Origin of the sequence: Pseudomonas peli (genome assembly GCF_900099645.1) — a bacterium.
Lineage (GTDB): Bacteria > Pseudomonadota > Gammaproteobacteria > Pseudomonadales > Pseudomonadaceae > Aquipseudomonas > Aquipseudomonas peli.
On record NZ_FMTL01000004.1, the window covers coordinates 55,453 to 285,340 of the forward strand.

Sequence of the window (229,888 nt, forward strand, 5' to 3'; positions counted from 1 at the left end):
GCGTACCTGAGCCAAGTCAATCGGTTTAGCCAAACAGGCTTGCGCACCGCGCCGACGAGCCTCGGCAAACACCGCCTCATCTGCCGCCGCGCTGATCACCAACACTGGCACCGCCTGCAACCGTGGGTTGAGGCGCATGGCATCCAGCACCTGCATGCCGTTGCCATCGGGTAGATCCAGGTCCAGCAACAACAGGGTCGGCGTGCATTGCTCCAGCTCCGCCAGTGCCCGCTGCACCGAGCCAGCGCCACGTACCTCGGCAAATTCACGCAGGGCTTCCTGAACCACCTTGAGGCAGGCAGGGTGATCTTCCACGCACAGCACTTCGGCCAGCTGCCTGGGCTGCTCTGACACAGACTCCTCATCAGCAGCCGGTTGTGCCGCCGGAGCCGCAGCGCCGGGCAGGTCAATCCAGAAGCGACTACCCACACCGGCACTGCTACTAAAGCCCATTTCACCGGCCATCAAAGCGGCCAGCTCGCGGCACAGCACCAAGCCAATTCCGGTACCAGGAATGCTGGAGTTCTCACGCCCCAGGCGCTGGAACGGCTGAAACAGATTGGCTTGCTGCTCGGCTGTCAGCCCTGTGCCGTTATCCTCAACCCATAACCGCACGCAACTGGAGCGCACCTCATAACCCATGCGGATCAAACCCTGCGGGCTGTTGTACTTGATCGCGTTGGACAGCAGGTTAAGCACTACCTGGCGCACCCGGCGCATATCCGCCTGCACATACAGGCCTGCGTCGGCGTCAGCCAGCACCTGCAGCTGCAACTGACGTTGCTGCACTTCAGGCTGCACCAGCTCAGCGCAACCGTGCAGCAGCGCGCCCACCTCCACAGACTCCAGCTTGAGTTGCTGACGGCGGCTTTCGATGCTCGACAGGTCGAGAATGTCATCCACCAGTGAGGTCAGGTGCCGACTGGCATTGACGATCTCACGGGCGTAATCGCTCTCCAGCTTGGCTTCGGGTTTGTCCTGCGCCTCCATCTCGATCAACTGACCAAAGCCATAAATCGCATTAAGCGGCGTACGCAACTCATGGCTCATGCTCGACAGAAAGCGACTCTTGGCCTGGCTGGCGGCCTGAGCGTCCAGACTCGCGCGGCGCAGGTCTTCCTGCACCTGTTTAAGGCGGGTGATATCCACATGGGTGCCGGCCACGCGCAGGGCTCGGCCCTCGCTGTCACGCTCCAGGACCTTGCCGCGGCTCAGCAGCCAGACGTAATGACCGTGGGCATCGGCGTAGCGGTATTCCGCCTCAAAACGGTCCTCGCCACTGCTGGCGAACAGTTGACGCAGGTGGCGAATACGCTCCAGATCATTGGGGTGCACACGCTGATTGAACTCACTGAAGGTGATGCTCGGCTGCGTGAGACCGAAGCGCTTGAGGAAGCGCTCACTCAGCGTGATGCTCATGCTGTGCGCTTCAACTTCCCAGAGGCTTTCCGTGGTGCTTTCCAGTACCAACTGAAGAATCCGCTGCGCTTCTAATCGCTGCACTTCACTGGCCTGCAGTTGCTCACCCGTCTGCTGCACCGCTGTGGCCATACTCATCAGTTCATCAATCTGACTGGACGGCGCACTGGGCTGGTAATGGCCCTGCCCCAGCTCGCGCATCATCCCGACTACCCCATCCATCGGCTGCACCAGCTGATCACTGAGCCGCCGTGAACGCACCCACATCAGCGCGAAGAACAGCAGATAGAACAGCCCTAAACCGACAATCAGCAGGTAACCGATGTGCAGGTAACGCTCCGCCAGGCGATTGGTCTCACTGAAAATATTGGCCTCATCGACCACCAACAGCAGCTGCCAACCCGTTTGCGGAATCTCGCTCCAGGCAATCAACTGTTTGCGACCACCAAGTTCAACTTCCTGCACATTGCCCTGGCCTGCCGCCATGGCCTTCAGCAACGGCTGCATCTCGGTGCGTTTGGCCAAGTTGAAGTCTTCAGGCTTGAGCACTTCACGCCGCACCGCCTCGGCATAGGAGTACTCGGTCAGCTCGCGCAGGCCAAAATCCTCTTCGCCTGCGCGCGGCAAGGCCATGATGTTGTGATCGCGGCTGACCAGCATCGCATAGCCCTGCCAGGGCACGTCCAGTTCGCCAATCTCACCGAGCATCTGCCCAACGGTGATATCCAGGCCCACAACCCCTTCGAGAAAATCACCGCGATACACCGGCGCCACGGCCGACATCATCCAGCCCATGCCTGCCGGGTCGAGGTAAACGTCAGTCCAGGCCACCTTGCGCTCAGGGTTGTGCTTGGCGTCAGCCAGGTAATAGAAGTTGTAATCGGGTATCACCATGTCATGGGGATACTGCTCGGGCGTCATAAAGAAGGGGTAAATACGGTTGTAGCTGTCCCAGGTATTGAAATAGGCCGCTGCCACCCGTGGGTTGGCAGCCTGGATTGAGCGCATCAACGGGTCGAGCTGCGACAGGCGTAACGCCTTGCCGTGGTCCTGCTTGGCCAGCGGCGTGCTGTTGGCATAAAACGAGGCCGCTCGGCCATCATCGCTGCGGCTGTAGAACACCCCGCTGTCAGTCAGCGCATGCCGCTGACGCTCCAGTGCATCAGGCTCAAACGTGCGGTTATCCAGAGCATTGAGTGCCGCATCACGGAAAATTTGTACCTGCGCTTCAACGGAGCGCAAACGGCCATCGATCACATGACCTTCACGCACCACCGCAGCAGACAGGTCATCCAGTGCGCTCTGCTGCAAATGCTCAATTTGCGCATCGCGAATTGCGGCATTACTCAACAGGTACACCGTGATCAACACCGACTCGACCAGAATCAGCGGTATCAGGGCACTCTGCACAAAAGCGCGCCAGATCCACTGACGCAAAGGGTAACGCGACGCGCGCGGCATACGAGGGTCTCATCCTGAAGGCAAGGCGAATGTGCAGGATGCAATCATAGCCGGCAAGCACCCTAAACGTCCGCCAGGCAATTGCTGGGTCGACGCTGTGGAACCTTTGGCGTAAACTCCCGTCCCAGTACCAGCAACACAAGTTTCGGGGCCGATTAGGATTCGACGCCGGTAGCGAAGCTCTAGGTGCATGCCGACTTGGTAACAGAAGTCGTAAATCCACTGTTGCAACTTTCTATAGTTGCCAATGACGAAAACTACGAGGGCTACGCTCTCGCTGCGTAAGCGGCGCGACTAGTCCTTCTGGTAGCTTCGGCTCCAGCGATCACTAGGGGATGCCTGTAAACCTGAAGTGATTGTCATGCAGAACAGGATCGCCGCGTAGTACGTTGTGGACAAAGCGGCTAAAACTTACACAACTCGTCCAAAGCACCCTGCCCGTCGGGCGGCTGCGGATTAACTCAATAGACACGGCTAAGCATGTAGTACCGAAAGTGGAGAACTGGCGGACGGGGGTTCAAATCCCCCCGGCTCCACCAATTAGAAACACCTTAAGCCCCTGATTTTCCTAGAGAAAGTCAGAGGTTTTTGCTTTCGACACTTGTCGACTGTCCCGAAAGTGTCACGCTTCAGTCAAGATCCGAAGCAACCTCAGCCCCCACATTCACGCGATAGCTAACTGGAGCCATATCCATACCTAACAGCTCACGCGCGGTAAGGCGATATTCAAAATACTCACCGGCATCGCGATCCAGGGAGTGCAGCCGCACAACCTCATAGCGATCAGGTTCGCTAGTAGCAAATCTCAACTCATTCTCCGAGATGAAGAAGGCAGTATTTGCATTGCCAGATGTGGTTTTAACCTCTAGGTAATGCTCGGTAACGCCTGAAAGTCCACGCCTCAGAGTACGAATATCGTAGCCAGCACCATCTCCTTCTTCCTTCGAGACGTGGATGACTCTTGAAACATAACCTTCCCCAAACTCATTCAGGACTCGTGATTGCTCAGCTGCAAAGACGATGAGTTCCCCCAGCAAGCCGAGTTCTTGGTTGTCGGCAGCTTCCTGAAGGTAGTCCTTTTTCCTGATGCTTCCTTTTCGCGGGACAGTTGCTTGTGAAGGCCGCGCTGATCGTTTGGAAGGCGTCACATTCCCTAGACACTTGAAGTCATAGGAACCTGGCAGTTCAGCAACCCCAAAATCCACAGGAGCCACAACTGTACTGTCCGCATAGGCTCGGTGAGTGGAAACTGAACAATAGGACTGAAATAAGCGAGCAAGAACCTCGGCCCTCTTGATCAGGCGACCGCCAGTTCCCATTGGTGCACAGGTGAACCCTGCACTAACCATTGCGCCAAAAGACAGGATGTTTTCGGCCAAATGTTCAATGTGGCTCTTCAGATCAAGGGTTTGACTTTTACACTCCTCAATCCTGGCCTGAAGCTCCTGAGCAGGAATAAGGTCGACATTGCCTAGCCAAATCACATCGGAGAAGTGAACCAGATTAGGCCAGAGCTTCGGGGTCAAAGCCCCATGAACATTGCTCTCGATGACCTCAGAAAGCCAGCGAGGCCCGTCCTTTTTGGATGTGTGACTAACCACCCCCGCGCCAATGAAGCCACTGACGTTTGGTTTGGGTTTGTACTTATCTACGAAGTCCCAGTTAGGAGGGCCTGATTGAAAAATAAGAACATCGCCTTCCTGGAGTCCAGACCAAACCCCTTCCTTGCTATCGTCAAACCCCCAAAAACCAGTCGCCAATGTGGTCAACCAATGCTCAATGGGGCCGTTCGCTTTTACAGCCTCACCACGGCCAATCACATCAATAACGTGTGAAATGACATCCATATCTAACTACTCACAACTGATTATGTTTTTTGGCGTTCCCGCGAGCTTTCTCGACTGGGTACTTTTCAGCGTTGATGCACAGTTTGCGATCCACAGCTGCCTGCAGATCCAGGGACAGCACGTCAGCGAGGCGCAGTAGATACAAAGTGACGTCGGCCACTTCCTCCTCAACCTTGCGCATGCTCTCAGCGTCACCCTTGATAGCCACAGCCTGAGAGTCGGTCAGCCACTGGAATATCTCAAGCAACTCAGATGCTTCCACGGATAGTGCCGAAGCAAGATTCTTAGGCGTATGGAACTGCTCCCAATCTCGCTCCCGAGCAAAGAGACGCAGCTGCTGCTGAATGCGTTCGACGTCCATCGACTCCCCCACTTCCTATAGCAATGGCCTCTATCGTGTCAGAAGCTCTGAGTCCAAGCTAGAAATGAAGGGCATGGAAATCTAGTGAGAACGGAGGATGTGCCCTGCCAACGGACTCAACCTCACCGCCTCGGCCAGATGCTCCGGGGCCAAGTGCGAGTAGCGCATGGTCATGGCCAAGCTGGAGTGACCCAGGATCTTCTGCAGGGTCAGGATGTTGCCGCCCTTCTGTATGAAGTGACTGGCGAAGGTGTGACGTAGCGCGTGGCTGGCCTGCCCTTTCGGTAGCTGGATTCCTGATCGAACCAGGGCACGACGAAACGAGCTGATGGAGCCTGTAAACGGGCCATGACGCTTCCAGTGTTCCCGTATGAATGTCTCCAGGGCCGGATCAATTGGCACCGTGCGGACGCGGCTGGATTTGGTCTTGCTGTAAGTCACGGAGCCATTACGCAACCGGGCCGGGATTAGCCCTTCTGCCTCAGACCAACGCGCACCAGTTGCAAGGCAAAGCAGAGTGATCGGTTCGACATGTGGGTTGTCCGAGTGCTTGCGGATGGAGTCCAGCAGAATGGTTACCTGATCATCTGTGAGCCAGGACAATTCACGCTCATCAATGCGGAATGGCTTCACCAGCTCCAATGGGTTGGCGTAATCGATCTGACCAAGGCCACGCAGCTCATTGAACACCGCACGCAGGTAGCCCAACTCATTGTTGAGGGTCTTAGGACTGGTGCCGTTTTCAGAACGTATACGCCGATCATGGGCGTAAACCGAAGCATCGAGCTTGGCAGCTACCGGGTTACGGAGCCGAACGCACATAGCATCAAGCCTAGTCTTTCGACGTAGACCATCCTTGAGCATGTGACCGTGCAGGTCATACCAGAGCGTCACCAGCTCGGAGAGTTTGCGACGATCTGACGCCTTGGGGTTCCAGCCGGAATCCTTGGCCTTGTTGGCGAGAATGAAGGTCTCGTAACGCAGGGCTTCGCCCTTGGTATCAAAGAGCTTGCGGAAGCGTTGACCACGGATCGGCTGAACATCTGCCAGCCAACGACCATCATCGCGCCGTTTCACACTCATACAGCACGGCCCCAACGGACGTTGCGCTCTTCCAGCAGCTTTTTGATGTGCTTGTAGATGTCGTGCTCGGTCATGTCCTTGGCTGCATAGTGATCACGAATGACCGGCCAGCATTCCCAAGTTTGCAGCCGATCAAACGCCTTTTTTGCGCCCACTCGCTCCCTTGCCAGCAGGCTTACGAAGTTTCCCAGGAAGAGTTCGACGTTTTTGCCCGAGAAGCCACGGGAGGTCTTGTAGTAGCGCTTGTATTCGGTGTCCTCAAGCAGGGAATCAACTGGTAGGTCCACACGTATGTCCTCACGAATAAGTGTCCAAATGGGGGCGAAGTAGCCCGGTCGGCTTAACAACTTGAATTGCCCCAGCCCATAGCGCCAAAGGCCGTCCAGGTGCCCGGAGAAGGCCGCAAACGAGCGGGTGTCGATGGCTTCACCGGTTTTCACATCCAGGGAACCGCTGGCGAATTGCTGGATGATCGAATGGTGATAACGCAGCTCTACGCGCCATACCGGCTGGGCTGGGTCATAGTTCTCTGGGTCGTTGTCGTCGAAGCTGTCACGTCGCTTCCAGACGCTTTCCCAGTAGTCGAGCTTGTCCGTGGCCTTGGCCTGCTCGGTCTTGTTGTAGATACACAGCTGGATGCCACTGGCAGAACCAAACATCGAGGTTTCACCGCGGCCATAGGTGCTGGATTTGGTCGCCCAGTTGATTTCACTGATACCCGATATGTCGCGTTGAGTCCGGGCTTTGCAGTGCATGCGGGCCACCAGATCGGCGGGAGGCGTCCAGCCCTGCAGGTCTAATGCAAGGTGGACGGCACACTGGTTGATTTCCACATGCGTCATCACCTGGGACGCATAGAAATCCAATCGATCCTGCAGACGCTCAGGCGACAGGCTGTCGATTGCATGAGGTGACACTTCGATTTTCAGATGGGGGCCGATGTTCTCCAGCTTGGCGTTGAAGTTCTTCACCAGCAGGATGATGCCCAGGTCTGCATTCTGCAGCTTGTACTGATACCCGGAGTCGCGCCCTACCCGTCCCGAGTGCCAACGCTGGCCCGCGAAATCGACCATGACGCCCGGCACTTCAAATAGCGCCATGACCTCAGGGCGGATAAGCCCCTTGTACAGCTGGCGCACGGTATCGACGCCACAGCGCAGCAGGCGAACGCCTGACAAGTCGGTGAACGTGACGTTGCCAGGGTCAACAAACAGACGCCCGTGTTTGTCATCCTCTGCAGTCAGAAGATTCAAACGCTGATGATCTTTTACCATTGTCATTTATTCACCTAATGCCAGTTATTGCGGAAGTTCTAAAGTCGTTATCTGACGTGTTACAGGGACGTCAGCGCGCGCTTTTGGCGCGGCGCTCGTCCCTCGCGCATGCGCTAAAAAGCGCATGCGCGCGCTCGCTCGCGCCTTCGTTCTGAACCGAGCCACTCTGGCGCTCGCGAGAGCGCGCAAGGCTGGTTTCGGGTATCTGTTGGGGTTCTTGCTTGAGGTTGGGTCTGGCTGCTGGCTGGGGGCAGTTTTGATCTAGCGCGAGGGCTTTTGCGCCTTGGTTCTCTGGTGGCGGGCTGACTGTCAACGCGCCCCAGGGCGTGAGGACGATCAGTAACAGGAGTAGCTGCAGGCGCTGACCGAAGACAAAGCACACCAAGGGCGCGGCCCTTGTCATCCCGCTCTTGCCGCCGAGGGCTCGGGAGCATGGGGTGGTAAAGCTACCCCACACTCCCGCAGATAGGCTGTTCATAGGCAATCCGCGTCAAGGGTGCGCTGCGCCCGTGCTTCCGTTCGACGGAACGGTAGAGCTGTTCCGACGAGCCGGGAGCGCGGCCCCTGACTCAGCCGAGTTAGGGTGGGCGATGCAGCCCAGTACGTTGCCGGAACCATGCCGGTCGCGGTGCTGCATCGCCCAAATGTTGCGGATTTCATGGAAGAACACCCGCTCCGGGTAGGGATCAGACGTGCCGTAATACACGGCCATGAAGCAGGCATGGTCACAGATACCTTCCATAGGCAGGACTACGCCAACAATGTGCATGACCTGAAACATCGATTCCGGCTCATCATCCCAGCGCAATTCCATGAGCGCGGTTTTGCCGATGTAGCTGATAGCAGTGGCAGCATCGGGAGAGAGGCAGGGGCTAGACATGACTGAAGCCCTCAATCTGATCGGCAATGCGGATGGAGCGGATGTCCTCTAGGTAGGCTTCCACGGGAAAGTCTTCACCGGGACTCATGACCATGAGATACGCCTGCTCCTGCACACCTTTAACCGGCAGGACGATGCCGATGACATAGCCAAAGCGGCAGAACGGCTCGGGATCATCGTCCCACTCAAGCTGGACGTGGACAGGTTGGCCGATGTAGCCAACAGCGGAGACCGCATCCAGGGCAGTGCATGGGCTACGCATGGCTATAGTCCCCCGCTTTGAACTCGGTTTTACCCTTGAGCAGATCCGCACGCAGGCGGGCGAGGTTGACCATGCGGAAGTCGGCCAGTCGCATGCTGGGGACGGTGCCGTTGTCCACCCAGTCGATTGCCTCTTCGATGGATATGCCGCTCATTTCGGCGAAGGTCTTGACGCTGCACAGGTCCAGGCTGTCGTCACTGATCATGGGCTTTCTCCTGCAAAGGCTGTTCCTTGGCGAAGCTGGCCTCCAAGCGCACGACCATTTCGGCGTTCATCGAGCGGCGGGTAGCTTGAGCGGCTTGTTCGATCTGGAGACGCAGTGCGGCAGGCACGCGCAGCTTGAATTGCGGGTCAGTTCGGCTCATCTGCCCTACTCCTCATCCAGCAGCTGCTGAACCAGCCGCACGACGTTAACCATGGTGCGTTTGCCCACCTTCTTAGACGGCAGGTAGCCGCGTTCTACCCAGGTGCGGACAACAATTGGCTCATCGCCCATACCGATCCACTCGGCGAACTTTGGCCAGGGCATCAGGGGCGGCGCCCCGTGCAGCTTTTGTGGGTCGAGACCTTCCGTATCCATAAGCTTTAATCCACTATATTCAGCATTAATAACTACCCAAAGGCTGGGTAATAGCTAACCACTGGGTGATTGTTACCCAAGAACCACAGTGGAGCAATAACTACCCAAGAAAAAATTTCTATATGGAAAGTTCGGCTGATAGAGCTCGCGTATTAATCAAAATGGTCGGAACGAAAAAGGCCAGTGAACAGGGCGGGGCCTATGAGCGCTGGAGAAATGTTAGTAAGGGGGTAGTACGAGTCAGCACAGAAGAGATCGATGTGCTGGTGAAAATCTATCCGCATTATGCCCTCTGGCTGGCAAGCGGTCAGATAGCTCCAGAGTCGGGACAAACCAGCCCAGATTACGACGAAGCCAACCGAAACTTGAGCCAACCTAACGCCGGATAGCGATCACCCAGGAAGCAGCTAGGCGCTGGTATGCCCGAAGGAATGCCTGAGCGAAAGCAGAATAGGCAAAACTAGAGACGCTACCTTCAAAGACAGGCGAGCAGCTAAAGGGGATGAACAGTGTGCGACCGAAAACCTAAGCCGTTATACTCTTGCCGTTTTGACTGTGCAGAAAGGGATAGCTCAAGGAGCACGCATGAACGCGCGATTGCCTAATCGACTGGGGAAATCACCTCTTGTCGATGCGATTTTCGAAATACGGTTTGATGGTGAGCCTTTGCTATCAAGCATTTTAACGGGTGTTTTATACAGTACGCTCGGATGTACAAAGGTCGAAAAACTTCCGCATGCAGACCTGCCAGACTTCGTCAGACAGAGCGACCCGAACCTGAAATACCTAATTCTTTCTCGACTGACTTGGGGGAATTACTATATAGGCATCGGAGATAATGTATTAACACTTTCGCCCATGCAGCCTTATCCTGGCTGGGGAAAATTCAGAGAAAAAATTAATTCAGTTCTGCACCAATTAAATAATTTCAGCGCCGTACACAAAGCTGATCGCTTTTCATTTAAATACATAGATATATTAGAAGATAAGATTCACGAAGACATCTTCGAAACCCTTAATATAGGCCTGTCGCTACTTGAAAGGAACTTCAACTCTAAAACCCTTCAGGTTAGAGTTGAAATCCCACAAGACGAATCAATACATGTGGTTCAAGTAACGGGGCATGCACTGGCAACACTGCCGGACGGGTCTACCCGATCAGGAATTATGGTTGATATAGACAGCATTATGCAGATAAGCAAAAAAACCAAAGATGAAAGCTTTGAAGCTATATCAACGTTGTTAGATACGCTGCACCAAGAAAATAAAGAACTGTTTTTTAAACTCCTGACAGACGAGGGGTTTAAAAGAATGGAGCCAGTGTATGACTAAAATCTCAATGCAGCCGCTATCACTCTCAACCCTCGCAGGTGCATCTGCGCTAGCTTTTGCAATAAGCTCTGCGGCACCTGTTGCTGCCACACAAAAAGCCGAAGAGCCGAGAGCAGTAAAGTTCTCTTATACGCAAGCGAGCCCAAGCAACGAAAGCCTGCAAATCATCTTCAGCCAATCAGCAACCGGCAGCTTCGAAGACAGAATCTCAAGCGTTTACAGCAACCTCTCTTCATCACAAACAGAGCTGGGAGTGGAGTACGAGGCATTACTACTGAATAACCTTTCAAGCCTCTATGAGGATTAAAGATCATGCTCATGGAAGAGATTCAGAATCAGATACCGTACTATCTGACTAGAGAAGCTGGCGAGGGCATACTAAAAGAACTTGAGAATTATTCTGAAAAAACGCAAATAATCCTTAATCGCGGATCTGATGGCGTATTGCAGGGCGATGGATGGCGAGGCTTTAGGCTGTATGACTTCAATAGCGCGGAAGTTAGAAATACCAGAGGGATTGTAATATCTAACAGTTGCGATATTGATACTGAAAACAAACGAGATTTGCCAGCAAAAATCACGTTTGCACCGTTGATACGCATGAAAAAAATTGAAGAAATATTCAAGAACTCTGGATTAGACGCCAATACAACTGAACAAAAGCTACGCTCAATCAGGGAACAAAAAAGCACTTCTTTTTTCTTTATTCCTAGCCAGATAGGCCTAGACGACGAGTACGTTATCTGGTTCAACGACATGCATTCAATGCCAATGAGCTCATTCGTTGAAAGCGCGGAAAGAGAGAAAATCTTCACATTGAACATGACAGGTTTTTACTTACTGCTTTTTAAGATTTCAATTCACTTCTGCAGATTCCATGAGAATGTTGATCGTATGCCAGCCGCACAGTATCAATAAATAGGGTGAGCAGCTGGCGGCCATCAGTAATGAGGGAGCCCCAAAAGTGTCACAGTCACAGCAAGGCAAAGCGGAACAATGCGGGATAGCACGAAACGCAACCATCTGATTTACTTGGCATAGCGGATTTTAGCGGTTTATTGCGAGGTGTCAGGAATGGGTTCAAATCCCCCCGGCTCCACCAAATAAACATCTAAAGACGTCCACGGACGTCTTTTTTTGTGCCCGAAATTCTGTAAGTTCGATGCTTTAAGCGCCTTACCCTCGCGCCTGTTGTTTGTTTGACGCAGGTATCGCAATGCCAATCGCAACCGGCACGCCCATGCAGTCGCAACTCGATCCGCGCTTCTACTACCTAGCGAATTTCCGTCAGGCCCTCACCTGGCTGCAGAAGCGCTATGCCGATCTGCTGAGCGAGACAGAGCATGAGTTTGTTCGGCAGTTCTTCGCCCTGGATACGCCCTCCCAGGCCCTGCTGGTGCGGATGATCATGCGCAAGGGCAGCCACTTTCGGCTGAGCAAGTTGAGTTACGAGGAAATCGGTTGTGCACGCCTGGCGGTAACTCCGTTGCTTGAGGCGGGCTGGGTGCGGCATGACGCAGAACTCTCTCTGGAGGAGCTGTTCAAGCTGCTGCGCAAGGATGAAGTGCTCCAGCATCTGGCTGGCCACGGCTCACGGAAGTCGCAGAACAAATCCGAGCTGTTGACGCAACTGACCGAGACTTGTGCCGAGCCACGCGCCTTTGCCGCCTGGTGCCCGGGCAGTGAGGAGCAGATTGTCTCCCTGACTATTGATGCGCTGTGCGAGCGTCTGCGCCTGATGTTCTTCGGCAATCTACGCCAGGACTGGTCGGAGTTCGTTCTCGCCGAGCTCGGTATCTTTCGCTATGAGCGCGTGGAGTTGACACCCGACTCGCGGGCCTTTCGTCACCGGGCAGATGTGGACTGCTACCTGCACCTGCAGCGCAGCCGCGAGCAGTTCGAGGCCGGCGAGCCGCTTGCAGATGTGCTGCAGCAGATCAGCGCCTTGGTCTGCGATACACCCTTCCTGGCCGCGCGACGTAATAAGCTGTTGTTCCGTATGGGCCAGCAATTGGAACGTGAGGCCGACCTGGAAGGTGCACTGGCGTTCTACACCGACTGCCGCTATGTCGGCGCTCGCTTGCGGCAGATCCGCGTGCTGGAGCGCCTGGGCCGCCCTGAGCAAGCCTACAAGCTGACGCTGCAGGCCATCCAGGAACCGGAAAATGATGCTGAAGCCCAGGCGGTGGAACGCGCATTAACGCGGCTGGCCCGTCAGCTTGGGCAACCGCTGCCCGGTAAGGCCAAGCCAATACCACCTGCACGGATTGACCTGAGCCTGCCAAGGCCTGAGGCGCAGAGTGTCGAGTTTGCCGTCAAAGCTCATCTGCACGAGCCCGACGCACCAGTGCACTACGTCGAAAACAGCCTGATCTGCAGCCTGTTCGGCCTGCTCTGCTGGCAGGCCATCTTCGCGCCGGTGCCGGGGGCGTTCTTCCATCCCTTTCACACGGCCCCGGTTGATCTGTTCAGTGCCGACTTCCATACCCAGCGCGAAGAGTTGTTTGCCAGCTGCATGGCTCACCTCGACTCGGATGCCTACAAACAGGTAATCCGCGACAACTACACGGCAAAATTCGGCATCCAGTCGCCCTTTGTATTTTGGGCTGCGCTGGATCAGACCTTGCTGGAACAAGCGCTCGACTGCCTGCCCGCCGCGCACCTGCGCGCCTGGTTCAAACGCCTTTTGGTGGACATCAAAGCCAACCGCGCCGGCATGCCTGACCTGATCCAGTTCTGGCCGGCCGAGCAGCGCTACCGAATGATTGAAGTGAAAGGCCCAGGCGACCGCCTGCAAGACAACCAGCGCCGCTGGCTGGCCTTCTGCGCCGAGCACGGCATGCCGGTGGACGTCTGCTACGTGCAGTGGGCAGACGCGTGAATTATCAGGTCGCCGTGCGCGCGCTGTGCGAATTTACCGCCAAGGTCGGCGACCTCGACTTGCGCTTTACCCCATCGCCCACCGCCCAGGAAGGCATGACCGGCCACGCCATCGTGGTCGCTAGGCGCGGTCCGACTTACTACGCCGAATTGCCATTGAGTGGCGAATATCAGGGTTTGCAGGTACGCGGCCGAGCGGACGGTTACGACCCGGATGAAAACCTGCTGGAGGAGATCAAGACTCACAGGGGCGATATCAGCCGCATTCCGGAAAACCATCGCCTGCTGCACTGGGCCCAGGCCAAGGTCTACGGCTGGCTACTCTGCCAGGAACGCGACATGCCAGAGATCAACCTGGCAGTGGTCTATTTCAACGTCATCACCCAGCATGAAACCGCCTTCCACCTGACCGCCACAGCGGATGAACTGCGTAAATTCTTCGAGCTGCAGTGCAGCCTATATATCCGCTGGGCCGAGTACGAACGCGAGCACCGCCGCCAGCGCGATGAGGCGCTGGTGCGCTTGCGCTTTCCGCATGCAGAGTTTCGCAGCGGCCAACGCCAACTGGCGAATCAGGTCTACCGCGCCGCCCGTGATGGCCACTGCCTGATGGCTCAAGCCACCACCGGCATTGGTAAAACCCTCGCCACCCTGTTTCCTCAGCTCAAGGCCTTCCCCGAGCAGCGGCTGGATCGGTTGTTTTTTCTCACCGCAAAAACCCCAGGCCGACGCCTGGCGCTGGATGCACTGGCCACCTTACGCAGCCAGGAAGAGGCGATGCCGCTGCGGGTACTGGAGCATGTAGCGCGCGACAAGGCCTGCGAACACCCCGACAAAGCCTGCCATGGCGACTCCTGCCCGCTGGCCAAAGGTTTTTACGACCGCTTGCCCGCCGCCCGCCAGGCCGCACTCGAAGGCCAGTGGCTAAGCCATGAAAGCGTGCGGGCAACCGCCCTAGCGCATCAGATATGCCCTTATTATCTGAGCCAGGAGCTGTGCCGCTGGGCGGATGTGGTGGTCTGTGATTACAACTATTACTTCGACATGGGCGGCCTGCTGTATGGCCTCACCCTGCTCAATGAATGGCGTATCACCCTGCTGGTGGACGAAGCCCACAACCTGATCGAGCGCGCGCGCGGCATGTACACCGCCGAACTCAATCAGCAGCGCTTTGAAGCGGTACGGCGCATTGCGCCGAGCGTGATGAAGGCGCCGCTGGAGCGTATCAGCCGGCACTGGCGACAGCTTGAGCGCGACCAGGAAGTGGCGTATCAGGTCTACCCCACCGCGCCGGACCTGTTCGTCATGGCGCTGCAAAAGGCCGTCAGCACGCTCACCGACCACCTGAGCGAGCAGCCGGCTGGTAATGCCAGCGAGCTGCTGCACTTCTACCTCGATGCCATGCTGTTCTGCCGGCTGGCCGAGGCCTTTGGCGCGCACTCGCTGTTCGATATCAGCCGCGACGAGGGCAGCGGCCAATCGGTGTCCACCCTGTGCATCCGTAATATCGTGCCTGCGCCGTTTCTCGCCCCGCGCTTCGACGAGGCGCACAGCTGCACGCTGTTTTCCGCCACCCTGAGTCCGGCGAACTATTACGCCGACCTGCTCGGTCTGCCGGAAGAGACACCTTGGATCGATGTGGAATCGCCCTTCAGCGCCGAGCAGCTGCACGTCCAGGCCGTCAGCAATCTGTCCACCCGCTACGCCCATCGCGACTTCTCGCTGGCGCCCATTGCTGCCCTGATTGCCCGCCAATACGCGGAAAAACCGGGCAATTACCTGGCCTTCTTCAGCAGTTACACCTATCTGCAGGCAGTGCTGCATGAGCTGCAGATGGCGCACCCGCAGATCCCGGTCTGGCAGCAATCGCGAAAAATGGATGAAGTCGAGCGCCAGGCCTTTCTTGATCGGTTCTCCAGCACGGGCCGCGGCATCGGTTTTGCCGTGTTAGGCGGCGCCTTTGGCGAAGGCATCGACCTGCCTGGCGACCGCCTGATTGGTGCGTTTATCGCCACCCTTGGTCTGCCGCAGATCAACCCGGTCAATGAAGAGATCAAACAGCGCATGGAGGTGATGTTCGGCAGCAACAACGGCTACGGCTACACCTACCTCTACCCGGGTTTGCAGAAGGTCGTGCAGGCCGCTGGCCGAGTGATTCGCACCGTTCAAGACCAGGGCGTGGTTTACCTGATCGATGACCGCTTCAACCAGCCAGCTATCCGCAAGCTGCTGCCCACCTGGTGGAAGGTCGAACGCTGCCGTTTGCCGTTAAACAAGGACCCGGTTCTCTAGCCGCGCATGCCGTTCATTGCCGGCTTGCTTTACGCTCAGTCAGGTAAGCAATGACCGCCGCCTGGTCACCGGCAAACTCGATGCGCGCCGCTTTGCTTTCGCGCTGGTAGGCGTACATCGGGTCGTAGTATTCGCGCAGCAATCCGGCAATCCAGTCGCGGTGCAGCGCAACCGCCCCGCTACGCTGTTCATCCAGCGCCGCCTGCATGATGGCCAGCAAGCGCTGGTAGCGCTCACCACCCAGACGCTTCTGGATATTGCTCAGGCTTTGCAGCAGGCGCTCGGCGTAAAGCCGAAAGCCCTCATCCTCACCGTGCAGGGCGATAAATTCGGCGCACAGATTGACCACGTAATCGCGCAGGATGCGCTCGACGCGGTCCTCGAAGGCATCTTCCAGCCACACCAGCGGGTACTGCTGCATGCCCTGGTATAGCGCCAGCGGCACGGTGCAACTGCCAACCATGCGCCCTTCGTCTTCCAGTACAAACTGCTCGTTGCCACGAGCGCGCTGCTTGAGCAGATCGATGGCTAAACGGTTTTCGAAGTCGATCTGCGCCGGCTGGCCGCTGGCGCGTTTGCCGAAGCTGGAGCCACGGTGGTTGGCGTGGCCTTCCAGGTCCAGGCTGTTGCTCAGCTGCACCAGCACGTCGGTTTTGCCGGCGCCAGTAAGGCCGCCGAGGATCACGAAATCACACTCGGCCACGGCTTGCTGGGTGGTTTCCAGCAAAAAGGTGCGCATCGCCTTGTAGCCGCCGATCACCCGTGGGTAGTCGATACCGGCTTCCGCCAGCCATTGCTGGGTGATCTGCGAGCGCAGGCCGCCGCGAAAGCAGTACAGGTAGCCGTGCGGATTGGCCTTGGCAAACGCCGCCCAGGCCGCGACCCGTTCGGCTTTGACCTGGCCGCTGACCAGCTGATGGCCGAGCGCGATGGCGGCGTCCTGGCCATGCTGCTTGTAGCAGGTGCCTACCCGCTGGCGCTCGTTGTCATCCATCAGCGGCAGGTTGAGCACACCGGGGAAGGCGCCCTTGCTGAACTCGACCGGGGCGCGGGCGTCCATCATCGGCAGATCATTGAGGAAGATGTCGCGGTAGTCGGCGGTGTTGTCGCGCATCACAGCACCTCTACCGCGTAACGCTGTCGCTCAACCAGACGGCCGATGGGCGCCAGGTTCAGGCCCAGCTCGGCGGCTACGGCGAGGAACTCTGCTTCGCCCTCTGGCGTTACGGCGACCAGCAGGCCGCCGCTGGTCTGCGGGTCGCAGAGCAGGTCGCGCTGCGCGTCGGTGATAGGCGCGATCTTCTCGCCATAGCTGTCGAAGTTACGCAGGGTTCCACCCGGCACGCAGCCCTCGGCCAGGTAGTAGTCGACCCCCGGCAGGCGCGGCACGGCGGCGTAGTCAAGCTGGGCGGTGAGATTGGCACCATCGGCCATCTCCACCAGGTGGCCAAGCAGGCCGAAGCCGGTGACGTCGGTCATCGCGGTAACCCCGGCCAGCTTGCCGAAGCGCGAACCGGGCTTGTTCAGGGTGCACATCCAGTCGCGCGCCAGGCCAACGTCTTCGGGCCGCAGCTTGGCCTTCTTCTCGGCGGTGGTCAGGATGCCGATGCCCAGCGGCTTGGAGAGATACAGCTGGCAGCCGGCCGTGGCGGTGTCGTTGCGTTTCATATGGCTCTTGAGCACCACGCCGGTGACGGCCAGGCCGAAGATCGGCTCCGGCGCATCGATCGAGTGGCCGCCGGCCAACGGAATGCCCGCCTCATCACACACCGCGCGGCCGCCGCGAATCACTTCGCGAGCCACTTCCGGCGGCAGCAGATTGACTGGCCAACCGAGTATGGCGATGGCCATCAGCGGATCGCCGCCCATGGCGTAGATGTCGCTGATCGCATTGGTGGCGGCGATGCGGCCGAAGTCGTACGGGTCATCGACGATTGGCATAAAGAAGTCGGTGGTCGACACCACCCCGCGCTCGTCGTCCAAGGCATACACCGCCGCATCATCGCGCGAGGCGTTGCCGACCCACAGCTTGGGGTCGAGGTTCTGCGCGCCGCTGCCGGCGAGGATCACCTCCAGCACTTTCGGCGAAATCTTGCAGCCGCAGCCGGCCCCGTGGCTGTACTGGGTCAAACGGATCGGCTCGCTCATCGGTCAGGCTCTCGGCAAATCGGAAACAGGCGCGGATTCTAGCAAAGCTGGCCTTTAACACGGCGCCCCATATAATCGCGCCACGTCGACTACCCTGACTACGCGCAGGCCCGCACATCTGCTGTGCCTGCCATTTCGAATTTTTCCGCTATTGAACCGGAGAATCTTCATGCTCAAACGTACCCTGGCGCTCGCCGCCGGCTTTGCCCTTTGCCTGTCCGCCAACCTGTCCCAAGCCGCCGAAGTACTCCGCGTCAGCGCCATTCCGGATGAAGCGCCGACCGAACTGCTGCGCAAATTCAAACCGCTGGGCGCCTACCTGGAGCAGCAACTGGGCATGAAGGTCGAGTTCACCCCAGTCGCCGACTACCCGGCCGTGGTCGAGGCTCTGGCCACCGACCGCCTGGACCTGGCCTGGCTTGGCGGCTTCACCTTTGTGCAGGTGCGCCTGAAAACCGGCAACGCCATTCCGCTGGTACAACGCGAGCAGGATGCGCAGTTCACCAGCAAGTTCATCACCGCCAACCCGGACGTGACCTCCCTGGCCGACCTCAAAGGCAAAACCTTTGCCTTCGGTTCGGTGTCGTCCACCTCCGGCAGCCTGATGCCGCGTTACTTTATGCTGCAGGACGGCATCAAGCCGGAAAGCCACTTTAGCCGCGTTGGCTACTCCGGTGCGCATGACGCCACCGCCGCCTGGGTGCAGGCCGGCAAGGTCGACGGCGGCGTGCTCAACGCCAGCGTGTGGGACAAGCTGGTTGCCAGCGGCAAGGTCGATAGCAACAAGGTCAAAGTGTTCGCCACCACCCCGACTTACTACGACTACAACTGGACCGTGCGTGGCACCCTCGACCCGGCTTTGGCCGAGAAGATCAAAGCTGCCTTCCTCGCCCTCGACCCGGCTAACCCGGAGCACAAGGCGATCCTCGACCTGCAGGCCGCCAGCCGCTTTATCGAAACCTCGCCTGAGAACTACAAGGGCATCGAGGACGCTGCGCGCGCCGCTGACCTGCTGAAATGACCCTGCGCCTCTCTGGCGCCAGCCTCAGCCACGGCAACGGAGTCCACGCCCTGCGCGGCGTGGACTTGCATATCGCCGCCGGCGAGCAGGTCGCCATCATCGGTCCCTCAGGGGCCGGCAAGTCGAGCCTACTCAACCTGCTGGCCAGCGCCCTGCAACCAAGCAGCGGCGAGATTCAGCTGCTCGGTGAGCAGCCCTGGCAACTGTCCAGCAGCCAGCGCCAACGCCTGCGTGCACGTATTGGCTTGGTGCATCAGACGCCGCCACTGCCGGCGCGCCAGCGGGTGGTTACCGCCGTGCTGGCCGGCAAGCTCGGTCAGTGGAGTTTGGGCAAGAGCCTGCTGAATCTGCTGCATCCGCTGGATATCCCTGGCGCTCGCCGTGAGCTGGCCAAGCTGGACCTGGCTGACAAGCTGTTCGCCCAGTGTCAGCAGCTTTCAGGTGGTCAGTTGCAGCGCGTCGGCATCGCCCGCGTGCTGTACCAGGCACCGGAACTGCTGCTGGCCGATGAGCCGGTGTCAGCCATGGACCCGGTGCTGGCCGAACACACCCTCAACGTGTTGTGTCGGCATGCCGAACAGCATGGCGTCACCCTGGTCGCCAGCCTGCATGCGGTGGAACTGGCCCTGGCGCACTTCCCGCGGATTATCGGCCTGCGTGACGGGCAGATTCTCTTCGACCGCCCTGCTGGCGAAGTCGGCCAGGCGCAGCTCGACGCGCTGTATGCCAATGAGCAATTGCTCTCGCCGCCCACGCCTAGCGTGACCCTTAGCCTGCAGATCCCGCGATGCTAAACCGCGACACCCGCGACCCTGCCGCCCTGCCCCGCCTGCTACTCACCCTGCTGGCGCTGGTACTGCTGTGGCCGGGTATACAGCTCAGCGAGCTGGACCTGGGCGTGCTGCTGCAAGCCGACAGCCAGAGCGAAATGGGCCGCTTTGTCGCCGCCTTCTGGCCGCCGACCCATGACGCGGACTTTTTGCAGTTACTGCTCGACGCCACCCTGCAAACCCTGGCCATCGCCACCGCAGGCATGGCCCTGGCGCTGCTATTGGCGATTCCAGCCAGTCTGCTGGCCAGCCGCGCACTGTCGCTATCGGCCGCTTCCCTTGGTGGTCGGCCGAAGCCGCTGGCGCAGTTGCTGCGCTGGCCGGTGCGCGGCCTGCTGATCTTCCTGCGCAGCGTGCCGGAAATCGTCTGGGCGCTGCTGTTCGTCCGCGCGGTCGGCCTCGGCCCCACCGCTGGGGTGCTGGCCATCGCCATCACTTACAGCGGCATGCTCGGCAAGGTCTATGCGGAAATCTTCGAGTCGGTCGACCAGCGCCCGGCCCACGCCCTGCTACAAGCAGGCAGCGGCCGGCTGGCGGCCTTTGTCTACGGTATTCTGCCGAATGCCGCGGCGGAACTGACGTCCTACACGGTGTACCGCTGGGAATGCGCAATTCGCGCTTCGGTGGTGATGGGCTTTGTCGGTGCCGGCGGCCTGGGCCAGCAGATCGACCTGTCGATGCGCATGTTCGCCGGCGGTGAAGTGGCCAGCATGCTGCTGACCTTTCTGTTGCTGGTACTGCTGGCCGATCAACTCAGCCGTGTGCTGCGCAGGAGGCTGGCATGAGCCGGCTGATCAACCTGTTACTGCTGCTCAGCATCGGCGCAGCGGTAATCGCTTCGTTCGCTTACCTGGGTATCGACCTGGGTGCACTGATCAGCGGCGACAGCCTGGGCCAGATGGCTGGCTACGTGCAGCGCTTTCTCAGCCCGGACCTGAGCGCCGAGCACCTGTCGGCCATCAGCCATGGCGCAATGGAAACCCTGGCCATGTCGGCCCTCGGCACCTTGCTCGCCGCAGTATTTGGCCTATTGCTGGCCTTGCCCGCCGCCGGGCGCTTTGGCTGGCCGCTGCAAAGCGCCGCGCGTTTGCTACTGAATGCCCTGCGCGCGATTCCCGAACTGGTCTGGGCCGCGCTGATGGTGCTGGCCGCAGGCCTTGGCCCGAACGCCGGCACCCTAGCCCTGGCCCTGCACACCGCGGGCGTGCTCGGCCGGCTATTTGCCGAAGCGCTGGAAAACACCCCCACCGCACCGGCCGAGGCAATTCGTTTGCAGGGCGGCAGCCAGGTCGCGGCGTTCTGCTACGGCACCCTGCCCAACCTATGGCCACAGCTGTTGGCCTACTGCCTGTACCGCTGGGAAAACAATATCCGCATGGCCAGCGTGCTGGGTTTCGTCGGGGCTGGCGGCCTAGGACAGATGCTCTATGTCAGCCTTAGCCTGTTTCAGGAGGCGCAGGCCAGTACAGTGATCCTGGCCATGCTGGTGCTGGTGTTCGGCGTCGACGCGCTGAGCGGCTGGACGCGGCAGCGCTGGGTACGGGCGTAGGGCGGGTGAAACCGGCAGTGCGCGCCACGCGGGTTTCACCCGCCCTACTCGGCACCAAAGCTGGTCACCGCTGTCCAACCCGGCGCGGCACCGCTCAGGCGGCACGGGCCGGTCATCATTGTTCGGGAGCTGTCCTTGCCTTCTGTTTTCTCACGTCGCACCTTTCGCCTGACGGCCCTCCTCGGCGGACTCAGCCTGGCCGCCTCAGTGCTGGCCTGCCCGAGTGGGCAGCAGCAGGTCTGCACAGTGGTGTGCTTCTGTGCGCCGTTCAGCCAGGCGGACATCGGGGTGCTGTACGAGGACGTCAGCCAGATGGCCGCCTCGGGCTTGGAGCAATGGCTGCTGCAATCACGCGAGACGGTGGCTGCCAGCGGCACCCATCCGATTCCTCTGCATATCCGCGCCCAGTTGGAGCCCTACTACGGCATCGATGTACTCGATGCGGCGCGCTACAAGGTGGGTGACAACGAAACCCTTAGCGCCGCCAATACCCTGCTGCAGAACCCCGATGTACAGGCGGTGACGCTGATCGACATCATCGTCTTCCGCAATGCCGCGGACGCGCAGGACAATGTCGCGCTCTGGGCCCACGAACTGCTGCATGTGCAGCAATACCAGCAATGGGGCGTGCGCGAATTCGCCCGGCGCTACACGCGCGACCACAACGCCATCGAAGCGCCTGCTTATAAGCTGCAGATTGAGGTCGAACGCGCCCTGCGCAATCAGCTGATTAGCAACACCAAACAGCGCTAGAGCTGCGCTCTCAAAACGATTCAGCATCGGGCAGCCACGCGCACAATAAAGCCGCACACTGGCCGTGGCCAAGCAATCAGCCAATGGCTGCCTAAGGGATACACGCAGGTGGCCGATGTGGAACGGAGCGGGTAGCTCCGTTCCTGCGCCGCCGGGTAGGCGAGCGCAGCGCATCGAAATGCCAGAGGGGAAGAAACGCATCGTACCGGGTGGGTAACCCTCCGTTGCCGGATGTACGACGGGCGCTGCAGTGCAGCATCAGACACCTGGGCAAGGTGTCTGGAGGTGGCGGTAAGCCGGTGTTGCCAACCACCCCGGCCGGGGAACCGGTCAGGGTGGGATGCTCGTAGAGCCGTTTAACCGATGGTCATCAAACTGGCGTTGCCGCCCGCTGCTGCGGTGTTGATGCTCAACGCGTGCTCAATCAGCAGGCGCTCCAGCGGGATATCCGTCTCGCCTTTGTGCAGACCATGCACACCGATAATCGCGCCAGGACGCTGAGCCGCCAGTTGGCAGACTTCGCGCAGCTGATCAGAGTCACCGTGATGAATGATCGCGTCGAACACCGTTTCGCTCTCGCTCCACTGGCTGAGCACGGTGATGCGTTGCTGCACGGCCTTGGGCAGTGCGGCAAACAGCTCGCGGGTCAGCTCGCTTTCCTGCCACAGCACCTGGCAACCCACGGCCAGAGCCGCTGCCAACTGCACAAGCAGGTCACTGCGCTCATCCGCCAGACACAGCACATGCTCACGCGGCAGCAAGCTGTAGCTGTTGCGTTCACCGGTTGGGCCATTGAGCATCTGCACGGTGCCGCTCTGCGCCAGCTCGACATACTGCGCGCTCAGGGCAGTCAGGCTCGGCTCATGCTTGGTCGCCCAATCCTGCAGCGCCTGAATCACCTTGGCCTGCTCTGCCGGGCGCTGGATTTCGCCATTTTCCTGCTGCAGCTGCTTGGCCACTGCGTCCTGCGGACGGGTTGCCAGCAGGCGGTACATATACAGCGGGCCACCGGCTTTCGGGCCGGTGCCGGACAGGCCTTCGCCGCCGAACGGCTGCACGCCGACTACAGCGCCAACCATGTTGCGGTTCACATACAGGTTGCCGACCTTGGCGGTGTTGACCACCTGAGCGATGGTTTCGTCGATGCGCGTGTGCACACCGAGGGTCAGACCGTAACCACTGTCGTTGATCTGCTGCAGCAACTTGCCCAGGTCAGCACGCTGGTAGCGCACCACGTGCAGTACCGGGCCGAAGATCTCACGCTGCATCTCGTCGAAGCTGTCCAGCTCGATCAGCGTCGGCAGCACAAAGGTGCCGCGTTTGATGTCGTCACCCACGGCGCGGGCGCTCTGGAACACCTTGCGACCCTTCTCGCGCATCTTCTCGATGTGCTGGTCGATATTGTCCTTGGCTTCGGCGTCGATCACCGGGCCGATATCGGTGCTCAGGCGCTCCGGGTTGCCCAGGCTGTATTCGGCCATGGCGCCCTTGAGCATGTTGATCACTCGATCCGCCACGTCTTCCTGCACACACAGCACGCGCAGTGCCGAGCAACGCTGGCCGGCGCTGTCGAAGGCTGAGGCCACGACGTCGACCACCACCTGCTCGGTCAACGCCGAGGAGTCGACGATCATGCTGTTGAGGCCGCCGGTTTCGGCGATCAGCGGAATGGTGCGGCCCTGGGAATCCAGGCGACCAGCGAGGTTGCGCTGAATGATCCCGGCCACTTCGGTGGAACCGGTAAACATCACGCCACGCACTCGCTCGTTGCCTATCAGGCCAGCACCGACGGTTTCGCCACGGCCCGGCAGCAGTTGCACGGCGCCGCTCGGTACACCGGCATCCAGCAGAATGCGCACAGCCTGCGCAGCGATCAGCGGCGTTTGTTCGGCCGGCTTGGCCAGCACGGTGTTACCGGCAGCCAAAGCGGCGGCGACCTGACCGCTGAAAATCGCCAGCGGGAAGTTCCACGGGCTGATGCACACCACCGGGCCCAGCGGGCGGTGGCTGTCATTGCTGAAGTGATTGCGCGCCTGCGCCGCGTAGTAGCGCAGGAAGTCCACCGCCTCGCGTACTTCGGCGATGGCGTTGGCGAAGGTCTTGCCGGATTCACGCACCAGCAAGCCCATCAGCTGCTGCATTTCCGCTTCCATCTGGTCGGCGGCACGGTCGAGCACGGCGGCGCGCTCGGCCGGCAGGGTCGACTGCCAGATCTGCCCGCTGGACACGGCGCAGAGCACGGCGTTGCGAACATCCTGCTCACTGGCTTCATGCACATGGCCAACGATGTCGCGGTGGTCCGCCGGGTTGCGTACCGGCTGCGCTTCGCTCAGCTCAGGCGCTTCGCAACCAAGCAGCGGCATGGCCTTGTAAGCGTTGTTGGTGCTGCTCAGCAGCGCCGAGGACAGCGAACCGAGGCGGTGTTCGTTGGCAAGGTCGATGCCTTCGGAGTTCAAGCGGGCGTCGCCATACAGCGCACGCGGCAGAGCAATGCGCGGGTGTGGCAGGCCAAGGCCGCCTTCCTGCGTGGCCATCTGCTCGACCTGCTGCACGGGGTCGAGCACCAGTTCCTTGATCGAAATGCTGTGGTCGGCGATACGGTTGACGAACGAGGTGTTCGCGCCGTTTTCCAGCAGACGACGCACCAGATAAGCCAACAGGGTTTCATGGCTGCCCACTGGTGCGTAGATACGGCACGGACGGTTCAGCTTGCCATCGGCAACCTTGCCCACCACCTGCTCGTACAGCGGCTCGCCCATGCCGTGCAGGCACTGGAACTCGTACTGACCGGGGTAGTAGTTCTGCCCAGCCAACTGGTAGATGGCCGACAGCGAGTGGGCGTTGTGGGTGGCGAACTGCGGGTAGATCGCTTCCGGCACGGCCAGCAGCTTGCGGGCGCAAGCGATGTAGGAAATATCGGTGTACGGCTTGCGGGTATACACCGGGTAGCCTTCCAGACCTTCGACCTGGGCGCGCTTGATCTCGCTGTCCCAGTACGCGCCTTTCACCAGGCGGATCATCAGGCGATGACGGCTGCGCTTGGCCAGGTCGATGACGTAGTCGATCACATACGGGCAGCGCTTCTGGTAAGCCTGGATAACGAAGCCGATACCGTTCCAGCCGGTCAGGGCCGGGTCGAAGCACAGGCGCTCGAGCAGATCGAGGGAGATCTCCAGGCGGTCGGCTTCTTCGGCATCGATGTTCAGGCCGATGTCGTACTGCTTGGCCAGCTTGGTCAGGCCGAGCAGGATCGGGTACAGCTCGTCCATCACGCGCTCGTACTGGGCGCGGCTGTAACGCGGATGCAGCGCCGAGAGTTTGATCGAGATGCCCGGGCCTTCGTAGATGCCACGGCCGTGAGAGGCCTTGCCGATGGCATGAATAGCCTGCTCGTAGGACGCCAGGTAGCGCTTGGCGTCTTCATCGGTCAGCGCGGCTTCACCGAGCATGTCGTAGGAATAGCGGAAGCCCTTGGTTTCCATGTTGGTGGCGTTGGCCAGTGCTTCGGCGATGGTTTCGCCGGTGACGAACTGCTCACCCATCAGGCGCATGGACATGTCCACGCCCTTGCGGATCAGCGGCTCGCCGCCTTTGCCGATAATGCGATTGAGCGAAGTCACCAGGCCAGCTTCGTTGTGCGTGGCCACCAGTTTGCCGGTGATCAACAGGCCCCAGCTGGCGGCGTTGACGAACATCGATGGGCTGTTGCCCAGGTGCTGGCTCCAATTGCCGTTGCTGATCTTGTCGCGGATCAGCGCATCACGGGTGGCCTTGTCCGGAATACGCAGCAGCGCTTCAGCCAGGCACATCAGCGCCACACCTTCCTGCGAGGACAGCGAGAATTCCTGCAGCAAGCCCTGCACCAGGCCCTGACGGCCACCGGCGTTCTTCTGGTTGCGTAGCTTCTCGGCAATGCCCATGGCCAGCTTGTTGCTCGCCTCGGCCATGTCCTTCGGCAGACGCGCCTGCTCCAGCAGCATTGGTACCGCTTCGGTTTCCGGCCGGCGATAAGCGCCGGTAATGGCGGCACGCAGCACTGACTGCGGCAGGATGCTTTCGGCGAAATCGAGGAACACCTGCAAACCTTGCTCAGTCAGGTTTTCCACCACTTCTTCGCCCGCCACAGCGGCAAGGCCAGAATGCTCGGCCGGAGTCAGACCACCCTCGATCTGCTCCAGGTAATTGAAGATCGCCTGCTTGATCAGCCAATGCGGCGTGCGGTCAATCGACTGCGCAGCCTGCTTGAGGCGATCACGGGTTGCATCATCGAGCTTTACGCCAAGGGTGGTAGTGGCCATTGGTTTGTCCTGTATGGGCTGAAGCACGGCAAAAAATCGCCGAAAGCAATTTGCGCCACCTCCGCAACCAACCAGGGTGGCTGCCATAGAAGGCGAGGCGCAAAAAATCTGGCGAGAGATTAAACCTCACAAGGCTCAGGGTGCAACTAGGTGCAACCAAACAAAATCGCAACTCTTTGCCGCACAACACGGGGCGCAGTCTCACTCATTTCAGGCTAAAACCCAGCGCCCGTAAGGCTTTTGCAAAAATTGCCAACACCTTGAGGAAAACGCTCGTTTTAAAAAAGCATCGAGCTTCCGACGACAGGTACAACCCAAACACCAACAAGGTTGCACTGCGACATTTATCCCTGCTCACTAGAGCAAAGCACAACGGGTCAAAATCCGTGCAATGGCCGACGGAGTGCACCTGCACTTAGCGCAACCGCCCACCTGCGCGCGAAGCCAACAGCACAGAAGCAGGACGAGTGAATCAACGCGATGGCGCGGATAGCCGGGCGACACAATGTCGCGTTAAGCTCAAGGGGGGATTCATAAGGAGATGACCATGACTGCCAAGGAAGCGCAATTGACTGAGCTACTCAGCCTGTCCACGCGCACCCTCACCCACCTGACAGCCGCCATCACCGCGATGTCATTTGAACTGCTCAATACCCAGGACAACGCCGTGAACGCCACGGCACACAAGATGATCGAGCGCATGCTGGCGATCAACAGCGAGCTGGATCAGCAATGGCAACTGCTCGGCCAGCTGGCCGGCACTCAGCCAGAGCCCAGCAACGCACTGGAACAGGTGGTGTTACAGAGCCTGGAAACGGTAGGGACCGAGGTCTAACGCCCCCCCCGGAGCAGTCGAAACAAGCACTCAACGGCCCAGCATGCCGCAGAACAGGTCATCATCTCCGGCGAGATTGATGCACCAAAACGCCGGCGTCATGGCGCGCAACAAGGAAGCCGTGCAACTGGCCGCGGAGCTGACCGAAAGCGTTATGTCCTACCTGCATGTGCCGAGCAGCGATAAGCCTGTACGCAAGCCCATCAAACGACGCGCCAGCACCACGCCGCGACAGAGTTAGCGCGCACCAAGTTAAGGCTAAAACTGTCCGACAGGTCAGTTATCAGTGCACGCAACGTATTTACATCCCCCCAAAAACCACTAGAGTGCGCGCCCGACGCGCGCCATCTGGCGGCGCCGTGAACGATTTCAGGACTTGGCCTTGTTCTTGCTCAAGCTCCGACAGCCTGACCACTCAGACAGGTTTAAAACGATAATTCAGCACTTTGGGGAGCACCACTTGATGAACCGTACACTTTCCTCTCTGGTCCTGGCAGGCGGGCTTCTGGCGGGCGGCCAGGCCGTCGCGGGTGACCTGCTGCATTGGCAGAACAACAGCCTGACCTACCTGTATGGCCAGGATTACAAGATTGACCCGGAAATCCAGCAGACCGTGACCTTTGAACACGCCAGTGGCTGGGCTATCGGCGATCTGTTCTTCTTCGTCGACACCATCAAGTACAACACCGACGCCACCAATGGCGCAGGCGACGGCCACACCTTCTACGGCGAGTTCTCACCGCGCCTGTCGTTCGGCAAGCTGTTCAACAGCAAGCTGGAATTCGGCCCGATCAAGGACGTATTGCTGGCCACTACCTATGAATTCGGTGAAGACGATGTCGAGTCCTACCTGATCGGCCCAGGCTTTGACCTGGCTATCCCCGGCTTTGACTACTTCTCGCTGAACTTCTACAACCGTACGACCGATGGCAAGCGCGACGGCGATAACGTCTGGCAGATCACTCCGGTGTGGAGCTACACCATCCCGGTGGGTAAATCCGACATCGTGATCGACGGCTTTATGGATTGGGTGGTCGACAACGACAAGAGCTACCACGCCAACCTGCACTTCAACCCACAGATCAAGTACGACCTGGGTAAGGCCATGAACTGGGGCGAGAAGCAGCTGTATGTCGGTATCGAATACGACTACTGGAAAGACAAGTACGGTATCGAAGACAGCGGTTTTGTCAGCGACAACTTTGTCGGCGCGACCGATCAGAACACCGCCAGCCTGTTGGTAAAAGCGCACTTCTGATACTCAGTAGCAAACCCGCCAGCACCTGTGATTACAGGCTGGCGGGCATCTCCTGCAACAACCCTTCTCGCGCTAATTTGCCCTGCTGCGGCGTAATCGCCGCGCTCTCGGGGTCTTCTACTCTGTGATTACTCAGCAGTGGATACCCAGCATGCCCAACGCACTTCACCGCACATTCTTCCGCGCCCTGCTTGTCAGCCTGCTGCTCACCCTGGCTGCATGCAGCACGCTGGCCACGCGCGACCCATTGCGCATCGAACTGGTCGGTATCGAGCCGCTGCCCGGCGAAGGCCTGGAAGCACGCTTCGCAATCAAACTGCGGGTACAGAACCCCAATGACCGGCCCATCGATTTCGACGGCGTGGACCTTGAGCTGCAGGTCAACCAGCAGCCGCTGCTCAGTGGCGTCAGTGACCAACACGGGCAAGTACCCCGTTACGGTGAAAGCATCCTGCGTATTCCGGTCAGCCTTTCCGCCTACGCCGCACTGCGCCAGGCCTGGGGCATGGCCGGCTATCAGGACGGCCAGGGGCTGCCCTATGAATTGCGTGGCAAGTTGGCCAACGGCCTGTTTGGCACCTGGCGTTTTAATGACCGTGGCACGCTTAACTGGCCACAACCGCCAGCGCCCGGCGCGACACCATAAAACCCTATACAATATGCGGCCTTTTCCTATCGACCTATCAAGGACCCGCCGTGAGCACGTTGCCGCCCTGCCCTAAATGCAATTCCGAATACACCTACGAAGACGGCGCCCAGCTGGTATGCCCGGAGTGCGCCCACGAATGGTCGGCCACTGGCGCGAGCGACGCGGCAGATGACGCCAAGGTGATCAAGGATTCAGTGGGTAATGTGCTGCAGGACGGCGACACGATCACCGTGATCAAAGACCTGAAAGTCAAAGGCTCATCCCTGGTGGTCAAGGTCGGCACCAAGGTCAAAGGCATCCGCCTGTGCGACGGTGACCACGACATCGACTGCAAGATCGACGGCATCGGCGCGATGAAGCTGAAATCCGAGTTCGTGCGCAAAGTCTGAGTCAACTTCCAGCAAAAAAAGCCCCGGTCAGCTGCCGGGGCTTTTTTCATTAGCTAGCATCAATACAGAGCTATTCGCTCGTTCGAGGCGCCCGCCTGGAGGACCTCATGCGTATTGTTGCGCTGTGCTTGACGCTATTACTGCCCTGGGCTGTGCAAGCCGAACCCTGGAAGGTGGTGGGCGATGAGCAGTTTGCACCCTATAGCTTTGTCACCATTGAGGATGACCAGCCGCGCGGGCTGGATGTGGAGTTGGTTGAGGCGGTGATGCAAGAGGCCAAAATCCCTTACAGCTTGCGCCTGTACCCCTGGGAGCGGGTCAAGCGCATGATCGATCGCAGTGAAGTGGCCATGGCTTTTCAGTTCGCCGGGACCCCCGAACGGATGCAGCAATACGAGCTGGCCGGGCCGATCCGTACCGGTTCAACGGTGTTTATGACCTCGCGTAAAACCGCCCTTAACGACTGGGACAAACTGGACGATCTGTCACTCTTCACCATTGGCCAGGTAAGGGGGTATGCCTACCAATCGGATTTCGACAAAGCCGAACTGTCACGCGATACCAGTGCGCAGAACCCACGGCAGCTGGTGTCGATGCTGCTCGCCGGGCGCATTGATGTGATCGTCGGTGATCGTGTGCAACTGATGTATTTCGTTCGCGAGCAGCGCGCAGAACAGAGCGTACGCATTCTGCCCAAACCCCTGGTGGAAATGCCGCGTTATGTAGCCTTCGCCAAAGGCGATAGCGCCCGTGCCAAACAGTTCTCGGCAGCGCTGGAGCGTTTAAGACAGGCTGGCACCCTGGAAACCATTTACTCGCGCTGGCATTAAGCCGCGCGCCACTTGCCAGGAGCCGCCATGCGCGCCACCCGTGTATTTTTACTGCTCGCAGCCACCCTGGTTCTGAGCGCCTGCGGTCTCGGTGAAACCGCCGCAACTGCCAGCCTGCAAGCCGAGCAGGCCAGCCAACTGCAACAACAGACCGAACAGCTGAAACAGCAGATCGAAGCCGCCAACGCGCACAGTAATAAACGCTTGGAAGAAGGCTACTGAGGGTTTATTGCACGGGTAGGAAGTTCATAAACAGCAGGCTTTGGGCATAACTCACGCCCATGCGCCGATAGCGCTCATCCAGCACATCGGTGAGCAGATCCAGACGCGCGACGATCTTGCCGAACTCCACGGCATAGCTGAGGTTATGCCCCTCGGCAGAAATCTCGTTGGACAGCAGCCAGGGCTTGCCGCCGGCATCGGTGCGCTGGGCGAGCATCCAGCTGGCCTTCTCGACATTGCGCGCAGCGTTGTGGACAAACTGCGGGTCCAGCGTATCGCTCAGGTAGTACTCCGTGCGTCCGCCGTGGGCGGTAATCAGCATGCTTGCCAGCGAATAGATAAACGCCCCCACCCGATCGCCTTGGTACTCCGCACTCAGGGCATAACTCAGCGCCGCAACATCAGTGCGCCCGCCTAGCTGGGGAAGCGGCTGATCAAGTTCAATGGCGCGGTGCACCGCGCGTTTGGCGGACTCCACATCAGGTAAACCGGTTTTACGCCACTCGCGGGGGTTGCGCAGATACAGCTTGTCCATCAAACGGTAGAGGCTGTTGAGGTTGTTGCGCATGCCCAGGGTAGCCATACGGTCGGCATGGCTCTGGAAGAATTCGGTGGGTTTGATCGGACTGCGGTTGCTGACAATGGTCTGGTGATCTTGCCGGGTTGCGCAACCACTGACCGCCAGTAACAGCACAACCAGCACCGACAGGCGCATTGCCACAGCGTTGCCGCCCGACCAGACGGGCCCATTTCTTAGCCATTGCCAACACTGCACAGTACTCATCAGAGGAGGTCGTCCGCTGCGGTGTGATGGGGTAACGCTAGCAACAAAATCCAGATTGGCCAGTTTTCCTCCTGAATACATGACTTTCAGCACAATCAAGCACCTAGCTGCATAAGCTCAGGTGGACTGCCAACAGACCGCCTCAGGCGCAAAAGATTGCTAACCGCTTATCAGCAGCGCGGCAAAAGGCCCGTCGCAGAGCGCTTTAATCGGTATGATCCGCAGCTTTTTGGCTGCCGAGTGCCCCATGCTGCGTCTGCTTGTTCTGTTTTGCCTGCTGGTTGCCCTACCCGCTTTTGCCGATGCCCCGAAAACCTTCAGTGCCGCGAAGAAAATCGCCTGGCGGTTATATGCCGAACGGCCCAGCACCTTCTATTGCCATTGCACGTACAGCGGTAACCGCGTCGACCTCGGCAGCTGTGGCTACAGCCCCCGCAAACAGCTGCGCCGTGCCCAGCGCCTGGAATGGGAGCATGTGGTGCCCGCTTGGGTAATCGGCCATCAGCGCCAGTGCTGGCAGGACGGCGGACGCAAGAACTGCGCGCGCAACGACGCCCGTTTCAAAGCCGCCGAAGCCGACCTGCACAACCTGGTGCCAAGCATCGGTGAGGTGAATGGTGACCGCTCCAACTACGCCCTAGGCATGCTCAGCGACAAACCCACGCAGTACGGCGCCTGCCCGATGGTGGTCAACTTCAAGGCGAAAACCGCCATGCCGCCAGCCCATACGCGTGGTGCAGCAGCGCGTATCTATCTGTATATGGCCGAACGCTACCAGCTGAAACTGTCCAAGCTCGACCGACGCACCTACGAGGCCTGGAACCGCCAATACCCGATCAGCGAGTGGGAGCGCTGGCGCAACCAGCAAGTCGGCTGCGTGATGGGCCACGGCAACCCTTATGTCGGCGCCATCGATCCGGGCCGCTGCAGCCCATTACGCCGCGCTGGCAACCCACAACGCACCAGCGGCTGAACGCTAACAACCGCCCGGCGATCCCTGCACGCCTCTATTGACGCTAAACTTCACCCCACGCCAGCCCGAGTATTGCCCTATGTCCAGCACCACCCTCCCGAGCGCAGCCCACGCCATTGCCGAAACCCGCGCCTGGGTTGATCGTGCCGTGATCGGCCTGAACCTCTGCCCGTTCGCCAAGGCCGTGCAGGTCAAAGGGCAAGTACGCTACGTGGTGTGTACCAACAGCGAGCCGGAAGTACTGCTCAGCATGCTGATCGACGAGTTGCATGCGCTCGCTCACTGCGAGCCCAGCGAAACGGACACCACCTTACTGATCCATCCCGCCGCCCTGATTGACTTCCTCGACTTCAACGACTTCCTCGGGGTGGTCGATGATGCACTCGACGAACTCGGCTACAGCGGTACCCTGCAAGTGGCCAGCTTCCACCCGCAGTTCCAGTTTGCCGACACGGCCGCCAACGACCTCAGCAACGCCACCAACCGCTCGCCCTACCCGACGCTGCATATCCTCCGTGAAGCCAGCATCGACCGCGCCGTGGCGGCGTTCCCTGAGCCTGAGGCAATCTTCGAAGCCAATATCCAGACCCTCGAAGACCTCGGCGCCGACGGTTGGGCGGCCCTGCAGGCGCAGTGCCGCAAAGACGCACAAACCAGCTAAGCCCCCTCCCCCTGGGTGCCGTCAGACCACCTGACGGCACCGCAGCGACACAGCATCAACCCGCCCCTTGCTTACCGGCACTCGTCGGCAACTGCGGCGCGCGCGACCGATGACGCATTTACGGCAATTCATGCCAAGAATCTTGAGCGTTTTGCTAGCTGATCAACACAATTAATCAGCATGAATCCATAAGATCCCAGCGCTTTCGACGCGGCCCATGCAGGCCGAACCGCGTGTTGAGCAGGCCGCCTGCAACTAAAACAGCACTCGATTCAAGACCCTTTCGCGGGTCCATCAACAGATCAACCAAGGGATAACGCTATGGCTCGGGTTCGTAAACTGGTGCTGGCAATTGCAGCGACTTCGGCGCTGTCATCCGGCATGGCGCACGCGCTAGGGCTGGGTGAAGTAACACTGCAGTCAGCACTCAACCAGCCTTTGGTGGCGGAGATCGAACTGCTGGAAAGCCGCGACCTGGCCGCCAACGAAGTGATGCCGACCCTGGCCTCTGCGGAAGCCTTCAACAAGGCAGGGATTGATCGGCAGTTCTTCCTGACGGACCTGACATTTACCCCGGTCCTCAAGCCCAATGGCAAAAGCGTTATCCGCGTGACCTCGAATAAGCCGATGCGTGAGCCTTACCTGAACTTCCTGGTGCAAGTGCTCTGGCCCAATGGCCAGTTGCAGCGTGAGTACACCCTGCTGCTGGACCCACCGCTCTACACCGCGCAAAGCGTAATCCCTGCCGCAGTAAAACAGCCTGTAACCGCAGCGCCTGCTTTGCCGAGCACACAGCCACAGGCAGCGCGCCCAGCAGTTAGCGCAACTCAACCAGCATCCGCCAGCACGGCTGCCGCCACACCACTGGCAGGCAATGAGTACACGACCACCGCCAACGACAACCTCTGGGACATTGCCAACCGCGCGCGGGCTGGCGGTAGCGTGCATCAGGCCATGCTGGCGATCCAGGAGCTGAATCCGCAGGCCTTTATCGATAACAACATCAACCGCATGAAAAGCGGTCAGGTGCTGCGCCTACCCGATGCCCAACACATCAACAGCCGCACGCAAAGCGCCGCCATTGCGCAGGTTAACCAGCAAACCGCTGCCTGGCGTGAGAGCCGCAGTGTTGCTACCAGCGCCCGCCAGTTGGATGCCAGTAAGCGCAATACCGCAGCCGCTACGCCAGCCACAATTGAACGCCGCGATAACCTGAAACTGGTTGCCGAAGGCAGCGACAAGGCGGGCACCGGCAGTGACAAAGGCAACGCAGGCAACAAGGCCCTGCTTGATCAACTGGCAATGACCCAGGAAAGCCTCGATTCGACCAATCGTGAAAACGCTGAGCTGAAAAGCCGTATTGCCGACCTGCAAAGCCAACTCGATAAACTGCAGCGCCTGATCCAATTAAAGAACGACCAGATGGCCAAGTTACAGGCCTACCTGGCCGCACAGAACCAGGCATCAGTCGCAACACCAGGCGTCGCCGCTGTTACAACCGGCAATCAGACACCCGCTATTCCTTAAGCCTAAGCCGCCACCAGGTACTACCGAGTAATACCCTTAGGTTGATGCCGCGAGGCTTCCTCTTATCAAGGCTGACCAGCAACGCTATTGCCCTCATGGGTCGCCGTCAGCCCGCACCCCCTGGCGGCCTTATCACCAGGCATTAGGCGCCGTACTGTTTTACACAGGCTTTACATTGCGCCCTGCAATGCCGCGCAACACCCAGTGTCGAAACTACAAGCCGGGAAAGACCGGTTTGCACAGGAGTTTCGATCATGCTGTCGCGTATCCCCCTTATCACCGGCCTGGTGGCCAGTCTGGCGCTGTTTGCCCAGGCCCCAGCGCAGGCCTCCAACCGTGACGCAGCGATTGCCGGAGCCGTGGTGGGCGCGGTGATTGGCGGCGTACTTGTCAGCCAGAGCCGTCCCGCGCGGGTTTACGCTCCGCCACCGCGCGAGTACTACCCACCGCCACCAGCGTATTACCCTCCGCAACGGGTGTACTACGAGCGCCAGCCGGTCTACTACCAGCCGGCCCCGGTGTATTACATACAGGAGCGGCCGCGCCATAAACGTTGGCATGGCCACAAACACCGTCGGCACGACGGCTATGGTCACGGCTATCGCTGGTAAACAAAAAAGCCCCGCCATTGCGGGGCTTTTTCTCGGTATAAAGCAGCGCGGCCGGCCTACTCCGTACGGAAACGTACCACCAGCTGTTTCAGCTCACTGCTCAGGCCGCTTTGTTCCTGGGCGTAGCTCTCCACCTCGGCGGCCTGCACGGATATCTGCGTTACCGCGTCGTTGATGGCGACAATGTTCTGATTGATTTCCTCGGTCACCAGGTGCTGTTCCTCGGTCGCAGTGGCGATCTGCATGGTCATGTCGCGGATCATCTGCACCTTGCCTTCAATGCTCTCGAAGGCGGCCATAACCTCATCGGACAGCACGATAGCTTTGCCCGATTCGACCAGGCTTTGGTCCATGCTCACCGTCACTTCCTTGATGCGATTGACCAGCAGGTTGAGGATATTGTTGATCTGCTCGGTGGAGTCCTGGGTGCGTTTGGCCAGGTTGCGTACTTCATCAGCTACCACCGCAAACCCTCGCCCCTGCTCGCCCGCGCGGGCGGCTTCGATGGCCGCGTTCAAGGCCAGCAGGTTGGTCTGTTCAGCGATCTGCTGAATGGTCGAAAGGATGTTGTTGATGTTGACCGTTTCCTTCTCCAGCTCCTGAAGCACCTTGTTGGAGTTCTGGATGCTGGCGCCGAGCTTGTTGACCCCGGACGTGCTGCGGGCGATCACCTCTTTGCCATTGCGCGTGGCCACCAGCCCCTGCTCCGACACATCAGCGGTTTGCACGCAGGTCTTGGCCACCTCGTTGGCCGCCGAGGACATCTCGGTCACCGCCGTGACGATCTGCTCCACCGAACTCAACTGGCGTTGCAGCGTGGCGGACATCGCCGTGGTGCGCTTGTTGGTATCGCTGGAAACCCCATCCATGCTGATGGCGTTCTCCTTGATCACACGGATCATGCCCTGGATCGACGCAATAAACTGATTAAACCACTTGGCCAGCTCGCCGGTTTCATCCTTGCTGAGCAGGTCCAGGCGGCGGGTCAGGTCACCTTCACCTTGAGCGATCGTGCGTAGCCCGTCCTTCACCAGGTTGATCGGGTTGACGATACGGTTGGCGATCACTACCCCTGCCGCGCCGAATACCAGCACCAGCACCACGCAGACAATCAGGGTTATCCAGGTCAGCTCACGGGCGCTCGCGTAAATCTCGTCCGCCTGCTTGAAGCCAACAAACTTCCAGCCCAGCTCAGGCGAGGTGTAAACGTTGGCCATATAAGCCACCCCGTCGATCTCCACCTCCACCAGGCCGTTCTCGGTTTTGCCGATAACCGCAAAGTGCTCGCCGGGCAGCTCGCTGACCTTCTTGAAGTTGTTATCCGGCTGCAGACCATCCACCAGCAAGGTGCCGCTGCCCTCCGCCAGCATCAGAAAACCGGTTTCACCAAAGCGCACCTTCTGCGCCATATCCGTCAGCGCCTTGAGCGACACATCCACCGCCACCACCCCGGCGAACTGCCCGGCGGTGTCCTTGAAGCCCTTGAGCACCGAGACATACACCGCGTCATCCGGCTCCCAGTAATAACCGTCGCGACGGGCCAGGGTGAAATTGGCGTCGCGGCCAATGGGGTACCACTCGCGCTGGCGCGGGTCCCAGTCACCGTAATCCCCGGTGCCCGGCCACTCTACATAGCCACCCTTGGTATCGCTCATGTACACGTAGCCGAAGGTGGGGTTGTTCTTACCGATGCTGGAGAAGTAATCGAAGATCTGCTTCTCGCGTCCACCATTGGCGGTCGCCACCTCGCCCGGTTTGCGCGCCTCACCGAAGTAGGTGGTCAGCTCGCCGTTCTGGGCATCCTGCACTGCGGGATATTCCGCCAGGGCGGAAACGGTGTGGCCCACCGAATCAAAGAAAGTGGCAAAGCTGTTGTTAACCAGCTTCATATCCAGGCTGCTGGACACCAGAAAGTTCTCTTTAGCCTGCTGCGTGACATTGCGAATCGTCAGCAGCGCCACCACCAGAACCGGAATCAGGGTTGCCACCAGAAAGCTCAGCAACAGTTTGGATTTGATATTCATGGGACATCGCCTTCTAGCTGGCCAGTAATACGCTCTATCGGCGCTTGTAGAGGATAGTTAAGGCGTATGACAGCGCCAGCGCTGGCCTCACCACGACAACGCTGCAGAGCAAAAGCGACTGGCGCGGTAAATCGGCGGCTGGTTGATCGCAGGTATTCCGCCGCCGGTGTATTGGCTCTGCTTACTGGTTTCGCCCTTACGGCGAGTTACTTTCTCTTTGCTTGTGCAAAGAGAAAGTAACCAAAGAGAAAGCACACCCGGCATCCGGGTTTCGCTGCGCTCAACTCCCCTCGCTCCGGTGCTGTTCCGAGGGTCGTCACGGTGGGCCATCCCTGGCCCATCGTTCCTCGTTTGGCATCCATGCCAAACGCCCCTCTCCACAGCACCTCCACCCGGCCTCCTGACGGGACCCGGGGACCGCGTTGTTTGGGTGATTTGTGGAAGGCAGAGCGAAAGGCAAAAGCAGAACAAAGACCAAAGCATCGCGGCCATGGGCCACTCCTACGGGTTCGTAGACTTGTGGCCAGGTGAAACCCGCCATGATTTTTGCTTTTCAATCAGCGATTACACAGACGACGCCAAACGCCCCATCAGAAGGCCGAGTGGAATCGTTGCGCAAGGGGTTGAGCGGCATGGATGCCGCGAGAGCCGCGATGGGCCAGGGATGGCCCTTCGCGGCGGGCCCCTGGAGCAATGATGGAACGAGGGAAGTCGAGCGCAGCGAGACCCGGATGCAAGGGGCAAGACCTCTTGGTTACTTCTGGGGCGTTTGCCAGAAGTGACCCGCCGTAAGGGCGGAACCGTTAGACCGGGCAACGCAGAGGCGGCGAGGACACTGCTACCGCAGGAGAACAGCAAAACGAATGATGATCTCGAATGGCCATTATTGAAGGGTATCGCTACGCTCAATCCATCCTACGGGCGCACAGAAAAATACCGCATCAATAGCAAGGAGCTAAACATGGAGTTCTTCGAGAAGTTAAACAGCCTTTCAGCAAAAATCCGCCAGCAGGCAAGTGCAATTAAAACGGAAGAAGCCACGAAAAACGCATTTGTCATGCCATTTATAAACACCGTTCTCGGCTATGACGTATTCGACCCAAGGGAAGTAACCCCAGAATTCGTCTGTGACATTGGGACGAAGAAAGGTGAAAAAATTGACTACGCAATATTAAAAGATGGCGAAGTTCAGATACTGATCGAATGTAAGAAAATTGGCGAACCGCTTAACCTCAACCATGCCTCACAGCTCTTCCGCTACTTCCATGTAACAAACGCCAGAATCTCAATCCTAACTAATGGTCAAATCTATAAATTCTTCACTGACCTTGACGCCCCAAACAAAATGGATGAGAAGCCCTTCCTTGAACTCGATCTGCTAGATATCGACGAGCACGCGGTACCCGAACTGGTAAAACTTACAAAATCAGCCTTCGATGTTGAATCTATAGTCAACGCAGCGGGCGAGTTGAAGTATGTAAGCCAGATAAAAAAACAAATCGCACTTCAATTCACCAAGCCTGACGACGACTTCGTAAAATTCTTTGCATCCCGTGTTTACGAAGGGATGATCACTCAAAAAGTGCGCGAACAATTTGCAGAGTTGACCCGCAAGGCAGTCGCACAATTCTTGAACGACCAAATCAACGACCGCCTAAAGTCCGCAATGAGCGGAGCCATTCAACCCAGTTACGCGGCCACGACTTCGTCACCAGCAGACCCTGCGAATGAGCAAATTGACGACGCTACAGAAGACAAGGTTCTGACCACCTTAGAAGAGCTTGAGGGCTATCACATCGTCAAAGCTATTGTGCGTTCCGTTGTTGACTCCAAACGCATTATTCAACGCGACACTCAAAGTTACTTTGGAATATTGCTAGACGATAACAATCGCAAACCGATATGCCGCTTGCACTTCAACCGCACGCAAAAATATATCGGTATATTCGACCAAGAAAAGAACGAAACGCGCCACCCCATCAGCTCACTCGACGAAATCTATGATTTTGCTGATCAACTGAAAACAACCATAAGCTTCTACTAACAACACGTAGCATGGGTTAAGCACAGCAATACCCATCAACTCTCAAAACAAAAAAGGCCCATCAATCGATGGGCCTTTTGTTTAAATCACCACTCGGCTCAGACCACCGCAGCCTCGCTGCGACGCTCAAGTTTCCTCACCTGATACTCCCTCGCCGCCTGATGAAACGCCCCCAGCAGCGCGTTGTAATCCGCCTTCTCCCAATAGCGATACTCAGGATGCCACTGCACCCCAACAGCAAACGCCTTGGCCCCAATCACACTTACCGCCTCGATCTGCCCATCCTCGGCAACGGCTTCAACCTGCAAGCCATCGCCGAGGCGATCAACACCCTGACCATGCAACGAGTTGACCTTGATCTGCCGCTCGCCGAACAGCGTGTGCAGCACGCCGCCCTCGGTCAGGGCCACGTTATGCATCGGGCCGTAGGCCACGTCATCCGGTACGTCCTTCACCTCACGGTGATCGAGACGACCTTCAACTTCATGCACTTCACGGTGCAGGGTGCCGCCAAACAGCACGTTCATTTCCTGCATACCCCGGCAGATGCCGAGGAAGGGAATGCCGCGATCAATACAGGCGCGCAGCAGGCGCAACACGGTTTCATCACGGGGTTTATCGGCCAGGCCGAGGCCGGGATGGTCGTCGCCGTAGAAGCTGGGGTGCACGTTGGAGAGTGAGCCGCCGAACATGATGCCGCTGACGCTATCCAGTACGGTGTCCATGTCCAGATCATCGCCGAAGGCGGGGATCATCAACGGGAAGGCACCGAAGCCGGTGACGGCGTGGATGTACTTCTCGCCGACCAAGTGAAACCAGCCGATATCACGGCTGGTCAGCTGCCAACGGCACAGGGGAAGGCCAATCATGGGTTTGCTCATTGCAAGGAGTCCTCTTCATAAATAATTGAAGTGGGCTGCCCTTGGGAGAGCGGGCTTACGGGCCAGGAAACCCTGAACCCGCTCACCCAAGGGGTGCCGTAACCTGCGGTCACTGCACCAACGCCGCGCCCGCGCGGCTGGTTTGTTGCGTAAAGCGGTACTGCTCCCCTCTCCCATTTATTGGGGGCACACCTAGTGGAGAGGGGTTGGGGGAGAGGGCTGAATACACCGCAAAGCGGGCAACTATCCCCTCTCCCTAACCCTCTCCCCAGAGGGGCGAGGGGACTGATCGCATACAAACGGATGGTCGCGAAAAATCGCGGCCAAGGCCGCTCCTACGATCGTCATCCGCATCCAAAAAGGGGGCTGATCCTGCGATCAGCCCCCTGGGTGTTACTTAGCCATTACTCGGGAACGCAAACTGAGCCGCCTCGTGGCTGGCGCGCTGCGGCCAGCGCTGGGTGATGGCTTTTTTGCGGGTGTAGAAGCGCACACCGTCCGGGCCATAGGCATGCAGGTCGCCGAACAACGAGCGCTTCCAGCCGCCGAAGCTGTGGTAGCTGACCGGTACAGGCAGCGGTACGTTGACGCCGACCATGCCGACTTCGATTTCGTCGCAGAACAACCGCGCGGCTTCACCGTCGCGGGTGAAGATGCAGGTGCCGTTGCCGTATTCGTGGTCGTTGATCAGCTGCATGGCCGCTTCCAGGCTGCCGACACGGACGATGCACAGCACTGGGCCGAAGATTTCGTCGGTGTAGATGGTCATCTCCGGGGTCACCTTATCGAACAGGGTGCCGCCGACGAAGAAGCCGTTCTCGTTGCCTGCCACCACCAGGTCACGACCGTCAACCACCAGGCTTGCGCCCTGGGCCACACCAGCATCGATGTAGCCTTTGACCTTGTCACGCGCCGCGCCAGTAACCAGCGGGCCCATGTCCAGGCCGCAGGAGGTGCCGGCACCGATTTTCAGCGCCTTGATTTGCGGGACGATCTTCTCGACCAGCGCATCGGCGATCTGGTCGCCTACGCATACGGCCACGGAGATGGCCATGCAGCGCTCGCCGCAGGAACCGTAGGCCGCGCCCATCAGTGCGCTGACGGCGTTGTCCAGGTCGGCATCAGGCATCAGCACGGCGTGGTTCTTCGCGCCGCCCAGGGCCTGGACGCGCTTACCGCGCTTGGTGCCTTCGCTGTAGATGTATTCGGCAATTGGCGTGGAGCCAACAAAGCTCAGGGCTTTGACTTCCGGCGCTTCGATCAGCGCATCCACCGCTTCCTTGTCGCCGTGCACCACGTTGAGCACGCCTTTCGGCAGACCAGCCTCGATCAGCAGTTGGGCGATATACAGGGTGGAGCTTGGATCACGCTCGGATGGCTTCAAGATAAAGCAGTTGCCGCAGACGATGGCCAGCGGGTACATCCACAGCGGCACCATGGCCGGGAAGTTGAACGGGGTGATGCCGGCGACGACGCCGATTGGCTGCAGGTCGCTCCAGGCGTCGATATTCGGGCCGACGTTGCGGCTGTACTCGCCCTTGAGGATTTCCGGGGCAGCGCAGGCGAATTCGACGTTCTCGATACCGCGCTTGAGTTCGCCCACGGCGTCTTCGATGGTCTTGCCGTGCTCTTCGCTGATCAGCTTGGCGATGGTCGCTTCATGTTGCTCCAGCAGTTGCTTGAAACGGAACATCACCTGGGCGCGCTTGGCCGGCGGGGTGTTGCGCCAGGCCGGGAAGGCGCTCTTGGCCGAGTCGATAGCCAGTTGCATGGTAGCGCGGTCGGCTAAGGCAACTTTCTTGGTGGCTGCACCGGTGGACGGGTTGAACACGTCAGCGCTGCGGCCGGTGCCGGCAGTCAGTTCGCCGTGGATCAGGTGGTTAACGATGGTCATGGCAGTTCCTTAATAACAAATCTTGTTTTGTAGGAGCCAGCTTGCTGGCGATCAGCCTTAAAAGCATCGCCAGCAAGCTGGCTCCTACAGGGAATAGTGTTTGGCTTAATCCAGGCTATTCAGCACATCACCAACGGCGTTGAACACGGAGTCCAGCTGCTCGGGCGTGGTGTTGAAGGTTGGCCCGAACTGCAGGGTGTCGCCACCGAAGCGCACATAGAAACCAGCGTTCCACAGTTTGATGCCGGCCTCGAAGGGGCGGATCACCGGGTCGCCATCACGCGGGCTGATCTGGATCGCGCCGGCCAGGCCGCAGTTGCGGATGTCGATCACGTTCTTGCTGCCTTTGAGGCTGTGCAGCTTGTCTTCAAAGATCGGCGCCAGCGCAGCGGACTGCTCGATCAGGTTGTCGCGCTTGAGCAGTTCCAGGGTCGCCAGGCCGGCGGCGCAGGCAACCGGGTGGCCCGAGTAGGTGTAGCCGTGGCCGAACTCGACCATATGCTCGGGGATCGCCTGGTTCATAAAGGTATTGTAGATCTCGCTGGAGGCGATCACTGCGCCCAGCGGAATCGCACCGTTGGTGATCTGTTTGGCGGTGTTCATCAGGTCCGGCACCACGCCGAAGAACTCGGCACCGGTCCACTTGCCCATACGGCCGTAGGCGGTGATCACTTCGTCGAAGATCAGCAGGATGTTGTGCTGGGTGCAGATCTCACGCAGGCGTTGCAGGTAACCGACTGGCGGCACGATAACGCCGGCGGAACCGGACATCGGCTCGACGATCACGGCAGCGATGTTGGAGGCGTCGTGCAGTTCGATCAGTTTCAGCAGTTCGTTGGCCAGCTCCACACCGCCGGTGGCCGCCATGCCTTTGGTAAAGGCCAGGTGCGACTGCAGGGTGTGCGGCAGGTGGTCGGCGTCCATCATCTGGCCGAACATCTTGCGGTTACCGCCGATGCCGCCCAGCGAGGTGCCGGCGATGTTCACGCCGTGGTAGCCACGGGCACGGCCGATAAATTTGGTTTTGCTCGGTTGGCCTTTCAGACGCCAGTAGGCACGGGCCATCTTCACCGAGGTGTCGGCGCACTCGGAGCCGGAGTCGGTGTAGAACACGTGGTCAAGGCCGGCTGGGGTCAGCTCGGTGATTTTCTCGGCCAGCTGATAGGACAGCGGGTGGCCGTACTGGAAGCCTGGCGCGTAATCCAGGGTGCCCAGCTGCTTGGCCACGGCCTCCTGAATTTCCTTGCGGTTGTGCCCAGCGCCACAGGTCCACAGGCCGGATAGGCTGTCGAATACGCGACGGCCCTTGTCATCGATGAAGTGATTGCCATCGGCGCCGACGATCAAACGCGGGTCGCGCTTGAAGTTGCGGTTGGCGGAAAACGGCATCCAGTGCGCATCCAGCTTGAGCTGGCTGGCCAGGGACGGGACTTCGATCTGCGGCATGTTCATGGTGGCCTCGGTGTGGGCGATTGAAGCGGTAAAGTCGAATCTGTTGCCAGTAAAGGTGCCACGGGCTTAGAGTCAGGAAAACACGACTCTTCTTATCTTTAGTTAAGCGCTCGCTAAACAAAGACCTCACCATGAGCACCTCACCATGAGCACTCGCCGCCCCGACCCACTGGCCCAAGTCAGCGACTTTGATATCCGCCTGCTCAAGCTGTTTCGTAGCGTGGTGGAGTGCGGCGGTTTTTCTGCGGCGGAAAGCGCCCTGGGCATCGGCCGCTCGGCGATCAGCCAGCAGATGAGCGACCTGGAACAACGCCTCGGCCTGCGCCTGTGCCAACGCGGCCGCGCCGGCTTTGCCCTGACCGAAGAAGGCCGCGAGGTCTACCAGAGCACCCAGCAGTTGCTGGCGGCACTGGAGAGCTTTCGCACGGAGGTCAACGGCTTGCACCAGCACCTGCGCGGCGAGCTGAATATCGGCCTGACCGACAACCTGGTGACCGTGCCGCATATGCGCATCACCAATGCATTGGCGCGGTTGAAGGAGCGCGGCCCGGATGTGCATATCCACATCCGCATGACGCCGCCGAGCGAGGTGGAGCAAGGTGTGCTCGACGGCCGCCTGCACATCGGCGTGGTGCCGCAGGTCACGGCGCTGTCCGGGTTGGAATACCAGGCGCTGTATGACGAGCGTTCACTCCTTTACTGCGCGGTCGGCCACCCGCTGTTCTATGTCGATGATCAACAGTTGGAGGATGAGCGGCTGAACGCCCAGGAGGCCATCGCGCCGACCTTCCGCCTACCGCCCGAAGTGCAGAGCCACTACCAGGCGCTCAATTGCACCGCCAGCGCCTCGGACCGCGAAGGCATGGCCTTTCTCATCCTCACCGGACGCTATATCGGTTACCTACCCGACCACTACGCCCAAGCCTGGGTGCAGCAGGGCCGCCTGCGCGTGCTGAAACCGGCCAGCCGCTTCTATGACATCAGCCTAGCCTCGGTGACACGCAAAGGCCGCCGCCCGCACCTGGTGCTGGAGAGCTTTCTGGAGGCCCTGGCCGAAGGTTAACAGGCCGCTGCAAAACTACCTGCGTTGGCAATACGGCGTTAAAAACAGGCTCGGAATGCTCATTTACAGCTCGTAAACTCCGCTTCCTCGCCTGTTTTGACCAGCCGGAGGCTGTTACTGGCGTAGCGCCTTGTCTTGCCTGCCTCGCCTACGTTTTCCAACAGCCTGTTGATCCGCAGCGCTTTGGATCACTGCACAACCTGCTGTTACGCGTCGTTTTTCGCACAAAGACAGTGCACAAGGCCCGGCAAATGGCGCTTAACCAGCTTTTTCTGCCCCTTGCGCTTGTCACCTAAGCGGCGCTGGGTTATCAGTGCATTCGTCCGAAAACCTGACCACTGCGGAACCGCCCATGACTGTTGAAGTACTTGCGCACCGAGCCGATCCGAACAACAAACCTGCCGGCCGGATTCGGCAGAAGAACGAAGAGGCGATCATCAAGGCCGCCGAGGAAGAGTTCGCCCGCCACGGCTTCAAAGGCACCAGCATGAACACCATCGCGCAGAACGTCGGGCTGCCGAAAGCCAACCTGCACTACTACTTCAGCAACAAGCTGGGGCTGTATCAGGCGGTGCTGGTGAACATCCTCGAACTGTGGGACAGCACCTTCAACAACCTGAGCGTGGACGATGATCCCGCCATCGCGCTGGCCGGTTATATCCGCGCCAAGATGGAGTTTTCCCGCCGCCACCCGAAAGCTTCGCGCATCTACGCCATGGAAGTGATCAGCGGTGGCGAGCACCTCTCGCAGATGCTCAATCAGGATTACCAGACCTGGTTCCGTGGCCGCGCGGCGGTGTTTGAAGCCTGGAGCGCAGCCGGCAAGATGGACCCGGTCGACCCGGTGCACCTGATCTTCCTGCTATGGGGCAGCACCCAGCATTACGCCGACTTTGCCTCGCAGATCTGCCGCGTCACCGGTCGCTCGCGCCTGGTGAAAGCAGACTACGAAGAAGCCGCCGACCAGCTGATCGCCATCATCCTCAAGGGCTGCGGCCTAACCCCGCCATCCAAAGACGCCTGATGCCCTTTACCCTGCTCGGCCCTTGCGAGTACCGCGAGGAGATTCGCAAAAGCCGCTTTATCGCCCTCGCCGCGCCGGTTGCCAGCGCGGCCGAGGCGCAAGCATTTATCGCGGCGCACAGCGACGCCAGCGCCAGCCATAACTGCTGGGCCTGGAAGGTGGGCCAGCAGTACCGCTTCAGTGATGACGGTGAACCCGGTGGCACGGCGGGTCGGCCGATCCTTGCAGCCATCGAGAGCCAGGAGATGGATCAGGTGGCGGTACTGGTGATCCGCTTCTACGGCGGCATCCAGCTCGGCACCGGCGGGCTCGCTCGCGCCTACGGCGGTAGCGCCAATAAATGCCTGCAAAGCGCACCGCGCATCGAGTTGGTGGCCCGCGAGTCCTATCGCTGCCATTGCCTGTTCGCCGAACTGTCGCTGCTCAAGGCGCGCCTGACGGAACTCGACTGCCTGTTAGAACGCGAAACCTACGACGCCGCAGGGGCTGAACTGCACGTAGCACTCCCCGCGCCACGGGTCACCGAGTTGCAGCGACTGCTGGCGGATATCAGCCGTGGGCGGAGTGAGCTGCGGCCGCTCTAAATCCTGGCGCAACGCTCTGCACTGCGCCAAAACGCACCAGCATCTCGCCGCCTTGCACCAAGCTAGGGCCACTTAATGGCGTGGTATTACGGCAGGGCTTGCATCGACGCCGCCGGCAGGCTTTTCTGACTCACTGGCCAGCTTTTTGCTTTAGCCAGGGCAGTTGTCATTCCCGAGCCTCTGTCCATGTCCAGTTCCCCTTCTGTTCCACGCTTGCAGCTGAGCGGTATCAGCAAGCGCTACCCCGGCTGCCTGGCCAATGACCGTATCGATCTGAGCATCGCGCCTGGGGAAATCCATGCGCTACTCGGCGAGAACGGTGCCGGCAAAAGCACTCTGATGAAGATCATCTACGGCGTAACCCAACCCGACAGCGGCGAGATTCGCTGGCAGGGTGAACCGCTGAAGATGCGCGACCCGGCCATGGCGCGCAGCCTTGGCGTAGGCATGGTGTTTCAGCACTTCTCGCTGTTCGAGACTTTGAGCGTGGCGGAGAACATCGCCCTGGCTATGGGCGCGGCGGCTGGTACACCGAAACAGCTGGAGCCGAAGATTCGCGAAGTCTCGCAGCGTTATGGCATGGCCCTGGAACCGGGCCGGCTGGTGCACAGCCTGTCCATCGGTGAACGGCAGAGAGTGGAGATCGTCCGTTGCCTGATGCAGGACATCAAACTCTTGATCCTCGATGAGCCTACCTCGGTGCTCACCCCGCAGGAGGCCGACGAACTGTTCGTAACCCTGCGCCGCCTGGCCGCCGAGGGCTGCAGCATTCTGTTTATCAGCCACAAACTCGGCGAGGTGCGCGCCCTGTGCCAGAGCGCCACGGTGCTGCGCGGCGGTAAGGTGTCGGGGCATTGCATACCGGCCGAGTGCAGCGACCTGCAACTGGCGCGGCTGATGGTCGGCGACGCCGAGGGGCTGGAAAGCAGCTACCCGAAAGCTGGCGGCGGTCTGCCGCGTTTGCGCGTGGATGACCTCAGCTGGCACAACGCCGATCCGTTCGGCTGCACCCTCAGCCAAATTCGCCTGGAAGTGCGCAGCGGTGAGATCGTCGGCATCGCCGGGGTCGCCGGCAATGGTCAGGACGAGCTGCTGGCTCTGCTCAGTGGCGAAACCCGCCTGCCGCGTAGCGAGCGCGAACGCATCAGCCTGGACACGCAACCGATTGCCGACCTGTACCCGGACGCGCGGCGCAAGCTGGGCCTGGCCTTTGTTCCGGCCGAACGCCTGGGCCATGGCGCAGTGCCGGATATGAGCCTGAGTGATAACGCCCTGCTCACCGCTTTCCAGCAGGGTTTGCTGAGTAAGGGGCTGATTCAACGCGGCAAGGTGCGAGCCCTGGCCGATGAGATTATCCAGCGCTTTGCGGTAAAGACGCCGGATGCCGATGCGCCCGCGCGCAGCCTGTCCGGCGGCAACCTGCAGAAATTTATCCTCGGCCGCGAAATCCTGCAGAACCCCAAACTGCTGGTGGCGGCGCACCCGACTTGGGGCGTGGACGTTGGCGCGGCGGCGGCGATTCATCGCGCGCTGATTGCCCTGCGCGATGCCGGCGCGGCGATTCTGGTGATCTCCGAAGACCTCGACGAGCTGTTCCAGATCAGCGACCGCATCGGCGCGCTGTGCAGCGGCAAGCTCTCGCCCCTGGCCGCCACCGCAGAAACCGAAGCGGTTGAAGTCGGCCGCTGGATGGCTGGTGAATTCGCCCCGCTTCCCCCTATCACAAGCCCGCTCGCAGCTGCTGCTGCCAGCCTGAGCTGACGGAGTTTTCCATGCTGTTATCCCTCGAACCGCGTGGTCAGCAATCGCGCGCCATGCTCTGGTTATCGCCACTGCTCGCCGCCGTGCTGACCCTGTGCAGCGGCGCGCTGTTGTTCGCCCTGCTCGGCCACGACCCGCTGGACACCCTGCACACCCTGCTGATTGCGCCGCTGGCCGACTGGTATGGCGTCTCCGAACTGCTGGTCAAGGCGCTGCCGATTCTGCTCTGCGCCCTCGGCCTGGCCGTGGCCTATCAGGCGCGTATCTGGAATATCGGCGCAGAAGGTCAGCTGCTGCTCGGCGCACTGGCCGGCAGCGCCATGGCGATCCAGATCATCGATTGGGACAGCCGCTGGGCGCTGGTCTGGGTGGTGCTCGCCGGCGTGGCAGCGGGTGCAGCCTGGGGCGGCCTGACCGCCTGGCTGCGCACGCAGTTCAATGCCAACGAAATCCTCACCAGCATCATGCTCAACTACATCGCGCTGAACCTGCTGCTGTTCTTCGTACATGGCCCGTTGAAAGACCCGGCCGGTTTCAACTTCCCTGAGTCGGCGATGTTTGGTGATGCCAGCCGCCTGCCGCTGGTGAGTGAAGACGGTCGCCTGCATGCCGGCCTGTACTTCGCCTTGCTGGCCTTGGTGGCGGTGTGGGTGTTGCTGCACAAGAGCTTTCTCGGTTTTCAGATCAAGGTGCTCGGCCTCGACCGCCGCGCCGCCGGCTTTGTCGGTTTTCGCGAAAAGCGCCTGGTGTGGTTTGCCCTGCTGGTCAGCGGCGGCCTGGCCGGGCTGGCCGGTGTCGGTGAAGTGGCTGGGCCGATTGGCCAACTGGTGCCGCAGGTATCGCCGGGCTACGGCTACGCGGCGATCACCGTGGCCTTTCTCGGCCGCCTGAATCCGCTCGGCATTCTGTTCGCCAGCCTGCTGATGGCACTGCTGTACCTGGGCGGCGAGAACGCGCAGATGACCATGAACCTGCCCCAGGCGATCACCCAACTGTTCCAGGGAATGATGCTGTTCTTCCTGCTCGCCTGCGACGTACTGATCCTCTATCGGCCACGACTGAAGCTGAAGTGGGCGCAGCGCACAACCAACGCCGAAGCAATGGCCTGACAACGTATCTGTAGGAATTCCCGATGGACCTCGACCTGTTAAGCAATATTTTCTACGCCATGGTGCGCACCGGTACGCCGTTGCTGCTGGTGGCGCTGGGTGAACTGATCTGTGAGAAGAGCGGTGTGCTCAACCTCGGCCAGGAAGGCATGATGCTGTTCGGCGCGGTGATCGGTTTTATCGTCGCCCTGAGTACCGGCAACCTGTGGCTCGGCGTGCTGCTGGCGATGAGCGCCGGCATGCTGCTGTCGATGCTGTTCGCCGCCGTGGCCCTGGGCTTTAACGCCAATCAGGTGGCCACCGGGCTGGCGCTGACCATCTTCGGCGTCGGCCTCTCCACCTTTGTCGGCGCGGCCTGGGTCGGCAAACCGCTGGCCGGTTTCGAGCCCATCGCCATTCCGCTGCTCAGTGAAATTCCGCTGATCGGGCGCATGCTGTTTGCCCAGGACATTCTGGTTTACCTGTCCTTCGCCCTGTTCGGTTTAGTGGCCTGGGTGCTGCTGAAAAGCCGCATCGGTTTGATCATCCAGGCGGTCGGTGAAAACCCCGACGCGGCCAGCGCGATGGGCCTGCCGGTGCTGCGCGTACGCACCCTGGCAGTGCTGTTTGGTGGTGCCATGGCCGGCTTGGCGGGCGGTTACCTGTCGCTGGCCTATACGCCGATGTGGGCGGAAAACATGACCGCTGGGCGCGGCTGGATCGCCCTGGCGCTGGTGGTATTTGCAAGCTGGCGGGTATTCCGCGTATTGCTCGGCGCCTACCTGTTCGGCCTGGCCAGCATCATCCATCTGGTGGCACAGGGCATCGGCCTGTCGATCCCTTCCAACCTGCTGGCGATGCTGCCCTATGTGGCGACCATCCTGGTGCTGGTCCTGCTGTCGCGCGACGCGATCAAGACACGCCTGTTTGCCCCGGTATCACTGGGCAAGCCCTGGCAGCCAGGGCACTGACCCCCACGCACCAGTAGGCAGCACAAGCCGCACCTGACGCACCAGCACAGCACCTCCACAGAACCCCGCTTCGGCGGGGTTCTGCGTTTTTACGCGGCGCGCAGCGCTAATTGTCCAGTTGGTCAGCTTTTTGCAATCCAACTGGCAGCTGTTTAACAACAACGTACCCACACACATCGGAGTTCCGCCAACCATGTTCGAGAAGAGCAAAAAACCGCTGCTGCGCACCCTCGTTGCCGCCCTTGGCTTTAGCGCCACATTGGGCGCATCCGCCGCCGATCCGTTGAAGGTCGGCTTTGTCTACATTGGCCCGATTGGCGACCACGGCTGGACTTACCAGCATGAGCAGGGCCGTCAGGCGGTGATCAAACAGCTCGGCGACAAGGTTGAAACCAGCTACGTGGAAAACGTCCCTGAAGGTGCGGACGCCGAGCGGGTGATTCGCAACATGGCCAAGGGCGGCTATGACCTGATCTTCACCACCTCGTTCGGCTACATGAACCCGACGCTAAAAGTCGCCAAGCAGTTCCCCAAGCTGACCTTCGAGCACGCCACCGGCTACAAGCAGGACAAGAACCTCGGCACCTACCTGTCGCGTTCCTATGAGGGCCGTTATGTCGGAGGCTTCCTCGCGGCGAAGATGACCAAGACCAAGAAAGTCGGCTACGTCGCCTCCTTCCCGATCCCGGAAGTAATCCGCGATATCAACGCCATCCAGCTGGCTTTGGACAAGTACAACCCCGGCACCGAAATCAAGGTGGTGTGGGTCAACTCCTGGTTCGATCCGGGCAAGGAATCCGATGCGGCCAACGCGCTGATCGACCAGGGTGTCGACGTGGTGTTCCAGCACACCGACAGCCCAGCGCCTATCCAGACTGCCGAACGTCGTGGCGTTTACTCCGTGGGCTACGCCTCGGACATGGCGCACTTCGGGCCGAAGGCCGTACTGACCTCGATCGTAAACGACTGGGGCCCGCACTACGTCAAATCCACTCAGGCGGTGATCGACGGCAAGTGGGCACCACAGGATTTCTGGGGCGGCCTGGCTGAAGACACCATTCGCCTGCCGATCAGCGACCTGGTGCCGGCGGATGTGAAAACCGAAGCCGAGCAGATCATCGCCGACATCAAGAGCGGGGCCTTCCACCCGTTCACCGGGCCGATCAAGGACCAGAGCGGCGTCGAGAAAATCCCGGCCGGCGTCGCCGCGACCAACGCCGAACTGGCCTCGATGAACTACTACGTGGAAAACGTAAAGGCTGAACTGCCGAAGTAAGCCCCTCTCACACACATCAAACCGATGCCGTCCCTGCCTCACCGGCAGAACCGCATCACAGGGCGCCCTATAAATAGAGGCGCCCTTTTTCGCTGCTTGGAGCCTGTCGGGCTCAACCGTTCGTCGCGAGGGAAGGCCGGTTTGAGGCAGTTTTGTGGGTTTACCGAGGCGAATAGCGCGCTATTTAACGAGGGAAAGCCACAAAAGTGGCCAAATCCGGATTTTCCGCAGCAGAACAGTGTTGAGTTCGACAGGCTCCTTAGTACGAGAAGACTCGCAGCACCGCCCCACCCGGAGCCTCTATGAACACCCTACCGATTATTGACATCGCCCCGCTTTACTCAGCCGATCCAACCGCCTGGCCCGCCGTGGCCGAGCAGATTGACCGAGCCTGCCGCGACTGGGGTTTCTTCTATATCACCGGCCACCCGATCAGCCCGGCGCGTATCGCCGAACTGCTGAGCGCCGCCAAAACCTTCTTCGCCCTGCCGGCTGCAGAAAAGCTCAAGATCGACATCACCCAGACCGCCCATCACCGCGGCTACGGCGCGATTGCCACCGAGCAACTGGACCCGAGCAAACCGAGCGATCTCAAGGAAACCTTCGATATGGGTTTCCATATGGACCTCAATCACCCCGAGGTGCTGGCCGGTAAACCGCTGCGCGGGGCCAATCGGCATCCCGATCTGCCCGGCTGGGCCAGACTGATGGAGCAGCACTACGCCGATATGCAGGCGCTGGCGCAAACCCTGCTGCGCGCCATGACCATTGCCCTGAATATCGACCGCGAATTTTTCGACACGCGCTTCAATGAGCCGATCAGCGTGCTGCGCATGATCCACTACCCGCCGCGCCACACCGCCAGCAGCGTCGAACAGCAAGGCGCCGGGGCGCACACTGATTACGGTTGCATCACCCTGCTCTACCAGGACGACGCCGGCGGTCTGCAAGTGCGCCACCGCGATGGCCAGTGGATCGACGCGCCGCCGCTTGCCGGCAGCTTTGTGGTGAACATCGGCGACATGCTCGCGCGCTGGAGCAACGACCGTTACACCTCAACCCCGCACCGGGTGATCAGTCCGCTGGGGGTGGATCGCTACTCCATGCCGTTCTTCGCCGAACCGCACCCGGACACCGAAATCAGCTGCCTGCCGAATTGCTCGGACGCCGCCAATCCACCCCAGTATCCATCCGTGACCAGCGCCGAGTACCTGCTGTCGCGCTTTGCCGACACCTATGCTTATCGGCGTGAAGAACAGGCCGGCGCATAACACCGCACCGCTCGCGGTAGGAGCGGCCTTGGCCGCGACAGCGTGGCGCGGCCAAGGTGATTTAGCGCCCGGCTGATTCGGCGAAATCCTGTCCTTACGGTTAAACTTTGTCGCGACCACGCCTGATAACGAGATCTGACCATGTACGACTGGCTCAATGCCTTGCCCAAGGCCGAACTGCACCTGCATCTGGAAGGCTCGCTGGAGCCTGAACTGCTGTTTGCCCTGGCCGAGCGCAACAAGATTGCCCTGCCCTGGAACGACGTCGAAGCGTTGCGCAGTGCCTACGCGTTCAACAACCTGCAGGAATTTCTCGACCTGTATTACGCCGGTGCCGATGTACTGCGCACCGAGCAGGATTTCTACGACCTGACCTGGGCCTACCTGCTCAAGTGCAAGGCGCAGAACGTGATCCACACCGAGCCGTTCTTCGACCCGCAGACCCACACCGACCGCGGTATTCCCTTTGAAGTGGTGCTGCGCGGCATCAAACAGGCGCTGGTCGATGGCGAGAAACAGCTGGGCATCAGCCACGGTCTGATTCTGAGCTTTCTGCGCCACCTGTCCGAAGAAGAAGCCTTTAAAACCTTTGAGCAAGCCATGCCATTCCGCGATGCGTTTATCGCCGTCGGCCTGGACAGCTCGGAGATGGGCCACCCGCCACGCAAGTTCCAGCGAGTGTTTGATAAAGCGCGCAGCGAAGACCTGCTGACCGTCGCCCACGCCGGTGAGGAAGGCCCGCCCGAATACATCTGGGAAGCGCTGGACCTGCTGAAGATTGAGCGCATCGACCATGGCGTGCGCGCCATCGAAGACGAGCGCCTGATGCAGCGCATTATCGACGAGCAGATCCCATTGACCGTCTGCCCGCTGTCCAATACCAAGCTCTGCGTATTCGACGATATGCGCCAGCACAACATCCTGCAGATGCTCGAACGCGGGGTGAAGGTGACGGTGAACTCGGACGACCCGGCCTACTTCGGCGGCTACGTCACCGAGAACTTCGCCGCCCTGCACCACAGCCTGGGCATGACCCAGGAGCAGGCAAAACGCCTGGCGCAAAACAGCCTGGATGCGCGCCTGGTTTAAGCAAAATCATCGCGGCTGAAGCCCGGCCCACAGTGCGTATACGCTGTGGGCCGGGCTTCAGCCGCGACAGATAAAAACTCAGTGATCCAGCTTGCGCCGCTTGCCGGTGACCATCGACAACGGCAGGTTTTCCTTCAGGCGGTAGCTTTCAAACAGCGCCGCCGCGATGTGCAGGCCCACCTGGGCCATCAGCCCATCGGCGCAGAATTCATGGATATCCAGCGGTAAATCAGCGCCCCAGAAGTAATCGACCTCCTCCATCAGAAAGCCGGTCACACCCAGGCCGAGCATCAACAGCATCATGCCGATCATCACCAAGCCGCCCAGCGGGGAATGCCCCATGCGGTGGTAATCACGTCCACTGAGCAATGCCCGCAGGTGTTCGGCCAGGCGCGCCCGGGTCGGCCAGAAGTCCGCCCAGCGCGCAGCCGGTGAGCCGATAAAACCCCACACTAGGCGGATCGCCAGCCAGGCCACGGCGTAGTAACCGAACCAGCGGTGCCAGTTCTCGCCCTCTTCGGTGAAGAAGTAATTGGCCAAGAAAGCGCTCGCCAGAGACCAATGGAACAACCTGACCAGCGGGTCCCAGAGGCGTGTGGTGGCATTGTTCATCAGTCTTCAACGCCGCCTTTGATGACCTTGCCGCTGACCGGATCGAAGTAGATTTCGACCTTCTGGCCTTCTTTGTTGAAGCCGTAGATTTCGTAGCAGTTGCCACCGGTCACTTTGAACTTCTTGATCTCGTAGCCCTGGGCTTTGAGGTCAGCCTGGAATTTGTCCTGGTCCTGCCACTGCGCCTTGTCGGCGGTCGTGCATTGGGTGGCGGCGAAGGTCAGCGGGCTGGCCAGTACCAGAGACAGCAGAAGCAATTTGCGCATGGTGAAGTCCTCGTGATGCAGGGGAAGTTGTGTGTCTGCGGGGACTACTGTCGCGCGGCAAGCTTAAGGCTGTATTAGGAAACGCAAAGGGCCCATCAAATGATGAGCCCTTTGCCAACACGCCAGATCTATCAGGATCAGAAGTCGTAATCGACCTTGGCCCACAACGTCCGGCCTGGCTCGTCGATCCGGGTATCGGCAGGGAAGCCGAAACCGGCATCACCACCCAGGTTGAGGTGCTCGGCGTATTGTTTGTCGAGCAGGTTATCCACCCCGGCGCTGAGCTTGACCTGCTTGGTTACACGGTAAGCACCGTTAAGCGAGAGCACGCCGAAGCCGGCGCTGTCGCTGAAATCCTGCCCCACCACGTTGCCACGCCCGTCCGCAATGCGGCCCTGGCCATCGACCACCCGCCACAGGCCGCCGACGCTCCAATCGTCACGCTGATAGGTCAGGCCCAGGCGTGCTTCCAGCGGCGGCATCTGCGGCAGTGCTTCGCTGTCACTGCTGTTCTTGCCCCAGGCATAAGCCAGGGTGGCATCGGTCTTCCAGTTGGTCGTCAGGTCATAGGCCACACCCAGCTCGCCGCCCATGATGCGCGCATCGATATTGTCGGCCTGGGTGCTCATGCCGCGGTAGTCAAACAGGATGTAGTCACGCACCTGACCGACATAGGCCGAGGCCCAGGCCTGCAGGGCGTCGCCCTGGTATTGAATACCGACATCCAGCTGGGTGGTCTTCTCCGGCTTGATGCCGTCGAAGGCGTTGTCCGCGCCAGCCGGGCCATTGAGGCCGGCGGAAAACAGCTCCCAGTAGTCAGGGAAACGTTGCACATGGCCGATACCGGCATAGACGGTGGTCGGCGAGCCGGACAGATCATGCTCGTAGCGCACGAAGCCGCTGGGCAGGGTGTCAGCGCGGGTTTCGCGCGCCGTCGGGTTGGGCGTCGACATGCCCATCATGTCGCTAAAGCTCGGCCGCAAATCCTTGGCCGTGGCACGGTCCAGGCGCGCGCCTGAGATCAGTCGATCACGCTCGGTCAGACGCCAGGTGGACTCGGCGAACAGGCCGTAGTTGTGCATCAGCGCGTCCTTGTCCCAGGGGAAACGATCGGCGTCGGTGTAGTTACCCATCATGCTCAGGGTGGAGCTGCGCTGGCGGTGCTCACTGCGCTGGGCATCGACGCCGGTGATCAGCTCGACATCCTCCCACGCCCAGGTGGCGGCCAGGCGTGCACCCAGGGTGCGGCGGTCAACCTGGGCGGCCATCGGGCCACTCATCATGCTGGTCGGGTCGGGCATGCGCAGGCGGAAGTTGTCCATGATGTGGTCGGCGTAGTTGTAGTAGACCTTGGCCTCGACCTTATCCAGCACGCCACCAAGGTTGCTGCGTTCCACGCGCAGGCCCAGGCTTTCGCGCTTGAACTGGGTGCCGTCCATGCTGCGGCCGCCATAGCGCGCTTCGCCATCGCCACGGCCGGCGGTGAGCTCAATCAGCGTATCGTCATCCGGCGTCCAGCCCAGGGCCACGTCGCCGTTCCATTTATCCCAGCGCGAGGGGATGGTGTCGCCGTTACCGTTGTCGTAATCGTCCGAGTGCGAGCGGTTACCGGTCACCCGCAGATAGCCTTGCTCACCGCCCACAGCACCATCCAGGGTCTGGTCGAAACGGCCGTTGGAGCCCGCCAGCACGCTGGCATGCAACCGCGCGCCCAGCTCGCCGAAACGCTCCGGCTCGCGATCAAAACGCACCACACCGGCCGAGGCACCTGGGCCCCAGATCACCGTTTGCGGGCCTTTGCTGACGGTTAGCAGGTCGAAGGTTTCCGGCGAGATATACGAGCTGGGTGCATCCATCCGCCCGGGGCAGGCACCAAGCATCTGCCCGCCGTCGGTGAGCAGCAACAGGCGCGAGCCGAACATGCCGCGCAGCACCGGATCACTGTTGCTGCCGCCGCTGCGAATCGCGGAGAAACCGGGGATGGTCTTCAGATAATCCGCGGCATCACTGGCCGGCACCGGTTGGCGCGGGTCCTTGGGGTCGGCCACCACGGTCAGCGGCGAGCTTTGCTGCACGGCGGTGACCACCGAGGGCGGCAATTGCAGTGCATGCTGCTCCGGGTCGTGTTCAGTGGTTTGCGCGGCATGCGCCTGAGCGGCCAACAACAGGCCGACGCACAGCGGCGCCAGTCGAAAAGGTGCAGCGCTGATCAAAAGCGAACGAGTAGACATAGGTATTCCAGAATCGAGACAGAACCAGGGAATGGCCGGTACCGCTCAACGGTACCCGCACAGGCAACAGGGCAATGGCGATCAGGAATAGGCAGGCGGTGCGCGGCTGCGCGAACCAGGGAAAATAGCTGAGCGGACAACGCCGCTGCGTACCGGCGCACTATGCCGATCAGCAGGCGCAACGGCCGTCAGGGCTAGCGTTGGACTGGCACAACCGGTGGCTGGGCTGTTGAGCAACAGGGTGCAATAGCCGCACTTGGCCCACAGCGCGTCGTGATCCAGCGGGTTGTCATGGCTACCGACATCCTCCCCGCAGGCCAGTTCCGTCAGCCAGGCCGGTGCAGCCGGTGCAGTGAGCTGCGACAGCAACGGCCCGACACTGAGCAACAGCATGGCCAACAGGGCCAGCCAGCTTGCGCGGTAATCGGCGGTGAAGGAGCGATTGCGGGGCATCACGACAACTCAAGAATCCTGCGCCGAGTATGACTAATGGCCTGAGCAGGACGGCTGATGCAAATCAATGACGGTGAACATCACCGAACAACAGCAACCCCGCCACAACGCAGCGGGGCTGGGTGCGCAGATTAGTGCGCGTGGCCTTCGCCATGGGTCTTCTCACCGACAGGGGCGTCCTTGTGTACGGCGATTTCCACTTCGACCGCACCAGCCTTCTCGAAGGTCAAGGTCAGCGGAAAGCGCTCACCGTCCTTGGCCTGCTGCTTCAGGTTGAACAGCATGACGTGGTAGCCCATCGGCTCGAACTTCACTTCGCCACCAGCAGGAATCGCCACGTTCTGCACCTGCTGCATCTTCATCAGGCCATCGGCGTGGATATGTTCGTGCAGCTCGGCCTTCCCGGCCACCGGGGTACTGGCGCTGAGCAGGCGATCCGCTTCGGTGCCCTTGTTGTGCACCACAAAATAAGCGGCCGCCGTCGGCGCTACGGCCGGCATTTCCCGCGACCAGGGGTGTTCGATATGCAGCTCGCCGGCGTTGTATTCGTGGGCGCTGGCAAACAGGCTCGGGCTCAGCAGAGCGGCAATCAGCAGGGTCTTTTTCAGCAGCATGGTATTCCTCCAAAAGTGGACTGACTGTCCATAACACGTGTTGTAACGCGAAGCCTTGGCGCGGGCCAAGCCCGCGCCGGTTAATCCATTCAGCCGTTGGCCAGGCGTTGCTTAGGCAGCCGCGAGAGCAGCAGCCAGTCCAACGCCCAGATCAGCAACAGGGATGCGCCCACCAGCGGGAAAGCCGCGCCCAGCAGGCCCATGATGACAATCGCGGTTTTCCAGCGTGGCAGGTCGTGGCGCAGCGGCGGTACGCCGAGCTTGCCGCTCGGCCGGCGTTGCCACCACATGATCAGGCCGCTGATCGCACTGAGCAGCACCAGCAGGCAGACCGCGAGCATCAGCAACTGGTTGGCCAAGCCGAACAGCTTGCCCTCATGCAGCATGACCCCGGTTTCCACGGTTTTCGCCACCACGCCGTAATCCTTCCAACGCACATCGGCGAGCACCGCACCGCTGTATTGATCGATATGCAGGGTGGCGTCGTTACGCGGGTCGTCGGCAAACAGCGCGATGCTGTACACCCCGGTTTCACCTTTCGGCAGGGTGATGCTGTAACCCGGCTGTACGGCGCGCTCAGCGGCGGTGTCGACCACGTACTGCAGCAGGTTGGCCGGGGCCGCAGGCGTCTCGGCAGTGGCATGGCCGTTATGCGCGGCGTGTGGATCGGAAGCCGGCAGTGGTGTGGTTTCCACCGCCCAGGCCACGGTCTGCTGACTGCTGGTGTTCATGCTGCCGGTGAGCTTGCCGGACTGCGGTACGTCGTCCCACATCGCCGCCGGGAAGTGGTTCCAGGCGCCGGCAAACTGTGCGCCCCAGAAGCCGGTCCAGGTCATGCCGGTGAGCAGCATAAACAGCAACAGCAGCGAGCCCCAAAAGCCTGTCACCGCGTGCAAGTCACGCCATAACAAACGCCCACGAGCACTCAGCCTTGGCCACAGCACGCCCGCACCGGAACGCCCGCGCGGCCACCACAGGTACAAACCGGAGACCACCAGCACGATGCCCCAACCGGCGGCCAGTTCGATCAGTCGATCGCCCAGGGTGCCGACCATCAGGTCGCCATGCAGCTGGCGGGCGATGGCCTGCAGATTGAGCAGCGCATCCTGGCTACCAAGAATCCTGGCGCTGTAAGGGTCAACAAACACATTAAGGCTCTGACCCTCCGCCTCCAGCACAAACTGCGCACTGCGCTCGGCGTTCAGCGGCGGCAGGTATTGGCTGATGTTCGCCCCGGGATACGCCTGGCGCACCAACGCCAGCTGCTGATCCGCCGAGATCGCCTGCTCGGCAGGCGTGACCTGCAGCAGCTCGGCATACATCAGCTGGTCAAGTTGCGGCTTGAACAGGTAGATGATGCCGGTGACCGAGAGCAGGATCAGAAACGGAATCACAAACAGCCCGGCATAGAAATGCCAGCGCCAGGCCAGGTTGTAGAACGAGATGTTCGGCGTCGTCGGCTTCTGCATATTCAACTCCAGGCATGGCCACAATCAGTGATGGATCGGCAGCGGTTCATCGGTGCTGCCCTCGGCGCAGCAGGCTCAGGCCCACCAGCGCCAACAGCACATGTGCCAACGCGACGATGCCCAGCAGCAGGTGCTTGTAGCCATTGCCTAAGCCTGCGAGAAATTCCCACTTGTGCAGGTAGGCGAAGGCCCAGCCTTCCGTGCGGTCGGCATCCTGCACGCGGCTGGCCAGGGCACCGTCTAACGGGTCGATAAACAGCGCGGTGTTGTGCGCATCGGCATAGCTGGCCTTGAACACCGGCAGGCGTTTGAAAACGAAGCCGTATTCATGGTCAAAGCTGTGCTGCAGCGTAAGCGTCTGCGCCTCACCCAACCCCAGGGACTTGGCGTAATGATCGAGGCGCTGCTGGGCATAACGGCGCGGCGTGTCATTGCCCAGCTCACGGCCCTGAGCATCCAGGTAATGCAGGCTGGACATGCTGGCGAACTGCTGCCCCTGGGCGCGCCAGATCGGTTTACCGTCGAGCTCAAGCAGGCTGAGCATGTACAGCTCTTCACCGGCCAGCAGCCAGTCGGCCGCCGGTGCCTTGTCCAGCTCGGCCACGTTAAAGCTCGGCACAAACGGCGCTGGCCAGGGCTGCGCACCTTGCTTGTGCAACAAGTGCCAGGCACCGCTGCTGGCAAAGCTCAACGTCGCTAAAGCGAGCCCCAGCCCCCACCAGCCATGCAGCCGGCGGTTGAAGGTACGGGCACGCCGACGGGCGATAAACAGCGCCACACCGAACAGCGTCGCCGAGACAATCGAGGCCAGCAACACCAGCATCAGCACCGGCCGCAACGGGCCCGCCGCATCCAGCCAGCGAAAGCGGTGCATCGTCTGGAAGAACGCGCTGAACCAGGCCTTGCGCTCGTCCACCATTGTGCCGAGGCGGTCATGGAACAGGTCGACATACAGGCGCAACGAATCATCGCGCTGGGTGTCGACCCGCGCTACCGGCAGCAGGCGGTTGATAAAGGCATATTCACCGGTGAACCGCTCGATGCTGCCGGCGTAAGCCAGCGGCTCGTCACGACCCAGATAATGCCGTGCCAGGCTCTCGGCATGGGCCGCTACCAGCTCGACCGCCTGACCACTGCGGGCATGCCAATAACGCGGCTGCAGCTCGCCGGCCAGGCGCGCCTGGTAATACGGCTCACCGGCCAGTACCAGCAGGCGCAAGCCCTGCACCTGTGCAACACCCGCCGCGCCGAGCACCTGCGCAGGGCTGCGCAGGTGATCCAGCGGCAACACCTGTTGCGGTGTGGCCATGGTTTGCGGACGCGGCTGCAGGTAGCCCATCAGCGGGTGCAGCATGCCGCTGCCCGCCCAGCTGAAGATGCCCAGGCAGGCCAGCAGCGCCAGGCGCTTGTGCCACGGCATCAGCCGCAGCAGGCGCTGGCGCCAGGTCAGGCGCGGTAGCTCTTGTGCTTGCAGGGCCGCCGTCAAAGCTTCCACTCCAGGCCGACATACAGGCTGCGACCGTCACCGGGCATAAACAGCGCGGCATCCTGGCCATTGGCGTTGGCCACAACGCCTGTGGTGGAGATATAGGTCTTGTCGGAGAGGTTGCGCCCTTCGACAAAGAAGCCCAGGCCTTCACGTGGACGATAACCGCCCTTCAAGCCCCAGATTGCATAGGCTTCGGCATACAGCGATTCGGCGTGGTCGGCGGCGTAGTGCACCGGCACCCACTCGACGGTTGGGCCGGCATACCAGCCATTGCGCTGCCACAGCGCCTCACCCTTGAGGAACTGGCTCGGCACCCCGGCAATGCGGTTGTTGCCGTAGGCCGGGTCGTTGTCGAAGCGGAAGTCATTGAGCAGGTACTGACCGCGCAACACCACCTCACCCAGCTGCCAGGCACCACCGAACTCGATGCCCTGGTGGACGGTGCGGTCGGCGTTGGTGGTGACCACCTGCGTCGGGTTGAGCGGGTTGACGTAGCCCAGCAACTCGTCGCGAATTTCGCTGCGGTACACCGCCAGGTCCAGGTCCAGATTGCCCTGGGTGAAGCGCATGCCGGCTTCCAGGGTGGTGGCCTTCTGCGCCTCGTTCTCGGTGACAATGGCGCCACCGGTCAGCTCGCTAAAGGTCGGCGGCTCGTAACTCTGGCTGAGGCTGGTAAACAGCTGCACGCCGTCTGCCAGGTCGTGGCGCAGGCCGATACGACCGATGCGTGCGCTGTAGCTGCGGTTAAATGAAGCATCCTGAAAGCCAGTCGGCATGCCGACGAAGTTGAAGCTGCTTTTCAGCTTGTCATCGATATCGCGCTCGCTGTGCAGCCAGGTCAGGCCGCCGATCAGCGCCCAGTCTTCGGCCAGCGGCACTTCCAGCTCAGTAAAGGCATTCAGGCTGCGCGCCGTCTGCACCTGGCGATCCACCTGGTTGCCGCGTTTACCGGCGACGTTGACGTAGTTTTCCGCCTGATTGCGGCCCTGCAGCGCCTCCACGCCTGCGTTCCAGCGCCAGCCGTCGCTGTTGTGCCATTTGTGGGTCAGGCGCACGCCGACATCTTCGCTGTCGACTTCCAGCACTTGGAAGATCGGGTGCCACAGCGATTTCTCACTATAGAAGCTCGACAATTCCAGGCTGTGGCCGCCGTCCAGTTGCAGGGTGGTGATATTGCCGATGCGATTGAGGGTGAAGTCGCGCTTGTTATCGCCGGTCACCGTGCTCAGCGCTGCCTGCTCGGGGTTACGCCGCAGCTGCGCTTTGGTCAGGCTGCCGGGGATTTCCGAATCGGTTTCCACATGGCTGATATAGAAGCGGGTCGACAAGCGCTCGTTGATGCGCCCGCCGATATTGGCGAAATAGCGCTGGTTCTCCTGGCGCGCGTGATCGCGAAAACCGTCCTGGGAATAGTCAGAGAAACTCAGGTAGGCATCCCAGTCGCCAAAGTCTTCAGCCACCGCACCGAAGATGCGCTGGTAGTCGAAACTGCCGGCCTCGGTGCGCAGCTGCACCGTGGGCGCGGTCTTGCCGGTGGGCGTGACGAAGTTGATCGCACCGCCCAGGTTGGCGGCGCCATAGCGCCAGGCGTTGGCGCCGCGCATGACCTCGATATGGTCCAGGGCAATCGGCTCAATGGCCTGAAAATCGCCACTGCCGTCAGCCAGGTTCAGCGGCGCGCCGTCCTGCATCAGCAGAATGCCGCGCTGGTGGAAGGTGCGCTGCAGGCCAGAGCCACGGATCGACAGACGCGATTCCTCGGCGCCGGAGCGCGACTGAATGTACACACCCGTGGCCTGGCCCAGGGCATCCTGCGGCGAGCTGGCGCGGCCGGTCTTGTAGGTTTCGCCATCGATCACGCTGGCGCCGCCGGGAATCCGCGCAAACTCGGCGCGCTTTTCGGCAATGCTCGGCGCAGTGGCATCCCCATGCTGCTGACCAATCACCGTGCTGTCTTCCAGCTTGAGATGTTCGGCAAAGGCGGAACTGGCCAGGCTGACACTGACGGCCAGCAGACTGACTACGGATATCTGACGCATGCACTTCCCCAACTTCGGCTTATCGGGGCCGCCTAAATGCAGGCTTTGGGCACCGACAAACGCAGTTTTTTATCTGGTCTCAAGTAATAAGCGCGGCAAGCAAATGCGGCCGCAGCAAAGGCAACTCAAGCCAGAACGGGGGATGCGCGGGGATTGGCCGAAGGCCAGAGGTAGCGGACAGGTCGCGGGGTGAAGAAGAAGGTCAGCAGTGGCGCGCGGCTAGGGGCCAGCAAACCCAGCAGGCCAAAGAGCGCCGCCAGGATGATCGCGCTGAAGGTGGAACTCAGGGAACAGCCGGAGCCGGTGGCGGGATTGGGCGCAACAACGCCGGAGCCATCCAGATCCGCGCCCGCACCGAAGTTGCCTTCGAAGGAGCAGTACTGGCTGCTCAGCCCGCTGAGCTGCAGGCCGGCCATCTGCCCGTGACCAATACTGCAGGCGAACGCGCTGAACAGAACGCTGAAATACAGCATCCAGGCCAGTAAGCGACGGTCAGTACGGGTCAATTTCATGGGGCGCGACTCTAGCATTGCTCTGGGGCGCATGTGACGCAGCCGCACTGCGATGGATTGCCGCAGCGCGCTGGCGGCAATCTTAGTTCGGCCAAGGCGCATCCGCCAACAACTCTGCGCAGCGTGCTTGCACGAATTCACGCAGCAACAACACCGGCTTACTCAGTTGTGCACGGTGCGCGCAGATCAGGTTGAGCGGTGTCGGCTCGCCGCGCAGCTCAGGTAGCAGCACCTGAAGCCGCCCGGTACGCACGTCGCCAGCCACATCCAGCCAGGATTTGTACACCAGCCCGGCGCCACTCACCGCCCAGCGCCGCACCACGTCGGCGTCGTCACTGACCCGGTCACCCTTGACGCTGATGCCCTGCTCGCGCTTGCCATCGCTGAAGCGCCAGCGGTCATGCAGGCGCCCGCCGAGCATATAGAGCAGGCAGTTGTGCCCCGCCAACGCTTCCACCGATTGCGGCACACCATGCTTGTGCAGGTACTGCGGCGCAGCGCATAACACGCGCCGATTCAGTGCAGCCACTGGCAGGGCAACCAGGCTGGAATCCTCCGGTGCCCCATAGCGAAGGGCAATATCCACCGGCTCGCGAAACAGATCGGCCACGCGATCACCGAGCAGCAGGCGCAACTGCACCTGCGGGTGCGCCTGCTGAAATGCATCCAGCCAAGGCAGCAAGGTGTTACGGCCAAAGTCCGAGGGTGCGGACAGCTGCAGCGGCCCACTGATTCCAACCTTGCTACCGGCCAGTTGCTGCCGGCCGTCGTCCAGACTCTGCAAGGCCAGGCGCGCGTGACCGAGAAACAGCTCGCCCTCGGGCGTCAGCCGCAGGCTGCGGGTGGAGCGGCTAAACAGACGCACCTGCAGTTGCTGCTCCAGGCGTTTAAGCCCGGCACTGGCCACCGCCGGAGAAATATCCAGCCGCCGCGCTGCCGCCGAAAGATTGCCCAGATCGGCGGTAGAGACGAACAACTGCAAATCATCAAAACGCAGCATGGCGATTCATTATCAAAAAAATATTGAAAGAGACTCTAGTAGCTGACGGTTTTTCTCGTCAATCAAATAACCGAGCATGGCCACATCTTGAACCGGAGCCCAGTCATGTCGAGCCCACTCACCCTGATCGCCACTATCACCGCACGCCCCGGCCATGCCGAGGCAGTTGAAGCCGGTCTGCGCCAGCTGGTGCCGCCCAGCCAGGCCGAAGCCGGTTGCCTGCAATACAACCTGCACCGCCATGAGGAGCAGGCCAACCGCTTCATCATGGTTGAGCAATGGCTGGACGCCGCCGCCCTCAGCGCGCACCAGCAAACCGCGCATTTTCTGCACTTCGGCGAAACCTGCGGCAGCCTGCTGGAACAGGTCGACCATCAATTAATGCACCGCATTCTCTAAGGAGCACCTTCATGAAAGCTGTCGCCTATTACCAATCGCTGCCCGCCGACCACGCCGACGCCCTGCAGGATGTCGAACTGCCTGCGCCCACGCCCGGCCCGCGCGATCTGCTGGTCGAGGTCAAGGCCATTTCGGTCAACCCGGTGGACACCAAGATCCGCCGCAACGTCGCTCCAACAGACGGCGCTGCCAAGGTGCTGGGCTGGGATGCCAGCGGTATCGTCAAGGCGGTGGGCAGCGAAGTCAGCCTGTTCCAGCCCGGCGACCGGGTGTATTACGCCGGGGCGATCAACCGCGCCGGGGCCAACAGCGAGCTGCATGTGGTGGACGAGCGCATCGTCGGGCGTATGCCCAAGAGCCTGCCGTTTGCCGAAGCAGCCGCCCTGCCGCTGACCGCAATCACCGCCTGGGAATTGCTGTTCGAGCGCCTGCAAATCACCCAGGGCAACACTGACCAGGGCCAGAGCCTGCTGATCGTCGGCGCCGCCGGTGGCGTCGGTTCGATTCTGGTGCAGCTGGCCCGTCAACTTACCGGCCTGACCGTGATCGGCACAGCATCTCGCCCGGAAACCCAAGCCTGGGTCCGCAAGCTGGGCGCGCACCATGTGATCGACCATCGCCAGCCGCTGAGCGAGGAGTTGAAACGCATCGGTATCAATCAGGTCACCCACGTCGCCAGCCTGACCCAGACCGATCAGCACTTCGCGCAACTGGTCGAAGCGCTCGCCCCACAGGGCCGCCTGGCGCTGATCGACGACCCGGAGCAAGCGCTGGGCATCATGCAGCTCAAGCGCAAAAGCCTGTCGCTGCACTGGGAGCTGATGTTTACCCGCTCGCTATTCGAAACGGCGGACATGATCGAACAGCATCGCCTGCTGGATCGGGTTGCCGAACTGGTGGATGCCGGCACCCTGCACACCACCCTCGGCGAGCACTTCGGTAGTATCAACGCTGCCAACCTGCGCCGCGCTCACGCTCTGCTGGAGAGCGGCACGGCCAAGGGCAAGATCGTTCTCGAAGGGTTCTAACAGATCCAAAGCGAGCCCGGCGCGCACATCGCGAGCCGGGCAGCTTTTTTACCGCGCGCCCTGCATTCGACTAGGGGCCGACTAGACTCATTGCATTGTCTTCGCCCGTTCACTTTTTCGACCTATCTAGCCATTGGCGGTAAGGGATGCGACCCGATCTTCAAGGCCCACTGCGCCTGGCTGGCGTATATATCCTGTTCAGCGCCCTGTGGATTTTCGGCAGCGACTACCTGCTGCACGCATGGGTCATGGACAGCGAACGGGTAGCCGAGCTGCAAACCGGCAAAGGCCTGCTGTTTATTCTGCTCAGCAGCGGGCTGATCTTCCTGCTCAGCCGACGTGACCGGCAGGCGCAACGCCAACTACTTGAAAAACTCACCCACAACAGCCGCGTGCTGCAGCAGGCCCAACGCAACGCCGGGCTCGGCAGCTGGGAGTACCGCGACGGTTTCCACTGGAGCGAGGAAGCCCTGAGCCTGTTCGGCCGCAATCTCGACAACCAGCAAGGCAGCGTCGAACAGCTGCTGAGTTGGTTGCACCCCGCCGAACGCTCTGCCGTACAACGCGCCCTGCACGCCTTGCTGGAGGGTCGCAGCGCCATGACAGTGAGCGCCCGTCTGCTGCAATCGCAGCCGCAGCAAACCACCTGGCTGATGTTGCGCGGGGAAGTCGACGAGTACGGGCGCATCCTCGGTACAGTGCAAAATATCAGCACGCAGAAACGCGACGAGAGCGCCCTGCGCGAGAGCGAGCAGCGCTTTCGCCAGCTGTTCGAGCAAACCCCACGGATTGCCGTGCAAGGCTACGACCGCGAACGCCGGGTGATCTACTGGAACCAGGCCAGCACCCAGCTCTACGGCTATGCCGTGCATGAGGCCATAGGTCGCCGCTTGGAGGAGTTGATCGTGCCGCTGCCGGCGCGCAGCAAGGTGGCCAGCGCAATCAACCTGTGGCAGGTCGGTGGCCCACCAATTCCCGCCGCTGAGGTGCAATTACAACGCAAAGACGGCAGCCTGGTCTGGGTCTACTCCAGCCACCTGATGCTACGCAACAGCCTCGATCAGCTGGAGCTGTACTGCGTCGATATCGACCTCACCGAACAGAAGAAAATGGACAGCGAGCTGCAAGTCAGCGAGAGCCGCTACCGTTCGCTGGTCGAGCACTTGGGGGATGCGATTTTTATCACCGATGCCGACGACAAACTGAGCTTCCTCAACCCGGCCTGGGCGCAGATCAGCGGTTACCCGATCCACGAAAGCCTGGGCAGCCCACTGCAACGCTTTATGCCGGAACTGGGCCAAGGCACCTTGCGCCAACGCCTGGAAGAACTGCGCAGCGGCAAGCTGAACAGCCTGCGCCTGGAGTGCCAATTGCTCACCCACAAGGGTGAAGCTCGGCAGGTTGAATTGCAGCTGAATCTGAGCAAGCTCGAACACACGCTACACGGCAGCCTGCACGACGTGCATGAGCGCTATCAGACGCAACACCTGCAGCAGGCCCGGAATGCGGTACTCGACGAACTGCTGGGGCTGCACCCACTGTGCAACATTCTCAGCGGCATCACCCGGCGCCTGGAAAGCCTGCAACCGCAGATGCGCGTGTCGATCATGCTCCTCGACGAGCATCAGCGCCTGCGTATAGGTGCCGCACCGAGTTTGCCGGACGCCTATTGCCAAGCCATCGAGGGCGTTGAAGCCGCGATGGAAGTGGGTTCATGCGGGCATGCGGCCGCGAGTGGCGAGTTGGTGATCGCCGAAGACCTCAGCCAGCACCCCTATTGGCGCGATTACCAACACGTTGCCCTGGCTGCTGGTCTGCACGCCTGCTGGTCACTGCCATTCAAAGATGACAATGGTCAGGTGCTGGGTACCTTTGGCATCTACTACCCGCAACCAACCCGACCCAGCGCAGCCGATATCGCCCTGGTTACTGAGTTCACTCGCCTGGCGGGGCTCGCCGTGCAGTTCAGTGCCACGCGGGTGAGTTGATCTGCCCGAAGGCAGGTCAGCGGTGATTGATTTGTTACAGGTCAATGAAAGTTCATACCGAGCAACTAGACTGGCTTCTCCGAAAACCTAATTACCACCGCTCGCGCTGTAGCTAGGCAATGCCTGGGCGTTAACAGCCACCGAGGGTTCATAACGGGTTCTTACAGAGGAGGCTCGGCGATGAATGTCATGATCCAACCGGTCAAAACGGCCGCAGGTCCCGGCTGGCAAGTCTGCTTAGGTAAGCAGAGTGTGACCTTTCGCAGTGAAAGTGAAGCACGCCAGTTTGTCAGCACCCTGCAAGCACGCCTCAGTGCGCCACATGAATTGCCTGTGGCGCATCGGCGGGCGGCCAGCTGAGCCTAAGCGCGGTCCACACCACGCTCGACCCAACGGGTAAAGAGGGAAAAACTCACGGCCAAGACCCCGCAGCTGAATATCACCACGGCAATCGGCCTGGCACTGCCGTCATGCAACACGCCAACCATGGCGGCGGCACTGGCGGCGATCACGAATTGCAGGCTACCCAGCAGCGCTGACGCACTGCCGGCATGGCTACCCTGCCCCGCCATGGCGCAGGCCGAGGCGTTGGGCAGAAGAATGCCCAAGCTGGCAATGCAGCCGAACAAGGGAATCAGCAGCGGCCACAAGGCTTGTGGCTTGGCCAGTGCCACCAGTAGCAGCGCCAGACCACAAGCCAGGTAGAACCACACGGTCTTGCCTAGCCAGTACGCCGGTCCGTGCCGCGCCACCAACCAGGCGTTCAGCTGCGCGACCAGAATAAAGCCAAGGGCGTTGCTGCCGAACAGCCAGCCGTAATGCTCGGCGGGGATGCCATACAGCTCGATAAATACGAATGGCGAGCCGGCGATATAAGAAAACATCCCGGCGATCGCACAGCCGCCGGTCAACGCGTACCCCATAAACGGCAAGTCAGCGAACAGCCGCCTGTATTCCCCCAACGCGCCACGCAAAGGCGCAGGCGGTGCGTCTTTGGCCAGGGTTTCCGGCAACCACCTTGCCACTGCCAATAGGCAGATAAAGCTGAACAGCGTCAGGCAGATAAAAATCGACGGCCAACCCAGTGTACTGAGCAGCAACCCACCGCCAAGCGGCGCGAGAATCGGCGCCAGGCCCATCACCAGCATCAGCTGGGAAAACACCTTGGCCGAGCTGATCGGATCACACAGGTCGCGCACCACCGCCCGCGATACCACCATCCCGGCGCAACCGCCCAGGGCCTGTACAAAGCGTGCAGTAATGAGCCATTCCAGGCTGGGCGCCAGGGCACAGGCCAATGATGCCAGGCTGAACAGCATGACGCCGACCAGCAGAGGTTTACGCCGACCAAAGCGGTCTGCCAGTGGGCCGTAGGCCAGTTGACCGATGGCCAAGCCGGCAAAGTAGGCTGCCAACGACAGCTGCACGTGCTCCACGTCCGTGGCAAATGCACGTGCCAAGGTTGGGAAGCTCGGCAGGTAAAAATCGATAGCCAACGGGCCAAAAGCGCTTAATGCACCGAGAACCAACAAAAGACGTAACGGCATGGGTGTCCAGACAAGAAGTGGTAACAGAGGCAGGCTCAGCGCATATGGCCTGCTCGGAGAGAACCCAGGAAAGCAAAAAAGGCGCCGGTTGACTTGCGCTGTGCGCTGCAAGTCAACCTACGCCCCACGTTAAAGCCAGAACATCAAACGGAGGTGTCGGCTTTTTTCCGGCCCTTGCCAACCTTCTCTGCCAACGATTCCACCAACAGGTAGAACATCGGAATCAGGAAGATCGCCAGGAAGGTTGCCGCCATCATCCCGCCGATTACCCCGGTGCCGATCGAGTGACGACTCGCTGAGCCTGCGCCCGAGCTGATCGCCAACGGCACAACACCGAGAATGAAGGCCAGCGAAGTCATGATGATCGGACGGAACCGCAGGCGCGAGGCCTCCAGTGCCGACTCAAAGATGCCCATGCCCTGATGCCGGCAGAGCACGGCGAACTCGACGATCAGAATGGCGTTCTTCGCCGCCAAGCCGATTAGGGTGACCAGGCCAACTTGGAAGTACAGGTCGTTCTCGATGCCGCGCAGCCACACCGCGAGAATCGCCCCGAACACCGCAAACGGCACCGCCGTAACCACGGCCAGCGGCAGGGTCCAGCGTTCATACTGGGCAGCGAGGATCAGGAACACCATGATCAGGCCGAAGATAAAGGCACTGCTGCCCGAACCTTGCGATGCCACTTCCTGGAAAGCCGAGCCGGTCCAACCGATGCTGTAATCGCTACCGAGCACCTCATCCGCCACTTGCTGAATCGCGCTGAGCGCCTGACCGGAGCTGTAGCCAGGTGCAGGCCCGCCAAGGATCTTCGCCGCGGGGTAGACGTTGAAGCGTGCATAGGTATCCGGGCCGAGAATCCGCTCAACCTTGACCAGGCTGGCCAGCGATACCAGCTCGCCACTGCCCGCGCGCACATAGACCTGGGACAAATCTTCCGGCTTGCTGCGGAACTCCGCTTCGGCCTGCAGGCTGACTTGGAAGGTACGGCCATACAGGCTGAAATCGTTGACGTAGTAGCTGCCAAAGGTCGCTTGCATGGCGGTGAATACATCATTCACTGCCACACCCAGGGCGCGCGCCTTGGTCCGGTCCAGATCGATAAAGTATTGCGGCACGTTGGCGCTGAAGGTGCTCTGCACCCCTGCCAGCTCAGGACGCTTCGCGGCAGCGGCGAGGAAGGCCTGAACCTTGGCCGCCAGTTCGGCGGTTGTGCCGCCACTGCGGTCCTGAATAAAGCCTTCAAAACCGCCAGTGGTGCTCATACCGGTGATCGGTGGCGGGTTGAAGCTGAGTACCACGCCGTCCTTCTGCGCGGCGCCCATACCCATGAATTCACCGGTCAGGTTGCGCGCGTCCAATTCAGGCGTGGTGCGCTCACTCCAGTCTTTCAGCGGCACGAAGGACACCCCTGCGTTGCTGCGGGTGCCGAAGGTCAGCACGTCGAAGCCGGCAAAGGTCACCACATCCTGCACCGCTGGGTGCGCCATCAACTGCTGGGTCACGTCACCGGTGAGTTTCTCGGTGCGAGTCAGCGACGCGGCAGGCGGCAGGAAGTAGGCGTTGATCACATAGCCCTGATCTTCATTGGGCACCAGGGAGCTGGGCACCCGGTTGAACAGCAGCACCATCACCGTGATCATCGCGCCGAACAGCAACAACCCGACCGCCGAACGCTTGAGGAAGAAACGCACACCGGCGGTGTAGCCATTGGTCAGTTTGTCGAAGACCCGGTTGAAGGCGCGGAACGGCGCCGCCGGCTCGTGGTGCCCGGGCTTGAGCAGCAAGGCGCAGAGTGCCGGGCTCAGGGTCAGGGCGACGATGCCGGAGATCACCACCGACACGGCAATGGTGATGGCGAACTGTTTATACATCTCCCCGGCCAGGCCGCCGAGGAAGCCCACTGGCACGAATACCGCGCAGAGCACCAGGACGATGGCAATGATCGGCCCGGTTACTTCTTCCATAGCCTTGATGGTCGCTTCACGCGGGCCGATCTTGTCGGTGGCCATTACCCGCTCGACGTTTTCGATCACCACAATGGCGTCGTCCACCACGATACCGATGGCCAGCACCATGCCGAACAGGGTCAGCAGGTTGATCGAGAAACCGAGCATGTACATGCCGGCGAAAGTACCGACCAGCGAAACGGGAATTGCCAGCACCGGGATCAGCGTGGCGCGCCAGTTCTGCAGGAAGATAAAAACGACCAGTACAACCAGGATCAAGGCTTCGAAGAAGGTCTTGATCACTTCATCAATCGATACCTGAACGAACTTGGTGGTGTCGTACGGCACCTTATAGGTCATACCGCTGGGGAAGTTCTTCGACAGACGGTCGAGCGTCTTGCTCACCGCCTCGGCAGTGTCCAGAGCATTCGCGCCAGGCTGCAGGTACACACCGAAAGCAGCGTTCTGCTGGCCGTTGAGCGAGGTCATCAGCGAGTAGTCCTGGGCACCCAGCTCGATCCGTGCAACGTCCTTGAGCAGCAGGCTGGCACCGGTGTCATCGGTGCGCAGGATGACGTTCTCAAACTCTTTCGGGTCGGTGAACCGGCCCTGGGTGGTCACCGTGTAGGTGAAATCCTGCTTCTGCTTGAGCGGCTGCTGGCCGAAGCTGCCGGCGGCGAACTGCGAGTTTTGCTCACGGATCGAGTTGACCACATCGGTCGGCGTCAGGTTGTACTGCGCCAGCTTGTCCGGACGCAGCCAGATGCGCATGGAATAGTCTTTCGAGCCGAACTGGCTGACATCACCCACGCCCGGCAGACGCTTGAGTTCGTCGATCACGTTGATCAGCGCATAGTTGCTGATATACACCGGGTCGCGCGAACCATCCGGCGAGTACAGGGTGACCACCTGAAGAATGTCCGAAGACTTCTTCTGCACCTTGACGCCCTGCCGGCGCACTTCTTCCGGTAGCTTGGCCAGTGCAGCCTGCACCCGATTGTTAACGTCGATAGTGGCCTGATCCGGGTCGCGGCCCACCTCGAAGTACACCGATAGGCTCATGGCGTTGCCGCCGGAGTTGGACTGCTGGTAGATCATCCCCTCCACGCCGTTGATCGACTGCTCCAGCGGCGCGGCCACCGTTTCAGCAATCACTTGGGCGCTGGCACCGGCGTAGCTGGCGCTGACCGACACCTGCGGTGGCAGGATCTGTGGATACTGGGCGATCGGCAACGAGCGCATGGCCATCAGGCCCGCCAGCACGATGATGATCGAGATGACCGCGGAAAATACCGGACGGTCGATAAAGAAGCGTGAGATCACCGGGTACGCTCCTTAGGATTGGTTGGTGGCAGGGGCAACAACTTTGACAGGGCTGTCTGGACGCACTTTCGGCAGACCTTCGACAATCACCCGATCGCCAGCGCTGATACCGGACACAATCACCCAGCGGCCTTTAGCCGTATGCCCGGTGGTGACCTGACGCTTGCGCGCAACACCGCCATCGTCCACCACATAGACAAATGTTCCGCCTGGGCCCTGGGCAATCGCTCGCTCTGGCAGGGTCATGGCATTGGGAATGCTCAGGCCTTTGACCTGCACCCGGACGAACTGGCCTGGCAACAGAGTCTGATCAGGGTTCGGCACCACAGCGCGAGCGCTGACGGTGCCGGTGCCGCGATCCACCAGGCTATCGGTGAAGTCCACCTTGCCCTCCAGTGGGTAAACACTGCCATCACCCAGTTTGATCTGCACACTCATTTTGCCGTCTTCGGGCAACACCAGGCTGCCGTTTTGCAGCCCACTGCGCACACTTTCCACATCGGAATCGGGGGCGGCAAAGTTGACGTAAATCGGGTCCAGTTGGGTGATATTGCTCAGCAGGCTGGCACTCGGATCGCCGGCCACCATCAGGCTGCCTTCGGACACGGTTTCCTTACTGGTGATACCGGAGATCGGCGCTTTTACCGTGGTGTAGTCGAGGTCGATCTGCTTGGACTGCACCTCGGCCTCGGCGGCCTGGATATTCGCCTTGCTCTGCTCGAAATTGGAGATGGCATTGTCCAGTTCACTTTCGCTGGCAAAGCCCTTTTTCTGCAGTTCGCGGATGCGTTTGAGGTCACGCTCGGTCTGCCGATAGCGCGCCTGCTCTTGCGCCAACGCACCCTTGGCACGGCTCAGGGCGGCCTGGTAGGTGCGCGGATCGATGCGGAACATCACCTGGCCTTTCTTGACTTGGCTACCTTCCAGGTAGGTACGCTCCTGCAGAATGCCGCTGACCTGAGCCCGCACCTGCACTTCGCGGAAGCCGGCAGTGCGCGCGGAATATTCAAGCTCCAGCGGCAAGGCCTCGGCCTTCACGGTTTCGACCACCACCTCGGGCGCTGGCGCAGCGTCGGCAGCAAACAACGGGGCGGCCCAAAAAACCAACAGCAAGGAACCGGCAGTGACCGGCAGGCGACGGGGAAAAAGCATGGATGTCTCCGAATAAACGCAAGGTGCAACGTTTGAGACCGGCAATGCTAGTTACATACACGAGTGTTTGTAAATAGAACATTACCCATAAGTTCATTACACTTTGTCCTGAGCCTAGCCAGAAATACGCCTACTGCCATGCGTCGAACCAAAGAAGAAGCCGAGAAAACCCGTTGCGCCATCCTTGAGGCCGCCGAAACGCTGTTTTTGGAAAAAGGTGTGGCGCACACCAGCCTGGAGCACATCGCCCGGCATGCAGGGGTAACGCGCGGCGCGGTGTATTGGCACTTTGCCAACAAGGCGGATCTGTTCAACGCCATGCTCGGCCAAGTCCGTCTGCCACCCGAGCAATTGGCCGAGCGATTGCGCGGCTGCCCGGCCCATGACCCGCTCATGACCCTGCGAGAGCTGTGTATCGAGGCCATCGAAAACCTGGCGCGCGATCAACAAAAACGCCGCATTTTCACGATTTTGCTGCGCCGATGTGAGTTCACCGAAGAGCTGCGCGAGGCCGAAGAACGCCACGAAGCCTTTATCAACCTGTTTATCGCGCTCTGCGAACAGCAGTTCAGTGCACCGTCTGTCGCATCACGGCTGCACGCTGGGTTGAGTCCGCGCCTTGCAGCGAGGGCTGTGCACGCGCTGATTGTCGGTTTATTCCACGATTGGTTACGCGACCCCAATCTGTTCGATCCGCTCAACGATGCTGCGCCGATGATCGATGCCTGCTTTCGTGGGCTGATCCGCGATTGGCCAGACGCAACTGTGCTTACGCCAGGCTAACCCCGTAGCCCTGTTCAACGATGGCCACCATCAACTGATCCACCGGCATGCTGCTGCTCACCCGCACCTCACCGCCGGGAAATTTCACTTTCACATCCGCCGCCGGATCACAGGCCAACAGCGCCTCGGTGATGGTTTTGACGCAATGTTGGCAAGTCATGCCATCAACCCGGAATGCGTGAACTTGAGACACTTGCATAAACAACCTCCTGAATTAATAAACCGCATGATAAACGGTTAGCTGAGTGTTGCCCTTGCCATAAGCGTAAGGTCAAGGGATATAACGGCTTGACCTTACCCACATGGCAAGGTTGATCCTGTGCTGGAACTCAATAGAGGACCACCCATGTCCAGCCTCACTACCTTCAACCTGCCCATCAGCGGTATGACCTGCACCAGCTGCGCCGGGCGGGTCGAGCGCGCCCTGGCCAAGGTGGCGGATGTCGCCAGCGTCAGCATCAACTTGGCCAGTGAACAGGCCCGCGTCGAAGCGCCCGCTGACAGCCTGGAACAGTTGGTTAATGCCGTTAGCGCAGCCGGCTATCAAGTACCCAGCGAGCGTCTGGAGCTGGCTCTTTCCGGCATGACCTGCGCCAGCTGTGCGGGCCGTATCGAACGCGCCCTGGCGCAGCAACCTGGCGTGCTCTCGGTCAGCGTCAACCTGGCCAGCGAGCGGGCGCAGCTGCAGGTGCTGCGTGGCACCGATCACAACGCTTTGCTGCAGGCCGTCAGCCAGGCCGGCTACCGCGCCAGCGTGCTGGACAATGCAACCCAGGCCCAACCAACGGCTGAACGGCATCTGCAGCGCGAGCGCTGGGCCCTGCTGCTGGTCATTGTGTTGACCGTACCGCTGATCATCCCCATGCTCGTCGAACCCTTCGGCCTGCACTGGATGCTACCGGCCTGGCTGCAATTCGCCCTGGCCACACCGGTGCAATTTATCTTCGGTGCGCGCTTCTACCGCGCGGCCTGGAGCGCCCTGCGCGCCCGTGCCGGGAATATGGATCAGCTGGTGGCCATCGGCACCAGCGCCGCCTATGGCCTGAGCCTGTATCAGTGGGCGGTAAGTCCGGCCGGCAGCATGCCGCATCTGTATTTCGAAGCCTCGGCGGTGATCATCACGCTGATCCTGCTCGGCAAATTCCTGGAAAGCCGCGCCAAACGTCAGACCAGCAGCGCCATCCGCGCCCTGCAGGCTTTGCGCCCGGAACGCGCCTTGCGCCTGCGCGATGGCACCGAACAGTGGGTGGCGTTGGGTGAGCTGCAACTGGGTGACGCCATCGTGGTCAAGCCCGGTGAACGCTTCCCGGTCGATGGCCTGGTTCGCGAAGGCCAAAGTCATGCCGACGAAGCCCTGATCAGCGGCGAAAGCCTGCCACAACCCAAACAGCCGGGTGATAGCGTCACGGCAGGGGCAATCAACGGCGAATGCCGCCTGCTGGTGGAAACCACCGCCCTCGGCGCGGAAACCGTGCTGTCACGGATTATTCGCCTGGTCGAAGATGCACAGGCAGCGAAAGCGCCGATCCAGAAGCTGGTGGATAAAGTCAGCCAGGTCTTCGTGCCCAGCGTGCTGCTGATCGCTCTGGCCACCCTGCTCGGCTGGCTGTTCTACGGTGCAGGTATCGAAACCGCGCTGCTCAATGCCGTGGCCGTACTGGTCATCGCCTGCCCCTGCGCCCTCGGCCTGGCCACACCCACCGCGATCATGGCCGGCACCGGCGTGGCGGCTCGCCACGGCATTCTGATTAAGGACGCCGAATCCCTAGAAATCGCCCATTCGGTGACCCTGGTGGCCTTCGACAAGACCGGCACCCTGACCTCCGGCGCGCCGCGTATCGCCCACCTGCGTGCAGTAGACAGCGACACGACCCAGCTGCTGCAACTGGCCGGCGCCCTTCAGCGCGGCAGCGAACATCCGCTGGCCAAGGCGGTATTGGATCAGTGCACAGAACAACAACTGAGCCTCGCCGACGTCAGCAACAGCAAGGCGCTGGCCGGGCGCGGTATCGCCGGGCAGATCGGCGGGCGGCAACTGGCCCTGGGCAACAAACGCCTGCTGGAAGAACACTTCCTGCACCACGATGAACTGGCCGCCGACGCCCTGGCCTGGGAGGCCGAAGGCCGCACCCTGTCCTGGCTGCTGGAATTGGCGCCGCAACCGCAGGTGCTCGGTCTGTTTGCCTTTGGCGACACGCTCAAGCCAGGCGCAGCCGAGGCCATCGCCGCGCTGACCGCTCAAGGCATTGCCAGCCATCTGATCAGCGGCGACAACCCCGGCAGCGTCAAGGCGGTGGCCGACGTCCTGGGCATCAGCGCCGCGCATGCCGAAGTGCTGCCGGCGGACAAAGCGGCGATCATCAGTGAGCTGAAAAAACACGCGGTGGTGGCCATGGTCGGCGACGGCATCAACGATGCGCCAGCATTGGCTGCCGCCGATGTCGGTATCGCCATGGGCAGCGGTACCGATGTGGCCATGCACGCCGCCGGCATCACCCTGATGCGCGGCGACCCGCGCCTTGTGGCCGATGCGCTGGATATCAGCCGGCGCACCTACAACAAGATCCGCCAGAACCTGTTCTGGGCCTTCGCCTACAACCTGGTCGGCATTCCGCTGGCGGCCGCCGGCCTGCTTAACCCGATGCTCGCTGGCGCAGCCATGGCGTTGTCCAGCGTCAGTGTGGTGAGCAATGCCTTGCTGCTGAAAACCTGGAAACCCAAGGAACACGAATAAGCCGCCGACAGGAGAAAACCCATGAATATCGGCCAAGCTGCCAAGAAAACCGGCCTTAGCGCCAAGATGATTCGCTACTACGAAAGCATCGATCTGCTACCTGAGGCCGGCCGCACCGACAGCGGTTACCGTCAGTACAGCCAGCAGGACCTGCATCGCCTGGCGTTTATCAAACGCTCTCGCGATCTGGGCTTTTCCCTGGCCGAAGTCAGCCAGTTACTGGCCCTGTGGCAGGACCGCCAACGCGCCAGTGCCGATGTGAAAGCCCTGGCCGCTACCCATATCGCCGAACTGGAACGCAAAATTAGCGAACTCAGCGGCCTGCGCAACACCCTCAAGGAGTTGATGGACAACTGCCAGGGCAACGACCGCCCGGACTGCCCGATTCTCAAGGATCTGGAGTCCGGCTGTTGTCATTGAAGGCCTAGAGCCTGTTTACGATCTCGCGAGCTAGAGCCAGACAAGGCAAAAACAGCCGAGGAGGCGGAGTTTACGAGCTGTAAATGAGCATTCCGAGGCTGTTTTTAACGCCGGATGGCCGACGCGCAGCAGATCGTAAACAGGCTCTTAGATCGCCTGCTGCAAGGCCCGGCAATCTACCGCGAAATGATCGGCTAACTCCGGCCAGGGGTTTTCCGCCAGGTTGACCAGCACGCTGCGCGCGCCGGCAGCGCGGGCACACTCCAGGTCAAAGCGGTAGTCACCCACCATCACCAGCTCGCTCGGTGCAACCTGCCAGGTGCGAGCGAAATGCAGCAGGCCACCCGGATCAGGCTTGGGCGGCGCCTCGTCACGGCCAATCACGTCCGGCACGGCAAAGCAGTCGTCCAGACCGATGGCGCGCAGGGTCAGCAGCGCCAGTTCATGGGCGTTGCGGGTGAGAATGCCAAGCCGGCAACCACGCCCACGCAGCTCGCGCACCAGCTCAATCGCCCCGGGGGCTGGCTGCGAAGCCAAAGCCAGTTCACGCTCATGCTCCAGCAGCCAGGCATGTTTGGCGGCTGCCACCGCCTCAGGCAACGACGCCAGATAGCCAAGAATGTCTTCAGCGAGCGGAATATCCAACGCTCGCTTGATGGCCTCGAAATCGTGCACCGCCAGGGTTAGGGTACCGTCCATATCGAACACCCAATGGCGTGCAGCGCTCAGGCTCATTTCCAATCCTCACGGATTCGGGTAAGCCCTTCCTGGGCAACCGAGGCAACCAACTGGCCCTGGCGGTTGAAGATGCTGCCACGGGAGAAGCCACGGGCGTTGCCGGCCCAGGGGCTGTCCATGCTGTAGAGCAGCCAGTCGTCCATACGCAGGTTGCCGTGAAACCACAGCGAGTGGTCGAGGCTGGCGACCTGCATGAACTTCTGCCACACCGACACGCCATGCGGCAGCATCGAGGTGGTCAGCAGGTTGAAGTCGCTGGCGTAACCCAACAGGTACTTGTGCAGCTGAGGGTCATCCGGCAGTTCCCCAGCCGCACGGAACCACACATGCTTGACCGGCTCGCTGGGTTTGGGTGCAAACGGGTTGCTCAGGGTTACCGGACGGATCTCGATCGGTTTGTCGCTTACCGCGCGCTCACGCATGCGCTCCGGCAAGGCATCCACCACCAGGCGCGCCAGTTCTGTTTCCGATTTGAGGCCTTCAGGCCCCGGCACGTCCGGCATGCTGTTCTGGTGATGAAAGCCCTCTTCATCAAACTGAAACGACGCACTGCAGGTAAAGATTGGCTTGCCCTTCTGGATCGCCGTCACCCGCCGCGTGCTGAAACTGCCGCCATCGCGTACGCGCTCAACCTGATACACCACCGGCAACGTGGCATCGCCGGGACGCAGGAAGTAGCCGTGCATGGAATGCACATGGCGCGCGGCCTCGACCGTCTGACTGGCCGCCGATACACATTGACCGAGCACCTGGCCACCATACAGCTGGCGAAAGCCGAGGTCCTGGCTGACGCCGCGGAACAAATTCTCTTCGATGGTTTCCAGGGTCAGCAGGGCGACCAACTCATTCAACACCTGACTCATGCATGCTCTCCTGTTAACGCATCTGGCTGGGGGCGAGATGGTAAAGACTTTGCCAACGCTTGTCGGCCCGACTGAAAGATGGATGTGGACAATAATGGCAGCATTCTAGCCAATCGAGCGCGGAGCTTGAGCGCAAGCAGAGCCTGCCGCCATACTTTGGCCACTTCCGCCCGAGCCCGCCCCCATGCGCCTGCCGCTGGTCTATCACGACGACTACAGCCCGCCCTTCCCGGCCAACCACCGCTTCCCCATGGAGAAGTTTCGCCTGCTGCGCGATCACCTGGTGGAAAGCGGCCTGAACACCGATGCCGAACTGCTGCGCCCTGAACTGTGCCCCACCGATGTACTCGCCCTGGCCCACTGTCCGGCTTATATCCAGCGTTTCGCCAGCGGCGAACTGGCATATGAAGAACAACGCCGCCTCGGTCTGCCCTGGAGTGCCGCCCTGGCGCAGCGCACCATTCGCGCCGTGGGTGGCTCGCTGCTGGCGGCGGAGCAAGCGCTGCAACACGGTCTAGCCTGCCACCTGGCCGGCGGCACCCACCATGCGCATTACGACCATCCGGCCGGTTTCTGCATCTTCAATGACCTGGCAGTGATCAGCCAGTACCTGCTGGCCAGCGGCAAGGCCCAGCGCGTGCTGATCTTCGACTGCGACGTGCATCAAGGCGATGGCACCGCGCGCCTGCTGGAGAACACCCCGGAAGCGATCACCGTGTCGCTGCACTGCGAAAAGAACTACCCGGCGCGCAAAGCCGCCAGCGACTGGGACATTCCCTTGCCCAACGGTATGGGCGACGCCGAGTATCTTAAGGTGGTGGATGACACCCTCAACTACCTGCTACCGCTGTATCAGCCAGATATCGTGTTGTATGACGCCGGCGTTGACGTGCACCAGCACGATGCCCTCGGCTACCTCAACCTGACGGACGCGGGCATTGCCGCCCGTGACGAAGCCGTGCTTAACCACTGCCTGAGCCGTGGCATTCCGGTGGTCGGCCTGATCGGCGGCGGCTACGACAAGGACCGCATGGCCCTGGCCCGCCGCCACGGGATTCTGCATCACTGCGCAGCCAAGGTCTGGCAAATGCGTGGGCTGGGATAAAAGCGCCATAGGCGCTGTCACATCGCGCATCTTCACGACCAAGGAATTCGCCCAGCATGTACGCCAAACTCAATACCTTGCCGGCCCTGCTGGCCTTACTCGCACTCGGCAGCGCCGCCCACGCCGACGACATACTGCAGACGCGGGTAGACGCCACCATTCGCCCAGTAATGGCGGAACACGATATTGCCGGCATGGCCGTGGCGATCACCCATAACGGCCAGGCGCACTACTTCAACTACGGCGTGGCGCGCCTGGACGACCCGCAGCCGGTGAGCAGCGACACCCTTTTTGAAATCGGCTCGCTGAGCAAACCACTTACCGCCACCCTCGCCGCCCTTGCCCAGGCCACCGGCAAGCTGACCCTAACCGACAGCGCCGGCCAGCACTGGCCCGAGCTGCAAGGCAGCCAGCTGGAACACGCCAGCTTGCTCAACCTCGGCACCTACACCGCCGGCGGGCTGCCGCTGCAGTTCCCTGACAACGTGACCGACCCGGCCAGCATGCTCGACTACTACCGCCAGTGGCAGCCTGAATACGCGGCGGGTACACACCGGCGCTATTCCAACCCCAGCATAGGCCTGCTCGGCATGCTCGCCGCCAAGAGCATGGGCAAGCCGTTCCCCACCTTGATGGAGGGCACGCTGTTCCCCGCGCTCGGCATGTCGCACAGCTATATCCAGGTGCCGACAGCCCAGCTGCCGCGCTATGCCTTCGGCTACAGCAAGGACAACCAGCCGCTGCGCGTCACACCGGGCATGCTCGACGCCGAAGCCTACGGGGTGAAAACCACGGCCCGGGACATGCTGCGCTTTGTCCAGGCCAACCTGAATCCTGCCGGCCTGAATAAAGACCTGCAGCGCGCCATCGCCATGACCCACACCGGTTATTACCGCGTCGGCGAGATGACCCAGGGCCTCGGCTGGGAGCGTTACCCCTACCCGATCAGCCTGGAGCGCCTGCAGGCCGGCAACTCCCCGGCCATGGCCCTGGAATCGCAACCCGCTACACGTCTCGCACCACCGGAAAGTGAGCCAAGCGACACCCTGTTCAATAAAACCGGCTCAACCGGCGGCTTCGGCGCCTACGCGGTGTTTGTCCCCAGTCAGAACCTCGGCCTGGTCATGCTGGCCAACAAGAACTACCCCAACGCAGCCAGAATCAAAGCGGCCCACGCCATACTGAACGCCTTGGATAAAAACGCCGCCCAATACTGAAAAGGAATAGCCTCATGGATGATTCGTTTGCCCTGAACCAAGCCAACTGGAACGAGCGCGCCGCCTTGCATGCGGCGTCGCCCGATTACCAAGTTCAGCTGTTTATCGCCTCGCCCGCGCATTTATCCGAAGTCGTGCGCTTTGATCTGCCGCGCCTCGGCGATATCAGCGGCCTGCGCGCGGTGCACCTGCAGTGCCATATAGGCACCGACACCCTGTCGCTGGCCCGCCTGGGTGCGCAGATGAGCGGCCTGGATTTCTCTGCAGCCTCGTTGGAGCAAGCCAGCAAACTGGCAAGCAGCTGCGGTGAGTCGATCGAGTTTGTCGAAGCCTCTGTGTACGACGCGGCCAAGGCGCTCGGCGCGCACTCGTTTGACCTGGTTTATACGGGCATCGGCGCGCTGAACTGGCTACCGCAGATCGATGACTGGGCGCGCAATGTCGCCGCCCTACTCAAGCCCGGCGGACGGTTGTTTCTGCGTGAAGCCCACCCCGTGCTGATGGCGCTCGACGAAAACTGCGAGGACACCCTGCAGATTGCCCACCCCTACTTCGAACACAGCCAACCAACCGTCTGGGATTACGAGCACACCTACGTAGAAACCGACACCCTGCTGACCGCCACCACCACCCACGAATGGAACCACGGCCTGGGCGAAATCATCACCGCGCTGCTGCGCCACGGCATGCGCCTGACGGCCTTGGAAGAGCACACCAGCCTGCCCTGGGAAGCCCTGCCGGGCCAGATGAGCCTGGGCGAGGATGGTGAATGGCGGCTGGATAACCAGCCGGAAAGGCTGCCGTTGAGCTACACACTACAGGCGGTCAAGGTCGGCTAACCTGCAGGTGGACAACAGCGACTGTCCACCTGCAACGCCCAATTACCCCGCCAGCACCTTATCCAGCGCCTGCTCAAGGGTCGCCACGGTGCGCTCGATATTACCCAGCTTATCCAGCCCAAACAGGCCCAGGCGGAAGGTCTGGAAGTCTGCTGGCTCATCGCACTGCAGCGGCACTCCCGCTGCAATCTGCAGGCCCTGGGCGGCGAATTTGCTGCCGTTCTTGATGCTCGCGTCGGTGGTGTAGCACACCACCACCCCGGGGGCCTCGAAGCCTTCGGCGGCCACGCTTTTAAAGCCTTTGCTGGCCAGTAATGCGCGCACGCGATCACCGAGCTCCTGCTGCTGGCTGCGCACGGTGGCAAAGCCAATGGCTTCGGCCTCGCGCATGGCATCGCGAAAACGCGCCAGGGCATCGCTGGGCATGGTGGCGTGGTAGGCGTGGCCGCCCTGCTCGTAGGCCTGCATGATCTGCAACCACTTCTTAAGGTCGCAGGCAAAGCTGGTGCTTTGAGTGGCCTCGACGCGGGCTTGGGCGGCTTCACTGAGCATCACCAGGGCGCAGCAGGGCGAGGCGCTCCAGCCTTTTTGCGGGGCGCTGATCAGCACATCGATACCGCAGGCCTGCATATCCACCCAGAGGGTGCCGGAGGCGATGCAATCGAGCACAAACAGGCCGCCGACCGCATGCACAGCATCCGCCACGGCGCGCAGATAGCCGTCCGGCAGGATCATCCCGGACGAGGTTTCCACGTGCGGGGCAAATACCACCTGGGGCTTTTCAGCTGCGATCACCGCCAGCACATCGACCAGCCGTGGCGGCATGAATGCGGCCTGACTGCCCTCGGCAACCGGACGCGCCTTGAGCACAATCGATTCCGAGGGGATCTGGCCCATCTCGAAAATCTGCGTCCAGCGGTAGCTGAACCAGCCATTGCGCAGCACCAGGCACTTCTGCCCGGTGGCCAGCTGACGCGCTACAGCCTCCATGCCATAGGTGCCGCTACCGGGCACGATGGCCACGGCATGGGCGTTGTAGACCTGCTTCAGGGTGCTGGAAATATCCGTCATCACGCCCTGAAACGACTGCGACATATGGTTGAGGGAGCGGTCGGTGTAAACCACCGAGTATTCGATCAGACCGTCGGGGTCGATGCTGGGGTAGAGGTCAGACATAAGGGGCTCCAGTCAGAAAAGTCTCCCGCGACCCTGCCCGAAGCCGGCGCAAATGACAAGGTCGCGGCAGGCTCGGTTAGAATGCACGCCCGTAATTCCCACCTGATATCGCCATGACCGACAGCCACCCAGCATTTGCCCCTCGCGTTGCCATTATCGGCGGCGGCCCTGCCGGGCTGATGGCGGCCGAAGTGCTGGCCCAGGGTGGTGTGCAGGTCGATCTTTACGACGGCATGCCTTCGGTGGGACGCAAGTTCCTCCTGGCCGGGGTCGGTGGAATGAATATCACCCATTCCGAAGCCAAGCCGGCCTTTGTCGCTCGCTATGGCATGCGCCAGGCTGAAGTGGCCGAGCTGCTAGATGCGCTCGATGCCGACGCCTTGCGCGCCTGGATTCACGACCTGGGTATCGACACCTTTGTCGGCACCTCAGGCAGGGTATTCCCCACCGATATGAAAGCCGCACCGCTGCTGCGTGCCTGGCTCAAGCGTCTGCGTGAACTGGGTGTGCAGATCCACACCCGCCATCGCTGGCTGGGCTGGAATAGCGAGGGAGCACTGCGGATTGCCTCGCCCGCTGGCGAACAGACCGTGACCGCCGACGCCACACTGCTGGCCCTGGGTGGGGCCAGTTGGGCACGACTGGGCTCAGACGGCGCATGGGTCAGCCTGCTGCAGGCGCGCGGCGTGAGCATCGCGCCCTTGCAAGCAAGCAACTGCGGCTTCGATGTCAGCGCCTGGAGCCTGTTTCTGCGGGACAAGTTCGCCGGCGCGCCACTCAAGAACGTCAGCCTTAACCTGGCCAGCGAAACGCCGCGTCTGGGTGAATTTGTGCTGACCGCAAGCGGTATCGAAGGCAGCCTGGTCTACGCCCTGTCGGCGGATATTCGCGAGACGATCAACCAGCACGGCAGTGCCACAGTGCACCTCGACCTGCTGCCGCAAACGCCGCTGGCTAAATTGCAGGCAGCCCTGAGCAAACCGCGCGGCTCGCAGTCCATGGCTAAACACCTGCATCGCCAGGCGGGGATCGACGGGGTCAAAGCTGCTCTGCTGCGCGAACTGGCCAACGCTGCAGCCTTCAATGATCCCGTACTGCTGGCCAATGCAATCAAGGCCCTGCCGATCACCCTGGTGCGTCCGCGGCCATTGGATGAAGCCATCAGCACAGCCGGCGGCGTGCCGTTCGAGCAACTGGACGAGCAGCTGATGCTCAAGGCGCTGCCTGGCACCTTCTGCGCCGGGGAAATGCTTGACTGGGAAGCGCCCACCGGCGGCTACCTGCTGACCGCCTGCTTTGCCAGCGGCCGCAGCGCCGCCCAAGGCATGCTCAACTGGCTGCCGCACACCAGATAAGCCCACACGCCGGGCCTCAAGCGGCTATGCTTGGGAAAACCGTCACAGAGCGGTGTTCTTCCACGCGCACAGGTACTCTCCAGCCGTGATTCCACTAGTGGTCTGCGACGACTCGAACATGGCGCGCAAGCAGTTGATCCGCGCCCTGCCGCCTGAATGGCCAGTGACCATCAGCCAGGCCACCAATGGCCAGGAAGCCTTGACCGCGCTGCGTCAGGGGCTGGGCCAGGTGATGCTGCTGGATCTCACCATGCCCGTGCTGGACGGTTATGAAACCCTCGCGGCCATGCGCGCTGAGGGCCTCGCCTGCAAGGTCGTGGTGGTGTCCGGCGACGTGCAGGATGAAGCCGTCCGCCGGGTCAAGGAACTCGGTGCACTGGCCTTTATCAAGAAGCCGGCTGACCCCGACACCCTGCGTAACACCCTCCTCGAACTGGGCCTGTTCGACCCCAAAGCCACTCCGACTGCGCTTGCTCAGGCCGCCGTGCTGGATGAGTTGAAGGTCAACTTCCGCGATGCTCTGCGTGAAGTGACCAACGTCGCCATGGGCCGCGCCGCCGCGTTACTGGCCAAGGTGTTGCACGTTTTTGTGCAATTGCCGGTGCCCCAGGTGAATATCTTCGAGGTCAGTGAGCTGCACATGACCCTCACCGACGCCATGCGTGGCGAGCGCCTGAGCGCGGTGTGCCAGGGCTTTATTGGTGATGGCATCGCCGGTGAAGCACTGCTGCTGTTCCATGACTCAGAAGTCGCCGACATGGCGAAGCTGCTGGGCTGGCAGCCGAAAGACGACACCCAGACCTCGGAAATGCTGCTGGACCTGGCCAGCATCCTCACCGGCGCCTGCTTGGCCGGGATCGCCGAACAGATCGACGTGCGCTTCTCCCAGGGCCATCCACAGCTGTTGGGCCAGCATTCCTCCATCGAGCGGCTGATTCACCTCAACCAGCGGCGCTGGCGCAAAACCCTGGCCATTGAGGTGAGCTACAGCCTGGAAGCCCACAACATTCACTTTGATCTATTGCTGCTGTTTACCGAAGACTCGATCAAGCGCCTGACCAACAAACTCAACTACCTGATGAGTTAAGCCATGCCAGCACAGATAGACATCAAAGAGGTTCACTGGCTGCTCGATATCGTGCAGTGCATTGACGTTGGCGTGATCGTGCTCGACCGCCAATACCGGGTTGAGGTGTGGAACAGCTTTATGGAAAACCACTCTGGCATGGGCCCGGACGAGGTGCACGGCAAAACCCTGTTCAGCCTGTTCAGTGAAATCGACGAAGCCTGGCTAAGGCGCAAGGTGGATACCGTCGTAGCGCTGGGCACCCGTGCTTTCAGCCTATGGGAACAGCATCCCTACCTGATGCACTTCAAGAACTACCAGCCGATTACCGGCCAGGAAGACTTTATGTACCAGAACGTCACCCTGCTGCCACTGGGCGGTTCGGGCAACGCGGTGGAACATATCTGCGTAGTGATCTACGACATGACCGCCGCGGCCACCCATAAGAAACAACTGGAAGCGGCGCAGGCCAATCGCTAAGCGATTTGCCCGCGAGCGGCGCATTCGGGCAAAAGACGCCCCCGGATTGCATCCGGGATGCGGCTGAGATTACTTAACAAACTTACCGGGCTTACCCGCTTTCCCGCCAAAGCTCGGCACCTTGCGTACAGCCTTGACCGCCGGCGCAGCCGGTTCATCGGTCTCCATCCAGCGTCCCAGGCTGCCGCCTTTACCGCCGCCGACCACTTTCGGCTTCTTGGCCTTCTTTGGTTTTTTCACCACCTGGCCGCCGGGCAGGGTCTGCGGCACGCGGTGGTCGGGGATAAAGTCTGGTTCGTCGATGCGCTGCAGCACTTGCTGGGTCAGGGTTTCGATGGCCGAGAGCAGCTGCACTTCATCAGCGCAGACCAGCGATACCGCCTGACCGGTGGTGCCGGCACGCCCGGTGCGGCCGATACGGTGCACATAGTCTTCGGCGACGATGGGCAGGTCGAAGTTGACCACCAGCGGCATGTCGTCGATATCCAGACCACGGGCTGCCACATCAGTAGCCACCAGCACCTTGATCTCGCCATCCTTGAAGCGCTGCAACGCGCGCTGACGGGTGGCCTGAGGTTTGTCGCCGTGAATCGAGTCGGCACTGATGCCGTGGCGCTGCAGCTCAGCTTCCAGCTCATCAACACCCTTGCGGGTTTTCACAAACACCAGTGCTTGGCTCCAGCGCTTGGTTTGATAGAGGTGCAGGAACAGCTCGCTCTTGCGCTTCTTGTCCACCGGGATCAGCCACTGCTTGACCGACTTGGCGGCGGCGTTACGCGGGCTGACCTCGATGCTCAGTGGATCATTCAGCATCTCGCCGGCCATGCTGCGGATCGCTTCAGAGAAGGTCGCGGAGAACAGCAGGGTCTGGCGCTTTTTAGGCAGCGCACGGAACACACTCTCGAGCTCGTTGGCAAACCCCAGATCGAGCATGCGGTCGGCTTCATCCAGCACTAGGGTTTGCACCTGATTGAACTTCACCGCGTTCTGCCGGAACAGGTCGAGCAAGCGGCCTGGGGTGGCCACCAGCACGTCCACGCCTTTGCGCAGCTTCATCATCTGCGGGTTGATGCTGACCCCGCCATACACCGCGTAGCTGCGCAGCGGCAGGTGCTGACCGTAGGTGAGAAAACTCTGCAGCACCTGCTCGGCCAGCTCACGGGTCGGCACCAGCACCAGCGCACGCACCGAATTACTCGCCACCTCTGGGCCTTCCATCATCAGCCGCTGCAGCACCGGCAGAGCAAAACCTGCGGTCTTGCCGGTGCCGGTCTGCGCGGCGGCCATCAGGTCGCGGCCTTGCAGAACCGGCACGATGGCCTGCGCCTGCACGGCCGTGGGGGTTTTGTAATCGAGGCTGTCGAGGGTGCGTAGCAGAGGCTCGATCAGGCCGAGGGAGGCAAACGTCATAGGGCTAACCGCTGAAATAAGTCGATGGCGCAGAGTTTATCCTGCTTGGGCGTGGACGGCCTGGCTGTCTTCACCGGGCCATCAACTACAAAGCCCGGAATGATCCGGGCTTTAAGGTACGAGCGTACGCGTGTTGAGTTAGGGCTTGTGCGGCCGCGCGAGAAACTCGTGGGATTGCATTTCCAGCAGACGACTCAGCGTGCGCTGGAACTCGAAGGTAAGACGACCACCAGTGTAGAGGTCTTTCAGCTCCACCTCGGCAGAGATGATCAGCTTGACGTTGCGGTCATAGAACTCGTCCACCAGGTTGATAAAGCGCCGGGCCATATCGTCCTTCGCGGTGCTCATCTGCTCGACATTGGCCAGCAGCACCGCATGGAAGATTTTACCCAGTTCGATGTAGTCGTTCTGGCTACGCGGGCCATCGCACAGCTCACGGAAGTCGAACCAGGCCACGTCATCACCAACCTTGCGCGCCACGATGGCGCGGCTCTCGATCATCAGCGGCTCGTTTTCCTGCACCTCGCAGTGCTCGGGCAACAGGCTGACAAAGCTCTTCTGCAGGCTTTCTTCGGCGGCAGCGTCCAGCGGCCAGTGGAACAGCTCGGCTTGCTCCAACGCACGCAGACGGTAGTCAATACCGCTGTCGACATTGACGATCTCGGTGTGCTGCTTGAGAAGGGCGATGGCCGGCAGGAAGCGCGCGCGCTGCAGGCCGTCCTTGTACAGGCCATCGGGCACAATATTGGAGGTAGCAACCAAGCTCACACCATTCTTGAACAGCTCTTCCAGCAGGGTGGCGAGGATCATCGCGTCGGTAATATCGCTGACGAAGAATTCGTCGAAGCAAATCACCCGCGCCTCATCGGCGAAACGCTTGCCGATAATGGTCAGCGGGTTCTTCTCGCCCTTGAGGGTGCGCATTTCTTCGTGCACGCGCTTCATAAAGCGGTGGAAGTGCGTGCGCACCTTGCGCTCGAACGGCAGCGCATCAAAAAAGGTGTCGACCAGGTAGGTTTTGCCACGACCCACGCCACCCCAGAAGTACAGGCCCTTGACCGGCCCCTGCGTTTTTTTGCCGAACAGCTTGCCGAAGACGCCGGCGCTGCCCTTATCGGCAGCGATCAGATCGTCATACAGGCGCTGCAAGTGACGCACCGCAGTTTCCTGGGCAGCGTCATGAAAGAAATCAGGGCGTTTAAGGTCAGCCTGGTAGCGTTCTAGGGGGGTCATAAATTCGTTAGCCGGGCAAGTAAAACGGGGGCGTCACTTTAGCGACGCCCCCGTTGATTGGCAATCGGCCAGCATGGCTGCTGGACGGAAATCCGATTAATGCACCGCCCTGCGCGTTACTCAGCGGGTGCTAGCGCCTCACGCAGGCGCTGAATCGCCGCCTGACAGGCACTGCTGTCGGCGAATGTAGGGCTTTGCGCCACGCACTCATCGTCCAACCAGACGCCAAAACCGCCATCCTGCTCGCGCACATCCAATGCTTCACCGGATTGCAGACGCTTATTAGCCATGCCTGCCGCTTTACCATCGGCAAACGATTTGGACAGCAGCAACTGCTCGCCAGCGGCATCCAGCAGGCGGAAGCGGAAGCTGCCGTCATCGTCGCGGAAGCTGACAAAGCGCGCGCTCTTGCCGGCTTTTTTCTTCTCGCCCGCCGTATTGACGGCTTGGCTGCGGAACGAGCGCAGGCCCACAGCCTCGCGCAGCTCACCGAGAAACGGTGTAGCAGTCTTGCGCGCCTTGGCGGCACCGGCCAGGAGGATGTCTTCCAGATCGGCCGGTTTGCTGATCAGCGCATGGTAACGCTCGCGCGCCTCGCCCAGCTCGGCCTCCAGCAAGTTACACAGCGCCTGCTTGGCTTCGCCCCAGGCCATGCCGCCTTCCAGCGCAGCACGGAAGTCCGCCTGCTGAGTGGGTGCGGCAAAGGCTTGATAAAGGGTGAACAGGTGCGAGCTGTCGGGATCTTTGGGTTCACCCGGCAGCTTGGAGTCAGTCACGACACGGGCAACCGCATCCTTGAGTTGCTTGGCACTGCCGAACAACGGGATGGTGTTGTCGTAGCTCTTGCTCATCTTGCGCCCATCGAGGCCTGGCAAGGTCGCTACGTCTTCCTCGATCACCGCTTCGGGCAGGGTGAACAGCTCTTTACCTTGGCCGAACAGGTGGTTGAAGCGCTGACCGATATCGCGGGCCATTTCCACGTGCTGGATCTGATCGCGGCCAACCGGCACCTTGTGCGCGTTGAACATCAGGATGTCCGCTGCCATCAGCACCGGGTAGCTAAACAGGCCCATGGTGATGCCCGCATCCGGGTCTTCGCCCTGCTCAACGTTCTTGTCCACCGAAGCCTTGTAGGCGTGCGCGCGATTAAGCAGGCCCTTGCCGGCAACGCAGGTGAGCAACCAGCACAGCTCGGGAATCTCGGGGATATCCGACTGGCGGTAGAAAGTTGCCTTGTCGGTATCCAGCCCCAGCGCCAGCCAGGTGGCGGCGATTTCCAGACGGGAACGCTGGATCCGCGCCGGCTCATCGCACTTGATCAGCGCGTGGTAGTCGGCCAGGAAGTAGAACGAATCTGCATCAGCGGCGCGGCTGGCGACGATGGCCGGGCGAATCGCGCCCGCGTAGTTGCCGAGGTGCGGCGTGCCGGTGGTGGTGATGCCGGTAAGGATACGAGTGGTCATGTTCAGGTTCGCTTTACTTGAGCCATCTTATGATCTCGCGAGCTAGAGCCTGGCTAGGCCCTACGTTAGTAACAGCCTACGGCTGGTCAAAACGGCGAGAAAACGGAGTTTACTGGTGTAAATGAGCATTCCGAGACGCCGCGTCCCGGCCTGTTTTTAACAACGCCAGGCCGACGCGCAGCAGATCAGAGACGCGGCAGCAGCAGATCTTTGAGATCAGTAAGCTTGCCGTGAAAAAAGTGGCCGCATTCTGCCACTTTCAGCAGCTCATGGGCACGCCCGAGTGCCGCCGACCACTGGTACACCACCTGCGGGTCGATCACTTCGTCGTCTTCAGGCTGGATCAGGATCAGCGGACAGTTGCTGGCTGGGGGCGTTTCTTCGCTCAGGCGCTGCACCGCCGGCGCCACCATAAACAGCTTGTCGAGCGTCACACCCTGGGCTTCCAGGCGTGCGCCGAGCGCAGCGGCGACAAAGCCACCAAAGGAAAAACCCAGCAGGGTCACGGGTAATTCGGGATGCTGCGCACGCAGCCAGTTGGCCACGGCCTCGGCATCATCCACCTCACCGCTGGCCATATCGTGGCTGCCCGCACTGGCGCCGACGCCACGGTAATTGAAACGCAACGTTGCCAAGCCACAGTCACGGGCCGTGCGCTGCAGGGTGGAAACCACCTTGTTGAGCATGGTGCCGCCCTGCACCGGATTGGGGTGGCAGATCAGCGCCACGCCACGGGCCTCGGGGGTGTCCAGCCACAGGGCTTCGAGTTGGCCGCTGGGGCCGGCAATCATCAGAGGGGTTTCGCGGGTGAGCAACAGGGAACTCCGTGACCTCGCAGTGGGTCGACTCGTCTAGCTGACAGCCTGCGCCATACACACCACCGCAAACGTTTCGGCATTGCATTGCGGTATACAGCACAGGTTCGAGCCGTTAACGTAAAGCAAAGCCGTTTAGAGAGGAAGGACTCGTGGAACAGACGCTCACCGCCTGGTTGCTACCCGCCATTACCCTGGTAGCTGGTATTGCCATTGGCTTCCTGATTGCCCGCCTGGCACCCAATGCCGCCCCTAGCCGCACCCAGCGTCAGCTGGATGAAATTCAAGAACGCTTCGACACCTACCAAAGCGAGGTGGTGACTCATTTCAACACCACCGCCAACCTGGTGAAAAAGCTCAGCCAAACTCAACTGGACGTGCAACAGCACCTGTCGGACGGGGCCAATCGCCTGGCACTCGACGAGCTGACTCGCCAGCGCCTGCTCGCCACCCTGCACGCCGATGAAAGCAGTGAAAAGCGCGAGCGTATCAAGGCACCGGTCCATCACGAAATGCCCAAAGACTACGCGCCTAAAAGCGCCGATGTACCGGGCATGCTCGATGAAAGCTACGGCTTGAAGAACAAGTAAACGCCGCTGACTCGGTCGTTTCGGCGACCGAACAGGCAATAAAAAGCCCCGCACTAGACGGGGCTTTTTAATGTGCAGCAGATTTAGATGGCGCCGCGCTCACGCAGCAGAGCCAACACCTGCTTGACGCCCTCTTCCACCGACAGCGACTGCGTATCGATCACCAGATCGGCATTCAGCGGCACGTCATAGGGGAAGGATTCACCCGGGATATTGTCACCACCCGCCGCGTACAAGCCCTGTGGATCACGCTCGGCGCAGACCTGCGGAGACGCCTGCACATAGACAGTGATCAGGCGCTCAGCACCAATCAATGCTTTGGCCTGTTCGCGGCCCTCGGCATCCGGCGCCACGAAGGCGGCCAGGGTCAGCAAGCCGGCCTCGTTGAACTGACGCGCAACGTGCGCGGCACGACGCCAGTTCTCGGTGCGCCCGGCACGATCCTGCGGCAGACCTTTGTTCAGGTCATGGCGCAGATTCTGGCCATCCAGCACATAAACCGCGCGACCCATGTCGAACAGCTTGCGCTCTACGGCGTAGGCCAAGGTGCTCTTGCCCGCGCCGGACAGGCCGCTGAACAGCACGGTAGCCGGCTGCTGGCCGAAGCGCGTGGCACGCTCTTCGGTGGACACGTGCGCCAGCTTGCCATGATGGCCACCCGCGCCAGCCTCAACCGGCTCAGCGATGATCATGCCAGCACCCACGGTGCCGTTGGTCAGACGGTCGATGACGATAAACGAGCCAGTGGTGCGGTTGTGCGCGTAGCCATCCAGCGCAATCGGCGCATCCAGGGCGATACGCACCTGGCCGATTTCATTGAGTTGCAGGCTGCTCGCCGCGCCGTGCTCCAGGGTGTTCACATCGACCCGGTGGGTGATGCTGGCAATCGAGCCCGGCACATAGCTGGTGGCACGCTTGATGTCGTATTTCTTGCCCGGCAGCATCGGCTCTTCAGCCATCCACACCAACATGGCGTCGAAGCTGTCGACCACCTGCGGACGGTTGTCGGCATGCACCAGCATGTCGCCACGGGAGACGTCGATTTCGTCTTCCAGGGTGATGGTGATCGCCTGACCTGGACCGGCCTGCTCCAGCTCACCTTCGAAGGTGACGATGGATTTGACCTTGCTGCCCTTGCCCGACGGCAGCGCGATGATTTCGTCGCCCTTGCGCACGATGCCGCTGGCCAGGGTGCCGGCGAAACCACGGAAGTTGAGGTTCGGACGGTTGACGTACTGCACCGGGAAGCGCAGGTCGTCGAAATTGCGATCGCCCGCCACTTCCACGGTTTCCAGAATTTCCATCAGCGACTGGCCGGTGTACCAAGGCGACTGCTCGCTCTTGTTCACCACGTTGTCGCCCTTCAGCGCCGACATCGGCACGAAGTGCAGCGAGCTTGGCTTGAGTGCAATACCTTCGGCGAACTTCAGGTAATCGGTCTTGATCTGCTCGAATACGCCTTGATCGAAGCCCTTGAGGTCCATCTTGTTGATGGCCACAACGATGTGCTTGATGCCCAGCAGGCTGGCGATAAAGCTATGACGCTTGGTCTGGGTCTGCACACCGTAGCGCGCGTCGATCAGGATGATCGCCAGGTCGCAGGTGGAGGCACCAGTGGCCATGTTGCGGGTGTACTGCTCATGGCCGGGGGTGTCGGCGATGATGAATTTGCGCTTGGCGGTGCTGAAATAGCGGTAGGCCACGTCGATAGTGATGCCCTGCTCGCGCTCGGCCTGCAGGCCGTCGACCAGCAATGCCAGATCGACTTCCTCGCCAGTGGTCCCGGACTTCTTCGAGTCACGGGTAATGGCTTCCAGATGGTCTTCATAGATCATCTTGGAGTCGTGCAGCAGGCGGCCAATCAGGGTGCTTTTGCCGTCGTCGACGTTGCCGCAGGTAAGGAAGCGCAGCAGTTCTTTACGCTCGTGCTGGGCCAGGTAAGCGAGGATGTCTTCGCTGATCAGATCGGATTGGTGCGACATATTAGAAATACCCCTGACGTTTTTTCTCTTCCATGGAACCGGCAGCATCGTGGTCGATGACGCGGCCCTGGCGCTCGGAAGTACGGGTCAGGAGCATTTCCTGAATAATGTCAGTGAGGCTGGTGGCCGTGGATTCCACCGCGCCGGTCAGCGGGTAGCAGCCGAGGGTACGGAAGCGCACCATCTTCTTGGTGATACGCGCTTTCTCTTCATCCGAGAGGTGCTCAAGGATGCGATCGTCGTCGATCATGATCAGCGTGCCATTCTTCTCGATCACTTCACGCTCGGCGGCGAAGTAGAGCGGCACGATCGGAATCTGCTCAAGGTAGATGTACTGCCAGATGTCCAGCTCGGTCCAGTTGGACAGCGGGAACACACGGATCGACTCGCCCTTCTTGACGTTGCCGTTGTACACATTCCACAGCTCGGGACGCTGGTTCTTCGGGTCCCAGCGGTGCTTGCTGTCGCGGAAGGAATACACACGCTCTTTAGCGCGGGATTTTTCTTCGTCGCGGCGCGCGCCACCGAAGGCGGCGTCAAAGCCGTACTTGTCCAGCGCCTGCTTGAGGCCCTCGGTCTTCATCACGTCGGTGTGCTTGGCACTGCCGTAGGTGAAGGGGTTCATGTCCTGCGCCACGCCATCGGGGTTGATGTGGGTGATCAGGTCCAGGCCGTACTCGTTGACCATCTTCTCGCGGAAGCTGTACATCTCCTGAAACTTCCAGCGCGTGTCGACGTGCATCACCGGGAACGGCAGCTTCCCAGGAAAGAACGCCTTGCGTGCCAGGTGCAGCATCACGGCGGAGTCTTTACCGATGGAATAGAGCATTACCGGGTTGTCGAATTCGGCGGCCACTTCACGAATGATGTGGATACTTTCCGCCTCCAGCTGTTTCAGGTGGGTCAGTTTATCGAGCATGGCTACTCACGAAATGCGATGTGTTTGGGCCGGCGGGCCGTGGACGAGGGCGCACTCTAGCACAGCACCCACTTCTAATCAGGAGCCCAGTTAGATCGAAACGATCTAGCTTTATACCTGCCGGGAAGGCGGTAATTGCGCCTCAGATTGGGTTTGGGCAATCAATAAACAGATGCTCAATAGCAAAGCGCCGCGCCAGATAATCACCCAACGCCTGCACACCGTAACGCTCGGTAGCGTGATGGCCGGCGGCAATAAAGCTGATGCCATTCTCGCGAGCGCTGTGGAAGGTCTGCTCGGACGCTTCACCGGTCAGGTACAGATCAACCCCAGCGGCAATCGCCTGATCGACATACCCCTGACCGCCGCCGGTGCACCAACCGACTCGACGAATCATCTCGTCGCCTTCGACCAGCAGTGGTTTGCGGCCAAGCACCTGATGCACATGGCGGGCGAAATCGCGCGGGCTCATGGCCTCGGCCAGCGAGCCGATTAGACCGACGGTGCGCGGATTCTCTGGCTCCAGCGGGCCTTCCACGGTAATACCCAGCTGAGCGGCCAGCTGCACGTTGTTGCCAACATCGGGGTGCACATCCAGTGGCAGGTGATAGGCCAGCAGGCTGATGTCGTTGGCCAGCAGGGTCTGCAGACGACGGCGCTTCATCCCGGTGATGCAGGGATTCTCGCCCTTCCAGAAGTAACCGTGATGCACCAGTAGCACATCGGCGTCGGCTTCAACCGCAGCCTCGATCAGCGCCTGACTGGCGGTCACGCCGCTGACGATACGCCGCACCTGTGGCCGGCCCTCGACCTGCAGGCCATTGGGACAGTAATCACTGATGCGCGCGGCATTCAGGTAGCGGTCGGCTTCTTCCACCAGGGTAGCCAGGGCAATGGCCATAGGGTTTCCTTATCAACAGGTGTGCAGGCGCTGCTTTATTCGCAGCCACCTCTCTATAATGGCGCACCTTAAGGGGCGCATCCGCCCCCGGCAACCCTCAGGATTGGATCGATGTTCAAGGCCCTGCGTTTCCTCGGCTGGCCCCTGTTGGTCGGTGTGCTGTCAGCACTGCTGATCATGCAGTATTTCCCCCAGTGGGTCGGCTTGCCGGGGCAGGACGTGCACGTGCGCCAGGCACCGTTCTACAGCCGCATGCAGGAAGGTCCGGTTTCCTATGCCGACGCGGTGAATCTGGCCTCGCCGGCCGTCGCCAACCTGTACACCACCAAGTTCGTCAACAAACCTGCGCATCCATTGTTCGAGGACCCGCAGTTTCGCAAGTTCTTCGGCGATAACCTGCCCAAGCAACGGCGTATGGAGTCGAGCCTCGGCTCGGCAGTGATCATGAGCCCGGAAGGCTACTTGCTGACCAACAACCATGTGGTCGCGGGTGCTGATCAGATCGTGGTGGCTCTGAAAGATGGCCGCGAGACCCTGGCTCGCATCATTGGCAGCGACCCGGAAACTGACCTCGCGGTGCTGAAAATCGACCTGCAGGACCTGCCGTTTATCACCCTCGGTCGCTCAGACAATATCCGCATTGGCGACGTCAGCCTGGCCATCGGCAACCCGTTCGGCGTTGGCCAAACCGTGACCATGGGCATCATCAGCGCCACCGGGCGCAACCAGCTGGGCCTCAACACCTACGAAGACTTCATCCAGACCGACGCGGCGATCAACCCCGGCAACTCCGGCGGCGCCCTGGTGGATGCCTACGGCAACCTGGTGGGTATCAACACCGCGATTTTCTCCAAGTCCGGCGGCTCACAAGGCATCGGCTTTGCCATCCCGGTCAAACTGGCGATGGATGTAATGCAGGCGATTATCGAGCACGGCCAGGTGATTCGCGGCTGGCTGGGCATCGAAGTACAACCGTTGACCCCAGAGCTGGCGGAATCCTTCGGTATGGACGGCCGCCCCGGGATCGTCGTGGCCGGCATTTACCGCGACGGCCCCGCGCAGAAAGCCGGCCTACAGCCAGGCGACCTGATCCTCAGCATCGATGGCGAAGCCGCCGGCGATGGCCGCCGCTCGATGAACCAGGTGGCGCGCGCCAAGCCGGGTGAGAAGATCAGCATCGACATCCTGCGCAACGGCAAGCCCCTGAAACTGACCGCTGAGATCGGTGTAAGACCACCCGTCAACGGCAGCTAACCCTCCTCCTTTTTCACTTTGCGCAACGCAAGCGATAACTCTTCTCAATTTTAATGTTATGTTATTACATTAAATACAGCAGAAGGATGTCTCCCCTTGCGCGCCGCCCACGCCTTACTCGCCAGCCTGCTGCTTCCCAGCACCTTTGCTGCAGCAGCAGAAAACCCCGTTGAGCTCTCTGCCACCACCGTCACCGCCCGCCAGGAACGAGCAGATGGCCCGGTTCAGGGTTACCGCGCCACCCGCTCGGCCAGCGCGACGCGTACCGATACGCCGATTGCCCAGATTGCCCAGAGCATCAATGTGGTACCCGCACAGGTGCTCGATGACCTGGGTACCTCGCGCATCGACCGCGCCCTGGACTTTGCCGGCGGCGTGTCCAGGCAGAACAACTTCGGCGGCCTGACCTTCCTCAATTACAGCGTGCGCGGCTTCACCACCGGCGAGCTGTACAAAAACGGCTTCGCCATCAACCGTGGCAGCTACAGTTCGCCGGACGCCTCCGGCATTGAGCGCATCGAAGTACTCAAAGGCCCGGCTGCCAGCTTGTATGGCCGTGGCGACCCGGGCGGCATGATCAATATCGTCAGCAAGAAGCCGCAGGCCGAGGCTTTCAGCCAGCTCAAGGCCAGCGCCGGCAGCTGGGACCGCTACCGCAGCAGTCTGGACGTCAACACCCCGCTGAATGACGACGCCACTCTGCTGTCGCGGGTCAACCTGGCGGTCGAGGACAACCAGAGCTTTCGCGACCATGTCGGCAGTGAGCGGCAGATCGTCAGTCCGTCGCTAAGCTGGCAGCTGAACCCCGATACCCTGTTACTGATCGAGAGCGAATTCACCCGCACCGAATCGGTATTCGACCGTGGCATACCGGCAGTGAACAACCGCATGGGCGCGGTGAAAGACTCCACGTTTATGGGCGAACCGAACGACGGCAGCATCCGCAACGACAACCAGATGCTGCAGGTCAGCCTGGAACGCTACCTCAATGACAGCTGGAAGCTACGCCTGGCCAACCACTACGCCCAAGGTCGCCTCCAAGGCAATAGCTCCGAGCCGTCACGCCTGGTCGGCGACACCCTGACGCGTTTCTATCGCCAGCGCAGCTTCGAATGGAACGACAGCATCACCCAAGCCGAACTGCATGGCAGCTTCAACCTCGACAGCTGGCAGCACCAGACTCTCGCCGGGCTGGAGTACGAGAACTACCGCAACAGCCAGAAGTACCCGCAAAGCGCGACCACCCTGGGCTACGGCCAGAACATCTACCAACCGCAGTACGGCCAGGCCAAGCCGGCCATCGTCAATCCCAACGACTTCTTCGAGCATACCGAGAGCTTTGCCCTCAATTTGCAGGATCAGATCAGCTTCAGCGAACGCCTGAGTGGCCTGATCGGCGCGCGCTTCGAGCGCTTCGAACAGACCGCGCTGAACCGCAGCACCCGGGTCAGCAACGAACAGAACAAGGATGTCACCACCGCGCGCACAGGGCTGCTCTATCAACTGACGCCGCAGATCGGGGTGTTCGCCAACGCCTCCACCTCGTTCAAGCCCAACAGCATCAGCAGCCAGGGCACGGTGTTCAAACCGGAGAAGGGCCTGGGCTATGAAACCGGGCTGAAGCTCGACCTGCTCGACAGCCGCCTGGGCGCGACCATCGCGCTGTTTCATATCGACAAGGAAAACGTGCTGACCGCCGACCCGGCCAATCCCGGCGACAGCATCGCGGCCGGCAAAGCGCGCAGCCAGGGCCTGGATATGCAGTTCAGCGGCCAGCTCAGCGATGCCGTACGCATCATTGGTGCATACGCCTTTATCGATGCCGAAGTCACCGAAGACAACAGCCTGCCAGTCGGAAGCAAGCTGCTCGGCGTCGCCCGCCACAGCGGCAGTCTGCTAACCGTCTACCAGTTTCAGGAAGGCCGCCTACGCGGCTCGGACATCGGCGCCGCGTTCAACTATGTAGGGGATCGCTCTGGGCAAGCCGGCAGCGACTTCGAGTTACCGGCCTACAGCACCGTCGACCTGCTGGCGCGCTATCAGGCCAGTGACGACCTGAGCATCGGCCTGAACCTCAACAACCTGTTCGACCGCGAGTACTACGAGCGCGCCTACAACAACGTCTGGGTCATGCCCGGCGACCCACGCAACCTCAGCCTCAGCCTGACCCTTAATCTCTGACCCACCACTCAAGGAACCCCAGTATGCGTACCGTCAAACCCGCCATGCTCACCGCGCTATTTGCCGCCATGCTCGCCGGGCAGGTCCAGGCACACGGCCTGTGGACCGAACAGCGCCGCGGCCATATCGAAACCATCTACGGCCACGGTGCCGAGGACAACGCTTTCAAGGCCGAGAAAATCAGCGGCGCCTGGGCCTATGACGCCGCCGGTAAGATGATTCCGGCGACCGTCCAGCGCCTGGAGGATCACGCCCGTCTGCTACCGCTGAAAAACCCGGCGGTGCTCGGCGTAGCCCTGGATAACGGCGCCTGGTCGCTAACCCCGGACAAACAGTGGATCAACCAGGGCCGCAGCAAAGTGCCGAACTCGACCGAGTCACTGCACACGTTCAAGTACAGCCTGGCGATTTACCAGGAAGGCGCCAAGTTGCCGAAGCTGGATCAATTGAAGATGGTTATCCTGCCGGAAGTCGATCCACTCAAGGTCGGCCCCGGCAAGCCGCTGGCCGTGCGGGTGCTGGTAGATGGCAAACCGGCTGCCGGGGTTGAGCTGGTCGGAGACTACCGTGGCGCGCCGCACCAGGTCAGTGCCACCACCGATGCCGACGGCCGCGCCCAGGTGCTGGTACGTAACGAAGGGCTGAATATCATCAGCGCGTCCATCGACCTGCCAGTCAAAGGTGACAAGGACATCGAGACGCGCGGCCTGTTTACCTCGCTGACCTTCCTCGGCGCAGCGCACCACGAGTAAGCCTCAGCCCAAGCCGCAGAAAAGAAAAAGCCGGAGCACTGCTCCGGCTTTTTTACGGCTGCCAGTTACAGACCTTGCAGAGCATCCAGCAGCGCCTGGTTCTGCTCCGGCGTGCCAATGGTGATACGCAGGAACTGGGCAATGCGCTGCTGCTTGAAGTGACGCACGATCACGCCCTGCTCACGCAAACCAGCCGCCAGAGTCGCCGCGTCCTTGTCCGGATGGCGGGCAAACACGAAGTTCGCCTGTGATGGCAGCACCTCAAAGCCCAAGGTTTGCAGCCCGCTAACCACAGCGTCACGACTGTCGATCACCCGCTGGCAGGTCTGCTCGAAGTAAGCCTTATCCTCAAATGCCGCCGCCGCGCCGGCAATCGCCATACGGTCCAACGGGTAGGAGTTAAAGCTGTTCTTGATCCGCTCCAGCGCTTCGATCAGGTCCGGGTGCCCCACCGCAATGCCGACCCGCAATCCGGCCAACGAGCGCGACTTAGACAAGGTTTGGCTGACCAGCAGGTTCGGGTACTTGTCCACCAGACTGATCGCCGTCTCACCGCCGAAGTCGATATAGGCTTCATCCACCAGCACCACGGTATCCGGGTTGGCCTTGAGCAAACGCTCGATCGCCTCCAGCGCCAGCCCACAGCCAGTCGGCGCATTGGGGTTGGGGAAGATAATGCCGCCGTTGGGCCGCACGTAATCCTCAACGCGAATCTGGAACTGCTCATCCAGCGGCACCTGCACAAAATCGATGCCATACAGGCCGCAGTACACCGGGTAGAAGCTGTAGCTGATATCCGGGAACAGCAGCGGCTGGCCGTGCTGGAATAGACCGTGGAAGGCGTGCGCCAGCACCTCGTCGGAACCGTTGCCGACAAATACCTGAGCGGTCTGCACGCCGTAATAGTCAGCCACCGCCTGTTTCAGGCGGTCGCTGTTCGGATCCGGGTACAGGCGCAGGTTGTCATTGACCTCGGCCTGCATGGCGGCGATGGCCTTGGGCGAAGGACCATAGGGGTTTTCGTTGGTGTTGAGCTTGACCAGCTTGGCCAGCTTCGGCTGCTCACCTGGCACATAAGGCACTAGGTCTTTGACGAAGGGGCTCCAGAATTTGCTCATCTGCCCTTCTCTCCTCGAATTCGATTCTGGGGTGAGGCGCGCCTCGCGCGCCCTGAAAATTCAGTTCTTGATGCGGTATTCGGCGCTACGGGCGTGGGCGGTCAGCGACTCGCCACGGGCCAGCACACTGGCCACCTTGCCCAGTTCCGACGCACCCTCAGCCGAACAGTGAATGATCGACGAGCGTTTCTGGAAGTCATACACCCCCAGCGGCGAGGAATAACGCGCGGTACCCGAGGTCGGCAGCACGTGGTTAGGGCCGGCGCAGTAGTCACCCAGGGCCTCGGCGGTGTAACGGCCCATAAAGATCGCGCCAGCGTGACGAATCAGCGGCAGATATTCTTCCGGGTTTTCCACCGACAGCTCCAGGTGCTCCGGGGCAATGCGGTTAGCCACTTCAATGGCCTGAGCCATGTCGGCCACCTGAATCAGCGCACCACGGCCTTCCAGTGAGGTGCGTGCAATCGTCTCGCGCTCCAGGGTCGGCAGCAGCTTGGCAATGCTTTCGGCGACGCGATCAAGGAAGGCGGCATCCGGGCTGACCAGGATCGACTGGGCGTCTTCGTCGTGCTCGGCCTGGGAGAACAGGTCCATGGCGATCCAGTCCGGATCGGTCTGACCGTCACACACCACCAGAATCTCCGAAGGGCCGGCGATCATATCGATGCCGACTTTGCCGAATACATGACGCTTGGCAGTGGCGACGTAGATATTGCCGGGCCCCACGATTTTATCCACTGGAGGCACGCTCTCGGTGCCATAGGCCAACGCAGCCACGGCCTGGGCGCCACCGATGGTAAATACCCGGTCCACGCCAGCGATGCAGGCGGCAGCCAGCACCAGCTCATTGATTTCGCCACGTGGAGTCGGCACCACCATCACCACTTCCGGCACGCCAGCGACCTTGGCCGGGATGGCGTTCATCAGCACCGAAGACGGATAGGATGCTTTGCCACCCGGCACGTACAGACCGGCGCGATCCAGCGGGGTGACCTTTTGCCCCAACACCGTGCCGTCAGCTTCGGTGTAGGTCCAGGAATCCTGTTTCTGCCGCTCGTGGTAGCTGCGCACGCGCTCGGCGGCTTTTTCCAGGGCGCTGCGCTGCTCCGGCGTGATGCGGGTCAGGGCCAGTTCCAGACGCTCGCGCGGCAGAATCAGATCCGCCATGGACGCAACATCCAGGCCATCGAACTGCTTGGTGAACTCGACCAGCGCCGCATCGCCGCGCTCACGCACCGCCTTGATGATATCAAGCACGCGCTGGTTGACCGCGTCGTCCGAGACACTTTCCCAGCTCAGCAGATGATCCAGATGCTGGGCAAAGTCCTGGTCAGCGGCATTGAGTCGGCGGATAGCGATTGGAGCGGTCATAGCGGGCCTCTTAAATTGGCAAATGCTCGGGCGTCGCTAGGCTACCAAGCCCACCGTATGGACGCCCGAGATAATTGGCTATGACACGGATAGGCAGACGCGGCGTAATGCCGCGTTGAGGGTATTAGCGGGGGTGTCGCGCTTCAACCGCATCGCGCAGGGTGTCGATCAACGCCTGAATGCGCGCGTGCTGCATCTTCATCGACGCCTTATTGACGATCAGCCGCGAGCTGATCATGGCGATCAGCTCCTGAGCTTCCAAGCCGTTGGCACGCAGGGTGTTACCGGTGTCAACCACGTCAATGATCTTGTCGGCCAACCCCACCAGCGGTGCCAGCTCCATCGAACCATACAGCTTGATGATATCGACCTGACGGCCCTGCTCGGCGTAATACCGTTTGGCCACGTTGACGAACTTGGTGGCTACCCGCAGACGGCCTTTCGGCTCTGGTGCGCCAACAGCACCGGCGGTCATCAGCTTGCATTGGGCAATGCGCAGGTCCAGTGGCTCATACAGCCCCTGGCCGCCGTATTCCATCAACACGTCTTTACCGGCCACGCCGAGGTCCGCTGCGCCGTGCTCGACATAGGTCGGCACATCGGTGGCGCGCACGATCAGCAGACGCACATCATCCAAAGTGGTCGGGATGATCAGCTTGCGACTTTTATCCGGGTTCTCGGTCGGCTCAATGCCCGCCGCTGCCAGCAGCGGCAGGGTGTCATCGAGAATCCGGCCTTTGGAAAGAGCAATGGTCAGCATGGTCTTAGCCCGGCACGCGGCGAATCTTCGCCCCCAGCAACTGCAATTTCTCTTCGATGCACTCGTAACCACGGTCGATGTGGTAAATGCGGTCGATCAAGGTGTCACCTTCGGCGACCAGTGCCGAGATCACCAGGCTGGCTGACGCTCGCAGGTCGGTGGCCATGACGGGCGCGCCCTTGAGCTTCTCGACCCCAGTGACGATGGCGGTGTTGCCCTCGACCTGGATCTGCGCGCCCATGCGGATCATTTCATGCACATGCATAAAGCGGTTTTCGAACACGGTTTCGATCACCGTGCCGGTGCCCTCGGCAATTGCATTGAGGGCAATAAACTGCGCCTGCATATCGGTAGGGAACGCCGGGTACGGAGCGGTACGCAGGTTGACGGCTTTCGGCCGCTTGCCATGCATATTCAGCTCGATCCAGTCATTACCACAGGTCACTTCGGCACCGGCTTCCTGCAACTTGGAAAGCACGGCTTCCAAGGTGGTCGGATCGGTGTCTTTCACTTTGACGCGGCCGCCCGTGACAGCCGCAGCCACCAGGTAGGTACCGGTTTCGATACGGTCAGGCATCACGCTGAAACGCGCACCGTGCAGACGCTCGACGCCATCGATGGTGATGGTGTCAGTACCAGCACCGCTAATTTTTGCGCCCATGGCAATCAGGCAGTTGGCCAGGTCGACCACTTCCGGCTCGCGCGCGGCGTTTTCCAGCACGCTGCGGCCACGGGCCAGGGTCGCGGCCATCATGATGTTTTCAGTACCGGTCACACTCACGGTATCGAAGAAGAAATGCGCGCCACGCAGGCCGCCTTCAGGAGCCTTGGCCTTGATGTAGCCGGCCTCGACATCGATGATCGCGCCCATGGCTTCGAGGCCACGGATGTGCAGGTCAACCGGACGCGAGCCGATGGCGCAGCCACCCGGCAGGGCCACTTCGGCATAACCAAAGCGCGCGACCATCGGGCCGAGCACCAGGATCGAGGCGCGCATGGTTTTCACCAGCTCATAGGGCGCAACCAGAGTCTTGATCGCCCGCGCGTCGACTTCGACGCTGAGCTTCTCGTCGATGATCGGCTCGATGCCCATACGACCGAACAGCTCGATCATGGTGGTGATGTCGTGCAGGTGCGGCAGGTTGCAGATGGTGACAGGCGCGTCACCGAGCAGGGTGGCGGCGAGAATCGGCAGGGCAGAGTTCTTCGCCCCGGAAATGCGGATTTCGCCATCAAGGCGCACACCGCCGGTAATAATCAGTTTGTCCATGATTCTCTCGGTTTAGGAGCGCGCGGCCCAATCGGCACGGCTGAAGAATTTCATACTCACGGCGTGGATGCTGCCATCGGCGATCCAGGCATTGAGGTGAGCGTAGATCTGCTGCTGGCGTTTGACCGGACTAAGGGCGGCCAATTCGTCACTGATCAGGTTCAGCTGAAAGTTGCAGCCTTCGCCTTCAACTTCCACCTGGGTATCCGGCAATTTAGCCTCAAGGAGACTCTTTACTTCTAAGGCCTGCATGCTCAACCTCGATCACTGCATGAATTAACGACTGCCGAGCAGACGCTCGCGGGTCGAGCATCATACAAAAAAGCCCCCCGCCTGCGAACCCCGCATTACTGCCAGCCGACCGAAGCCTTGATCAGGCTTGCAGCGGAAGAATCTCCAGCAAACCGCAAACGCCAGCGATCTCGCGCATGTCCTTGGGCAGATTACTCACGCTCAGGGTCTTGCCGGCCGCACTGGCATCACGCATAAACGCCAATAACAGCGAGAGCCCGACGCTGCTGGATTTCTCCACACCCGCGCAATCAATCACGCATGCCGCCGCTGGACTGACCTTGAGCAGGCGCGCACCGTGCTCACGCAGCGCCGGCGCGCTCAGGTAATCGAGCACACCGGTCAGGCTAAAAACGCCAGGTGACGCCTCACGGATACTGGCTTGACTCACGATGCATTGGCCCCTTGGCGGGCTTTGGCAACGGTCTCGGTCCAGTTGTCGATGACCTTGTCCAGGTCATTGCGATTGTCTTGCATGGCCTGGGCGAACTGATCACGGAATAACTTACCGACGTTAATGCCGTTGATCACCACGTTGCGCATCTTCCAGGTGCCATCGAGGCTGACCATGGTGTAAGACAGCGGGTAAACCACGCCCTTGCCATCCTTGATTTCCATATTTACCGAGGTGCGCTCAGGGTCCTGCTGGCCGCTGACTGGCAGCACGCGGATATCCTGGTTGTTGTATTCGAGCAAGGCGTTGCCATAGAACTGCATCAAGCTGCGTTTGAAGTTCTCCTGAAAGCGCTGCATCTGCTCAGGCGAAGCCTGACGCGAGTAACGTACGGTCATCACGCCACGAGAAATTCCGTCAACATCCACCACCGGACCAAGAATGCTGTTCAGGGCGTTGTAAAACGCCCCCGGATCGGTACGGTACTGCTCTTTATTGGCCTTGAGGTCGGCTAGCAGCGTGGTAGTGGTCTGCTGCACCACTTCATGAGCGGCTGGAGCTGCCAACGCCTGGAATGAGATAGCGGCCAGACAGATTAACAAACCGTTACGCAGCGTTTTGAACATAGTCAGCACCCCTCTTAATTTGCCTGGTCTTTGTTGACCGAATTCAGCAAAAACTTACCAATCAGGTCTTCCAGCACCAACGACGACTGCGTGTCGTGAATGGTGCTGCCATCACGCAGCACCTCTTCTTCACCGCCCACGCTAATCCCAATGTATTTCTCGCCCAACAAGCCCGCGGTCAGAATCGAGGCGGTAGAGTCTGCCGGCAAGTTATCCACAGCATCATCCAACACCATGGTGACGCGCCCCATATAGCTGTTGCGGTCCAGATCAATGGCGGTGACCTTTCCAATCGTCACGCCGGCCATGGTCACTTTCGACCTGACCGTCAACCCCGCGATATTCTCAAAGTGCGCATACACCTTGTAGGTATTTTCACTGCTGCCAACAGTCAGGCCGCTTACGCGCAAGGCCAGCAGCAACAAGGCCAACAACCCAGCCAACAGGAACAAGCCGACACCCACTTCCAGCGTGCGGTTCTGCATCAGAAATCTCCAAACATCAAAGCAGTCAGAATAAAGTCCAGCCCCAGCACGGCGAGCGAGGCGTACACCACAGTTTTCGTGGTGGCACGACTAATCCCTTCCGAAGTCGGCTCACAGTCATAGCCCTGAAACACGGCAATCCAAGTCACAACAAACGCAAAGACCACACTCTTGATCACACCATTGAGCACATCTTCACGGAATGAAACACTGCTTTGCATGTTGGCCCAGAACGAACCTTCATAAACCCCCAGCCAGTCGACGGCGACCATCGCACCGCCCCAGATACCGACCACACTGAAGATCATCGCCAGCAGCGGCATCGAGATAAAACCGGCCCAAAGCCGCGGCGCGACAATATATTTGAGCGGATCAACGCCAATCATCGCCAAGCTCGACAGCTGCTCGGTGGATTTCATATTGCCGATTTCAGCGGTCAACGCAGAGCCCGCGCGACCGGCAAACAGCAAAGCAGTGACCACTGGCCCCAATTCGCGCAGCAGTGTGAGGGCGACCATTTGCCCCACCGCCTGCTCGGAACCGTATTTGGCCAAAATGCTGAAGCCCTGCAGCGACAGCACCATGCCGATAAAAATGCCGGATACCACAATGATGGCCAGGGACATCACACCAACCGAATACAGTTGCTTGATTAGTAGCTGAAAACTGTTACCGGTCGAGCCACGCCCCAACAGCGCACGCAGCAAAAAAAGCACCGAGCGCCCCAACGTGGCCACCACATCAATACCGGCGCGACCGAACAGGCGCACCCGCTCGAGCACAGATGTCTTGCGCATCAGCGCCCCCCTAGAAGATCATCGCGGTAATTGGCCGCCGGAAAGTGAAACGGTACCGGGCCATCGGGGATGCCCTGCATAAACTGACGCACGCGCGGATTATCCGAGGCCATCAACTCAGCCGGAGTGCCCTGCCCCAACACCTGGGTGTCGCCCACGACATAGATGTAGTCGGCAATACTGGCGGTTTCCGCCAGGTCATGAGACACCACAATGCTGGTGATCGCTAACGCATCGCTCAGCAGGCGAATCAGTCGCACCAGAACCCCCATGGCAATCGGGTCCTGACCGACGAAAGGCTCGTCATACATGAGTATTTGCGGGTCCAGGGCAATCGCTCGAGCCAATGCCACACGACGCTTCATGCCGCCAGAGAGCTCATCCGGCATCAACTCCAGCGCACCACGAAGACCCACCGCCTGCAACTTCATCAGGACAATGTCGCGAATCATCTCTTCAGGGAGTTTGGTGTGCACGCGCAGGGGAAAGGCAACGTTCTCGAACACGTCTAGGTCTGTAAACAGCGCACCACTCTGGAACAGCACGCCCATCTGCTTGCGCATGTCGAACAGCTCACTGCGCGACAGCGTCGGCAAGTTCAGCCCGTTGACCCAAACCTCACCCTGACTCGGCTTGAGCTCAGCCGCGATCAAGCGCAACAGCGTGGTTTTGCCACAGCCAGACGGTCCCATGATCCCTGTGACTTTGCCACGGGGAATCTGGATATCGATGTTTTTGAAAATATCCCGCTCGCCACGTTTGAAGCTGACGTTCTTCAGCTCAACCGCATACGGGTTCTCGGCGCTCATCTGGACTCCTTGCTCAACGCTTGCCTGACTGACGTATCGCCCTGAACAAAGGGCACTACAGATCGTCGAACGTACCGAAAATGGCCGCGAACTATACCACTGCGGCACTGACCGCCCAAGACTGAAGGTGTTGCCGAAGATAAGCACCGCACAACTGCAACCTGTCACGAACCACTCGAAATACTGGGCAGGCACACCTTTCTCGTTATAATCCCCAGCTTTTAGCCTGTTCACCGCAGAGATGTCATGAGCCAATCAACCGATCTGATTCAGTCAGCGCAGCGCACCATTCGCTTGGAGCTCGAAGCTATTCAGGATCTGCTGGCGCGCATCAATGATGATTTTGTGCGCGCCTGCGAGCTGATTCTCGCCAGCAAGGGTCGCGTAGTGGTACTCGGCATGGGCAAATCCGGCCACGTTGGCAACAAGATTGCCGCCACCTTGGCCAGCACCGGCACCACTGCATTTTTCGTGCACCCGGCCGAAGCGAGCCACGGCGACATGGGCATGATCACCCGCGATGACGTGGTACTGGCACTATCCAACTCAGGCTCTACCGCAGAAATTGTGACCCTGCTGCCGCTGATCAAACGCCTCGGCATCCGCCTGATCAGCATGACCGGCAATCCAGACTCTCCGCTGGCCACTGCCGCTGAAGTTAACCTGGACGCCCGTGTGTCTCAGGAAGCCTGCCCACTGAACCTGGCGCCAACGTCGTCGACTACCGTGTCACTGGTTCTAGGCGATGCTCTTGCCGTAGCCTTGCTCGAAGCTCGCGGCTTTACCGCCGAAGATTTTGCTTTTTCCCATCCGGGCGGCGCACTGGGCCGACGCCTGCTGCTTAAGGTGGACAACGTGATGCACGCCGGCGACAACCTGCCACGCATCAAGCGCGGTACATCGCTGCGTGATGCACTACTGGAGATGACCCAGAAAGGCCTGGGCATGACCGTGGTAACAGAGGATGACGGTCGCCTAGCCGGGATATTCACTGACGGCGACCTGCGCCGTACCCTGGATCGCAATATCGACGTGCGCCAGACCATTATCGATGACGTAATGACCGTCCACGGCAAGACTGCCCGTGCAGACATGCTGGCGGCAGAGGCCTTGAAAATCATGGAAGACCACAAGATCAGCTCACTGGTCGTTGTCGACGAAAACGATCTGCCCATCGGCGCACTGAACATGCACGATCTGCTCCGTGCCGGAGTGATGTGATGATCGATGCCGACCTGCTGCAACGCGCTCAAGCCATAAAACTGGCCATTTTCGATGTCGACGGCGTCCTCACAGACGGCAAGCTTTATTTTCTGGTCGACGGCAGCGAATTCAAGACGTTCAACACCCTCGACGGTCATGGCATCAAGATGCTGATCAACTCCGGCGTGCGCACCGCGATTATCAGCGGCCGCAAAACACCGGTGGTTGAACGCCGCGCGCAAAATCTGGGGATTCAACACCTCTATCAAGGCCGCGAAGACAAGCTGGTAGTTCTTGATGAACTGCTTGGTGAACTGGGCCTAGACTATGCAGAGGTTGCATACCTCGGTGACGACTTGCCCGACCTGCCGGTGATTCGCCGCGTCGGCCTGGGCATGGCTGTCGCCAGCGCCGACAACTTTGTCCGCCAGCACGCCCATGGGATTACCCGCGCCCGCGGAGGCGAAGGCGCCGCCCGTGAGTTCTGCGAACTGATCATGCACGCCCAAGGCACCCTCGAAGCCGCCCAAGCTGCTTACCTATAGGCCAAACATGCCCCGCAAATTATTCAACGTTGTTCTGTTTGCCTTTGTCGCACTACTGGTAGCGGCGCTCGGCTATTGGAACCTCAGCCCTGACAGTTTCAACGAACAGCCCCAGTCAGCCGAGACCGACACCACCATCGACTTTTACGCCACCAACACCTACACCGTTCAATACCAGGCCGATGGCAAACTGCACTATGAGCTGAAGGCCGACAAGGTCGAGCACGTCAAGGCCAGCGACATCACCCTGATGACCAGCCCGAATATGAACCTGTTCCGCGGCACCGAGCAGCCCTGGAAAATCCGTAGCGAGCGCGGTGAAGTATCGCCAGGCGGCGTTGAGGTCGAGCTGATCGACAAGGTGCGCGTTGAGCGCACCGACGCCAAAGGCCGTCCGACTATTCTTACCACCAGCCGCCTGACCGTATTCCCCGAGAAGGAATATGCGCAGACCCAGCAAGCCGTTAGAATCGACGCGGCCAATGGGGTGACCACGGCACAAGGAATGAAAGCGTACATGAATGACGGCAGGATGCTCCTGCTGTCCAACGTAAGAGGTCAGCATGAGGCTCGTTAACACCCTCCCCCTACTACTCAGCCTCAGTGCCGCACTCGGAAGTGTCAGCGCCTGGGCCCTACCCTCCGATCGCGAACAGCCTATCCGCATCCAGGCTGACAGCGCGGAACTTGATGACAAGCAAGGCGTAGCGGTCTACCGCGGTGATGTCGTCATCACCCAGGGCACCATGAAGGTCACTGGCGACACCGTGACCATCACCCAGAATGCCCAAGGCGATGTCGAGGTATTTACCTCTGTCGGCAAGCCGGCCTACTACGAGCAACTGCCGTCAGCCGACAAGCAGATCGTCAAGGCCTACGGCCTGACCATTCAGTACTTCATGGCCAACGAGCGCGTCGTCCTGATCGATCAGGCCAAGGTGATTCAGGAAGGCAACACCTTCGAAGGCGAAAAAATCGTCTATGACACCCAGCGCCAGATCGTCAACGCCGGCCGTGCCACAGGCACCAACGTCACCGCGCCACGTCCGCGCATCGACATGGTGATCCAGCCGAAGAACAAACCAGCCGACCAGCAGGCGCAGTAATAATGGCCACATTGAAAGCCCAACACCTGGCCAAGAGCTACAAAGGCCGCCAGGTTGTGCGCGACGTCAGCCTGAGTATCGACAGCGGGCAGATTGTCGGCTTGCTTGGCCCCAACGGCGCCGGCAAGACCACCTGTTTCTACATGATCGTCGGCCTGGTACAGGCCGATCAGGGTCGCGTGATGATCGATGATCTCGACGTCAGTCATCAGCCCATGCATGGCCGCGCTCGCGCCGGCATTGGCTACCTGCCGCAGGAAGCCTCGATTTTTCGCAAGCTCAGCGTGGCCGATAACATCATGGCCATCCTGGAAACCCGCAAGGACCTCGACGGCGCTGCTCGTCGCAAGGAGCTTGAAGGCCTGCTGCAGGAATTCCATATCAGCCATATTCGCGACAACCTCGGCATGAGCCTGTCCGGTGGTGAGCGCCGCCGCGTGGAAATTGCCCGCGCCCTGGCGACTAACCCCAAGTTCATCCTGCTCGACGAACCCTTCGCCGGTGTCGACCCGATCTCCGTGGGCGATATCAAGCAGATCATCCACCACCTCAAGGCCAAGGGTATCGGTGTATTGATCACCGACCACAACGTGCGCGAGACCCTGGATATCTGCGAAACCGCCTATATCGTCAGCGATGGCCAGCTGATCGCAGAGGGTGATGCCGAGGCCATTCTGGCCAACCAGACAGTCAAAGAAGTGTATCTGGGGCATGAGTTCCGCCTGTAACCACCGCTTTTCTCAAGCCGACTGCAGCCAAGACTAGGCAAAACCCTTAAAGTCAGGCATATAATTTGCTTCCTAGTGGCGCTTTTTGAAAACGCCCTGTTGTGGATTGCGCACAGACGCCGGTAAATAAGGTCTGCAATGAAACCATCGCTAGTCCTGAGAATGGGCCAGCAGCTGACGATGACACCGCAGCTGCAACAGGCCATCCGCCTGCTCCAACTGTCTACCCTGGATCTGCAGCAAGAGATCCAGGATGCTTTGGAGTCCAACCCGATGCTCGAACGCCAGGAAGATGGCGATGATTTCGACAATTCGGACCCTATGGCCGATGGCGCAGAAAGCGCCAGCCCCAGCGAACAGCCCGAAGCGCCCTATCAGGAAACCAACTACCAGGAAGCCACGCAGACCGTGGACAACTTGGAAGAAGGCGATTGGGGCGAACGCATTCCCAATGAGCTGCCCGTCGATACCGCCTGGGAAGATATCTACCAGACCAGCGCCAGCAGTCTGCCCAGCAGCACCAACGATGACGACGAGTGGGATTTCACTACCCGCACCTCCAGCGGTGAGAGCCTGCAAAGCCACCTGCTCTGGCAGCTCAACCTGGCCCCGATGTCCGACAAGGATCGACTGATCGGCGTCACCCTGATCGACTGCATCAACGAACAGGGCTACCTGGAAGAAACCCTGGAAGAAGTGGTCGAAGCCTTCGACCCGGAACTGGATATCGAGCTCGACGAAGTTGAAGCCGTTTTACACCGCATCCAGCAATTCGAGCCCACCGGTATCGCCGCGCGCAACTTGGGTGAGTGCCTGCTTCTGCAACTGCGTCAGCTGCCAGCGAAAACCCCTTGGCTGAGCGAAGCTCAGCGCCTGGCCAGCGACTACCTCGACCTGCTCGGCAGCCGCGACTACAGCCAGTTGATGCGCCGCATGAAGCTCAAGGAAGACGAGCTGCGCCAGGTTATCGACCTAATTCAAAGCCTCAACCCGCGCCCTGGCTCGCAGATCGAATCCAGCGAGCCAGAATACGTGGTACCCGATGTAATCGTGCGCAAACACAACGAGCGCTGGCTGGTTGAACTCAACCAGGAAGCCATGCCGCGCCTGCGGGTCAACGCGCAATACGCCGGCTTTGTGAAACGCGCCGATTCCAGCGCCGACAACACCTTTATGCGTAACCAGCTGCAGGAAGCGCGCTGGTTTATCAAAAGCCTGCAAAGCCGCAACGAAACCTTGATGAAAGTGGCCACGCAGATCGTTGAACACCAGCGCGGCTTCCTCGACTACGGCGATGAGGCGATGAAACCCTTGGTGCTGCACGACATTGCCGAAGCTGTGGGCATGCATGAGTCGACCATCTCGCGGGTGACCACGCAGAAATTCATGCACACCCCGCGTGGCATTTACGAGCTGAAATACTTCTTTTCCAGCCACGTCAGCACCTCCGAGGGCGGCGAATGCTCGTCCACGGCAATCCGCGCCATCATCAAAAAACTGGTCGCCGCGGAAAATGCGAAAAAGCCGTTGAGTGACAGCAAGATCGCTGGTTTACTGGAAGCACAGGGCATTCAAGTCGCTCGCCGCACGGTCGCCAAGTACCGTGAATCCCTCGGAATAGCGCCTTCCAGTGAGCGCAAACGATTGATCTAAGGCGGCACAAAGAAGGAAGACATCAACCCAGACAGAACATGCCCAGGCCTCGCCTTTTCGCAAAAGCAGCCATACTGCCAACATGCAATTAGCGACCGTGCCAGGCTCGTTCTGCCCGAGTCTTCCACGCCACAGTGTTCCGGCGGCAGGCCTCATGCCTGCCTCTTACACACGGCAACAAGGAGAAAGCGGTATGCAAGTCAACATCAGTGGACACCAGCTGGATGTGACCGACGCCCTACGCGACTACATCGCCGAAAAACTCGGCCGATTGGAGCGCCACTTCGACAAGATCACCAATGTACAAGTCACCATGGAGGTCGAGAAACTCAAACAGAAAATCGAAGCGACCCTGCACATTGCTGGCGGTGAAGTTGTCGCCAATGCTGAACATGAAGACATGTACGCAGCCATCGATCTACTGACTGATAAACTCGACCGACAACTCATCAAACACAAGGAAAAACAGCTCGAACGTCAACAGGGCGCTATGGCCCGCTGACATCGTCTATCTCCTATGATCCGACTTGAAACCATCCTGACCCCCGGCCGTTCTTTAGTGAACGTGCCGGGCGGCAGCAAAAAACGTGTCCTCGAACAGATTGCCAACCTGGTGGCCCGTGAGCTACCTGACCTGGACGGCCAAGACATCTTCGAAAGCCTGATAGCCCGGGAAAAGCTTGGCTCGACCGGTTTCGGCAATGGCATTGCCATTCCGCACTGTCGCCTGCCGGGTTGTACCGCGCCGATCAGCGCTTTGCTGCGCCTGGACGCTGCCGTAGACTTCGACGCCATCGACGGTGCGCCTGTGGACCTGCTGTTTGTCCTGCTAGTGCCCGAAGCTGCCACCGACGCTCACCTGGAACTGCTCCGGCAGATCGCCAGCATGCTCGATCGCAGCGATGTGCGTGCCAGCCTGCGCCAAGCCGACAGCAGCGAAGCCCTGTATCAGGTGGTTGTGGACGTACAAAGCCAACTCAACCGAGCCTGAGCATGCGCCTGATCATCGTTAGCGGTCGCTCCGGCTCCGGGAAGAGCACCGCCCTCGATGTGCTTGAGGACAACGGTTTCTACTGCATCGACAACCTGCCAGCCGGGCTGCTGCCTGAACTGGCTGAGCGCGCACTACTGCACACCGAACTGCTGCATCCGCAGGTCGCAGTGTCGATTGATGCCCGCAACCTGCCGAGCCACCTCAAGCGCTTTCCCGAGCTGCTTGAAGAAGTTCGCGCACGGCACATCAAGTGCGATGTGATCTACCTGGATGCCGACGAAGAAACCCTGCTCAAGCGCTTCTCGGAAACCCGCCGGCGCCACCCGCTGACCAACGAGAGCCGCTCGCTGGCAGAAGCCATCGCCGATGAAGCGCTGCTGCTAGGGCCGATCATCGACCTGGCCGACCTGAAGATCGACACCACTCACCTCAACCTGTATCAGCTGCGCGACAGCCTCAAACTGCGCTTGCTTAACCAACCCGAGCCGGGTACCGCGTTTCTGCTGGAGTCCTTTGGTTTCAAGCGCGGCATGCCGGTGGATGCTGATCTGGTATTCGATGTGCGCTGCCTGCCCAATCCCTACTGGAAGCCGGACTTGCGCGACTTCTCCGGCCTCGACCAGCCGGTAGTCGACTACCTCTCGGCCCAGGCCGATGTCGAAGACATGTACCAGGACATCCTCGCCTACCTGACCAAATGGCTGCCGCGCTTTGCCGCCAGCAACCGCGCCTATGTCACGGTGGCGATTGGCTGCACGGGCGGTCACCACCGCTCGGTGTACCTGGCCAACCGCCTGGGGGAAACCCTCAAACCCATCCTGAAAAACGTTCAGACTCGCCACCGCGACCTCAGCTAAGGAATTGCCGCGATGCCCGCCTGCGAAATCACCATTATCAACAAGCTTGGCCTGCACGCCCGTGCGGCGGCCAAGTTTGTCGGCGTCGCTGGGCGTTTTCCCTGCCAGGTTAAGGTAGGCCGTACGCCGGAGAGCCTGGTCGACGGCAAAAGCATCATGGCAGTAATGATGCTCGCCGCCGGCAAAGGCACACCGGTGCACCTGCACACCGAAGGCGAGCAGGATAGCGAGGCGCTACAGGCCCTGAGCGAGCTGATCAACAACTACTTCGACGAAGGCGAATAGCTGATCGAGAGGCAGTAAAAAGGGGTTGAACGCTTACGCGACAGCCCCCTTTTTCATACAAGCGGAATCAACTACCCGCCACCGTCATACGCTCAATCAGCACCGAACCTGTACGGATATTGCTGCGCAGTTCCAGATTATTACCGACTGCAACAATCTGCTTGAACATGTCGCGCAGGTTGCCGGCAATCGTGACTTCCTGAACCGGGAACTGGATTTCGCCATTCTCAACCCAGTAGCCACCGGCACCGCGCGAATAATCACCGGTGACCATATTCAGGCCCTGGCCCATCAGCTCGGTGACCAGCAAACCACGCCCCATGCGCTTGAGCAGCGCTTTCTGGTCTTCATCGCCATGGCTTACAAACAGATTATGCACCCCACCGGAGTTGGCGGTGCTGGGCATACCCAGCTTGCGTCCGGAGTAGGTGCCGAGCACATAGGACAGCAGCTCGCCGCGCTCGACAAAGGATTTTGCATAGGTCGCCAGACCGTCGCCATCAAAGGCAGCGCTGCCCAGCGCACGGGGGATATGTGGGCGCTCATCCAGTGTCAACCACGTAGGGAATAACTGCTGACCTAGTGTCCCTTCAAGAAACGACGACTTGCGGTACAAATTGCCGCCGGAAATAGCCGCGAGAAAACTACCAAACAGGCCACCCGCTAATTCTGCAGCGAACAGCACTGGCACTTCGCAGGTCGGTACCGGACGCGCACCCAACCGGCTTACCGCACGCTCGGCGGCACGACGACCAATGCTGCTGGCATCGGCCAGCAACTCGCCCTGGCGATTAACGTCGTACCAATAGTCGCGCTGCATCTGCCCGCCGTCTTCGGCGATCATCACGCAGCTCAAGCTGTGCCGCGTGCTGGCGTAACCACTGATAAAGCCATGGCTGTTGCCATAAACCCGGCAGCCTTGATGGGTATTCAGCGTGGTGCCGTCGGCGTTCTTGATCCGCTGGTCTGCGGCAAAGGCCGCGGCCTCGCAGCTCAAAGCCTGCTCGATGGCCTGCTCCGGGGTGATCGACCAAGCGTGATAAAGATCTAGCTGCGGCAACTCGCGGGCCATCAGCGCGGCATCGGCCAGGCCAGCGCATTCGTCTTCGGAGGCATGCTTGGCAATCGCCAGGGCCGCCGCGACGGTCTCGCGAATCGCGGCTTCACCACTGGCCGAAGTGCTGGCCGAGCCCTTGCGCTGACCGACATACAGGGTGATACCGAAACCCTGGTCGCGGTTGAACTCGACTGTTTCCACATCACCCTGACGCACCGTGGTGGACAAGCCCTGCTCCACCGAGACGGCAACCTCGCAGGCACTCGCGCCCTGCTTTTTAGCCTCGGCAATAATCTGCTCCACCTGCGCCTGTAAATGCGGCACAGCCTGCGGGCCGACGATATCTACTGCACTCATAAGAACTCCTGAACGATAAGCGGCAAACGCGGCCACACAGGCCAGACGCTTACAGCTGGAAACTTGCTGCTATCATGTCGGCGTTTTCCACTGGACCGCCACCATGTCTGAATACCTTGACGACGACTTCTCCGGCGAGAAGAGCAAAACCCAGATCAAGCGCGAGTTTCATGCGCTGCAGGATCTGGGGCAACGCCTGACTACCCTGAAACTTGATCTGCTGAACAAACTGCCGCTGACCGACGAGCTGCGCCGCGCGCTGGCCGAAGCGCCCAAACACACCGCCAATGCCGCAAAGAAGCGCCATGTGCAGTTTATTGGCCGCTTGATGCGCGATCAGGACATCCCAGCCATCCTGACCCTGCTTGACCAGCTGGATGCCTCCACCCGCCAGTACAACGAACGCTTTCATAACCTGGAGCGCTGGCGTGACCGTTTGCTCAACGGCGACGACGACACCCTGGAAAAATTTGTCGGTGAATACCCCGACGCCGACCGCCAGCACCTGCGCCAGCTGATCCGTCAGGGCCAGCACGAACTGGCGCAGAACAAAGCGCCTGCCGCGTCCCGCAAAATCTTCAAATACATCCGCGAACTGGACGAAACCCAGCGCGGCTTGCGCTAGACCAGCACATCGATTGGGCTGCGCAACGCTCAACCCAATCGACGATTTTTAGCTGCCTGTCCCGCCCACCGTAATCGCATCAATCTTCAGCGTCGGCTGGCCGACGCCAACCGGCACCGATTGGCCATCCTTGCCGCAGGTGCCAACGCCGCTGTCCAGCGCCAGGTCGTTACCAACCATCGACACTCTGCTCATGGCTTCCGGGCCATTGCCGATCAGGGTGGCGCCTTTAACCGGGGCGGTGATCTTGCCGTCCTCGATCAAGTAAGCCTCGCTGGTGGAGAACACGAACTTGCCGCTGGTGATATCCACCTGGCCGCCGCCGAGGTTAGCGCAGTAGATGCCCTTCTTCACCGAACGGATGATTTCTTCCGGGTCGCTTTCGCCGGCCAGCATGTACGTGTTGGTCATGCGTGGCATAGGCAGGTGCGCGTAGGACTCACGACGACCGTTACCGGTGCAGGCCACGCCCATCAGGCGGGCATTCAGCTTGTCCTGCATGTAGCCCTTGAGCACGCCGTTCTCGATCAGCGTGGTGCACTGGGTCTGGGTGCCTTCATCGTCCATGCTCAGGGAACCACGGCGCTCGGCCAGGGTGCCATCGTCGACGATGGTGCACAGGCTGGACGCCACCTGCTCACCCATGCGGCCGCTGTAGGCCGAACTGCCTTTACGGTTGAAGTCGCCCTCCAGGCCATGACCGACGGCCTCGTGCAGCAGCACGCCAGACCAACCGGCGCCCATCACTACGGGCATCGTGCCTGCTGGGGCTGGAATCGCTTCCAGATTGACCAGCGCTTGACGCAGCGCCTCACGGGCATAGCCCATGGCGCGCTCTTCGTTATTGCTGGTCTGTTCGAGGAAGTAGCGGTAATCGGTACGCCCGCCGCCGCCTTGGCTGCCGCGCTCGCGACGACCGTTCTGCTCGACGATCACGCTGACATTGAAGCGCACCAGCGGGCGAATGTCCGCGCCCAGGCTGCCGTCATTCGCCGCCACCAGAACGCGATCCCACACCCCGGCCAGGCTGACCGAGACCTGCTTAATGCGGGGATCAAGGGCGCGTGTGGCAACGTCGATGCGTTTAAGCAGCTCGACCTTTTCCGCCCGTCCCAGCACATCCAGCGGGTTGTCCTGGGCATACAGCGGTTTGACCAGCGGGCTGCTGAACGCTTGCACACGACCGTTCTGCCCGGCACGAGCAATCGAGCGAGCCGCTCGCGCAGCCTGACTCAGGGCATCGGCAGTGATCGTATTGCTGTAGGCAAAACCGGTTTTCTCACCCGACTGAGCGCGTACACCGACACCCTGATCGAGGTTGAAACTGCCTTCCTTGACGATGCCGTCTTCCAGCGCCCAGGTTTCTGAGACCTGGCTCTGGAAGTACAGGTCGGCCGCATCGATTCCCGGCCCGGCCAAGTCAGCCAGGACCGCAGGCAGGTGCTCAATGGTCAAGCCGCCCGGCCCCAGCAGATGTTCACTGACGGATACCAACATACTGTTCATTGCTCAATCTCGTTGATGACTGTTGCACCTGGCAGCCGTGGTTCGGCTGCCGCAAAAAATCGTTTATGCCGCGCCACCGGCATGCGCTGGCGGATCGCCGCCTGCTCGGCTGCATCCCGTTCGGCCAGCAGCACCCCCGGCCCCTGCGGCAGCTCCGCGAGCACGCGACCCCATGGATCGACCAGTGCTGAATGACCAAAGGTTTCGCGCCCGCCGGGATGGGTGCCGCCCTGTCCAGCCGCCAGCACATAGCACTGGGTTTCGATGGCTCGCGCGCGAGTCAATATCTGCCAATGTGCCGCACCGGTAACCGCAGTAAAGGCCGCCGGCGCGCAGATCAGCTCGGCACCGGCTGCGCGCAGGGCACTGTACAACTCGGGAAAGCGCAGGTCATAGCAAACGGTCATGCCCAAGCGCCCGACCGGGGTATCGGCAACCACGACCTGAGCGCCGAAGGCGTAATCATCCGACTCGCGGTAACGGCCATGGCTGTCGCTGACATCCACATCAAACAGGTGCAGCTTGTCATAACGGGCCACGCGTTGGCCGGCATTATCGATCAGCAGGGAGCAGGCATGCGCCTTGGCGTCGGGCTGGCCATCCGGCGGTAAGGGCAAGGTACCGGCGACAATCCACAGGTCCAGGTCACGGGCGGCTTGTTGCAACCAAGGAAGAATCGGTCCCTCGCCCAACGCTTCGGCGCGCCCCAGCGCGGCCTGATCACGCCGGCCCATGGCCGCGAAATTTTCCGGCAGCACGGCCAATCGCGCACCTTGTGCGGCAGCCTGCTCAAGCAACTGCCGAGCCTGTGCCAGATTGGCCAGCACATCGGCCTGGCTGACCATTTGAATGACAGCGAAAGTCATGACTGCCTTTATCTCAATGTCGGTATGGCTTCAGCTTACAAGCCATACCCGCAGACTGCACGGCTGCATATCAGTCATGCACGGTTTACTGAGGTTTTTCGAAGGGTTTGTCGAAGCTGATGTCCGGATTCTGCCAGGCACCCTTGACGTCGTACTGCACACTGGCAAAGCGCGCCACGCGGTCACCCAGCAGCTTATCGGCGATAAACAGCGCACCACCGATGGCCGGCGCACCGACTATCAGCGCAGCCAGTGGCAGGTTGTTGGTCACCGGTAAGGTCACCAACAACTTGGCATCGATACGGTCATTGGCCATATCCAGGGTGCCATTAAGCTCCAGATTGCTCGATGGGCCTTCAAGGGTGATCGGCTCACGGGTCACGAATACACCGTTGTCGGCCACCAGTAACCCTTTGACCCGGTCATAGCTCAGGCCCTTGCCAAGCAGGTCGGAGAAGTCCAGGCGCAGGCGCCGGCCGATCGAGTTGAAATTCAACAGGCCGAAAACCCGCAACGCCGAAGCCGGCCCCTCCACCTCGGAGAACTGGCCTTTGCGCAGCGAAGCATCCAGCGTACCGCTGAAACGCTTCAAGCCGAACCAGGCCGGCGAGCCGGGCCAGTCACCCTCAACATCCATATGGAAGTCACGACTACTGGCAGTCGGTGCAAAGCCCCAGGCAATCAGTACATCGGCCAGATCGGCACCGCCCATACGGCCCTTGTAGCTCGTGCGCACGCCATTTGCGGCGTTTAGCCAGGTGGCGCGGCCGCCAATCTTCAGGCCTTTGAGGTTGAGGTCCAACTCGTTGAAATGCACACCGGCACTGACCGGGCGCGCCTTGAGCGACCAGCTGCCCAGCGGTTCGATGCCTTGATAGACCTCGGCGATCCGCACGTCCAGCGCCGGGAAACGGCTCGGATCGAAACTGGCCAGCGGATCGGGCGCATCGACTATAGGCTCGCCGGCGATTTTCTTCTCTGCCGCTGGTAAGCGCAGATAGTCGAGTGTCAAAGTAATCGGCAGCTCACGGGCATCCGGCAAGCCGACCTGGCCTTTGAGCTGAGGGCTGTCGAGGCTGACTGCCCAGGTGGCAGCCTCACGCTGAACCGCGACCTCCAGCGTATCGAGGCTAATGCCAAAGCCGCTGAAACGTCCAATACGCAGCTGCGCATCCTTGAACAGTCGCTGTGCATCACCGATCGGCACGCTGGCATAGGGCTGCAACACCGCCTGCCAGGCCGACCAATCCAGCTCTGCCACGCGCCCACGCACGCGCAAGCCTTGGCTGGTAGGCAGGCTGGCTGGACCATCGGCCAAGCGAATCTCACCACGCCCCTGATTGAACTGGCCTGGGCTAGCAGCGAAGGTCAGGCTCAGTAAATCGGCGTAATCCAACCAGTAGCGCTGCTCACGGCCGCCCAGGCTCATGCGCCACTGCGTCGCCCGCGCCTCGGTAGCGGCCTTGCCGAACGGTGCCGGCAAGGCCACCGTCGCGCCTTTAAGGGATGAACTCACGCGCAGTTGACTGTCGGCCCCCTCGAGAATCAGGTTGAGGCGATACGGCAGCGTACCGCTGATGGGCAGCGGCTGGGTCACCCCCAGCCAAGTGCTCAGTTCTTTGACGGCAATCTCTCCGCTGGCCTCAATACGGCTGCGTGCTTTACCTCGCGCACCCTCGGCCAACGCTTTGCCGCGCACCGCATGCCCCAGCACCTGGGCACGAATATCCGGGGCGCTCAGGCCACTGGCGGTGTTGTAACGGAAGGCGCCCTGCAACTGACTGAATTGCAGCGGCGGGTTGGGCAAGCTGAGTTGTGCGCTTTCAGTAGCGAAATCCACCACCACTGCCGGAGCTAAGCCCTTGCGCAGCGGCAGATCGAGTTTGAGCTTACCGGCCAGCGCACCAGCACCCGCCCATCCCGAAAACGTTTCGGCAGTGCCTATCGGCGCCTGTTGCAGGATATGCAGGGCATCCTCAACATTGCTGCTCAGCTCACTAGTCAGCAACAGGCGCGGCGGCTGGCCCGGCAATGCCGTCGCAATCAATGCCTGAGCATCGCTCACCTGGCTATCGAGAATGCGCCCTTCGGCCAACTCAACGCGTACGCCGGTGTCCTCGATCAAGACGCGACCACGGCCTTCACGCAGGGCTGGCCAGCCGGGCTGAAAGGCCAACTCGGCATCATGCACAGCAAAGAACAGGCTGATGCTGCGCGCAGCATTTTCTGCACCTTTGTTCAGCGAACCCTGGTATTGGAAATAGCCTTCATCCACCGCGCCACCCCGGATGGCACTTTTCAACCAGGCATCCAAGTCGGCACTCATGCCCGGCGCACGGCTTGGCAGGTATTTCTCGGTAAAGCGCGCATCGCCGTTGCGCAGACCGACACGCAGGTCCATGTAATCTTCCTGCGTCGGATCAACACGCAGGCGGATGAGGAAGTCACCGGCGACCGGCCCCTCCTCGCCCTGCACACGCAGGTAAGGGCTGCGTAAGGTGAAGGCGTGCTCGTCAATCTGCCAGGTCAGCAAGGCGTTGGTTTTCTGGTAGACCCAAGGTTTGGGGAACAGGGTGTCGAGGTGTAGGGAAAAATCTTCGCTGTCGAGGCGTAACTCACCCTGACCGAGATCACCGCTGATGCTGCCGCTGACATTTTCTGCGGCCGGCGAGCCAAGGTATGCGGCAAAACCGATGCGTTCCAGATTGGCCGAGAACTGCAGGCGTTTGCCATCACTCAGCCGCGGCCGGTAGTCGAGTTGAAGATTGCGCAGCGCGCCATGCGGTTTGAGTTGCTCAAGCAGCGCCAGCCCCTTATCCGGCAGTGGTGCAAGCCCTGCCACCAAGGGCTGAAGCGGCGCCAGATCAAGGCGATCAGCACTCAGCAACCATTGTTCCTGTACTTCTGCGCTCTCTGCCTGCTGGGTCAATGCAAGACGGACATCGCCCCAACGCTGTTCACCCCGACTGAACGCCAGATCATCCAGGAACAGCTTGAAGCCTTGCTCGGTGCGGGTGAAGTAAGCATTCAGCGCCAGATTATTCAGCGCCACCGACTCGCGCTCGGCGTAGCCGGCCTTGAGCTGCGGCACATGCAGGCGACTGACAGCCCGCTGCATGCCGCCATTGGCCCAGCTCAGCCAGACCTCACCACCGAGCTGCAACTGCTCAAGCCGCCATTGCGCCAACAGGCTCGTCGGCACCCAGGCCGACCAATCGCTCTGCGGCAGGCTCAGATACAGCTCGGCTTGGGCGTCTTGCCAGTGCTTGGCGTTTATACGCGTGCGCAACTGCAGGGCAAGCGGCTGGCCATCGGGCAACAGCAGGCGGCCGTCCAGGCGCTGGCGCGCGCTGCCATTACGCAGGGTGAGGTTTACATAGGTCAGGGTTCGTGCCGGCTGATCGAAGGCCTGTATGGTGACTTGGCTGTTAAACAGCGACAGGCGCTTGAGCATCTGCGACTGTGTCAGCACCTGAGCCAGATCAAGCGGCACGGGTTCATTGCGTTGCGGTAAGCCCTTGAGCGACCAGCTGCCGTCTTCAGCTTGCTGCACGACCAGCCGCACGCCATCCAGCTCAAGCCGGGCAATGCGCAACTGTCGCGCCAGCAGGCTAGCCAGCACATCAGGCACTACGCGCACCTGATCCAGCTGCAAGGCGCCGGCACCCTCACCGAGCGCAACATCGTGAGCGGTAAGTACGGGTGAAAAACCCTGCCAGAGGCCTTCCAATTCACCGATCTGCACCGGCATGGCCAACGCTTCACGGGCCTTGTCTTCGGCTTCCAGACGGTATTCGGCGACCAGCGGCACCAGCTCGCGCCCGAGGCTGACATACAGCGCCGCCAATACCAGCGTCAAAGCGCACAGCCCCAATGCCGTACGCAGCAGCAAGGTAACCCAGCGCGCCAACGCGGCCATTCAGTTCACGCCCAGGCGGTAAACGCGCATATCAGAGCAGCACCACATCGTACTGTTCCTGGGAATACATGGTTTCAACCTGGAACTTGATGGTGCGGCCGATAAAAGCTTCGAGATCGGCGACGTTGCCCGACTCTTCATCGAGCAGGCGGTCGACTACTTTCTGATTGGCCAACACGCGATAACCTTCCGGTTGATAGGCCCGCGCCTCACGCAGAATTTCGCGGAAGATTTCGTAGCAGGTGGTCTCCGCCGTTTTCAGCTTGCCGCGCCCCTGACAGGCGCTGCATGGCTCGCAGAGCACCTGTTCAAGGCTCTCGCGGGTGCGTTTGCGGGTCATCTGCACCAGGCCCAGCTCGGTAATGCCGATGATATTGGTCTTGGCGTGGTCGCGCTCCAGCTGCTTCTCCAAGGTACGCAGCACCTGGCGCTGGTGCTCTTCATCTTCCATGTCGATGAAGTCGATGATGATGATCCCGCCGATATTGCGCAGGCGCAGCTGGCGAGCAATCGCTGTTGCGGCTTCCAGGTTGGTCTTGAAGATGGTCTCTTCCAGCGTGCGGTGGCCGACGAACGCACCGGTATTCACATCAATGGTGCTCATCGCCTCGGCTGGATCAATGATCAGGTAACCACCGGACTTGAGCGGCACCTTGCGCTCCAGCGCCTTCTGGATTTCATCCTCGACGCCATACAGATCGAAGATCGGCCTTTCACCCGGATAGTGCTCCAGGCGGTCAGCGATTTCCGGCATCAACTCATCAACGAACTGAGTGATCTTGCCGAAGGTTTCGCGCGAATCGACGCGAATCTTCTCGATTTTCGGGTTAACCAGGTCACGCAGGGTGCGCAGCGCTAGAGACAGGTCTTCATAGATCACCAGCGGTGTCGGGCCGACCTTCATCTGCGTGGCGATCTGTTCCCACAAGCGGCGCAGGTAACGGATGTCTGCAAGGATCTCATCGGCACCGGCACCGTCAGCCGCGGTGCGCAGAATAAAACCACCGGTTTCCTCGATGCCTTCTGCCGCCACGCAATCTGCCACCACCTGTTTGAGGCGCTCGCGCTCGGCTTCGTCTTCAATTTTCAGCGAGATGCCAACGTGGGCGGTGCGCGGCATATACACCAGGTAGCGCGAAGGAATCGACAGCTGGGTGGTCAGACGCGCGCCCTTGCTGCCAATCGGATCCTTGGTCACTTGCACAACCAGGCTCTGGCCTTCATGCACCAGAGCGCTGATGCTTTCCACCGCCGAGCCTTCACGGGTGGAAATTTCCGCCGCGTGAATAAATGCTGCACGTTCGAGGCCTATATCGATAAAAGCCGCTTGCATGCCCGGCAGTACGCGCACCACTTTGCCTTTGTAGATATTGCCGACGATGCCACGCTTCTGCGTGCGCTCGACATGCACTTCCTGCAGTACGCCGTTTTCCACCACCGCCACGCGCGATTCCATCGGCGTGATGTTGATCAGGATCTCTTCACTCATGCGCTCATCTCTTCTGAGATAAAGCTGAAAGCCCAGGGACTGCGCCGTTAATGGCGGTCACTCACCCGCGACCCGCAACCTCTTGACTGTGAACTGGCAGCGACTGCCAGCACGGAATAGCAAATTCTGCGAGCAAGGCGGCAGTTTCACACAGCGGCAAACCCACCACCGCCGAATAACTGCCCTGCAACTGGCTGACAAACACCGCAGCCAGGCCCTGAATACCGTAACACCCGGCCTTGTCCTGCGGCTCGCCGCTGACCCAGTAAGCCTCGATTTCGGCTTGGCTCAACGCGCGGAAGGTGACCTGGCTTGTGACCACCCGCGACGCTTGGCGTTCGCGGCTGACCAGCGCCACGGCCGTCAGCACCTCATGGGTTCGCCCAGACAGATCACTGAGCGTCGACAACCCATCGGCGCGGTCGGTCGGCTTGCCAAGAATTCGTCCATCAAGCACCACAGCCGTATCTGCACCGAGCACCACGGCATCCGCGTTATCGGTCAATGCAGCCAGCCCAGCTTGCGCTTTGCTAAGCGCCAGACGCTCTACATAGGCGATTGGCGACTCGCCTGGCAATGCATTTTCATCAATCGGTGCGATTTGCGTGAGGAAGGGCACAGCAATTTGCGTCAACAGCTCGCGGCGACGCGGCGATCCGGAGGCGAGATAGAGTGTGGCCATGCTGACTTCTCCCTGTCGGATAAACGCAAGGCCCAGCGGCCTTGCTTAATTGACGCCCAGACGCTGATGCAGCCCGCGCAGCAAAGTGCAGACCCAAGGCCAGAGCAGCGCACTGACCAACGCCGGCAAGACAAAGGTCAAGGTTGGCGGGCGACTGCCGGTCAGCGCGTTCAGCCACAGCTGCACCAGCTGCGCCAAACCGAACACCACCAGCAGCACGGTGCTTTGCTGCCACATGGGGAACATGCGCAGACGCTGATGCAGGGTCAGCACCAGAAAAGTAATCAGAGTCAGGATCAGCGCATTTTGGCCGAGCAAGGTGCCATTCAGCACATCGGCTAACAGGCCAATAACCCAGGCCGTAGTCATGCCCACACGATGCGGCACAGCCAAGACCCAGTAAGTCAGAAACAACGCCAACCAGAGCGGCCGCCCCAGCTCCATGAACTTGGGCATGCTCGACACGCTGAGCAGCAGCGCCACGGCAAGTGTCAGCCAGACCACCCAGATATTGCTTGATCGTGCGGCCATTATTGCGCAGCCTCCGGCGGATTGGCGGGCGCTGCGGGTGCGGGGGCCGCAGGTTGTTCGGGTTGCGCCTGCTGCAGAATTTCACGGTCCAAGGCTTCCTGCGCCTGCGCTGACTCAGTGGCGCGCTGCTCCGGCGTACGCGGATCGGTGAACACCAGCAACATATAGCGGCTGCGGTTCAGCGTGGCCGTGGGCACTGCACGGACAATCGCAAAAGGCTGACCGGAGTCGTGGATCACTTCGGACACCATGGCCACCGGATAACCGGCCGGGAAGCGCTGGCCAAGGCCAGAGCTGACCAGCAGATCGCCTTCTTTGATATCCGCCGTGTCAGCAACATGGCGCAATTCCAGGCGCTCCGGGTTGCCGGTGCCACTGGCGATGGCGCGTAGGCCGTTGCGATTGACCTGCACGGGAATGCTGTGGGTGGTATCGGTCAGCAGCAGTACACGCGAGGTGTAGGGCATGACCTCGACGACCTGACCCATCAAGCCGCGGGCATCCAGCACGGGCTGACCCAATACCACACCGTCTTTTTCACCCTTGTCGATCAGGATCCGGTGGGTAAAGGGATTGGGGTCGATACCAATCAGCTCGGTGGCCAATACATCGTCGTCAACCAAAGCGGCCGAATTGAGCAGCTCGCGCAGACGCACGTTCTGCTCGGTGAGCGCAGCGAGCTTCTGCAGGCGACGCTGCATCATCAACTGCTCGGCCTTGAGCTTTTCATTTTCGGCGGCAAGCTCGTTACGCGTGCTCAGCTCCTGGGTCGCGCTTTCCCACACCCGAACGGGCAGCCGACCAACCCAATACACAGGTTCAACAATCAGCCCTAGTTGGGCGCGCAACGGATGCAGCAAAGTGAAGCGCGCGTCGACCACCATCAGCGCAGCCGACAACACGGTGAACACCAACAGGCGCACACCCAGCGAAGGACCTTTGGCAAATAGCGGTTTGATCGGCAGCTCCTCACAGCGTCAGGCAGCAAAACAAAGCTGCAAGCGAGTAGAACCCGGCTTGCAGCTCAAGACGTGGAGCGGTCGCGCTTATTCCGAGGACAGCAAGTCCATGGTGTGGCGATCCATCATCTCCAGCGCCTTACCACCACCGCGTGCAACGCAGGTCAGCGGGTCTTCAGCGACGATAACCGGCAGCCCGGTTTCCTGCGACAGCAGTTTGTCCAGATCACGCAGCAGGGCGCCACCACCGGTCAACACCAGGCCACGTTCGGCAATATCGGACGCCAGCTCTGGCGGCGATTGCTCCAGCGCGCTTTTCACCGCCTGGACGATGGTCGCCAGGGATTCCTGCAGCGCTTCGAGCACTTCGTTGGAGTTCAGGGTGAAGCTGCGCGGTACGCCTTCAGCCAGGTTACGGCCGCGCACGTCAACTTCACGCAGCTCACCACCGGCGTAGGCCGTGCCGATTTCCTGCTTGATGCGCTCAGCGGTGGATTCACCAATCAGCGAACCGTAGTTACGACGGACATAAGTGATTATCGCTTCATCGAAACGGTCGCCACCAACACGCACAGACTCAGCGTAAACGACACCGTTCAGGGAGATCAGGGCGATTTCAGTGGTACCACCACCGATGTCGACGACCATCGAACCGCGGGCTTCTTCAACCGGCAAACCGGCGCCGATAGCAGCGGCCATTGGCTCTTCGATCAGGAACACTTCACGGGCACCGGCACCGAGGGCCGATTCCCGGATGGCACGGCGCTCCACCTGGGTGGATTTGCACGGTACGCAGATCAGCACGCGCGGCGACGGCTGCAGGAAGCTATTTTCGTGAACTTTGTTGATGAAGTACTGCAGCATCTTCTCGCAGACGCTGAAGTCGGCGATCACGCCGTCTTTCATCGGACGAATGGCGGCAATGTTGCCGGGGGTACGGCCGAGCATGCGCTTGGCTTCGGTTCCGACCGCCACAACGCTCTTCTGGTTACCGTGGGTACGGATGGCGACCACGGACGGCTCGTTCAGCACAATGCCGCGTTCGCGAACATAAATCAGGGTATTGGCAGTGCCCAGGTCAATCGACAGATCGCTGGAAAACATGCCACGCAGTTTTTTGAACATGGGATAGGGACCCTAGGCAACGCGTGGGTAAAGGCGAAGCGCGGTAAAGGCGCTGCTAAAAAGTGCGGCAAACTCTAACAACGGCAGGGATTTTGAGCAAGGCACCAATATGTTAGATTGCCGGTTTTTCAGGGCTTTAAGGCCCATCATCGCGACCTTTGACCACCACCTGTCACTATCTGTTCCCTGCGCACCTGTGCATGGCGACCCGTTCACATTTCCAAAGGCGGCCAGCAAATGCGCTGCTTCATATAGGGAGAAACCTGATGGCGCTTGAACGCTCCGACGTGGAGAAAATCGCTCATCTGGCCCGACTGGGCCTGAATGAAGCCGATATCCCGGGTACCACCGAGACCCTCAATAACATTCTTGGCCTGATTGATCAGATGCAAGCGGTCAATACTGACGGCATCGAACCACTGGCTCACCCACTGGAAGCCACCCAGCGCCTACGCGCCGACAAGGTCACCGAACGCAACCAGCGCGAGGCCTATCAGGCCATCGCACCCGCCGTGGAAAACGGTCTGTACCTGGTTCCGAAAGTCATCGAGTAAGGGATAAGCCAAGCCATGCATCAATTTACCCTGGCCGAGATCGCCCGCGGACTCGCCGACAAACAGTTTTCGTCTGAAGAGCTGACCCGCAGCCTGTTGGCGCGCATCGCCCAACTCGACCCGCAGCTCAACAGCTTTATCACCGTCACCGAGGAGCTGGCCCTGAGCCAAGCCACTGCGGCTGACGCCCGCCGCGCCAACGGCGAGAGCGGCGCCCTGCTCGGCGCACCAATCGGCCACAAGGATCTGTTCTGCACGCAAGACGTGCTGACCAGCTGCGCCTCAAAGATCCTCACCGGTTTCAAAGCCCCCTATAACGCCACCGTGGTCGAGAAACTCGCCAGCGCCGGCACCGTGACCCTGGGCAAGCTGAACATGGACGAATTCGCCATGGGCTCGGCCAACGAATCCAGCCACTACGGCGCGGTGAAAAACCCCTGGGACCTGACCCGCGTACCGGGCGGCTCTTCCGGCGGCTCGGCTGCCGCAGTCGCCGCGCGCCTGCTGCCTGCAGCGACCGGCACCGACACCGGCGGCTCAATCCGTCAGCCGGCGGCGCTGACCAACCTCACCGGGATCAAGCCGACCTACGGCCGTGTGTCGCGCTGGGGCATGATTGCCTATGCGTCCAGCCTCGACCAGGGCGGCCCACTGGCCCGCACGGCTGAAGACTGCGCACTGATGCTGCAAGCCATGGCCGGTTTCGACACCAAGGACTCCACCAGCGTCGATCAGCCGGTTGACGACTACCTGGCCGCCCTCAGCCAACCGCTGAATGGCCTGCGCATCGGCCTGCCGAAGGAATACTTCGGCGCGGGCCTCGATGCACGCATCGGCGAGAAGGTGATGACTGTCGTCGAGGAGCTGAAAAAGCTTGGCGCCAGCGTCAAGGAAATCTCCCTGCCGAATATGCAGCACGCCATTCCCGCCTACTACGTGATTGCCCCGGCAGAGGCCAGCAGCAACCTCTCGCGCTTCGACGGCGTGCGCTTCGGCTACCGCTGCGAGAACCCGGTAAACCTGGAAGACCTCTACAAGCGTTCGCGTGGCGAAGGTTTCGGCGCAGAAGTGAAGCGCCGCATCATGGTCGGCACTTACGCGCTGTCCGCCGGCTACTACGACGCCTATTACCTCAAAGCGCAGAAGATCCGCCGCCTGATCAAGAATGACTTTGTCGCAGCCTTTAATGATGTCGACGTGATCCTCGGCCCCACCACGCCAAACCTGGCCTGGAAGCTCGGCGAGAAGAACAACGATCCAGTCGCCGCCTACCTGGAAGACATCTACACCATCACCGCCAACCTGGCCGGCATCCCCGGCCTGTCGATGCCTGCCGGCTTCGTCGATGGTCTGCCGGTCGGTGTGCAACTGCTCGCCCCTTACTTCCAGGAAGGCCGCCTGCTCAACGTCGCCCATCAGTACCAACAGGTTACTGACTGGCACATACAAGCTCCGGCTGGATTCTGAGGACGACTGATATGCAATGGGAAACCGTAATCGGGCTGGAAATTCACGCCCAGCTCAGCACCCAATCGAAGATTTTTTCCGCCAGCGCCATCGCCTTTGGCGCCGAGCCCAACACCCAGGCCAGCCTGGTTGACCTCGGCATGCCTGGCACCCTGCCGGTACTGAACGCCGAAGCGGTGCGTATGGCCTGCAAGTTCGGCCTGGCGATTGATGCCGAAATCGCCCCGCACAACATCTTTGCGCGCAAGAACTACTTCTACCCGGACCTGCCCAAGGGCTACCAGACCAGCCAGATGGATCACCCCATCGTTGGCAAGGGCTTCCTCGACATCACCCTGGAAGACGGCACCCAGAAGCGCATCGGCATCACCCGCGCGCACCTGGAAGAAGACGCCGGTAAGAGCCTGCACGAAGACTTCCACGGCATGAGCGGCATCGACCTCAACCGTGCCGGCACGCCGTTGCTGGAAATCGTATCCGAGCCGGACATCCGCTCAGCCAAGGAAGCGGTGGCCTACGTCAAGGCAATCCATGCGCTGGTACGCTACCTCGGCATCTGCGACGGCAACATGGCCGAAGGCTCGCTGCGCTGCGACTGCAACGTCTCGGTGCGCCCGGTTGGCCAGGCCGAGTTCGGCACCCGCGCCGAGATCAAGAACGTCAACTCGTTCCGCTTTATCGAAAAAGCCATCAACCATGAAGTGCAGCGCCAAATCGAACTGATCGAAGACGGCGGCAAAGTGGTGCAGGAAACTCGCCTGTACGACCCGAATAAGGACCAGACGCGCTCCATGCGCAGCAAGGAAGAAGCCAACGACTACCGTTACTTCCCCTGCCCGGACCTGTTGCCGGTGGTGATTGAGCAGAGCTTCCTCGACGAAGTGCGCGCCACTCTGCCGGAGTTGCCGGTCGAGAAGCGCGCACGTTTCGAGCGCGAGTTCGGCCTGTCCGCCTACGACGCCGACGTACTGGCCGCCAGCCGCGAACTGGCCAACTACTTCGAGGCCGTCAACACCGTGTGCGGCGACGCCAAACTGGCCGCCAACTGGGTGATGGGCGAGCTGTCCAGCCTGCTCAACAAGGACAATCTGGAAATCGACCAGTCGCCGGTTTCCGCCGAGCAGCTGGGCGGGATGATCCTGCGCATCAAGGACAACACCATCAGCGGCAAGATCGCCAAGATGGTCTTCGAGGCCCTGGCCGCCGGTGAAGGTGCAAGCGCTGACGAAGTGATCGAGAAGAAAGGCCTCAAGCAGGTCACCGACTCTGGCGCCATCGAAGCCATGCTGGACGAAGTACTGGCCGCCAACGCTGAGCAGGTTGAACAGTACCGGGCAGCGGATGAAGCCAAGCGCGGCAAGATGTTCGGCTTCTTCGTCGGCCAGGCCATGAAAGCCTCGAAGGGCAAGGCCAACCCCGGCCAGGTGAACGAACTGCTGAAGAAAAAGCTCGAAGCTTGAGCCTTGTAGCACGACATAACGCCGGGTCTACCCGGCGTTGTTTTGTCCGCCATCCACATTCAGGTACCGCTATGCGCCTGTTACTGATTGCATTCACCAGCTTGCTGCTCAGCGCCTGCGCCAGCCAGGGCCAGGTCGACCCGCAGGGCTATCGCGCCGAGGGCCAGGCGTCCTATTACGGCGCAAGGCACCACGGTAACAAGACCGCCAGCGGCGAACGCTTTGACCAGAATGCACTGACCGCAGCACACCGCACCCTGCCGTTTGGTAGCCGCGTGCAGGTGACCAATCTGCGCAATGACAAGACAGTGGTGGTACGCATCAACGACCGCGGCCCCTACGCCAAGAAGCGTATCATCGACCTCTCGCAAAAAGCCGCCGAACAGCTGGATATGCTGCGAGACGGCGTAGTGCCAGTGCGCGTGGAACAACTGGCCGACTGAACACAGCTGTTTACAAAGAATCCGTAGGCAGCCCAGTCCAGCCTCTGGCGCCAAGCAAGCCGATGATTAAACTAGCGCCACTTTTATGGAGCCCCTTGCAATGACCCTGATGACCTTTGTTTATCTGATCGCAGGCCTGGTGCTGCTGGTTGCCGGTGCCGAGGTACTGGTACGCGGCGCCGCCAAACTGGCCGCGCAATTCGGCATTCCGCCGCTGATCATCGGCTTGACCGTGGTGGCCTTCGGCACCAGCGCGCCGGAAACCGCCGTCAGCGTACAAGCTGCACTGGATGGCAGTGGTGATCTGGCGATTGGCAACGTGGTCGGCAGCAATATCGCCAACGTGTTGTTCATCCTCGGCCTGACCGCACTGATCGCCCCGCTGATCGTATCGCGCCAGCTGATCCGCCTGGATGTGCCGATCATGATTGGCGCCAGCCTGCTGACCTTCGCCCTGGCCTGGGACGGCAGCCTGAGCAAACTCGACGGCGCCATACTGTTCGCTGGCATCGTCGCCTACACCGCCTTCCTGATCATCAGCAGCCGCAAGCAGAAGTCCCTCGAAGATGATGAATTCAGCAAGGAATTCGGCCTCGATGAACCCGTCAAACCCTACGCCTGGGCAATCAATCTGGGGCTGATCATCGTCGGCCTGGTACTGCTGGTCAGCGGTTCCAACTTCCTTGTGGAAGGTGCGGTTACCCTGGCGCGCACGCTGGGTATCTCGGAGCTGGTAATCGGCCTTACGGTGGTCGCCGTCGGCACCTCGCTGCCGGAGCTGGCCACCTCAGTGCTGGCTGCCATCAAGGGCGAGCGCGATATCGCCGTGGGCAATATCGTCGGCAGCAACATCTTCAACCTGCTCTGCGTGCTGGGCCTGGCCTCGATGGTCTCACCGCAAGCCATCAGCGTGGCCGCCAATGCCCTGGCTTTCGACTTCCCGGTGATGATCGCCGTGGCTGTAGCCTGCCTGCCGATCTTCTTCGCCGGCTACCGCATCAACCGCTGGGAAGGTCTGCTGTTTCTGGCCTACTACGTGGCCTATACGGTCTACCTGGTGATGTCGTCGACCGGCCGCCCGTTTGCCGAAATCTTCGGTGACGCCATGCTTGGCTACGCCCTACCGCTGACTGCGGTAACCCTGGTGATCATCGCCGGCCGTGCCTGGCACAAGCAGCGGGGCCAGGAGGTTTAACCGATGAGCGATACCCATGAGCAGGGCCTGAAAGTCCGCCGCGAAGTGATGGGCGATGCCTTTGTCGACCGCGCCCTGGGTAACGCCACGGACTTTACCCAGCCGCTGCAGGACTTCGTTAACGAACACGCCTGGGGCGGTGTGTGGACCCGCGAAGGGCTGGACCGTAAGACACGCAGCCTGATCACGCTGTCGGCGCTTACTGCACTGAAATGCCCGCAGGAGCTCAAGGGCCACGTGCGCGGTGCGCTGAACAATGGCTGCACGGTCGAAGAAATCCGCGAAACCCTGCTGCACTGTGCGGTATATGCCGGCGTACCGGCCGCCATTGATGCCTTTCGCGCGGCCCAGGAAGTGATCGACGACTTCCAGCAAGCCTGATCGCAGCACAACAAAAAGCCGGGCATTGCCCGGCTTTTTTATGCCTGTGGGATGGCTAAATCCAGCCGCCCCACTGCAGTACAAACAGCCCGATATTGGTGGTGATCGCCGCCGCCAGGGTGGTAATAACGATGATCGCCGCCGCCAGCTGATGGTTAGCGCCGGCAGCCTTAGCCATCACGAAGCTGGCCGCTGCCGTCGGGCTGGCAAAGAACAGAAACAGAATGCCTAGTTCAGCCTCGCGGAAGCCGCAGAAGAACGCACCAAAGGTACCCAGCAGCGGCAGCCAGATCATCTTCATCACACTAGCACCCAGGGCCACCTTACCGCTTTCGCGCAGCGATGCCAGCGACAGCGTGGCACCGATACAGATCAGCGCAAGAGGCAGGGTCAGTTGCGCCAGATACTCGCCCGAGGTGGTCAGCCAGGCTGGCAGTCGAACTTGCCAGTAGGCAAACGGTATCGCCGCCAGCACACCGAGAATCAGCGGATTACGCAGAATGTTTTTGCTGATGCTCCACACGCTGGCTTTGGCGTTCGGGCTGTAGATCGCCAGGACAATCGCCGACAGGCTGTTGTAACTGAGGATCACCACGCCACCGAGTACCCCGCCGAGTGAAAGACCGTAATCACCGTACAGACTGGTGGCCAGTGCCAGGCCGATGATGCCGTTATTGCCGCGAAACGCTCCTTGCACATACACGCCACGATCCACCCGCGGCACCCGCCACAGCGCCCAGCCCCATACCAGCAGAAAGCCCACCACCGTCGCCAGCACAAAATAACCGAGTAGCGCCGGCTGGAGAGCGGTGCGCAGATCAGCATGCAGGATGGCGAGAAACAGCATGGCCGGCATGCTGACGTTGAAGACCAGAGAAGTGGCTGTGCTGATAAAGGCGGCGTCGATCTGTCCCAGGCGTTTGAGCATCAGGCCGAGAAACAGCATGGCGAACACCGGCGCAGTGATGCCGAGAATTTCCGAGAAGATTGCAAACATGCGAAGACACTGGGAACGAGAGGTCTGGCGATGATAGCAGGCCAGACTTTCAGCCTGCTTTCAGATCGAGACAAACCCGCAGGCAAGCGCAGACCAACTGCAGACCGGCGAAAGCTGGCTGAAAGCTTGTCTTCGTAGACTCGCCCCACGGCTGACTCGATTCGGCCACCCCGGCTGCCAGCACGCCTGCGCACCTGACAAAAACAACAACGGTAATTGCCATGTTTATTTTGCCGCTCTGCTCGCGCCCCCGCGCGCACCGCCCCCGTCTCCGCCCGACTCGACTGCAACCGCTGCCTCATTAAGGCCGCGCCCTGCTTTCCGCACTCTACCCACCCGGAGACTCGTCATGCTGACTTTCCTTGGCTTTGCCATGGTCATCACCTTTATGTACCTGATCATGAGCAAGCGCCTGTCCGCGCTGATCGCGCTGATCATCATCCCCATCGCCTTCGCTCTGATCGGCGGCTTCGCCAACGACATCGGCCCGATGATGCTCGAAGGCATCAGCAAACTCGCGCCGACCGGGGTGATGCTGATGTTTGCCATCCTCTATTTCGCCATCATGATCGACTCAGGCCTGTTCGATCCGCCCGTGCGCCTGATCCTCAAGCTGGTAAAGGGCGACCCGCTGAAAGTGGCCGTCGGCACCGTGGCCCTGGCGTTGATCGTCTCACTCGACGGTGATGGCTCAACCACCTACATGATCTGCGTCGGCGCCATGCTGCCGCTTTACAGCCGCTTGAAGATGAGCCCGACCATCATGGCCGGCCTGATCATCATGGCCGGCGGCATCATGAACATGACGCCCTGGGGCGGACCGACCGCTCGCGCCGCCAGCGCCCTGCATGTCGACCCCTCAGATGTGTTTGTGCCGATGATCCCGACCATGGTGATCGGGGCCATCGTGCTGTTTGCCGTCGCCTATTTCTATGGCCTGAGTGAGCGCAAGCGCCTGGGCATTCTGCAACTGCCGGACGCTCAGGCCGGCCAGGAGCAGATCAGCGTTTCGCAGTACCCCGAAGCTCGCCGCCCCAAGCTGACCCTGATCAATGCCGCCCTCACCGTGGTGCTCATGACGACGCTAATTGCCGGCCTGCTGCCGATGCCGGTGCTGTTTATGATCGCGTTCAGCATCGCCATGATGATCAACTACCCCTGCCTGCAGCAGCAGAAAGAGCGTATCGCCACCCACGCTGGCAACGTTCTGGCAGTGGTCGGACTGATCTTCGCAGCCGGAATCTTCACCGGCATTCTGTCCGGCACGGGCATGGTCGACGCCATGTCCAAGAGCCTGCTGGCGGTCATCCCTGATGCCCTCGGCCCACATCTGGCGGTGATCACGGCACTGGTGAGCATGCCGTTCACCTTCTTTATGTCCAACGATGCGTTCTACTACGGCATCCTGCCGGTGCTCAACGAAGCCGCCGCCAACTACGGCATCAGCCCAGTGGAAATGGCCCGCGCCTCGATTGTTGGCCAACCGGTACACCTGCTCAGCCCGCTGGTGCCTTCCACCTATTTGCTGATTGGCCTGGCAAAGATCGAATTCGGCGACCTGCAGCGCTTCACCCTGAAATGGGCCGTGCTGATCTGCCTGGCCATCATGCTGGCGGCACTGCTGTTAGGGGTGTTCCCGCTCTTCGCCAGCCTCTAACGACAGGCGTAGAGATACATCGCGGCATCCGGTCAAACCGGCTGCCGCACACGTGCTCAGCGGCGTACCGGACGCTTCTGCAGCTTGCGCTGCAAGGTCCGCCGATGCATGCCAAGGGCACGGGCAGTGGCGGAGATATTGCCTTCATGCTCGCTGAGCACGCGCTGGATGTGCTCCCACTGCAGGCGATCCACTGACATCGGATTTTCCGGCACCAGGCTATCCAGGTCGGCATGCTGGGTCAGCAGCGCGGCCAGCACATCGTCGGCATCGGCCGGTTTGCACAGGTAGTTGCAGGCGCCACGCTTGATCGCCTCCACCGCTGTGGCAATGCTCGAATAGCCGGTGAGAATCACCACGCGCATTTCGGCGTCCAGCTCCAGCAGCTTGGGCAGCAGCACCAGACCGGAATCACCTTCCATCTTCAGGTCAACCACGGCGTAGTCCGGCAGGTCCTGCACGGCCAGGGCAAGGCCTTCCTCAGCGGAACCGGCGGTCGACACACGCAAGCCACGTCGGCTCATGGCCCGCGCCATGACGCGGGTAAAAGTCGGGTCATCGTCAACCAGCAACAGGTGCGGTTGTTCGTCGCCTTCGAACAGGATCTCGTCACTCATACTCAATGCTTCCTCAGGCTCGGCCGTAGGCGCGCGGCAGTTTCAGCTCGGTGAGCGTGCCGCCTTCTTCATGGTTATACAGTTTAACCGTGCCGCCGGCACGGGTGACGCTGGCCTGACTGAGGAACAGGCCCAGACCAAACCCCTTGCCCTTGGTGGTGAAAAACGGCCGCCCCAGCTGCTCGGCAATCGCCAGCGGCACACCGGCACCAAAGTCACGAATGCTAAAGCGCAGCCACTGGTGATCCCAATCAAGGCGAATATCCAGCTTGTCCGGGCAGGCGTCGGCGGCGTTGTTCAGCAGGTTGAGCAACGCCTGGGTCAGATCGGCCGGCGGCATCATTTTTGGAGGGGTGCCACGACCCAGGCATTGATAGCGATAACTGGCTTCAGGGCGCATCAGATGCCAGCGATTGAGCGTGGTTTCCAGCCATTCGACTGACGACAGCTCGATCACTGCCTGACGGCGATCCGCCTCGGCGGCACGCACCAGCTGCTGCAGGGTTTCTTTGCACAGTTTGACCTGTTCCTGCAGCACGGCCAGGTCTTCCTGCAGGGTCGGTTCCTGATGCTCGCGGCGCAGTTCCTTGATCAGCACGCTCATGGTCGCCAGCGGCGTGCCCAATTCGTGCGCCGCACCCGCCGCCTGGGTTGCTACGGCGAGCAGTTGCTGGTCACGCAAGCCTTCTTCGCGGCGCTCAGCGCGCAGCTCTTCCTGACGCCGCAGCTCTTCGGCCATCTTCGCCACGAAAAAGGTGATCAACCCGGCGGCCAAAGCAAAGCTCAGCCACATGCCGTAGATCAGCAGGCTCTCACGCGGGCCGGACGGCAGGTCCAGCGGATGCGACCAGACCAGCAGAAAGGTATAACCGCCCAGCGCCAGCCCCGAGAGAGTAATGGTGTAGAGCCAGGGCAAGGTCGCTGCGGCAATCGTCAGCGGCACCAAGTAATAGGAAACAAACGGGTTGGTCGAACCACCCGAGTAATACAGCAACAGGCTGTGAATGATCAGGTCGCAGCCCAGTTGCACCGCGTACTCCTGCTCAGTCACCGGCCAGGGGCCGCGCAAACGCAGCGCGGTCAGCAGACACAGCACCAGGGAGATGCCGAGGGTGACGCTGAGCTCCAGCCAGGGCAGCGGCAGCGCCCCCGACTTGTACGCCAGCCCCACAGAACCGGCTTGCGCGGCCAGCACCAGAATGCGGATTAGGGTCAGGCGCCAGAGGTTTTGCCGGCTCGCCGACAGTAGCTGCACAGGTGCGAGCATAGAATCTCCAAGATGCTCATTTAGCGAGCCGCAGGAGTATAACCAAGCCTCTCTACGCCTCACTGCGGCAACACGCCGCAGCACGCACCCTGTAGAGCAAGAGAGCACGCAGCCACGCTTATTCGCAACCAGTTGAAGCGCAAGGAATAACTGGCCGTAAAAATGTGGAACCGGATTTAACCCGTTCAGTCTGATAGCTACGTCTACCCTCTGGAAAGCCGCGCATACCCCATGCGCCCATCACACAAAGGAATCGTCATGCTGCCATTGTCCCGCCTCGCCACCGCCCTGCTGCTGAGCACCACCACCCTGTTGAGCGCCACGGCCATGGCCGAAGAAGCGCGCTACAACCAGGTCGCTCTGCGCGCCGAGGTCAATAAGGAAATCGCCCACGACCTGATGCACGTCACCCTCTACAGCGAAGCCCAGGACAGCGACCCAGCCGCCCTCGCCGCGCAGATCAGCAAAACCCTGAATGCCAGCATCGCCCAGGCACGCAAAGTCAAAGGCGTCAGCGTTACCTCCGGCAGCCGTAACAGCTACCCGGTTTACGATGACAAGGGCCAGAAAATCACCGCCTGGCGTGAGCGCGCCGAGCTGCGTCTGGAAAGCGCCGACTTCAGCGCGCTGTCCAAGCTCACCGGGGAAATGCTGCAAACCCTGAAGATGGGCGGGATGAACTTCAGCATCGCCTCGGACACCCGTAAAACCCACGAAGATGCCCTGCTCAAGGACGCCGTTGCAGCCTTCAAGGCCCGCGCGCAACTGGCCACCGAAGCCCTCGGCGGCAGCGGTTACAAGCTGGTCAGCCTGAGCCTGAACACCGGTGGTTTCCAGCCACCCATGCCGATGCGCATGGAGGCCATGAAAGGCGCGGCGATGATGGATGCGGCGGTGACGCCGGAGATAGAAGCCGGCACCAGCCAGGTCAACATCAACGCCGACGGTGTGATCGAAGTGCAGATGCCATAAAAACTGCTACAAACAGAAGCAGCGCCGTTATCCGACGATAGCGGCGCTTTGCCATGCTTTTCTCGCACTTTTATAGATATGCGACACCAACATACTGTTGCGTCGTCATTCCTGTTCTCTCTGCGACATGCCACTTGCCTACGGCATACGCCCTGCATAGCTTCTCCCAAGGTCTCCACAAGAGGCCCCTCAGGATCACAACCACAATAACCATGAGGTCACTATGCGTAAGAACGCCGTCATCCAGGCTTTACTCGCCGCTGGGCTGATCGCCAGCACGCCACTTGCCAGCGCAGCCGGCAACCTGGTGTTCTGCTCCGAAGGCAGCCCCGCCGGGTTCGACCCTGGCCTGTACACCACAGGCACCGATTTCGATGCTGCAGCTGAAACCGTGTTCAACCGCCTGAGCCAGTTCGAGCGTGGCGGCACTAAAGTGATCCCTGGCCTGGCCGAGAAGTGGGATATCAGCGAAGACGGCCTGAGCTACACTTTTCACCTGCGTCCAAAGGTGAAATTCCACACCGCCGAATACTTCAAGCCGAGCCGCGACTTCAACGCAGACGATGTGCTGTTCACCTTCCAGCGCATGCTCGACAAAGACCACCCGTTCCGCAAAGCCTACCCGTCGGAGTTCCCCTACTTCACCGACATGGGCATGGACGCGAACATCGCCAAGATCGAAAAACTCGACGACATGACCGTCAAGTTCAGCCTCAACGAAGTCGACGCCGCCTTTATCCAGAACCTGGCGATGAGCTTTGCCTCGATCCAGTCCGCCGAATACGCCGACAGCCTGCTCAAGGCCGGCAAGGCTGCCGACATCAACCAGAAGCCCATTGGCACCGGCCCATTCGTGTTCAGCCGCTACCAGAAGGATGCGGTGATCCGCTTCAAGGGCAACAAGGAATACTGGCAGCCGGATGAGGTGAAGATCGACAACCTGATTTTCGCCATCAACACCGACGCTTCGGTGCGTATGCAGAAGCTCAAGGCCGGCGAATGCCAGGTCACCCTGTTCCCGCGCCCGGCGGATCTGGACGCACTGAAAAAAGACCCGAACCTGGACATGCCCGAGCAGGCCGGCTTCAACGTCGGCTATATCGCCTACAACGTGACCCACCCGCCGTTCGACAAACTCGAAGTGCGCCAGGCGCTGGACATGGCGGTGAACAAGCAGGGCATCATCGACGCGGTGTACCAGAGCGCCGGCCAACTGGCGGTCAACGGCATGCCGCCAACCCAATGGTCGTATGACGACAGCATCAAGGACCCCGCCTACAACCCGGAAAAAGCCAAGGAGCTGCTCAAGGCCGCCGGCATCAAGGAAGGCACCGAGATCACCCTGTGGGCCATGCCGGTGCAACGCCCGTACAACCCCAACGCCAAGCTGATGGCCGAAATGCTGCAAAGCGACTGGGCCAAGGTAGGCATAAAGGCCAAGATCGTCAGCTACGAGTGGGGCGAATACCTCAAACGCGCCAAGGCCGGTGAACACGACGCCATGCTGATCGGCTGGAGCGGCGACAACGGTGACCCGGACAACTGGCTGGGCACCCTCTACGGCTGCGACGCAGTGGACGGCAACAACTTCTCCAAGTGGTGCTATGCCGACTACGACAAGCTGGTCAAGGCCGCCAAGCGCGTGACCAACACCACTGAGCGCACCGAGCTGTACAAGCAGGCTCAGGTGATTCTCAAGCGCGAAGTGCCGATCACCCCGATCGCCCACTCCACGGTCTACCAGCCGATGAGCAAGAAGGTCGTGGACTTCAAGATAAGCCCGTTCGCGCTGAACTCGTTCTACGGCGTCGGCGTCAAGTAACAGCGCTTCTCGACCAAGCTGACGAGCGGCTTACCCCGCCACTCGCCAGCCGGACAACGGCGGCCTACCCGGCTGCCGTTTGCTGGCTCCGTATAACCCGAGGATTACGCTGATGACCGAACCTATTTGGCAGTCTGCTGCCTGCCTCACCCCGCCTGCCACATGCGCGCTCGACCGGCACCTGGCTGCCGAACCACTCGCCGCATTACAACAGCGTCTGGCCATGCAGCCCGATGCACGCTCACCTTTTTTGGAGCACTGACCCGCATGCTGTCCTTTATTGCCCGACGCCTGCTATTGCTGATCCCTACCTTTTTCGGCGTCACCCTGTTGACCTTCGCGCTGATCCGCATGATCCCCGGCGACCCGGTGGAAGTGATGATGGGCGAACGCCGCGTCGACCCGGTGATGCATGCTGATGCCATGGAGCGCCTGGGCCTGAACAAACCGCTGTATGCCCAGTATTTCGACTATATCGGCCAGCTGGCCCAAGGCGACCTGGGGCAATCGCTGCGTACCCGGGAAAGCGTGTGGAGCGAATTTCTCACCTTGTTTCCCGCCACCGTCGAATTGGCCCTGGCCGCCCTGCTGTTCGCCGGCACTCTGGGGTTAGTTGCCGGTGTAATTGCCGCCCTCAAACGCGGCTCGCTGTTCGACCATGGGGTAATGGGCATCTCATTGGCCGGCTACTCCATGCCGATTTTCTGGTGGGGCCTGCTGCTGATCATGTTCTTCTCGGTGTGGCTGGGCTGGACGCCGGTGTCCGGACGTATCGATCTGCTCTACGACATTCCGCCAGTCACCGGTTTTATGCTGATCGACACCTTGCTCAGCGGCGAAGAGGGCGCATTTGTCGACGCCCTGCGCCATCTGATCCTGCCGGCCATCGTGCTCGGCACCATTCCACTCGCGGTCATCGCCCGCATGACCCGTTCGGCGATGCTCGAAGTGCTACGCGAGGATTATGTGCGCACCGCCCGCGCCAAGGGCCTTTCACCGGCCCGCGTGGTGTTTGTGCATGGCCTGCGCAATGCGCTGATTCCGGTGCTCACGGTGTTCGGCCTGCAGGTCGGCGCACTGCTGGCGGGCGCGGTACTGACCGAAACCATCTTCTCCTGGCCGGGCATCGGCAAATGGCTGATCGAGTCGATCGGCGCGCGTGACTACCCGGTGGTGCAGAACGGCATTTTGCTGATCGCCTGCCTGGTGATCCTGGTCAACTTCGTGGTGGACATCCTGTATGGACTGGCTAACCCACGCATTCGCCATCAGCGCTAAGAACCTGCCCATGGCCTGCTGCGCGTCGGCGATACGGCGTCAAAACCAGCTTCGGAATGCTCATGTGCAGCAGCACACTCCGCTTCCTCAGCCGCTTTTTCCTTGTCTCGCGCTAGCTCGCGAGGCCATGCACAGGTTCTACGGAGCCCACTATGACAACTGAAACCCTAAGCACCACACTCGATCAATCGCTGCTCTACCCTTCGCCGCTCAAGGAATTCTGGCAGGCCTTCGCCCACAACAAGGGCGCAGTCGCCGGGCTGGCGTTTATGATCCTACTGGTGATCTGCGCGCTGTTTGCGCCGTGGATCGCGCCGCACGACCCCAGCGAGCAATACCGCGAATTTCTGCTCACCCCGCCAGCCTGGCTGGAAGGTGGCCAGCTGCAATTTCTGCTCGGCACCGATGAAGTAGGTCGCGACCTGCTGTCGCGGTTGATTCATGGCGCACGGCTGTCGCTGCTGATCGGTCTGGCCTCGGTACTGATGTCGCTGATCCCCGGCATCCTTCTCGGGCTGGTCGCCGGCTTCTTTCCGCGCCTGCTTGGCCCGTCGATCATGCGCCTGATGGACATCATGCTGGCCCTGCCCTCGCTGCTGCTGGCGGTGGCCATCGTCGCCATCCTCGGCCCAGGCCTGGTCAACACCATCTTCGCCATCGCCATCGTCTCGCTACCGTCTTACGTGCGCCTGACCCGCGCGGCCGTGATGGGCGAGCTGAACCGCGATTACGTCACCGCCGCACGCCTGGCCGGCGCCAGCCTGCCGCGGCTGATGTTTATCACCGTGCTGCCCAACTGCATGGCACCGCTGATCGTGCAGGCCACCCTGAGCTTTTCCTCGGCGATTCTCGATGCCGCTGCCCTGGGTTTTCTCGGCCTCGGCGTACAACCGCCAACGCCTGAGTGGGGCACCATGCTGGCCTCAGCGCGCGACTATATCGAGCGCGCCTGGTGGGTGGTCAGCCTGCCGGGCCTGACCATTCTGCTCAGCGTGCTGGCGATCAATCTGATGGGCGACGGGCTGCGCGATGCACTCGACCCGAAACTCAAGAATGCGCAGTGAGGAACCCCGCATGAGCCTGTTGGATATCAAAAACCTCAGCGTGCGCTTCGGCGACGCCACGGCCATCCCAGTGGTCGACGGCCTCGACCTGTGTGTGGAGAAGGGCGAAGTACTGGCGATTGTTGGCGAATCCGGCTCCGGCAAATCGGTGACCATGATGGCGCTGATGGGCCTGATCGACGCCCCCGGCATCGTCACCGCCGACAGCTTGCAGTTCGACGGCACCGACATGCTGCGCCTCAAGGGTCGCCAGCGTCGGCATATCGTCGGCAAAGACCTGTCGATGGTCTTTCAGGACCCGATGACCGCACTCAACCCCAGCTTTACCGTGGGTTTCCAGATCGAAGAAGTGCTGCGCCAGCATATGAGTCTCAAAGGCCAGGCCGCCCGCCAACGCGCCCTGCAACTGCTCGACCGGGTAGAAATCCCCGCCGCCGCCAGCCGCCTGAATGCCTACCCGCACCAACTGTCCGGCGGCATGAGCCAGCGGGTGGCGATTGCCATGGCAATTGCCGCCGAGCCAAAACTGCTGATCGCCGACGAACCGACCACGGCGCTGGATGTGACCATTCAGGCGCAGATCATGGACCTGCTGGTGGGCCTGCAGCGCGAACAGAATATGGGCCTGGTGCTGATCACCCATGACCTGGCCGTGGTCGCCGAAACCGCGCAACGGGTCTGCGTGATGTATGCCGGGCAAGCGGTGGAGATCGGCAGCGTGCCGCAGCTGTTCAACGCCCCCAGCCACCCCTACACCGAAGCGCTGCTCAAGGCGATTCCCGAACATAGCCAGGGCCAACGCCGCCTGACCACCCTGCCCGGCATCGTGCCGGGCCGCTACGACCGGCCGCTGGGCTGCCTGCTGTCGCCACGCTGCCCCTACGTCCAGGCCCATTGCCGTGAACAACGGCCGACTCTGGATGCCAATGAACGTGGCGCGGCGCGCTGCTTCTACCCGCTCAACCTGACTGCGGAGGTGGCCTGATGAGCGCCGTCCTGACTGCTCGCGACCTCACCCGTCACTACGAAATCTCCCGTGGCCTGTTCCAGCCCAACGCTCAGGTGCAAGCGCTGAATGGCGTGTCCTTTGAATTAGAGGCGGGCAAGACCCTGGCGGTGGTCGGCGAGTCCGGCTGCGGCAAATCCACCCTGGCCCGCGCCCTGACACTGATCGAGGAGCCCAGCTCGGGCTCACTGCAGATCGCCGGGCAGGAAGTGACAGGGGCCAACAAGGCGCAGCGCAAACAGCTGCGCCGTGACGTGCAGATGGTCTTTCAGAACCCCTACGCCTCGCTCAATCCAAGGCAAAAGGTCGGCGACCAGCTCGGCGAACCACTATTGATCAACACTCAGCTGTCGCGCCTGGAACGGCGCGAGCGGGTGCAGGCGATGATGCAGCAAGTCGGCCTGCGCCCCGAGCATTACCAGCGCTACCCGCATATGTTCTCCGGCGGCCAGCGCCAGCGCATCGCCCTGGCCCGGGCGATGATGCTGCAACCCAAGGTGCTGGTGGCGGACGAGCCGACTTCGGCGCTGGACGTGTCGATCCAGGCCCAGGTGCTCAACCTGTTTATGGACCTGCAGGAGCAGTTCAACACCGGCTATGTGTTTATCTCGCACAACCTCTCTGTGGTGCGCCACGTTGCCGATGATGTGCTGGTGATGTACCTCGGCCGCCCGGTGGAAATGGGCCCCAGCGAGCTGATCTACAACCGCCCGTTGCACCCTTACACCCAGGCACTGCTGTCGGCGACGCCGACCATTCATCCTGATCCGAGCAAACCGAAGATCAAGATCAGTGGCGAACTGCCCAACCCGCTCTCGCCACCCAGCGGTTGCGCCTTCCACCAACGCTGCCCGCATGCCAGCGAACGCTGCCAGGTTGAACAGCCGGCATTGCGCCTGCTGGATGCACGGCAAGTGGCTTGCCACCATGCCGAGCAGATCAATAGCTAAATAATGCGAGCCCCGCCCAGGCGGGGCTTATTCCTACACCGATCCCCGGTAGAACAACCTGTAAACCAGCAGTCCGACTGCTTCATTTAGCAGCAAACCGTTCTGCCAGACCGCCTTGCTTTCTGGCAGCCAGCCGCCGGCAGGCCGGCCATTGGGCGTACCGAGAAAGCCCATCGGCGCACTGATCACCTGCAAACCCGCCTGCTCAAAACTCCAGCGTGACCTGGGCATATGCCAGGCCTGGGTCACCAGCACCACGCGGGTAATCCCCGCCTGCTTCAGCAGTTCAGCGCTGTGGCTCGCATTCTCCCAGGTGGTGCGGCTCAAACCTTCCTGCCAACGCACCGGAACGTCGTAATCACGCGCCAGCACCTCAGCCATCAACGCCGCTTCACTGGGCGGTACGCCAAAGTGCAACCCGCCACTGGTTAGCAGCGGCAAACCAGAGGCCTTGGCCAGGCGAGCCGCGAAACGCACCCGTTCCAATGCCAACAGACTGGGCTGATCCGAACCCCAGCCGGGATCAGCCAGCTCACGCCCGCCACCCAGAACCACAATCACATCGGCCTGCCGAGCTAAATCAGCCCATTGCCGCTCATTTAATGCCGGCTCGGTTTCCAGTACCCGCGCCGAATACTCGACCACCACCGGCAGGCTAAACAGCCACATACCGCCCAGCCCGACAACCAAGCAGCCCGCCGCCAAGCGCGGAAAACGCCGACGCAGCCACCAGGCGGCCAGCAGCAAAAGCAGGAACAGGCCTGGCGGAAGGAAGAACTGTTTGAGGATGTAGCGAATCGGCATTGGGCACCTCCATGGGTGCGCGCAGCCTACCGATGATTGCTCGCCCGAAACAACTGCGAGCCGCAGGCTTTGCAGGCCTGCACGCCATTGCCGGACTGCCAGCCCGCCAGAGTCCCGCACAGGGCGCAGCACAACTGTAGACGGCGTTTAAGCAGCGGCTTGATCTTGCCGGGCAGCGCGGCGGTGGGTTTGTGGCCGGACCGGCCAATCTTGCGTGAGCTTGGTAGTTGCTCAATCTGCGCCATTTCCTGCGCTGCGGCATGCCAGCCGCGCAGCCAGTCCAGGTCGCGATTCAGATAAGCGCGAATCAGCTCCATTTCCGCCGCCGTAAGCCCGCGTAGCTCAAGTTCCAGCGGCGGTTGTGCAGACAGTGCACTCAGGCTATCCGCCTCATCCAACGCCATTGCAAGGCGTTGCAGCAGCCGCTCATAGAGCCCGCCATCAGCTGCACCACGCCGAAACTCCGCCATCCTTCACCTCGCCCGGAGCAGGCTGCTGCTCCCTATAGCAAGCTTAGCGTTCGCGCCTTAACCGGCAGTACCTCGCGACAAACGGCGCGGCCGGCCAGGCGCAACAGACGAGCATGGCCAGGCCGCCATAGCTGGAGCGCAGCGCAATCAGGGTTTCCCTGAATAAGCGGGGCTCATGTATGCTACCGCGTTTCCCGCAAGCCCTTATTCCCAGCGCCGGTAGCCATGCAAGAACAGTACTCGCCCCGTGAAATCGAAGCCGCCGCGCAGTCCCATTGGGACGCGCAGAAATCCTTTGTAGTGAGCGAACAGCCGGGCAAGGAGACCTTCTACTGCCTGTCGATGTTCCCCTACCCGAGCGGCAAGCTGCACATGGGCCATGTGCGTAACTACACCATCGGTGACGTAATCAGCCGCTACCAGCGCATGCAGGGTAAAAACGTGCTGCAGCCCATGGGCTGGGACGCGTTCGGCATGCCGGCGGAAAACGCTGCGATGAAAAACAAGGTCGCGCCGGCCAAGTGGACCTACGAAAACATCGAGTACATGAAGAGCCAGCTCAAGTCGCTGGGTTTGGCTGTGGACTGGACACGCGAAGTCACCACCTGCAAGCCAGATTACTACCGCTGGGAGCAGTGGCTGTTCACCCGCCTGTTCGAAAAAGGCGTGATCTACCGTAAGAACGGCAGCGTCAACTGGGACCCGGTGGACCAGACCGTACTGGCCAACGAGCAGGTTATCGACGGTCGCGGCTGGCGCTCGGGCGCGGTGATCGAAAAGCGCGAAATCCCGATGTACTACTTCAAGATCACCGCTTACGCGGAAGAGCTGCTGAGTAGCCTGGACGAACTGGATGGCTGGCCGGAACAGGTCAAGACCATGCAGCGTAACTGGATCGGCAAGAGCTTCGGCGCTGATGTGGTATTCGACTATGACCAGGCCAGCGTCGGTATCGACGGCCAGCTCAAGGTCTACACCACCCGCCCCGACACCTTGATGGGCGCGACCTACGTCGCCGTGGCCGCCGAGCACCCTCTGGCGCAACGCGCCGCCGAGAGCAATCCGGCTATCGCAGCGTTTATCGCCGAATGTAAAGCCGGCTCCGTAGCCGAAGCCGACATGGCCACCATGGAGAAGAAGGGCGTTGCAACCGGCCAATTCGTTATTCATCCGCTCTCCGGCGACAAGCTGCCGGTGTTCGTCGCCAACTACGTACTGTGGGGTTACGGCGAAGGCGCGGTTATGGCCGTGCCCGCGCACGACGAGCGCGATTTCGAATTCGCCAACAAGTACGACCTGCCGATCAAGCAGGTCTACACCGGCGAAGGCAAAGAATACGACGCAACTCAATGGCAGGACTGGTATGGCGACAAAGCCGGCCTGAGCAGCATCAACTCCGGCAAATACGACAACCTCGACTTCAGCGCCGCCTTCGATGCCATCGTCGCGGACCTGGAAGCCAACGCCCATGGCGCGCGCAAAACCCAGTTCCGCCTGCGCGACTGGGGTATCAGCCGTCAGCGTTACTGGGGCTGCCCGATCCCAATCATCCACTGCGATACCTGTGGCGACGTGCCCGTGCCGGAAGACCAGCTGCCCGTCGTACTGCCCGAAGACGTAGTGCCGGACGGTGCCGGCAGCCCGCTGGCGCGCATGCCCGAATTCTATGAATGCAGCTGCCCGAAATGCGGCAAGCCGGCCAAGCGTGAAACCGACACCATGGACACCTTCGTTGAGTCGTCCTGGTATTACGCTCGCTACGCCTCGCCGCATTACACCGGCGGTATGGTCGACCCTGAAGCGGCCAACCACTGGCTGCCGGTGGATCAGTACATTGGCGGTATCGAACACGCAATCCTGCACCTGCTGTATGCGCGCTTCTTCCACAAGCTGATGCGTGACGAAGGCCTGGTCAGCTCGAATGAGCCGTTCAAGAACCTGCTGACCCAGGGCATGGTAGTCGCCGAGACCTATTACCGCACCCTGGAAAACGGCGGTAAAGACTGGTTCAACCCGGCCGATGTGGAGCTGGAGCGTGACGCCAAAGCCAAGGTCATCAGCGCCAAACTGAAAAGCGACGGCCTGCCGGTGGAAATCGGCGGTACCGAGAAGATGTCCAAGTCGAAGAACAACGGCGTCGACCCACAATCGATGATCGATCAGTTCGGTGCCGACACCTGCCGCCTGTTCATGATGTTCGCTTCACCGCCGGACATGAGCTGCGAGTGGTCTGACGCTGGCGTTGAAGGCGCCAACCGCTTCCTGCGCCGCGTCTGGCGCCTGGCGCAAAACCACGTCAACCAGGGTATCGCTGGCGCACTCGACCTGGCCAGCCTGAATGACGAGCAGAAGGCCGTGCGCCGTGCGATTCATCTGGCGATCAAGCAGTCGAGCTTCGATATTGGCCAGCACCACAAATTCAACACCGCCATCGCCCAGGTGATGACGCTGATGAACGTGCTGGAGAAAGCCGCACAAACCACAGCTCAGGACCGCGCCCTGTTACAGGAAGGTCTGGAAGCGGTGGCGCTGCTGCTGGCGCCAATCACGCCGCATATTAGCCATCAGCTGTGGCAGGAACTGGGCCACGACGAAGCCATTATTGATGCCGCCTGGCCACAGGTGGATGAGTCTGCCCTGGTACAGGACAGCCTGACGCTGGTGATCCAGGTCAACGGTAAGCTGCGCGGACAGATTGAAGTGCCAGCCAGCGCCAGCCGCGAAGAGGTTGAGGCCAGCGCCCGCAGCAACGAGAACGTACTGCGCTTTACCGAAGGCCTGAGCATTCGCAAGGTCATCGTGGTGCCAGGCAAACTGGTCAACATTGTTGCTAACTGACTAGTCGCCAACTGATTAAGCTCGGCGCGACCGCACAACGGCGCGCCGCAAGACACGCCAAGGGGATAAAAGATGATCAAACGGAATCTGTTGGTAATTGGCCTGGCCACCCTGCTCAGCGCTTGCGGCTTCCAGCTGCGTGGCACCGGTGACGTGCAGTTCGCCCTCAAGGAACTGGATGTCAGCGCGCGCAACGCCTATGGCGAAACCGTCAACCAAGTGCGTGAAGTGCTGCAGAACAACGACGTCAAGGTCTATCCAGGCGCACAGTACCGCCTGGTATTGAGCAACGAGCAGGAAAATCGCCGCGCCGCCAGCTTCACCAGTTCGGCCCGCACTGCTGAGTACGAGCTGAGCAAAACGCTGGAATATGAGATCCGTGGCAGCAAAGACCTGCTGCTGATGAGCGACAAACTGGAAGCCCAGAGCTTCTACACCCAGGACGGCAACAACCTGATTGGCGGCGACCAAGAGGCCGCTCAGCTACAACAGGAAATGAACCGTGAGCTGGTCCAGCAACTGGTCCAGCGCCTGCAGCAGATCACCCCAGCGCAACTGGACCAACTGCAGCAAACCGCAGAAGCCAAGGCTCAAGCCGAAGCCGATGCGCTGGAAGCCGCTCGCCAGCAACAGGCCGCGCAACCGCAGCAGTCGCCAATCCAGCTGCCGATTCCCGCCCAGTAAGCTCGCCGGGCCGCGCAAGCGGCCCTGCTCTGCGCCCCCATGAAGCTTAACTCCGCACAACTCGGCAAACACCTGCAGGGCAACCTGAGCCCAGTGTATGTGGTCAGTGGCGACGAGCCGCTGCTCTGCCAGGAAGCCACCGACGCCATTCGCGCCGCAACCCGCCAGCAGGGTTTCAGCGAGCGCCAGGTGTTCAACGCCGACAACAACTTCGACTGGGGCAACCTGCTGCAAGCCGGTGCCAGCCTGTCGCTGTTTGCCGACAAACGCCTGCTGGAATTGCGCCTACCGAACGGCAAGCCCGGTGACAAAGGCGCAGCCGCGCTGCTCGAATACCTCGCCCGCCCCGCCGAAGACACCGTGCTGCTGATCAGCCTGCCGAAACTCGACGGCAGCGCGCAGAAGACCAAATGGGGCAAGGCGCTGATTGACGGCGCGCAGACGCAATTCGTGCAGATCTGGCCAGTCGATGCCAACCAGCTGCCGCAGTGGATTCGCCAACGTCTCGCGCAATCGGGCCTCAGCGCCAGCGCCGAAGCGGTGGACATGATTGCCGTGCGGGTCGAAGGCAACCTGCTCGCCGCTGCCCAGGAAATCGAAAAGCTCAAGCTGCTCGCCGAAGGCACGCAGATCGACGTCGACACCGTGCATGCCTCGGTTGCCGACAGTGCACGCTTCGATGTTTTCGGACTGATCGATGCCGCCCTCAATGGCGAAGCCGCCCACGCCCTGCGCATGCTCGAAGGCCTTCGCGGTGAAGGCGTCGAGCCTCCGGTCATTCTCTGGGCTCTGGCCCGGGAAATCCGTCTACTGGCCACCATAGCCCAGCAGTACAGCCAGGGCATGCCGCTGGAAAAAGCCTTCAGTTCCGCGCGCCCGCCAGTCTGGGACAAGCGCCGCCCGCTGGTCAGCAAAGCCCTGCAACGCCTGTCGGCCGCACGTTGGGCTGCGCTGCTGCAGGATGCCCAGCAGATCGATGCGCAGATCAAAGGCCAGGCGGCCGGCGATCCCTGGAGCGGCCTGAGCCTGTTGACGCTAAACATCTGCGGTCAACGCCTGAGCCTATCTCGCTAGCGGCCAAACCCTGGACTTTTAGCGGGGTGCGGATCATGCTTCGCCCGCCTGCGACGTGCAGGTCATTTGCCGAGGAAACGTCATGGCGAAGAAAGCCAAACGCGGCCCAAATAAGGCCAAATCCCTAATCGCCCAGCCACTGTTTCGCTCCCGCCAGGAAACACCCAGCAAAGGCAAAGGCAGCTACCGCCGCGAAGCCTCCCAGCAAAACTGGGAGGCTTCATACGTTCTGGCTGCCTGAAAAGCCCGCCACAGCCCGCATACCGCCTCAATCATGCTAAGGTTACGGCCTGCAAAATGTGCCGAGATCACCATGCCTTACCTGCTTCTTCGGGGCCTGTCCCATAGCGCCATCGCCTGCCTGCTGCTGCTTCTGACTGCCTGCGCCGAAGCGCCGGCGCAGCCACTTGCCGCTGCGCCCGTCACAGCCAGCACGACCCCTGCCAGCCCAGCAGCCAGCGAGGCCAGCAGTCCAACCCCGTTACTCAGCTTCGATGAATGGCGCATGCTGCTGCGCAGCGATGCCATTGCTGCCGGTATCGACGCCGCCTTGTTCGATAGTACATTCGCCGACATCACCCTGGACCCCAGAGTGGTCAGCTCCGACAACAGCCAGCCGGAGTTCACGCGCCCGGTGTGGGAGTACATCGACGGTGCCGTTTCCGTCTCGCGCATCGCCCAGGGCCGCCTGCTCAAGGCGCAGCACCGTCCGACCCTGAAAGCCATTCGCAGCACCTACGCCGTCGACCATGAAGTGCTAATTGCGATCTGGGGCATGGAAAGCAATTACGGCAGCAATATCGGCAGCCATAACGTCATCCGTTCCCTCGCGACCCTGGCCTACGATGGCCGCCGCCAAGTGTTCTGGCGCAGCCAGTTGTTGGCCGCGCTGCAGATTTTGCAAGCGGGTGATGCGCCTACGCAGGGGCTGATCGGATCTTGGGCGGGCGCCATGGGACAGACCCAATTTATGCCGACCACCTTCAATCAGCATGCCGTGGACTTCGATGGTGATGGGCGGCGCGACCTGTGGACGTCAGCCCCCGACGCACTGGCCTCGGCCGCACATTATTTGCAGGCGTCCGGCTGGGAAAATGGTCAACCCTGGGGCTTTGAGGTAAACCTGCCACAGGGCTTCGATTACGCCCTGGCAGACCCCGAAATACGCCGCACCGTGGCGCAGTGGCGCATCCTGGGGATCAACCCGGCCAGAGCCATTGATGCCAACGAGCAGAGCCAGGCCACGCTGTTTTTGCCCGCCGGTCATCGTGGCCCGGCTTTTCTGCTGTTGAATAACTTCCGCAGCATCCTCAAGTACAACAACTCCACCGCCTACGCCCTGGCCATTGGCCTGCTGAGTGATGCATTGGATGGCAATCCGGGCGTACAAGCCGCATGGCCGCGTAACGATCGCCAACTGGGGCGCAGCGAGCGGATCGAGCTGCAAGAGTTGCTGACCAGCAAAGGCTACGAGCCTGGCCCTGCGGACGGCATCATCGGGGCGAACACACGCAAGGCCGTGCGTGCTTTTCAGCAATCCCAGGAAAAACCTGCCGATGGCTACCCCAGCCACGAGTTGTTGCAGCAACTCCGGTAGACGACTGAACGGCACTCAGGCACCACCTGGCAGGGCGCTAGCACCACACGGCGCCCGCCGGACTGAACGGTCAGCTTCTGTGATAAGCTGCGCGGCGGCCACAAGCCGCCTCGTTCACGGAGCCTCTAGCGGAGCCCAGATTGCCGATGTCCGATACCTCCCCGCCTAAAACCGTCGCCAGTGGCGAAAAATTTCGTACCACCCAAGGCATCACCGCGATCAAGGACGGGCAAAAGCGCCGCGCCTCCAGCGAGCCTCAGGTGTTCGAGCCCAAACCCAAGTGGCTGCGAGTCAAGGCGCCTGGCGGCAGCCGCTTCGAGGCGGTCAAGCGCAATGTCAGCGAACACCGCCTGAGCACCGTGTGCCAGGAATCCCACTGCCCGAACATGGGCGAATGCTGGTCCAACGGCACTGCCACCATCATGCTGATGGGCTCGGTGTGTACCCGCGCCTGCCGCTTCTGCGCAGTGGACACCGGTAATCCAAACGGCTGGCTGGACTTGGAAGAGCCGCAGAACACCGCCAAGTCGGTTGAGCTGATGGCCCTGCGTTATATCGTGCTGACCTCGGTGGATCGCGACGACCTGGATGACGGCGGCGCCAGCCACTACGCGGCCTGCGTAAGGGCGATCAAGGAGAACACCCCGCAGGTGGTGGTAGAAGCGCTGACCCCAGACTTCGACGGTGATCTACTGGCCATTGAACGTGTGGTGGATTCTGGCCTTGAGGTGTTTGCGCAGAACGTTGAGACGGTCAAACGCCTCACTCACGTGGTACGCGATCCACGCGCGGGCTATGAAAAGACCCTGAATGTACTGGCACACGCCAAGCGTCACCGCCCGGACGTGCTGACCAAGACCAGCCTGATGTTGGGCCTTGGCGAGACGGATGAAGAGATTATCCAAACCATGGATGACCTGCGTGCCATCAACGTTGACATCCTCACCCTCGGCCAGTACCTGCAACCAACGCGCAATCACCTGAAGGTGCAGCGCTGGGTCAGCCCGGAAGAGTTCAACCGTTTCCGCGAAATCGGTCTGCAGAAAGGCTTTATGGAAGTCGCCGCCGGCCCGCTGGTACGTTCCAGCTACCGCGCCGACAAGGTGTTCGAGAAGAACAACCTAGGGCTGGCCGCTCCGGTGCCAGTGCCGGGCCAACAGCTCGATAACAGCCTGATACCTGCCCTCAATCTGAACTGATTGAGCCACACAACGCCTGACCTTGGGCTTTGCCTGGGGCCAGGCGTTTGTGTATCTGCTCTGCCTATCTGCCCTGCCCGCTCTAGCAGTCTATTGAGCCCGCCAGGCTCTGCTGCTGCGCGTAGTCGAGGTGCTTGACCAGCTGCTCACGCAGCCGCGCGCTGACCTCGGACATAGTGATCGGCCCCGCCACCTGATCAGCTAACTGGGTCATGGCCATACCGACATAGCCGCAAGGATTGATGCGCTGGAACGGTTGCAAATCCATATCCACATTCAGCGCCAGACCATGAAAGGAACGGCCGTTGCGGATACGCAGTCCGAGCGAAGCGATCTTTGCACCATCGACATACACACCCGGCGCATCCGGCTTGGCATTGGCGTTGACGCCATAGCTGGCCAACAGATCAATCAGGCTGCGCTCGATACGGCTGACCAGTTCACGCACACCAATGCCGCTGCGGCGCACATCCAGCAGCAGGTAAGCCACCAGCTGGCCCGGACCGTGGTAAGTCACCTGACCACCGCGATCGACCTGCACCACCGGAATATCCCCCGGAAACAACACATGCTCGGCCTTGCCGGCCTGACCCTGGGTAAATACGGGGGAGTGCTCGAGCAGCCAGATTTCGTCAGGCGTATCTGCGCCACGGCTGTCAGTAAAGCGCTGCATCGCATGCCAGGTAGGCTGATAGTCGACCTGACCCAGCTCACGAAAGCCGAGCGGCAGGTCCATCACAGCACCATGTGCACGATACCGGTCGCGCGTAGGGCACTGTTGATATCGCGCAACTGATCTTCGCTGGTGGCTTCGATATGCAGCTGTACGGTGGTGTACTTGCCGTTGCTGCTCTGGCGTTCGGCCAGGGTGCTGAGATCGACCTTGGCGTGCTGGCTAAGGATCTCTATCACCGTACTTTTGTAGTTGTCGCCACTGTCACCGACCACCTTGATCGGGTAGTCCGCGCAGGGGAATTCGATTTTGTGCGATTTGACGTCTGGTTGATTCATGGCAGTAACGGCCTCGTAAGCCGTGGCAACAACAACGCCCTTGCGGGTCGGCAAGGGCGCGCTGGTCACGCTATCAGTTGAACAATCCGAAGAAGAACAGGCTGATGCTATCCCACAGACGACGGAAGAAACTGCCTTCCTCAACGGCCTCGAGAGCAATCAGATCGGCGCTGTGCACCACTTCTTCACCCAGTTTCACTTCAACCTTGCCGATCACATCACCCTGGGCAATCGGGGCAGTGAGCTGCGGGTTGAGGATCATGCCGGCCTGCAATTTTTCCAGCTGACCTTTCGGCAGCGTCAGGCTCAGATCAGCACCGAGGCCGGCTTTGACCTGACGCACAGCGCCTTTCCACACTTGGGCCTGAGCCAGTTCCTGGCCTTGCTTGTAGAAGGTGCGGGTTTCGAAGAAGCGGAAACCATAGGTCAGCAGTTTCTGAGTTTCTGCGGCACGGGCAGACTCGCTGACAGTGCCGAATACCGAAGTGATCATGCGCGCGCCATCACGTACGGCCGACGCCACCAGGCAGTAGCCGGCTTCTTCGGTATGGCCGGTTTTCAGGCCATCAACGGTCTTGTCACGCCACAGCAGCAGGTTACGGTTGCCCTGCTTGATGTTGTTCCAGAGGAACTCCTTCTGCGCATAGATCGCATAGTGTTCCTGGTCTTCATTGATGATGGCGCGGGCCAGAATGGCCATGTCATGTGCGCTGGAGTAATGCTCCGGATGCGGCAGACCGGTGGCGTTCATAAAGTGGCTGTTGGTCATCCCCAGGCGCGCAGCGGTCTCGTTCATCATGTCGGCGAAGGCATCTTCGCTGCCGGCGATGTACTCGGCCAGAGCAATACTGGCGTCGTTACCCGACTGTATGATGACGCCGTGCAGCAGGTCATCAACCTTCGCCTGGCTGTTCAGTGGCAGGAACATGGTCGAACCACCGGATGCAGCACCACCGGTACGCCAGGCATGCTCGCTGATAGGCACCAGGTCCTGCTCACCGATCTTGCCCTTACGAATTTCCAGGGTGGCGATGTAGGCGGTCATCAGTTTGGTCAGGCTGGCCGGCGGCAGGCGCTGATCACCGTTGTTTTCGACCAGCACCTTGCCGCTGGCGGCGTCCAGCAGCACATAGGATTTGGCAGCCAACTGCGGCGCAGAAGGAATCACTTGCTGATTGGCCCATACGGCCGGAGCGCTGAGCAGGAAAAGTGATAGGAAAACGCGTTGCGCAAAGCTGGTGATATTCATCCGTCTCTCTAGATTGCTGATGGTTGAACAGGCCCAGTGGGCCTAATTTGCTAATTCTCCGACCACCCGTGAATGGCCGGAGTTGAGTGTTTAGTCCCGCAGATGCTGCAGAAGTGCCGTATTAGTCAGGCTTGACCAGGGTTGGCTCGCCAAGATTGGCCAGGCGTACGCTGCTCTGCAGCTGCTCAGCCTCGCTTTGGCTGCTCACCGGCCCCAGGCGCACGCGGTGCAATATCTGCTGGTTGCGCACCACTGAGCTGACGAACACGGGTGCAGCTACCGTCTCGCTCAGCTTGGCTTTGAGGAGCTCCGCAGCGTCCGGATTGGCGAAGGCGGCCACTTGGAGATACAGGCCAGAGGCTCCGACTGAAGCGTTTTTTTTTGCGTCAATCTGCACGGGGAGCACCGCGGCGGCATGCTGCTGCGGGGGCGGTGAATACTGCTCAACCGGCTGCGCGATCGGTTGCGCTATTGGCTGAGCCTGCGCCACTTGCTGCGGGGCGGCCAAGACCATGGGTACCGGACGGCCTTGCTGAGCCCACCACTCGTGCGGGTCAATACCTTCAACCTTGACCCGCGCGGTGCCACTTTCGGCATAGCCGAGCTTCTTCGCTGCGGCGAAGGACAAATCGATAATCCGATCGGAATAGAACGGACCACGGTCGTTAACCCGCAGAATCGCGCTCTTGCCGTTTTCCAGGTTGGTGACGCGCACATAGCTCGGCAACGGCAGGGTTTTGTGTGCAGCGGTCATGCCGTACAGGTCGTAGGTTTCACCGTTAGCAGTGGCCTGACCGTGAAACTTGGTGCCATACCAGGACGCCGGGCCGACCGCCTGATAGCGACGGGCATCGGGAATCGGGTAGTACTGCTTGCCGAATACAGTGTAAGGGCTGGCCTTGACAGGGCCGTAGTGCGGCATCGGTATCGCATCAGGAATCCGCGATACGTCGACATCCCACCAGGGTGCGCCATCCTTATGCGGACGGTTGAAATCACCCGGCCCGGAAATCGCACCACCCGGCTGCTGCACCGGTGCAACCGGCTGCGGCGCACGGGTGGACGAGCAACTGGCCAGCAGCAGCGCAAGGCTGCCGCATGCAGCCCATTTAAAAGGCAAACGCGACATCAATTCTTACCCCGTGCATCAACCAGCAACTCGGCCAGCTGATTGACCGCCATGGCATACATCACACTGCGATTGTAGCGGGTGATCACAAAGAAGTTCGGCAGGCCTAGCCAGTGCTCAGCGCCATCAGCACCTTCCAGACGGAAGGCCGTTACCGGCAAATCGTCAGCCAGCGGGTCGGCGCTGGTCCAACCCAACGCACGCAGCTCACCAACAGTTTTCACCGGATCGAGCCCAACCGTCAGTCCCTCTTCGGCCTGCACGCCTTTGACAGTCGCGGCACTGACAACCGGCTGTCCCGGCTGCCAATGGTGACGTTTAAAGTAGCTGGCGACGCTGCCGATGGCATCCGCCGGGTTGTTCCAGATATTGATATGACCATCGCCATCGAAATCCACGGCGTAGGCGCGGAAGCTGCTCGGCATAAACTGCGGCAGCCCCATGGCGCCGGCGTAAGAGCCGGTCATGCTCAGTGGCTCGACCTGCTCTTCACGGGTCAGCAGAAGAAACTCGCGCAGCTCCTTGCGGAAGAACGGCGCACGCGGCGGATAATCGAAGGCCAGGGTCGACAGAGCATCCATCACCCGCCAGCTACCGGTGTTACCGCCATAGAAGGTTTCCACCCCGATAATGGCCACAATCACTTGCGCCGGCACACCGTACTCAGCCTCAGCACGAGCCAGGGTTTCTTCGTGCTGCTTCCAGAATTCAACACCCTTAGTGATACGTTTGTCGGTGATAAAGATCGGCCGGTAATCCTTCCACGGTTTAGCCTTTTCTGCCGGACGCGAGATCGCATCAAGGATCGCCTGTTTACGCTCGACCTGGGCGAACAGCTCGACCAGCTGCTCACCGGCAAAGCCATAGTCACGGGTCATTTCGCCGACAAACTCAGCCACCTGCGGTGACTGCTGATAATCACCAGCTAGCGCGGGCTGAGCCACTGCGCACACCCCAGCCAACGCCAGCCAAGGTGCAGTACGAACTATCCAACCACGCGCGTTTTGCATTGAATTCATAATCCCAATCAAGCCTGTGTCATCCACTTACGATGAGTGTGGATCGACATCAAAATCCCAAACCCTGCCAACAAGGTGATCAGCGAGGTGCCGCCATAGCTGATGAAGGGCAGCGGAACCCCCACCACCGGCAGCAGGCCGCTGACCATACCGATATTGACGAAGACATAAACGAAGAAAGTCATGGTGAGCGCGCCGGCGAGAAGCTTACCGAACAGCGTCTGCGCTTGCACGGTAATCACCAGGCCGCGCGCGATCAACAGCATGTACACCAGCAGTAACAAACACACGCCAACCAGGCCGAACTCTTCGGCCAACACGGCGATGATGAAGTCGGTGTGGCTCTCCGGCAGGAAGTCCAAGTGCGACTGGGTGCCTTGCAGCCAGCCCTTACCGAGCACACCGCCCGAACCAATCGCCGCCTTGGACTGGATGATGTTCCATCCACTGCCCAGCGGATCGCTTTCCGGGTTGAGGAAGGTCAGCACGCGCTGCTTCTGGTACTGGTGCATGACGAAGAACCACATGCCAATGGCAATCGGCACCACCGCGGCCACCGCGCCAATCACCCAGCGCCACTGCAGGCCGGCGATAAATAGCACGAAGCCGCCGGAGGCAATGATCAGCAGTGAAGTACCCAGATCCGGCTGCACCAAAATCAATCCAAATGGCACGATGATCATCGCCAGGCTGATGCAGATATGCTTGAGCCGCGGCGGCAAGCTGCGGTTGGACAGGTACCAGGCAATGGTTGCCGGCATGATGATCTTCATAAACTCCGAGGGCTGAAAGCGAATCACCCCGGGAATATTGATCCAGCGTGTGGCGCCCATGGCGTTGTGCCCCATGACGTCCACCACCACCAGCAGCCCCACGCCACCGACATAGGCCAACGGCACCCAGCGCGCCATAAAACGCGGCTCGAACTGGGCAATGATAAACATGCCGACTAGGCCGATGCCGAAGGAACTGGCCTGCTTCATCAGCAGATCAACGTTCTTACCACTGGCCGAATACAGAATAAACAGGCTGCCGGTGGCGAGAATCAGCAGCAGCAACAGCAGAATGCCGTCGATATGCAGGCGCTGCAGGATGGTCGCCCGGCGACGCATCAGGTCTTCGGAGGACAGGTTGCGGTCAAAATTACTGTTCATGGCGCAGCGACCTCAGCCGCCACTGGCGGAGCGTATTCGGCTTTCAACTGACCGCTTTCATCCAGCAACCACGCATCGATGACCTGCTTGACCACTGGCGCAGCCACCCCGGAGCCAGACTCGCCGTTTTCCACCATCACCGACACGGCAATCTGCGGGTTATCTGCCGGAGCAAATGCCACAAACAGCGCATGGTCACGGTGACGCTCGGCAACCTTGCTGCGGTCGTATTTCTCCCCCTGCTTGATCGCCACCACCTGAGCGGTACCGCTCTTGCCGGCAATCCGGTACAACGCGGCATCGCCGACCTTGCGTGCGGTACCACGCGGGCCGTGCATGACCGACACCATGCCCTTGATACCGGCGTCCCAGAACTTCGGATCACGAAGCACGATATCCGGTAGTGGGTTGGGGTCTGTGGGAATGCGCCCCTGGATGGTCTTGGCCAGGTGCGGGCGAATCCACTTGCCGCGCGTGGCCATCAGTGCCGTGGCCTGTGCCAGTTGCAGCGGCGTGGTCTGCATATAGCCCTGACCGATACCGAGAATCAGCGTCTCGCCCGGGTACCAGGCCTGCCGGTAACGCGCGCGCTTCCAGTCCCGCGACGGCATCAGCCCGGCGGTTTCTTCGAACATGTCCAGCGACACGCGCTGACCCAGCCCGAAACGGGTCATGTAGTCATGCATGCGGTCGATGCCCATCTTGTGCGCCAGCGAGTAAAAGTAGGTGTCGTTGGAGCGCATGATCGCGTAATCCATATCCACCGAGCCGTCGCCCGTGCGGTTCCAGTTGCGATATTTGTGGCTGTGGCCGGGCAACTGATAAAAGCCGGGGTCGAACACCCGAGTCTGCGGCGTGACTACGCCAGCATCCAGACCAGCCACCGCGACCATCGGCTTAATGGTCGAGCCGGGCGGATAGAGACCGCGCAATACGCGGTTGTATAGAGGACGGTCGATAGAATCGCGCAGGTCGGCGTAAGCCTTGAAGCCAATCCCGGTAACGAAGGGGTTAGGGTCGAAACTTGGCTGACTGACCATCGCCAGCACCTCACCGGTCTGTGGCTGGATGGCCACAATCGCACCACGGCGACCAGCCAGGGCCTTTTCAGCGGCCTCCTGCAAGCGGATATCGAGGCTCAGCACGATGTCCTTGCCAGGCAGCGGGTCAGTACGTTTGAGCACGCGCAGCACACGGCCACGGGCGTTGGTTTCGACTTCCTCGTAACCCACTTCACCGTGCAGCTCGTCTTCATAGAAACGCTCGATACCGGTTTTGCCGATATGGTGCGTACCGCTGTAGGCCACCGGATCGAGTTCTTTCAGCTCTTTCTCGTTGATCCGCCCGACATAACCCACCGAATGGGCAAAATGCTCGCCCAGCGGGTAATGCCGCACCAGCTGCGCGGAGACCTCAACGCCAGGCAGACGGAACTGATTGATCGCGATACGGGCAATCTGCTCCTCGCTCAGCTCGAACAGCACCGGTACCGGCTCAAACGGTCGCCGCCCCTGACGCACACGCCGCTCAAACAGCGCGCGCTCATCCGGGCCCAGCTCCAGCACCTCGACAATCACGTCGAGCACCTGCGGCCAGTCGCCGGCGCGTTCGCGGGTCAGGGTCAGGCTAAAGCTTGGCCGGTTATCAGCGATGATCACCCCGTTGCGGTCGTAGATCAGCCCACGGTTTGGCGGGATCGGCTGCACGTGGATGCGGTTGTTTTCCGCCAGGGTGGTGTGGTGCTCAAACTGCACCACCTGCAGGTAATACATGCGCGCCACGAGTACCGAGGTCAGCAACAAAACCACCACAGCACCAACCACCGCGCGTTTGCGGATCAGGCGGCCGTCTTTCTCGTGGTCTTTGAGGCGGATTGGTTGCGGCATCGATGGCTGCTAGTTATTTGTGGTAAGGGTGGCCGGACAACACGGTCCAGGCACGGTACATCTGTTCGCCGATCAGAATCCGCACCAAGGGGTGCGGCAGGGTCAGCGGCGACAACGACCAGCGCTGCTCACTGCGCGCCTGCACCTCAGGTGCCAGCCCTTCCGGGCCGCCGACCATCAGGTTGACGGTGCGCGCATCCAGGCGCCACTTGTCGAACTCGACCGCCAGCTGCTCGGTGCTCCAGGGTCGCCCTTCGACTTCCAGGGTGACAATGCGTTCCCCAGGCTGCACCTTAGCCAGCATGGCCTCGCCTTCCTGGCGGATCATTCGCGCCACATCGGCATTCTTGCCGCGCGTGGTCAGCGGAATTTCCACCAACTCCAGGGACAACTCGCTGGGCATGCGCTTGGCATATTCCTGCCAGCCCTCTTCCACCCAACGCGGCATCCGCGAGCCGACGGCGATCAGTTTGATCCGCACCGCTACGCGTCCTTATTCCTGCTCTGGGCCCGGCTCGGCGCTGAACTGCGCACGGCTCTGCTCAGCACCTTGCCACAGACGCTCAAGGTCATAGAACTGGCGAGCTGTCGGCAGCATCACGTGAACCACGATGTCGCCGAGGTCGAGCAGTGCCCACTCGCCGGTATCCATGCCTTCAGTGCCGATTGGGCGTACGCCCTGCTCCTTGACCTTCTCCAGCACGTTGTCGACCAGCGACTTAACGTGACGGCTAGAGGTGCCGCTGGCGATCAGCATGAAATCGGTGATGCTGGTTTTGCCGCGCACGTCGATGGTGGTGATGTCCTGCGCCTTGATTTCTTCCAGAGCGCTGATGGCCAATTTGACCAGATCTTCGCTCTGCATTTTGCTTGCGTTCGTCATAACTAACTCGTTTGCCTCGTGTTCAATTCGCGCCACGGTACAGTCCGTGGGCATGGATATAGGCCAGTACCGCGTCAGGCACCAGAAAACGGGCCGACTTTCCGCTCGCCAGTAGCGAACGGATCTGGGTAGCCGACACCGCCAGAGGTGTCTGCCAGATAAAAGCAATCTGCCCACTCGGCCCACTCAGGGCCGATGGGGCACTCACACTGCGCGCCGCCAACAGATTGCGCAGCGCCTCGGGCGCTTCACTGTCGGCATCCGGCCGTTGCAGCACCAGAATATGGCAGTGCTGCAGCAACTCATCCCAACGCTGCCAACTGGGTAAACCGCAGAAGGCATCCCAGCCCAGCAGCAGAAACAGCTGATCATCCACTGCCAACTCACTGCGCAACGACTCCAGGGTGTCAATGCTGTAGGACGGTTTGTCGCGTTGCAGCTCGCGATCATCCACCTGCAGCACCCCGGCATCGGCTACCGCCAACCTGACCATGGCCAGGCGATCCTCGGCACTGACCTCCGGTGCGCTGCGGTGCGGCGGCCGCGCGCTGGGGATCAGACGCAACTCATCCAACTGCAGCGCATCGGCCACTTCAACAGCGCTGCGCAGATGGCCGATATGCACCGGATTAAAGGTGCCGCCTAGCAGACCGATGCGTCGGGCGTCGGTACGTCGGTCGCCGCTGGGCTTGGCCATCAGGTACGAATGTGTCCGTCGCCAAACACCACGTACTTCTCGCTGGTCAGCCCATCCAGGCCGACCGGGCCACGGGCGTGCAGTTTGTCGGTGGAAATACCGATCTCCGCGCCCAGGCCGTATTCAAAACCATCGGCGAAACGGGTCGACGCGTTGACCATCACCGAGGCGGAATCCACTTCGGTCAGGAAACGCCGCGCATCACTGAAGTTCTCGGTGATGATCGCGTCGGTGTGCTGCGAGCCGTAATGGTTGATGTGCTCGATGGCCGCATCCAGCGAGTCGACGATGCGAATCGCCAGAATCGGCGCGTTGTATTCGGCAAACCAGTCGTCTTCGCTCGCTTCCAGCACGTCGCTGCCTAGGAGCGCGCGGGTCGCAGCGTCGCCACGCAGTTCAACACCTTTGTCGCGGTAGATCGCCGCCAGCGGCGGCAACACCTTGTCAGCCACCGCGGCATGCACCAGCAGGGTTTCCATGGCGTTGCACGGCGAGTAGCGATGGGTCTTGGCGTTGTCGGCAACGCGAATCGCCTTGTCGAGGTCGGCGGCGACGTCGATATAGACGTGGCATACGCCATCCAGATGTTTGATCACCGGCACCTTGGCGTCACGGCTGATGCGCTCGATCAGGCCCTTGCCGCCACGCGGCACAATCACGTCAACAAATTCCGGCATGGTGATCAGCGCACCAACGGCGGCACGATCAGTGGTTTCCACCACCTGCACGGCGCTTGCGGGCAAACCGGCTTCAGCCAGACCGAGCTGAATGCAACGAGCAATCGCCTGATTGGAATGAATGGCCTCGGAGCCGCCACGCAGGATGGTGGCGTTACCGGACTTCAGGCACAGGCTGGCGGCGTCGATGGTCACGTTCGGCCGAGACTCATAGATGATGCCGATTACGCCGAGCGGCACGCGCATCTTGCCAACCTGAATACCCGACTGCAGGTAACGCATATCGCGGATCTCGCCGATCGGATCAGGCAGCGTGGCGACCTGACGCAGACCTTCGATCATGCTGTCGATCACTGCCGGCGTCAGCGCCAGACGGTCAACCATGGCAGGCTCCAGACCATTGGCACGCGCGGCGGCCAGGTCCAGCTCGTTGGCGGCGGTCAAATCGCTACGGGCCGCATCCAGCGCGGCGGCGGCGGCCTGCAGGGCACGATTCTTCTGCGCGGTACTGGCGCGCGCCAGCACGCGTGAAGCGCTGCGGGCGGCCTGTCCCAGGCGGGTCATATAGTCGAGCACGGACTCAGTCATGGTCTTGGCAGGTCTGGCGGTTGAAAAAAGTCGCTGAGTATAACGGTCGCGCCGCTCCACGCCCAGCGCTGCGCGGCGGACGGTAGACACTGCGTTCGCCACAACCCGCGGTAACGCCGCCAAGCCCCACACAGCAAGCCACCGGAAGAAACAGTGACATCACGGACCATCAGCCGCCCGAAGGTTAGGTAAACAAAAACCGTCCGAATGTTTACCTTGCCATCACAAGCAAGACAGGCGGCCGACCGCCGGGGTGGGATCAGCATGCATTACCGTACCGACTACTGCGCCGCACAACTTAACGAAGCCCCACAGGTGCTGCATATCGGCGACCTGCGCCTGCACTACCAGGCCTACGCCTGCCGCAGCCACGACACTCGCCCGCCCGTATTGCTGTTGGGCGGCGCATTCCAGAGCTTTCGCTCGTTTGCCGCCGAAGTCAGCGAGCTGCTCGGCGAACACCCGGTGATCCTGCTCGACTTGCCCAGCCAGGGCGGCAACCTGCAGCTGGTGCCCGACCTGAGCCTGGAGCAACTGGCCGACCTGATCGCCGCCTTCGCCGAGGAGCTCAACCTGCCGCCGTTGATGCCCATCGGCCTGTCCTACGGCTCAGCTTTGGCCGCGCTGTTTGCCGCGCGTCACCCCGAGCGCTGCGCCCGTGTGCTGCTGGCCGGGATCACCGCCTTCGGCCGCCCCGGCGCGCGCCTGCTGCTGCAGGAAGGCCTGGCGCTACTTGCAGAAGGGCGTTGCGAGGCCTTTGCCCATGGCGCGTTGACCGGCCTGCTCAACCCTTTGCGCCTGGAACAGACCGGCGTAGCCCCGGTATTTCGCAAGGCATTGCTGCGGCAGATCCAGCGACTGTCAGCCGCCGATATCGAGCGCTACCGGCAGAACAGCCAGCGCCTGCTGGATTTTCAGGGATTTCACGCGCACCCCAGCTGCCCGACCCTGGTGCTGGCCGGCGAATATGACCACTTCACCCAACCCTGGGAGCACGCGCACTTTGCTGCCGCCTGCGCCCAGGCCAGCTGCGCGCTGATTCACAACGCTGACCACCTGGCCCAGTTTGAACAGCGCGACGCCTGCGCCAGCCTGTACAACCCGTTCCTGCGCGGCGACGCCCTACCGAGCCGCAGCCCGGGCAGCAGTCTGCTGAGCAACCCGCAGCTGCTGCATCTGGAAAAACGCCATGAGCCGCGCCTGCCGCCCAGCCAGCGCCAAGCGCGCCTGCAACATGCCGAGGGTGGCGAATGGGCCGTGGAGATCAGCGAACTGGGTTTCTTCGGCGGGCTGTTGCAGGCAGATCTGCCGGCGATACGCGGCACCCGTGGCTGGCAATTGCGGTGCAAGGACCTTCCCGCCCAGCCCCTGCTACCCCTGCGTCAGGATCAGAACGGCCTGGCCTTCGTCTTCCCGCACAGCGATCAGCAGGCCAGCAAGGCGCTGGAAAGCCAATTCCAGCCACAACAGGCACTCCCTACTGCGGCCTGCGCCTAAATCGGTGGATTGCTCACATTTCAGCCCAACACTACACAACGAGAAATCACCAAAACTTATAAAGGGCTATCCCTCCAGCCCCTCACCAAGTTTCAAATAGCAACGGATGAACAAAGCACTATGCCGTTACTCAGATGCCGGCCTCATTTTAAGGCAGGCCATTCCGGATGGACGGAGATTGAATTGCTTGAGATCCAAAGGCACTCGCTCTCCGCTATCGAGAACCCTCTGCCCGCTTACAGTGCAATAGTCCTTGCCTGGCAAAATGCCCAACAAGCCGCCCTGCTTTTCAACAAAAGAACCTGCTCGCAAAACGTATTTGGCATTTTGCTCGGGGACGAATGAAAAAATCAGATTGCAGTATGAATTCCCATATCGCTCTTCCAGAGCCATAAAAGCATTTTCACCCGCATGAATCCTTGCCCCTGCGCCAAGTACCGAAGTGCCCGCAAAGCAGCCATTCTCATCCATATTGAATACGACAAACCTAGAAACAGCGCTAACCACTTCGACTTCAGCAGAAGGCTGACCTTCAGTCGGAAAGGTATAGGGCTTATTGCCCAAGCGATCCATAAATGAACAACCACCTAGCAAAACAAACAAGACCATTAAACTGATACGCATATTTCCCCCATATAAAAATTGCTACAAGCGCGGCAAGCTCAAGAAAAATTTAATTTGCAATCTGCTGCCTGACAGAGACCAACACAAGACCTAACTAGGTTCACACTGTCATCAAACACACACCTAACTAACGCCTAAACAATCTCGAAAGCCAGTGCTTTTTCTCGGTAACAGCCGAGTTATTCGGAGTCTCAATCGTGGGAACAATATCTGCTCTTACAGGGTGTGTACTCGGACCGTTAGGGCGCAGCAAATCTCCGGGATAGTGCTCATGACCCAGACACAGACGATCGTCTAGACCAAAGGCTTTTACTGCAGCGACCGCCTCCTCACACCAGCGCCCGAAGTAAGCGCCACCCTCGAAGTTCGTATCGCCGTACTTGTACCAGTAAGGATGTGAATACGGCACGGTCTGCTTGGCACGGCACGACCTAGCTCCCGTACCAAGCTCCTTGTACCAGTGCGTCACAAACGCCTTGAGGCTTTCAGCCTGTTTAGCTGGCGGCGCATCAATAGCCGCCAGCAAACGTGCGTAGGGCTTGCGATAGCAAAGCTCTGTCCCGACTTTGCGGCTTGGCGTACGGGTGGCAATGATTCGATCAAGCAAAACATCCTCACCCTCGTTGCCAATCAAGGCCACCAAGCGATTCCACTGCTCATCGGGAATTTCCAGCGCCAAGGCCAACCCCACCAGCCAAAAACAGATGATGTAGTGATCGAGGTTAACTACCCAGGCATGACGGGTATATTGCTGCTCCTGCGTCCAGACTTCCGCACCTAGCCGCTCGGCCTCCTCCCAAGCGTCCAGCAGCGCAGGAAAATATCTAGGCAGTTCGGAAATAGCATCGCCTCGGGAGTAGCGGCGAAACATCTGATGCCAGTTTTTTTGTGCCAGTTGAAACACATACTGCGGCTCATAATCTGAATTTTTCGCTGGAGTCAATCTAACTTCTTCTACCTTATTGAATCGATCTTCTGCATATAAAACCCACTCATCCCAATACACCAACCCACCCATTACATCCCGAATCACTTTATACCCCCATCAACTTCGACGCCTGCTCGGGATCAAGAATGAATTTTCCATTTCTATCCAGCAATCCAACTGCCAATAAGGGGCAAACCACGATTATTCATAATAAAACCACGACCGACACATTACCTCCTAAGCTGGCTGCCGAATTTTAAGGCAAACATTCGGGTGGCGGCCTTTCATAATTACGACGAGAGCATATAAGAACGCCTATTTCGGTTGCGGCATTTTCTATGCATTCATCATGACTCAATCTATCTCGACAATATCTACCATTCAAGCGCAACTCAGAACTAGGCGTGGGAATTATTGCTCCGGGCTTACAGGCTTCCAGTTCAGGATTATTTCGACACCAGCTATTATTATCCGGATTACCCCCCTTAAATGGGCTAAGGTAAGCATAGCCGGAATTTACTATACAGTAATACCTCAGCGCCATTTCACTCCTACTTGGTCTGTTACCCTCAGGATAGGTACCATATGGATTATAATTACCACACTCCAAAATAATCTTCTTTACATCTATATCTGTCGCCCCAGGCCTGCTCCAATTTTCATAATAAGAAGGAAGTGGTTGAAATGCGCCCCGACAGCCAAACAACATGATTGAAAACAAAGCAAGAAATATCTTTACATAAGCTATACTCACCGCTTAACTCCAACTGTTTTTGCTTCGCCGTAACTATCATTACAACCTTGCGAGGCTGCACCATAACAGCTATGCACCGTCGGGCTATCCTTAAGGATATTTATCCATTCCTTTATCTTGCAACTATTATCTGGAACAGTCCCATAGGTTGCAGGGTTTCCGCCCAGCACACCAACAAGGTCGTCCTTATGGTTTTGCAGATACACCGTATCCTGCTTGCCACCGCTTAGTTCATATAGCATACCTGCTGCTTTTTCTGCGCTATAGGCCGGCCCGAAAAACCGAACCAGAGTATCGCCTAAACTCTCTTGACCATTTCCATCTCTCAGTAATGACTCCATAGCATTACCAATGGTCATGCTGCCGCGGCTATGGCCTGAAATATCTAGCCCACTATTCCCATGATGCTCCATGAGATTTTTAACCTCTACGGCAGCGTTCGCTAATCCCCAGAAATCATTCTCCATAAACTTCTGATAGCCCGCCACTATAAGCTCTGAGATAAGATACCCGTTTCCGGGAAGGCCACTAGATATATCGTCTCGGCTCACCTGGAATATTCTGGGCGGTATAAACTTGCGCTGCCTTTTCATCGTTGAAAATGCCGTTAGTAAAGACTTTACGCGCCCACCATTCCCTGCTTTCAGGTTTTCCTTCTCAATCTGAGTAAGCTTTCTAGTTTTGCGGCTTACCGTCGTATCCGAGTGCGATCTTTCCGTCTTCACCACGAATCACTTCATATATATCGTGCTTTTTCAGGAACATGGTGCGGTAAACTTCATCAGAGAATTTTACTGCCTCCGCGAATACCGCCTTCTTGATAATCTGTTCCGCTTCGGCTTGGCGCTCCAATGCCTTTAAATCCAGCCGCTGTGCAGCAACATGGCTGTTCTCCGTATCGCGGCTCAAACTGACTAGAGTTTCTTCGGCAGTCTTTCCAGTTGCCCAGCCTCATCGGTAATCACAATAGTGCCCTGGCTTATGGCGCTTAACGTTCTGCCGGATGACTCGTCCACGGCAGCGCTCGCCAGTAATGTCAGCGAAGCAAATAGGGCGTATTTGAAAACGACGGCGAGAGTTGAGGCACGTGAAAAGGCACAGCAAGAGACTACCGATGGCTTGCCGAAAAGGCATTGCGCGAACAATAGCCCTCCCAGTGCAGAGAGGGGGGACATCATTTCGCATCCTTGTGAAGAAAAATCCATAAGCCGCGCAAATTATTGCGCAATCATCCGTGGAGAACTGTTAGCCACTTCCCATAGCGGCACATTGCCACACTTCAGTTACACAGTCCGCCAAACACCGACGGGGCTGCTGCGCAAGGTACCAACCAAAGGGAATGACATCGGCACCGATATTGACAATACGACGGGAATCTAAAGCCGCTAATACCTAAATTCGCGCCTCAATCACCCGCACCAGCCCGGCATTACGCGATGGCGCCAGGCCAAGCGCCTGGGCCGTGCGGCTCGGGTCGAATACTTCGACCTGGCCGAAACCGCAGCGCTGAAAGCCCTGCACAATCGCCTGATCATTGCGGTAATGCAGCGGGTAGTTGCCACGGGTCAGCCGGCCAATCAGGCCAACGCCCCAGCGCAGCTGGCGGTAACGCGGGTGTTCGCGCAAATCCGGGTACAGCTCGGTCAGGTAGGTGGCTTGGGGGAACTCACGCAGTTGCTCGGCCAGGCGTGTCCAGAACGACTCGATCAGCGCCAGCTCGAAGTAATTCACCAGCCCCTCGGTAATCACCACCACCGGCTTACTGTGATCCAGCTCGGAGAACAGCGCCGCCAGGCTTTTGCTGCCAGCCTCAGCGAGGATATCCACCGCGCGCACTTGATGCTGACTGCCCAGCCAGCCTTCGCTATTGAGCAGCAGGCGTTTACGCGCGGCCATCACCGGCAGATCGGCCTCGATATAGCGCAACTGCGGATAACGCGCGGTAAAGCGACGGCCGCGTGGCGACAGGCCGCAGGCGATCTCCACCACCTGGCACACGCCGCCCTGCTCAATCGCCGCAGTCAGCTGCGCATCAATCTGCAAGTGCCGCTGCAGCAGAAACTGCTCAATATCTAGCCCGAACCCGACCCGCGCGCCCCAGGTAATGGGGCTGAGTAAGCCATGCACAAACCGCCCGAAGCCCGTCACGAAAGCGGCATCGGCCAGCTGATGGCGATACCAGATATAGCCGGTGTAGTGGGCGCTGGGGCTGATATGGGCACTGCTGACGCGAGCACGTTCAGACATGGTTAAGACTCTTATTGTTATGATCGCAGGCCTTTAAACGGTGCGCTGTTGAGCACCTGATACGGCAACAATCCCAGCCTATGCCCTGCCGAGTAAGCACAACACCGCATGTCAGCCGATCCCAACCTTAGTTTGCCCTGGCCCCGGGGCCGGGCATTGCCCGCGAGCTTCTTCGACCGCGATGCGCGCCTACTGGCCCGCGAGCTGCTCGGTAAAGTGATTCGCCATCGCCACGGCGAGCAATGGCTAAGCGCGCGCATCATCGAAACCGAGGCCTATTACCTGAGTGAAAAAGGCAGCCATGCCTCGCTCGGCTATACCCACAAGCGCCGCGCACTGTTTATGGAAGGCGGACATATCTATATGTATTACGCCCGTGGCGGCGACTCGCTGAACTTCAGCGCCCAAGGCCCAGGTAATGCGGTACTGATCAAATCTGCCTACCCCTGGCAGGATGCCCACAGCGGCGCAGACGCACTGATGCAAATGCAGGAAAACAATCCCGACGCACAAGGCAGGCTGCGCAGCCGCGAAACCCTCTGTGCCGGGCAGACGCTGCTGTGTAAAGCGCTCGGATTGAAAGTGCCGGAGTGGGATGCGCGAGCATTCGATGAGCAGCGCCTGTTTGTCGAAGACCTCGGCGAGCGCCCGCAACACGTTGTGCAATGCGCGCGCCTGGGCATTCCCCACGGCCGGGATGAACAGCTGCCGTACCGGTTTGTCGATGCGGCCTTTGCCCGTCACTGCACGCGCAACCCATTACGGCGCGGCCAACAGGCCGGCCAAGACTACTACTTGCTAACCCCCACGGATGACCACCGATGAGCCAATGGTTCGACACCCTAACCCTGTGGCTGAGCGCCAACCCCGAATGGCTGGGCCTGGCGATCTTTGTCATTGCCTGCGTCGAATGTCTGGCCATTGCCGGCATCATCGTGCCGGGCACCATTCTGCTGTTTACCGTGGCAGTCCTGGCCGGTAACGGCGCGTTGTCACTGTGGGAAACCCTGCTATTGGCCTACTTCGGCGGCTTGCTCGGTGACGCGCTGTCCTATGGTATCGGCCGCTATTTTCATCAGGATATTCGCCGCCTGCCGTTGTTGCGCAGCCACCCCCAGTGGTTGAGCGCGGCCGAGGTTTATTTTCAGCGCTACGGCGTCGCCAGCCTGTTGGTCGGCCGTTATATCGGCCCGCTGCGGCCGATGCTACCGATGGTCGCCGGCATGCTGAACATGCCGCTCCCGCGCTTTATCGCCGTCAGCCTGCTGGCTGCTGCCGGCTGGGCCATGGCCTACATGCTGCCGGGCTGGGCCACGGGTGCTGCCTTGCGCCTGCCGCTGCCGGAAGGGTTCTGGCCGCAGGCCGGCGCAGTAGCGGCAGGCGTGGCCATCGTGGTCGGCCTGAGCATTCAAGGCAGCATGCGCGGGCAACGCCACGCTAGCCTGCTGGCGGCCGGCGCCTGCCTGGTGCTGCTGGTCAGCATGATGCTCAGCTGGCCGCTGCTCAGCCACTTTGATCAGGGCCTGCTGGCCCTGGTGCAGGAACAACGCAGCAGCACCCTCGATACACTGATGGTGCTGATTACCCACCTCGGCGACCTGCACACTCAAGTGGCGGCGGCAGTGCTGCTGTGCCTGATTCTGCTGGCTACCCGACAGTGGCGCAGCCTGTGCTTGGCCATCGGCGCCACGCTTGGCACCGCCCTGGCGAATGGCGCGCTAAAAGCACTGTTTGCGCGAAGCCGTCCAGATGTACTGCTCGAACCACTGGGCAGTTTCAGCTTCCCCAGCGGCCACAGTTCAGCGGCTTTTGCCTTCTTTCTGCTGCTCGGCATACTCGCGGGTCGCGGCCAACCGCCACGCATGCGTCTGACGTGGCTGCTGCTGGCCAGCCTGCCGGCGGCGGCAATCGCGCTCTCTCGGGTCTACCTCGGGGTGCATTGGCCCAGCGACATCATCGCCGGGGCCATGTTGGCGGGCTGTTTCTGCGCCCTGAGCCTGGCGCTGGTGCAATGGCGCGCACCACTGCCTGCTCTGACGGCAAGAATCTGGTGGCTATTGCTGCCGGCGATTCTGGCGCTGCTCGGCGGCATCGCCACCTGGCAGCTGTCCACTGGCCTGCTGCTGTATCGCTACTGATGACCGCCCTGCAGCAGCTCCAGCAACGCCTGCAACCGTTCTAGCCGCAGCTGCACGTCCGGCATTTCGAGCAGTTGCAGCTTCTGTTCGGCGTCCAGCGGCAACAGGTAGGCCAGCTGATTGGCCAGGGCCTCCTGGCCCGCTGGCGCACTCGCCATGCCCAGTGAGGCCACCAACGGGTGAGCGCTCAGCGCACCGAGCAATGCTGCCAAATCCGCATGCTCAGCCTCCAGCGGCTGCTCAGCTTGCTCGTCTAACCACTCGACCTCGGCCAGGGTCAGTTGATCGGGCAGCACCTGCGCGTGCTGCACGCGAAAACGCCGACCACCCTCGACGCGAATCCCCAATAAGCCATTGGGCCGCTGCTCGAAATCGCGAATCAACGCCTCGCAACCGATCGCCGAGAATTGCCCCGCGGCCTCGCCCACCTCGGCGCCATCAATGATGCAAACCACACCAAAGCCCTGCCCTTGCTTCATGCAGCGGCTGACCATGTCCAGGTAGCGTGCTTCGAATATCTGCAAGTCGAGCATGCAGCCGGGAAATAACACAGTGTTCAGTGGAAACAGCGGCAGGGTCACACACACCTCCTTATAGCCACAACAGAATCGCCAGCGGCAGCAGCACGGCCGTGAATACGCCCATCAGGCTCATCGCCAGGGCTGAAAACGCGCCGCACTCCTCACCTTCCTGCAGTGCACGGGCGGTGCCAACCGCATGCGCGGTCAGGCCCAGGGCCATGCCCAGTGCAGCCGGGTGATGCACGCCACAGCGCTTAAGCAGCGCCGGGCCGATGATGGCGCCGATGATCCCGGTGATCATCACAAACACCGCAGCCAGGGCAGCAATCCCGCCAATCTGATTGGCCACCAGCATGGCAATCGGTGAGGTAACCGACTTGGGCGCCATGCTCATCAGCATGATCTGCTCGGCGCCGAAGACCCAGGCCAGGGTAATACCTAAGACAGTGGCGACCACACCGGCCACCAGCAGGGTGATCAGGGTCGGCCAGAACAGCTGGCGAATACGCCGCAGATTAAGGAACAGCGGCACCGCCAGCGCCACCGTGGTTGGCCCGAGAAACAGCGTCAACGCCGCAGCGCTGTCTTTGTATTCGGCAAAGGTCAGGCCGCAGGCCAAAAGAATGCCGATTACCGCAAGCATCGATAGCAGCACCGGCTGCAGAAACACCCAACGGGTTTTCTCGTAGGCGGCAATCGCCAGTTGATAGGCACCAAGGGTGATGCCTACACCAAATAGCGGGTGATGGATCAACGCCTGCCAGGCGGCGTGCCAGTCCAAACTCATGCGTCCTCCCGGCGTTGTTGGCGGTCAATCAGCTTCTGCATCAGCCAGCCGGCAAACACGATCGAGATCAGCAATGAAAGCAACAGCGCACCGGCAATCGCCCAGAAGTCGGCAAAGATATCCTCGGCATAGGCCATCACGCCCACCGCGGGTGGTACCAACAGCAGCGGCAGGTATTTCAGCAGACTGGTAGAGGCCAGATGCAGCGGCTCGCCGACTTCTCCGCGCAGCAGCAGGAAGACGAACAACAGCAACATGCCGATGATTGGCCCCGGCAAAATCGGGATCAACAGGACATTCAGCGCAGCGCCGAGCAACTGGCACAGCACCAGCCAGGAAAGGCCACGTAGCAGCATGATGGGTAATCTCCGAATCGTATGATCCCAGACGCAGTGCCGCGCATTATAAGCAGAAGCACCCGGCAAGGGCCGGTTTACAGCGGTTGCGCACGAGCCAACGGCATACCTTGCCCCATCGCAATAGGCACTTGACCCTGCGTCGAACCCATGATGATCTTAGGGCAGAAGGATTTTACGCCCCAAAAAAAACAACACTTGCGTCTTCAAGGAGAAACCATGACATCAGTACCCGCCGCTGAATTGCCCAGCTATATCGGTAAAGAGCTCGGCCGTTCCGATTGGCTGACCATCGACCAGGAACGCATTAACCAGTTTGCCGAATGCACGGGTGATCACCAGTTCATCCACGTCGACCCGGAAAAAGCCAAACTCACCCCCTTTGGCACCACCATCGCCCACGGCTTTCTCTCGCTGTCACTGGTGCCCAAGTTGATGGAAGGCATCATGATCATGCCTAAAGGGCTGAAGATGGCCGTCAACTATGGCCTGGACAGCGTGCGCTTTATCCAGCCGGTGAAGGTCAATTCCAAAGTCCGCTTGGTGGTGACGCTGACGGATGCCACCGAGAAGAACCCAGGCCAATGGCTGCTCAAGGCCAAAGTGGTACTGGAGATTGAAGGCTCGGAAAAACCCGCCTACATCGCCGAGCCACTGACCCTCTGCTTCGTCTGATTACCACCGCCGGATCAAGGCGCACCTGCATCTGCGGTGCGCCTTTTTGTATTTTTAAATGCCCGACGGTGCGCTCAATCACGGCACTCCGGGCGTGTTAAGGCATACTCGGCATCGACCTACCAGCCTGGATTTTCTGCATGCACACGCTCGTCCGCCTGGCCCCTCTGAGTCTCGCCCTGTTGTTGGCCGCTTGCGGTGATGGCGAACCCTTACTGCCCCCTAATGCCGTGCTGCCTGATGGTGGCCGCTACCGCGGTGAGGTTGTCGACGGCCTGTTGCAAGGTCCTGGCCGCCTGGATTACAGCGATGGCAGTTACTACGACGGGCTGTTCAAGGACGGTCAGTTCAACGGCCCAGGCGAATGGCGCAGCAAGCACGGCGAGTTCTACAGTGGCGAGTTTCAGAACGGAGACTTCCACGGACAAGGCAGCCTCACCTACAGCGATGGCAGCCGTTACGAGGGCGGTTTTATCAACGGCAGGCCCAGTGGCGAAGGTCACCTAAAAAGCAGCCAATTGGAATACCGCGGTGAGTTCAGCAAGGGCCAATACAGCGGGCTGGGCAAACTGCAATGGAGTAACGGTGCCAGCTTCCAGGGCCAGTTCAAACAAGGCGAACCTGACGGCCAGGGTGTGCTCACCGACGCCGAAGGCAATGCGTACACCGGCACCTTCGACAACAGCCAACTTAACGGCCAGGGCAGCTTCAAGAATGCGGATGGCGACCTGTACAGCGGCCAGTTCCGTCATAACCAGTTCCACGGCAAGGGGCGCTACCAAAGCGCCGCTGGCGACGTCTGGAGTGGCCGCTTTGTGAACGGCAGCCTCACCGGCAAAGGCGAATTCAAGGGCGGCGACGGCAGCCATTACGCAGGCCAGTTCGACGATTGGAGCTACCACGGTGAAGGTCACCTGACCCTGGCCGACGGCAGTGCCTATCAAGGCAACTTCGCCTACGGCAGCTACCAGGGCAATGGCAGCCTGACCCTGGCCGATGGTACCCAGCAAAGCGGCACCTGGCAGAACGGCCGACTGATTCGTGATGCCCAGGGCAAGGCCATACCGGACGCCCTGGCCACCGGCGTGCTGGAGCAAGGCCGCCTTCTTGATGCCGCCATCGCCAAGCTGCCTGCCTCAACGCCGGCTATCGAGCTGTATGCCCTGACCCTGGCGGGTGACGGCAAGCAGAGTGTATTCATGCGCGAAGCCGATTATGTCGGCAAGCTGCTGCAGGATCGCTTCGCCGCCCACGGTCTGATCACCTTGGTCAACCACCGTGACCACCTGACCGATCGCCCCCTGGCCACTAGCGCCAGCTTGAGCCGCAGCATTCAAGCCCTGGCAGAGCGCAGCGGCAAGGAAGACCTGATCTTTATTTACCTGACCAGTCACGGTTCAGCGCAACACGAGCTGAACCTCGACCAGCCACGCATGCAGCTCGATGACCTGCCGGCCAGTGAGCTGGCAGCCCTGCTCGAACCACTTAAGGATCGGCACAAGGTGCTGGTGATCTCGGCCTGCTACTCCGGTGGTTTTATCCCAAAGTTGCAGGATGACAAGACCCTGATCATCACCGCTGCGCGCGCAGACCGGGTGTCCTTCGGTTGCTCGGAAGAAAACGATTTCACCTACTTCGGCCGCGCGTTGTTCGCCGAAGCCCTGCAGCAAACCGACGACCTGCAGCGTGCCTTCAAGCTGGCCCAGGCCAGCGTTGCCGAACGCGAAAAAGCCGACGGTTTCGAACCCTCCGAGCCGCAGATCTGGCCTGCAAAAGCGGTGCTCGCACAATGGCGTACGCTGCGCGAACAACAGGCCGAGCGCGCCCTGAACAATGCACTTGAGGCACAATCTGCGGTCAACCGCTAACAGCCATGCGCGCCACCAACGGCCTGATAAGCTGATTGATATCAGCGGAGAACCTCACACTATGTATTTAACACCCCAGCACATCCTCCTCGCAGGCGCCACCGGACTGACCGGCGAACACCTGCTGGATCGCCTGCTGAACGAGCCCACCGTCGCCCGCGTACTGGCCCCCAGCCGCCGCCCGTTGGCGGCCCATGCGCACCTGGAAAACCCGCAAGGCGAACTGCTGACCTTGCTGCCGGAACTGAGCGGCAAGGTCGATACCGCCTTCTGCTGCCTGGGCACCACGATTAAACAGGCCGGCTCGCAAGAGGCTTTTCGTGCGGTCGACCATGACCTGGTGCTCGCCTTTGCCGAACGCGCACGCGCCCTCGGCGCACGTCACCTACTGGTGATCAGCGCCCTCGGTGCAGATGCCAACTCCACCGTGTTCTACAACAAGGTTAAAGGCCAAATGGAGCAGGCCCTGCGCGCGCAAGGCTGGCCGCAGTTGACCATCGTCCGCCCTTCGTTACTGCTGGGCGCCCGCCAGGAGTTTCGCCTTGGCGAGCGACTGGCCGCGCCCTTTATGCGCTGGTTACCGGGCAAGTACCGTGGCATTGAAGCCACCGTACTGGCCCGCGCGCTGTGGCGCTTGGCGCTGGAAGAGGATGCCGGCACTCGCGTGATCGAATCAGACCAACTGCGCCGTCTCGGCCGCTAACAACAAGAAGCCATCGACCTATGAGCACCACCCCGCACGACCTGATCAGCGCCCTGAGCGGCGCCGATATGCTGGAAATCGACGAGCTGCATGCCTGGCAGTTCAGCCTCAACGACGATCAACTGGCTCAGCACCATACCGGCACCACGCCCACTGACGATGCGCCGCTGCTGAGCATCGAATGCATGGACGGCCGCGCCCTGCGCAAATGGCATTTCAACCTGGCCCAGGTAATCGCCGCACGTTTTGATGGTGAGGCCGACGCCTGGCGCATCAGCGGCACGGCCGGCGTGCACCTGATCAAGTGTTTTGCCGCTGTCAGCGGCGACAACAGTGATCTGCCAGACGACGCCGAATAACCCTGCCGAGGGCAATCCGTGGGCCTGTATGACCGCTACCTGCTGCCACACCTGATCGACTTCGCCTGCGGCATGGGCGCGGTGATGAAAGCCCGCTCGCAACTGGTGCCCCAGGCCCATGGCCGGGTGCTGGAAATCGGCATCGGCAGCGGCCTTAACCTGGCCTTCTACGATGCCGCAAAGGTCAGTGTGATCATTGGCGTAGACCCCAGCGCCGATATGCAGAAACTGGCCAGGCAACGGGCTGCCGCGATCAGCATTCCAGTGGAGATGATTGCCCTCGAACTGGGGCAGATTCAGGCCGACGACGCCAGTTTCGACAGCATCGTCTGCACCTTTACCCTGTGCACCATTCCTGATGCTGTAGCCGCACTGAAAGAAATGCGCCGCGTGCTCAAACCTGGCGGTCGCCTGTTGTTCTGCGAACACGGCCTGGCTCCCGAGCTGCCCGTGCTGCGCTGGCAGAACCGCCTGACCCCGATTTGGAAGCCGTTAGCCGGTGGCTGCCACCTCAATCGCGATATCCCGGCGTTGATCACAGCCGGCGGATTTCAGATTGGCGAGCTGAGCAATCGCTACCTCAAAGGGCCAAAACCCATGACCTATATCTATCAAGGCTGGGCCTACTGAGCCACGCCTGACGACTCATCACGCGGCAAATCGCTCGACGCCATCATCCCGCCACACACCAGGCCATATTCTGACTATCGTTAGGCTACGGACTTTACATAGAAGTAGCCCCACGCATGATGCGCCTGCTCACTCGCCATCTCATCGCCCTGCTGCTCTTCACCGTGGGTTTCACGGTCACGCCTTATAGCAGCGCGCAGTCTCGTGCGGTCAGCGTGGGGGTCTACGCCAACGAGCCGAAAATCCTCCTGGATCAAGAGGGCAAACTCTCCGGCATTCTCGGCGAGCTGCTGAACGAGATCGCCCGCCAGGAAAATTGGCAACTGCAACCAAGGCCCTGCGAGTGGCAGCAATGCCTGGAGCTGGCGCAGAGCGGCGAGATCGACCTGATGCCGGACGTGGCCTATAACGACAGCCGCGCAGAGGTACTCGACTTCCACACAGTGCCTTCGCTGGTCAGCTGGTCGCAGGTGTACAGCAACGAGAACCTGCAACTGAGATCAGTACTCGACCTCAAAGACCTGCGCATTGCCGTCCTGCAAGGCTCGGTGCAGGAGGACTACCTGCGTGGGCTGCTGGACAGCTTCGACTTGAAAGCGCAATTGATCGGCGCACCCAGTCTGCAGCAAGGGTTTGCCCTGGTAGCGGACGGGCATGCCGACGCCGTAGTCGCCAACCAGCGCTTTGGAGATTTCCATGCACCGAGCTACCGGCTGCAAAGCTCCTCAATCATGTTTCAGCCTGCGCAGCTGTTCTACGCAACCCGCAAAGGGCAAAACGCCGATTTACTGGCCGCCATCGATCAGCACCTGGCGAACTGGCAGAACTCGCCGTCCTCTGTGTACTACCAAACCCTGCTGCGCTGGGGCGGTGAGCGGCCACGCCTGCTGATCCCCACGGTTGTCTGGTGGGGGCTGACGACCCTGGTACTGCTGCTGATTGCTGCCTTGGGCGGCGCATGGCTGTTACGCCGCCAGGTGCACGAGAAAACCCGCCACCTGCAGGCCGGCGAAGCACGCCTGAACACCATCCTCGACAGCGTCGAGGCGTACATCTACATCAAGGATGTGCAGCTGCGTTATCAATATGCCAACCGCAAGGTCTGCGAGCTGTTCGGCCAGAACCTTGAGCAGGTGATTGGCAAAACCGATGAACAGTTCTTCGACATCGACACTGCAACCAACCTGTATGACAACGACAATCGCGTACTCACACTCGGCGAACGGGTGCAGACCGAGGAAATCAATCGCAGCCTGGACGGCAACACGCAGCACGCCTTTCTCTCGGTCAAGCTGCCGCTGCGCGACGATCACGGCAAGATTTACGCGCTATGCGGCATCTCCACTGACATCACCGAACACAAAAAGAACCTCGAAAAAATCAACCAGCTGGCCTTCTACGACCCACTCACCGGCCTGCCCAACCGCCGTCTACTGCTCGACCGCCTGCAACAGGCCCTGGCCAAGCATGCCCGCGGCCTGCAACAGGGCGCACTGCTGTTTATCGACCTGGACAATTTCAAAGACCTCAACGACACCCTTGGCCACGACATGGGCGACCAGTTGCTGCAGCAGGTCGCCGAACGCCTGAGCAGCCATGTGCGCGCCCAGGACACCCTGTCTCGTCTCGGCGGCGATGAGTTTGTGTTGATGCTCGAAGGCCTGAGCCTGAAGCCTGAACAGGCCGGCCAACAGGTTGAACATGCCGGCAACAAGATCATTAAGGCGCTCGCCGTACCCTACACCCTGCAAGGCCGCAGCTATATCAGCACGGCCAGCATCGGCATCGCCCTGTTCCCCATGGAGGACAGTACGGTCGACGAGGTACTCAAGCGTGCCGACATGGCCATGTACCAGGCCAAAGCTGCCGGTCGAAACGCGTTGCGCTTTTTCGACCCGGCGATGCAGGCCGAAGTCAGCGCCCGCGCCAGCCTGGAAAGCGACCTGCGCCAGAGCCTCGACCAGCACGACTTTATCCTGCACTACCAACCCCAGGTGGATGCTCACGGGCAACTGGTCGGCGCCGAGGCCCTGGTCCGCTGGCAGCACCCTATACGCGGGCTGGTGCCGCCGGGCGAATTCATTCCCCTGGCTGAAAGCACGGGGCTTATTCTGCCGCTGGGTCGCCTGATCTTGCGTGCGGCGTGCCAACAACTGGTGGTATGGGCCAATGATCCACAGCTGGCGCACCTGACACTGGCGGTCAACGTCAGCGCCAGGCAGTTCCACCACCCCGATTTTATTGAAGACGTACTTGCTGCCCTCGCGGAAAGCGGCGCCAAGCCTGAACGTCTGGAGCTGGAACTGACCGAAAGCCAACTGGTGGAGGATGTGGAAACGCTGATCGACAAGATGAGTCAGCTAAAAGCACGTGGCGTGCACCTGGCGCTGGATGATTTTGGCACCGGCTACTCCTCACTCAACTACCTCAAACGCCTGCCGCTGGATAAGCTGAAGATCGACCAATCCTTCGTCCGCGACCTGCTCGAACACCCCAGCGATGCCGCCATCGTGCGCACCATCCTGGCGCTGGGAGCCAACCTCAATCTCAGCGTAACCGCCGAAGGCGTAGAAACTCAGGCGCAATACGAGGCCCTGCAAGGCATGGGCTGCAAGCGCTTTCAAGGCTACCTGTTCGCCAAACCGGGGCCAGTGCAGAACATTGAGCACTGGCCATCAGCACCTCTACAGCCAAGCCAATGACCCGCCAGCTGGCGATCACAACCCGCCGCTGATACCCAGATTCAAGCCAATGGCCGTCGCCAGGGACAGCGGCAGCAGCAGGGTGTCGAGCAATGCGCTAACCGGCAGATCAGCCGCCGGATACGCCGGGGCTTCGGCGCCGAAGCGGTCCGTGGCGCAGCAGCCGCCTTGCAGCGCATACAGGTTAAGCCGTGTGCCGGCGTACACCACCGGCGCATCGGGCTTGGCGGCATCCAGGGTGCGTACCGTGGCGCAACCGCTGAGCGACAGGGCCAGGCTCAGGCCCAGAACGAGGCAACTCAGCCGCTTATTCATCAGGGCTGATCTGATGATGTTCACCCCAACGCGGCAGCATGTCCTGGGGAATACTCAGGCAGTTGAGGATCCGCGCCACGACGAAATCCACTAGGTCATCAATGGTCTGCGGCTGGTGATAAAAGCCCGGAGCGGCCGGCAGGATAATCGCGCCCATGTTCGACAGTTTGAGCATGTTCTCCAGATGAATGCTTGAGAACGGCGCCTCACGCGGTACCAGAATCAATTGACGACGCTCCTTGAGGGCCACGTCGGCGGCGCGCTCAATAAGGTTGTTGCAGGCGCCATTGGCAATCGCCGAGAGTGAGCCGGTGCTGCACGGCACCACCACCATCGCAGTGGGCGCACCCGAGCCAGAGGCCGCCGGCGCCATCCAGTCTTCTTTGCCAAACACGCGAATCTGCCCCGGCGCGGCGCCGGTGTACTCGCTCAAGAATGCCTGCATGGCCTGCGGTTTGCTCGGCAGGCTGACATCCGTTTCGGTGGCCATGACCAACTGTGCGGCCTTGGAAATCAGAAAGTGCACCTCGCGCTCTTCCTGCACCAGGCAGTCGAGCAGGCGTAGGCCGTATTGAGCGCCGGACGCGCCCGTCATAGCCAAGGTAATACGTTCAGGACCGGACATTTATGCCTCCAAGGCCGCAGCCAACTTGCCATGCAAGCCGCCAAAGCCGCCGTTGCTCATCACCACGACCTGGGTGCCCGGTGCCGCTTCTGCCTTGACCCCTGCAATGATCGCTTCCAGGGAATCGCAGACCTGAGTCGGCACGGTCGACGTAGCTACTGTGCCAGCCAGATCCCAGCCGAGATTCGGCGGCGCGTACCAGTACACCGAGTCAGCCTGCACCACGGATTCCGGCAGGCCATCGCGGTGCGCGCCGAGCTTCATCGAGTTGGAACGCGGCTCGACGATGGCGATCAATTTGGCGTCGCCGATGCGTTTGCGCAGACCATCCAGGGTCGTGGCAATCGCCGTCGGGTGGTGGGCGAAGTCATCGAAGATGGTCACACCCTTCACTTCGGCGACCTTCTCCATGCGCCGCTTGGCGTTGATAAAGCCGCACAGCGCGGCGATGCCCAGCTCCGGCACCACACCGACATGCCGCGCCGCTGCCAGTACCGCCAGGGCATTGGCCACGTTGTGCTGGCCGGTCAACTGCCAGTCCACGGTGCCTGCGGTTTTACCTTCGAAACTCACCTCGAAGCGCGAGCCGTCGGCGCTAAGCAGGCGCGCTTGCCACTGACCGCCTTCACCTGTGGTTTGCACCGGAGTCCAGCAACCCATCTCGATTACCCGCTTAAGCGCAGGTTCGGTGGTCGGATGAATGATCAGGCCGTCGCCCGGAATGGTACGCACCAGATGGTGGAATTGCCGCTCGATGGCCGCCAGATCCGGGAAGATATCCGCGTGATCGAACTCCAGGTTGTTCAGGATCGCAGTGCGCGGGCGGTAGTGGACGAACTTGCTGCGTTTGTCGAAGAAGGCGCTGTCGTACTCATCAGCCTCGACCACAAAGAACGGCGTGCCACCCAAACGCGCGGATATGCCGAAGTTCTGTGGCACGCCGCCAATCAAAAAGCCCGGACTCATGCCGGCATGCTCGAGCACCCAGGCCAGCATGCTCGAACTGCTGGTTTTGCCGTGGGTGCCGGCCACCGCCATGACCCACCGGCCTTGCAGCACATGGTCGGCCAACCACTGCGGGCCGCTGACGTAGGGCAGGCCCTTGTTCAGCACATACTCCACCGCCGGGTTGCCACGCGACAGGGCATTGCCGACCACCACCAGATCCGGTGCTGGATCGAGCTGGGCGGCGTCATAGCCCTGGGTTAGTTCGATGCCCTGAGCCTCCAACTGGGTGCTCATAGGCGGGTAGACATTGGCGTCGGAGCCGGTCACGCGATGGCCGAGTTCCTTGGCCAGCACGGCCAGCGAGCCCATAAAAGTGCCGCAGATGCCGAGAATATGGATATGCATGATTTACCTTGAAGGCGTCGTCAGAGCCGGTGAATAAGGCGGGATAAAAACTGGCCGCAGATTAGCACAGCGCCGCCGCCCCGCAGAGGCTTGGCGGCGCGCTGCAGGGCGTGGTTCAAGAGGCGCAGCTCAAATCGTTGAGCGCAGCTTGATGCCGTGTTTGCGCAACTTGCGGTACAGGGTGTTGCGGCTGATGCCCAGTTGCTCGGCGCTGCGGCTCATCTGCCAGTGCTGCGCCTCTAGGACCGCGAGCAACGCCTGGCGTTCGGCGTCGCCCAGCTGGTCGGGCCTGGCGTGAGGTAGCAGGGCAAGTGCGGGGCGTGCATGGCGAATTTCGGCGGGCAGCTCGGCGTGGCTGATCACGCCGTTTTCGCACAGGGCGCAGAGGGTGCGCAGCACATTGCGCAGCTGGCGCACATTACCCGGCCAAGAGTAAGCCAGCAGCGCCTCGCGAGCCGCATCATCAAGCCGTGCAGATTGCCCGCGCGCCTCTTCGGCCAGCAGGAAATCCAGCAGCGCCAGCTTGTCACTGCGCCCACGCAATGGCGGCAGCTCGATCACCAAGCCATTAAGGCGATAGAACAGATCCTGGCGAAACTCGCCGCTGGCCACCCGCTGGGTGAGGTCGCGATGGCTGGCGCTGATCACCCGCACATCGATGGCTTGCGATTCGCCACCAATCGGCTCAACCCGGCGCTCTTCCAGCACCCGCAGCAAGCGGGTTTGCAGCGCCAGCGGCATATCGCCGATTTCATCGAGGAACAGCGTGCCGCCATCGGCCTGTTGCAGCTTGCCGCGCATGCCTTCCTTGCGCGCGCCGGTAAAGCTGCCGCCGCGATAACCGAACAGTTCGCTCTCGATCAGGCTCTCGGGAATTGCCGCGCAGTTCAGCGCAACAAAGGGCTTGCCACCACGCGAGCTGACCTGATGCAGGGCCTTGGCGAAGGCCTCCTTGCCGGTGCCGGTTTCGCCGCCGATCAGCAGCGGCACATCACGCTCGTAAACCCGCAGCGCGCGGCGAAAATCACTCTGCAAACCGGGGTCGGCCAGACACAACCCCGGCGTTGCCAAGCTCGCAGTAGCCAGCGCCTGAGCACTGCGCCGAGGCTGGCCGCGCAGCATGGCAAACAGCAGCTGGCCACGCTGGGTATACAGCGGCCAACTGGCGCTGGGCTGCGCCGAAGCGCGGCCGAGCAGGTCATCCAGGCGGCAATCAAATACCTCGACCAATGTGCGCCCGAGCAGTAGCCGACGCGACAGGCCGAGCAGGTTGATCGCGCTCTGGTTCACCGCGCTGACCCGGCCGTCACCATCGAAGGCCAACAGCCCTTCGCTGAACTGGCCGATATATTCGGCCTGGGCATGGAAGCGCAGCAGCCATTCGCCTTCATAGCTGCGCAGGAAATGGCAGCCCTCGATGGCCTTGGCTGACAGGTTGACCAGGGCCATGGTGTGAAACTGGCTCTGCCGCGACACGTCATGCCGCGCCGAGGACACATCCAGCACCGCCAGCAGCTCGCCATGCGGGTCGAACACCGGGCTGGCCGAGCAGGTCAGGCCGGTATGCCGGCTGCGGAAGTGTTCATTCTGGTGGATGGTCAGCGGCTGCCGTTCGACCAGGCAGGTACCGATGCCGTTGGTGCCTTCGCAGGCTTCGCTCCAGTCGGCACCAAGCCACAGACCGGCTTGCTCGAAGGTGCGTTTTTCCGCCTGCTCGGTGACGCAGTTGAGGATCACCCCGCGCGCATCGGTGAGCAGCACGGCATGGCCGCTACCTGCCAACTGGCGGTGCAGGCTGTTCATCTCGTTACTGGAAATCTCCAGCACCTGTTGCAACTGCTCACGGCGTTCCAGCATGTGCGCGTGCTCAATCACCGCCGGCGGCATGCTCTGCGCCGGGTCGAGGTGATGCTGCTGCAGACAACGCAGCCAGGAGCGCGCCACCGAGGAATCGGCAGCCGGGCCGGCGAGTTGGCCGCGCCCTTGGGCCACAGTCAGCACCTGCTGGGCGTGGCGGCTTGCTGGGTTGTGCATTGTTATTGTTCTCCGCTGTGGAGTTGCACGTGATGGCCGAGCATCTACCAGCTTTCCGGCCATTGCAAGACACGCTGACCGGCGAGTCACCGTGCTGTATCGCCCCTGGTACAGAGTGTCACGCGGGCTGTATCAGGGCTGATACAACTCGCGCAGCGCAACCTACCAGCGAATGTCACGCAACCGCTCTAGAAAGGACATCGCGCATGCCTGGCCCAGCCCTTGCTCTGTCTCTGCACAAGCGCCACAGCGCGCCTTTCGCTGCATCACCAGAACAAGCATAAGAACCAGGAGATATTCAGCATGCGTTACGCCCATCCCGGTACCGAAGGTGCCCTCGTTTCCTTCAAATCCCGTTACGGCAACTACATCGGCGGCGAGTTTGTCGCGCCGGTCAAAGGCCAGTACTTCACCAACACCTCGCCGGTGAACGGCCTGCCGATTGCCGAGTTCCCGCGCTCCACTGCCGAGGATATCGACAAGGCCCTGGACGCCGCCCACGCCGCCGCCGATGCCTGGGGCCGTACTTCGGTGCAGGAGCGCTCGCTAACCCTGCTGAAGATCGCCGACCGCATCGAAGCCAATCTGGAAGTGTTGGCCATCACCGAAACCTGGGACAACGGCAAGGCCGTGCGCGAAACCCTCAATGCGGACATCCCCCTGGCCGCCGACCACTTCCGCTACTTCGCCGGCTGCTTGCGCGCCCAAGAAGGCTCGGCTGCCGAGATCGACGGCAACACCGTGGCCTATCACATCCATGAACCGCTGGGCGTGGTCGGGCAGATCATCCCGTGGAACTTCCCGCTGCTGATGGCCGCCTGGAAACTTGCCCCCGCCCTGGCCGCCGGCAACTGCGTGGTGCTCAAACCGGCCGAGCAAACGCCGCTGGGCATCAGCGTGCTGATGGAACTGATCGGCGACCTGCTGCCGCCGGGCGTGCTCAACGTGGTGCAGGGTTACGGTAAAGAAGCGGGCGAGGCCCTGGCCACCAGCAAACGCATCGCCAAGATCGCCTTCACCGGCTCAACTCCGGTGGGCGCGCACATCATGAAATGCGCCGCCGAGAACATCATCCCGAGCACCGTGGAGCTGGGCGGCAAATCGCCGAACATCTTCTTCGAAGACATCATGCAGGCCGAGCCGAGCTTTATTGAAAAAGCCGCTGAAGGCCTGGTACTGGCCTTCTTCAACCAGGGCGAGGTGTGCACCTGCCCATCCCGCGCGCTGGTGCAGGAATCGATCTACCCAGCCTTTATGAAAGAGGTGATGAAGAAGGTCGAGCAGATCAAACGCGGCGACCCGCTGGACACCGACACCATGGTCGGTGCCCAGGCCTCCGAGCAGCAGTTCGACAAGATCTTGAGTTACCTGGAAATCGCCAAGCAGGAAGGCGCCGAACTGCTCACCGGCGGTGCGGTGGAAAAACTCAGCGGCACCCTGGACGGCGGCTATTACATCCAGCCGACCCTGCTCAAGGGCCACAACAAGATGCGCGTGTTCCAGGAAGAAATCTTCGGCCCGGTGGTCAGCGTTACCACCTTCAAGGACGAAGCCGAAGCCCTGGCTATTGCCAACGACACCGAGTTCGGCCTCGGCGCCGGCCTGTGGACCCGCGACATCAACCGCGCCTACCGCATGGGCCGGGCGATCAAAGCTGGGCGCGTATGGACCAACTGCTACCACCTCTACCCGGCGCATGCCGCCTTCGGTGGCTACAAGAAATCCGGTGTCGGCCGTGAAACCCACAAGATGATGCTCGACCACTACCAGCAGACAAAAAACCTGCTGGTCAGTTACGACATCAACCCACTCGGCTTCTTCTAAGCCCCTGCGCAACCGCAGCCGATGCTAGGAAACGACATCGGCCTGCCAGCCCGCGCCCAGGTCTAGACCAGAGGCGTAGTTGGCACAGCGGTTGCTGATCCACTGGGTAACACTTTTCCCTCAAATACCTACAAGCCTGACCGGGCGTGCGCTGCGGCCAGCTTGTTGATAAGGAATTCCCATGGCAGCAGAACAAATCAGTGCGGTAGGTCTACCGCAAGGCACCGATTTAGAGCAGGTCGATGCCGATTACTTCCAAAGCAGACAATTGAAGAAGGGCGCAGCTGGCTGGGTATTGCTGGTAGGCCTAGGCGTTGCCTACGTGATTTCCGGCGATTACGCCGGCTGGAACTTCGGTCTAGCCCAGGGCGGCTGGGGCGGCATGTTTCTCGCCACCCTGCTGATGGCGCTAATGTACCTGTGCATGTGCTTCTCCCTGGCTGAACTGTCCTCGATGATCCCCACCGCTGGTGGTGGCTACGGCTTTGCCCGCAGCGCCTTCGGTCCCTTGGGCGGATTTCTCACCGGTACGGCGATCCTTATCGAATACGCCATTGCTCCAGCGGCGATTGCGGTGTTTATCGGTGCTTACTGCGAGTCGCTCTTCGGCATTGGCGGCTGGGCGATCTACCTGGCCTTCTATGTGCTGTTTATCGGCATCCATATCTTCGGCGTCGGTGAGGCGCTGAAGCTGATGTTTATCATCACCGCCGTGGCGGCGATTGCCCTCGGCGTGTTTATCGTCGCGATGGTGCCGCACTTCTCGGTGGCCAACCTGCTCGATATTCCGGTGACTGAAGCCACCGGCGCCAGCAGCTTCCTGCCATTCGGCTATGTCGGCGTGTGGGCGGCGATCCCCTATGCGATCTGGTTCTTCCTCGCAGTCGAAGGCGTGCCGCTGGCCGCTGAAGAAACCCGCAACCCGCAGCGCGACATGCCGCGCGGGCTGATCGGCGCCATGCTGGTGCTGCTGGCCTTTGCGCTGCTGATTCTCGTGGTTGGCCCAGGCGGCGCCGGTGCCAACGCGCTGATGGCCTCCGGCAACCCGCTGGTGGAAGCCCTGACCATTGCCTACGGCGAATCCACCTGGATGAGCAGCTTCGTCAACCTGATCGGCCTGGCCGGTTTGATTGCCAGCTTCTTCTCGATCATCTACGCCTACTCCCGGCAGATCTTCGCCCTGTCGCGCGCCGGCTACCTGCCGCGCTCGCTGTCGCTGACTAACAAGAACAAGGCCCCGGTGCTGGCATTGATCGTGCCTGGCCTGATCGGCTTTGCCCTGTCGCTGACTGGCCAGGGGGACCTGCTGATTCTGGTGGCGGTGTTCGGCGCCACCATCTCCTACGTGCTGATGATGGCCGCGCACATCACCCTGCGCGTGCGCCGTCCGGAGATGCATCGCCCGTATCGCACCCCAGGCGGCATCGTCACCTCGGGCATCGCCCTGGTGCTGGCCTGCGTGGCCGTGGTTGCCGGCTTCCTGGTCGACCCACGGGTGGTGATTGGTGCCGCGATTATCTACGCCGTGCTGATCGCCTACTTCGCCCTGTACAGTCGCCACCATCTGGTGGCCGGTACGCCGGAAGAAGAATTCGTCGCCATCGGTAAAGCCGAGGCCGCGCTCAAGTAATACCCGTCACGTTGGCGCAGCATGATCGTGCTGCGCCAACGTGGCGTTTGGGAGACACGCGATGTCCAGTTTTCAGCACACGGTAGGCGGTGAAACCTACCGTTTCGACAGCCTCGCCGAGGTCATGGCCAAGGCCAGCCCGGCACGCTCCGGCGACTTTCTCGCCGGTGTAGCGGCGAGCAATGCCGGCGAACGGGTCGCGGCGCAGATGGCCCTGGCCGATATTCCGCTCAAGCACTTCCTTACCGAGGCGCTGATTCCCTACGAAGCCGATGAAGTCACCCGGCTGATCATCGACAGCCATGACCTGGCGGCCTTCGCCCCGGTCAGCCACCTGACCGTCGGCGGCTTTCGCGACTGGCTGCTCGGCGACAGCGCCGATGAAGCCAGCTTGCGTGCCCTTGCGCCCGGCCTGACGCCGGAAATGGCGGCGGCGGTATCGAAGATCATGCGCGTACAGGATCTGGTGCTAGTGGCGCAGAAAATCCGTGTAGTCAGCCGTTTTCGCAACACCGTCGGCCTGCGCGGGCGCATGTCTACTCGCCTGCAACCGAATCACCCGACCGATGAACCTGCCGGCATCGCCGCGAGCATTCTCGACGGCCTGCTGTACGGCAACGGCGACGCCATGATCGGCATCAACCCGGCCACCGACAGCATCAGTTCGATCTGCGAGATGCTGAAAATGCTCGACGGCATCATCCAGCGTTATGAAATCCCCACCCAGGCCTGCGTGCTGACCCACGTCACCACCTCGATCGAGGCGATCAACCGTGGCGTGCCGCTGGATCTGGTGTTCCAGTCGATTGCCGGCACCGAGGCGGCCAACGCCAGTTTCGGCGTCAGCCTGAAAATTCTGCAGGAAGGCTACGACGCCGGCCTGAGCCTCAAACGCGGTACCCTCGGCGACAACCTGATGTATTTCGAAACCGGCCAGGGCAGCGCGCTATCCGCTGGCGCCCACCATGGCCTCGACCAGCAAACCTGCGAGACCCGCGCCTATGCAGTGGCTCGGCACTTCAAGCCATTTCTGGTGAATACCGTGGTCGGCTTTATCGGCCCGGAGTACCTGTATAACGGCAAACAGATCATCCGCGCCGGCCTGGAAGACCACTTCTGCGGCAAGCTGCTGGGCCTGCCGATGGGTTGCGACATCTGCTACACCAACCACGCCGAAGCCGATCAAGACGACATGGACGTGCTGTTGACCCTGCTCGGTGTGGCCGGGATCAATTTCATCATGGGCATCCCTGGCTCTGACGACGTGATGCTCAATTACCAGACCACCTCCTTTCATGACGCGCTGTATGCCCGGCAGAGCCTGGGGCTGAAACCGGCCCCCGAGTTCGAAGCCTGGCTGCAACGCATGGGCATCTTCACCCAGGCCGATGGCCGCCCGCGCATGGGCAACAGCCTGCCGCCGGCGTTCCGTCAGGCCCTGGCGCAGCTTGGTTAACTAAGGAGCCGCTTATGTACGATGACAGCCCACTCAGCGGCGCCAGCGAAACCCCCTGGCAGCAACTGCGCAACCTCACTCCGGCGCGCATTGCCTTGGGTCGCGCAGGCACCAGCATGCCGACCCGCGCCCAGCTGGATTTCCAGTTCGCCCACGCCCAGGCTCGCGATGCCGTGCACCTGCCGTTTGATCACGGCGCACTGGCCGCAGGCCTGGCCCACCAGCATCGGCAGAGCCTGCTGCTGCACAGTGCCGCCAAGGATCGCGACACCTACCTGCAACGCCCAGATCTGGGCCGGCGTTTGAGTCACGAATCCGCCGAGCTGCTGGGTCAGCACCGCGAAAACAATCCGGACGGCTACGACCTGGCCATTGTCATCGCCGACGGCCTGTCCGCCCTGGCCGTGCACCGCAACGCCCTGCCCATGGTGGCGCATATCGAGGAGCAGGCCGCTGCCGAAGGCTGGAGCGTGGCGCCCGTCTCCTTGGTCAGCCAGGGCCGCGTGGCGGTAGCCGATGAAGTGGCCGAACTGCTCGGCGCACGCATGGTGGTGATTCTGATCGGCGAACGCCCCGGCCTGAGTTCACCGGACAGCCTGGGGCTGTACTTCACCTACGCACCCAAGGTCGGCCTGACCGACGCCTACCGCAACTGCATCTCCAACGTGCGCCAGGAAGGCCTGAGCTACGCCATGGCCAGCCACCGCCTGCTGTACCTGATGCGCGAGGCCTGCCGCCGCCAGCTGTCGGGGGTCAATCTCAAGGATGAGGCCGAAGTGCCGCTGCTGGCCGGCGGGGTGCCGCGCGAGAACTTTCTGCTTGGATGATGGGGAATTTCCGCAAACTACAACCAAACGCTTGTTTGGATTGCACTTTCCAAAAGCTTTAGGCAGCATCGGGGTCGTTCGCAGGCAGCGCTGCCGTGTTGCCGAAGCCATCCACATGACTTTAAGTAGAGGCTCACCATGCGCATCGTCCAAGCGACCCTGGAGCATCTGGATCAACTCACGCCATTGTTCGTCAATTACCGCGAACACTTTGGCCAGCTGCCCTACCCCGACTCCTCGCGCAAATTTCTGGAAAAGCGCATCAGCCGCAAGGAATCGGTGATCTACCTGGCCATGGCCGATGATGAAGAGAAGATTCTTGGCTTCTGCCAGCTCTATTCGAGCTTCTCCTCGCTGTCGCTCAAGCGCGTGTGGATTCTCAACGACATCTACGTTTGCCAGGATGCACGCCGCCAGCTGGTGGCCGACCGTCTGATCCAGACCGCCAAGCAGATGGCCAAGGAAACCAACGCTGTGCGTCTGCGCGTGGCCTCCAGCGTCGACAACGAGGTCGCCCACAAACTCTACGAATCCATCGGTTTCAAGGAAGACACCGAGTTCAAGAGCTTTGTCCTGCCGATCACCGAAGACTTCACCGCGCCGTAACCTGCCCAGCCAGCGACGCACAGTGCGCCGCTGGCTCAGCCCCTCAGCCGTCCAGGCTAAGCCACAAACCCACGCCCAGTTGCAGCACCAACAGCGCCAGCGCCGCCAGGTGCCAGCCCTGCCGATAGCGCCGTGTGCGACGCGAAGGTACCGGTTGATGCAGTAACGGCTGACGCAACGCCTGCTCAAACTCCGACAGCGCCTCGAAGCGCGCTTCAGGCCTGGGCGCCAGCGCCCGCGCCAGCACACCATCCCAGCCGATTGGCACCCGCATGCTGAACTGCGCCAATGGCATATAACGGCTATGACCGCCCGCATCCGCTTGCGCTGCCTCGGGCCAACGCCCACTGAACAGCCAATAAGCCAGCGCTGCCAGGGCGAACTGGTCGGCGCGGCCATCCACAGCCTGCCCGGCGCGCAACTCGGGCGCCAGCGGCACCGCCTGCGCGGGTATTGCCTGCGGCGCCACCCCAGGCAATAGCGCGGCATGTTCGGGCAGCAACAGCAGGCGGCCGCCGTCATCCAGCAGAATATTGCGCGGGTCCAGCCACAGCCCCTGCATGCCGCGTCGTTGCAAACCGCGTACGGCGGCGATCAACTGTTCGAGCACGGCCAGTATCGTCAAACCATCGACCGGACCGTGGGCCGCCACCCAGTCGTTCAGGTTACGCATACCCTTGCCCGCAGGCTCGAACAGCCAGAAGGCATGCTCACGCGGCTGATGCGAGGACATCACCTGCGCCAGGCTGGCCACCGGACTGCGCCGAAGCGCCCACTCACGCTGCCAGAAGGCTTCATCCGCATCCCGCTCGGCCAGCCACAGCATGGCCTCACGCCCATGCGGATCGGTGGCGCGAAACACCCGCCCCGGCGGACCGTAGGGGCAGGCCGAGAGCAGCACCCAACCATCCAGCTGCAAACCAGGTTGTGCATCGACCACCGCGCGCCAAGGCTTGCGCGGGGCCAGCTCAGGCGCGCTATCGGCTTCGCCCGGCAGCAATAAAACAGCTGCGCCGGGGGCTTGCAGCAATGGTGCAAGCAGCTCCGGCAATGGATCGCCTTGCAGGGTATCGCCCGCGCCGCAAAAGCCTTGCAAGTCCGCCACATCCAGCAGCGGCTGCGGTGCCAGCAGCAACAGCTCGCCAGGGTTAAGGGTCAGGCTGTGCTGCACCAGCGCCAGTTCGGCCTGTGCGCCCAGCTGCAGGCCATCGCGGCCGATCAGGCTCTGCGTGGTGCCGCCTTGATAGCGCCGTAAACCGATGGCCCCGGCCTGGAGAAACTGCGCCTCGCCGTTCTGCAGCAACAGCAACCCGGCATTCAGTTGCGCGATGCTGCGGCCAGCCTGGCGTTGACGAAACAGCTGCTGATTGAAGGCTGCCAACACCTGCCGCGCCGCCTGGGCTTCGCTCCAGCCACCCGGCGTGCAACAGCAGTCGGCCAGCAGGCCATCCAGGTAGGACTCCAGACTACGCACCACATCAGTGCATTCGCGCGCCCAGAGCAGCGCTACCAGAAGCACCGCCGGCTGTCCTTCCCGCACCGGCAGCCAGGTCGCACGGGCCCGTGCAGCCTGGTTGGGCAGGTCTCGACCGTTGCCGCAGAGCAGTTTGATGGTGGGATGATGCAGACGCTCGATCGACATTGGCAGCCCTCCCAGATCGCAGATAAGCATGCCGTTGCAGCCTTTGTGCCGACTTGCTCAGCACTGACACCCGGCTTATGGTGGACGCTTTCCACCGTCCGAGCAGAGTCCATGTGGTCGCTCCGCGCCTGGCGTCGCCGGCGTATCCTTGCCCGTCATCCCATCAGCAGCACGCAGTGGCAGGCTGTATTGCAGCACTTGCCGATCCTCGATGGCCTGGATGACGCCGAACAGCAGCGCCTGCGCGAACGCGCTGTGCTGTTTCTCCATCACAAACACCTCAGCGCCCTGCCCGGCGTAGACCTCGACGCCCAGGCGCGTCTGCTGCTGGCGGTGCAGGCCGAACTGCCGCTGCTGCACCTGGCCGATCTCAACTGGTATCAGGGCTTCCATGAGATCGTCCTCTACCCAGATGACTTCGTCAGCCCGCAGCGCCACCGCGACGCCAGCGGCGTAGTCCACGAATGGGACGCCGAGCATAGTGGCGAAGCCTGGCAGCAAGGCCCGGTGATCCTAGCCTGGCCCGGCGTGCAGGCCAGCGGCCAATGGGATGGCTACAACCTGGTGATCCACGAACTGGCGCACAAGCTGGACATGCTTAACGGCGACGCCAACGGCCTGCCGCCGTTGCACAGCACTATGGCGGTGCAGGCGTGGGCCCAAGCCATGCAGAGCGCCTTTGATCAGATGAATGCAGAGCTGGATGCCAATCCCGAGGCCGACACCGCCATCGACCCTTATGCAGCGGAAAACCCGGCAGAATTCTTCGCCGTCACCAGCGAATACTTCTTCAGCGCCCCAGACCTGCTCGCCGGCGCCTTCCCGGCGGTATACGCGCAGCTGGCGCTGTTCTACCGACAGGATCCACTGGCCCGCCTGCAGCAGTTGCAAGCCAGCAACCCCGACTACCAGGTCAGAACTGAAGACAGTGGGTTCGCGACCAATGGCTAGGCATCCCGGCGTAGCAACCCCTGGTGAATATGCCTATAATCGCGCCACTTTTTTGGCCCACCCTTCGGGAGTCGCCCCATGAGCTACAGCAAGATCCCAGCTGGTAAAGACCTGCCAAACGACATCTACGTCGCCATCGAGATCCCGGCCAACCACGCGCCGATCAAATACGAAATCGACCACGACACCGATTGCCTGATGGTCGACCGCTTCATGGCCACCCCGATGTTCTACCCGGCCAACTACGGTTTTATCCCGCACACCCTGGCTGACGACGGTGATCCCCTCGACGTACTGGTTGTCACTCCATATCCAGTGGCACCAGGTTCGGTTATCCGCGCCCGTCCAGTAGGCGTGCTGCTGATGAGCGACGAAGCCGGCGGCGACGCCAAGCTGGTTGCCGTACCGCACGACAAACTGACCGTGCTGTACAAAGACGTACAGGAATACACCGACCTGCCCCCACTGCTGATCGAGCAGATCAAGCACTTCTTCGAGAACTACAAAGATCTCGAGAAGGGCAAGTGGGTCAAGGTTGAAGGCTGGGCTGGCGCCGATGAGGCCCGCAACCTGATTAACAAGGCGGTCGCTGCTTACCAAAAATAAGTAGCTACCACCCCCTAAAAGCCGGCCACAAGCCGGCTTTTTTATTGCCTGTAATTTATGGCAGCCACCCTTCTAACCGTCGCTGCGTGACGTTAAAAACGGCTCCACACAGCTTTTTATGCCAGCGATGTGGCCAACCCATGCGCCAGCGACCTTGGTCGACTTGGCCCCACCGCGCGCGCTGGTTAAGCTGCTGACCTTTTGCCCGAGCCTTTGCCATGCCTGTGTTCGAGATTCTGCTGCTGGTGCTTGCCGGTTTTGCTGCTGGTGGGATGAATGCCCTGGCCGGTGGCGGCACGTTTTTCTCTTTTCCGGCGTTGCTTGCTGCGGGTCTGCCGCCGGTGACGGCCAACGCCACCAATGCCGTGGCGCTGTGGCCGGCCAGCCTGGCTGGGGCCTGGGCGGCGCGGGATTCGCTGCGCCCGCTGGGACGCTATCTGCTGCCGCTGCTGGCCGCCGGGCTGGCGGGAGGCTTGCTGGGTGGGCTGTTGCTGCTGGTTGGCGGCGATGCTGTGTTTGCCAAACTGATTCCCTGGCTGCTGCTGGCCGCCACCGCGCTGTTTGCCGCCAGCCCCTGGCTTAGTCGCTGGTTGGCCGCCCGCCGCGCCGAGGCAGCACAACCGCCGCACGGCCCGCTGTCACTGGCCGCGCATATCGGCGTATCGATCTATGGCGGCTACTTCGGCGCTGGCATGGGCATTCTGCAACTGGCGGTGTTTTCCATCGAAGGTCACCCGCTGGCCCGCGCCAATGCCCTGAAGAACCTGATTTCGGCGGTGATCTACAGCGTCGCCACGGCGACTTTTATTATCGCAGGCAGAGTCAGTTGGTATGAGCTGATGATTCTGTTGGTGGGTGCCACCGTGGGCGGCTATGTCGGCGGCGCGCTGGGCCAGCGCCTACCAGCCAAATTCCTGCGTCTGCTGGTGATCGTTGTGGGCAGCGGGATGACGCTTTATTACTTCTGGGCGACCTATTTCGCCCAGTAGCAACCCTTAACTTTTCCCGCGCTTGCGAAACTCAACCGGTGTCTCGCCGACCCAGCGTTTAAAGGCGCGATAGAAGGTGCTCGGCTCGGAGAAGCCGGTGCGTTCGACTATCACCTCAATGCGCTCGTCGGTGTTAAGCAGCAGATCTTTGGCCAAACGGCAACGGTAGTCGGTGACCAGGTCGTTAAAGCGCACCCCGGCCATCGCCAGGCGCTCGCGCAGCCGCCGCGCCGGCATATTCAGCCGCGCCGCGACCTGCTCCAGGGTGGCGCCGCTGTCGACCAGCAACTCGCCAATCAATTCGCGCACCTTGCGCACCAGGTCCAGGCGTTCGACTTCGGCCAACTGCCGACGCGCCAGCGATTCGTGCATACGCAGCAGTTCTGGCGCGGCATGCCGTGAGGTCTTGTCCAGCACCGAGGCATTGAACACCAGCGCGTAACGCTCGCTGCCCAATTGCGCCGGGCAGCCGTATACCTGCTGATAGCGCTCGGCCGGCGCGCCATCGGCATGCATAAACTGCACTTCATGGGGAGTGAAATCGCCTTCGGTCAGCGCATCAAACAGGCGGATTACTGCGCCGGCGAGCATTTCCGGGAAGTGTCGCGGCGTACCGGGAATCAGCCCGAGCACCAGCACCGCGCGGTCGTCCTGCACCTCCAGCTTGGCATTCAGGGTATCGGAGAGCAGACGCACATAGCGCAGAGCATGGCGCAGGCCTTCGCCGAAGGTTTCGCTGGAAAGGAACAGGTATTCCAGCAGCAAGCCGTGGAATGCCGGCAGGTGCTGGGCCAGGTAGAGGCCGACATGCTCTTCGCCGCACTCATCGATAGCGGCTTTCCAGAACAATGCCTGGGCCGCATGAGGAAAGCGCCCGGCAGGCAAGCCTCCAGGCGGCAGGCCAACGCGGGCCAGCACGCGATCGGGGTCGGTACCGCTGGCACGCAAGGCGTCGATCACCGGGCGCATCAGCGCCACGTCGTCAGTCAGGTCACGCATATTGAAGAGTTCTTATTGTGTGCGAGGCGCGGCCATCTTAGGCAGCTTTAGGCCCTGCGCTCAAGGCGTGAATCGCGCTCGGTTGAGCGATTGACTGGCCCGCCACACAGCTAGGCGATACGGCCAATGCATGCCGTGGGTAGCCGACTAAGCTGCTGCCACCGTTCTGAGGAGTTAGCCCATGGCCATCGACTGGCTCGAACTGCCCGCACCACCTGCCTTACCCGCCCTGTTTCTGCGCGCAGCCATACGCCGGCGCGTGACCGGCCGCAGCCTGCCCGAACTGGGCGTGCGCTGTCAGGTCACGGTCGACCCCAAGCACCTGGCGCGCTATCGGCAGATCTGCGGATTTAGCGATGATCATCTGCTGCCCGCACCCTACCCGCATATTCTGGCGTTTGCCCTGCAGATGCAGCTGCTCACCGACAAGCGCTTCCCCTTCCCGCTGCTCGGCCTGGTGCATCTGGAGAACCATATTCGCGTGCTGCGCCCGCTCGGCGGCCTCGGGCCGTTCACCGTCAGCGTGCAGGTGCAGGACCTGCAGCCCCACGACAAGGGCGCGACCTTCAGCCTGATCACCCAGCTGCACGATCAACTCGGCCTGCTCTGGGAAGGTGACAGCCGTATCCTCTGCCGCGCCCTGCGCCTGGGCGGCAAGCCGGCCGAACGCGAAGCCGAAACCGCGCTTACCCAGACCACCCTCGCGCACTGGCAAGCACCGGCGGACATCGGCCGGCGCTACGCGCGCGTCGCTGGCGACTACAACCCGATCCATATGTTTGCCGCCACCGCCAAGCTGTTCGGCTTCCCCCGCGCCATTGCCCACGGCCTGTGGAACAAGGGCCGCGCCCTGGCCGAACTGGGCCCGCGCCTACCGGATGCCGGTTACAGCGTGAGCGTACGCTTCCAGAAACCGGTGCTGTTGCCGGCCGAGGTGCGTCTGCTGGCCAGCGAGCCCGGCAGCCATGGCCAGTTCAGCCTCCTCGGCCAGAATGATCTGAGCCATATGAGCGGCAGTTGGCAGCCGCTGGACTAGGCGCACCGCAAGGCTTGGCGTTTTTGCGGGGGCCGATTATCGTGTCGACTCCTGCGCCCACGCGGTCATGGTTGACCCGCACGGCAACTCCAATGGATCAGAGAGCCTCAGCATGAAAAACACCGCCGTACTTGCCACGTCCATCGTCCTCGCCTTCAGCGCACTGCAGGCCAATGCCCTCGACGCGTCCGGGCAGCGCTATGTCAATCAGCTGGTGCAGGGCGGCCCGGTGTCGATTCGCGAGGCCGCGCAGAGCATCTATCACAGCGGCTACCGTGACCAGGAAACCCTCGACGTCGCCGCCGAAGTGCTGCTGCAGAAGTACCGCAGCGCCTCCGACAACACCACTTCCGACGCTCTGGCCTGGGTTTGCAAGGCCTTGGCCAGCTCAGGTAACGGCCGCTACAAGCCGGTGCTGAGCGAAGTGGTGGCCAACTCCGACAACCGCAAGCTCGACCGTCATTGCGAGAAAGCCGCTGACAGCCTTAGCGCCGGTGGCGCGCCTTACACCGCAGGCAGCGTCAACCTGGACGCCTACCGCGCCGGCCAGGGCCAAGCGGCTACTAGCACGCAAACGCTGACGCCCGCTGCTGCACCAGCGACCGCCGCCCAGGGCAGCGGCTCGTTCAGCGATATACGCACCGGTATGAGCATGGATGAAGTCAATGCGCTGCTCGGCGCGCCGACCGCCACCTTCTCGCACCAGACAGGCAAGGCATGGATCCCGTTCAACTTCAAAGGTAAGGACGTCGCCCGCGTGGTGTCGCTGTACAAAGGCAAGGGGCGCATTACGTTTTCCCAGGAAAGTGTCTATGCCAACGTCTGGCGCGTGCTGGAAGTGACTAACAACCCGAACGAAAGCGGCTACCCATAACCTGCGGTATCGGTTTGCCGGCTTGAAGACCGGCCGGCAAACCCCGAAGCTATGCTCCTCTTTGCTGGAGCGCCTGATGAACCTCGCCGAACTGACCACCCGCATGCACGCCATTCGTGACCACAACGACTGGCGGCCATTCCACAGCCCGAAGAACCTGGCCATGGCGGCCAGCGTGGAAATGGCCGAGCTGGTGGAAATCTTCCAGTGGCTGACCGAAGCGCAGTCCCGCGAACTGCCAGCTGAACACCTGGCCCATGCCGGCCAGGAAATCGGCGACGTGATCCTCTACCTGGTGCTGCTGTGCGGCGAGCTGGGCCTGGATATGGAACAGGTGGTGCGCGCCAAGCTGGCCGACAACGAACGGCGCTTCCTCGGGAGCGCATCCAATGAGTGATCGTCACTTCGACGAACTGGCCACGCGCTTTGCCGAGAAGATCTATGGCGGCGCCAAGGGCGCGATTCGCCTGGCCGTACTCCAGGCTGACCTGGCCGAAGCGCTGCCCGAACGCCCACTGCGGGTGCTGGATATCGGCGCGGGCCTCGGCCATATGTCGCTGTGGCTGGCCGAGCGTGGCCATCAGGTGACGCTGACGGAACCCGCCGAGCCGATGTTGAATGGCGCCCGCGAGCGCTTTGCCGCCGCTGGACAAGACGCCACCTTTATCCAGACACCTTGGCAGGACCTGCTCGGCCAGCTTGAGCAACCCTATGACCTGGTGATCTGCCATGCGGTGCTGGAATGGTTAGCCGAGCCGCACAGCATCCTGCCGGTATTGCACCAGCTGTGCGCGCCCGGCGGCTGGTTATCGCTGGCGTTCTACAACAAGGATGCGCTGATCTACCGTAACCTGCTCAAGGGCCACTTCCGCAAACTGCGCAAGGCCGAGTTCGCCGGGGAAAAACAGAGCCTGACCCCGCAGATGCCGCTTGATCCGCGCGAGCTGGCGGCGCAACTTGAGGCTAATTGGCAGGTCGAAAGCCAGAGTGGCGTGCGGGTGTTTCACGACTATATGCCGCAGCCATTCCAAGCCAAGGCTGAGCTGCTCGACCTGCTGGAAATGGAGCTGGCCTACCGCCGCCACCCGAGCTTTTCCGGGCTGGGGCGCTACCTGCACTGGATCTGCCGGCCACGCTGATTGCCCTCTCACTGGAGGCTGAACACTCAATGAAAAGACTGGGCGCATTACTGCTACTGGCGAGCCTCGCAGCCTGCCAGAGCGACAACCCGTATACCGCCGAAAGTAAGCCCCTGCCGCCTGCACCCGCACAGGCGGCCCAGCAACTGGATCTCAGCGCCTATCCGGCAAAACCACGCGACTTCGGCCGTTACCTCACCTGGAGCTGGCAACGCCTGCCTGCCGGCACGGCCTGGGCCAGCTCCGAGCAGGTGCAGGAAGCCCTCAGCAATGCCCTCGACCAACGCGGCCTGCGCCCGCATCGGGCCGGTAAAACCAGCGACCTCAAGGTCAGCGCCGAGCTGCGCTTGGAACAACGCCTGCGCCAGGTCACCGAACACTACGGCAGCCAGTACGGTCATAGTCGGTATGGCAACGACTACGGCATGTGGGGCAGCGCACCGCTGGTGCGCAGCTATACCGAAGAAGTCATGGTGGTGCGCATCGAACTGTTCGACGGCCAGGACGGCCAACCGGTCTGGAGTGCCAGCGCCGAAACCCTTAGCAGCGGCAGCCAGAGTGAACGCGCCGCCACGCTGCGCAACGCGGTCCAACAGGCCCTGACGGCATACCCGCCAAACTGATTGCTGTATTAAAGGAGAGCACCCGTGCGTGCATCACTGCTGTTACTGCCCCTGCTGTTGATCCTCAGCGCCTGCCAAACCGCGCAGCTGCAGCGCGACTTCGACCCTAACCGGGATTTTGCCGCCTACCGCAGCTGGAGCTGGCAGGAACCGGCGGTGCAATACAAACCTGATGACCCGCGCCTGAAAAGCGACCTGACAGACCAGCGCATCCGCACGGCGGTCAGCCAACAGCTCGACCAACGCGGCCTGCGCCCGGCAGCGGCAAACACGCCAGGCGATCTCAAGGCGCAGGTGTGGATGATCGTCGACAATCGCCAGCAGCAGGTCAGTACCCAGCTCGGCGGGGCCTGGGGTGATCCTTGGAGCGGCGGCTTCTGGGGCGGCCCGAGTTATGTGGAAACCCGTACCCTGGACTATCAGGTCGGCACCCTGCAGATCGACCTGCTCGACGGCAAGGATGGCAAACTGGTCTGGCGCGGCAGCACTGAACAGGTGCTGCGCAATCCACATCCTAGCCCGAGCGAGCGCGAGGCCGCGATTCGCCGCAGCGTGGAGGAAGTGTTGAGTCAGTACCCGCCTCAATGAGCAGCCGCGTGCCCACCCCGCTGACCTACAAGGATGTTGCATGAACCCAACCCCACACCTCAGCCATCGCCCCGCGGCGGCGGCTGATCTGGCCGAGATTGTCGGTTTCCCGCAGAACGCTGATGAACTGTTTTTCTGTTATCCCAAGGCCGACTGGCCGCTGAGCATCGGTCAGCTGGCCGCCGCCATGGCCGAGCGCCGCGACAGCACGGTGGTGCTGCTGGATGGCCGGGTAGCCGGCTTTGCCAACTTCTACCAATGGCACTACGACGACCACTGCGCCCTCGGCAACCTGATGGTCGCACCCTGGGCCCGTAGCCATGGCGTGGCGCACTATCTGGTGGCGGTGATGGAGCAGCTGGCGCGCGAGCATTACCACGCCAAACGCATGCAGGTTTCGTGCTTCAATGCCAACAGCGCCGGGCTGCTGCTCTACCCCAAGCTCGGTTATGCCCTCAGCGGCGTGGTCGAACGCCGCGACCCCAAGGGCCAGCGCGTCGCGCTGATCCAGTTCAGCAAACCCCTGTAAACCGTTTACAAATCCCAGTCCGGCCGATCCGCCAAGCGCTGGATCAGAAAATCCAGCAGCGCGCGCAGCGCCGGCGGCATCTGCCGGCGCGTGCCATACAGGGCGTGAATACCCAATTGCTGTGGCTCGTAGTCAGGCAGCAACTGCACCAGCGCCCCGGAACGCAAATGCGCGCCGACCGAATAGCGCGGCTGCAAACTGATGCCGATATCGGCCAGCACGGCCTCCAGCAGCACCATGGATTCATTGGCGCTGAGGTTGCCGCTGACCGCCACGGCATGCGGCTCACCAGCACGGCTGAACTCCCAGATGCTGCGGCCAAAATAGGCATAACTCAGGCAATTGTGTTGCGCCAGGTCCTCGGGCCGCTGCGGCGTGCCATGCCTGGCCAGGTACGCGGGTGTTGCGCACACCACCGAACGGCACACCGCCAGCTGGCGGGCGATCAGGTTGGGGTCGAGCTGATTGGTGATGCGCAGGGCCAGGTCGATACGCGCTTCCACCAGATTGACCGCCTGGCTGCCCACCAGCAGATCGACGCTGACCTGCGGATACAGGCGGGTGAAGTCATCCAGCGCGTGCACCAACCAGGCCTGAGCCAGCGACTGGCTACAAGCGATGCGCAAGGTGCCACGCGGCGCGGCCTCGTCCGTACGGCTGACGCTCTGCATGGCGTCGGCCATGACCAGCATCTCGCGGCATTGCTCCAGCAGTAGCTCGCCGGCACCGGTCAGGCTCAGCTTGCGCGTGGTGCGGTGCAGCAGGCGCGCGCCGACCCAGGTTTCCAGCTCGCCGAGGTAACGCGAGACCATCGCCCGCGACATCTCCAGCGCCTCAGCGGCGGCGGTCTGGCTGCCGCGCTCCACCACTTCGACAAAGACCCGCGTAGCCGTCAGGCGATCCATAATTAGCCCATTTAACGCAACAAATATGCGCAGATTACGGGGCTTTTTGATCGATTTAAAGCAACTAAGATGAGCTCACCCACTCAACAGGAGTTCCCCATGTCGATCATCACTCACCTGCGCAGCCTGCTCGCCAGCGCCAGCCTGCTGACCCTGGCCACCACCGCCCTCGCCCAACCGCTAACCCTGGACGTCTACAACCCAGGCGACAAGGCCATCTTCCCGGTAACCTCGACGCTGATCAGCGGCGAACGCGAGGCCATCCTCGTCGATGCACAATTCTCCAACCGTGAAGCGCAGGAGCTGGTCGAGCGCATCCAGGCCAGCGGCAAAACCCTGACCACCATCTTTATCAGCCACGGTGACCCGGATTTCTACTTCGGCCTGGACACCCTGACCCGTGCCTTCCCCAAGGCCAAGGTCCTGGCAACGCCGCAGACCATCGCCTATATCGAGAAAAGCCGTGAACCGAAGCTGGCCTACTGGGGCCCGATCCTTAAGGACAGCGCACCGGCCCGCACAATGGTGCCGCAAGCCTTGCAAGGCGACCACCTGAGCCTGGAAGGCCAGCGCATCGAGCTGATCGGCCATGACCCCAAGCACACCAGCCTGTGGATTCCGAGCATCAAGGCCGTGGTCGGCGGCGTGCTAACCTACGCCAACATTCACCCCTGGATTGCCGATGCACAAACCGCAGAGGCGCGTAAATCCTGGCTGAAATCCCTGGATGAGCTGCAAGCGCTGCAACCGAAAACCCTGGTACCGGGGCACTTTATGGGCCAACCGACGCTGAGCCTGGATGACCTGCGCTTTACCCGCAACTACCTGAATGACCTGGAAGTAGCACTGCCCAAGGCACAGAACAGCCAGGCGCTGATCGAGACCATGAAAGCCAAGTACCCACAGCTGCTCGACGCCAGCAGCCTTGAACTGAGCGCCAAGGTGCTCAAGGGTGAAATGCAGTGGCCGTAAGCCGCCATATCCTGATCACCGGCGCCTCACGCGGCATTGGCCTGGGTTTGACCCAGGCCTTTGTGCAGGCGGGCTGGCAGGTGCACGCCGTGATCCGCAATCTGGCGGGTAGCCATGAATTGCAGGAGCTGGCCACGCAACATGGTCAGTGCCTGCGGCTGATCGAGTGCGACCTGGAGCAACGCGAAGCGGGCCAGTTGATTGACCGCGCCCTGGGCGACCAACCACTAACCTGTGCGCTGTTCAATGCCGGCGTCTATGGCCCAGCGCATCAGGACCCGCGCCAGGCCAACAGCGCGGAGATCGGCCAGCTGTTTCTCGCCAATGCGGTCGCGCCGATCAGCCTGGCGCAACAGCTTGCCGGTCGAATCGAAACCGGCGGGGTGATGGCCTTTATCAGCTCGCAGATGGCCAGCCTGCAGCTCAACCGTGCCCTCGACATGCCGCTCTACGGTGCCAGCAAAGCGGCGCTGAACAGCTTGCTGCTGAGCTGGAGCAGCCACTATGCCGAGCTGCCCTGGAGCTTGCTGGCCCTGCATCCAGGCTGGGTGCGCACCGCCATAGGCGGCGCCGATGCCCCCTTGAGTGTGGCGGACAGCGCAAGCGGTCTGTTTCAGGTGATCACCGCAGAGCTGGGTCGCCGACGCTGTACATTCCTTGATTACCAAGGCCAGATGCTGCCCTGGTGAGGCTGACGGCGCGGGGCGCATTTGCGGCATAATCGCCCCTTGCCCACCTGGAGATATGCCCATGCCTGCCCCGATCTGGTGGTTGATGGCCCTGCCCTTCGTTGCCGGCGCCTGCCTGCCGTTGCAAGCGGGCATCAACGGTCAATTGGCCAAACAGGTGTCGAGCGTGATGGCCGCCGCGCTGATGTCCTTTGCCGTGGGTACACTTGCGCTGCTGATTCTGGTGCTGGCCCAGCGCGAGTTCCCCAGCCTCGGCGCGTTAAAAGGCCTTACCTGGTGGCACTGGAGTGGCGGCCTGCTGGGGGTGATGTTTATCGCCACCGCCGCCTTTGCCGGCCCCAAGGTTGGCGCCGTGCTGTTTATGGCCTTGGTGATCGCCGGGCAACTGAGCATGGCCCTGACCTTGGACCACTTCGGTTGGGCCGGCTTTCGTGAAGCGCCGATCACCGCAGGCAAAGTCGGCGGCCTGCTGCTGATCGTCGCCGGCATCTGGCTGATCAGGCGCGGTTAAGCGCCCGGCCGACTCTCGCGTTCAAAGCGGTAGAACAGGTTGGGTTCGCTGACCAGATAGAGATTGCCCTGATCATCCAGGGTCAGACCCTCGCCCTGCGGCACGCTGTCTTGCAGCCCGGCGAAGCCACTGAGCAGCGAGCGGAAGCTGATCAGCTTACCGTCCTCGGCATCCAGTTCGATCAGCACCTTGGACTCATCGCTGAGCAGGGCCAGATGCCCGGTCTGCTCGTCGTAATGCACCGATGACAAGTCCGTGGCAAACACCTTGTGATCGATCCAGGCCTGGCGATCGATTACCTGCAGGTTGAAGTCCCCCTGGAAGCTGGATTTCAGGCCACGCACCTCATACAGCTTGCGCGGTGAATGCTCCTTGACCACATACAGTCGGTCACCCGCGCGGTCGTAGCCGACCCCTTCAAAGCCTTGGTTGCCGCCCAGATCAATGCCCAGGGTCAGCGCCCGGTAATCCTCGCGAAACAGAGCACCGGGTTTTTCCGGCAGTTCGACCACCACCAGCGCCTGATCGCGCTCTTCAGCCAGTAACAAGAGGTTATCGCCCAGGTACGTGATGCCTTCGACATCACTGAACCCGCTAAGCGGATAACGCGCCAACAGCTCACCTTCCTTGCTCAGCGCCAGCAGCTCCTCGGGGTTATTCACCACCGCCCAGAGCTGGTCGCGCCCTTCGTCGTAGGTCAGGCCGGACAGGTTGTTGTTCACCCCGGCGACCGGCAGCGCATCGATGCGCACCTGGTACTCGGGCAGCCACAGACTGCGGCTTTCCCATTCGGTTTCATGCCAGGAGGTCTTGATCCAGAAATACAGACGGTTATCCAGGTGCTGCACGCCTATCTGGTAAACCAGGGTCAGCGCCAGCAGTAACAGCGCCCATTTCCATGGGCTGACATAAGGTAGCCGTCCTAGCACCCCTTTCGCAGCGGACATCATGAATAGTCATACTCGCGTGCTTACGGGAAACAGCAGTGTGCTGCGTGAACATGACAGCACGGCTGTAAGGGTGCCGATTGGTCGGGCCAGACGCTGGGCTGCGGGTGTATGAGTCCCCGCCTGCTGCTGAGTTCAACTCGCAGAGCCACAGCCTGCGGCCGGCGACGGCTGAGAGGCATGTGTTAAGGTGAGCGCCCTTTTCGCCCGAATGGATCGAGACAGGTCGATATGACACTGGCCCAACCATCCCGCTGGCTGCCTACGCCGCCATAGCGCTTCGCCCCCTCCCTGCATAGCCCGGCGGCTTACCCGTTGCCGTAGCTGTGCGCCTGCACGCTGGCCGCAAGGCTGCAATGCTCTCGTTGTACCCAGCTTTTATTAGCCCATCCGCCCTGCCCTTGCGTGCATCTGCGGACCCCAGTTTTTGGAATTGACCATGTTGCAAAGCCTGAAAAACACTTGGTTCTTTAACATCCGCGGCGATGTGCTAGCCGGTCTGGTGGTGGCGCTGGCGCTGATCCCGGAAGCCATCGCCTTCTCGATCATCGCCGGGGTCGACCCCAAGGTCGGCCTGTATGCCTCCTTCTGTATCGCCGTGGTGATCGCCTTTGTCGGTGGCCGCCCAGGCATGATCAGCGCCGCCACCGGGGCCATGGCACTGGTCATGGTCACCCTGGTGAAAAACCACGGCCTGGAATACCTGCTGGCAGCGACCCTGCTGACTGGCGTGCTGCAGATCGGCGCCGGGTACCTCAAGCTCGGCTCGCTGATGCGCTTTGTCTCGCGCTCGGTGGTCACCGGTTTCGTCAACGCCCTGGCCATCCTGATTTTCATGGCGCAGCTGCCGGAGCTGACCAACGTCACCTGGCAGGTCTACGCCATGTGCGCGGCGGGTCTGGCCATCATTTACCTGTTCCCCTATGTGCCGAAGCTCGGCAAGGTAATCCCCTCACCGCTGGTATGCATCCTGTCGATGACTGCCGTGGCCATGTATTTCGGCCTGGATATCCGCACTGTCGGCGACATGGGCGAGCTGCCGGACACCTTGCCGATTTTCCTCTGGCCAGATGTACCGCTGACGTTTGAAACCCTGGCCATCATCTTCCCCTACGCCGCTGCGCTGGCTGTGGTGGGCCTGCTGGAGTCGATGATGACCGCGACCATCATTGATGACCTGACCGACACCAACAGCGACAAGAACCGCGAATGCAAAGGCCAGGGCGTGGCCAATATCGCCTCCGGCCTGCTGGGCGGTATGGCCGGCTGCGCGATGATCGGCCAGTCAGTCATCAACGTGAAATCCGGCGGCCGTGGGCGGCTGTCGTGCCTGGTGGCCGGCGTGGTGTTGTTGCTGATGGTGGTATTCCTCAGCGACTGGGTTAGCCAGATCCCCATGGCCGCGCTGGTGGCGGTGATGATCATGGTGTCGATCGGCACCTTCAGCTGGGACTCGTTGCGCAACCTGAAGCACTACCCGCTCTCCACCAATATCGTGATGCTCGCCACCGTGGCCGTGACCGTTTACACCCATAACCTGGCCTACGGCGTGTTTGTCGGGGTGCTGCTGGCGGCCATGTTCTTCGCCAACAAGATTGGCCACTTCCTCTACATCAACGCTGAACTCGACAGCGAGGGCCGCCAGCGTACCTACAAGGTGGTTGGGCAGGTGTTCTTCAGCTCTGCCGACAAATTCATCGCCGCCTTTGATTTCAAGGACACCGTCCGCCAGGTCACCATCGACCTGTCCCGCGCACACTTCTGGGACATCACCGCCGTCGCCGCCTTGGACAAAGTGGTGATCAAACTGCGCCGCGTAGGTATTGAGGTCCACGTTCTGGGCCTGAACGAGGCCAGCGCCACCATCGTTGATCGTTTCGGCACCCACGAAAATCCTGAAGCGATTGAGCGGGTACTCGGCCACTGAGTTCGGCGCGGCGATCATGCTGTAACCCCGTGCTGGCGCATGCCAGCTCGGCATTGGGTGTCGCCCAAGGCGCGATAGCAATGTGACAGCTTTTTCAAAAGCAAAGAGTTATGCTGCTATAACGCTGCTATTTGTGATCACAAGCCATGGCTGAAGCCCAAGTACCTCGCCAACCACATGCCTTCGCCCTCTGGCGCGAAGCGCAAGACACACGCATTCGCTCGCCACTGGGTGGCATCTATTACCTGCTGGCCTGGCTGCTCACGTGGGCGTTCAGCAATGACCCGGCCGCCCTAATGCTGCCAGGTGTAGTCGGCATCGCCCTATTTGCCCTGCTGCTGGCTCTACGCCTGCTACACCGCCTGCCTCAGGAGCAGAGCAACGATTCACTCAGCCGCTGGCTCAACCTGCATTGGAGCCTGATTCTGATCACCGCGCTGAGCTGGGGCGCTGCCCATGCCCTGGCGCAGCACCATCCGCTGTTCAGCAGCTCAGCGATTATCGCCACCCTCAGCACCATCGCCTTTAGCACCGCCCTGGCCTTTAACTTCGCCATGCGCAAAAAGCGCGCGCTCCTGGCATTGCTGCTGATTTACCTGCCGGGGCTGCTCACGCTGGCACTGGCATGGCGCGAGCAGTACGCCCTTCTGATTACCCTGAGCTTTTACCTCAGCTACCTACTATTGGCGCTAAACCGCAGCCACCGCGAATACCACAACACGCTCAAGCTGGAGTTGCAGCTGCTCGATCAGCAGGAGCGCCTCGAACACCTCAGCCGCACCGACAGCCTGACCCAGCTGGGCAACCGCTATCAGTTCAACAGCCTGTTCCCGGTGATGGTGGCCAATGCCCAGCGGCAGAGCCAACCGCTATCGCTGGTACTGCTGGATATCGACTTCTTCAAGCGGATCAATGACGAATACGGGCATGCCTGTGGCGATAGCTGCCTAAACGACTTTGCCGAACGGATGCGGCAGAACTTTCGCCGCGACAGTGACGCATTGCTGCGCCTGGGTGGTGAAGAGTTCGGCATCCTGATGCCCAATACCCCGCTGGAGGAAGCCTGCCAACTGGCTGAGCAGTTTCGTCAGGAACTGGAGCGGGAAGGCTTCAACGCGCCTGGAGCCATCCTGCCCCTGACCGCAAGCCTGGGGGTGGGGTGTTTCGATGCGCGCCGCGACAGCAGCGCCGAGGGGTTCTTCAAGCGCGTCGACGATGCGCTCTATCAGGCCAAGGCTGCCGGGCGTAACCGCCTGGAGCTGGCCTGAGTCCGGCGGCACAGGCGTGCCGCCGGCATACGCCTACAAACGGAAGCTGCTCATCTGCTTAGCCAGGTCATCCGCCAGACCGCGCAGGGTCTTACAGTCCTCTTTACACACCTGCACCTCGCCGGCGGTGGCATGCGCCAGGTCGGCAATGCCCTGCACGTTGCGGTTGATCTCCTCGGTCACCGATGACTGTTCCTCGGTCGCGGTGGCCACCTGGGTGTTCATATCGCTGATGCGTTCAATCTGCTCGGTAATCGCGCTAAGCGACTGACCCGTCCGCTGACTGGCTTGCACGCCAGTACCGGTCGCACGTTGACCGGCATGCATGGAACTCACGGCCGTTTCCGCGCCTTGCTTGAGGCGCTGGATCATCTGCTGAATTTCATCGGTCGAACTCTGCGTGCGACTGGCCAAGGTGCGCACCTCGTCGGCCACCACAGCAAAACCACGACCCATCTCGCCCGCGCGCGCCGCTTCGATGGCTGCGTTCAGCGCCAATAGATTGGTCTGCTCGGAAATCCCACGAATTACCGCCAGCACCTGATCAATTGAGGCCACCTGCTCGGCCAGCTCACTGACTGCGGCGGCGGCATTACCAATATCAGTGGACATGCTCTCGATATGCCCGATGGATTGGCGCACCTCATTACGCGCGCCCTGTGCCTCGTCCCGCGCGCTTTGCGATGACTGCGCGGCGCTGCTGGCGTTACGGGCAATCTCCTGCACGGTCAGGCCCATCTCGTGCACCGCCGTGGCGACCATATCGGTCATTTCTTGCTGCTGGCCGGAACGCCCAGCTGTGTTGTCGACCACCTGCGCGACTTGGCTGACCGAGGCACGCAAACGCTCGCTAGTCGCCAGCACATCGCTGATCAGGCTGCGCTGACCACCGATAAAGCGGTTGAAGCCACGGGCCAGATCGCCCAGCTCATCCTCGCGGGACTCATCCAGGCGACGGGTCAGGTCGCCACCGCCGCCGCCAATTTCCACAAGTGCAGCGGTCACCTGACGGATCGGCCGCACCAGGCCACGCGCTAACAGCACCACTAGGCCGAGGAACAGCAAGGCTACACCCAACCCAATGGCGCTGGTCATAAGCAGCGCCTGACGCGCTTCGGCATAGACTTCCGCTTCCGGCACCTCACTGACCAGCAGCCAATCCAGGCTGGACAGCTTCTGTGCCACCGCCAGGTAGGTTTCACCATCACGCTCGAAACGTACTGCCTTACCACCGCCGCTCAACAGTTCATCCGCCGGCGCCTTGCCAAACAACTCAGCGAGGCGGCCACTGCCACTCAGGTCGGCCTGTGGATGCACCTTGACCTCGCCCTGGGCATCGATCAGAAACACCTGACCGCGCTCACCAAAACGAAAGTCGCGGATCATTTCCGACATGGCTTTGAGGCTGAACCCCAAGCCAGAAACACCGAGGGTTTTGCCGCCCTGCTTGATCCGCTGGTTGATAAATAGGGTCGGCAGTCGTGTGCCCTTGTCGATATCGATTTCCAGCACCTGATCACGGCTGCTGTCGACCAGCTTGTAGAACCACTGGTTTTCCGGCTGATCACGGCTGATCACCCGGGCCAGGCCCTCGCCGGTGAAGTAGTTGCCGCTTTCCAACACAGCAATCGAGGTGGTCATGGCGTTCTGCTGCGTACGCACGCCCTCCAGGTAACGCGCCACGGCGTCGCGCTGGCCTTCATCTTCGCCAGCGGCCAGCCAGTCCTGAATAAAGGTATTGGCGGCAATCCCGGCGTTGGCGGTGATCGGTGCCGTCAGTACCCGTTCCAGGTCGTTGCGGATCGCCAGCACCCTCGCCGGCAAGGCCTCTTCCACCAGAAAGCGTTCAGTCAGGCGGTTAACCACTGCCGAGTAAACGCCCACGACGATCAAAATACTGGTGAGCAGGGCGGCGCCCATGCTGAGAATCAGCTGCCACTGAATGCTGCGCTTCCACAAGCCCATAGGGATACCCTCTCGTTATTATTCGAAGAGTCAATTGAATACAATTTTGTATACAAACTCAAACGCTCACCGATGTATAACCCTATCGACCCGCAACCCGGCGTCTTGAGCACCTTGGCACAACAGGGCATTTATTTTTCAACGCAGCCCTTCTGGGCAACACTCACGGCAATACGCTGAAACTCAGCTTGGCGGTCTGACCACTCTCGTCGAGCACACTGAGCTGGTAGCGACCGGCGCGCGAAAAACTCTGGTTCAGCGCCGTTTCGGCCGTGGTTTCTGCGACCGGCTGGCCGTCGACAAACCACCAGCGTCGGCCACTGCCGCCCAGGGCCGAAAGACGCAAACGCAATGGTTCGACGCTGCCGGCCGGGCGACGCAGGCGGTCTCCTTCGCGCACCCCGACAATCGATAACGGCGCGGCGACGGGTACATGCCGCGGCGGGCACTGCGGATCAACCGCCGGCAGGCGCGCACTGCGCCGCTCACGGCGCGGCAGCCAGGGCTCCAGCGGCGCCGGCCACAGCGCCAGGCTCTGTGCCTTGGCCCCCGGACAACTGGCATCAACCCGCAGCCCGGCGGCATTGACCCAGAGGCTTTCCTGCAACCCCAAGCCCAGCGGTTGATCCTGCGCCGGCAAGGTTGGTGGTGTGGTGCCATCCAGCGTCCAGGCAAAGCGCTGGCGCCGGCAGTTGGGGTCGTCACTGTCCAGCGGCTGGCCCAGCGGCCAACAGATAGCGGCCACACCGACCGAGGCTGGTTGTGGATCAACCGGCAGGGCAATGCCGCGCTGGCTGTCGCGATTGACCAATAGATCATGCACCTGCAGCAGCAGCGGTGCAGCCGAAGCCAGGCCGAACTGCCCGGACACCGGGGTGCCATCCGGTCGACCGATCCAGATGCCGATCAGGTAGCGCGGCGCCACGCCAATCGCCCAGGCATCGCGAAAACCGTAGCTGGTGCCGGTCTTCCAGGCCAGGCTCGGGCGCTGCACCAGCTGCGCGCGCGGGTCACGGTCCGGTCGGGCCTGGCCGCTGAGAATACGCCGCACAATCCACGCGGCACCGGGCGACAGCAGGCGCCGCTCATGCAGGCCATCCTGCGGTTGAAAGCGCAAACGTGCGGCCATGCCGCCACGGGCAAAGGCGCTGTAACCGCTGACCAATTCCTCCAGCCGGCTGCCGGCACCGCCGAGAATCAGCGCCAGATTAGGTTCGGCCAACGGCGGCAGCAACAAAGGCACCCCGGCGCTGCGCAATTCACCGGCAAAGCGCTTCGGCCCGTAGGCTTCCAGCAGCTGCACGGCGGGTAGATTGAGCGAGGTAGCCAGCGCCTCACTGGCCGACACCGCGCCGCTGAAACCGGCAGCAAAGTTGCCCGGGCGATAATCGCCATACCGCCGCGGTACATCCTGCAGCAGCGATTCGGAATGGATCAGCCCCTCGTCCAGCGCCATGCCGTAGAGAAAAGGTTTCAGGGTCGAACCCGGCGAGCGTACGGCGTTGATCATGTCGACATGGCCAAAGCGTTTGGCGTCGCCGATATCCACCGAGCCCAGGTAGGCGCGCACCGCCATACTCGGCTGCTCGACCACCAGAATCGCCGCCGAGGTGCGCTCCGGCAACCGCGCCCGCCAGCCCAGCAGCAAGTCTTCCAGGCGGCGCTGCAACGCTGCATCGATAGTCGTGCGAATCAGCGGCGGGCTGCCCGCCGTATTTAGCCGCCGCGCCAGCAACGGGGCCAGGCGCGGTTCCTGACGCGGCGCCAGCAGCACCGGCTCTTCCAGCGCATCATTGATTGCCGACTGCGGCCATATCTGAAAACTGGCCAGGCGCTTGAGCACTTTGTCGCGCGCCGCCTGCGCTCGCTCAGGGTGGCGATCGGGGCGCAAACGACTGGGCGCTTGCGGCAGCACCGCGAGCAGCGCGGCTTCGGCGCGGGTTAGCTGGCTCGGCGACTTACCCAGATAAGCCCAACTGGCCGCCGCCACCCCCTGCAGCGTGCCGCCAAACGGCGCGCGATTGAGGTAAAGGGTGAGGATTTCATCCTTGGACAGGTGCCACTCCAGCTGCAGCGTGCGCCACAGCTGCTTGAGCTTGCCGCTGTAGCTGCGCGCATGCGGATCCAGCAGCCGCGCCACCTGCATCGACAGCGTGCTGCCACCCGAGAGCACGCGCCCGCCACTGAGGTTCTGCCAGGCGGCGCGGCTCAGCGCCAGCGGGTTAACTCCGGGATGCTGGTAAAACCAGCGGTCCTCGTAGGTCAGCAACGCTTCCAGGTAATAGGGCGACACCTCACTGGGGCTGACCGGATAACGCCATACGCCATCACGGTCGGCAAAGCGCCACAGCGGCGCACCGTCCTCGGCCAGCACCACGCGGGCCAGGTCATCGCCTGGCAAGGGCAGCGGAAACAGCCGGTCGGCCACTAGCAGAATCAGCAGCAGACACAGCGGAAGCCCCAACCAAGGACGCCGTAGCAGCGGCCATAGACGGTTACGCCACACGCGCAGAGCCAACCAATACAACTGTTTAACGCGGGTCATGCGCTGATCCATTCCTTGCATCGCGGAGCTGTAACCACAATTAACGGCCCAACCGGCCAACAGCGCTGCCATTCTGCCAAATGACTGGCACACTGGCGCGCAGTAGCAATCAACGCAGGGTCGAGTGGAACGAGAACTATGGGTGTAGAAGGTTTTTTTGAATCCCTTGGCGAGGCAGCCGGCTCGGTGATCCGCTTTATCGTCGAAGGCTTGAGCGGCTTTTTCGGCATGCTCGGCGGCGCGGTCAGCAGCTTTATCACGGGCATGTCCAAGGCCTTGGGGGTGACGCCATCATTACTCAGCATCGTGGTTCTGCTGGCTGGTCTGTGGTTGCTGTACCTGGCGGTACGCGCCTTTATCCGCCGCTCGATCATTGCCGGGGTGATCTGGCTGGTGCTGGGGTTGTGGCTGCTGAGCGGTCTGATCAGCTAAGAACCCGTCTACGATCTGCTGCGCTTCGGCCCTGCTGCGTTAAAAGCAGGCTCGGAAGCCGCTTGCGGCTAACGCGCTTCAGCGCGACCCGAAGGGCGAGTGAAACGAGTAATGCAGTAAACCCCGCGTTCTCGCCTGCTTTGACCAGCCGGAGACTGTTACTAACGTAGCGCCTTGCATGACTCTAGCTCGCGAGATCGCAAACAGGTTCTAAGCACACTGGCTAAACAACAAGGCCCGCCAATTTGGCGGGCCTTGTGCGTTCTAGCGCTCCTTGACCACTAAACGCCCCGGCGTGGTGCCCAGGGCCTGCCAGTTCGGCCGGTACATCGACTCCACTTGCGGTGGCGGCACGCGGTAGCTGCCGGGGGTGACGGCGCGTGCCAGGTACAGCAGATGGGTGGTGTCGTAGCCGTTTACATCCAGCGCTGCGACATAGCGATCACCACGGAACTCCTGGTGTTTGATCGCCGCGTTCTGCATCGACTCACGCCACTCTTTCACCGCACTACTGGCGTCATCCAGGCTGGCCGAGCTTTGCGCCAGGTTCTGGTTTTCCAACTCCAGGCCCGCCGGCAGCAGGTCGACCACCAGAGCATCCGGTACGCGCTGCTTGGCCGCCACGGCCAGGTGCACCAGCACCAGCTCGCCGCTCTGCAGGTTGTTCAGATCCAACGCCTGGCCATCCATGCCTAGATACTCGCGGTAGATGCTGAGGTTCTCGCCACCGGCCGCCGGGGCCTGGCTCGGATAGCCGGACAGGGTCAGTTGTTGATACAGCGGCGTATCGCCCGGTTTGCTCACTGAATTGCGAATAGTCAGCGGCGCAGCCAGGTCACTGCCATCGAGCTTGAGACCCGGCTGGGCATTGCTCAGCTCGAAGGCCAGGCTGCCGCTTTGCAGCGCGGCGCTCCAGCTCGGCTCCGGTTTGCTCAGCAGGTTGCGCCCGGCCAGGTACAGCGAGTTGCGTTCCTGGGTCGACAGCCACTGTTGTCCGGCCACTTCATCGGCCAGGTTGAACAGCCGTTCTTCACGGCGATTACCGGCCAGGTCGTGCTCTTCCAGCAGCGCCAGAATCAGCGCCTGATCGCGCAGCGGGCTGCCGTAGTCAGCCAGCCAGTTATTGCTCTCCCGACCACGGGCCAGGCCGGCGGTCAGCAGCTCATCAGCACGCGGCTGGTCGCCCATTTTCTGCAGGGCAACGGCCAGATGCACCAGCGGTAAACCGGATAGTGCATCGCTGCGCCGCTCATACAGGCTGCGCAAGGCACCCAGCGGCGCCTGTTGGCTGCGCGCCAGCACGTAACCGGCGTAGGCCTGCACGGCAAAGCGGCTGTGGTTGGCGTTGTCGCTGTAGTTGACCTCAATCAGATGACGTTCCTGCAGGTAGCGCAGCAGACGTTCGTTGGCCTTTTTCAGCGCCTCTTCCGGCACACCGAAGCCCTGCTCGCGGGCGCGCAGAAGGAAGTCGCTGACGTAAGCGGTCAGCCAGTATTCCTCATCGCTGTCCGCACCCCACAGACCGAAACTGCCGTTGTAGCGCTGCATGCTCAGCAGACGCTCGATGCCCAGCTCGATGGAGCGCTTGCGCTGCTCATCCGGCTCGGCTTCCACGCCCAGACGTTTCAGCGTGGCGGCATCGGCATACAGCGACGGGTACAGACCACTGGTGGTCTGCTCCAGGCAGCCATACGGATACGCCTTGAGCGCACGAATCTGCTCGCCAAGATTCAGCGGCGGACGACTGGAAATCGCCAGCCGCGCTTCCAGACCCGCCGTTTCAAAGGCGCTCAAAGCATCCGCAGGCAGCAGCCAGGCTTCGTCTTTCAGCACCGCGCGGAAATGCTGCAGCTGCGCAGGGTAGGCCGGGCGAATGCCCAGCGTCCACTCACGGCTCAACGGCGGCAGATCCTCACCGGGCAGGGCCAGGCCGTTGACACTGACCTTGAAGCGCCCTTGCCCATAGCCGCCCAGCGCGGTGACCGGAATACGCAGAATGGTGCGCTGACCATCCGCCAGGGTGATCGGCGCCACCGCCGCGCCGGGGTTCTGCGCTAGGCGCAGCTGGCCTTCGGCGCTCAGTTGCACATCCAGTTTCTGCTCGCGCCCGGACAGGTTGCTCAGGTCCAAGGCCAGGGTGGTTTCATCACCGCCAGCGAGGAAGCGCGGCGCGGACAGCTCGGCGATCAGCGGCGCAGCGACCACTGTCTTGCCTTCGCCCATGCCGTAGTGCTCGTCGGTCCAGGCTTGCGCCATCAGCCGCAGCTCGCCGTTGAAGTCGGGGATATTCAGGCTGACTTCGCCTTCACCCTGCTCGTTCAATTTCAGCGGCTCACTCTGCAACGCGACGATCAACACGCTGGTGTCCGGACGCTTGCCGCCACCGGCCAGCGCCGCGTCACCGCCAAAGGCCAGTTTGGCCACCCGGCCCTGGCCGGCTTCGATCAGTTGCCCGTAGATATCCAGATGGTCCGCGCCATAGGCCTTGCGGCCGAAGAAGTTGGCGAATGGATCAGGCGTGGCGTACTCGGTGATATTGAGGATGCCGACATCCACCGCAGCCACCAGCACCTGCGCCTGTTTCGGGATGCTGCCGTCGGCGTTGCGCGCCTGCACCTTGACCTTCAGCGGCTGGTTGGGACGCATCTTTTCCGCAGCGGTGAGGGTCAGCGCCAGTTTGCGCGGCGCACGTTCCAGCGGCAGATGCAGCAGGCCGACCGCGCGTTTAGGCGTGGCATTGCTCTTGCGCTCGCCAGGGCGAATCACCAGGGCGCTGACATACAGGTCATGCCGTGCCCAGTCCTTAGCAATCGGGATGTCGAAGGCCTTGCCCTCGGCCGGCACGTCGATCTCTTCCCACCACAGCGGCCCTTCGCTGGACTCCACCATCAGGTAACCCTTGCCCGCAGAAGGCGGGGTGACGGTGACCTGGGCGGTATCACCATCGACGTACGCCGGTTTATCCAGCGCCAACTTGACCTGATCCGGGCGCACGGCGCCGCCGTCGGCGTTGTCCTGCCAGCGGTAGCCAGCCCAGAAGCGCATGCTGCTGAGCATGCCGGTCTGACCGTCGATGACCTCGACGCGGTACGGGCCCCACTCCACCGGGAAGCTGATCTTGGCGGTGCCGCCAGCGCTGACCTTGAGGGTTTCTTCGTTAAGGGTAAGGAATTTCTCGGTGTAGTTATGGCTCCAGCCATCGCTTTCGGAGAAGTTCCAGAAGTAGTCACGGCGCTCACGGATCAGGCGCACGCTGAGCTGATCAGCCGCCAGCTTGTTGCCCTCGGCATCGGCCACCAACACTTCGAACTCGGCCAGACTGTCGGCGTCGACTTCCTCTCCATCGAACAGCCCGCGCACACCCGGCAGACGCTCGGCTGGCCAGATCGGCTGGATAATCCGCCGGGTAATCGCCCGGCCGCCGGACTCCTGCAGGCTGGCTTGCAGGATCAAACGCAGCGGCGATTTGGCATCGCTCCAACGGCTTTCGATATCCAGACTGGCCTTGCCTTGCTCGTCGAGGCTGGTTTCATCCAGCTCGATGTCCTCGCTCAACTCTTCTTCGGTAACCGAACCGAACTGATAGCCCGGCAAACTCGCCACCGCCTCACGCAGCGGCCGTACATAGAGCTGCCCGCTGAGACGATTGCCAGCGGCCGGTGCGCCGTACAAGTAGCGTCCCGTCACATCGAACTGGGCATTTTCTGCCGGGCTGTAAGGCACATCGCTGCCCTTGAGTTCCAGGGCCATGCGCTCGGGCAGGAAGTCTTCTACAGAGAATTCATACAGCTGCTGGCGGCCATCGCCGAGGTCAAACAGCAGCTGCCAACGCCCGGTCGGCGCTTCATCGGCCAGTTGCAGCTGGTACTGATAGAGGCCGGCATTATCAGCCTGCCAGACGAATTTGCGGCTGACCTGCTCATCCGGGCGGCGTACTTCCACATTCACTGGCTGGGCTTTTACCGCGCGGCCATCGGCATCGCGCAGCAGGCCGTTGAGTAGCACGGTTTCGCCGGGACGGTAAAGGTCACGCGGGCCAAACACGAAGAACTGCAACGGATGAGCGACGGGGCCGGCGATATCAAACTCGGCCAGGTCCAATGCCGCAGTGTTCAGGCGCAGCAGGCTGGTCTGTTCGCCCTGGTGGGCCAGCAGTACTTCGGCCTTGGGCGGCAGCGGCAGTTCGCCATGGCCAGCGCCATCGGTCTTGCCTTCGGCCAGCACCTGGCCTTCGGCATCAAGGATTTCCAGGCTTACATCACCCAGGGCATCACCGCCGGCCAGTGCCTGGGTGAACACATCGATACGGTTCTGGTAGCGCCGCGCGGACAGGCCAATATCACTCAGGGTGAACAGCGTGGCCGGCTGTGAGTAGTTGTAGCTGCCGGCTTCACGCATCACCGCCAGGTACACGCCGGGTTGCTTGAACGGCTCCAGGCCGGCAATCGGCAGCAACAGGGTTTCGCGGGTGTTGCGCGCCGGGTTCAAATCGAAGCGGCCGCCGTAGACCAGATCGGCCATCGGCAGCAGGCTGCGGGCTTCCCAGTTGTCCAGATTGCTCGCGCGGCCCCAGCGGTTAAGGAAAGCCGGCAGCGATTCGGGTTTGATGCGGAAGAACTCGACATTCACCTTGTCGACGTTCAGCGCAATCACCGGCAGGCCTTCGGCGAGGCGTGTGGGTAGCAAAGAACCACGGCTGGCAAAACCGACGCTGGCTTGCAGGTCGCGGGTTTCCAGGCGGGTGACCTGCTCGGCGGCAAGGCTTTTGCCGTTCAACCCGAGCAGCCCGGCATCAACGGTCAGTACCAGTTTGCGCTGCGGCTCCAGGTGCCGCAGGCGCACCTCCATCAGATTGTCCGTCAGCTCCCAGGCGCCATCGACCTTGCCGTCTTTGCTATCGACCAGGTGCAGACGCTCGGCGAGCTTCTGCTCAGGGTCGAGCGGCACCGAGAAGCTGATCGACAGCGTGCTGGCACCATCCAGCTGCACCTCCGAGACATCCACCACGGTCAGCTCGCGGCCCGCGTAACGCTCGGCCAGCGCTTTGCGGTCAACCGCCGGCTTGGCAGCCTCGCTGCTGACAGGGGTGGTTTGGGTCGCCGTCACTTCGGCGGGCCCAGGGGTGGATGAATCACAGGCGCTGAGCAGGCTCAGGACAAGTGCCAGAAGCAGTCCATTCTTCGGCATTGCGGGGCTCCAACAAGGGTAGGTGCAGAGGCCTGACACTATAGTCGAGGCGCTTACCGACCACTAAGCGCGCACATGCAAAATTGCTTGGCAGCGCACGCCTGTCGATCAGTGTTTAATAACCCGCCTGTGACACACGCCCGCGCATTTCGTTGCAGCTAACGCCAATCAAGTTTGAGAGCACATTTGATAAACGCCTTACGCGATGCCTGGCAGCACTCGCCTACCCATAAACGGGTCTGGGCACTGGCTGCGCCGATGATCCTCTGCAACCTCTCGGTGCCCCTGGTGGCGCTGGTCGACAGTGCGGTGATCGGCCATTTACCGCACGCCCATCAATTGGCTGCAGTGGCGGTGGGAGCAAGCTTGTACGGCTTATTGGTCGGCAGCGTGGGCTTTCTGCGGATGGGCACCACGGGATTTTCCGCCCAGGCTGCTGGCCGCAGGGACGGCAGCGCGCTGCGCCAGGTGTTGCTACAAGCCTTGTTGTTGGGCGGCGTACTTGCCTTGGCGCTCAGCCTGCTGATGCGCCTGCTCAGCGCACCGATATTGGAGCTGATGCAGCCTTCAACGCAGCTCGACGCCCTAGCCCGCAGTTATCTGCATATTCGGCTATTCGGCCTGCCGGGCGCGCTGGCCAGTTATGCCCTGGTCGGCTGGCTACTGGGCACACAAAACGCCCGTGGGCCCTTATTGATCATGCTCGGCACCAACCTGCTCAATGTTGCCCTGACCCTGCTGTTCGTCCTCGGGCTGGGCTGGGAAGTGGCGGGCGCGGCCTGGGGCTCGGTACTGGCTGAATGGAGTGGAGCACTGCTCGGCCTTTATCTGGCACGCCAGACAATCAAGCGCCAAGCTGGGCGCATCAATTGGCCCGCGCTAAGGCTATGGCGGAACTGGCGACCTTTGCTGGCGGTAAATCGCGATATTTTTATCCGCACCATGGCGCTGCAAGCGGCATTTTTTCTCATCACCGTACAAGGCACCCGCCTAGGTGATGCCACAGTGGCGGCCAACGCTCTGCTGATCAATGGACTGATGCTAAGCGCCTTCGCCCTAGATGGCCTCGCGCATGCGGTCGAGGCGCTCGGCGGACATGCGCTGGGAGCGGGGGATCGCCAGGCACTGCGGCGCAGCCTACTGGTGGCGGGGGCCTGGTCCCTGCTGGCGAGCGTGGGATTTGCCTTACTTTTCTGGCTGGGTGGACACTGGTTTATCGGCCTACAGACCGATATTGCCGCCGTGCGCAGCATGGCCCTGACCTATTTACCCTACCTAGCCCTGTTGCCACTCATCGGCGTCTGGAGCTACTTGCTCGACGGCCTGTTTATTGGCGCGACCCGCGCCCGCGAAATGCGCAACGCCATGCTCCTTGCCCTGCTGCTAAGCCTGCCATTGGCATGGTGGCTGCAGTCACTGGGCAACCACGGGTTATGGCTGGCCCTGCTGGCTTTTATGGCCCTTCGCGGTCTGTGCCTAGGTGGCTATGCTTATCGTCTGACACGTGCCAATCAATGGTTCACCCCCAGTCAATCAGGAACACCCCATGCTCAGTCCTGAAATGCCCTGCGATGAAGTGCTGCGCCAGCAGATTCTCGATGATAACGAGCTGGTCGACACCCCGGCCGACGCGTACCTGGACACGCTGGTGCGGGTAGTACGTGAAGTTTTCGGGGTGAAGACCGTGCTGATCAGCCTGATCGACCATGACCGTCAGTGGTTCAAGTCGCGCATCGGCCTGGAGATCACCGAAACCCCACGAACCATCTCCTTTTGTGCTCACGCCATTCTTGGCACTCAACCTTTTATCGTCGAAGACACGCACAACGATCTGCGATTTCACGATAACCCGGTAGTGATCAACAACCCGCAGATTCGCTTCTATGCCGGACAGCCGTTGCTCTCCGAGGAAGGCCAGCCACTGGGTACGCTGTGCATGATCGACCCGGAGCCCCGGCAGCTCACCGCCAAACAATTGCGTCTGTTTGTCGACATGGCTGTGCTGGTGGAGGGTTACCTGAAGCTGCGCCATGTCAGTGCCCAGACGGCAAAACTGCGCGAGGCCCTGAGCCGCGAGCAACGCAAAACCATGCTCGATCCGCTGACACAACTTTGGAACCGTGCCGGCCTGAACCACTTCCTGCTCAAGCAGGAACAACAGGCAGACGAACTCGGCCTACACCTGGGTGTACTGTTCTGCGACCTTGATCATTTCAAACGGATCAACGACCAGTACGGGCATGCCGCAGGTGATCAGGTGCTGTGGGAAACTGCCCGGCGCATCAATGCGGCCGTGCGTCCGCAAGATATCGTCACCCGCAGCGGCGGTGAGGAGTTCGTGGTGCTGCTGCAGGTACACGATGAACAGGAACTGCTGCACATTGCCGAGCGGATTCGCAACACCCTGAGCAAAGAGCCCATTGAACTGGATGAGCAGCAGCTCAGCCTGACCATCAGCATCGGCGCAGCCCTGCGCACGCCTAGTGAGACGCCAAACGAAGCCATGAACCGCGCTGACCAGGCGCTGTATCAGGCCAAAGGCAATGGCCGTAACCGGGTCGAGCTGGCCAGCTGATCACACACCCCAAAGAAAGGACGCAACCATGGGCCAAGCCATTGCCGCCTATCTGCACTACCTGTCGATATTTCTGCTGTTCGCCCTGCTCAGCATCGAGCATGTGCAATTCAAACTACCGCTGGACGTGCGCCGCGCGCGCAGCCTGATCATCACTGACATCGCCTACGGTATCTGCGCCGGCGTGGTGCTGTTTACCGGTCTGGCGCGGGTGCTCTGGTACGGCAAGGGCCTGGACTACTACCTGGGCAACAGCCTGTTTCACGCAAAAGTCGGCCTATTTATCCTGGTCGGGCTGATTTCCGTGGTGCCGACCTTTGTCTTCCTTAACTGGCGCAACAGCCTCAAGGCCGGCGAAGTGCCACAGGTCAGTCCAGCCAAGGCGCGCCTGGTGATCATGGTGATTCGCTTGGAACTGTTGCTACTACTGGTCATCCCATTACTAGCGGTGCTGATGGCACGCGGCTACGGCGTAATCGGCTGACAGCCAGCCACCTGCCGCGCTGATTTGCCCGCGCGGCATGGCTCTGCTAGTGTCGCGCCGGTTCCGACTCCCCGATCTACCCCGAGATATCCGCCATGGCCGCCCGCAAAAAAGCCGCGCTCGACTTCGAGCAATCCCTGACCGATCTGCAGAACCTGGTCGAGCGTCTGGAAAACGGCGAGCTGTCGCTGGAAGACTCGTTGACGGCCTTCGAGCAAGGCGTGCGCCTGACCCGTGATTGCCAGGCGGCCCTGGCCCAGGCCGAGCAGAAAGTGCAAATCCTCATGGAGCGCGACGGCGAGCTGGAGGAAGCCCCCTTCGACGCGGACCAACAGGCATGATTGCGGCCTACCAGAGCAGCTGCCAAAGCCGCGTCGATGCGGCCCTGGAAAATCTCCTGAGCAGCCCACGCCCGGAACTGCAACGCCTCTACGCAGCCATGCGCTACAGCCTGTTCAATGGCGGCAAGCGCGTACGCCCGCTGCTGACCTACGCCGCCTGTGAAGCCCTCGGCGGCGCGCCGGAGCGCGCCAATGCGGCCGCCTGCGCGGTGGAGCTGATTCACGCCTATTCCCTGGTGCACGATGACCTGCCGGCAATGGACGATGACGACCTGCGCCGCGGCCAGCCGACTACCCACATCGCCTTCGATGAAGCCTGCGCGATTCTCGCCGGTGATGGCCTGCAGAGCCTGGCGTTTGAAGTGCTCAGCGATGCCACACACAACCCGCATGACGCCGACCTGCGTCTGGCCATGCTCAGCGCCCTGGCGCGCGCCGCTGGCCCGGCCGGCATGGTAGGTGGGCAAGCCATCGACCTCGGCTCAGTGGGCCAGACCCTCGACCAGAACGCCTTGGAAATCATGCACCGGCACAAAACCGGCGCGCTGATCGAAGCCAGCGTACAGCTCGGTGCCCTTGCCAGTGGCCGGGCTGATGAACACGCACTAAAAGCCCTGCACATCTACGCCCGCGCCATCGGCCTGGCCTTCCAGGTGCAGGACGACATCCTCGACGTGGAAAGCGACACCGCCACCCTCGGCAAGACGCAGGGCAAAGATCAGGCCCACGACAAGCCGACCTACCCGGCCCTGCTCGGCCTTGACGCGGCCAAGGTCTATGCCCTGGAACTGCGTGACCAAGCCCTGCATGCACTGCGCCCATTTGATCAGGCAGCAGAGCCGCTGCGCGATCTGGCGCGCTATATCGTCGAGCGGCGCAGCTGACCCAGCGGCACCTTATCACCCGCATAAATAGCCCAACCCTCACCCGCTAAGGCTTGGTTTACCTCGCGCACAGAGCGCCTAAGATGGCTGCAGAATAAAAATCTGGAGCCCTCATGCCCATTACGACTGCGCCCTTCACCGCCCTGCTGATCGCCAACCGAGGCGAAATCGCCATCCGCATCGCCCGCGCAGCCAGTGAGCTGGGCATCCGCTCGGTCGCCATCTACGCCGAAGACGACGACGCCTCCCTGCATGTGCGGCAGGCCGACAGCGCCGTGGCGCTCAAGGGCCGTGGCGTACCGGCTTACCTGGATATGGACCAGCTGATCGCGATTGCCCAGGCGCAGGGCTGCGATGCTATTCACCCCGGCTATGGTTTTCTCGCGGAGAACGCCGAATTCGCCCGTCGCTGCCTGGCTGCTGGGCTGTGTTTTGTCGGCCCCAGCAGCGAGGTGCTGCAATTGTTTGGCGACAAGGCAGCGGCGCGGGCGTTAGCCGATCGCTGCGCCGTGCCGCTGGTAGCGGGGATCAATCGGCCGATCAGCCTGGAGGAAGCCCATGGTTTTCTCGCTGAACATGGTGCCGTCATGCTCAAGGCCCTGGCGGGCGGCGGTGGTCGCGGCATGCGCCCGGTATTCGCAGCCAGTGAGCTGGACGAGGCCTTTGCCCGCTGCCAATCCGAAGCCCGCGCCGCCTTCGGCAATGATGCGCTGTATATCGAGCAACTGGTGCGCAGCGCCCGACATATCGAGATTCAAGTGCTGGGCGACAGCACGGGCGCGGTTAGCCATCTGTGGGAGCGCGACTGCAGCCTGCAACGTCGCCAGCAGAAGCTGGTGGAAATCGCCCCCAGCCCGGACCTGCCCGCAGCCACCCGCGAACGGATGATCGCGGCCGCGCTGAAACTAGCCGGCGCGGCGCAGTACCAGGGCCTGGGTACGTTCGAATTCCTGCTGGATGCCGAGCAGCCTGAGCGCTTTTACTTTATGGAAGCCAACCCGCGCATTCAGGTCGAACACACCGTCACCGAGCAGGTCACCGGCATAGACCTGCTGCACACCCAGCTCAAGCTGGCGGCCGGCCAGTCGCTGGAACAACTCGGCCTGCTGCAGCCACCGCCGCTTAATGGCTGCGCCGTACAGCTGCGCATTAACCTGGAAAGCATGAGCAACGATGGCAGCACCCGCCCAGCCGCCGGCACCCTGACGGCCTACCAGCCGCCCAGCGGTCCCGGCCTGCGCGTGGATGGCTACGGTTACGCCGGCTACCCGGTCAGTCCCAGTTACGACTCACTGCTGGCCAAGCTGATCGCCCATGCGCCGGACTACCCCAGCGCCCTGCGCCGCGCCTACCGCGGCCTGTGCGAATTCCGCCTGGAGGGCGTGGCGAGCAATCTGCACCTGCTGCAGAACCTGCTGCGCCTGCCGCAAGTGGCGAGCTATCAGCTGACCACGCGCTTTGTCGAAAACCACCTGGGCGAGCTGCTGGCGGCGGAAACTGATGCCCACCCGCATCGCTTCTTTGCGGTTGCACGGGCGACCAGCCATAGCGCTGAAGAGGTTGCTGATACGCCAGCAGGTTGCCTGCCGCTGCTGACTCATAGCACCGGCGTTGTAGTCAGCCTGGAGGTGGCCGAAGGCGATGCGGTGGCTGTCGGCCAGAGCATTGCCGTGCTGGAAGCAATGAAAATGGAGTTTGTCGTCACCGCCAGCCACAGCGGCATCGTCCGCCAGTTGGCCGTGCAGGTCGGTAGCGCGCTCAATGAAGGCCAGCCGCTGCTGTTTATCGAATCTGCAGAGGTCGACGCCGCCGCCAGCCAGAGCGAGCAGAGCCTGGATCTGGATCATATCCGTGCAGACCTCGCCGAAGTGTTCGAACGCCACGCGCTCCTCACCGATGTACGCCGCCCTGCCGCCGTGGCCAAACGGCGCAAGACGGGTCAACGCACCGTACGCGAGAACCTGGCGGACCTGCTGGATGACGGCAGTTTCAGCGAGTACGGTGCCCTGGCGATTGCCGCACAACGGCGTCGGCGCTCGCTGGCCGAGCTGATTGAGCAGAGCCCGGCCGATGGCTTGGTGGCCGGCACCGGCACGGTCAACGCCGAAGCATTCGGCAACCAGGCAGCGCGCTGCATGGCCATCGCCTACGACTACACGGTCTTCGCCGGCACCCAGGGCGTGATGAACCACAAGAAGACCGACCGCATGCTCGGCCTCGCCGCGCAGTGGCGCTTGCCGCTGGTGTTGTTTGCCGAAGGTGGCGGCGGCCGGCCGGGTGACACCGATTTCGTCGGCGTGGCCGGGCTGGATTGCCACACCTTTGTCGGCATGGCCAAGCTCTCCGGGCTGGTGCCGCTGGTGGGAGTGGTGTCCGGGCGCTGCTTTGCCGGTAACGCCGCATTGCTCGGCTGCTGCGATGTGATTATCGCCACCGACAACGCCACTATCGGCATGGCCGGTCCGGCGATGATCGAAGGCGGCGGCCTGGGCAGCTTCAAACCGGAACAGGTCGGCCCGGTCAGCGTGCAGGGCCCCAATGGCGTCATCGACGTACGGGTGGCCGATGAAGCCGCAGCGGTGCAGGTGGCCAAGCAGTACCTGAGCTACTTCCAGGGTACGCTCAGCGAATGGGACTGCGCCGATCAGCGCGAGCTGCGCCAGCTGATCCCGGAAAACCGTTTGCGCGTGTATGACATCCGCCAAGTGATTGCCACCCTCGCCGACAGGGACAGCGTGCTGGAACTGCGCCGCGAGTTCGCCCCAGGGTTGATCACTGCCTTTATCCGCATCGAAGGCCAGCCATTCGGCCTGCTAGCCAACAACCCAGCGCACCTCGGCGGGGCCATCGATGCGGTTGCCGGCGACAAGGCTGCGCGCTTTATGCAGCTGTGCGATGCCTTCGATATTCCGTTGCTGTCGCTGTGCGACACCCCCGGCTTTATGGTCGGCCCGGAGGCGGAGAAACAGGCCACGGTGCGCCATGTCTCACGCATGTTTGTCGCCGCCGCCAGTCTGACCGTGCCGTTTTTCACCGTAGTGCTGCGCAAAGGCTACGGTCTAGGTGCCCAGGCCATGGCGGCCGGCAGTTTCCATTCGCCGCTGTTCACCATCGCCTGGCCCAGTGCCGAATTTGGCGCCATGGGCCTGGAAGGCGCGGTACGCCTGGGGTTTGCCAAGGAACTGGCCGCCGTCGAAGAACAGGAGGCACGCCAACAGCTGTTCGACAAGCTGGTGGCCAAGGCTTACGAGAATGGCAAGGGCATCAATATGGCCAGCTTCCTGGAGATCGATGCGGTGATCGACCCCGTGGAAACCCGCGCCTGGCTGCTGCGCGGCCTCAACGCCACGCCTAAACCCGCTAAGCGCGAAGGCAAGAAACGCTCAGTCGACACCTGGTAACAACCGTCTGCCCGAACCTTGTTTGGGCAGTTTCCGGCGCTTCGGGTAAACTGCCGCATCTTTTACACCGATAACGATCTGCCTGATGCCGACGACCTTCCACGAGATTCCCCGTGAGCGCCCGCTGACGCCCCTTCTAGACCGCGCCAATACGCCGGACGAGCTGCGCCGTCTGGGTGAAGCCGAGCTGGAAATTCTGGCCGACGAGCTGCGCCAGTACCTGCTGTATACCGTTGGGCAGACGGGCGGACATTTTGGTGCCGGCCTGGGCGTGATCGAGCTGACCGTGGCCCTGCATTACGTCTTCGACACCCCGGATGATCGCCTGGTGTGGGACGTAGGCCATCAGGCCTACCCGCACAAGATTCTCACCGGCCGCCGCGAACAGATGGGCAGCCTGCGTCAGAAGGACGGCATCGCCGCGTTCCCGCGCCGCTCGGAGAGCGAGTACGACACCTTTGGCGTCGGCCACTCCAGCACCAGCATCAGCGCCGCGCTGGGCATGGCCATCGCCGCGCGCCTGCAGAACAGCAAGCGCAAGGCCGTCGCCGTAATCGGTGACGGTGCCATGACTGCCGGCATGGCCTTCGAGGCACTGAACCACGCCAGCGACGTGGGTGCCAACATGCTGGTGATCCTCAACGACAACGACATGTCGATTTCCAAGAACGTCGGTGGCCTGTCCAACTACCTGGCCAAGATCATCTCCAGCCGCACCTACTCGAACATGCGCGAAGGCAGCAAGAAGATCCTCTCGCACCTGCCGGGTGCCTGGGAAATCGCGCGCAAGGTCGAAGAACACGCCAAAGGCATGCTGGTGCCCGGCACCCTGTTCGAAGAGCTGGGCTGGAACTATGTCGGCCCCATCGACGGCCACGACCTACCCACCCTGCTCGCTACGCTGCGCAATATGCGCGACCTCGACGGCCCGCAGTTCCTGCATGTAGTGACCAAGAAAGGCAAGGGTTTTGCCCCAGCCGAAGCCGACCCGATTGGCTACCACGCCATTACCAAGCTGGAGCCGATCAACGCGCCGGCCGCCCCCAAACAAACCAGCGGCCCGAAATACTCCAGCGTGTTCGGCCAATGGCTGTGCGACATGGCCGCGACAGATCCGCGCCTGGTCGGTATCACGCCTGCGATGAAAGAAGGCTCGGACCTGGTGGCGTTCAGCGAACGTTACCCTGAGCGTTATTTCGACGTGGCCATCGCCGAACAGCATGCCGTGACCCTGGCGGCCGGCATGGCCTGCGACGGTGCCAAACCGGTGGTGGCGATCTACTCGACCTTCCTGCAACGCGCCTATGACCAGCTGATCCACGATGTGGCCGTGCAGCACCTCGATGTACTGTTCGCCATTGACCGCGCCGGCTTGGTCGGTGAAGACGGTCCGACCCACGCCGGCAGCTTCGACATTGCCTACCTGCGCTGCATCCCCGGCATGCTGGTGATGACACCCAGCGATGAGAACGAACTGCGCCGTATGCTCACCACCGGACACCTATTCAATGGCCCGGCCGCCGTGCGCTATCCGCGTGGTAGCGGTCCGAATGCCGCCATCGAGCCGGGCCTGGAACCGCTGGAAATCGGCAAGGGCATCGTTCGCCGCCACGGCAAAAAAACCGCCCTGCTGGTCTTTGGCGTACAACTGGCCGAAGCCCTCAAGGTCGGCGAAGTGCTGGATGCAACGGTGGTCGACATGCGCTTTGTCAAACCGCTGGACGAAGCTTTAGTACGCCAGCTGGCCGCCAGCCACGAGCTGCTGGTCACTATCGAAGAGAACAGCGTGATGGGCGGTGCCGGCAGTGCGGTCAGCGAGTTCCTCGCCCACGCTGGCATCCTCAAACCTGTGCTGCATCTGGGGCTGCCGGACTACTACGTCGAGCACGCCAAGCCGGCGCAGATGCTCGCCGAATGCGGCCTGGATGCCGCCGGCATCGAGGCCGCCATCCGCGCACGCCTTGCCATGCTTTCTGCATGAGCACCGCTCATCCAGAGCTGAGCCAGGCTTGCTTGTAATTCATTCACCCGCGCATTAAGGTGCGCGGCGTTTTACTTCCGCCAAGGTGCGCCCCTTCCACAGTGAAGCGGCGTTAAACGGGAAGCCGGTGCGTTCTTTTACGAACCATCCCGGCGCTGCCCCCGCAACGGTAATCGACCGCAGAGTCGTTCTGCACGGCACCTCAACGCCACTGGGTTATCCCGGGAAGGCGAGGCGGCGTACGTCGAGAGCCCGGAGACCGGCCTTGCTGGATGTGACTGGTGTTGCGGAGGGCATCACCGTCAAGCTCAGGCTGCGCCAGCGCGCCCGTTCTTGCCCCTGCCCTCCTCAAAAGTCGTTTGATCTTTTGAGGATTCTCTACGTGAAAATGTCCCGTCTTGCCCTGGTTGTGGCGCTGATGCCGCTGGCTGCTCATGCAGATCCACTTGAGTTGCAGCCATTGGTTGTGACCTCCGGGCGTCATGCCGAACCGGTACAGCAAACTACAGCTGCAACCACGGTATTCACCCGCAAGGACATCGAACGCCTGCAAGTGCGCAGCGTGGCAGAGTTACTTGAGCGCGTACCCGGCGTCAGCATCAGCCGCACCGGCGGCGCAGGCAGCCAGACCGGCCTGTTTGTGCGCGGCACCTCAACCGCGCAAACCCTGGTTCTGGTAGACGGGCAACGTATTTCTGCCGCGTCCAGCGGCACCAGCAGCCTGGAGTTCCTCAGTCCTGAGCAGATCGAACGCGTTGAAGTCGTGCGCGGCGCGCGTTCGGCGCTTTATGGCTCCGATGCCATCGCCGGGGTTGTGCAGATTTTCACCCGTCAAGGCAGCGGCGACGGACTCAAGCCCTACGTTCGCCTTGGCGTCGGCAGCAACCAGACCTTCGAGCGTAGCCTTGGCGTGTCCGGCGGCGACGCGCAGACTCGCTTCAACCTGGGTGCTGCACTCGATGAAACCCAAGGGATCGACGCCACGCGTGATAACTTCGGCGCCAACGGCGATGACGATGCCTACCGCAATAAATCACTGAGCCTGAATCTTTCACACCGTTTCAATGACGATCTGAAGATCGGTTTCAGCGCCCTCGACCAACGCGGTCAGAGCGAGTTTGAGGACATCTTCGGCACATCACTGCCCACTACGGACTTCCAGCT

Annotated in this window: 213 protein-coding genes, 1 other RNA gene, 1 pseudogene and 1 riboswitch (2 of these 216 running past the window's edge); of the genes and pseudogenes, 118 read left to right on the forward strand and 97 right to left on the reverse strand. The window is 61.1% G+C overall.

The features are described 5' to 3' along the window. Positions 1-2,880: the 5' portion of a hybrid sensor histidine kinase/response regulator gene (locus tag BLO50_RS17405; RefSeq protein WP_090255304.1), read on the reverse strand. It extends 36 nt beyond the left edge of the window; 2,880 of the gene's 2,916 nt are visible here — the first part of the coding sequence; the start codon lies at positions 2,878-2,880; its stop codon lies beyond the left edge, outside the window. 147 nt (positions 2,881-3,027) lie between these two features. Between BLO50_RS17405 and ssrA the strand changes: the two genes are divergently transcribed. Then, positions 3,028-3,419, forward strand: a transfer-messenger RNA (tmRNA) gene (ssrA, locus tag BLO50_RS17410). A gap of 90 nt (positions 3,420-3,509) precedes the next feature. On the opposite strand, the gene BLO50_RS17415 is transcribed toward ssrA, so the two are convergent. The 9 genes from BLO50_RS17415 to BLO50_RS17460 all read right to left on the reverse strand — a co-directional run bounded on the left by BLO50_RS17415 (position 3,510) and on the right by BLO50_RS17460 (position 9,167). After that, positions 3,510-4,727, reverse strand: coding sequence for a protein NO VEIN domain-containing protein (locus BLO50_RS17415; protein WP_090255306.1), 1,218 nt, complete (start codon positions 4,725-4,727; stop codon positions 3,510-3,512). A gap of 10 nt (positions 4,728-4,737) precedes the next feature. Beyond that, positions 4,738-5,088, reverse strand: a complete 351-nt coding sequence (locus BLO50_RS17420; RefSeq protein WP_090255308.1) for a nucleotide pyrophosphohydrolase — start codon at positions 5,086-5,088, stop codon at positions 4,738-4,740. An 81-nt stretch (positions 5,089-5,169) separates the two neighbouring features. Continuing rightward, positions 5,170-6,171 carry a phage integrase gene (locus BLO50_RS17425; protein WP_090255310.1) on the reverse strand — a complete coding sequence of 334 codons (1,002 nt, stop codon included), beginning with the start codon at positions 6,169-6,171 and terminating at the stop codon, positions 5,170-5,172. After that, on the reverse strand, positions 6,168-7,451 hold the full coding sequence (locus BLO50_RS17430; protein ID WP_090255312.1) for a hypothetical protein: 1,284 nt from the start codon (positions 7,449-7,451) through the stop codon (positions 6,168-6,170). The genes BLO50_RS17425 and BLO50_RS17430 overlap by 4 nt, the downstream gene beginning before the upstream one ends. Positions 7,452-7,935: 484 nt before the next feature. Continuing rightward, positions 7,936-8,325: a hypothetical protein gene (locus BLO50_RS17440; protein WP_090255315.1), complete on the reverse strand. Its 390-nt coding sequence runs from the start codon at positions 8,323-8,325 to the stop codon at positions 7,936-7,938. Further along, complete coding sequence (locus BLO50_RS17445) at positions 8,318-8,587, reverse strand: hypothetical protein (RefSeq protein WP_090255317.1); 270 nt, start codon at positions 8,585-8,587, stop codon at positions 8,318-8,320. The genes BLO50_RS17440 and BLO50_RS17445 overlap by 8 nt, the downstream gene beginning before the upstream one ends. Beyond that, positions 8,580-8,792 carry a hypothetical protein gene (locus BLO50_RS17450; protein ID WP_090255319.1) on the reverse strand — a complete coding sequence of 71 codons (213 nt, stop codon included), beginning with the start codon at positions 8,790-8,792 and terminating at the stop codon, positions 8,580-8,582. Before BLO50_RS17450 ends, BLO50_RS17445 begins: the two co-directional genes overlap by 8 nt. Beyond that, a complete protein-coding gene (locus tag BLO50_RS17455) occupies positions 8,782-8,952 on the reverse strand; it encodes an Arc family DNA-binding protein (protein WP_090255321.1) in 171 nt (56 codons plus the stop codon). Before BLO50_RS17455 ends, BLO50_RS17450 begins: the two co-directional genes overlap by 11 nt. Positions 8,953-8,957: 5 nt before the next feature. Continuing rightward, positions 8,958-9,167: a hypothetical protein gene (locus BLO50_RS17460; protein ID WP_090255323.1), complete on the reverse strand. Its 210-nt coding sequence runs from the start codon at positions 9,165-9,167 to the stop codon at positions 8,958-8,960. Positions 9,168-9,289: 122 nt separating this feature from the next. On the opposite strand from BLO50_RS17460, the gene BLO50_RS17465 reads away from it, so the two are divergent. From BLO50_RS17465 to BLO50_RS17490, 6 genes are all read left to right on the forward strand, one after another. Next, positions 9,290-9,556, forward strand: coding sequence for a DNA-binding protein (locus BLO50_RS17465; protein WP_090255325.1), 267 nt, complete (start codon positions 9,290-9,292; stop codon positions 9,554-9,556). A 196-nt stretch (positions 9,557-9,752) separates the two neighbouring features. Then, complete coding sequence (locus BLO50_RS17470) at positions 9,753-10,499, forward strand: TIGR04255 family protein (protein ID WP_090255327.1); 747 nt, start codon at positions 9,753-9,755, stop codon at positions 10,497-10,499. Continuing rightward, the gene (locus tag BLO50_RS17475; protein ID WP_090255329.1) at positions 10,492-10,806 is read left to right on the forward strand and encodes a hypothetical protein; all 315 of its coding nucleotides are present in this window, start codon (positions 10,492-10,494) and stop codon (positions 10,804-10,806) included. Before BLO50_RS17470 ends, BLO50_RS17475 begins: the two co-directional genes overlap by 8 nt. A 5-nt stretch (positions 10,807-10,811) precedes the next feature. Continuing rightward, positions 10,812-11,417 carry a hypothetical protein gene (locus BLO50_RS17480; RefSeq protein WP_090255332.1) on the forward strand — a complete coding sequence of 202 codons (606 nt, stop codon included), beginning with the start codon at positions 10,812-10,814 and terminating at the stop codon, positions 11,415-11,417. 298 nt (positions 11,418-11,715) lie between these two features. Beyond that, complete coding sequence (locus BLO50_RS17485) at positions 11,716-13,380, forward strand: VRR-NUC domain-containing protein (protein ID WP_090255334.1); 1,665 nt, start codon at positions 11,716-11,718, stop codon at positions 13,378-13,380. After that, positions 13,377-15,671: an ATP-dependent DNA helicase gene (locus BLO50_RS17490; RefSeq protein WP_090255336.1), complete on the forward strand. Its 2,295-nt coding sequence runs from the start codon at positions 13,377-13,379 to the stop codon at positions 15,669-15,671. Before BLO50_RS17485 ends, BLO50_RS17490 begins: the two co-directional genes overlap by 4 nt. 13 nt (positions 15,672-15,684) lie before the next feature. Here the strand turns inward: BLO50_RS17490 and mnmH are convergent, their stop codons facing one another. Together mnmH and selD are read right to left on the reverse strand one after the other, a co-directional pair. Next, positions 15,685-16,785: a tRNA 2-selenouridine(34) synthase MnmH gene (gene mnmH / locus BLO50_RS17495; protein ID WP_090255338.1), complete on the reverse strand. Its 1,101-nt coding sequence runs from the start codon at positions 16,783-16,785 to the stop codon at positions 15,685-15,687. Beyond that, on the reverse strand, positions 16,785-17,819 hold the full coding sequence (gene selD / locus BLO50_RS17500) for a selenide, water dikinase SelD (protein ID WP_090255340.1): 1,035 nt from the start codon (positions 17,817-17,819) through the stop codon (positions 16,785-16,787). The genes mnmH and selD overlap by 1 nt, the downstream gene beginning before the upstream one ends. A 169-nt stretch (positions 17,820-17,988) precedes the next feature. Between selD and BLO50_RS17505 the strand changes: the two genes are divergently transcribed. The 5 genes from BLO50_RS17505 (at position 17,989) to BLO50_RS17525 (ending at position 21,972) form a co-directional block, all read left to right on the forward strand. Then, positions 17,989-18,840 (forward strand): putative selenate ABC transporter substrate-binding protein, encoded by an 852-nt coding sequence (locus tag BLO50_RS17505; RefSeq protein WP_090255342.1) that lies wholly within the window; start codon positions 17,989-17,991, stop codon positions 18,838-18,840. Next, positions 18,837-19,634 carry a phosphonate ABC transporter ATP-binding protein gene (locus BLO50_RS17510; RefSeq protein WP_090255344.1) on the forward strand — a complete coding sequence of 266 codons (798 nt, stop codon included), beginning with the start codon at positions 18,837-18,839 and terminating at the stop codon, positions 19,632-19,634. Before BLO50_RS17505 ends, BLO50_RS17510 begins: the two co-directional genes overlap by 4 nt. Continuing rightward, the gene (locus BLO50_RS17515) at positions 19,628-20,455 is read left to right on the forward strand and encodes a PhnE/PtxC family ABC transporter permease (protein ID WP_090255346.1); all 828 of its coding nucleotides are present in this window, start codon (positions 19,628-19,630) and stop codon (positions 20,453-20,455) included. The genes BLO50_RS17510 and BLO50_RS17515 overlap by 7 nt, the downstream gene beginning before the upstream one ends. Continuing rightward, positions 20,452-21,219, forward strand: coding sequence for a phosphonate ABC transporter, permease protein PhnE (phnE, locus tag BLO50_RS17520; protein ID WP_090255348.1), 768 nt, complete (start codon positions 20,452-20,454; stop codon positions 21,217-21,219). Before BLO50_RS17515 ends, phnE begins: the two co-directional genes overlap by 4 nt. A gap of 135 nt (positions 21,220-21,354) precedes the next feature. After that, entirely contained in the window at positions 21,355-21,972 is a 618-nt protein-coding gene (locus BLO50_RS17525; RefSeq protein ID WP_090255350.1) for an eCIS core domain-containing protein, read from the forward strand. A 356-nt stretch (positions 21,973-22,328) separates the two neighbouring features. Here the strand turns inward: BLO50_RS17525 and putA are convergent, their stop codons facing one another. After that, positions 22,329-26,270 carry a trifunctional transcriptional regulator/proline dehydrogenase/L-glutamate gamma-semialdehyde dehydrogenase gene (gene putA / locus BLO50_RS17530; RefSeq protein ID WP_090255352.1) on the reverse strand — a complete coding sequence of 1,314 codons (3,942 nt, stop codon included), beginning with the start codon at positions 26,268-26,270 and terminating at the stop codon, positions 22,329-22,331. A gap of 547 nt (positions 26,271-26,817) precedes the next feature. On the opposite strand from putA, the gene BLO50_RS17535 reads away from it, so the two are divergent. The 7 genes from BLO50_RS17535 (at position 26,818) to BLO50_RS17560 (ending at position 30,453) form a co-directional block, all read left to right on the forward strand. Continuing rightward, positions 26,818-27,105, forward strand: coding sequence for a hypothetical protein (locus BLO50_RS17535; RefSeq protein WP_090255354.1), 288 nt, complete (start codon positions 26,818-26,820; stop codon positions 27,103-27,105). Between the two features lie 79 nt (positions 27,106-27,184). Beyond that, positions 27,185-27,346 carry a hypothetical protein gene (locus tag BLO50_RS21840; protein ID WP_167354476.1) on the forward strand — a complete coding sequence of 54 codons (162 nt, stop codon included), beginning with the start codon at positions 27,185-27,187 and terminating at the stop codon, positions 27,344-27,346. 222 nt (positions 27,347-27,568) lie between these two features. Further along, positions 27,569-28,363 carry an outer membrane protein OmpK gene (locus tag BLO50_RS17540; RefSeq protein ID WP_090255356.1) on the forward strand — a complete coding sequence of 265 codons (795 nt, stop codon included), beginning with the start codon at positions 27,569-27,571 and terminating at the stop codon, positions 28,361-28,363. Positions 28,364-28,514: 151 nt separating this feature from the next. Further along, positions 28,515-29,009, forward strand: coding sequence for an LEA/WHy family protein (locus tag BLO50_RS17545; RefSeq protein ID WP_090255358.1), 495 nt, complete (start codon positions 28,515-28,517; stop codon positions 29,007-29,009). Between the two features lie 50 nt (positions 29,010-29,059). After that, a complete protein-coding gene (locus BLO50_RS17550) occupies positions 29,060-29,401 on the forward strand; it encodes a zinc ribbon domain-containing protein YjdM (protein WP_090255361.1) in 342 nt (113 codons plus the stop codon). Positions 29,402-29,508: 107 nt separating this feature from the next. Then, positions 29,509-30,231 (forward strand): substrate-binding periplasmic protein, encoded by a 723-nt coding sequence (locus tag BLO50_RS17555; RefSeq protein ID WP_090255363.1) that lies wholly within the window; start codon positions 29,509-29,511, stop codon positions 30,229-30,231. A gap of 27 nt (positions 30,232-30,258) precedes the next feature. Continuing rightward, on the forward strand, positions 30,259-30,453 hold the full coding sequence (locus tag BLO50_RS17560; RefSeq protein WP_090255365.1) for a hypothetical protein: 195 nt from the start codon (positions 30,259-30,261) through the stop codon (positions 30,451-30,453). 4 nt (positions 30,454-30,457) lie between these two features. Here BLO50_RS17560 and BLO50_RS17565 read toward each other — a convergent pair whose 3' ends face one another. Then, positions 30,458-31,168, reverse strand: coding sequence for a hypothetical protein (locus BLO50_RS17565; RefSeq protein WP_090255367.1), 711 nt, complete (start codon positions 31,166-31,168; stop codon positions 30,458-30,460). 316 nt (positions 31,169-31,484) lie between these two features. On the opposite strand from BLO50_RS17565, the gene BLO50_RS17570 reads away from it, so the two are divergent. The 4 genes from BLO50_RS17570 (at position 31,485) to BLO50_RS17585 (ending at position 35,009) form a co-directional block, all read left to right on the forward strand. After that, positions 31,485-32,210 (forward strand): endonuclease, encoded by a 726-nt coding sequence (locus BLO50_RS17570; protein WP_090255811.1) that lies wholly within the window; start codon positions 31,485-31,487, stop codon positions 32,208-32,210. 79 nt (positions 32,211-32,289) lie between these two features. Next, entirely contained in the window at positions 32,290-32,871 is a 582-nt protein-coding gene (locus tag BLO50_RS17575; RefSeq protein WP_090255369.1) for a DUF1415 domain-containing protein, read from the forward strand. A gap of 321 nt (positions 32,872-33,192) precedes the next feature. Beyond that, positions 33,193-34,398: a type IV pilus assembly protein FimV gene (locus BLO50_RS17580; RefSeq protein WP_090255371.1), complete on the forward strand. Its 1,206-nt coding sequence runs from the start codon at positions 33,193-33,195 to the stop codon at positions 34,396-34,398. Positions 34,399-34,652: 254 nt separating this feature from the next. Next, positions 34,653-35,009, forward strand: a complete 357-nt coding sequence (locus BLO50_RS17585) for a hypothetical protein (RefSeq protein WP_090255373.1) — start codon at positions 34,653-34,655, stop codon at positions 35,007-35,009. A gap of 56 nt (positions 35,010-35,065) precedes the next feature. Here the strand turns inward: BLO50_RS17585 and BLO50_RS22375 are convergent, their stop codons facing one another. Beyond that, the gene (locus BLO50_RS22375; protein ID WP_374725355.1) at positions 35,066-35,911 is read right to left on the reverse strand and encodes a methyl-accepting chemotaxis protein; all 846 of its coding nucleotides are present in this window, start codon (positions 35,909-35,911) and stop codon (positions 35,066-35,068) included. 15 nt (positions 35,912-35,926) lie between these two features. Further along, a pseudogene (locus BLO50_RS22380) lies at positions 35,927-37,033 on the reverse strand (HAMP domain-containing protein); the annotation flags it as partial. 778 nt (positions 37,034-37,811) lie between these two features. Between BLO50_RS22380 and BLO50_RS17600 the strand changes: the two are divergent. Further along, on the forward strand, positions 37,812-39,077 hold the full coding sequence (locus BLO50_RS17600) for a type I restriction endonuclease (RefSeq protein ID WP_244152910.1): 1,266 nt from the start codon (positions 37,812-37,814) through the stop codon (positions 39,075-39,077). Positions 39,078-39,175: 98 nt separating this feature from the next. Here the strand turns inward: BLO50_RS17600 and BLO50_RS17605 are convergent, their stop codons facing one another. From BLO50_RS17605 to aptA, 3 genes are all read right to left on the reverse strand, one after another. Next, positions 39,176-39,946 carry a gamma-glutamyl-gamma-aminobutyrate hydrolase family protein gene (locus tag BLO50_RS17605; protein WP_090255377.1) on the reverse strand — a complete coding sequence of 257 codons (771 nt, stop codon included), beginning with the start codon at positions 39,944-39,946 and terminating at the stop codon, positions 39,176-39,178. A 409-nt stretch (positions 39,947-40,355) separates the two neighbouring features. Beyond that, positions 40,356-41,852: a CoA-acylating methylmalonate-semialdehyde dehydrogenase gene (locus BLO50_RS17610; RefSeq protein WP_090255379.1), complete on the reverse strand. Its 1,497-nt coding sequence runs from the start codon at positions 41,850-41,852 to the stop codon at positions 40,356-40,358. Between the two features lie 105 nt (positions 41,853-41,957). Next, complete coding sequence (gene aptA / locus BLO50_RS17615) at positions 41,958-43,304, reverse strand: omega-aminotransferase AptA (RefSeq protein ID WP_090255382.1); 1,347 nt, start codon at positions 43,302-43,304, stop codon at positions 41,958-41,960. Between the two features lie 145 nt (positions 43,305-43,449). On the opposite strand from aptA, the gene BLO50_RS17620 reads away from it, so the two are divergent. The 9 genes from BLO50_RS17620 (at position 43,450) to BLO50_RS17660 (ending at position 53,431) form a co-directional block, all read left to right on the forward strand. Continuing rightward, positions 43,450-44,367: a LysR family transcriptional regulator gene (locus tag BLO50_RS17620; protein ID WP_090255384.1), complete on the forward strand. Its 918-nt coding sequence runs from the start codon at positions 43,450-43,452 to the stop codon at positions 44,365-44,367. Positions 44,368-44,719: 352 nt separating this feature from the next. Beyond that, entirely contained in the window at positions 44,720-45,391 is a 672-nt protein-coding gene (locus tag BLO50_RS17625) for a TetR/AcrR family transcriptional regulator (RefSeq protein ID WP_090255386.1), read from the forward strand. Beyond that, positions 45,391-45,975, forward strand: a complete 585-nt coding sequence (locus tag BLO50_RS17630) for an IMPACT family protein (RefSeq protein WP_090255388.1) — start codon at positions 45,391-45,393, stop codon at positions 45,973-45,975. Before BLO50_RS17625 ends, BLO50_RS17630 begins: the two co-directional genes overlap by 1 nt. A gap of 180 nt (positions 45,976-46,155) precedes the next feature. Continuing rightward, complete coding sequence (locus BLO50_RS17635; protein ID WP_167354479.1) at positions 46,156-47,736, forward strand: ABC transporter ATP-binding protein; 1,581 nt, start codon at positions 46,156-46,158, stop codon at positions 47,734-47,736. Positions 47,737-47,747: 11 nt separating this feature from the next. Continuing rightward, positions 47,748-48,845, forward strand: coding sequence for an ABC transporter permease (locus tag BLO50_RS17640; protein ID WP_090255392.1), 1,098 nt, complete (start codon positions 47,748-47,750; stop codon positions 48,843-48,845). A gap of 23 nt (positions 48,846-48,868) precedes the next feature. Next, the gene (locus BLO50_RS17645; RefSeq protein WP_090255394.1) at positions 48,869-49,795 is read left to right on the forward strand and encodes an ABC transporter permease; all 927 of its coding nucleotides are present in this window, start codon (positions 48,869-48,871) and stop codon (positions 49,793-49,795) included. A 193-nt stretch (positions 49,796-49,988) separates the two neighbouring features. Next, entirely contained in the window at positions 49,989-51,071 is a 1,083-nt protein-coding gene (locus tag BLO50_RS17650; RefSeq protein WP_090255395.1) for a BMP family ABC transporter substrate-binding protein, read from the forward strand. 302 nt (positions 51,072-51,373) lie between these two features. Next, positions 51,374-52,342: a 2-oxoglutarate and iron-dependent oxygenase domain-containing protein gene (locus BLO50_RS17655; protein ID WP_090255396.1), complete on the forward strand. Its 969-nt coding sequence runs from the start codon at positions 51,374-51,376 to the stop codon at positions 52,340-52,342. 141 nt (positions 52,343-52,483) lie between these two features. Next, a complete protein-coding gene (locus BLO50_RS17660; RefSeq protein WP_090255398.1) occupies positions 52,484-53,431 on the forward strand; it encodes an adenosine deaminase in 948 nt (315 codons plus the stop codon). 78 nt (positions 53,432-53,509) lie between these two features. Here BLO50_RS17660 and BLO50_RS17665 read toward each other — a convergent pair whose 3' ends face one another. The 10 genes from BLO50_RS17665 to BLO50_RS17710 all read right to left on the reverse strand — a co-directional run bounded on the left by BLO50_RS17665 (position 53,510) and on the right by BLO50_RS17710 (position 64,116). Beyond that, positions 53,510-54,043, reverse strand: coding sequence for a cytochrome b/b6 domain-containing protein (locus BLO50_RS17665; RefSeq protein WP_090255400.1), 534 nt, complete (start codon positions 54,041-54,043; stop codon positions 53,510-53,512). Further along, on the reverse strand, positions 54,043-54,309 hold the full coding sequence (locus tag BLO50_RS17670) for a PepSY domain-containing protein (protein WP_090255403.1): 267 nt from the start codon (positions 54,307-54,309) through the stop codon (positions 54,043-54,045). Before BLO50_RS17670 ends, BLO50_RS17665 begins: the two co-directional genes overlap by 1 nt. A 137-nt stretch (positions 54,310-54,446) precedes the next feature. Beyond that, positions 54,447-56,540, reverse strand: coding sequence for a TonB-dependent copper receptor (locus BLO50_RS17675; RefSeq protein ID WP_244152911.1), 2,094 nt, complete (start codon positions 56,538-56,540; stop codon positions 54,447-54,449). 81 nt (positions 56,541-56,621) lie between these two features. After that, the gene (locus tag BLO50_RS17680; protein WP_090255405.1) at positions 56,622-56,993 is read right to left on the reverse strand and encodes a DUF2946 domain-containing protein; all 372 of its coding nucleotides are present in this window, start codon (positions 56,991-56,993) and stop codon (positions 56,622-56,624) included. A 131-nt stretch (positions 56,994-57,124) separates the two neighbouring features. Beyond that, positions 57,125-57,607 (reverse strand): copper chaperone PCu(A)C, encoded by a 483-nt coding sequence (locus BLO50_RS17685; RefSeq protein ID WP_090255407.1) that lies wholly within the window; start codon positions 57,605-57,607, stop codon positions 57,125-57,127. A gap of 89 nt (positions 57,608-57,696) precedes the next feature. After that, a complete protein-coding gene (locus BLO50_RS17690) occupies positions 57,697-59,076 on the reverse strand; it encodes a PepSY-associated TM helix domain-containing protein (RefSeq protein WP_090255409.1) in 1,380 nt (459 codons plus the stop codon). 46 nt (positions 59,077-59,122) lie between these two features. Continuing rightward, positions 59,123-60,562, reverse strand: coding sequence for a hypothetical protein (locus BLO50_RS17695; protein WP_090255411.1), 1,440 nt, complete (start codon positions 60,560-60,562; stop codon positions 59,123-59,125). Beyond that, positions 60,559-62,604 (reverse strand): TonB-dependent receptor family protein, encoded by a 2,046-nt coding sequence (locus tag BLO50_RS17700; RefSeq protein WP_090255413.1) that lies wholly within the window; start codon positions 62,602-62,604, stop codon positions 60,559-60,561. The genes BLO50_RS17695 and BLO50_RS17700 overlap by 4 nt, the downstream gene beginning before the upstream one ends. Positions 62,605-62,729: 125 nt before the next feature. Next, positions 62,730-63,116: a DUF2946 domain-containing protein gene (locus BLO50_RS17705; protein ID WP_090255415.1), complete on the reverse strand. Its 387-nt coding sequence runs from the start codon at positions 63,114-63,116 to the stop codon at positions 62,730-62,732. Positions 63,117-63,198: 82 nt separating this feature from the next. Next, positions 63,199-64,116 (reverse strand): LysR family transcriptional regulator, encoded by a 918-nt coding sequence (locus tag BLO50_RS17710; RefSeq protein WP_090255417.1) that lies wholly within the window; start codon positions 64,114-64,116, stop codon positions 63,199-63,201. A 105-nt stretch (positions 64,117-64,221) separates the two neighbouring features. Between BLO50_RS17710 and BLO50_RS17715 the strand changes: the two genes are divergently transcribed. From BLO50_RS17715 to BLO50_RS17730, 4 genes are all read left to right on the forward strand, one after another. After that, positions 64,222-64,515: a putative quinol monooxygenase gene (locus BLO50_RS17715; RefSeq protein ID WP_090255419.1), complete on the forward strand. Its 294-nt coding sequence runs from the start codon at positions 64,222-64,224 to the stop codon at positions 64,513-64,515. 11 nt (positions 64,516-64,526) lie between these two features. Beyond that, a complete protein-coding gene (locus tag BLO50_RS17720; RefSeq protein ID WP_090255420.1) occupies positions 64,527-65,543 on the forward strand; it encodes a zinc-binding alcohol dehydrogenase family protein in 1,017 nt (338 codons plus the stop codon). A gap of 146 nt (positions 65,544-65,689) precedes the next feature. Next, positions 65,690-67,531, forward strand: a complete 1,842-nt coding sequence (locus BLO50_RS17725) for a PAS domain S-box protein (protein WP_090255422.1) — start codon at positions 65,690-65,692, stop codon at positions 67,529-67,531. Positions 67,532-67,711: 180 nt separating this feature from the next. Beyond that, on the forward strand, positions 67,712-67,891 hold the full coding sequence (locus BLO50_RS17730; protein ID WP_090255424.1) for a hypothetical protein: 180 nt from the start codon (positions 67,712-67,714) through the stop codon (positions 67,889-67,891). Between the two features lie 2 nt (positions 67,892-67,893). Here BLO50_RS17730 and BLO50_RS17735 read toward each other — a convergent pair whose 3' ends face one another. From BLO50_RS17735 to BLO50_RS17745, 3 genes are all read right to left on the reverse strand, one after another. Beyond that, a complete protein-coding gene (locus BLO50_RS17735) occupies positions 67,894-69,078 on the reverse strand; it encodes a multidrug effflux MFS transporter (RefSeq protein WP_090255426.1) in 1,185 nt (394 codons plus the stop codon). Between the two features lie 143 nt (positions 69,079-69,221). Then, the gene (locus BLO50_RS17740; RefSeq protein WP_090255428.1) at positions 69,222-72,350 is read right to left on the reverse strand and encodes an efflux RND transporter permease subunit; all 3,129 of its coding nucleotides are present in this window, start codon (positions 72,348-72,350) and stop codon (positions 69,222-69,224) included. 12 nt (positions 72,351-72,362) lie between these two features. Continuing rightward, the gene (locus tag BLO50_RS17745; protein WP_090255429.1) at positions 72,363-73,502 is read right to left on the reverse strand and encodes an efflux RND transporter periplasmic adaptor subunit; all 1,140 of its coding nucleotides are present in this window, start codon (positions 73,500-73,502) and stop codon (positions 72,363-72,365) included. 138 nt (positions 73,503-73,640) lie between these two features. Here BLO50_RS17745 and BLO50_RS17750 point away from each other — a divergent pair, with 138 nt between their 5' ends. Then, positions 73,641-74,285 carry a TetR family transcriptional regulator gene (locus BLO50_RS17750; protein WP_090255431.1) on the forward strand — a complete coding sequence of 215 codons (645 nt, stop codon included), beginning with the start codon at positions 73,641-73,643 and terminating at the stop codon, positions 74,283-74,285. Here the strand turns inward: BLO50_RS17750 and BLO50_RS17755 are convergent. Beyond that, positions 74,272-74,484 (reverse strand): heavy-metal-associated domain-containing protein, encoded by a 213-nt coding sequence (locus BLO50_RS17755; RefSeq protein ID WP_090255433.1) that lies wholly within the window; start codon positions 74,482-74,484, stop codon positions 74,272-74,274. The two genes, BLO50_RS17750 and BLO50_RS17755, sit on opposite strands and share 14 nt — an antisense overlap. A 147-nt stretch (positions 74,485-74,631) precedes the next feature. On the opposite strand from BLO50_RS17755, the gene BLO50_RS17760 reads away from it, so the two are divergent. Both BLO50_RS17760 and cueR read left to right on the forward strand, forming a co-directional pair. Further along, positions 74,632-77,019, forward strand: a complete 2,388-nt coding sequence (locus BLO50_RS17760; RefSeq protein ID WP_090255436.1) for a heavy metal translocating P-type ATPase — start codon at positions 74,632-74,634, stop codon at positions 77,017-77,019. Positions 77,020-77,040: 21 nt separating this feature from the next. Then, on the forward strand, positions 77,041-77,439 hold the full coding sequence (gene cueR / locus BLO50_RS17765; RefSeq protein WP_090255437.1) for a Cu(I)-responsive transcriptional regulator: 399 nt from the start codon (positions 77,041-77,043) through the stop codon (positions 77,437-77,439). A 147-nt stretch (positions 77,440-77,586) separates the two neighbouring features. Here cueR and BLO50_RS17770 read toward each other — a convergent pair whose 3' ends face one another. Next, positions 77,587-78,174, reverse strand: coding sequence for an HAD family hydrolase (locus tag BLO50_RS17770; protein WP_090255439.1), 588 nt, complete (start codon positions 78,172-78,174; stop codon positions 77,587-77,589). Then, a complete protein-coding gene (gene tesB, locus BLO50_RS17775) occupies positions 78,171-79,040 on the reverse strand; it encodes an acyl-CoA thioesterase II (RefSeq protein WP_090255441.1) in 870 nt (289 codons plus the stop codon). The genes BLO50_RS17770 and tesB overlap by 4 nt, the downstream gene beginning before the upstream one ends. A 184-nt stretch (positions 79,041-79,224) precedes the next feature. On the opposite strand from tesB, the gene BLO50_RS17780 reads away from it, so the two are divergent. From BLO50_RS17780 to BLO50_RS17790, 3 genes are read left to right on the forward strand one after another with little or no spacing between them, the layout of a single operon-like run. Beyond that, positions 79,225-80,145 (forward strand): histone deacetylase family protein, encoded by a 921-nt coding sequence (locus BLO50_RS17780; RefSeq protein WP_090255443.1) that lies wholly within the window; start codon positions 79,225-79,227, stop codon positions 80,143-80,145. Between the two features lie 56 nt (positions 80,146-80,201). Then, positions 80,202-81,362, forward strand: a complete 1,161-nt coding sequence (ampC, locus tag BLO50_RS17785; RefSeq protein WP_090255445.1) for a class C beta-lactamase — start codon at positions 80,202-80,204, stop codon at positions 81,360-81,362. Positions 81,363-81,376: 14 nt separating this feature from the next. Beyond that, a complete protein-coding gene (locus tag BLO50_RS17790) occupies positions 81,377-82,201 on the forward strand; it encodes a class I SAM-dependent methyltransferase (protein ID WP_090255447.1) in 825 nt (274 codons plus the stop codon). Positions 82,202-82,243: 42 nt separating this feature from the next. On the opposite strand, the gene BLO50_RS17795 is transcribed toward BLO50_RS17790, so the two are convergent. Continuing rightward, positions 82,244-83,377 carry an aminotransferase class V-fold PLP-dependent enzyme gene (locus BLO50_RS17795; protein WP_090255449.1) on the reverse strand — a complete coding sequence of 378 codons (1,134 nt, stop codon included), beginning with the start codon at positions 83,375-83,377 and terminating at the stop codon, positions 82,244-82,246. Between the two features lie 113 nt (positions 83,378-83,490). Between BLO50_RS17795 and BLO50_RS17800 the strand changes: the two genes are divergently transcribed. The 3 genes from BLO50_RS17800 to BLO50_RS17810 all read left to right on the forward strand — a co-directional run bounded on the left by BLO50_RS17800 (position 83,491) and on the right by BLO50_RS17810 (position 86,278). Next, entirely contained in the window at positions 83,491-84,732 is a 1,242-nt protein-coding gene (locus BLO50_RS17800) for a TIGR03862 family flavoprotein (protein ID WP_090255451.1), read from the forward strand. 85 nt (positions 84,733-84,817) lie between these two features. Further along, the gene (locus tag BLO50_RS17805; protein ID WP_090255453.1) at positions 84,818-85,819 is read left to right on the forward strand and encodes a response regulator; all 1,002 of its coding nucleotides are present in this window, start codon (positions 84,818-84,820) and stop codon (positions 85,817-85,819) included. Between the two features lie 3 nt (positions 85,820-85,822). Next, positions 85,823-86,278 carry a PAS domain-containing protein gene (locus tag BLO50_RS17810; RefSeq protein ID WP_090255456.1) on the forward strand — a complete coding sequence of 152 codons (456 nt, stop codon included), beginning with the start codon at positions 85,823-85,825 and terminating at the stop codon, positions 86,276-86,278. A gap of 69 nt (positions 86,279-86,347) precedes the next feature. Here BLO50_RS17810 and rhlE1 read toward each other — a convergent pair whose 3' ends face one another. The 4 genes from rhlE1 to BLO50_RS17830 form a co-directional block, all read right to left on the reverse strand. Further along, on the reverse strand, positions 86,348-87,688 hold the full coding sequence (rhlE1, locus tag BLO50_RS17815; protein WP_090255458.1) for an RNA helicase RhlE1: 1,341 nt from the start codon (positions 87,686-87,688) through the stop codon (positions 86,348-86,350). Between the two features lie 138 nt (positions 87,689-87,826). Beyond that, entirely contained in the window at positions 87,827-88,921 is a 1,095-nt protein-coding gene (gene zapE / locus BLO50_RS17820) for a cell division protein ZapE (RefSeq protein ID WP_090255460.1), read from the reverse strand. A 116-nt stretch (positions 88,922-89,037) separates the two neighbouring features. Next, positions 89,038-90,384: a tryptophan--tRNA ligase gene (locus BLO50_RS17825; RefSeq protein WP_090255463.1), complete on the reverse strand. Its 1,347-nt coding sequence runs from the start codon at positions 90,382-90,384 to the stop codon at positions 89,038-89,040. 185 nt (positions 90,385-90,569) lie between these two features. Then, positions 90,570-91,199 (reverse strand): alpha/beta hydrolase, encoded by a 630-nt coding sequence (locus tag BLO50_RS17830; protein WP_090255465.1) that lies wholly within the window; start codon positions 91,197-91,199, stop codon positions 90,570-90,572. Between the two features lie 152 nt (positions 91,200-91,351). On the opposite strand from BLO50_RS17830, the gene BLO50_RS17835 reads away from it, so the two are divergent. Further along, positions 91,352-91,789 carry a Z-ring associated ZapG family protein gene (locus BLO50_RS17835; RefSeq protein ID WP_090255468.1) on the forward strand — a complete coding sequence of 146 codons (438 nt, stop codon included), beginning with the start codon at positions 91,352-91,354 and terminating at the stop codon, positions 91,787-91,789. An 83-nt stretch (positions 91,790-91,872) separates the two neighbouring features. Here BLO50_RS17835 and cysN read toward each other — a convergent pair whose 3' ends face one another. The 3 genes from cysN to BLO50_RS17850 all read right to left on the reverse strand — a co-directional run bounded on the left by cysN (position 91,873) and on the right by BLO50_RS17850 (position 95,591). Then, positions 91,873-93,771, reverse strand: a complete 1,899-nt coding sequence (cysN, locus tag BLO50_RS17840; RefSeq protein WP_090255470.1) for a sulfate adenylyltransferase subunit CysN — start codon at positions 93,769-93,771, stop codon at positions 91,873-91,875. Between the two features lies 1 nt (position 93,772). Next, the gene (gene cysD, locus BLO50_RS17845) at positions 93,773-94,690 is read right to left on the reverse strand and encodes a sulfate adenylyltransferase subunit CysD (protein ID WP_069517898.1); all 918 of its coding nucleotides are present in this window, start codon (positions 94,688-94,690) and stop codon (positions 93,773-93,775) included. Between the two features lie 142 nt (positions 94,691-94,832). Continuing rightward, positions 94,833-95,591, reverse strand: a complete 759-nt coding sequence (locus BLO50_RS17850; RefSeq protein ID WP_090255472.1) for a Nif3-like dinuclear metal center hexameric protein — start codon at positions 95,589-95,591, stop codon at positions 94,833-94,835. Between the two features lie 111 nt (positions 95,592-95,702). Here BLO50_RS17850 and algW point away from each other — a divergent pair, with 111 nt between their 5' ends. The 3 genes from algW to BLO50_RS17865 all read left to right on the forward strand — a co-directional run bounded on the left by algW (position 95,703) and on the right by BLO50_RS17865 (position 99,778). Continuing rightward, a complete protein-coding gene (gene algW, locus BLO50_RS17855; protein WP_090255473.1) occupies positions 95,703-96,845 on the forward strand; it encodes a Do family serine endopeptidase AlgW in 1,143 nt (380 codons plus the stop codon). A 96-nt stretch (positions 96,846-96,941) separates the two neighbouring features. Then, on the forward strand, positions 96,942-99,026 hold the full coding sequence (locus tag BLO50_RS17860) for a TonB-dependent siderophore receptor (RefSeq protein WP_090255475.1): 2,085 nt from the start codon (positions 96,942-96,944) through the stop codon (positions 99,024-99,026). A gap of 23 nt (positions 99,027-99,049) precedes the next feature. Next, a complete protein-coding gene (locus BLO50_RS17865) occupies positions 99,050-99,778 on the forward strand; it encodes a DUF4198 domain-containing protein (RefSeq protein ID WP_090255477.1) in 729 nt (242 codons plus the stop codon). Positions 99,779-99,843: 65 nt separating this feature from the next. Here BLO50_RS17865 and hisC read toward each other — a convergent pair whose 3' ends face one another. The 10 genes from hisC to BLO50_RS17915 all read right to left on the reverse strand — a co-directional run bounded on the left by hisC (position 99,844) and on the right by BLO50_RS17915 (position 107,699). Continuing rightward, positions 99,844-100,896 (reverse strand): histidinol-phosphate transaminase, encoded by a 1,053-nt coding sequence (hisC, locus tag BLO50_RS17870; protein ID WP_090255480.1) that lies wholly within the window; start codon positions 100,894-100,896, stop codon positions 99,844-99,846. Positions 100,897-100,956: 60 nt separating this feature from the next. Further along, complete coding sequence (gene hisD, locus BLO50_RS17875; RefSeq protein ID WP_090255482.1) at positions 100,957-102,267, reverse strand: histidinol dehydrogenase; 1,311 nt, start codon at positions 102,265-102,267, stop codon at positions 100,957-100,959. 124 nt (positions 102,268-102,391) lie between these two features. After that, on the reverse strand, positions 102,392-103,027 hold the full coding sequence (gene hisG, locus BLO50_RS17880; RefSeq protein ID WP_090255484.1) for an ATP phosphoribosyltransferase: 636 nt from the start codon (positions 103,025-103,027) through the stop codon (positions 102,392-102,394). A gap of 4 nt (positions 103,028-103,031) precedes the next feature. Beyond that, the gene (gene murA, locus BLO50_RS17885) at positions 103,032-104,297 is read right to left on the reverse strand and encodes a UDP-N-acetylglucosamine 1-carboxyvinyltransferase (protein ID WP_090255485.1); all 1,266 of its coding nucleotides are present in this window, start codon (positions 104,295-104,297) and stop codon (positions 103,032-103,034) included. A 12-nt stretch (positions 104,298-104,309) separates the two neighbouring features. Next, positions 104,310-104,549: a BolA family protein gene (locus tag BLO50_RS17890; protein WP_090255487.1), complete on the reverse strand. Its 240-nt coding sequence runs from the start codon at positions 104,547-104,549 to the stop codon at positions 104,310-104,312. A gap of 121 nt (positions 104,550-104,670) precedes the next feature. Beyond that, a complete protein-coding gene (locus tag BLO50_RS17895) occupies positions 104,671-104,979 on the reverse strand; it encodes an STAS domain-containing protein (protein WP_090255489.1) in 309 nt (102 codons plus the stop codon). Continuing rightward, the gene (locus tag BLO50_RS17900; RefSeq protein WP_090255491.1) at positions 104,976-105,608 is read right to left on the reverse strand and encodes an MlaC/ttg2D family ABC transporter substrate-binding protein; all 633 of its coding nucleotides are present in this window, start codon (positions 105,606-105,608) and stop codon (positions 104,976-104,978) included. Before BLO50_RS17900 ends, BLO50_RS17895 begins: the two co-directional genes overlap by 4 nt. 14 nt (positions 105,609-105,622) lie before the next feature. Then, positions 105,623-106,093: an outer membrane lipid asymmetry maintenance protein MlaD gene (gene mlaD / locus BLO50_RS17905; protein ID WP_090255493.1), complete on the reverse strand. Its 471-nt coding sequence runs from the start codon at positions 106,091-106,093 to the stop codon at positions 105,623-105,625. Beyond that, complete coding sequence (gene mlaE, locus BLO50_RS17910; protein WP_090255496.1) at positions 106,093-106,890, reverse strand: lipid asymmetry maintenance ABC transporter permease subunit MlaE; 798 nt, start codon at positions 106,888-106,890, stop codon at positions 106,093-106,095. The genes mlaD and mlaE overlap by 1 nt, the downstream gene beginning before the upstream one ends. Next, entirely contained in the window at positions 106,890-107,699 is an 810-nt protein-coding gene (locus BLO50_RS17915) for an ATP-binding cassette domain-containing protein (RefSeq protein ID WP_090255497.1), read from the reverse strand. Before BLO50_RS17915 ends, mlaE begins: the two co-directional genes overlap by 1 nt. Before the next feature lie 246 nt (positions 107,700-107,945). Here BLO50_RS17915 and BLO50_RS17920 point away from each other — a divergent pair, with 246 nt between their 5' ends. The 10 genes from BLO50_RS17920 (at position 107,946) to BLO50_RS17965 (ending at position 115,070) form a co-directional block, all read left to right on the forward strand. Then, positions 107,946-108,920: a KpsF/GutQ family sugar-phosphate isomerase gene (locus BLO50_RS17920; RefSeq protein WP_090255499.1), complete on the forward strand. Its 975-nt coding sequence runs from the start codon at positions 107,946-107,948 to the stop codon at positions 108,918-108,920. Further along, on the forward strand, positions 108,920-109,447 hold the full coding sequence (locus BLO50_RS17925) for a KdsC family phosphatase (protein WP_090255501.1): 528 nt from the start codon (positions 108,920-108,922) through the stop codon (positions 109,445-109,447). Before BLO50_RS17920 ends, BLO50_RS17925 begins: the two co-directional genes overlap by 1 nt. A gap of 7 nt (positions 109,448-109,454) precedes the next feature. Further along, complete coding sequence (lptC, locus tag BLO50_RS17930; protein WP_090255503.1) at positions 109,455-110,024, forward strand: LPS export ABC transporter periplasmic protein LptC; 570 nt, start codon at positions 109,455-109,457, stop codon at positions 110,022-110,024. Further along, positions 110,011-110,553: a lipopolysaccharide transport periplasmic protein LptA gene (gene lptA / locus BLO50_RS17935; protein WP_090255504.1), complete on the forward strand. Its 543-nt coding sequence runs from the start codon at positions 110,011-110,013 to the stop codon at positions 110,551-110,553. The genes lptC and lptA overlap by 14 nt, the downstream gene beginning before the upstream one ends. 2 nt (positions 110,554-110,555) lie before the next feature. Beyond that, positions 110,556-111,281: an LPS export ABC transporter ATP-binding protein gene (gene lptB / locus BLO50_RS17940; protein WP_090255506.1), complete on the forward strand. Its 726-nt coding sequence runs from the start codon at positions 110,556-110,558 to the stop codon at positions 111,279-111,281. A gap of 138 nt (positions 111,282-111,419) precedes the next feature. Next, complete coding sequence (locus tag BLO50_RS17945; protein ID WP_090255508.1) at positions 111,420-112,934, forward strand: RNA polymerase factor sigma-54; 1,515 nt, start codon at positions 111,420-111,422, stop codon at positions 112,932-112,934. A 193-nt stretch (positions 112,935-113,127) separates the two neighbouring features. Next, positions 113,128-113,436: a ribosome hibernation-promoting factor, HPF/YfiA family gene (gene hpf, locus BLO50_RS17950; RefSeq protein WP_090255510.1), complete on the forward strand. Its 309-nt coding sequence runs from the start codon at positions 113,128-113,130 to the stop codon at positions 113,434-113,436. 15 nt (positions 113,437-113,451) lie between these two features. Beyond that, the gene (ptsN, locus tag BLO50_RS17955; RefSeq protein WP_090255512.1) at positions 113,452-113,925 is read left to right on the forward strand and encodes a PTS IIA-like nitrogen regulatory protein PtsN; all 474 of its coding nucleotides are present in this window, start codon (positions 113,452-113,454) and stop codon (positions 113,923-113,925) included. A gap of 2 nt (positions 113,926-113,927) precedes the next feature. Beyond that, positions 113,928-114,785, forward strand: a complete 858-nt coding sequence (rapZ, locus tag BLO50_RS17960) for an RNase adapter RapZ (RefSeq protein WP_090255514.1) — start codon at positions 113,928-113,930, stop codon at positions 114,783-114,785. Between the two features lie 12 nt (positions 114,786-114,797). Beyond that, positions 114,798-115,070 carry an HPr family phosphocarrier protein gene (locus BLO50_RS17965; RefSeq protein WP_090255517.1) on the forward strand — a complete coding sequence of 91 codons (273 nt, stop codon included), beginning with the start codon at positions 114,798-114,800 and terminating at the stop codon, positions 115,068-115,070. 67 nt (positions 115,071-115,137) lie between these two features. Here BLO50_RS17965 and pmbA read toward each other — a convergent pair whose 3' ends face one another. Next, positions 115,138-116,484, reverse strand: coding sequence for a metalloprotease PmbA (gene pmbA / locus BLO50_RS17970; RefSeq protein WP_090255519.1), 1,347 nt, complete (start codon positions 116,482-116,484; stop codon positions 115,138-115,140). 103 nt (positions 116,485-116,587) lie between these two features. Here pmbA and yjgA point away from each other — a divergent pair, with 103 nt between their 5' ends. Then, on the forward strand, positions 116,588-117,109 hold the full coding sequence (gene yjgA / locus BLO50_RS17975; RefSeq protein WP_090255521.1) for a ribosome biogenesis factor YjgA: 522 nt from the start codon (positions 116,588-116,590) through the stop codon (positions 117,107-117,109). Positions 117,110-117,157: 48 nt separating this feature from the next. On the opposite strand, the gene tldD is transcribed toward yjgA, so the two are convergent. The 8 genes from tldD to mreB all read right to left on the reverse strand — a co-directional run bounded on the left by tldD (position 117,158) and on the right by mreB (position 128,186). Further along, positions 117,158-118,615 carry a metalloprotease TldD gene (gene tldD / locus BLO50_RS17980; protein WP_090255523.1) on the reverse strand — a complete coding sequence of 486 codons (1,458 nt, stop codon included), beginning with the start codon at positions 118,613-118,615 and terminating at the stop codon, positions 117,158-117,160. Beyond that, a complete protein-coding gene (locus tag BLO50_RS17985) occupies positions 118,612-119,481 on the reverse strand; it encodes a carbon-nitrogen hydrolase family protein (protein ID WP_090255525.1) in 870 nt (289 codons plus the stop codon). The genes tldD and BLO50_RS17985 overlap by 4 nt, the downstream gene beginning before the upstream one ends. An 85-nt stretch (positions 119,482-119,566) precedes the next feature. Continuing rightward, the gene (locus BLO50_RS17990; protein ID WP_090255526.1) at positions 119,567-123,400 is read right to left on the reverse strand and encodes a YhdP family protein; all 3,834 of its coding nucleotides are present in this window, start codon (positions 123,398-123,400) and stop codon (positions 119,567-119,569) included. Positions 123,401-123,431: 31 nt separating this feature from the next. Continuing rightward, positions 123,432-124,889, reverse strand: coding sequence for a ribonuclease G (gene rng, locus BLO50_RS17995; protein ID WP_090255528.1), 1,458 nt, complete (start codon positions 124,887-124,889; stop codon positions 123,432-123,434). A gap of 61 nt (positions 124,890-124,950) precedes the next feature. Then, positions 124,951-125,571 (reverse strand): Maf family protein, encoded by a 621-nt coding sequence (locus BLO50_RS18000; protein ID WP_090255530.1) that lies wholly within the window; start codon positions 125,569-125,571, stop codon positions 124,951-124,953. A 45-nt stretch (positions 125,572-125,616) separates the two neighbouring features. Next, complete coding sequence (gene mreD / locus BLO50_RS18005; RefSeq protein WP_090255532.1) at positions 125,617-126,102, reverse strand: rod shape-determining protein MreD; 486 nt, start codon at positions 126,100-126,102, stop codon at positions 125,617-125,619. Next, the gene (gene mreC / locus BLO50_RS18010; RefSeq protein WP_244152912.1) at positions 126,102-127,025 is read right to left on the reverse strand and encodes a rod shape-determining protein MreC; all 924 of its coding nucleotides are present in this window, start codon (positions 127,023-127,025) and stop codon (positions 126,102-126,104) included. Before mreC ends, mreD begins: the two co-directional genes overlap by 1 nt. A 123-nt stretch (positions 127,026-127,148) precedes the next feature. Next, positions 127,149-128,186 (reverse strand): rod shape-determining protein MreB, encoded by a 1,038-nt coding sequence (mreB, locus tag BLO50_RS18015; protein WP_090255536.1) that lies wholly within the window; start codon positions 128,184-128,186, stop codon positions 127,149-127,151. 266 nt (positions 128,187-128,452) lie between these two features. Here mreB and gatC point away from each other — a divergent pair, with 266 nt between their 5' ends. The 6 genes from gatC to pcaC all read left to right on the forward strand — a co-directional run bounded on the left by gatC (position 128,453) and on the right by pcaC (position 133,686). Continuing rightward, the gene (gene gatC, locus BLO50_RS18020; protein WP_090255538.1) at positions 128,453-128,740 is read left to right on the forward strand and encodes an Asp-tRNA(Asn)/Glu-tRNA(Gln) amidotransferase subunit GatC; all 288 of its coding nucleotides are present in this window, start codon (positions 128,453-128,455) and stop codon (positions 128,738-128,740) included. A gap of 15 nt (positions 128,741-128,755) precedes the next feature. After that, on the forward strand, positions 128,756-130,207 hold the full coding sequence (gene gatA / locus BLO50_RS18025) for an Asp-tRNA(Asn)/Glu-tRNA(Gln) amidotransferase subunit GatA (protein ID WP_090255540.1): 1,452 nt from the start codon (positions 128,756-128,758) through the stop codon (positions 130,205-130,207). A gap of 11 nt (positions 130,208-130,218) precedes the next feature. Beyond that, positions 130,219-131,667 carry an Asp-tRNA(Asn)/Glu-tRNA(Gln) amidotransferase subunit GatB gene (gene gatB, locus BLO50_RS18030; protein WP_090255542.1) on the forward strand — a complete coding sequence of 483 codons (1,449 nt, stop codon included), beginning with the start codon at positions 130,219-130,221 and terminating at the stop codon, positions 131,665-131,667. Between the two features lie 71 nt (positions 131,668-131,738). After that, positions 131,739-132,110 (forward strand): septal ring lytic transglycosylase RlpA family protein, encoded by a 372-nt coding sequence (locus tag BLO50_RS18035; protein ID WP_090255544.1) that lies wholly within the window; start codon positions 131,739-131,741, stop codon positions 132,108-132,110. 100 nt (positions 132,111-132,210) lie between these two features. Further along, the gene (locus BLO50_RS18040; RefSeq protein ID WP_090255546.1) at positions 132,211-133,305 is read left to right on the forward strand and encodes a calcium/sodium antiporter; all 1,095 of its coding nucleotides are present in this window, start codon (positions 132,211-132,213) and stop codon (positions 133,303-133,305) included. A gap of 3 nt (positions 133,306-133,308) precedes the next feature. Then, entirely contained in the window at positions 133,309-133,686 is a 378-nt protein-coding gene (pcaC, locus tag BLO50_RS18045) for a 4-carboxymuconolactone decarboxylase (RefSeq protein ID WP_090255548.1), read from the forward strand. A 55-nt stretch (positions 133,687-133,741) separates the two neighbouring features. Here the strand turns inward: pcaC and BLO50_RS18050 are convergent, their stop codons facing one another. Next, the gene (locus BLO50_RS18050) at positions 133,742-134,683 is read right to left on the reverse strand and encodes an AEC family transporter (protein ID WP_090255549.1); all 942 of its coding nucleotides are present in this window, start codon (positions 134,681-134,683) and stop codon (positions 133,742-133,744) included. A gap of 349 nt (positions 134,684-135,032) precedes the next feature. Here BLO50_RS18050 and BLO50_RS18055 point away from each other — a divergent pair, with 349 nt between their 5' ends. After that, complete coding sequence (locus BLO50_RS18055) at positions 135,033-136,340, forward strand: CitMHS family transporter (RefSeq protein WP_090255551.1); 1,308 nt, start codon at positions 135,033-135,035, stop codon at positions 136,338-136,340. Positions 136,341-136,396: 56 nt separating this feature from the next. On the opposite strand, the gene BLO50_RS18060 is transcribed toward BLO50_RS18055, so the two are convergent. Further along, on the reverse strand, positions 136,397-136,957 hold the full coding sequence (locus BLO50_RS18060; protein WP_090255553.1) for a response regulator transcription factor: 561 nt from the start codon (positions 136,955-136,957) through the stop codon (positions 136,397-136,399). Positions 136,958-136,970: 13 nt separating this feature from the next. Beyond that, positions 136,971-138,224: an ATP-binding protein gene (locus BLO50_RS18065; protein ID WP_090255554.1), complete on the reverse strand. Its 1,254-nt coding sequence runs from the start codon at positions 138,222-138,224 to the stop codon at positions 136,971-136,973. Between the two features lie 258 nt (positions 138,225-138,482). Between BLO50_RS18065 and BLO50_RS18070 the strand changes: the two genes are divergently transcribed. From BLO50_RS18070 to BLO50_RS18095, 6 genes are all read left to right on the forward strand, one after another. After that, positions 138,483-139,196, forward strand: coding sequence for an SIMPL domain-containing protein (locus BLO50_RS18070; RefSeq protein WP_090255556.1), 714 nt, complete (start codon positions 138,483-138,485; stop codon positions 139,194-139,196). 223 nt (positions 139,197-139,419) lie between these two features. Beyond that, on the forward strand, positions 139,420-141,018 hold the full coding sequence (locus BLO50_RS18075) for an ABC transporter substrate-binding protein (RefSeq protein WP_090255558.1): 1,599 nt from the start codon (positions 139,420-139,422) through the stop codon (positions 141,016-141,018). Between the two features lie 267 nt (positions 141,019-141,285). Further along, a complete protein-coding gene (locus BLO50_RS18080) occupies positions 141,286-142,296 on the forward strand; it encodes an ABC transporter permease subunit (protein ID WP_090255560.1) in 1,011 nt (336 codons plus the stop codon). Between the two features lie 152 nt (positions 142,297-142,448). After that, positions 142,449-143,360, forward strand: a complete 912-nt coding sequence (locus BLO50_RS18085) for an ABC transporter permease subunit (protein WP_090255562.1) — start codon at positions 142,449-142,451, stop codon at positions 143,358-143,360. A gap of 10 nt (positions 143,361-143,370) precedes the next feature. Beyond that, positions 143,371-144,345, forward strand: a complete 975-nt coding sequence (locus BLO50_RS18090; protein ID WP_090255564.1) for an ABC transporter ATP-binding protein — start codon at positions 143,371-143,373, stop codon at positions 144,343-144,345. Continuing rightward, entirely contained in the window at positions 144,345-145,316 is a 972-nt protein-coding gene (locus tag BLO50_RS18095; protein ID WP_090255566.1) for a peptide ABC transporter ATP-binding protein, read from the forward strand. Before BLO50_RS18090 ends, BLO50_RS18095 begins: the two co-directional genes overlap by 1 nt. A 33-nt stretch (positions 145,317-145,349) precedes the next feature. Here BLO50_RS18095 and BLO50_RS18100 read toward each other — a convergent pair whose 3' ends face one another. Further along, positions 145,350-146,120 (reverse strand): YdcF family protein, encoded by a 771-nt coding sequence (locus BLO50_RS18100; protein WP_090255569.1) that lies wholly within the window; start codon positions 146,118-146,120, stop codon positions 145,350-145,352. 26 nt (positions 146,121-146,146) lie between these two features. After that, positions 146,147-146,590, reverse strand: a complete 444-nt coding sequence (locus tag BLO50_RS18105) for a hypothetical protein (RefSeq protein ID WP_090255572.1) — start codon at positions 146,588-146,590, stop codon at positions 146,147-146,149. Positions 146,591-146,815: 225 nt separating this feature from the next. Here BLO50_RS18105 and leuS point away from each other — a divergent pair, with 225 nt between their 5' ends. From leuS to lipA, 6 genes are all read left to right on the forward strand, one after another. Beyond that, positions 146,816-149,428, forward strand: coding sequence for a leucine--tRNA ligase (gene leuS / locus BLO50_RS18110; RefSeq protein WP_090255574.1), 2,613 nt, complete (start codon positions 146,816-146,818; stop codon positions 149,426-149,428). Between the two features lie 72 nt (positions 149,429-149,500). Next, positions 149,501-150,112, forward strand: a complete 612-nt coding sequence (locus tag BLO50_RS18115) for an LPS-assembly lipoprotein LptE (protein ID WP_090255576.1) — start codon at positions 149,501-149,503, stop codon at positions 150,110-150,112. A 39-nt stretch (positions 150,113-150,151) separates the two neighbouring features. Next, on the forward strand, positions 150,152-151,186 hold the full coding sequence (holA, locus tag BLO50_RS18120) for a DNA polymerase III subunit delta (RefSeq protein WP_090255578.1): 1,035 nt from the start codon (positions 150,152-150,154) through the stop codon (positions 151,184-151,186). Positions 151,187-151,268: 82 nt separating this feature from the next. Next, positions 151,269-151,427 (forward strand): alternative ribosome rescue factor ArfA, encoded by a 159-nt coding sequence (gene arfA, locus BLO50_RS18125; protein WP_090255580.1) that lies wholly within the window; start codon positions 151,269-151,271, stop codon positions 151,425-151,427. A 72-nt stretch (positions 151,428-151,499) separates the two neighbouring features. Beyond that, positions 151,500-152,783 carry a lytic murein transglycosylase gene (locus BLO50_RS18130; protein WP_090255582.1) on the forward strand — a complete coding sequence of 428 codons (1,284 nt, stop codon included), beginning with the start codon at positions 151,500-151,502 and terminating at the stop codon, positions 152,781-152,783. A 146-nt stretch (positions 152,784-152,929) separates the two neighbouring features. Continuing rightward, positions 152,930-153,982 (forward strand): lipoyl synthase, encoded by a 1,053-nt coding sequence (gene lipA / locus BLO50_RS18135; protein ID WP_090255584.1) that lies wholly within the window; start codon positions 152,930-152,932, stop codon positions 153,980-153,982. An 82-nt stretch (positions 153,983-154,064) separates the two neighbouring features. Here the strand turns inward: lipA and lipB are convergent, their stop codons facing one another. From lipB to BLO50_RS18190, 11 genes are all read right to left on the reverse strand, one after another. Further along, positions 154,065-154,718: a lipoyl(octanoyl) transferase LipB gene (gene lipB, locus BLO50_RS18140; RefSeq protein ID WP_090255586.1), complete on the reverse strand. Its 654-nt coding sequence runs from the start codon at positions 154,716-154,718 to the stop codon at positions 154,065-154,067. Next, complete coding sequence (locus tag BLO50_RS18145; RefSeq protein WP_090255814.1) at positions 154,718-154,993, reverse strand: DUF493 domain-containing protein; 276 nt, start codon at positions 154,991-154,993, stop codon at positions 154,718-154,720. Before BLO50_RS18145 ends, lipB begins: the two co-directional genes overlap by 1 nt. 73 nt (positions 154,994-155,066) lie before the next feature. Further along, positions 155,067-156,242 (reverse strand): D-alanyl-D-alanine carboxypeptidase family protein, encoded by a 1,176-nt coding sequence (locus BLO50_RS18150; RefSeq protein ID WP_090255588.1) that lies wholly within the window; start codon positions 156,240-156,242, stop codon positions 155,067-155,069. Between the two features lie 121 nt (positions 156,243-156,363). Continuing rightward, positions 156,364-157,371 carry a septal ring lytic transglycosylase RlpA family protein gene (locus BLO50_RS18155; protein WP_090255590.1) on the reverse strand — a complete coding sequence of 336 codons (1,008 nt, stop codon included), beginning with the start codon at positions 157,369-157,371 and terminating at the stop codon, positions 156,364-156,366. Beyond that, a complete protein-coding gene (mltB, locus tag BLO50_RS18160) occupies positions 157,371-158,381 on the reverse strand; it encodes a lytic murein transglycosylase B (protein ID WP_090255815.1) in 1,011 nt (336 codons plus the stop codon). The genes BLO50_RS18155 and mltB overlap by 1 nt, the downstream gene beginning before the upstream one ends. A gap of 17 nt (positions 158,382-158,398) precedes the next feature. Next, positions 158,399-159,502 carry a rod shape-determining protein RodA gene (rodA, locus tag BLO50_RS18165; RefSeq protein WP_169852852.1) on the reverse strand — a complete coding sequence of 368 codons (1,104 nt, stop codon included), beginning with the start codon at positions 159,500-159,502 and terminating at the stop codon, positions 158,399-158,401. A gap of 38 nt (positions 159,503-159,540) precedes the next feature. Then, positions 159,541-161,430 carry a penicillin-binding protein 2 gene (mrdA, locus tag BLO50_RS18170; RefSeq protein ID WP_090255595.1) on the reverse strand — a complete coding sequence of 630 codons (1,890 nt, stop codon included), beginning with the start codon at positions 161,428-161,430 and terminating at the stop codon, positions 159,541-159,543. A 13-nt stretch (positions 161,431-161,443) separates the two neighbouring features. Beyond that, positions 161,444-161,911: a 23S rRNA (pseudouridine(1915)-N(3))-methyltransferase RlmH gene (gene rlmH, locus BLO50_RS18175; RefSeq protein ID WP_090255597.1), complete on the reverse strand. Its 468-nt coding sequence runs from the start codon at positions 161,909-161,911 to the stop codon at positions 161,444-161,446. 12 nt (positions 161,912-161,923) lie between these two features. Then, complete coding sequence (rsfS, locus tag BLO50_RS18180) at positions 161,924-162,295, reverse strand: ribosome silencing factor (protein WP_090255816.1); 372 nt, start codon at positions 162,293-162,295, stop codon at positions 161,924-161,926. A gap of 40 nt (positions 162,296-162,335) precedes the next feature. Beyond that, positions 162,336-163,010, reverse strand: coding sequence for a nicotinate-nucleotide adenylyltransferase (gene nadD / locus BLO50_RS18185; RefSeq protein WP_090255599.1), 675 nt, complete (start codon positions 163,008-163,010; stop codon positions 162,336-162,338). Further along, positions 163,010-164,275: a glutamate-5-semialdehyde dehydrogenase gene (locus tag BLO50_RS18190; RefSeq protein WP_090255601.1), complete on the reverse strand. Its 1,266-nt coding sequence runs from the start codon at positions 164,273-164,275 to the stop codon at positions 163,010-163,012. Before BLO50_RS18190 ends, nadD begins: the two co-directional genes overlap by 1 nt. A gap of 264 nt (positions 164,276-164,539) precedes the next feature. Between BLO50_RS18190 and BLO50_RS18195 the strand changes: the two genes are divergently transcribed. Then, positions 164,540-165,772: an alpha/beta fold hydrolase gene (locus tag BLO50_RS18195; RefSeq protein ID WP_090255603.1), complete on the forward strand. Its 1,233-nt coding sequence runs from the start codon at positions 164,540-164,542 to the stop codon at positions 165,770-165,772. A 126-nt stretch (positions 165,773-165,898) separates the two neighbouring features. On the opposite strand, the gene BLO50_RS18200 is transcribed toward BLO50_RS18195, so the two are convergent. The 5 genes from BLO50_RS18200 to BLO50_RS18225 form a co-directional block, all read right to left on the reverse strand. After that, positions 165,899-166,396: a hypothetical protein gene (locus tag BLO50_RS18200; RefSeq protein WP_143003838.1), complete on the reverse strand. Its 498-nt coding sequence runs from the start codon at positions 166,394-166,396 to the stop codon at positions 165,899-165,901. Positions 166,397-166,523: 127 nt separating this feature from the next. Then, complete coding sequence (locus BLO50_RS18205) at positions 166,524-167,429, reverse strand: PoNe immunity protein domain-containing protein (protein WP_244152913.1); 906 nt, start codon at positions 167,427-167,429, stop codon at positions 166,524-166,526. A 645-nt stretch (positions 167,430-168,074) separates the two neighbouring features. Next, complete coding sequence (locus BLO50_RS18210) at positions 168,075-168,629, reverse strand: filamentous hemagglutinin (RefSeq protein ID WP_143003839.1); 555 nt, start codon at positions 168,627-168,629, stop codon at positions 168,075-168,077. A gap of 124 nt (positions 168,630-168,753) precedes the next feature. Next, positions 168,754-168,987, reverse strand: a complete 234-nt coding sequence (locus BLO50_RS18215) for a hypothetical protein (protein WP_090255611.1) — start codon at positions 168,985-168,987, stop codon at positions 168,754-168,756. A 483-nt stretch (positions 168,988-169,470) separates the two neighbouring features. Then, on the reverse strand, positions 169,471-170,325 hold the full coding sequence (locus BLO50_RS18225) for a class I SAM-dependent methyltransferase (protein ID WP_090255615.1): 855 nt from the start codon (positions 170,323-170,325) through the stop codon (positions 169,471-169,473). 108 nt (positions 170,326-170,433) lie between these two features. Between BLO50_RS18225 and BLO50_RS18230 the strand changes: the two genes are divergently transcribed. Together BLO50_RS18230 and BLO50_RS18235 are read left to right on the forward strand one after the other, a co-directional pair. Beyond that, positions 170,434-171,150, forward strand: a complete 717-nt coding sequence (locus tag BLO50_RS18230) for a DNA-3-methyladenine glycosylase (RefSeq protein WP_090255617.1) — start codon at positions 170,434-170,436, stop codon at positions 171,148-171,150. Next, the gene (locus tag BLO50_RS18235; protein WP_090255619.1) at positions 171,147-172,463 is read left to right on the forward strand and encodes a bifunctional DedA family/phosphatase PAP2 family protein; all 1,317 of its coding nucleotides are present in this window, start codon (positions 171,147-171,149) and stop codon (positions 172,461-172,463) included. The genes BLO50_RS18230 and BLO50_RS18235 overlap by 4 nt, the downstream gene beginning before the upstream one ends. On the opposite strand, the gene BLO50_RS18240 is transcribed toward BLO50_RS18235, so the two are convergent. From BLO50_RS18240 to BLO50_RS18250, 3 genes are read right to left on the reverse strand one after another with little or no spacing between them, the layout of a single operon-like run. After that, positions 172,457-173,044 carry an LON peptidase substrate-binding domain-containing protein gene (locus BLO50_RS18240; RefSeq protein WP_090255621.1) on the reverse strand — a complete coding sequence of 196 codons (588 nt, stop codon included), beginning with the start codon at positions 173,042-173,044 and terminating at the stop codon, positions 172,457-172,459. The two genes, BLO50_RS18235 and BLO50_RS18240, sit on opposite strands and share 7 nt — an antisense overlap. A 10-nt stretch (positions 173,045-173,054) precedes the next feature. Next, positions 173,055-173,771 (reverse strand): LrgB family protein, encoded by a 717-nt coding sequence (locus BLO50_RS18245; protein WP_372239934.1) that lies wholly within the window; start codon positions 173,769-173,771, stop codon positions 173,055-173,057. Next, positions 173,768-174,127 carry a CidA/LrgA family protein gene (locus BLO50_RS18250; protein WP_090255623.1) on the reverse strand — a complete coding sequence of 120 codons (360 nt, stop codon included), beginning with the start codon at positions 174,125-174,127 and terminating at the stop codon, positions 173,768-173,770. The genes BLO50_RS18245 and BLO50_RS18250 overlap by 4 nt, the downstream gene beginning before the upstream one ends. Positions 174,128-174,346: 219 nt before the next feature. On the opposite strand from BLO50_RS18250, the gene BLO50_RS18255 reads away from it, so the two are divergent. The 6 genes from BLO50_RS18255 to BLO50_RS18280 all read left to right on the forward strand — a co-directional run bounded on the left by BLO50_RS18255 (position 174,347) and on the right by BLO50_RS18280 (position 181,064). Then, entirely contained in the window at positions 174,347-174,802 is a 456-nt protein-coding gene (locus tag BLO50_RS18255) for a MaoC family dehydratase (protein WP_090255625.1), read from the forward strand. A 140-nt stretch (positions 174,803-174,942) separates the two neighbouring features. Then, a complete protein-coding gene (locus BLO50_RS18260; protein WP_090255627.1) occupies positions 174,943-176,670 on the forward strand; it encodes a C13 family peptidase in 1,728 nt (575 codons plus the stop codon). A 61-nt stretch (positions 176,671-176,731) separates the two neighbouring features. Then, a complete protein-coding gene (locus BLO50_RS18265) occupies positions 176,732-177,373 on the forward strand; it encodes an oxidoreductase (protein ID WP_090255629.1) in 642 nt (213 codons plus the stop codon). A gap of 20 nt (positions 177,374-177,393) precedes the next feature. Next, a complete protein-coding gene (locus BLO50_RS18270) occupies positions 177,394-177,732 on the forward strand; it encodes a DUF5629 family protein (protein ID WP_090255632.1) in 339 nt (112 codons plus the stop codon). An 18-nt stretch (positions 177,733-177,750) separates the two neighbouring features. Beyond that, positions 177,751-178,362, forward strand: a complete 612-nt coding sequence (locus BLO50_RS18275; protein WP_090255634.1) for a class I SAM-dependent methyltransferase — start codon at positions 177,751-177,753, stop codon at positions 178,360-178,362. A 116-nt stretch (positions 178,363-178,478) separates the two neighbouring features. Next, a complete protein-coding gene (locus BLO50_RS18280; protein WP_244152914.1) occupies positions 178,479-181,064 on the forward strand; it encodes an EAL domain-containing protein in 2,586 nt (861 codons plus the stop codon). A gap of 15 nt (positions 181,065-181,079) precedes the next feature. Here BLO50_RS18280 and BLO50_RS18285 read toward each other — a convergent pair whose 3' ends face one another. The 4 genes from BLO50_RS18285 to BLO50_RS18300 all read right to left on the reverse strand — a co-directional run bounded on the left by BLO50_RS18285 (position 181,080) and on the right by BLO50_RS18300 (position 185,391). Next, positions 181,080-181,379 carry a YceK/YidQ family lipoprotein gene (locus BLO50_RS18285; RefSeq protein ID WP_090255637.1) on the reverse strand — a complete coding sequence of 100 codons (300 nt, stop codon included), beginning with the start codon at positions 181,377-181,379 and terminating at the stop codon, positions 181,080-181,082. Continuing rightward, complete coding sequence (gene ubiX / locus BLO50_RS18290) at positions 181,372-182,004, reverse strand: flavin prenyltransferase UbiX (protein WP_090255639.1); 633 nt, start codon at positions 182,002-182,004, stop codon at positions 181,372-181,374. Before ubiX ends, BLO50_RS18285 begins: the two co-directional genes overlap by 8 nt. Beyond that, positions 182,005-183,357, reverse strand: coding sequence for a UDP-N-acetylmuramate:L-alanyl-gamma-D-glutamyl-meso-diaminopimelate ligase (gene mpl / locus BLO50_RS18295; protein ID WP_090255641.1), 1,353 nt, complete (start codon positions 183,355-183,357; stop codon positions 182,005-182,007). A 129-nt stretch (positions 183,358-183,486) separates the two neighbouring features. Beyond that, a complete protein-coding gene (locus BLO50_RS18300; protein WP_090255642.1) occupies positions 183,487-185,391 on the reverse strand; it encodes a sigma-54-dependent Fis family transcriptional regulator in 1,905 nt (634 codons plus the stop codon). Between the two features lie 303 nt (positions 185,392-185,694). On the opposite strand from BLO50_RS18300, the gene exaC reads away from it, so the two are divergent. The 5 genes from exaC (at position 185,695) to BLO50_RS18325 (ending at position 191,734) form a co-directional block, all read left to right on the forward strand. Then, positions 185,695-187,215: an acetaldehyde dehydrogenase ExaC gene (gene exaC, locus BLO50_RS18305; RefSeq protein WP_090255644.1), complete on the forward strand. Its 1,521-nt coding sequence runs from the start codon at positions 185,695-185,697 to the stop codon at positions 187,213-187,215. A 181-nt stretch (positions 187,216-187,396) separates the two neighbouring features. Then, positions 187,397-188,845, forward strand: a complete 1,449-nt coding sequence (gene eat / locus BLO50_RS18310; RefSeq protein WP_090255645.1) for an ethanolamine permease — start codon at positions 187,397-187,399, stop codon at positions 188,843-188,845. 61 nt (positions 188,846-188,906) lie between these two features. Beyond that, positions 188,907-190,301 carry an ethanolamine ammonia-lyase subunit EutB gene (locus BLO50_RS18315; RefSeq protein ID WP_090255647.1) on the forward strand — a complete coding sequence of 465 codons (1,395 nt, stop codon included), beginning with the start codon at positions 188,907-188,909 and terminating at the stop codon, positions 190,299-190,301. A gap of 14 nt (positions 190,302-190,315) precedes the next feature. Then, on the forward strand, positions 190,316-191,128 hold the full coding sequence (eutC, locus tag BLO50_RS18320; protein WP_090255649.1) for an ethanolamine ammonia-lyase subunit EutC: 813 nt from the start codon (positions 190,316-190,318) through the stop codon (positions 191,126-191,128). Positions 191,129-191,266: 138 nt separating this feature from the next. Then, the gene (locus BLO50_RS18325; RefSeq protein WP_090255651.1) at positions 191,267-191,734 is read left to right on the forward strand and encodes a GNAT family N-acetyltransferase; all 468 of its coding nucleotides are present in this window, start codon (positions 191,267-191,269) and stop codon (positions 191,732-191,734) included. 43 nt (positions 191,735-191,777) lie between these two features. Here the strand turns inward: BLO50_RS18325 and BLO50_RS18330 are convergent, their stop codons facing one another. Beyond that, positions 191,778-193,376: a protein kinase family protein gene (locus tag BLO50_RS18330; RefSeq protein WP_090255653.1), complete on the reverse strand. Its 1,599-nt coding sequence runs from the start codon at positions 193,374-193,376 to the stop codon at positions 191,778-191,780. A gap of 111 nt (positions 193,377-193,487) precedes the next feature. Between BLO50_RS18330 and BLO50_RS18335 the strand changes: the two genes are divergently transcribed. From BLO50_RS18335 to BLO50_RS18345, 3 genes are all read left to right on the forward strand, one after another. Then, positions 193,488-194,327 (forward strand): M90 family metallopeptidase, encoded by an 840-nt coding sequence (locus BLO50_RS18335; RefSeq protein WP_090255655.1) that lies wholly within the window; start codon positions 193,488-193,490, stop codon positions 194,325-194,327. Between the two features lie 78 nt (positions 194,328-194,405). Further along, on the forward strand, positions 194,406-194,933 hold the full coding sequence (gene ppa / locus BLO50_RS18340; RefSeq protein WP_090255657.1) for an inorganic diphosphatase: 528 nt from the start codon (positions 194,406-194,408) through the stop codon (positions 194,931-194,933). Positions 194,934-195,151: 218 nt separating this feature from the next. Next, positions 195,152-195,922 carry a sulfite exporter TauE/SafE family protein gene (locus BLO50_RS18345; protein WP_090255659.1) on the forward strand — a complete coding sequence of 257 codons (771 nt, stop codon included), beginning with the start codon at positions 195,152-195,154 and terminating at the stop codon, positions 195,920-195,922. Between the two features lie 6 nt (positions 195,923-195,928). On the opposite strand, the gene BLO50_RS18350 is transcribed toward BLO50_RS18345, so the two are convergent. Then, a complete protein-coding gene (locus BLO50_RS18350; protein ID WP_090255661.1) occupies positions 195,929-196,921 on the reverse strand; it encodes an AraC family transcriptional regulator in 993 nt (330 codons plus the stop codon). A gap of 181 nt (positions 196,922-197,102) precedes the next feature. On the opposite strand from BLO50_RS18350, the gene BLO50_RS18355 reads away from it, so the two are divergent. The 7 genes from BLO50_RS18355 (at position 197,103) to BLO50_RS18385 (ending at position 201,710) form a co-directional block, all read left to right on the forward strand. After that, positions 197,103-197,957 carry a MaoC/PaaZ C-terminal domain-containing protein gene (locus BLO50_RS18355; RefSeq protein ID WP_090255662.1) on the forward strand — a complete coding sequence of 285 codons (855 nt, stop codon included), beginning with the start codon at positions 197,103-197,105 and terminating at the stop codon, positions 197,955-197,957. Positions 197,958-198,069: 112 nt separating this feature from the next. Then, the gene (locus BLO50_RS18360) at positions 198,070-198,831 is read left to right on the forward strand and encodes a hypothetical protein (protein ID WP_090255664.1); all 762 of its coding nucleotides are present in this window, start codon (positions 198,070-198,072) and stop codon (positions 198,829-198,831) included. A 76-nt stretch (positions 198,832-198,907) separates the two neighbouring features. Beyond that, positions 198,908-199,228, forward strand: a complete 321-nt coding sequence (locus tag BLO50_RS18365; protein ID WP_090255666.1) for a nucleotide pyrophosphohydrolase — start codon at positions 198,908-198,910, stop codon at positions 199,226-199,228. Next, the gene (locus BLO50_RS18370) at positions 199,221-199,970 is read left to right on the forward strand and encodes a methyltransferase (RefSeq protein WP_090255668.1); all 750 of its coding nucleotides are present in this window, start codon (positions 199,221-199,223) and stop codon (positions 199,968-199,970) included. The genes BLO50_RS18365 and BLO50_RS18370 overlap by 8 nt, the downstream gene beginning before the upstream one ends. Before the next feature lie 29 nt (positions 199,971-199,999). Further along, on the forward strand, positions 200,000-200,593 hold the full coding sequence (locus BLO50_RS18375; protein WP_090255670.1) for a DUF4136 domain-containing protein: 594 nt from the start codon (positions 200,000-200,002) through the stop codon (positions 200,591-200,593). A 24-nt stretch (positions 200,594-200,617) separates the two neighbouring features. Beyond that, positions 200,618-201,181: a DUF4136 domain-containing protein gene (locus tag BLO50_RS18380; RefSeq protein ID WP_090255672.1), complete on the forward strand. Its 564-nt coding sequence runs from the start codon at positions 200,618-200,620 to the stop codon at positions 201,179-201,181. Positions 201,182-201,221: 40 nt separating this feature from the next. Beyond that, the gene (locus BLO50_RS18385) at positions 201,222-201,710 is read left to right on the forward strand and encodes a GNAT family N-acetyltransferase (protein WP_090255673.1); all 489 of its coding nucleotides are present in this window, start codon (positions 201,222-201,224) and stop codon (positions 201,708-201,710) included. A gap of 5 nt (positions 201,711-201,715) precedes the next feature. Here the strand turns inward: BLO50_RS18385 and BLO50_RS18390 are convergent, their stop codons facing one another. Then, positions 201,716-202,615: a LysR family transcriptional regulator gene (locus BLO50_RS18390; RefSeq protein WP_090255676.1), complete on the reverse strand. Its 900-nt coding sequence runs from the start codon at positions 202,613-202,615 to the stop codon at positions 201,716-201,718. 99 nt (positions 202,616-202,714) lie between these two features. On the opposite strand from BLO50_RS18390, the gene BLO50_RS18395 reads away from it, so the two are divergent. The 3 genes from BLO50_RS18395 (at position 202,715) to BLO50_RS18405 (ending at position 204,787) form a co-directional block, all read left to right on the forward strand. After that, a complete protein-coding gene (locus BLO50_RS18395) occupies positions 202,715-203,587 on the forward strand; it encodes an MBL fold metallo-hydrolase (protein ID WP_090255678.1) in 873 nt (290 codons plus the stop codon). Continuing rightward, the gene (locus BLO50_RS18400; protein ID WP_090255680.1) at positions 203,578-204,276 is read left to right on the forward strand and encodes an SDR family oxidoreductase; all 699 of its coding nucleotides are present in this window, start codon (positions 203,578-203,580) and stop codon (positions 204,274-204,276) included. Before BLO50_RS18395 ends, BLO50_RS18400 begins: the two co-directional genes overlap by 10 nt. Positions 204,277-204,337: 61 nt before the next feature. Beyond that, complete coding sequence (locus tag BLO50_RS18405; protein ID WP_090255683.1) at positions 204,338-204,787, forward strand: DMT family transporter; 450 nt, start codon at positions 204,338-204,340, stop codon at positions 204,785-204,787. On the opposite strand, the gene BLO50_RS18410 is transcribed toward BLO50_RS18405, so the two are convergent. After that, positions 204,784-205,737: an SdiA-regulated domain-containing protein gene (locus BLO50_RS18410; protein ID WP_090255686.1), complete on the reverse strand. Its 954-nt coding sequence runs from the start codon at positions 205,735-205,737 to the stop codon at positions 204,784-204,786. The two genes, BLO50_RS18405 and BLO50_RS18410, sit on opposite strands and share 4 nt — an antisense overlap. Before the next feature lie 436 nt (positions 205,738-206,173). On the opposite strand from BLO50_RS18410, the gene BLO50_RS18415 reads away from it, so the two are divergent. Together BLO50_RS18415 and BLO50_RS18420 are read left to right on the forward strand one after the other, a co-directional pair. After that, a complete protein-coding gene (locus BLO50_RS18415; protein WP_090255688.1) occupies positions 206,174-207,661 on the forward strand; it encodes a SulP family inorganic anion transporter in 1,488 nt (495 codons plus the stop codon). Positions 207,662-207,807: 146 nt separating this feature from the next. Then, positions 207,808-208,929 (forward strand): GGDEF domain-containing protein, encoded by a 1,122-nt coding sequence (locus BLO50_RS18420; protein ID WP_090255690.1) that lies wholly within the window; start codon positions 207,808-207,810, stop codon positions 208,927-208,929. A 33-nt stretch (positions 208,930-208,962) separates the two neighbouring features. On the opposite strand, the gene BLO50_RS22440 is transcribed toward BLO50_RS18420, so the two are convergent. Further along, positions 208,963-210,894 (reverse strand): methyl-accepting chemotaxis protein, encoded by a 1,932-nt coding sequence (locus tag BLO50_RS22440; RefSeq protein ID WP_090255692.1) that lies wholly within the window; start codon positions 210,892-210,894, stop codon positions 208,963-208,965. Positions 210,895-211,057: 163 nt separating this feature from the next. After that, positions 211,058-213,439: a peptidoglycan glycosyltransferase PbpC gene (gene pbpC / locus BLO50_RS18430; RefSeq protein ID WP_090255694.1), complete on the reverse strand. Its 2,382-nt coding sequence runs from the start codon at positions 213,437-213,439 to the stop codon at positions 211,058-211,060. Positions 213,440-213,577: 138 nt separating this feature from the next. Between pbpC and BLO50_RS18435 the strand changes: the two genes are divergently transcribed. Next, the gene (locus BLO50_RS18435) at positions 213,578-213,871 is read left to right on the forward strand and encodes a hypothetical protein (RefSeq protein ID WP_090255696.1); all 294 of its coding nucleotides are present in this window, start codon (positions 213,578-213,580) and stop codon (positions 213,869-213,871) included. A 264-nt stretch (positions 213,872-214,135) separates the two neighbouring features. On the opposite strand, the gene BLO50_RS18440 is transcribed toward BLO50_RS18435, so the two are convergent. Beyond that, positions 214,136-219,058 carry an alpha-2-macroglobulin family protein gene (locus BLO50_RS18440; RefSeq protein WP_090255698.1) on the reverse strand — a complete coding sequence of 1,641 codons (4,923 nt, stop codon included), beginning with the start codon at positions 219,056-219,058 and terminating at the stop codon, positions 214,136-214,138. Positions 219,059-219,247: 189 nt separating this feature from the next. Here BLO50_RS18440 and BLO50_RS18445 point away from each other — a divergent pair, with 189 nt between their 5' ends. From BLO50_RS18445 to BLO50_RS18480, 8 genes are all read left to right on the forward strand, one after another. Continuing rightward, complete coding sequence (locus BLO50_RS18445; protein WP_090255819.1) at positions 219,248-220,618, forward strand: MATE family efflux transporter; 1,371 nt, start codon at positions 219,248-219,250, stop codon at positions 220,616-220,618. Then, on the forward strand, positions 220,605-221,633 hold the full coding sequence (locus BLO50_RS18450) for a sensor domain-containing diguanylate cyclase (protein ID WP_090255700.1): 1,029 nt from the start codon (positions 220,605-220,607) through the stop codon (positions 221,631-221,633). Before BLO50_RS18445 ends, BLO50_RS18450 begins: the two co-directional genes overlap by 14 nt. A 28-nt stretch (positions 221,634-221,661) precedes the next feature. Then, on the forward strand, positions 221,662-222,117 hold the full coding sequence (locus tag BLO50_RS18455; RefSeq protein ID WP_090255702.1) for a DUF2214 family protein: 456 nt from the start codon (positions 221,662-221,664) through the stop codon (positions 222,115-222,117). Between the two features lie 95 nt (positions 222,118-222,212). Then, the gene (locus BLO50_RS18460; RefSeq protein ID WP_090255704.1) at positions 222,213-222,458 is read left to right on the forward strand and encodes an exodeoxyribonuclease VII small subunit; all 246 of its coding nucleotides are present in this window, start codon (positions 222,213-222,215) and stop codon (positions 222,456-222,458) included. Next, a complete protein-coding gene (gene ispA, locus BLO50_RS18465) occupies positions 222,455-223,342 on the forward strand; it encodes a (2E,6E)-farnesyl diphosphate synthase (protein ID WP_090255707.1) in 888 nt (295 codons plus the stop codon). The genes BLO50_RS18460 and ispA overlap by 4 nt, the downstream gene beginning before the upstream one ends. 113 nt (positions 223,343-223,455) lie before the next feature. Next, entirely contained in the window at positions 223,456-226,743 is a 3,288-nt protein-coding gene (locus BLO50_RS18470; protein WP_090255709.1) for a carboxyl transferase domain-containing protein, read from the forward strand. An 85-nt stretch (positions 226,744-226,828) separates the two neighbouring features. Continuing rightward, complete coding sequence (dxs, locus tag BLO50_RS18475; protein WP_090255711.1) at positions 226,829-228,724, forward strand: 1-deoxy-D-xylulose-5-phosphate synthase; 1,896 nt, start codon at positions 226,829-226,831, stop codon at positions 228,722-228,724. Positions 228,725-228,790: 66 nt separating this feature from the next. Continuing rightward, positions 228,791-229,006, forward strand: a riboswitch (cobalamin riboswitch). A 100-nt stretch (positions 229,007-229,106) separates the two neighbouring features. Further along, positions 229,107-229,888 carry the 5' end (the start) of a TonB-dependent receptor domain-containing protein gene (locus BLO50_RS18480; protein ID WP_090255713.1) on the forward strand. It continues 1,093 nt past the right edge of the window, so 782 of the gene's 1,875 nt are visible here — the first part of the coding sequence; its start codon is at positions 229,107-229,109; its stop codon lies beyond the right edge, outside the window.

Bases quoted from the DNA above. Each gene is read 5' to 3' on its own strand.
- BLO50_RS17415 (WP_090255306.1), bottom strand. From the start codon at position 4,727: ATGGATGTCATTTCACACGTTATTGATGTGATTGGCCGTGGTGAGGCT.
- BLO50_RS17420 (WP_090255308.1), bottom strand. From the start codon at position 5,088: ATGGACGTCGAACGCATTCAGCAGCAGCTGCGTCTCTTTGCTCGGGAG.
- BLO50_RS17425 (WP_090255310.1), bottom strand. From the start codon at position 6,171: ATGAGTGTGAAACGGCGCGATGATGGTCGTTGGCTGGCAGATGTTCAG.
- BLO50_RS17430 (WP_090255312.1), bottom strand. From the start codon at position 7,451: ATGACAATGGTAAAAGATCATCAGCGTTTGAATCTTCTGACTGCAGAG.
- BLO50_RS17440 (WP_090255315.1), bottom strand. From the start codon at position 8,325: ATGTCTAGCCCCTGCCTCTCTCCCGATGCTGCCACTGCTATCAGCTAC.
- BLO50_RS17445 (WP_090255317.1), bottom strand. From the start codon at position 8,587: ATGCGTAGCCCATGCACTGCCCTGGATGCGGTCTCCGCTGTTGGCTAC.
- BLO50_RS17450 (WP_090255319.1), bottom strand. From the start codon at position 8,792: ATGATCAGTGACGACAGCCTGGACCTGTGCAGCGTCAAGACCTTCGCC.
- BLO50_RS17455 (WP_090255321.1), bottom strand. From the start codon at position 8,952: ATGAGCCGAACTGACCCGCAATTCAAGCTGCGCGTGCCTGCCGCACTG.
- BLO50_RS17460 (WP_090255323.1), bottom strand. From the start codon at position 9,167: ATGGATACGGAAGGTCTCGACCCACAAAAGCTGCACGGGGCGCCGCCC.
- BLO50_RS17465 (WP_090255325.1), top strand. From the start codon at position 9,290: ATGGAAAGTTCGGCTGATAGAGCTCGCGTATTAATCAAAATGGTCGGA.
- BLO50_RS17470 (WP_090255327.1), top strand. From the start codon at position 9,753: ATGAACGCGCGATTGCCTAATCGACTGGGGAAATCACCTCTTGTCGAT.
- BLO50_RS17475 (WP_090255329.1), top strand. From the start codon at position 10,492: ATGACTAAAATCTCAATGCAGCCGCTATCACTCTCAACCCTCGCAGGT.
- BLO50_RS17480 (WP_090255332.1), top strand. From the start codon at position 10,812: ATGCTCATGGAAGAGATTCAGAATCAGATACCGTACTATCTGACTAGA.
- BLO50_RS17485 (WP_090255334.1), top strand. From the start codon at position 11,716: ATGCCAATCGCAACCGGCACGCCCATGCAGTCGCAACTCGATCCGCGC.
- mnmH (WP_090255338.1), bottom strand. From the start codon at position 16,785: ATGCGCGACAACACCGCCGACTACCGCGACATCTTCCTCAATGATCTG.
- selD (WP_090255340.1), bottom strand. From the start codon at position 17,819: ATGAGCGAGCCGATCCGTTTGACCCAGTACAGCCACGGGGCCGGCTGC.
- BLO50_RS17505 (WP_090255342.1), top strand. From the start codon at position 17,989: ATGCTCAAACGTACCCTGGCGCTCGCCGCCGGCTTTGCCCTTTGCCTG.
- BLO50_RS17510 (WP_090255344.1), top strand. From the start codon at position 18,837: ATGACCCTGCGCCTCTCTGGCGCCAGCCTCAGCCACGGCAACGGAGTC.
- BLO50_RS17515 (WP_090255346.1), top strand. From the start codon at position 19,628: ATGCTAAACCGCGACACCCGCGACCCTGCCGCCCTGCCCCGCCTGCTA.
- phnE (WP_090255348.1), top strand. From the start codon at position 20,452: ATGAGCCGGCTGATCAACCTGTTACTGCTGCTCAGCATCGGCGCAGCG.
- putA (WP_090255352.1), bottom strand. From the start codon at position 26,270: ATGGCCACTACCACCCTTGGCGTAAAGCTCGATGATGCAACCCGTGAT.
- BLO50_RS17535 (WP_090255354.1), top strand. From the start codon at position 26,818: ATGACTGCCAAGGAAGCGCAATTGACTGAGCTACTCAGCCTGTCCACG.
- BLO50_RS21840 (WP_167354476.1), top strand. From the start codon at position 27,185: ATGCACCAAAACGCCGGCGTCATGGCGCGCAACAAGGAAGCCGTGCAA.
- BLO50_RS17540 (WP_090255356.1), top strand. From the start codon at position 27,569: ATGAACCGTACACTTTCCTCTCTGGTCCTGGCAGGCGGGCTTCTGGCG.
- BLO50_RS17545 (WP_090255358.1), top strand. From the start codon at position 28,515: ATGCCCAACGCACTTCACCGCACATTCTTCCGCGCCCTGCTTGTCAGC.
- BLO50_RS17555 (WP_090255363.1), top strand. From the start codon at position 29,509: ATGCGTATTGTTGCGCTGTGCTTGACGCTATTACTGCCCTGGGCTGTG.
- BLO50_RS17560 (WP_090255365.1), top strand. From the start codon at position 30,259: ATGCGCGCCACCCGTGTATTTTTACTGCTCGCAGCCACCCTGGTTCTG.
- BLO50_RS17565 (WP_090255367.1), bottom strand. From the start codon at position 31,168: ATGCGCCTGTCGGTGCTGGTTGTGCTGTTACTGGCGGTCAGTGGTTGC.
- BLO50_RS17570 (WP_090255811.1), top strand. From the start codon at position 31,485: ATGCTGCGTCTGCTTGTTCTGTTTTGCCTGCTGGTTGCCCTACCCGCT.
- BLO50_RS17575 (WP_090255369.1), top strand. From the start codon at position 32,290: ATGTCCAGCACCACCCTCCCGAGCGCAGCCCACGCCATTGCCGAAACC.
- BLO50_RS17580 (WP_090255371.1), top strand. From the start codon at position 33,193: ATGGCTCGGGTTCGTAAACTGGTGCTGGCAATTGCAGCGACTTCGGCG.
- BLO50_RS17585 (WP_090255373.1), top strand. From the start codon at position 34,653: ATGCTGTCGCGTATCCCCCTTATCACCGGCCTGGTGGCCAGTCTGGCG.
- BLO50_RS22375 (WP_374725355.1), bottom strand. From the start codon at position 35,911: ATGATCCGTGTGATCAAGGAGAACGCCATCAGCATGGATGGGGTTTCC.
- BLO50_RS17605 (WP_090255377.1), bottom strand. From the start codon at position 39,946: ATGATTGGCCTTCCCCTGTGCCGTTGGCAGCTGACCAGCCGTGATATC.
- BLO50_RS17610 (WP_090255379.1), bottom strand. From the start codon at position 41,852: ATGACCATCGTTAACCACCTGATCCACGGCGAACTGACTGCCGGCACC.
- aptA (WP_090255382.1), bottom strand. From the start codon at position 43,304: ATGAACATGCCGCAGATCGAAGTCCCGTCCCTGGCCAGCCAGCTCAAG.
- BLO50_RS17620 (WP_090255384.1), top strand. From the start codon at position 43,450: ATGAGCACTCGCCGCCCCGACCCACTGGCCCAAGTCAGCGACTTTGAT.
- BLO50_RS17625 (WP_090255386.1), top strand. From the start codon at position 44,720: ATGACTGTTGAAGTACTTGCGCACCGAGCCGATCCGAACAACAAACCT.
- BLO50_RS17630 (WP_090255388.1), top strand. From the start codon at position 45,391: ATGCCCTTTACCCTGCTCGGCCCTTGCGAGTACCGCGAGGAGATTCGC.
- BLO50_RS17640 (WP_090255392.1), top strand. From the start codon at position 47,748: ATGCTGTTATCCCTCGAACCGCGTGGTCAGCAATCGCGCGCCATGCTC.
- BLO50_RS17645 (WP_090255394.1), top strand. From the start codon at position 48,869: ATGGACCTCGACCTGTTAAGCAATATTTTCTACGCCATGGTGCGCACC.
- BLO50_RS17650 (WP_090255395.1), top strand. From the start codon at position 49,989: ATGTTCGAGAAGAGCAAAAAACCGCTGCTGCGCACCCTCGTTGCCGCC.
- BLO50_RS17655 (WP_090255396.1), top strand. From the start codon at position 51,374: ATGAACACCCTACCGATTATTGACATCGCCCCGCTTTACTCAGCCGAT.
- BLO50_RS17660 (WP_090255398.1), top strand. From the start codon at position 52,484: ATGTACGACTGGCTCAATGCCTTGCCCAAGGCCGAACTGCACCTGCAT.
- BLO50_RS17665 (WP_090255400.1), bottom strand. From the start codon at position 54,043: ATGAACAATGCCACCACACGCCTCTGGGACCCGCTGGTCAGGTTGTTC.
- BLO50_RS17670 (WP_090255403.1), bottom strand. From the start codon at position 54,309: ATGCGCAAATTGCTTCTGCTGTCTCTGGTACTGGCCAGCCCGCTGACC.
- BLO50_RS17675 (WP_244152911.1), bottom strand. From the start codon at position 56,540: ATGTCTACTCGTTCGCTTTTGATCAGCGCTGCACCTTTTCGACTGGCG.
- BLO50_RS17680 (WP_090255405.1), bottom strand. From the start codon at position 56,993: ATGCCCCGCAATCGCTCCTTCACCGCCGATTACCGCGCAAGCTGGCTG.
- BLO50_RS17685 (WP_090255407.1), bottom strand. From the start codon at position 57,607: ATGCTGCTGAAAAAGACCCTGCTGATTGCCGCTCTGCTGAGCCCGAGC.
- BLO50_RS17690 (WP_090255409.1), bottom strand. From the start codon at position 59,076: ATGCAGAAGCCGACGACGCCGAACATCTCGTTCTACAACCTGGCCTGG.
- BLO50_RS17700 (WP_090255413.1), bottom strand. From the start codon at position 62,604: ATGCGTCAGATATCCGTAGTCAGTCTGCTGGCCGTCAGTGTCAGCCTG.
- BLO50_RS17705 (WP_090255415.1), bottom strand. From the start codon at position 63,116: ATGAAATTGACCCGTACTGACCGTCGCTTACTGGCCTGGATGCTGTAT.
- BLO50_RS17710 (WP_090255417.1), bottom strand. From the start codon at position 64,116: ATGCTGCGTTTTGATGATTTGCAGTTGTTCGTCTCTACCGCCGATCTG.
- BLO50_RS17715 (WP_090255419.1), top strand. From the start codon at position 64,222: ATGTCGAGCCCACTCACCCTGATCGCCACTATCACCGCACGCCCCGGC.
- BLO50_RS17720 (WP_090255420.1), top strand. From the start codon at position 64,527: ATGAAAGCTGTCGCCTATTACCAATCGCTGCCCGCCGACCACGCCGAC.
- BLO50_RS17725 (WP_090255422.1), top strand. From the start codon at position 65,690: ATGCGACCCGATCTTCAAGGCCCACTGCGCCTGGCTGGCGTATATATC.
- BLO50_RS17730 (WP_090255424.1), top strand. From the start codon at position 67,712: ATGAATGTCATGATCCAACCGGTCAAAACGGCCGCAGGTCCCGGCTGG.
- BLO50_RS17735 (WP_090255426.1), bottom strand. From the start codon at position 69,078: ATGCCGTTACGTCTTTTGTTGGTTCTCGGTGCATTAAGCGCTTTTGGC.
- BLO50_RS17745 (WP_090255429.1), bottom strand. From the start codon at position 73,502: ATGCTTTTTCCCCGTCGCCTGCCGGTCACTGCCGGTTCCTTGCTGTTG.
- BLO50_RS17750 (WP_090255431.1), top strand. From the start codon at position 73,641: ATGCGTCGAACCAAAGAAGAAGCCGAGAAAACCCGTTGCGCCATCCTT.
- BLO50_RS17755 (WP_090255433.1), bottom strand. From the start codon at position 74,484: ATGCAAGTGTCTCAAGTTCACGCATTCCGGGTTGATGGCATGACTTGC.
- BLO50_RS17760 (WP_090255436.1), top strand. From the start codon at position 74,632: ATGTCCAGCCTCACTACCTTCAACCTGCCCATCAGCGGTATGACCTGC.
- cueR (WP_090255437.1), top strand. From the start codon at position 77,041: ATGAATATCGGCCAAGCTGCCAAGAAAACCGGCCTTAGCGCCAAGATG.
- BLO50_RS17770 (WP_090255439.1), bottom strand. From the start codon at position 78,174: ATGAGCCTGAGCGCTGCACGCCATTGGGTGTTCGATATGGACGGTACC.
- tesB (WP_090255441.1), bottom strand. From the start codon at position 79,040: ATGAGTCAGGTGTTGAATGAGTTGGTCGCCCTGCTGACCCTGGAAACC.
- BLO50_RS17780 (WP_090255443.1), top strand. From the start codon at position 79,225: ATGCGCCTGCCGCTGGTCTATCACGACGACTACAGCCCGCCCTTCCCG.
- ampC (WP_090255445.1), top strand. From the start codon at position 80,202: ATGTACGCCAAACTCAATACCTTGCCGGCCCTGCTGGCCTTACTCGCA.
- BLO50_RS17790 (WP_090255447.1), top strand. From the start codon at position 81,377: ATGGATGATTCGTTTGCCCTGAACCAAGCCAACTGGAACGAGCGCGCC.
- BLO50_RS17795 (WP_090255449.1), bottom strand. From the start codon at position 83,377: ATGTCTGACCTCTACCCCAGCATCGACCCCGACGGTCTGATCGAATAC.
- BLO50_RS17800 (WP_090255451.1), top strand. From the start codon at position 83,491: ATGACCGACAGCCACCCAGCATTTGCCCCTCGCGTTGCCATTATCGGC.
- BLO50_RS17810 (WP_090255456.1), top strand. From the start codon at position 85,823: ATGCCAGCACAGATAGACATCAAAGAGGTTCACTGGCTGCTCGATATC.
- rhlE1 (WP_090255458.1), bottom strand. From the start codon at position 87,688: ATGACGTTTGCCTCCCTCGGCCTGATCGAGCCTCTGCTACGCACCCTC.
- zapE (WP_090255460.1), bottom strand. From the start codon at position 88,921: ATGACCCCCCTAGAACGCTACCAGGCTGACCTTAAACGCCCTGATTTC.
- BLO50_RS17825 (WP_090255463.1), bottom strand. From the start codon at position 90,384: ATGACCACTCGTATCCTTACCGGCATCACCACCACCGGCACGCCGCAC.
- cysN (WP_090255470.1), bottom strand. From the start codon at position 93,771: ATGTCGCACCAATCCGATCTGATCAGCGAAGACATCCTCGCTTACCTG.
- cysD (WP_069517898.1), bottom strand. From the start codon at position 94,690: ATGCTCGATAAACTGACCCACCTGAAACAGCTGGAGGCGGAAAGTATC.
- BLO50_RS17850 (WP_090255472.1), bottom strand. From the start codon at position 95,591: ATGGCCATTGCCCTGGCTACCCTGGTGGAAGAAGCCGACCGCTACCTG.
- algW (WP_090255473.1), top strand. From the start codon at position 95,703: ATGTTCAAGGCCCTGCGTTTCCTCGGCTGGCCCCTGTTGGTCGGTGTG.
- BLO50_RS17865 (WP_090255477.1), top strand. From the start codon at position 99,050: ATGCGTACCGTCAAACCCGCCATGCTCACCGCGCTATTTGCCGCCATG.
- hisC (WP_090255480.1), bottom strand. From the start codon at position 100,896: ATGAGCAAATTCTGGAGCCCCTTCGTCAAAGACCTAGTGCCTTATGTG.
- hisD (WP_090255482.1), bottom strand. From the start codon at position 102,267: ATGACCGCTCCAATCGCTATCCGCCGACTCAATGCCGCTGACCAGGAC.
- hisG (WP_090255484.1), bottom strand. From the start codon at position 103,027: ATGCTGACCATTGCTCTTTCCAAAGGCCGGATTCTCGATGACACCCTG.
- murA (WP_090255485.1), bottom strand. From the start codon at position 104,297: ATGGACAAACTGATTATTACCGGCGGTGTGCGCCTTGATGGCGAAATC.
- BLO50_RS17890 (WP_090255487.1), bottom strand. From the start codon at position 104,549: ATGCAGGCCTTAGAAGTAAAGAGTCTCCTTGAGGCTAAATTGCCGGAT.
- BLO50_RS17900 (WP_090255491.1), bottom strand. From the start codon at position 105,608: ATGTTCAAAACGCTGCGTAACGGTTTGTTAATCTGTCTGGCCGCTATC.
- mlaD (WP_090255493.1), bottom strand. From the start codon at position 106,093: ATGCAGAACCGCACGCTGGAAGTGGGTGTCGGCTTGTTCCTGTTGGCT.
- mlaE (WP_090255496.1), bottom strand. From the start codon at position 106,890: ATGCGCAAGACATCTGTGCTCGAGCGGGTGCGCCTGTTCGGTCGCGCC.
- BLO50_RS17915 (WP_090255497.1), bottom strand. From the start codon at position 107,699: ATGAGCGCCGAGAACCCGTATGCGGTTGAGCTGAAGAACGTCAGCTTC.
- BLO50_RS17920 (WP_090255499.1), top strand. From the start codon at position 107,946: ATGAGCCAATCAACCGATCTGATTCAGTCAGCGCAGCGCACCATTCGC.
- BLO50_RS17925 (WP_090255501.1), top strand. From the start codon at position 108,920: ATGATCGATGCCGACCTGCTGCAACGCGCTCAAGCCATAAAACTGGCC.
- lptC (WP_090255503.1), top strand. From the start codon at position 109,455: ATGCCCCGCAAATTATTCAACGTTGTTCTGTTTGCCTTTGTCGCACTA.
- lptA (WP_090255504.1), top strand. From the start codon at position 110,011: ATGAGGCTCGTTAACACCCTCCCCCTACTACTCAGCCTCAGTGCCGCA.
- lptB (WP_090255506.1), top strand. From the start codon at position 110,556: ATGGCCACATTGAAAGCCCAACACCTGGCCAAGAGCTACAAAGGCCGC.
- BLO50_RS17945 (WP_090255508.1), top strand. From the start codon at position 111,420: ATGAAACCATCGCTAGTCCTGAGAATGGGCCAGCAGCTGACGATGACA.
- hpf (WP_090255510.1), top strand. From the start codon at position 113,128: ATGCAAGTCAACATCAGTGGACACCAGCTGGATGTGACCGACGCCCTA.
- ptsN (WP_090255512.1), top strand. From the start codon at position 113,452: ATGATCCGACTTGAAACCATCCTGACCCCCGGCCGTTCTTTAGTGAAC.
- rapZ (WP_090255514.1), top strand. From the start codon at position 113,928: ATGCGCCTGATCATCGTTAGCGGTCGCTCCGGCTCCGGGAAGAGCACC.
- BLO50_RS17965 (WP_090255517.1), top strand. From the start codon at position 114,798: ATGCCCGCCTGCGAAATCACCATTATCAACAAGCTTGGCCTGCACGCC.
- pmbA (WP_090255519.1), bottom strand. From the start codon at position 116,484: ATGAGTGCAGTAGATATCGTCGGCCCGCAGGCTGTGCCGCATTTACAG.
- yjgA (WP_090255521.1), top strand. From the start codon at position 116,588: ATGTCTGAATACCTTGACGACGACTTCTCCGGCGAGAAGAGCAAAACC.
- tldD (WP_090255523.1), bottom strand. From the start codon at position 118,615: ATGAACAGTATGTTGGTATCCGTCAGTGAACATCTGCTGGGGCCGGGC.
- BLO50_RS17985 (WP_090255525.1), bottom strand. From the start codon at position 119,481: ATGACTTTCGCTGTCATTCAAATGGTCAGCCAGGCCGATGTGCTGGCC.
- BLO50_RS17990 (WP_090255526.1), bottom strand. From the start codon at position 123,400: ATGGCCGCGTTGGCGCGCTGGGTTACCTTGCTGCTGCGTACGGCATTG.
- rng (WP_090255528.1), bottom strand. From the start codon at position 124,889: ATGAGTGAAGAGATCCTGATCAACATCACGCCGATGGAATCGCGCGTG.
- BLO50_RS18000 (WP_090255530.1), bottom strand. From the start codon at position 125,571: ATGGCCACACTCTATCTCGCCTCCGGATCGCCGCGTCGCCGCGAGCTG.
- mreD (WP_090255532.1), bottom strand. From the start codon at position 126,102: ATGGCCGCACGATCAAGCAATATCTGGGTGGTCTGGCTGACACTTGCC.
- mreB (WP_090255536.1), bottom strand. From the start codon at position 128,186: ATGTTCAAAAAACTGCGTGGCATGTTTTCCAGCGATCTGTCGATTGAC.
- gatC (WP_090255538.1), top strand. From the start codon at position 128,453: ATGGCGCTTGAACGCTCCGACGTGGAGAAAATCGCTCATCTGGCCCGA.
- gatA (WP_090255540.1), top strand. From the start codon at position 128,756: ATGCATCAATTTACCCTGGCCGAGATCGCCCGCGGACTCGCCGACAAA.
- gatB (WP_090255542.1), top strand. From the start codon at position 130,219: ATGCAATGGGAAACCGTAATCGGGCTGGAAATTCACGCCCAGCTCAGC.
- BLO50_RS18035 (WP_090255544.1), top strand. From the start codon at position 131,739: ATGCGCCTGTTACTGATTGCATTCACCAGCTTGCTGCTCAGCGCCTGC.
- BLO50_RS18040 (WP_090255546.1), top strand. From the start codon at position 132,211: ATGACCCTGATGACCTTTGTTTATCTGATCGCAGGCCTGGTGCTGCTG.
- pcaC (WP_090255548.1), top strand. From the start codon at position 133,309: ATGAGCGATACCCATGAGCAGGGCCTGAAAGTCCGCCGCGAAGTGATG.
- BLO50_RS18050 (WP_090255549.1), bottom strand. From the start codon at position 134,683: ATGTTTGCAATCTTCTCGGAAATTCTCGGCATCACTGCGCCGGTGTTC.
- BLO50_RS18055 (WP_090255551.1), top strand. From the start codon at position 135,033: ATGCTGACTTTCCTTGGCTTTGCCATGGTCATCACCTTTATGTACCTG.
- BLO50_RS18060 (WP_090255553.1), bottom strand. From the start codon at position 136,957: ATGAGTGACGAGATCCTGTTCGAAGGCGACGAACAACCGCACCTGTTG.
- BLO50_RS18065 (WP_090255554.1), bottom strand. From the start codon at position 138,224: ATGCTCGCACCTGTGCAGCTACTGTCGGCGAGCCGGCAAAACCTCTGG.
- BLO50_RS18070 (WP_090255556.1), top strand. From the start codon at position 138,483: ATGCTGCCATTGTCCCGCCTCGCCACCGCCCTGCTGCTGAGCACCACC.
- BLO50_RS18075 (WP_090255558.1), top strand. From the start codon at position 139,420: ATGCGTAAGAACGCCGTCATCCAGGCTTTACTCGCCGCTGGGCTGATC.
- BLO50_RS18080 (WP_090255560.1), top strand. From the start codon at position 141,286: ATGCTGTCCTTTATTGCCCGACGCCTGCTATTGCTGATCCCTACCTTT.
- BLO50_RS18085 (WP_090255562.1), top strand. From the start codon at position 142,449: ATGACAACTGAAACCCTAAGCACCACACTCGATCAATCGCTGCTCTAC.
- BLO50_RS18090 (WP_090255564.1), top strand. From the start codon at position 143,371: ATGAGCCTGTTGGATATCAAAAACCTCAGCGTGCGCTTCGGCGACGCC.
- BLO50_RS18095 (WP_090255566.1), top strand. From the start codon at position 144,345: ATGAGCGCCGTCCTGACTGCTCGCGACCTCACCCGTCACTACGAAATC.
- BLO50_RS18100 (WP_090255569.1), bottom strand. From the start codon at position 146,120: ATGCCGATTCGCTACATCCTCAAACAGTTCTTCCTTCCGCCAGGCCTG.
- BLO50_RS18105 (WP_090255572.1), bottom strand. From the start codon at position 146,590: ATGGCGGAGTTTCGGCGTGGTGCAGCTGATGGCGGGCTCTATGAGCGG.
- leuS (WP_090255574.1), top strand. From the start codon at position 146,816: ATGCAAGAACAGTACTCGCCCCGTGAAATCGAAGCCGCCGCGCAGTCC.
- BLO50_RS18115 (WP_090255576.1), top strand. From the start codon at position 149,501: ATGATCAAACGGAATCTGTTGGTAATTGGCCTGGCCACCCTGCTCAGC.
- holA (WP_090255578.1), top strand. From the start codon at position 150,152: ATGAAGCTTAACTCCGCACAACTCGGCAAACACCTGCAGGGCAACCTG.
- arfA (WP_090255580.1), top strand. From the start codon at position 151,269: ATGGCGAAGAAAGCCAAACGCGGCCCAAATAAGGCCAAATCCCTAATC.
- BLO50_RS18130 (WP_090255582.1), top strand. From the start codon at position 151,500: ATGCCTTACCTGCTTCTTCGGGGCCTGTCCCATAGCGCCATCGCCTGC.
- lipA (WP_090255584.1), top strand. From the start codon at position 152,930: ATGTCCGATACCTCCCCGCCTAAAACCGTCGCCAGTGGCGAAAAATTT.
- lipB (WP_090255586.1), bottom strand. From the start codon at position 154,718: ATGGACCTGCCGCTCGGCTTTCGTGAGCTGGGTCAGGTCGACTATCAG.
- BLO50_RS18145 (WP_090255814.1), bottom strand. From the start codon at position 154,993: ATGAATCAACCAGACGTCAAATCGCACAAAATCGAATTCCCCTGCGCG.
- BLO50_RS18150 (WP_090255588.1), bottom strand. From the start codon at position 156,242: ATGAATATCACCAGCTTTGCGCAACGCGTTTTCCTATCACTTTTCCTG.
- BLO50_RS18155 (WP_090255590.1), bottom strand. From the start codon at position 157,371: ATGTCGCGTTTGCCTTTTAAATGGGCTGCATGCGGCAGCCTTGCGCTG.
- mltB (WP_090255815.1), bottom strand. From the start codon at position 158,381: ATGCAAAACGCGCGTGGTTGGATAGTTCGTACTGCACCTTGGCTGGCG.
- rodA (WP_169852852.1), bottom strand. From the start codon at position 159,502: ATGCGTCGCCGGGCGACCATCCTGCAGCGCCTGCATATCGACGGCATT.
- mrdA (WP_090255595.1), bottom strand. From the start codon at position 161,430: ATGCCGCAACCAATCCGCCTCAAAGACCACGAGAAAGACGGCCGCCTG.
- rsfS (WP_090255816.1), bottom strand. From the start codon at position 162,295: ATGCAGAGCGAAGATCTGGTCAAATTGGCCATCAGCGCTCTGGAAGAA.
- nadD (WP_090255599.1), bottom strand. From the start codon at position 163,010: ATGGCCAAGCCCAGCGGCGACCGACGTACCGACGCCCGACGCATCGGT.
- BLO50_RS18190 (WP_090255601.1), bottom strand. From the start codon at position 164,275: ATGACTGAGTCCGTGCTCGACTATATGACCCGCCTGGGACAGGCCGCC.
- BLO50_RS18195 (WP_090255603.1), top strand. From the start codon at position 164,540: ATGCATTACCGTACCGACTACTGCGCCGCACAACTTAACGAAGCCCCA.
- BLO50_RS18200 (WP_143003838.1), bottom strand. From the start codon at position 166,396: ATGCGTATCAGTTTAATGGTCTTGTTTGTTTTGCTAGGTGGTTGTTCA.
- BLO50_RS18225 (WP_090255615.1), bottom strand. From the start codon at position 170,325: ATGTCTGAACGTGCTCGCGTCAGCAGTGCCCATATCAGCCCCAGCGCC.
- BLO50_RS18230 (WP_090255617.1), top strand. From the start codon at position 170,434: ATGTCAGCCGATCCCAACCTTAGTTTGCCCTGGCCCCGGGGCCGGGCA.
- BLO50_RS18235 (WP_090255619.1), top strand. From the start codon at position 171,147: ATGAGCCAATGGTTCGACACCCTAACCCTGTGGCTGAGCGCCAACCCC.
- BLO50_RS18245 (WP_372239934.1), bottom strand. From the start codon at position 173,771: ATGAGTTTGGACTGGCACGCCGCCTGGCAGGCGTTGATCCATCACCCG.
- BLO50_RS18250 (WP_090255623.1), bottom strand. From the start codon at position 174,127: ATGCTGCTACGTGGCCTTTCCTGGCTGGTGCTGTGCCAGTTGCTCGGC.
- BLO50_RS18255 (WP_090255625.1), top strand. From the start codon at position 174,347: ATGACATCAGTACCCGCCGCTGAATTGCCCAGCTATATCGGTAAAGAG.
- BLO50_RS18260 (WP_090255627.1), top strand. From the start codon at position 174,943: ATGCACACGCTCGTCCGCCTGGCCCCTCTGAGTCTCGCCCTGTTGTTG.
- BLO50_RS18265 (WP_090255629.1), top strand. From the start codon at position 176,732: ATGTATTTAACACCCCAGCACATCCTCCTCGCAGGCGCCACCGGACTG.
- BLO50_RS18270 (WP_090255632.1), top strand. From the start codon at position 177,394: ATGAGCACCACCCCGCACGACCTGATCAGCGCCCTGAGCGGCGCCGAT.
- BLO50_RS18280 (WP_244152914.1), top strand. From the start codon at position 178,479: ATGATGCGCCTGCTCACTCGCCATCTCATCGCCCTGCTGCTCTTCACC.
- BLO50_RS18285 (WP_090255637.1), bottom strand. From the start codon at position 181,379: ATGAATAAGCGGCTGAGTTGCCTCGTTCTGGGCCTGAGCCTGGCCCTG.
- ubiX (WP_090255639.1), bottom strand. From the start codon at position 182,004: ATGTCCGGTCCTGAACGTATTACCTTGGCTATGACGGGCGCGTCCGGC.
- mpl (WP_090255641.1), bottom strand. From the start codon at position 183,357: ATGCATATCCATATTCTCGGCATCTGCGGCACTTTTATGGGCTCGCTG.
- BLO50_RS18300 (WP_090255642.1), bottom strand. From the start codon at position 185,391: ATGCACAACCCAGCAAGCCGCCACGCCCAGCAGGTGCTGACTGTGGCC.
- exaC (WP_090255644.1), top strand. From the start codon at position 185,695: ATGCGTTACGCCCATCCCGGTACCGAAGGTGCCCTCGTTTCCTTCAAA.
- eat (WP_090255645.1), top strand. From the start codon at position 187,397: ATGGCAGCAGAACAAATCAGTGCGGTAGGTCTACCGCAAGGCACCGAT.
- BLO50_RS18315 (WP_090255647.1), top strand. From the start codon at position 188,907: ATGTCCAGTTTTCAGCACACGGTAGGCGGTGAAACCTACCGTTTCGAC.
- eutC (WP_090255649.1), top strand. From the start codon at position 190,316: ATGTACGATGACAGCCCACTCAGCGGCGCCAGCGAAACCCCCTGGCAG.
- BLO50_RS18325 (WP_090255651.1), top strand. From the start codon at position 191,267: ATGCGCATCGTCCAAGCGACCCTGGAGCATCTGGATCAACTCACGCCA.
- BLO50_RS18330 (WP_090255653.1), bottom strand. From the start codon at position 193,376: ATGTCGATCGAGCGTCTGCATCATCCCACCATCAAACTGCTCTGCGGC.
- BLO50_RS18335 (WP_090255655.1), top strand. From the start codon at position 193,488: ATGTGGTCGCTCCGCGCCTGGCGTCGCCGGCGTATCCTTGCCCGTCAT.
- ppa (WP_090255657.1), top strand. From the start codon at position 194,406: ATGAGCTACAGCAAGATCCCAGCTGGTAAAGACCTGCCAAACGACATC.
- BLO50_RS18345 (WP_090255659.1), top strand. From the start codon at position 195,152: ATGCCTGTGTTCGAGATTCTGCTGCTGGTGCTTGCCGGTTTTGCTGCT.
- BLO50_RS18350 (WP_090255661.1), bottom strand. From the start codon at position 196,921: ATGCGTGACCTGACTGACGACGTGGCGCTGATGCGCCCGGTGATCGAC.
- BLO50_RS18355 (WP_090255662.1), top strand. From the start codon at position 197,103: ATGGCCATCGACTGGCTCGAACTGCCCGCACCACCTGCCTTACCCGCC.
- BLO50_RS18360 (WP_090255664.1), top strand. From the start codon at position 198,070: ATGAAAAACACCGCCGTACTTGCCACGTCCATCGTCCTCGCCTTCAGC.
- BLO50_RS18365 (WP_090255666.1), top strand. From the start codon at position 198,908: ATGAACCTCGCCGAACTGACCACCCGCATGCACGCCATTCGTGACCAC.
- BLO50_RS18370 (WP_090255668.1), top strand. From the start codon at position 199,221: ATGAGTGATCGTCACTTCGACGAACTGGCCACGCGCTTTGCCGAGAAG.
- BLO50_RS18375 (WP_090255670.1), top strand. From the start codon at position 200,000: ATGAAAAGACTGGGCGCATTACTGCTACTGGCGAGCCTCGCAGCCTGC.
- BLO50_RS18385 (WP_090255673.1), top strand. From the start codon at position 201,222: ATGAACCCAACCCCACACCTCAGCCATCGCCCCGCGGCGGCGGCTGAT.
- BLO50_RS18390 (WP_090255676.1), bottom strand. From the start codon at position 202,615: ATGGATCGCCTGACGGCTACGCGGGTCTTTGTCGAAGTGGTGGAGCGC.
- BLO50_RS18395 (WP_090255678.1), top strand. From the start codon at position 202,715: ATGTCGATCATCACTCACCTGCGCAGCCTGCTCGCCAGCGCCAGCCTG.
- BLO50_RS18405 (WP_090255683.1), top strand. From the start codon at position 204,338: ATGCCTGCCCCGATCTGGTGGTTGATGGCCCTGCCCTTCGTTGCCGGC.
- BLO50_RS18410 (WP_090255686.1), bottom strand. From the start codon at position 205,737: ATGATGTCCGCTGCGAAAGGGGTGCTAGGACGGCTACCTTATGTCAGC.
- BLO50_RS18415 (WP_090255688.1), top strand. From the start codon at position 206,174: ATGTTGCAAAGCCTGAAAAACACTTGGTTCTTTAACATCCGCGGCGAT.
- BLO50_RS18420 (WP_090255690.1), top strand. From the start codon at position 207,808: ATGGCTGAAGCCCAAGTACCTCGCCAACCACATGCCTTCGCCCTCTGG.
- BLO50_RS22440 (WP_090255692.1), bottom strand. From the start codon at position 210,894: ATGGGCTTGTGGAAGCGCAGCATTCAGTGGCAGCTGATTCTCAGCATG.
- pbpC (WP_090255694.1), bottom strand. From the start codon at position 213,439: ATGACCCGCGTTAAACAGTTGTATTGGTTGGCTCTGCGCGTGTGGCGT.
- BLO50_RS18435 (WP_090255696.1), top strand. From the start codon at position 213,578: ATGGGTGTAGAAGGTTTTTTTGAATCCCTTGGCGAGGCAGCCGGCTCG.
- BLO50_RS18440 (WP_090255698.1), bottom strand. From the start codon at position 219,058: ATGCCGAAGAATGGACTGCTTCTGGCACTTGTCCTGAGCCTGCTCAGC.
- BLO50_RS18450 (WP_090255700.1), top strand. From the start codon at position 220,605: ATGCTCAGTCCTGAAATGCCCTGCGATGAAGTGCTGCGCCAGCAGATT.
- BLO50_RS18455 (WP_090255702.1), top strand. From the start codon at position 221,662: ATGGGCCAAGCCATTGCCGCCTATCTGCACTACCTGTCGATATTTCTG.
- BLO50_RS18460 (WP_090255704.1), top strand. From the start codon at position 222,213: ATGGCCGCCCGCAAAAAAGCCGCGCTCGACTTCGAGCAATCCCTGACC.
- ispA (WP_090255707.1), top strand. From the start codon at position 222,455: ATGATTGCGGCCTACCAGAGCAGCTGCCAAAGCCGCGTCGATGCGGCC.
- BLO50_RS18470 (WP_090255709.1), top strand. From the start codon at position 223,456: ATGCCCATTACGACTGCGCCCTTCACCGCCCTGCTGATCGCCAACCGA.
- dxs (WP_090255711.1), top strand. From the start codon at position 226,829: ATGCCGACGACCTTCCACGAGATTCCCCGTGAGCGCCCGCTGACGCCC.